This window comes from Serratia sp. AS12 (genome assembly GCF_000214195.1).
Lineage (GTDB): Bacteria > Pseudomonadota > Gammaproteobacteria > Enterobacterales > Enterobacteriaceae > Serratia > Serratia plymuthica.
This window is the reverse complement of the sequence record NC_015566.1, coordinates 4,053,903-4,283,987: the sequence shown is the minus strand read 5'-3', so window position 1 is coordinate 4,283,987 and position 230,085 is coordinate 4,053,903. Positions and strand designations below refer to the sequence as shown.

Sequence of the window (230,085 nt, the reverse complement as noted above, 5' to 3'; positions counted from 1 at the left end):
TTGCAAACCTGGCAGGGCGATCAGCGCATTCCTGGAGAAGGCGAAGACGCCTATGTTCAACGGGTATTCCGTCAGTTGGACAATGCCTGTTTAGAGCAAATTCTGGCCGAAACAGAACGTTACCTGTTGCCGGTGGCGAAGCATAATTTAGGTTGATCCCTTGGCATGACCTTGGGTCATATCCCCGGTGGTACTGCTCGCCGGGAGGTGGTAAAAATAAGCAGGATTATATTCAACTATCGGGGTTAGCTCCGGTCTTACATAACGTACAGGTATATAGCCTTTTGTTGTGTTGTTTTGATGCACACCGCTAACGTCAGGGATTTGGCGTAGCGGTGTCAGAATAGGGGTTCATTTTGGATATGCGCAGACAGTTGGCCCGCATTACCGGGTTAGTATTATTGGCCATGTGTTGGGCACCGTTAAGCTGGGCCGCACAGGGATGGCAACCGCTGGCGGAGAAGATCAACAAAAGCGATCACGATCCACGCCAATATCAGGCGATTAAGCTGGCAAACGGCATGACCGTCTTGTTGGTATCCGATGCTCAGGCGCCAAAATCATTGGCGGCACTGGCGCTGCCGGTGGGATCGCTGGAAGATCCGAACAGCCAACTTGGGCTGGCGCACTACCTGGAGCACATGGTGCTGATGGGGTCCAAGCGCTATCCGCAGCCGGAAAACCTGGCGGAGTTTCTGAAAAAGCACGGTGGTAGCCACAACGCCAGCACCGCGTCTTATCGCACCGCATTCTACCTGGAAGTGGAAAACGACGCGTTAGCGCCGGCGGTAGACCGCATGGCGGATGCCATTGCGGAGCCTCTGCTGGATCCCGGCAATGCCGATCGTGAACGTAATGCGGTCAATGCCGAACTGACGATGGCGCGTTCACGCGACGGCATGCGCATGGCGCAGGTCGGGGCGGAAACGCTGAACCCAGCTCACCCGAGCGCGCGTTTCTCGGGCGGCAACCTCGATACCTTGAAGGACAAGCCGGGCAGCAAGCTGCATGATGAACTGACGTCATTCTACCAGCGTTATTATTCTGCCAACCTGATGATGGGCGTGTTGTACAGCAGCAAACCATTGCCTGAGCTGGCCGAACTGGCGGCCAATACGTTTGGCAAAGTGCCCAATCGCGAAGTCAGCGTGCCGCCGATTACCGTCCCTGCGGTCACCCCTGAACAGCAGGGCATCATTATCCACTATGTGCCGGCCCAGCCGCGCAAGCAGTTGAAAGTGGAGTTCCGCATTGATAACAACAGCGCTGAATTCCGCAGTAAGACCGACACTTATATTAGTTACCTGATTGGCAACCGTAGCCAAAATACCCTGTCTGACTGGCTGCAAAAGCAGGGGTTGGCGGATGCGATCAACGCCGGGGCCGATCCGATGGTGGATCGCAACGGCGGGGTATTCTCAATCAGCGTTTCCCTGACCGATAAAGGTCTGGCCAAGCGTGACGAGGTGATAGCAGCCATCTTTAACTACCTGAAAATGCTGCGCAGCGAAGGCATCAAGCAAAGCTACTTCGATGAGATCTCCCACGTTCTCAACCTGGATTTCCGCTATCCGTCGATCACCCGTGATATGGACTACATAGAATGGTTGGTGGACACCATGCTGCGTGTGCCGGTAGAACACACGCTGGATGCGCCTTACCTGGCCGATCGCTATGATGCCAAAGCGATTGCCGAGCGTCTGGACGCCATGACGCCGCAAAATGCGCGCATCTGGTTTGTCAGCCCGAATGAGCCGCATAACAAGATGGCCTATTTCGTCAACGCACCTTATCAGGTTGATAAAATCGCGCCGCAGCGTTTCGAACAGTGGAAGCAGTTGGGCAAGGGGATCAGCCTCTCGCTGCCTGCGCTGAACCCGTATATTCCTGATGACTTTACCCTGAACAAACCGTCCCACGAGTTCAAGAAACCGGAAATGGTGGTCGATCAGCCGGGTCTGCGGGTGTTGTATATGCCAAGCCGTTACTTTGCCGACGAGCCGAAAGCCGATGTCACAGTGGCGTTCCGCAATGCAAAAACCATGGACTCTGCGCGCAATCAGGTGCTGTTCTCGCTGACCGACTATCTGGCGGGTATTTCGCTGGATCAACTGAGTTATCAGGCCTCGATTGGCGGGCTGAGCTTCTCGACTTCGCCGAACAATGGCCTGATGTTCAATGCCAACGGCTTTACCCAGCGTTTGCCGCAGTTGCTGACCTCGCTGATTGAGGGCTATTCCAACTTCACGCCGACGGAAGATCAACTGGCGCAGGCCAAATCCTGGTATCTGGAACAGCTGGATTCGGCTGAGAAAGGGAAAGCGTTTGAGCTGGCGATCCAACCGGTGCAGATGGTTTCCCGCGTGCCGTACTCCGAGCGCAGTGAGCGCCGCGAGGTGCTGAAAACCCTGACGCTGAAAGACGTGCTGGCGTACCGCGACAGCCTGTTGGCCGATGCCACACCGGAGTTGCTGGTGGTGGGCAATATGAGCAAGCAGCAGGTAGACACTCTTGCTTCAACGCTGAAACACCGCCTGGGCTGCACCGGCATTGAATGGTGGCACGGCGAAGACGTTGAAGTGGCTAAAAAACAGTTGGCTAACCTGCAGCGTGCGGGCAGCAGCACCGACTCGGCGCTGGCGGCAGTCTATGTGCCGACCGGGTATGATGAAGTGACCGGCATGGCTTACAGCTCGCTGCTGGGGCAGATTATCCAGCCCTGGTTCTACAGCCAACTGCGTACTCAGGAACAATTGGGTTATGCGGTATTTGCTTTCCCAATGTCCGTGGGCCGCCAGTGGGGGATTGGCTTCCTGCTGCAAAGTAACAGCAAGCAGCCGGCATATCTGTACCAACGCTACCAGGATTTCTACCCAAAAACTGAAAAGCGCCTGCGTGAGATGAAAGACGCGGACTTTGAACAGTACAAGCAGGCGATGATCAACGAACTGAAGCAGCGCCCGCAAACCCTGAGCGAAGAAGCCAGCCGCTTTGCCAATGATTTCGATCGCGGCAATTTTACCTTCGATACTCGCCATAAGCTGATTGAGCAGGTTAAGCAACTGACGCCGACCAAGCTGGCGGATTATTTCCACCAGGCGGTCATTCAGCCGCAGGGGCTGGCGGTGCTGTCGCAGGTTAGCGGCAGCGGGCAAGAGAAAGCGGATTATGCCGTGCAGCAGGACTGGGTCACCTATCCAAACGCCTCTGCCCTGCAGCAAACTCTGCCGCGTAAGGTGGCGACACCATGACAGAGGTTGCCCCGCAGAGGCTTGATCCGCTGACGCTGCCGCTGTTTGGCGAACGGCTGATAGAAGCGTCTGCGGGGACCGGCAAAACCTTTACCATAGGCGCGCTGTATCTGCGTCTGCTGCTTGGCCTGGGCCAAGCGTCGGCCATTCCCCGGCGGCTGACGGTGGAAGAGATTCTGGTGGTGACCTTTACCGAGGCTGCCACCGAAGAGCTGCGTGGGCGTATTCGCAGCAATATCCATGCGTTACGCATTGCTTGCGTCCGCGGTCTCAGCAAGGACCCCTTGTTGTCTGCGCTGATGGAGGAGATTGACGATCTGCCCGATGCCGCCGCGCAACTGCTGGCGGCCGAACGGCAGATGGACGAAGCGGCGATCTACACCATCCACGGCTTTTGCCAGCGCATGCTGACCCACAACGCCTTCGAGTCCGGCATTCTGTTTGAGCAAACGCTGGTGCAGGATGAATTGCCGCTACGGCGTCAAGCTTGTGCAGATTTCTGGCGTCGCCATTGTTATCCGTTGCCGCTGGGTGTCGCCCGGGCGGTGAGCCAGGAGTGGAGCGGCCCGGAGGCACTGCTGGCCGATATTTCCGGCTATCTGAGCGGCGAAGCGCCAACGCTGCGTCGGCCACCGAAAGATGAAGAAACGGTATTGATGCGCCATGAGCAGATCGTGGCGCGCATTGATGCTATCAAAGCACAGTGGCAGGCGGCGGCGGGGGATCTGGAGGCGTTAATCAGCCAGTCCGGCGTGGATAAGCGCAGCTACAGCAGTAAACACTTGCCTAATTGGTTGAATAAGGTGGGTGAATGGGTGGTGATGGAAACCCAGGATTACCAATTGCCGAAAGAGCTGGAAAAATTCCGTCAGTCAGTGCTGCTGGATAAAACCAAAAAGGGCGATCCGCCCCGCCATGCCTTGTTTGTGGCAATAGATGAATTGTTTGATGAGCCGCTGACGCTGCGCGATTTGATTATGGCGCGGGCGCTGAGTGAGATACGTCTCTCCATTCAACAGGAAAAACGGCAGCGCGCCGAACTGGGTTTTGACGATCTGCTAAGCCGGCTGGACAGTGCGCTGCAAAGTGAAGGCGGCGAACGGTTGGCGCAGGCGATTCGCCAGCGTTATCCGGTGGCGATGATCGATGAGTTCCAGGATACCGATCCACAGCAATACCGTATCTTCCAAAAGCTCTACGTCGGCCGGCCGGAATGCGGCCTGTTGCTGATAGGCGACCCGAAACAGGCTATTTATGCCTTCCGCGGTGCCGATATCTTTACCTATATGCGCGCCCGTTCTGAGGTAAGCGCCCACTACACGCTTGAGACTAACTGGCGCTCGTCACCGGCAATGGTGGGCAGCGTTAACCATCTGTTTACTCAGGTGGAAAAACCCTTCCTGTTCGGTCAAATTCCTTTTATTGAGGTGGCCGCTGCCGAGAAAAATCGCGGGTTGGCGTTTGAGCTGAATGATCAGCCACAGCCGGCGATGCAGTTTTGGCTGCAGCAGGGTGAAGGCGTTGGCGTTAGTGAGTACCAACAATTGATGGCGCGCCTGTGCGCCACGCAAATCCGTGACTGGCTCAGTGCCGGGCAACGTCAGCAGGCCTGGCTGGTGGACGGCGAAAAGCGGCGGGCGGTGCAGGCTTCCGATATTACCGTGCTGGTGCGCAGCCGCAATGAGGCGGCGTTGGTGCGTGATGCGCTCAGCGCTCTGGCCATCCCGTCGGTCTATTTGTCCAACCGCGACAGCGTGTTTGATACGCCGGAAGCCAAGGATTTGCTGTGGCTGTTGCAGGCGGTGCTGGCGCCGGAGCAGGAGCGCACGCTGCGCAGCGCCATGGCGACCGGGCTGATGGGGTTGGATGCGCAGGCGCTGGACGGCTTGAATCGCAACGAACGCGCCTGGGATATGCTGGTCAATGAGTTCGATGAATACCGCACGCTCTGGCTGCGCCGTGGCGTCTTGCCCATGCTGCGTGAGGTGATGAATGAGCGCCACCTGGCGGAAAATCTGCTGGCCAGCCCCGGCGGCGAGCGTCGATTGACCGACGTGATGCACTTGGGGGAGCTGTTGCAAGAGGCCTCTGCGCAACTCGACAGCGAACATGCGCTGGTGCGCTGGCTGGCACAGCAGATTGCCCAGCCAAATCGCCAATCCGACAACCAGCAACTGCGGCTGGAGAGCGATCGCCATCTGGTGAAGGTGATCACCATCCATAAATCGAAAGGGTTGGAGTTCGATCTGGTCTGGTTGCCGTTCGTCGGCAATTTCCGCCAGCAGCAGCAGGTGCTGTACCACGATCGGCAGAGTTTCCAGGCCCTGCTTGACCTTAACGCCGATGAAGAAAGTATCGAATGGGCGGAAGAAGAGCGGTTGGCGGAGGATTTGCGCCTGCTGTACGTAGCCTTGACCCGTTCTGTATACCACTGCAGTATCGGCATAGCGCCATTGATCCAGGGCACACGCAAGAAACAGGGTGATACCGATTTGCACCGCAGCGCGCTGGGTTACCTGGTGCAGGCCGGCCAGGCCGGAGATGCGGCCTGGCTGCAACAACGTCTGCAGCAACTGGCTGGAGGGGGAATTGCGCTGTCGTTGGTTGAACAACTGGATGAACAGGCCTGGCTGCCCCAAGCGCCAGCGTTAACCGAGCTGGCGGCAAAAAGTTTCACGCGCCCGGTGCAGTATTTCTGGCGCGTGACCAGTTACACCGGCCTGCAGCAACACGGCTCTGGCCTGATGCAGGATCTGCTGCCACGGCTGGATGTCGACGCCGCAGGCGAACAGGCGCTGGACAGTGAGCCAGCGCTCACACCGCATACCTTCCCGCGCGGCGCAGCGCCGGGAACCTTCCTGCACAGCCTGTTTGAAACGCTGGATTTCACTCAACCTCTTGATGAGCAATGGCTGTTTGAACAGTTGCAACAGCAAGGGTTTGCTGAGCACTGGCAACCGATACTGCTGGCATGGATGCAGGTGTTGCTGAATGTCCCGCTTAATGATGCCGGTGTTTCGTTGTCGGCGCTGGCACCGCAGTATAAACAGGCCGAGCTGCAGTTTTACTTACCCATAGAAAAACTGTTGCGGGCGGGTGAGCTGGATAAGTTGGTGAAAAATTACGATCCGCTTTCAGCACGCTGCCCGGCGCTCGATTTCCAGCAGGTGCAGGGAATGTTGAAGGGGTTTATCGACCTGGTATTTTGCTGGCAGGGAAAATACTACCTGCTGGATTACAAATCCAACTGGTTGGGAGAGGACAGCAGCGCTTATACCCGTGCGGCGATGGAGCAGGCGATGGCGGAACACCGCTACGATCTGCAATATCAGCTGTACACGTTGGCACTGCATCGTTATCTGCGCCATCGGTTACCGGATTATGACTATCAGCGCGACTTTGGCGGGGTGATTTATTTGTTCCTGCGCGGGGTAGACGCACAGCACCCGGGCAACGGCATTTTCGCCTGTCGCCCAGAGCTGCAGTTGGTGGAAGGTATGGACCGCCTGTTCAGCGGCGAAGCCATTGCGGCGGAGGGTGAACCATGATCGCGCTACTGGAACAGGCACAGGCACTTGGCGTGCTGCGCCCGTTGGACCTGCAGTTTGCCCGTATAGTGGCCGGTGAGGAAGAGCCTGACATTCTGCTGGCTGCCGCCTGCCTCAGTGCGGAGGCAGGCGCCGGTCATGTTTGCCTGATGCTGGAACAGTTACTGCCGGAAAATCTGTTTGAAGGGCGTCAGCCGGAACTGGCGCAAGCCGTGTGGCTGGCGGCCGGGCAACCGGATCTTGCCCGCTGGCAGCAGCGCCTGATGGCCAGTGCGGCGGTGGGTGACGGCAGCAGTGCCATGCCGATGGTGTTGCAACAGCAGCGTTTGTACCTGCAGCGCATGTGGCAGAACGAAGGCGAGGTGGCGGAGTTTATCAGCAGCGACAGTATCCATCAGGCGGTTGATGAACCCGAACTGCATGCCATCCTCGATCGGCTGTTCGGCGAGGCGACGAATGAGCCGGACTGGCAGAAAATTGCTGCCGCAGTGGCCGCGACGCGGCGTATTGCTGTGATTTCAGGTGGGCCGGGCACCGGCAAAACCACCACCGTCGCCAAATTGCTGGCGGCGCTGGTACAGCTTGCCGATGGCAGGCGCTTGCGTATTCAACTGGCGGCACCCACCGGCAAGGCGGCGGCGCGTCTGACCGAATCGCTCGGCAGCGCCGGCAGGCAGTTGGCGTTAACCCCGGAGCAACGCGCGCTGTTCCCCACCGATGCGTCGACGCTGCACCGCCTGTTAGGCGCTCAGCCCAATAGCCAGCGCATGCGTTATCACCGTGGCAACCCGCTGCATCTGGATGTGCTGGTGGTGGACGAGGCTTCAATGGTCGATCTGCCGATGATGGCGCGTCTGATTGCCGCATTGCCCACTCAGGCGCGGGTGATTTTCCTTGGCGACAGGGATCAACTGGCGTCGGTAGAGGCCGGTGCTGTACTGGGGGATATCTGCCGTTTTGCCGAGCAGGGATACAGTGCTGCTCGTGCGGAACAACTCACCCGGCTGACAGGCTGCCTGTTGCAGGGGCAAAGTGCGCAGGCGGAAGCGGCGGTGCGAGACAGCCTGTGCCTGCTGCGCAAAAGCTATCGTTTTGATGCCGATTCGGGCATTGGTCAATTGGCTTTTGCGGTGAATGCCGGTGACGGTAAGCGTGCGGCTTGGGCACTCAGCGGCAGTTTCAGTGACGTTGCGGGTTACCCATTGGCAGAAACGGAGGACTATCAGGCCCTGCTGAACGCCTGTGTAGCAGGCTACGGTGATTATTTGCAGCGGGTCGCTGCCAGGGCGGATGCGGGAGAGGTGCTGGCGGAGTTTGGCCGTTTCCAGGTGCTGTGCGCGCTGCGCGAAGGGCCATTCGGTATCGCCGGGCTGAACGAGCGTATCGAGGCGGGATTGCAACGGGCCGGGCTGATCCAGCGTACGCCAGGGGCCTTGGGGCGTTGGTATCCCGGTCGTCCGGTGATGATTGGCCGCAACGACAGTGCGTTGGGGCTGTTTAACGGCGATATCGGTATCGCTCTGCGTGATGAGAGCGGCGAGCTGCGCGTGCACTTCCAACTGCCGGACGGCAACATCAAGTCGGTGCAACCGAGCCGTTTACCGGCGCATGAAACCGCCTATGCAATGACGGTGCACAAGTCTCAGGGATCGGAGTTTGATCATACGGTGCTGGTGTTGCCCAATCACTTCTTGCCGGTACTGACCCGCGAACTGGTGTATACCGCCATCACCCGCGCGCGTAGCCAGCTTTCGCTGTATGCCACCGAGACCGTGCTGATGCGGGCGATCCGCACGCCAACCCAACGCCGCAGCGGGTTGGCGGAGCGCTTGCAGATAACGCCATAAAAGCGAAACGGGTACAGCCTATCCTGAGGCTTTCAAACTGTAGCCAACAAGGCTGCGGCTTGAAAGAAGAGGGGCGTAGGCTGCGCCTGCAGAGGATTACAAGTCCGCCAGCAGAATCTTCGAACGGCGTTGGTAGTTGTACAGGGCCTGTTTTTGCATCGGCAGCACGTCCACTTCCGCCGGAGTGAAACCGCGCTCCTGGAACCAGTGGATGCTGCGTGTGGTCAGCACGAACAGCTTTTGCAAACCCATCTGACGCGCCTGGCTTTCCACCCGTTGCAGCAGCATTTCCCCGCGGGATGAGCTGCGGTAGTCCGGGTGTACCGCCACGCAGGCCATCTCGCCGATTTTCTCTTCCAGGAACGGATACAGCGCCGCACAGGCGATGGTCAGGTTATCGCGCTCAATAATAGTGAACTTGTCGATCTCCATCTCCAGTTGCTCACGGGAGCGGCGCACCAGAATACCCTGTTGCTCGAGCGGGCGGATCAGTTCCAGAATGCCGCCGATATCGTTAATGGTCGCCCGGCGCACCTGTTCGGCGCTCTCCATGACGATCTGGGTGCCGATACCGTCGCGTGAGAACAACTCTTGCACCAGCGCACCGTCTTCCTGATAGCTGATCAGGTGGCTGCGGCGCACGCCGCTGCGGCAGGCTTTCACCGCACCGCGCAGAAAACGTACGGTGCCTGAATGGTAATCGCCGCTGGCTTCGCGTTCTTCGATACGTTTCTGCGCATCATTGGGGAACAGCTCGGAAATGATATTGCCTTCCTGATCGGTGACGCCCTGCGATGAGCAGAACCCGATCATTTTTTCCGCCTTCAGCTTGATGGCCAACTGGGTCGCCACTTCTTCTGACGTCAGGTTAAAGCTTTCGCCGGTAACGGAAACGGCGACCGGACCGATCAGCACGATAGCGTTACTGTCGAGTTGACGGTGGATCGCTTCTTCATCAATACGGCGAATACGGCCGCTGTGGCAGTAATCCACGCCATCATCAATCCCTAACGGCTGGGCAATGATAAAATTGCCGCTGACCACGTTGATATGCGCGCCCTGCAGTGGCGTATTGTTGAGGCTCATCGACAGCCGTGCAGTGATGTCCAGTTGCAGCAGGCCCGCCGCCTGCTTAACCAGCTCAAGCGTGTGGGCGTCGGTGACCCGGGTATGCTTGTGATAAATAGGTTCGTAGTTATGCTGCGCCAGATTGCTGTCGATCTGCGGCCGTGCGCCATAGACCACCACCAAACGAATCCCCAGGCTATGCAGCAGCCCGATATCGTTGACGATGTTGGAAAAATTCTCATGCTCTATGGCTTCTCCCCCAAGCATGACGACAAACGTCTTGCCGCGGTGGGCGTTGATATAGGGAACTGAGTGACGGAATCCTTGAACAAGCTCGGTACTACGTTCCTTCACGGCAAAACCTCTTTTGCATATTTATACGATATTTTTGTATTTTTATTCTTTTATTGCCCCAATGGCAAGCGGGAAATTGTCTGTATTTATTTGCGGAAGGGGCTAATTGGTTAATAAATTGAAAAACCTTGGAAAGATTTTCTGATGACAGCGCCGGGAGGATTCGTTAAAGTTTTTGCCATTCCCGTTTTATCGGCGTTTTTTTCATCTGTTTTAACCTGTTATCACTACCGGAGTCGCATGCCAAACTCAAATCACAATCTGGGCCGCCGTCGTATATTGCAGGGGGTTGCCGCAAGTTGGTTGCTGAGTGTGAGTCGCATAGGCTTCGCCGCATCATCGCACGTGATTGCCGTGCGTGTCTGGCCTTCTTCTACTTATACCCGCGTGACGCTCGAATCAAACACCGAACTGAAATATAAACAGTTTGCGCTGACCAATCCCGATCGCGTGGTGGTGGATATCGAAGGGGTGCATCTCAATAGCGTATTGAAGGGCATTGTCGGCCAGGTTCGCGCTGACGATCCCTATTTGAAACAGGCGCGCGTCGGTCAGTTTGATCAAAACACCGTTCGGCTGGTGCTGGAACTTAAGCAGAGCGTCAGCCCTCATATGTTTACTCTGCCGCCGGTACCGGAATATCGCAATCGTCTGGTGATGGATCTGTATCCCAGCAAGGGCGGCACTGGCGAAGACTATGATCCGCTATTGGCATTACTGGAAGATTACAACAAGGGCGATCTCGAACGCACTTTGCCGGCCGAGGCGCCGCAGGCCGGCAAGGCGGGACGCGATCGTCCGATTGTCATCATGCTGGATCCTGGCCATGGCGGCGAGGATCCGGGGGCGATCGGCAAATTCAAAACGCGCGAGAAGGACATCGTGTTGCAGATCGCCCGCAAACTGAGCGCGTTAATCAAGCGCGAGCCGAATATGAAAGTGTTTATGACGCGCAATGAAGATGTGTTCATTCCGCTGAAGGTGAGGGTGGCGAAGGCGCGCAAGCAGCGTGCCGATCTGTTCGTTTCCATCCATGCCGATGCTTTTACCAGCCAGGCTGCGCGCGGATCTTCGGTATTTGCGCTATCGACCAAGGGCGCCACCAGTTCGGCAGCGAAATTCCTGGCGCAAACTCAGAACGAATCGGACCAAATCGGTGGCGTAAGCAAAAGCGGCGATCGCTATCTGGATCACACCATGTTTGATCTGATCCAAACTGCGACCATCAACGACAGCCTGAAATTCGGCAAGGAAGTGCTGAACCGAATGGGCAAAATTAACCGTTTGCATAAGAATCGCGTCGATCAGGCGGGTTTTGCGGTGTTAAAAGCCCCTGACATCCCTTCTATCCTGGTTGAGACGGCGTTTATCAGCAATATTGAAGAAGAGCGTAAGCTGCGGACCAGCCATTTCCAACAGCAGGTGGCGGAATCTATTTTGGCGGGTATCAAGGCGTATTTCGCCAATGGGGGCGCGGCAGCGCGCGGATAAGGTTTAAGCTGATGCGGCTGGGTGGGTGCCCGGCCGGTTTTTGGCAGATTTCAGATACAAAAAAACACCCGTTAAGGTGCTTATTTGTAGTCATTAAGATTGGTTGCGGAGGCCGGATTTGAACCGACGACCTTCGGGTTATGAGCCCGACGAGCTACCAGGCTGCTCCACCCCGCGTCCGTCTTAATGCTTGTATTATCGAAACCCAACATTCATGTGATACCGCTGGTACAGTATCGGTTGGTTGCGGGGGCCGGATTTGAACCGACGACCTTCGGGTTATGAGCCCGACGAGCTACCAGGCTGCTCCACCCCGCGTCCGTATAATACTTTTTTCATCGAATCCCAACCTTTACGTGATACCGCTGATGCAGTATCGGTTGGTTGCGGAGGCCGGATTTGAACCGACGACCTTCGGGTTATGAGCCCGACGAGCTACCAGGCTGCTCCACCCCGCGTCCGATGGAAGCGCACTATACTCTCCGTGCATTTTGTTGCAACCCTTTTTGCAATTAATTGAGTTAAAGCCATCTTTATGCTGAATTAGTCCGCAATTTGCGTTCTTTTTCATCGTTATCCGCCGTGCGGGTTTTTTTATTTGCGGCGATTCCCTTATCTATGGGTGTTTGTTATCGTTCGCCGGTAGATCATATCTGTTTGAGAGTGTGCGCAATGAAAGGACGTTGGGGCAAATACCTGCTGGGCGGGTTGATGGTAGCGGTATTGGCAGGCTGTTCGTCAAAGCCGACCGACCGGGGGCAGCAGTATAAGGATGGCCATCTGGATCAGTCGCTGGAGTTGGTGAATCAACCCAACGCCAAAGGCGTACCGGTTAACGCCAGGGATTACTCGAATCAGCTGATGGAGATTAGAAACGCTTCTCCCGCACTGTTTAATCGCAACAACAGCACCTTTCAGGCAGTGCAAAGCTGGATGGCTGCCGGTGCCGATACCCGTCAACTGAACCAATACGGCCTCAACGCCTATCAGATGGAAGGCGTGGACAACTACGGTAACGTGCAGTTCACCGGCTACTATACGCCGGTCGTGCAGGCGCGCTATACCCAGCAGGGTGAGTTCCGTTACCCGCTGTACCGCATGCCGCCAAAAGGCAAAGGCCGCCTGCCGGATCGCGCAGGCATTTACTCTGGCGCGCTGGATGACCGTTATATCGTTGCCTACACCAATTCGCTGATGGACAACTTTATGATGGAAGTCCAGGGCAGCGGCTATGTGGATTACGGCAATGGCCAGCCGCTGGTGTTCTTCGGCTACGGCGGCAAGAACGGCCACGCCTATCGCAGCATAGGTAAAGTGCTGATCGATCGCGGCGAAGTGGCCAAGGTGGATATGTCGATGCAGGCGATTCGCCAGTGGGCCGATACCCACAGCGCTGCAGAAGTGCGCGAGTTGCTGGAACAGAACCCTTCCTTTGTGTTCTTCCGTCCGGAGGCTTTTGCGCCGGTACGTGGCGCCAGTGCGGTACCTTTGATTGCCAAAGCTTCGGTAGCTTCCGACCGTTCACTGATCCCGGCAGGCACCACGCTGCTGGCAGAAGTACCTCTGCTGGACAACAAGGGTAAATTCACGGGAAAATATGAGATGCGCCTGATGGTGGCTCTGGACGTGGGCGGCGCGATCAAAGGCCAGCACTTCGATATGTACCAGGGCATTGGGCCGGACGCCGGTCACTCGGCGGGGTATTACAACCATTACGGCCGAGTCTGGGTGCTGAAAGGCGGTAACACCGGCACGCCACTGTTTACCAGCCAGACTTCTTCCGCTAACGGCGGTTCGTTGTTGGTCACCCGCTGACGACAATAAGTTATACCCTATGAATTTCAAGCTGGTCGCCTGGCTGTGTCTTGAAAGGTGAAGGGTATACCGATATTGACCCGCAAGGGCCGGATTTTCCGGCCCTTATCATTTGCATTGTTAAGGTAAGTAAAGCGTTATGAGCACAGCCTATTCTGAAGCCTATCTGCAGCGTTTTGGCGGCACGGCACGTTTGTACGGTCAGCAGGCGCTGGCGCTGTTTGCCCAGGCGCACGTTTGCGTGATTGGCATCGGCGGCGTGGGTTCCTGGGCGGCCGAAGCTCTGGCGCGTACCGGTATCGGCGCCATTACGCTGATTGATATGGATGATGTTTGCGTCACCAATACCAACCGACAGATCCATGCGTTGCGCCAGCATGTTGGCCAGTCAAAGACGGAAGTGATGGCGGAGCGCATTCTGGCGATCAACCCTGAATGCCGGGTAACTTGCATTGACGACTTTATAACTGCGGACAACGTGGCAGAGCTGCTGAACAACAATTTCAGCTACGTGATCGACGCGATCGATAGCGTACGGCCGAAGGCTGCGCTGCTGGCCTATTGCCGTCGTTACAAGATCCCGGTGGTCACTACCGGCGGCGCCGGCGGGCAAATAGATCCGACGCAGATAGCGGTAGCCGATCTGGCGAAGACCATTCAGGATCCGCTGGCGGCCAAGTTGCGCGAGCGGTTGAAGAATGATTTCAACGTGGTGAAGAACAGTAAGGGCAAGTTAGGCATTGATTGCGTGTTTTCCAGCGAACCGCTGGTGTACCCGCAACCGGACGGCACGGTTTGCGCATCACGCAGCACCGCAGAAGGGCCAAAAAGAATGGACTGCAGCGCGGGATTCGGTGCGGCGACCATGGTTACCGCTACCTTCGGCTTTGTCGCCGTGTCTCACGCCTTGAAGAAAATGGTGGCGAAAGCCGCGCGTCAGGCGTAACGAGAGGCGATCGCTTTCACCCCGGCGGCCAGCGCTTCCAGCCCGCTGGCGCGGGTGGCGCTGAGCTGGGCGCGCAGCGCCAGTTGCTCAAACAGCGCCAGCGGATCCATTGCCGCAATTTGCTGCGGCGTTTTACCTTCCACAGCCGTCAGTACTACCGCCAGCAGGCCGCGTACGATGCGGCCTTCGCTGTCGCCATAAAAATGCAGCGTGCCGTCAGCCAATAATTGATGCCCCAGCCAGACGCGGTTCTCACAGCCGCTGAGCTCCATCTCTGCCGTGCGTAACGGCTCCGGCAGCGGCGGTAGTTGTTTCGCCAGCATAATCAGTTGGCGATAGCGATCTTCCCACTGCTTAAGCGCGGTAAATTTTACGATCAGTGCCTCGGCGGTAATTTCGCTGCCAAAGGGATGTGGGGCAAGCATAGCGTCTCCGAAGTTAATTTAGTCGGCCAGCAGATCTATGGCGTTGATCAGCGCTGTCACCAGGTTTTCAACGTCTTCCGTGGTGTTGTAAGGCGCGAATGACGCACGCAGTGTACCGCTGACGCCCAACGCCGCCATCAGCGGTTGGGCACAGTGCTGGCCAGCGCGCAGGGCGATGCCTTGTTCTGCCAGCAGGGTGACGATATCACTGTGATGAATGCCGGCAATATCAAATGCCAGCAGGCTGGAACCTGAACAGCGGAAGCTACGAAAACCCGATAACTGTGCCAGCCGTTGCTCGGCCAGATCGGCCAGGCCACGGCTGTAGCGCTCGGCGCCCGCCCTATCCTGAGTGCCAAGCCATTCCAGCGCGGCAGCCAGCCCCAGTACGCCGGCGATATTGGGTGTGCCGGCCTCAAAGCAGTGCGGTGGTTTCTGCGGCGTGAAGCCCTCGAATGACGCCTGGGTCAGCATTTTACCGCCACCTTGCCACGGCGCCATCAGTGCCAGTAATTCGCTTTTTCCGTACAGCGCACCGATGCCGGTCGGACCATACAGTTTGTGGCCGGAGAAAGCGTAAAAATCAATATCAAGCTGCTGAACGTCGGCCGGGCAGTGCACTATGCCCTGTGCTCCGTCGATCATCACGCGCGCGCCGACGCCGTGGGCCAGAGCGATGGCTTTTGCCAGATCCGGGCAACCGCCGGTGACGTTGGACATTTGCCCCAGCGCCAACAGCCGGGTTTTATCGTTGAGCAGCCTGGGGAGCCGTGTCAGGTCTGGCAGACGATCGGCACCAAGCGGCAATTTTACCACCCGCGCGCCAGTTTGTTCCGCCACCATCAACCAGGGGATCAGGTTGGCGTGGTGTTCGGCTTCGCTCACCAGAATTTCGTCACCCGGTTGCAACCGGGGGCGGGCATAGCTTTGCGCCACCAGATTGATTGCCTCGGTGGTGCCGCGTACCCAAATAATGTCATCGGCCGTGGGGGCGTTGATCAGCGTAGCGACCTGCTGGCGCGCCTGTTCGAAGCGGGCGGTCAAATCCTGCGCCGCGCGGTGTTGGCTGCGATGCACCGTGGCGGCGTCGTCACGGTAAAACTGCTGCGTCGCCGCGATAACCGCCAGCGGCTTCAACGCGGTGGCGGCGCTGTCGAGATAACTTCCCGCCTGCTGCAGGGCCGGAAACTGATTACGAAAATCGGTGGGATTAAAAGGTGTCATACCCTGATTGTCACTGGCTGAGTCAATGGGTGATCCTGTCCTATTTTTTCGTCGGAGACAAGTTCTCCCGTCCATTAGGACTTATCGCCTGGAAATCTCTGATGAGTTTGTTATGCTATTAAGTGCCTATCAAGTAATGGCGTTAAATAACATAAAAGGTTTTTTACAGCATTTTTATCTACAAGGAGTCCGCAATGAAGAAAACAGCCGCAGTTATTTCTGCTCTGATGCTAACGTTTACCCTGGCCGCATGTTCCAGCAATTACGTAATGCATACCAATGATGGACGCACCATTGTCGCTGACGGAAAACCCAAGGTGGATAACGACACAGGCATGATCAGCTATAAAGACGCCAACGGCGTTGAACAGCAGATCAACCGTTCAGACGTGAAAGAGATGGTTGAAAGCAACCAGTAACGTCGTCAAAAAACGGGCAAAAAAAAGCACCGCAAATATTGCGGTGCTGCATAAAATCACTATGGACAGACAGGGTAAATGTACAGGAAGTGAAAAAACAGTAGCTTAGCTACCATGTCTGGATTGCCAGACAATTTGCAAACACAACATCACAACCACAAGCCAAAAGTTCATCGGCGTCCTCGACACCCACTCCCTTTTCGTTCCGGCCCGGGAAGTGCCGCCACTATAGGTATTTGCTGGCGCATGCTCAACGGACAATTTATAATGGCTCGGATTAAAAAAACTAATGATAGCGGTTTGCTGTCGTGGACCTGTAACTTGGTACACAGCGTCGCCTGATTTTTTATGCCGAATCATTCGGAATATTGTTACACAAAAGTAGCTAATAAATGTCTAAACGCTTACCACCTCTCAATGCGCTGCGGGTCTTCGACGCGGCGGCTCGCCACCTGAGTTTCACCAAAGCGGCAGAAGAGCTGTTCGTTACCCAGGCCGCCGTGAGCCATCAGATCAAGTCGCTGGAGGACTTCCTCGGCCTGAAGCTGTTTCGGCGGCGCAATCGCTCGTTGCTGCTGACGGAAGAAGGGCAAAGTTATTACCTGGATATCAAGGAAATCTTCTCTTCAATCAACGAAGCTACCCGCAAGTTGCAGGCGCGCAGTGCCAAGGGGGCATTAACCGTCAGTTTGCCGCCGAGTTTCGCCATTCAGTGGTTGGTGCCGAGGCTCTCTGGCTTTAACTCAGCTTATCCGGGGATCGACGTGCGTATCCAGGCGGTGGACCGTGAGGAAGAGAAGCTGGCGGACGATGTCGATGTAGCGATTTTTTATGGTCGCGGCAATTGGCCTGGGGTGCGCGCCGAACGTTTATACGCGGAATATCTGTTGCCTGTGTGTTCACCCAGCCTGCTGACCGGGGAACATGCGTTAAAAGTGACGGACGATCTGGCTTATCACACGCTACTGCATGATACTTCACGCCGCGATTGGCTGGCTTATACCCGACAGTTGGGATTGCAGCACATTAATGTGCAACAGGGGCCGATTTTCAGCCACAGCGCAATGGTGGTTCAGGCCGCGGTTCATGGTCAGGGAGTGGCGCTGGTGAATAACGTGATGGCGCAGACTGAAATCGAAGCCGGGCGGCTGGTTTGCCCGTTTAACGATGTGCTGGTCAGTAAAAACGCTTTTTATCTGGTATGCCATGACAGCCAGGCAGAACTGGGTAAAATAGCCGCCTTTCGTCAGTGGATCCTGGCACGGGCAGCCAGCGAGCAGGAGAAGTTCCGCTTTCGCTATGAACAATAAGGCCGGCCGCCGCTCTACTGCAGCCGGTTTTCTTCAATAAGGTAAATAACGATGAGCAGTCGTTCAATGCTGATTTTTGCTGCTATCAGCGGCTTTGTATTTGTTGCCCTGGGCGCGTTTGGCGCGCACGTATTAAACGGCACGCTGGGTGCAAACGAGATGGCCTGGATCCGTACCGGGTTGGATTACCAAGGGTTCCATACCCTGGCGGTCCTGGTGCTGGCGGTGGCGATGCAGCGCCGCGTCAGCCTGTGGTTTTATTGGAGCGGGGCGCTGTTGGCGCTCGGCACCGTACTGTTCAGCGGCAGTCTGTACTGTCTGGCGCTGTCACACCTGAAGGTCTGGGTCTATATCACGCCGGTTGGCGGCGTGTGCTTCCTGATCGGTTGGGCATTGATGTTGATTGGCGCTTTGCGTCTGAGGAAAAAGGCCGAGCGCCATGAATAAGCTTGCGTTGTATTGCCGTCCTGGTTTTGAAAAAGAGTGTGCGGCGGAAATTACCGCCAAGGCTGCCGAGCTGGAAGTTTTTGGTTTTGCTCGGGTAAAAGATAACAGCGGCTACGTGCTGTTCGAGTGCTATCAGCCGGATGACGCCGACCGCCTGGCGCGGGAAATCCCGTTCCGTGAACTGATTTTTGCCCGTCAGATGCTGGTGGTTGGCGAGCTGTTGCGCGACCTTCCGCCGGAAGATCGCGTGTCACCGATTGTTGGCATGTTGATTGGCGTGGTCGATCGCGGCGGTGAGCTGCGAGTGGAAGTGCCGGATACCAACGAAAGCAAAGAGCTGATGAAGTTCTGCCGTAAACTGACCGTGCCGCTGCGTGCCGCAATGCGTGAGCAAAAGGTGCTGATGGCGCGTGAGAACGCGACCCGTCCGGTGGTTCACGTGTTCTTTATCGCACCGGGTTGCTGTTATGTCGGCTACTCCTTCAGTAACAACAATTCGCCGTTCTATATGGGGATTCCACGCCTCAAGTTCCCTTCCGACGCGCCGAGCCGTTCTACGCTGAAACTGGAAGAGGCGTTCCACGTGTTCATTCCCGCCGATGAGTGGGACGAACGTTTGAGCAGTGGCATGCACGCGGTCGATCTGGGCGCTTGCCCGGGCGGCTGGACCTATCAACTGGTGCAACGCAGCATGATGGTGCATGCGGTGGATAACGGCCTGATGGCGCAGAGCCTGATGGATACCGGGCAGGTTACGCATCACCGCGCCGACGGTTTCAAATACGAGCCAAGCAGCAGCAAGATTTACTGGCTGGTGTGCGACATGGTGGAGAAACCGGCCAAGGTGACCAGCTTGATGATCCAGTGGTTGGTCAAAGGTTGGTGCCGTGAGGCGATTTTCAACCTGAAGCTGCCGATGAAAAAACGTTACGAAGAGGTTTCGCAGAATCTGCAGACCATCAAGGAAGCGTTGGACGCGGTTGGCATCAGTTCAGAAATTCACGCCAAACAGTTGTATCACGATCGTGAAGAAGTCACGGTGCATGTGCGCCGTATGTGGTCGGCGGTGCCGGGACGTCGCGACGAGCGTGAATAATTGATCGGGCGTAGGATGCGCCCTGATTTTGATGACAAAGTTGTCTTTGAACCCGAGATACCCGGGCCTAGCGCACCGAGGGGCCATTATGGGACACATCCGTGTGTCCCACCCTGCGGGCCGACATGAAGTCGTTCCAATTTGCTCCCGGCAAATTGGTCGGCGGTCAAGCCGCTACGACCCCTTCGGCACGCTCTCCCTAATAACGGGCTTTGTCAGTTGTCTGGGGCGCTGCTTGCAGCGCCTTTAGCTAACCGGTAACCGCAATTGCTGCAGGTTGCCGGTTAGCGTCAAATCGGTGCGCAGCGTGGCGACTTTTTTGCTGACGTAAGCCATGTCGCGGTGTTGTTGCAACTTGCCGCGCCATTTTTCCGCCACCTGTTCCAGGTCCTGATACAGCCCATCCAACGTACCCGCCTGTTGTAATAACAATACCGCCGTTTTCGGCCCGATGCCGGCCATGCCAGGAATTTTGCTGCTGCTAATTCCCGCCAGCCCCCAGTAATCCGCCAATTGCTGTGGCGCAACCCCGAATTCCTGTTGCACAAAGGGCATGTCCAGCCAGCGTTTCTGGAAGTAATCGCGGATCTGCACGTTGGGCGCCAACAGTTGGCAATAACCTTTGTCGGTGGACACTATCGTCACCTGATGGCCGCCGCCGGCGACCTTTGCCGTCAGCGTTGCCGCCAAATCGTCCGCCTCATTGCCCGGCGAATGCCAGCAGGCGACGCCGAGCGCTTCGAATGCCTGCCGTAGCTGTGGCATTTCCTGCTGTAAATTTTCCGGCATCGGCGAACGTCCGGCTTTGTAGTCGGGCAGAATTTGGTGACGCCAGCTTTCACTGCGGTCATCTTCATCGAATACCGCCACCGCGTGGGTTGGCCGGCTGTGCTGGATCAACTGTTGCAACGCATGCTGGCAGGCATTCACGCAGGGAGAACCCTGCACGGCGTGGATGCGGCGAATTAAGTTCAGGGCGTCAACAATCAGTAGGTGTATAGGCATTTATTCGTCGTCTTTCAAGCCGCAGCGTTGCTGACTTCACGTACCCACCCAGTTTCTGTAGCGGGCGAATATATTGCCCCGAGGAGTGCGGGCACAGCATAAGGTGCCGCCACAATACCTGAGTACGTTTGCCGCCTGGCTGCAACTTGAAATCCATAGAGTAAAGGCGGAGTAAAGTCAGATAAAAGAAGGGCGGCTTTACGCCGCCCTGAGGTATCAGGCTACGATTTCATAGCAGGGCACATAAGCGCTGCCTGGTAGCTTCATGCGGTGCTGGGCGACAAAGCCCTGCAACAGACTGTCCATTTGTTTCATCATCTGCGGCTCGCCGTGCAGTTTGTACGGGCCAAATTGCTCAATGGCATGAATGCCATTTTCCTTCACGTTGCCGGCCACGATGCCGGAAAACGCGCGGCGCAGCGCAGCGGCCAACTGTTCGGCCGGTTGGTCCGGATACAGATTGAGATTCGCCATGTTTTCGTGGCTTGGCTCAAACGGCAGTTGCAGATCGGGTGCTATGCGGATCGACCAGTTAAAACTGTAGGCATCGCCAGTGTTGCGACGGTTCTCTTTCACCAGCGGCATGGCTTTTTTCATCTGCCGCGCCACTTCGGCCGGATCGTCGATGATGATGGTGTAATGACGGCGCGCTTCGTCACCCAGGGTGTTCATGATGAACTCGTCCAGTACGCGGAAGTAATCGGCGCTCTCTTTCGGCCCGGTGAGGATCAGCGGCAATACCTGTTCGCTGTTTTCCGGATTCATCAAAATGCCCAGCAGATACAGCAGTTCTTCCGCCGTGCCGACGCCGCCCGGGAAGATGATGATGCCGTGTGCGATGCGCACGAAGGCTTCCAGACGTTTTTCGATGTCCGGCATGATCACCAGCTCATTGACCAGCGGGTTAGGCGGCTCGGCAGCGATGATAGAAGGTTCGGTCATGCCGATAAAACGGCTGTTGCGGTAGCGCTGTTGCGCATGGCCCACGGCGGCGCCTTTCATCGGCGCTTCCATCGCTCCCGGCCCACAGCCGGTGCAGATATTCAGCTCGCGCAGGCCAAGCTGGCTGCCGACCTTGCGGGCGTACAGGTATTCATTTTCATTGATGGAGTGGCCGCCCCAACACACCACCAGATTAGGATCTTCATCGAGGTGCAACGCTCGGGCGTTACGCAGGATGGAGAATACCAGGTTGGTGATGTGGGCCGAATTTTCCAGGTTCAGATGCTGGAAACGGCCGGCGCTGTCGATTTGGCCGTGAACGAACAGGATATCGCGCAGCACGGCGAACAGGTTAGCCTGCAGAGAGCGGATAATTCTGCCGTCGACAAAGGCATCTTCCGGTGGGTTCACCAGCTCGAGTTTGACCCCGCGCTCACGGCGCAGTACGTTGATATCAAAGGTTTCATAGCGTGAAAGCAGCTGTTTGCTGTTGTCGGTTTGACTGCCGGAATTCAACACGGCCAGCGAACAGTTGCGGAACAAACGGTACAAATCGCTGCTGGCGGTGCGCTTCAGCATGTCTACTTCCAGCTGCGACAGCAAATCCATAGAGCCAAGCGGGCTGATGTGTGTAATCAAGGTAACTCCTTTGCACCCGAGGCGGGGCAGTAGTAATCCATACGCAGCAGAACAGCACTCGTTATTGTTAGCGCACTGCGGTCAATGACTGGCCGCAGCCTTTCTTAACCTTACCGCCGTCCCTTGATTTTTACCAATACAAACCGCTCGTTAGCTTAGTTGTTGAGCGATGCTTCGCACTATTGGCGTGCCAGACGGCCATGCGATGGAACAAAGTCAAGGTTACTGCGCCAGGGGTTGATGTCCAGACCGCCGCGACGGGTGTAGCGTGCGTACACCGACAGGCTCTCTGGCCGGCAATAGCGCATCAGATCGTTGAAGATGCGCTCAACGCACTGTTCATGGAATTCGTTGTGGTGACGGAAGGACACCAGATAGCGCAACAGCGCTTCACGATCGATTTGCGCACCACGATACTGGATTTGCACCGACCCCCAGTCGGGTTGGTTGGTGATCAGGCAGTTGGACTTCAGCAGGTGGCTGACCAACTGCTCTTCAACCTGACGGGTGCCGGTGGCGTTCAGCAGGTAATCGGCGTTGAACTCGTAGTTATCAATACGGATGTCCTGATGATCGATGCATTCTCCGTCCAACCGGGCGATCGGGCTGCCTTCCACCTGATCGAGGCTGAACAAGGCGACGCTGACATCACCCTGCGCGCAGGCGGACAGATCGCGTTGCAGCGTGCTGCGCACCGTCTCCCAGTCGGTAAATGGGGTCTGGTTAAAGCTGTTGAGGTAAAGCTTGAAGCTTTTGGATTCGATCAGATTGAGGCTGCTGGCGTTGAGGCTAATCTCGCCCACCGCAACCTGCGGCAAGCCGTTGCCGTTCAGCCAGGAGAGCTCATACAGCGTCCAGATATCGGCACCGTGGAACGGCAGACTGTCCGGATACAAACCCAGCGGTTCACGGTTCATGCTGCGCGGCACCGCCTGCAGCAGCTGAGCGTCGTAGCGATCGCGGTACGCGGTAGGTTTGCCCAGAGTCAGTGCCGACAGGGCGTGATGGTCTTGATAGGAGGACATCTGCTGTCACCTCGGTGATAGATAGGTACAATAGCCTCCAGTTTACCGTATGCGAGAAAAAATATGGACCATGATGTACCGAATGCCCTGCGTGAGTTCACCCAGCGCTATGTCGATCTTTGGCAGCAGGAGCGCGGTCATGCGCCGGCGAGCCAGGATTTGTATGGCGTGCCATCGCCTTGCATTGTAGAAACGCGCGACGATGAAGTGCTGTGGTTGCCGCAACCCTTCCCCCCGGCGATGACGTTGGAAAAGGTGGAGGTCGCGCTGGAGATACGGCTGCAACCGGACATTAACCTGTTTTATACCCAGCAGTATGCGGGGGATATGAGTGCGCAGTTCGGTGAGCACCTTGTGACCTTGCTGCAGGTGTGGAGCGAAGACGATTTTATTCGCCTGCAGGAGAATTTGATCGGCCATCTGGTGACGCAAAAGCGGCTGAAGCTGTCGCCGACGTTATTCCTGGCAACCACTGAATCTGAGATGACGATGGTCTCGCTGTGTAACGTCAGCGGCAATGTCGTGCTGGAACAATTCGGCAGCGATAAACGCACCTTGCTGGCGGCTTCGCTGGGGAATTTCCTCGATGCATTGCGCCCGCAGTTGAGTGTTTAACGCCGTATCTAGCCTCACCCGTGTGAGAGATCTCGCACACGGACTGTGAGAGATCGCTTTTAATTTTTTGTGGGCTGCGATCTGGATTGTCTTTATTGTTATCCAGATCAATTGGTTAGATTTTCTTTAGGATAACTCTTAGTGCTAATTTAGCCTGATCCTTATGCTAATCCCTTGTGAAGCCGAGATAATTAAGCGATCTTATGGTTACCGGAACGGATACGGTGGAGCAGGAAAGCATCAGGATGATGCAGCTTCAGGAAGAGGAAATGGACGCGCTCAGTGAAGAGCGAAGGACGGCGTCAGGAGATGCCAAGGATGTTTCAGGATTGAAACCAGGGACACCTCCAGGATGGAGATTGAGAGCCGGCAAAGGAGGGTTGGCGGGTCATGAAGACTAAGGAACCGCGTCAGGACGATGCTACAGGATAGAGCAAGGATAGTTGGGTCAGGATGGCCGCAGGAAAAGTTTTCAAGGATTGAGCAGGGAGCACACTGTGTAGCGGGACAGCTATAAAACGAACCGGGGGCACTGTTAACGCAGTGCCCCCAACTTTTTATGGTGGTTTTATATCTTAAGTATCAAAGAACGCTACCCCTTCTCAAACTCTTCGTCTTGTTAACCAATAGCGCCCAGCGTATCGCCATTGCTCTGTGTTTTCGGCAACAGGAACAGCGTGGCGTAAATATCCAACAGATATATCGCCGCCAGCAGGCTGATTGCCGCCGTGAAGGACACCTGCGTCACCAATGCCCCAATCACCAATGGCCCCAACCCGCCTACGCCGCGCCCGAGATTAAACAGAATATTTTGTGCGGTAGCGCGCACCTGGACCGGATAGGTATCGGAGATCAACGCGCCGTAGCCGCCAATCATGCCATTGACGAATAACCCCATTAGCGCGCCGGCGAACAGCATCAGCATGGGATCGCCAAGTTGCGCATAGACCACGACCATCACCACGGCGCCAATCTGATAGACAATAAATATCTTCCAGCGGGCGAAACGATCGGCCAATACGCCAAACAGCCAGATGCCCAGCGTCATTCCGAGCACCGTTACCGCGGTCCACAGGCCAGATTTGGTCAGCGAAAAACCGAAATTTTTTGCCAGGTAGGTCGGCATCCAAATCATCAGCCCGTAATACCCGAAGTTCTGCACTGAGCACAGAATAAAAATGCCGATACTGGCTTTGCTGGTGGTGCGGTCTTTAAACAGCAGCTTTACGCGCTGGGCAAAGGAGAGCTGCTGGCCACTATTTTGCTGGCGTACGAATTCCTCCGGCTCACCCAGAGTGCGGCGGATGAGAAATGACGCGATTGCCGGCAGTAACCCAACCAGGAACATGCCGCGCCAGCCGATATGCGTCAACAACAGCGGGGTGAGGAAAGCCGCTGCCAGAACGCCAAGCTGCCAGCCCATGCCAACATAGGCGGAGGCGCGGTTGCGCTTTTCCGCCGGCCAGGCTTCGGCAATCAGCGCCATGCCGATGCCGAATTCTCCCCCCAACCCGATCCCCGCCAGCGTGCGATAGGCGAGCAAATCCCAGTAACCCTGTGCCAGAGCGCACAGGCCGGTAAACAGAGAGAACATCAGGATGGTGATGGTCAGCACTCGGATGCGGCCAAAGCGATCGCTCAGGTGACCGAAAATCACGCCGCCCAATACGGCGCCGATCAGCGTCCAGGTCACCAGTGAACCGGCGGCGGAAGAGGTTAGCCCCAGCTCGATGCTGATGGCCGGCAGCATAAAGCCGAGGATCAGCAGATCAAAGCCGTCCATCGCGTAGCCGGTGACTGAAGCCAGCATGGCTTTGCCGGGCGTTGCATGATTTTTTATTGGTGTGATTGCAGGCATGTGTCTAATCTTTGCGGTTTATTCGGTGAACTTATTGTGCCGTGCGGCGGCGTGCGCCACCAGATCAAATGCGGTCGATGTCATCAACTCAGCCGAATTTGGGCTATAAAGGGTAAAATGCTATGCTTTGCCGCCTTTCAGCCACGCCGCTGAATATCATGGTTTAAACGGATCGGGAATGCAGATGAGTATACAAAATCAGGTTCGCCTTAGTTTGCAGGCGATTGAACAGTCAATGCGAGAGCTGGCGCTGTGGCAAGCCACGCCGCCCGAGCCTGAAGCCTTCGCCAGCACCGAACCCTTCTGTGTAGACAGCATGCTGGCCGAAGAGTGGCTGCAATGGATATTTCTGCCGCGGATGTACGCGCTACTGGATGCGCATGCGCCACTGCCGACGCGTTTCGCCATTACGCCTTATTTTGAAGAGGCGTTGAAAGATAAGGACCCGAACTGCATGCCGCTGCTGGTGCTGCTGGAACGTTTGGATCTTATGTTGAATAAAGAACCGCAATAATGATTGAGATTCTTTATCAGGATGAGTATTTGGTGGCGGTGAACAAGCCTTCGGGCTGGCTGGTGCATCGCAGCTGGCTGGATCGCCATGAAACCCGGTTTATGATGCAGACGGTGCGTGACCAGATCGGTCAGCACGTGTTTACCGTGCATCGCCTCGACCGCCCGACCTCCGGCGTGCTGCTGATGGCGCTGTCCAGCGAAGTGGCGCGCCTGCTGTCGCAGCAGCTCGAGCAACACCAAGTGCAGAAAACCTATCATGCGGTGGTACGTGGCTACGTGCAGGAAGGGGCAACTCTCGACTACCCGCTGACGGAAGAACTGGACAAAATCGCCGACAAGCATGCCGCTGCCGATAAAGGCCCGCAGCCGGCGGTCACCCACTATCGGCCACTGGCGCAGGTGGAGATGCCGGTCGCCATTGGCCGTTATGACAGCGCGCGCTATAGCCTGCTGGAGCTGAAGCCGGAAAATGGTCGTAAGCATCAGCTGCGTCGCCATATGGTGCATCTTCGTCATCCGATCATTGGTGACAGTAAGCACGGCGACCTGCGTCAGAACCGCGGTATGGCCCAGCACTTCGGCTGCCCGCGCTTGATGCTGCACGCCAGTCATCTGCAGTTGAACCACCCAGTGACCGGTGAGCCGTTACTTATTTCCGCACGCTGGGATGAACCCTGGCAGGGAGTCATGTCGCAGTTTGGCTGGGCAGGGGTTTTCCCTGAACTCGCCGGGGTTGAGTTTAGTGCGGCTAACGGTCAGGATAACGGGTAATTTTTAAAGGTAATTGAGGGAGTAGGAGCAATGGCTCAGGTTGGAATCTTCGTGGGAACGGTCTACGGCAACTCACTGCTGGTGGCGGAAGAGGCGGAAAATATCCTTAGCGAGCAGGGGCATGAGGTCAAACTGTTTGAAGAGGGCACGCTTGAGGCTTGGCAATTCTACCGCCAGCACTATGCGTTGGTGATCACCTCTACCACCGGTCAGGGCGATTTACCGGACAGCATTGCGCCGCTGTTCCACGCCATCCGCGATCAGGTCGGCTACCAGCCGGAACTGCGCTATGGGTTGATTTCGCTCGGTGACAGCAGTTATGACAATTTCTGCGGCGCCGGGCGTGCGTTTGATGCGCTATTGCAAGAGCAGGGAGCAACCCGCGTGGGGGACGTGTTGGAAATCGATGCGATGGAACAGCCCGAGCCGGAAGTGGTTTCCTGCCCGTGGGTTGAGCAGTGGGGCTCATTGCTGAAATAAGATACCGACCCGCCGTCTTTCAGGCGGCTTCCGACAGATTTGTTGTAAGGGGCGAAGCTATTTGCCCCGACTAATACGGGCGCAGCATGCCGCGCCCTACTGCGAGCGGTTTTTTATTTTCCGCGGGTCAGTTTTTCCAGATCGGATTCGATCTCGGCAATCTTGTGGGATACCACGCCTTCCAGATGACGCAGGTCATCAAGAATTTTGCGTTTCAGATCCACTTCGACCTGATCGCGCTGACACAGCTGATCCAGTTCATCAATGACGTAACGCAGGTTCGGGTTAATCTCGTGAATTTCTTTGTAACCCTGACCGGCATTATCCGCCACCACGGTTTTGCGTTGGCGCGGGTATTTGAACTTCACGCTCTTGGCAAAGAATTCGCCTTTATCCTTGCGGAAGTAAATCTTAAGAATGTCGTTATTGGCCTCCTGACGCAGGCTATAGCGATCGACATCTTCCGGTTGACTGATTCCCAAGCTTTTCAGGTTGTCATACATAATAGCGCCACCTTATAAATAGACTTTATTCCACGGTCTGGGATTATGGCGAAAAACCGTGCCAGAGACTGTGACTGCTCGCGTACTGAAGACAAAAAAATAGCGGGTGAGTCACCCGCCAGGTCTATTTTAGTCGATGGTGCGCAATAACTCATTAATGCCGACTTTACTGCGCGTTTTGGCGTCGACTTTCTTGACGATGACCGCACAGTACAGGCTGTAAGAACCGTCTTTGGACGGCAGGTTACCTGAAACCACTACCGAGCCGGCCGGGACGCGGCCGTAATGCACTTCGCCGGTTTCACGGTCATAAATGCGGGTGCTCTGGCCGAGGTAAACGCCCATGGAGATCACTGAACCTTCTTCGACGATCACGCCTTCAACCACTTCTGAACGCGCGCCGATGAAGCAGTTGTCTTCAATGATGGTCGGGTTGGCCTGCAGCGGTTCCAGTACGCCACCGATGCCGACGCCGCCGGACAGGTGAACGTTTTTGCCAATCTGCGCGCAAGAACCCACGGTAGCCCAGGTATCGACCATGGAGCCTTCGTCAACGTAAGCGCCGATATTCACGTAGGACGGCATCAATACGGTATTGCGTGCAATGAATGCGCCCTGGCGAACGGTCGCCGGCGGCACCACGCGGAAGCCTTCTTTCTGGAATCGCGCTTCGTCGTAATCGGCAAACTTCATCGGCACTTTGTCGTAGTAACGGGTTTCGGCACCGTCCATCACTTTGTTGTCGTTGATGCGGAAAGAAAGCAGCACGGCCTTTTTCAGCCACTGATGCGTAACCCACTGACCGTCAATCTTCTCGGCAACGCGCAGGGCGCCGCTGTCCAGCAGGCCGATCACCTGGTTTACCGCTTCGCGCGTTACGGTGTCTGCGTTCGCCGGAGTGATATCCGCGCGGCGTTCGAAGGCGCTTTCAATAACGTTTTGTAATTGCTGCATGCTGTTCTCTGTCCTGATGTTGTTGTCTACGAAAAGGTAACTTGTATCACATTTTATCGTTTGGATTGAGGGCCTCTGTCAACCGTTGTTCCAACTTTCTGCGCGTTTCCGAATTCAGTGCGCGCCGATCGCTGTCTGCCAGAATAAATAAGTCCTCAACTCGCTCGCCAATGGTGGAGATTCGCGCGCCGTGCAGCGACAGGCCGAGATCGGCGAACACTTCGCCCACTCGCGCCAGCAACCCGGGTTGATCAAGGGCGGTCAGCTCCAGATAGCTGCGGCGATCGGTATGGGTCGGCAGGAAGTTGACTTCGGTCGGCACGCTGAAATGGCGCAGCTTGGAGGATGGCCTGCGTACGCGCGGCGGCTGATATTCCCGCAGGGTGATGGTTTGCACCAGCGCATGGCGGATCGCCGTATGGCGGTCCTGAGCCAGCGGGCTGCCGTCCGGCTCCAACACAATGAAGGTATCCATCGCCATGCCGTCGCGATTGGTGAAAATCTGTGCGTCGTGCACGCTCAGGTTACGGCGATCCATCTCGCCGGCCACGGCGGCAAACAGGTAAGGGCGGTCCGGGCTCCAGATGAAGATTTCGGTGCCGCCGCGTGTCGCCTGGCGGCTGACCAGCACCAGGGGTTTGGTGGAGTCATGGGCCAGCAGATGGCGGGCGTGCCAGGCCAGTTGATTGGGCGAATGGCGCAGGAAGTAGTCGGCCCGGCAGCGGCTCCAGATGCGGTGCAACGCCTCTTCGTCGATATTGTCCATGCGCAGCAGCGCCAGCGCCTGCAGGCGGTGGTGGCGTACGCGCTCGCGCAAGTCCGGGCTGTTTTGCATGCCGCGGCGCAACTGCTTTTCCGTCGCAAAGTACAGCTCACGCAACAGGCTCTGCTTCCAGCTGTTCCACAGCGTTTCGTTGGTGGCGCAGATATCCGCCACCGTCAGACAAACCAGATAGCGCAGGCGCGTTTCGCTCTGCACTTCAGCACTGAATTGCTGGATAACCGTGGGGTCCTGGATATCGCGGCGCTGGGCGGTCACCGACATCAGCAGATGGCAGCGTACCAGCCAGGCTACCAGTTGGGCCTCGCGAGAATTCAGACCGTGCAGTTCGGCGAACTCCAGCGCATCCTGTGCGCCGAGGATTGAGTGGTCACCGCCGCGACCTTTGGCGATATCGTGGAACAGCGCCGCCAGCAGCAGAAGTTCTGGGTTCGGCAAGCGCGGATAGAGCTCCACGCACAGCGGATGGCGTGGCCGCGTTTCTGCATCGGCGAAACTTTCCAGCTTTTGCAGAACCCGAACGGTGTGTTCGTCGACAGTATAGGCGTGGAACAGATCGAACTGCATCTGCCCGACGATCTTGCCCCACTGCGGCATATAGGCCCACAGCACGCTGTGGCGATGCATCGGCACCAGCGCGCGCGACACTGCGCCAGGGTGGCGCAAAATAGCCATAAACAGATCGCGTGCTTCCGGAATGTTGCACAGCGGTTGTTTCAGATGGCGGCGTGCGTGGCGCAATTGGCGCACGGTGGTGGAGTAAATGCCTTTGATTTCGCGGTTGCGTACCATCAGGTAAAACATCCGCATGATGGCTTCCGGCTGGCGGATGAACAGCGTTTCGTCACGCAGGTCTATCAGATCGCCACGCAGTTGGAAATCCTCGTTCAGCGGGCGCGGTTTTTCCGTGGCGTCCAGCGCCAGTATCGCTTCGTCGAACAGTTGGAGCAGCATATGATTCAGTTCGCCGACGCGGCGCGTCATGCGGTAGAAATCCTTCATCATGTGTTCAACCGGTTCGTTGCCTTCCCCCTCATAACGCAGCAATTGCGCTACATTGAGTTGGCGATCGAACAGGAGCCGGTTGTCGTAACGCGGTAGCACCAGATGCAGTGCGAAGCGGATACGCCACAGGAAGCTCTGGCATTCATTGAGCTCGTTGCGTTCGGCTTGGGTGAGAAAGCCGAAACCGACCATTTCGTCCAGCGAGGTGGCGCCGAAGTGACGGCGCGCTACCCACAGCAAGGTGTGAATATCTCTCAGGCCGCCGGGGCTGCTCTTGATGTCCGGTTCCAGGTTGTAGCTGGTGCCGTGGTAACGCTGGTGGCGTTCCTGCTGCTCAGCCACCTTGGCGTGGAAAAATTGGGGGGAGGGCCAGAAGCCGTCGCTGAAGATGTGTTTTTGCATCTGCAGGAACAGCGCGACGTCGCCGCAGATCATGCGCGATTCAATCAGGTTGGTGGCCACGGTCAGGTCCGCCAGCCCTTCAAGCAGGCACTCTTCCAGCGTGCGCACGCTGTGGCCCACTTCCAGTTTCAGATCCCACAGCAGGGTGATAAATTCCCCCACGCGCTGCGACTGCTGTTCGCTCAGGCGGCGCTGGCTGAGCACCAGCACGTCAATATCCGACAGCGGGTGAAGTTCGCCGCGGCCATAGCCGCCTACCGCCACCAAGGCGGTTTCCGGGATATCCTCGAAACCGTAAAAGATCCACAGACGACGCAGCAGGCGATCGATAAAGTCGCTGCGGGCCGCGACCAGGCTTTCGGCGCTGGAGCCGGCGTTGAACGCTGCCGCCAGCCACAGCTGAAACTGTTCAAGACGCAGTTTCAGCGCAATGCAATTAATCTCTTCATCGCCATAGGCATTGGGATACTCAGGCTGCTTCGGCACGGCCTGTTGCTCAATGACCGAGTTGCTTTGTTCGCGAAAATTTTCAGACATAATACGCAGCCCATAAAAAAAGCCGGCATAAGCCGGCCTGTGACAAGAAACAACGGTGTGTGACCGCGTTTCTTACTGTTCGTGCGTAATGATGTTGGGGATGGTGTCATCCTTGCGCAACGTCATTATCTCGCAGCCGTTATCTATGACCACAATAGTATGCTCATACTGCGCCGACAAGCTGCGATCTTTAGTTTTTACCGTCCAGCCGTCTTTCATGGTGCGGATGCGGTAGTCACCGGCATTGACCATCGGCTCTATGGTGAACGCCATGCCGGCCTGCAGTACCACGCCGCCGTCGTCGGCGTCATAGTGCAGCACCTGCGGTTCTTCGTGGAACACTTCCCCGATGCCATGACCGCAGTATTCGCGCACTACGGAAAACTTCTCGGCTTCCACGAACTTCTGGATCTCTTTGCCCAGGGTGCGCAGGCGGATGCCCGGTTTCACCATTTTCAGCGCCAGATACAGGCTTTCCTGGGTAACGCGACACAGCCGCTCGCCCAGAATGGTCGGCTTGCCGACAATGAACATCTTGGAGGTATCGCCGTGGAATCCGTCTTTAATGACGGTCACGTCGATATTGACGATGTCGCCGTCCTTCAACACTTTGTCATCGCTCGGGATGCCGTGGCACACCACTTCGTTTACCGAGATGCACACGGATTTCGGGAAACCGTGGTAGCCGAGGCAGGCGGAGATGGCCTGTTGTTCGTTGGTAATGTACTCGTGACAGATACGGTCCAGTTCACCGGTGGTCACGCCAGGTTTGACGTGCGGCTCGATGATTTCCAGCACTTCAGCGGCCAAGCGGCCCGCCACGCGCATTTTTTGGATGTCATCAGATGTTTTAATTGAGATTGCCATGAAATTCGTCCGCAGGTGTCGTGCTCGCCGACAACAGAAAGAAATAAGAAGCAGTCTCTTATGGTATCAGCCCGGCCAGAAGCTGCCAAATTTCATTTGTCGGCGCCCCGGTAAACGCAACAAAAGTTGGTGTCGATGGCGGGTTTATGGTATAAAGCGCGCCGGCGATCCGTAAGTTGATCTTGTGTCGATAACGGAAATAGCCGAAGTACTTTAAACTGCACTCACATTGTGTAAATAACACACACGTATCGACACATACACCGGGGTGCTCTGAGGTGATTTATCACCGTCGGGGTCGGCGTTATGGGATACGTGGAGGCATAACCCCAACTAATCTATATAGAGGTTTAATCATGGCAACTGTTTCCATGCGCGACATGCTCCAGGCCGGTGTACACTTTGGTCACCAGACCCGTTACTGGAACCCGAAAATGAAGCCTTTCATCTTCGGCGCACGTAACAAGGTTCACATCATCAACCTGGAAAAAACCGTACCAATGGCCAACGCAGCACTGGCTGAACTGACCAAGATCTCTTCCCGTAAAGGCAAGATCCTGTTCGTTGGTACCAAGCGCGCAGCAAGCGAAGCGGTAAAAGAATATGCTAACAACTGCGATCAGTTCTTCGTGAACCATCGCTGGTTGGGCGGCATGCTGACTAACTGGAAAACCGTTCGTCAGTCAATCAAGCGTTTGAAAGATCTGGAAATCCAGTCTCAAGATGGCACCTTTGACAAGCTGACCAAGAAAGAGGCGCTGATGCGTACTCGCGAACTGGCCAAGCTGGAAAACTCTCTGGGTGGTATCAAAGACATGGGTGGTCTGCCTGACGCTCTGTTCGTAATCGATGCAGATCACGAACACATCGCGATCAAAGAAGCCAACAACCTGGGTATCCCGGTATTCTCTATCGTTGATACCAACTCCGATCCAGACGGCGTTGACTTCATCATCCCTGGTAACGACGATGCAATCCGTGCAATCAAATTGTACCTGACTGCCGTTGCTGCCGCCGTCCGTGAAGGTCGTTCTCAAGATCTGGCCGTTCAGGCGGAAGAAAGCTTCGTAGAAGCTGAATAATAAGGCAAGCTCGTCACTGAGCCCTTATTAACCAGGTATTGAATATGTTGGTTAGAGGGGCCTAAATAGGCCCCTTTTGCTTATCTGAATGAGAACTATCTCCGTGCGAGATAACCGAGGAAAAAGAAATGGCTGATATTACCGCTGCCCTGGTAAAAGAACTGCGTGAGCGTACTGGCGCCGGCATGATGGATTGTAAAAAAGCTCTGGTCGAGTCTAACGGCGACATCGAACTGGCAATCGAAAACATGCGTAAATCTGGTGCGATCAAAGCGGCGAAAAAAGCAGGCAACGTAGCTGCTGACGGCGTGATCAAAACCAAGATCGAAGGCAACTACGGCGTGATCGTAGAAGTTAACTGCCAGACTGACTTTGTTGCTAAAGATGCCGGTTTCCAGGCGTTCGCTGACAAAGTGCTGGATGCTGCTGTTGCAGGCAAAATCACTGATGTTGACGTATTGAAAGCACAGTTCGAAGAAGAACGTGTAGCGCTGGTTGCAAAAATCGGTGAGAACATCAACATCCGTCGCGTTGCTTCCCTGGAAGGCGAAGTGTTGGGTAGCTACCTGCACGGCGCGCGTATCGGTGTTCTGATTGCCGCTAAAGGCGCTGACGAAGAACTGGTTAAGCAAATTGCCATGCACGTTGCGGCCAGCAAGCCTGAATTCGTGAAGCCTGAAGATGTGTCTGCTGAAGTGGTAGAAAAAGAGTACCAGGTTCAGTTGGACATCGCCATGCAGTCTGGCAAGCCGAAAGAAATCGCAGAGAAAATGGTTGAAGGCCGCATGAAGAAATTCACCGGCGAAGTTTCTCTGACCGGTCAGCCTTTCGTTATCGAGCCAAGCAAGACTGTTGGCCAAGTGCTGAAAGAGCACAACGCTGACGTTGTTAACTTCATCCGCTTCGAAGTGGGCGAAGGCATCGAGAAAGTTGAAAATGACTTTGCTGCTGAAGTTGCAGCAATGAGCAAACAGTCTTAATGATTGTTAATGGAGCCGCCGTCTGGCGGTTCCATTTTATCCAGCCAGAATTAACACCGGTGGCAAGCCCTGTGGCACTATACTCAGCACAGGCGCGCTTCATCGGCTGAAATCCCCAATACTAATACTGCTTCTTAGGACAGAACACCATGGCAACCAATGCAAAACCCGTATATCAGCGTATTCTGCTCAAACTGAGTGGCGAAGCCCTGCAAGGTGCAGAAGGTTTTGGTATCGACGCCAGCGTTTTGGATCGCATGGCTCAGGAAGTTAAAGAGCTGGTCGAACTGGGAATTCAGGTCGGTGTAGTGATTGGCGGCGGTAACCTGTTCCGCGGCGCGGGTCTGGCTCAGGCCGGAATGAACCGCGTAGTGGGCGACCACATGGGAATGCTGGCTACTGTGATGAATGGCCTGGCTATGCGTGATGCACTGCACCGTGCCTATGTGAACGCCCGCCTGATGTCTGCTATTCCGTTGAACGGCGTGTGTGACAACTACAGCTGGGCCGAGGCCATCAGCCTGCTGCGTAATAACCGCGTGGTGATCTTCTCTGCCGGTACCGGCAACCCGTTCTTCACCACCGATTCGGCAGCTTGCCTGCGCGGGATCGAAATTGAAGCCGACGTGGTACTGAAAGCGACCAAAGTGGATGGCGTATACTCCGCCGATCCGGTTAAAAACCCGGATGCAACGCTGTACGAACATATAACCTATCAAGACGTGCTTGAGCGCGAGCTGAAAGTGATGGACCTGGCTGCGTTTACGCTGGCCCGCGATCACGGTCTGCCGATCCGCGTATTCAACATGAACAAACCGGGCGCGTTGCGCCGCGTAGTGATGGGTGAAAACGAAGGTACGCTGATCAGCAAATAAAGCTGTTCTGCCAAATTTAACGGGAGCGGTAACGCTGTGCGTTGAGCGCTTTCCTCAAGTAAAATTCACGGGCTATACTGATGTATAGCCTGCCAAGTAACCCGTTTCTAAAGGTTCGCAACGTGATTAATGAAATCAGAAAAGATGCTGATTCACGCATGGAAAAAAGCGTAGAAGCATTCAAAACCCAAATCAGCAAAATCCGTACCGGCCGTGCTTCTCCAAGCATCCTGGACGGCATCATGGTGGAATACTATGGTTCTGCTACGCCGCTGCGTCAGCTGGCTAACGTGACCGTAGAAGACTCCCGTACCCTGGCCATCAACTTGTTTGATCGTTCCCTGGGTTCAGCGGTAGAAAAAGCCATCATGTCTTCAGACCTCGGCCTGAACCCAAGTTCAGCAGGCAGCGTGATCCGCGTTCCGCTTCCTCCTCTGACTGAAGAGCGCCGTAAAGATCTGATCAAAGTAGTGCGCAATGAAGCCGAGCAGGGCCGTGTGGCCGTGCGTAACGTTCGCCGCGACGCCAACGACAAAGTGAAAGCGCTGCTGAAAGACAAAGAAATCAGCGAAGACGAAGATCGTCGTTCACAGGATGACGTTCAAAAACTGACCGATGCTTACATCAAACTTCTGGATGCCGCTCTGGCGGATAAAGAAAAAGAGCTGATGGATTTCTAATCAGCATCGCGCAGAAAAAAAGCGTCGCCTGGGCGGCGCTTTGTTTTTTGTGGCGCAGATCCCGTTTCATCGTACTGATTGATCATGGACAAGCGGTGGCCAAGGTTACACACTGGAACACCTCCGATCTCATCAGACAGTTATTCAGAGCGAACTCATGAAGCAACTGACTATTCTTGGTTCCACCGGCTCAGTGGGAACCAGCACCCTGGCCGTGGTCAGGGAAAATCCCGACCGTTTTGCGATTAAAGCGCTGGTTGCCGGCCGCAATGTAGCGGTGATGGCGCAACAGTGTATGGAGTTTCGCCCGGCTTATGCTGCGATGGCGGACGAAGGCGCGGCGCGCGAATTGCGCGACGTACTGGCGGAAAACGGCATTGACACTGAGGTAATGGCGGGCGAACAGGCTGCCTGTGAGTTGGCGGCGCTGGATGATGTCGATCAGGTCACTGCGGCTATTGTCGGCGCTGCCGGGCTGTTGCCGACGCTGGCGGCGATCCGCGCCGGCAAACAGGTCTTGTTGGCGAACAAAGAGTCGCTGGTGACCTGTGGCCGTCTATTTATGGATGCCGTGCAAAAGAGCCAGGCGCAGTTATTGCCACTGGACAGCGAACACAACGCGATTTTTCAGAGTTTGCCTGAAAGCATTCAGCGTCAGTTGGGATACTCTTCATTAGTCGATCATGGTGTTTCGCGTATTGTGCTTACCGGTTCTGGCGGCCCGTTCCGTTCGACGCCGCTGGAGCAGTTCGCCACAATGACGCCGGACCAGGCCTGCGCTCATCCTAATTGGTCTATGGGGCGCAAGATCTCGGTGGATTCCGCCACCATGATGAACAAAGGACTGGAATATATTGAGGCCCGTTGGCTGTTCAACGCTTCGGCCGAACAAATGGAAGTGATTCTGCACCCGCAGTCGGTGATCCACTCAATGGTGCGCTATGCTGATGGCAGTGTGCTGGCCCAGTTGGGCACGCCGGATATGCGTACGCCAATCGCCCATGCGATGGCTTACCCGCAGCGGGTCAGCTCTGGTGTGGAAGCGCTGGATTTCTGCCGTATCGGTTCGTTGACCTTTGCCGAACCTGAACGGGAGCGTTACCCTTGCCTGTATCTGGCGATTGACGCCTTTGATGCCGGCCAGGCGGCAACCACCGCGCTGAATGCGGCTAACGAAGTGGCCGTTGCGGCCTTCCTGCAAGAGCAGATTCGCTTTACCGACATCGCGACAGTGAACCAAAAAGTGGTCGAACGGCTGTCTTTGCAGGAACCGTCCTGCATTGATGCGGTCTTAGAAATAGATCGCCAGGCCCGTGAAGTTGCCGTTGGGTTAGTGAAGTCACTGCGTGGTTGATAGCGGCTATTATCCTATTTTGTTCGTAAATTACGCGTGCCGCAGTGGGGCCGTTTGTTCATGCCCGGCTGAGGTGGTATAGTCTGCGCCACCTGTCAGCGGTTATACCGTTGAATTATGGCCTGATTGGCATCTTGGATGTCGATAGCGCCCCGGATATGACCGGGTGTGCGGGGGCAGACTGAAAAGCCGTGTCGGGCACACGGCTTTTTTTGCGCGTAAGGGCCTGATGTTCCGGAAGGGCAGTTGTATTTCTATTGAGGAAATAAGTACGAGTTATGTCGTCCGCAAATCAACAAGAGGCTAATCCGTCCGTCTTTGGGCCACGACATGTCGCCATTATTATGGACGGCAACGGGCGCTGGGCTAAACGTCAGGGCAAGTTACGTGTCTTCGGTCATAAAGCAGGGGTGAAATCGGTACGTCGTGCGGTCAGTTTTGCCGCCAACAACCATTTAGATGCACTCACGCTTTATGCCTTCAGCAGCGAGAACTGGAATCGCCCGGTACAGGAAGTCTCCGCACTAATGGAGCTCTTTGTCCGTGCCTTGGACAGCGAAGTAAAAAGCCTGCATAAACATAACGTCAGACTGCGGGTGATCGGCGACATCAGCCGTTTCAGCACGCGTTTGCAGGAGCGGATCCGTCGCTCCGAGCAACTGACAGAAAATAACGATGGCCTGACGCTCAACATTGCCGCCAACTACGGTGGCCGTTGGGATATCATTCAGGGAGTAAGGGAGCTGGCTGAGCAGGTGCAGGGTGGTTTGCTGCGTCCGGATCAAATCAGCGAAGAGTTATTGGGCGAGCGGGTCTGCATGAACGATTTGGCGCCGGTGGATCTGGTTATCCGCACCGGCGGTGAACACCGCATCAGTAACTTCTTGCTGTGGCAAATTGCTTATGCCGAACTTTACTTTACTGATGTACTCTGGCCTGATTTTGATGAACTTGTCTTTGAAGGTGCGCTGAATGCATTTGCACAACGTGAGCGCCGCTTCGGGGGAACAACACCTAACGGCGCCGATGCGTCCTAGGGGGAACTTTTGCTGAAGTATCGCCTCATAACTGCTCTGATCTTGATTCCGATTGTTATCGCGGCGCTGTTTTTGCTGCCGCCGGTGGGCTTTGCCCTGGTAACGCTCGTTGTGTGCATGTTAGCTGCCTGGGAGTGGGGCCAACTGGCCGGTTTTACTTCCCGCTCGCAGCGCATCTGGTTGGCGATACTGTGTGGTTTCCTGCTGGCGCTGATGATGCTCAGTGTTCCTGCCTATCACCAGTCGGTCCATTTGCCTCAGGTGGGCGGGCCGCTGTGGCTGTCACTGGCCTGGTGGCTGGCGGCACTGTTGCTTGTGCTGTTTTATCCCGGTTCAGCCGCGCTGTGGCGTAACTCACGCCCAATTCGCCTGCTCTTTGGCCTGCTGACCATTGTGCCGTTCTTCTGGGGTATGCTGGCGTTGCGTCAATTCGGCTACGAACAAAACCACTTCACCGGCGCCTGGTGGCTGTTGTACGTGATGCTGCTGGTTTGGGGGGCGGACTCCGGCGCTTACATGTTCGGCAAGTTGTTTGGCAAGCACAAGCTGGCACCGAAGGTGTCTCCAGGAAAAACCTGGGAAGGATTAATCGGCGGTCTGGTGACCTCGGCGCTGATATCCTGGCTGTTCGGCCGTTACGCACCGTTGAACGTGGTGCCGGCAACCTTACTGATTTGTTCGGTGATCGCCGCGCTGGCCTCTGTGCTGGGCGACCTTACCGAGAGCATGTTCAAACGCGAAGCGGGTATCAAAGACAGTGGTCATCTGATACCGGGTCATGGCGGCATACTGGATCGTATCGACAGCCTGACCGCAGCAGTGCCTGTATTTGCCTGCCTGATGCTGTTAGTGTTTTAATCCGTCAACGGCGGGGAGTGAAGGGATTATGGTTAGCGTGCTCTGGAACTTAGTCGCATTTCTTGTTGCGCTCGGTGTTTTAATCACCGTGCATGAGTTCGGGCACTTTTGGGTCGCCCGTCGCTGCGGCGTCCGTGTAGAACGCTTTTCCATCGGTTTTGGCCGCGCATTATGGCGCCGCACAGACCGCCAGGGCACCGAGTACGTGATCGCCCTGATCCCGCTGGGCGGTTATGTGAAGATGCTGGATGAACGGGTTGATTCGGTTGCGCCGGAACTCCGTCATCAGGCGTTTAACAATAAAACCGTATGGCAGCGCGCAGCGATTATCAGCGCCGGCCCCATCGCCAACTTCCTGTTTGCTATCCTTGCTTATTGGCTGGTGTTCATTATCGGTGTGCCCAGTTTCCGTCCGGTGATTGGTGAAATATCCCCACAATCGATTGCCGCACAGGCCGAAATTTCGCCCGGAATGGAACTAAAGTCCGTTGATGGTATCGAAACGCCTGATTGGGAGTCAGTTCGTCTGGCTCTGGTGGCGAAGATTGGCGACGCGGAAACCGAAGTGGGTATCGCTCCGTTTGGTTCTTCGCAGGTAGTGACTAAAACTCTGGATTTACGCCAGTGGAATTTTGAGCCGGACAAGCAAGATCCCGTGGTAGCGCTGGGTATTATTCCGCGCGGTCCGCAGATAGAATCGGTTCTTGCCGAAGTGCAGCCGGATTCGGCGGCGCAAAAGGCGGGTTTGCAAGCGGGGGACAGGATCGTTAAAGTCGATGGTCAGCTGTTGGGCCGTTGGCAAACGTTGGTCAAGCGGATCCACGATGGTCCTGGGCAACCGCTGGTTTTAGAGATTGAAAGAAACGGCGCCCCCTTGTCTTTGACGCTGATACCGGATACAAAGCCGGTGGGAAAAGACAAAAGCGTGGGGTTTGCGGGCATCATTCCGAAAGTGCTGCCGCTGCCGGACGAGTATAAGACGATTCGTCAGTATGGACCTTTCCCGGCGCTGTATCAGGCCGGGGACAAGACCTGGCAGCTTATGCGGCTTACGGTCAACATGCTGGGTAAATTAATAACCGGTGATGTAAAGCTGAATAACCTGAGTGGCCCGATTTCGATTGCACAGGGAGCAGGGGCATCAGCTGGGGTTGGGTTTGTGTATTATCTGATGTTTCTCGCGTTGATTAGTGTCAACCTGGGTATCATCAACCTGTTCCCATTACCGGTGTTAGATGGTGGGCATCTCCTCTTCCTGGCGATAGAAAAGCTGAAGGGTGGGCCGGTTTCCGAGCGAGTACAGGACTACAGTTACCGCATTGGTTCGATCGTGTTGGTGCTTTTAATGGGTCTTGCACTTTTCAATGATTTTTCTCGTCTCTAGGGGCGAGAATAGGTTAGGAAGAACGCATAACAACGATGGCGATGAAAAAGTTGCTCATAGCGTCGCTGCTGTTTGGCAGCGCCACCGTATACGGTGCAGACGGGTTCGTAGTGAAAGATATTCATTTCGAAGGCCTGCAGCGAGTCGCCGTCGGTGCGGCGTTACTCAACATGCCGGTTCGCGTAGGCGATACCGTCACTGACGATGATATCAGTAATACCATCCGTGCCTTGTTTGCCACTGGCAACTTCGAGGACGTTCGCGTGCTGCGCGATGGTAATACGCTGATCGTTCAGGTTAAGGAACGTCCTACCATTGCCAGCATCACTTTCTCCGGCAACAAGTCGGTGAAGGATGACATGCTCAAGCAAAACCTGGAGGCCTCTGGCGTTCGGGTTGGCGAGGCGCTCGACCGCACCACGATTTCCAGCATTGAAAAAGGGTTGGAAGACTTCTACTACAGTGTCGGTAAATACAGTGCCTCGGTGAAAGCCGTAGTCACGCCATTGCCGCGTAACCGTGTCGACCTGAAACTGGTGTTCACGGAAGGGGTTTCCGCCAAGATTCAACAAATCAACATTGTTGGCAACCATGCCTTCACTAACGATGAGCTGATTTCACGTTTCCAACTGCGTGATGAAGTGCCGTGGTGGAACATGGTTGGCGACCGCAAATACCAGAAGCAAAAGCTGGCGGGCGATCTTGAAACCCTGCGCAGTTTCTATCTGGACCGCGGCTACGCACGCTTCAATATCGATTCGACTCAGGTCAGCCTGACGCCGGATAAAAAAGGCATCTACATCACCGTCAACATCACCGAAGGTGAGCAGTACAAGCTCAGCGGCGTGATGGTGAACGGCAATCTGGCCGGGCACTCGGCGGAAGTCGCGCAGTTGACCAAAGTCGAACCGGGTGAACTGTATAACGGCAGTAAAGTGACCAAGATGGAAGACAACGTCAAAACGATGTTGGGCCGTTATGGTTATGCTTATCCGCGAGTATCCACTCAGCCTGAAATCAACGACGCGGATAAAACCGTCAAGTTGCACGTGAATATCGATGCGGGCAACCGCTTCTACGTACGCCGCATCAAGTTTGAAGGCAACGACACCAGCAAAGACTCCGTACTGCGCCGCGAAATGCGTCAGATGGAGGGTGCTTGGCTGGGCAACGCTCAGGTTGAGCAGGGTAAAGAACGTCTGAACCGTTTGGGCTATTTTGAAACGGTCGATGTGGAAACCCAGCGCGTGCCGGGTACCGCCGATCAGGTTGACGTCACCTACAAGGTGAAAGAGCGCAACACGGGTACCTTCAACTTCGGCGTCGGTTACGGCACCGAGAGCGGCGTCAGTTTCCAGGCGGGCGTCCAGCAGGACAACTGGCTGGGTACCGGCTACTCCGTCGGCATCAGCGGCACCAAGAACGACTACCAGACTTATACCGAGCTATCGGTAACCAACCCGTACTTCACTGTTGACGGTGTTAGTTTGGGTGGCCGTATCTTCTACAACGACTTTAAAGCCGATGACGCGGACCTGTCCGACTATACCAACAAGAGTTACGGTATTGACGGTACCCTGGGCTTCCCGATCAACGAAAACAACTCGTTGCGTACCGGCCTGGGTTATGTCCACAACGGCCTGTCGAACATGCAGCCGCAAATTGCTATGTGGCGTTATCTCGACTCGATGGGTCTGAACCCGAACACCAACGATCGTGCCAGTTACTCTGCCGATGACTTCACGCTGAATCTGGGTTGGACCTATAACAACCTTGACCGTGGTTATTTCCCAACCTCGGGTAACCGCACCACGCTGAATGGTAAAGTCACCATTCCGGGCTCGGATAACGAATACTACAAGATGACGCTGGACAGCGTGCAATACGTGCCGATCAACGACGACCGTACCTGGGTGCTGTTGGGTCGTGGCCGTCTGGGTTATGCCGATGGTCTGGGCGGTAAAGAGATGCCGTTCTACGAGAACTTCTATGCCGGCGGCTCAAGCACAGTTCGTGGTTTCGGGTCTAATACCATTGGTCCGAAAGCGGTGTACTACAACTCCAGTTCGTACAACTGCTCCAACAGTACCAAGATTTGTAATTCGGATGATGCAGTGGGTGGTAACGCCATGGCAGTTGCCAGTATGGAGCTGATCACGCCAACGCCATTTATCAGCGAAAAATACGCCAACTCAGTGCGTACCTCGTTGTTCATGGATGCAGGTACCGTGTGGGATACCAACTGGGATAACAGCAAGACGCAAGGCTTCGACATTCCAGACTACAGTAAAGCGAGCAATATCCGCGTTTCTGCCGGTATTGCCTTGCAATGGATGTCACCGCTGGGCCCGTTGGTGTTCTCTTATGCCAATCCGCTCAAGAAATACGAAGGCGACAAGTCCGAACAGTTCCAGTTTAACATTGGCAAGACCTGGTAACAGGTTCAGCTTCTGGGTATAGCAGTTATTAAGAATCGCAAATGCCAGATGCCCGTAAGAACACAGAGAGATGATTCTCATTGTTTCACGGGGTAAGTCTGGCAGATTGTGTACTTCAAGTGTCATATGACACAAATGGGTGATGGTAAGGAGTTTATAGTGAAAAAGTGGTTGTGTGCCGCAGGCCTCGGTTTAGCAATGGCTGCTTCAGCTGGCGTTCAGGCAGCAGATAATATCGCTGTAGTTAACGTCTCCAGCATTTTCCAACAGTTGCCAGCGCGTGAAACCGTGGCTAAACAGCTGGAAAACGAGTTCAAAGGCCGTGCGGGCGAACTTCAGAACATGGAGCGTAGCCTTCAGACCAAAATGCAACGTTTGCAGCGTGATGGCGCTACCATGAAAGCCAGCGATCGCAGCAAATTGGAAAAAGACGTGATGGCTCAGCGCGAGCAGTTCTCTCAGAAAGCGCAGGCTTTTGAGCAGGATAACCGTCGCCGTCAGATGGAAGAGCGTAACAAAATCCTGAGCCGTATTCAGGACGCTGTGAAATCTGTTGCCAGCAAAGAAGGCTACGACGTAGTTATCGATGCTAACGCCGTTGCTTACGCAGGTTCTTCTAAAGACATTACTGCTGACGTGCTGAAACAGGTTAAATAAGACATGCTTTCAATTCGACTGGCTGATTTAGCGCAGCAGTTGGATGCACAATTGCACGGTGATGGCGATCTCGTCATCACCGGCATTGCTTCTATGCATTCGGCACAGGCTGGCCAAATCACGTTTTTGTCAAACAGCCGCTATCAAGAGCAGCTGGCCTCCTGCCTGGCAAGCGCAGTGGTGCTTACCGAGGCGGATTTACCACACTGCCGTTCTGCGGCGTTGGTGGTTAAAAACCCTTATCTGACTTACGCGCGCATGGCGCAACTGATGGACACCACGCCGGCTCCTGCTCAGGATATCGCCCCAAGCGCGGTTATCTCGCCTGAAGCCACTCTGGGGCAGCATGTTGCCATCGGGGCAAATGCGGTGATCGAGTCAGGCGCAGTACTCGGCGATAACGTGGTTATCGGTCCGGGTTGCTTTATCGGCAAACGCGCACGCATTGGCGCAGGTACGCGCCTGTGGGCGAACGTAACGATTTATCATGAAGTCGAGATCGGCCAACATTGCCTGATCCAATCAGGAACTGTGATTGGCGCTGATGGTTTCGGCTATGCCAACGAACGCGGCAACTGGATTAAAATTCCCCAGTTGGGCACGGTGATTATCGGCGATCGCGTCGAGATCGGCGCTTGCACCACCATTGACCGCGGCGCGTTGGATAACACCCAAATCGGGAATGGTGTTATCATCGACAACCAATGCCAGATTGCACATAACGTTGTGATTGGCGACAATACTGCCGTTGCCGGTGGTGTGATTATGGCGGGCAGCCTGAAAATCGGCCGCTATTGCCAGATCGGCGGAGCCAGTGTGATCAACGGTCACATGGAGATCGCCGACAAGGTTGTTGTCACTGGAATGGGAATGGTTATGCGACCAATCACCGAACCTGGGGTATACTCTTCGGGCATTCCGTTACAACCCAACAAAGTTTGGCGTAAAACCGCTGCGTTGGTGATGAATATCGATGAGATTAGCAAGCGCTTAAAAGCTGTCGAACGAAAAGTCGGAAAAGACTAATCACTGCCGCCCGCCTCGCTGGGTACAAAACGAAACGCGTTGGTCATAAGACCAAAAGCGCAAAGAGTTGTTAATTTGCGGCCTGCATGATGATCTCCTTTTGGGGTCAGCGCAGGCCGTGTTGTTGATGCCATCAGTTTTTAGAGACAGGAAGAGTATTTTGACTACTGACACTCATACTCTGGATATTGCAGAAATTTTGGAGTTGCTTCCTCACCGTTACCCGTTCTTGCTGGTCGATCGCGTCCTTGAGTTTGAGGAGCACAAATTCCTGCGTGCGGTGAAGAACGTATCTGTAAATGAGCCGTTTTTCCAGGGGCACTTCCCTGGTAAGCCGATTTTTCCAGGCGTATTGATTCTGGAAGCAATGGCGCAGGCTACCGGTATTCTGGCGTTTAAAAGCGTCGGCAAACTGGAGCCGGGCGAATTGTATTACTTTGCCGGTATCGACGAAGCCCGTTTCAAACGACCGGTAGTGCCAGGCGATCAGATGATCATGGAAGTCACCTTTGAGAAAACTCGTCGTGGTCTGACGCGCTTCAAAGGCGTAGCGACCGTTGACGGCAAAATTGTTTGCGAAGCAACCATGATGTGCGCGCGCAGCCGGGAGTCTTAATCCGTGATTGACAAAACCGCCTTTATCCATCCAAGCGCGATTATCGAAGAAGGCGCCGTTATCGGCGCTGGCGCGCACATCGGTCCCTTCTGTTACGTCGGCTCCCAGGTGGAAATCGGCGCTGGCACGGTACTGAAATCCCACGTTGTGGTGAATGGTGTGACCAAAATCGGCCGTGACAATCAGATCTATCAATTTGCCTCTATCGGCGAAGCGAATCAGGATCTGAAATACGCGGGTGAACCGACACGTGTCGAGATTGGCGATCGCAACCGCATCCGCGAAAGCGTCACCGTTCATCGCGGCACGGTGCAGGGTACCAGCCTGACCAAGATCGGCGACGACAACCTGTTTATGGTGAATGCGCACATTGCCCATGACTGTATCGTCGGCAATCGCTGTATCTTCGCCAACAACGCGACGCTGGGCGGCCACGTTGAGGTTGATGATTATGCGATCATTGGCGGCATGACGGCGGTGCATCAGTTCTGTGTGATTGGTGCTCACGTTATGGTTGGCGGCTGCTCTGGCGTTGCTCAGGACGTGCCACCTTTTGTCATCGCGCAGGGTAACCACGCCACGCCATTCGGTATCAATATCGAAGGGTTGAAGCGTCGTGGTTTTGATAAAGAGGCGCTGCATGCCATCCGCAACGCCTACAAACTGCTTTATCGCAGCGGTAAAACGCTGGACGAAGCCAAGCCTGAAATCGAAGCCCTGGCCAAAGAGCAGCCGGTAGTGCAGCAGTTCCTCGATTTCTTTGGCCGTTCAACCCGCGGTATTATTCGCTGACCTATGCAAAATCGTCCATTGACTATCGGATTGGTCGCCGGAGAAACTTCCGGTGATATTCTTGGCGCCGGTTTAATCCGAGCGCTCAAGGCGCAGATCCCCGACGCGCGTTTTGTTGGCGTCGCCGGCCCGCTGATGCAGGCTGAAGGCTGCGAAACCTGGTACGAAATGGAAGAGCTGGCGGTAATGGGCGTGGTGGAAGTGCTTGAGCGCTTGCCACGCCTGTTGAAGATCCGCAAGGATCTTACCCGCCGGTTCAGTGAATTGAAGCCGGACGTGTTTGTCGGCATCGATGCGCCCGACTTCAATATCACGCTGGAAGGCCGTCTCAAGCAGCGCGGCATCCGCACTATCCACTATGTCAGCCCGTCGGTCTGGGCCTGGCGTCAGAAGCGCGTTTTCAAAATTGGCAAAGCCACCGATCTGGTGTTGGCGTTTCTCCCTTTCGAAAAAGCGTTTTACGATCGTTTCAACGTTCCCTGTCGGTTTATTGGCCACACCATGGCCGACGCCATGCCGCTGCAGCCGGACAAACTGGCCGCGCGCGCTACGCTGGGTATAGCCCCGGATGCACGCTGCCTTGCCTTGTTGCCTGGCAGCCGTGGTGCGGAGGTCGAGATGCTGAGCGCTGACTTCCTGAAGACCGCCCAACTGCTTCGCACCCGTTATCCTGAGCTTGAAGTAGTCGTGCCGCTGGTTAACGCCAAACGGCGTGAACAGTTCGAGCGTATCAAGGCTGAGGTGGCACCGGAACTGACCGTTCACCTATTGAACGGCCAGGGACGTGAGGCAATGATCGCCAGCGATGCGGCATTGCTGGCCTCGGGCACCGCAGCGCTGGAGTGTATGCTGGCCAAATGCCCGATGGTGGTGGGTTACCGCATGAAGCCGTTTACCTTCTGGTTGGCGCAGCGGTTGGTGAAGACGCCGTATGTCTCACTGCCTAACCTGCTGGCCGGGCGTGAAATCGTCACCGAACTGTTGCAGCATGACTGTGTGCCGGACAAACTGGCGGCGGCCCTGATGCCGTTGCTGGAAGACAGCCCGCAGACCGAAGATCTGAAACAGACTTTCCTTACCTTGCACCAAAGCATCCGTTGCGGTGCTGATGAACAGGCCGCTCAGGCTGTGTTGGAGCTGGCAAAAGCATGATTGAACCCTTTATCTATCCCGCCGCCACGTTGATTGCCGGTGTGGACGAGGTAGGCCGTGGCCCCTTGGTGGGCGCAGTAGTGACCGCCGCAGTGATCCTCGATCCCACTCGGCCGATTATTGGCCTGGCAGACTCGAAAAAACTCAGTGAAAAACGCCGTCTGGCGCTGTATGACGAAATCGTGGAGAAGGCCTTGTCCTGGAGCCTGGGGCGTGCCGAGCCGGACGAGATCGATCGGTTGAACATCTTGCACGCCACCATGTTGGCCATGCAGCGTGCGGTTGCCGGATTGCATATCGCGCCGGACATGGTATTAATCGACGGTAACCGTTGCCCGAAATTGCCAATGCGCTCGCAGGCGGTGGTGAAGGGTGATAGCCGCGTGGCTGAAATCAGCGCCGCCTCCATTCTGGCGAAGGTGACGCGCGATCGCGAAATGACCGAATTGGATCGCGAGTTCCCGGATTACGGTTTCGCACAACATAAAGGCTATCCGACCGCCTTCCACCTGGAGCGCTTGGCCGTGCTGGGTGCGACAGAACATCATCGCCGCAGCTTTGCCCCGGTAAGAAGGGCGCTGGAGCTGTAATCTGCCGGCCTGGGTATCCGGGCTGGGCGCGCGATAGCGTTAACCCGGGTTCAGCGTGCTGAGCCCCCTAGTTTCAGGTATCTGGATATGGCCGAACCTCGTTTTATTCACCTGCGCGTTCATAGTGACTACTCCATGATTGATGGATTAGCCAAGATCGGGCCGTTGGTGAAAAGAGCCGCCGCGTTAGCCATGCCTGCTTTGGCAATTACCGATTTCACCAACCTGTGCGGGTTGGTCAAGTTCTATGGCAGCGCGCACGGCGCCGGGATCAAACCGATTATCGGCGCGGATTTTCATGTGCAAAGCGAAGTGCTGGGCGATGAGCTGGCGCAGCTCACCGTACTGGCCGCCAATAATGACGGTTATCAAAACCTGACGCTGCTGATTTCCCGCGCTTACCAGCGTGGTTACGGCGCTGCCGGCCCGATTATTGACCGCGACTGGCTGATCGAACACCGTGAGGGATTAATTCTGCTTTCTGGTGCCCGTCAGGGTGACGTCGGCAAGTTTTTGCTGCGCGGTAACCAGCAACAGGTAGATCAGTGCCTGGACTTCTATCAGCAATATTTCCCGGACAGCTATTATCTTGAACTGATCCGTACAGGCCGGCCGGACGAAGAAAACTACCTGCATGCAGCCGTAGCGCTGGCGACCGAACGTGGGTTGCCGGTGGTGGCCACCAACGACGTGCGTTTTCTGGTAGAGGATGATTTTGACGCCCATGAGATCCGCGTCGCCATCCATGACGGTTTCACGCTTGACGATCCCAAACGCCCGCGCAACTACAGCACGCAGCAATATATGCGCAGCGCAGACGAGATGTGCGAGCTGTTTGCCGACATCCCCGAAGCGTTGCTCAACAGCGTTGAAATCGCCAAGCGCTGCAATGTCACCATCCGTCTCGGCGAATACTTCCTGCCGCAGTTCCCGACCGGTGATATGACCACCGAGGATTTCCTGGTACTCAAATCGAAGGAAGGGCTGGAAGAGCGCCTGGAGTTCCTGTTCCCGGATCCGGAAGTGCGCGCACAGCGCCGCCCTGAATACGACGAACGTCTGGATATTGAGCTGAGAGTGATCAACCAGATGGGCTTCCCGGGCTACTTCCTGATCGTAATGGAATTCATCCAGTGGTCGAAAGATAACGACGTGCCGGTAGGGCCGGGACGCGGTTCCGGTGCCGGTTCACTGGTGGCCTATGCGCTGAAAATCACCGATCTTGATCCGCTGGAATTTGATTTGCTGTTCGAACGTTTCCTTAACCCGGAACGTGTTTCGATGCCCGACTTCGACGTCGACTTTTGCATGGAAAAACGCGATCTGGTGATTGAGCACGTGGCGGAGATGTATGGCCGCGAGGCGGTATCTCAGATCATTACCTTCGGCACCATGGCGGCCAAAGCGGTTATTCGCGACGTGGGCCGCGTGCTGGGTCACCCCTATGGTTTCGTCGATCGCATCTCCAAGCTGGTGCCGCCCGATCCGGGCATGACGCTGGAAAAGGCGTTTGCCGCCGAACCGCAACTGCCGGAAATTTACGAGGCTGACGAAGAAGTCAAAGCGCTGATCGACATGGCGCGCAAGCTGGAAGGGGTGACGCGTAACGCCGGTAAGCACGCCGGTGGCGTGGTTATTGCGCCTACCAAGATCACCGACTTCGCGCCGCTGTACTGCGATGCCGAAGGGAATCACCCGGTCACCCAGTTTGACAAGAATGATGTGGAATACGCCGGGCTGGTGAAGTTCGACTTCCTTGGCTTGCGCACCCTGACCATCATCGACTGGGCGCTGGGGATGATCAATGCCCGGCGAGCGAAAAGCGGGCTGGAACCCATTGATATCGCAGCTATTCCGCTCGAAGACAAAAAAAGCTTCGATATGCTGCAGCGCTCGGAAACCACTGCGGTATTCCAGCTCGAATCACGCGGCATGAAGGATCTGATCAAGCGCCTGAAACCCGACTGTTTCGAAGATATGATCGCACTGGTAGCGCTGTTCCGTCCGGGCCCGCTGCAGTCAGGCATGGTGGATAACTTCATCGACCGCAAACACGGCCGCGAAGAGATTTCTTACCCGGATATCCAGTGGCAGCATGAGTCGCTTAAGCCGGTGCTGGAACCGACCTATGGCATCATCCTGTACCAGGAACAGGTCATGCAGATTGCCCAGGTGCTGGCCGGCTATACGCTGGGCGGCGCGGACATGCTGCGTCGTGCGATGGGTAAAAAGAACCCGGTTGAAATGGCCAAGCAGCGCGGCGGTTTCGAAGATGGGGCAAAATCGCGCGGCATCGACGGTGAACTGTCGGTAAAAATCTTCGATCTGGTAGAGAAATTCGCCGGTTACGGCTTTAACAAATCGCACTCTGCCGCCTATGCACTGGTGTCCTACCAGACGCTGTGGTTAAAGGCCCACTATCCGGCCGAGTTTATGGCGGCGGTAATGACCGCCGATATGGACAACACCGACAAGGTCGTGGGGTTGGTGGATGAATGCTGGCGCATGGGCCTGAAAATCCTGCCGCCGGACATTAACAGCGGCCAGTACCATTTCCACGTCAACGATGAAGGCGAGATCGTTTACGGTATCGGCGCGATCAAAGGCGTCGGAGAAGGGCCGATTGAAGCCATTCTCGAAGCGCGAAACAGCGGGGAGCAGGGCTACTTTAAAGACCTGTTCGATCTCTGTGCGCGCTCCGATGTCAAAAAACTCAACCGCCGAATTCTGGAAAAACTGATCATGTCCGGGGCATTCGACCGCCTTGGACCGCATCGCGCCGCGCTGATGAGCTCACTGGGCGACGCGTTGAAAGCAGCCGATCAGCATGCGAAAGCCGAAGCTATCGGCCAGGTGGACATGTTTGGCGTCCTGGCGGAAGCGCCGGAACAAGTGGAGCAATCCTACGCCAATGTGCCCCGCTGGCAGGAGCAGGTGGTGCTGGATGGTGAACGGGAGACGTTGGGGCTATACCTGACCGGCCACCCGATCACCCAGTACCTGAAGGAGATCGAACGTTACGCCGGTGGCCAGCGTTTGAAAGATATGCACCCGACGGATCGGGGCAAAATGACGACCGCCGTTGGGCTGGTGATCGCCTCGCGGGTTATGGTCACCAAGCGCGGTAACCGCATCGGGATTTGTACGCTGGATGACCGTTCAGGCCGTCTGGAAGTGATGTTATTCACCGATGCGTTAGAAAAATACCAGCATTTGTTGGAAAAAGACCGTATCCTGATCGCCAGTGGACAGGTCAGCTTTGATGACTTTAGCGGCGGGCTTAAAATGACGGCCCGCGAACTAATGGACATCAGTGAAGCCCGTGAAAAATACGCTCGTGGGCTTGCTATCTCGCTGACGGACAGGCAAATTGATGACCAGCTTTTGAACCGTCTCCGTCAGTCGTTGGAACCCCATCGCTCGGGGACGATTCCAGTGCATCTTTACTATCAACGGGAAGATGCGCGGGCCAAGCTGCGTTTTGGCGCAACCTGGCGCGTGACGCCCACCGACCGCTTGTTGATAGATTTGCGGACTTTGGTAGGTAATGAGCAGGTGGAACTGGAATTTGACTAATATAGGAATGCTATGAGTCTGAATTTTCTTGATTTTGAACAGCCGATTGCAGAGCTGGAAGCGAAAATTGACTCGCTGACTGCAGTCAGTCGTCAAGACGAAAAATTAGATATTAATCTGGACGAAGAGGTTCAGCGCCTTCGTGAAAAGAGCGTTGAGCTGACGCGCAAGATTTTTTCCGATCTTGGGGCCTGGCAAGTTGCCCAATTGGCACGCCACCCGCGCCGTCCTTATACCCTGGATTATATCAAACACATCTTTACCGACTTCGAAGAGTTGGCTGGCGACCGCGCTTATGCCGATGATAAAGCGATCGTTGGTGGTATTGCGCGCCTGGATGGCCGCCCGGTGATGATCATTGGTCATCAGAAAGGCCGCGAAACCAAAGAGAAAATTCGCCGTAACTTCGGTATGCCGGCACCAGAAGGCTACCGCAAGGCACTGCGTCTGATGGAAATGGCTTCTCGCTTCAAGCTGCCGCTGATCACTTTCATCGACACGCCAGGGGCTTACCCGGGCGTGGGCGCGGAAGAACGCGGCCAGTCTGAGGCCATTGCCCGCAACCTGCGTGAAATGTCTCGCCTGAATATCCCGGTGATCTGCACCGTGATCGGCGAAGGCGGTTCTGGCGGCGCGTTGGCGATCGGCGTTGGCGATAAAGTGAATATGTTGCAGTACAGCACCTATTCGGTGATCTCGCCGGAAGGTTGCGCCTCAATTCTGTGGAAGAGCGCCGACAAAGCGCCGTTAGCCGCAGAGGCGATGGGCATTACTGCACCGCGCCTGAAAGAGCTGAAGCTGGTCGACTCGGTGATCCCGGAACCCTTGGGCTCCGCTCACCGTGACGTCCCGGCGATGGCCGCCTCGTTGAAAGCGCAACTGCTGGCTGACCTGAAAGATCTCGACGGCCTGAACAACGAAGAGTTGCTCAATCGCCGCTACCAGCGCCTGATGAACTACGGCTATTGCTGAGTGTCGTCCCGCGTTGTAAAAAACCGCCTTCGGGCGGTTTTTTTATATCTGATGAAAAAGGCGTTGTTATGCGCAAATTTTTTGCGGAGCGATGCGCAGCATCCCGATGACGGGGTACACACCATCGGATTTTCATGTTGTTATAGAAGTTTGGCGGAACTGACAGGAGCAGCCAATGAATATCATCGCAATCATGAGCCCAACGGGCGTCTATTACAAAGATGAGCCTATTCGTGAGCTGCACACTGCATTGGCTACGATGGGTTTCCAGTTGGTTTACCCGAAGAATGGCGGCGATCTGCTGAAGCTGATCGAGGCCAATGCGCGTATTTGCGGAGTGATTTTCGACTGGGACGACTACAGCCTGGAGCTGTGCAGCGAAATTAACGAGCTGAATGAATATCTACCGCTATATGCGTTTATCAACCAGTATTCCACCTTCGACGTCAGTCTTCATGAAATGCGCATGGTGCTGTATTTCTTTGAGTATGGCTTGAATGCGGCAGATGATATTGCGCAGCGTATCCAGCAATACACCGCAGAATATATCGACACCATTACGCCGCCCTTAACCAAGGCACTATTCAACTACGTGCGCGAGGGCAAATACACCTTTTGCACCCCAGGGCATATGGCCGGCACTGCCTTCCAGAAAAGCCCGGTTGGCTGCCTGTTTTACGATTTTTTCGGTGCGAACACCTTAAAAGCCGACGTCTCCATATCGGTGACCGAACTGGGTTCGCTGCTGGACCATACCGGCCCGCATCTGGAGGCCGAAGAGTATATTGCGCGTACCTTTAACGCCGAGCAGAGCTATCTGGTGACCAACGGCACCTCCACCGCCAACAAGATTGTCGGCATGTATTCGGCCCCGGCAGGCAGCACGGTGTTGATTGACCGCAACTGCCATAAATCGCTGTGTCATCTGCTGATGATGAGCGATATCGTCCCGATCTACCTGCGTCCGCTGCGTAACGCCTACGGCATTCTTGGTGGCATCCCGCAGCATGAATTTACCCATGAGAGCATTGCCGGTCGAGTCGCCGCCACCGCGAATGCCAGTTGGCCGGTACATGCGGTGATTACCAACTCAACCTATGACGGCCTGCTGTATAACACCGATTACATCAAGCAGACGTTGGACGTGCCATCAATCCATTTTGACTCCGCCTGGGTACCCTATACCAACTTCCATCCGATCTACGAAGGCAAGAGCGGCATGAGCGGCGAGCGCACGCCCGGCAAGGTGATCTACGAAACGCAGTCCACGCACAAGCTGCTGGCGGCATTCTCGCAGGCCTCGATGATTCACATTAAAGGCGATTACGACGAAAGCACCTTTAACGAAGCCTATATGATGCATACCACCACTTCGCCGAACTACGGCATTGTGGCGTCGATGGAGACTGCCGCCGCGATGCTGCGCGGCAATCCTGGCCGGCGGTTGATTAACCGCTCGGTAGAGCGTGCATTGCATTTCCGTCGTGAGGTGCAGCGGTTGCGGGAGGAGAGCGATAGCTGGTTCTTCGATATCTGGCAGCCTGAAGAGATCGACGAGGCGCAATGCTGGCCGTTGAACCCGGACGATAATTGGCATGGGTTTGGCAATACCGACAGCGATCACATGTATCTCGATCCGATCAAAGTGACGATCCTGACGCCGGGAATGAACGAACTGGGTACGCTGGAGGGGAGCGGGATCCCGGCGGCGCTGGTGGCGAAATACCTGGACGAGCGCGGCATCGTGGTGGAAAAAACCGGGCCTTATAATCTGCTGTTCCTGTTCAGTATCGGCATTGATAAAACCAAGGCGATGAGCCTGCTGCGTGGCCTGACCGATTTTAAACGCGCTTACGATCTTAATCTGCGGGTGAAGAACATGCTGCCGGATCTGTATGCGGAGGATCCTGATTTCTATCGCAATATGCGCATTCAGGATCTGGCAGCCGGGATCCACCGGTTGATCTGCCTGCACGATCTGCCGCGGCTGATGCTGCGGGCGTTCGACGTGCTGCCGGAAATGAAGCTGACGCCACACCAAATGTTCCAGCAGCAGGTACGTGGCAATGTGGAAACCTGCGAACTGGATCAACTGGTGGGCAAGGTGGCGGCCAATATGATCCTGCCTTATCCACCAGGCGTGCCGTTAGTGATGCCGGGTGAGATGATCACCGAGGAGAGCCGTGCGGTGCTCGATTTCTTGCTGATGCTGTGTTCTATCGGCGAGCGTTATCCCGGCTTTGAAACCGATATCCACGGTGCGAAATTGACCGAGGATGGGCGTTATCTGGTGAAGGTACTGAAAACGCCGCCGCCCGATCTCAACGTTTGAGCTGCTAACCTTAATGACAGCCCCGTTTGTTCTGCGGGGCTTCTTTTTACCGTTGACGTTGCAACCCTCGCCGGATACCGTGCCTCATCAAGCAGACAATGAGGCATTACCATGTTGGCATTACGTCAGGTGCATCACATCGCAGTCATTGGTTCAGACTATGCGGCCAGTAAGCATTTCTACTGCGACATCCTCGGTTTTACCCTATTGGGCGAGTTTTACCGTGAAGAACGAGATTCATGGAAGGCGGATCTGGCGCTCAATGGACAATACAGTATCGAACTGTTCTCCTTTCCGTCACCACCGGCCCGCGTCAGCCGTCCGGAAGCATGTGGCCTGCGCCACCTGGCGTTCAGTGTAGACGACATCGAGCAGGCTATCGCGCATCTGCAAGCCGCTGGGATCGTGTGCGAACCGGTACGCGTCGATCCTTATACCCAGTCCCGTTTTACTTTTTTCAGCGATCCTGATGGATTGCCGCTGGAACTGTATGAACAATGAAGGCTTGCCTGAAGACATCGGGCTGGTTAACGTGCAGTCTTATGGGCGTTATGGTGGCTTCCTGCTGCCTGTCAGGCGATAAACGATAAACCAATGGATACCGATCAACTTTCCGTACAGGTCAGCCGACAATTGGGTACGAAGCGGCATTTGCTGGTGGCATTCAGCGGTGGGCTAGATTCCAGCGTATTGTTGCACCTGCTGGTGGGGCTGCGGCGGCAATGGCCGGACCTGCAGTTGCGCGCAGTGCATGTGCACCACGGCCTGAGCGCTTTTGCCGACGAATGGGCGGCCCACTGCCAACGTCAATGCGCCGCCTGGCAGTTGCCGCTGGTGGTCCAGCATGTGCAGGTGGATGGCAGGCAGGGCGGGATTGAGGCTGCGGCCCGTGCGGCGCGTTACTCGGCCTTTGCCGCTACGCTGGCGGCCGAAGAGGTCTTGCTCACAGCGCAACACCTTGATGACCAATGTGAGACCTTCCTGCTGGCGCTGAAGCGCGGCAGTGGCCCGGCGGGCCTGTCGGCGATGGCAGCTCAGGCATCATTGGGGAATAACCCTTTGCTGCGTCCTTTGCTGGGTATGTCGCGTCTGCAGTTGGAGGACTATGCACAGCAGCATCAGCTCACCTGGATAGAGGACGACAGCAATCAGGATCCGCGTTTCGATCGTAATTTCCTGCGCCTGCAGGTGCTACCGCTGCTGAACCAACGCTGGCCGTATTTTGCTGCCGCGACGGCGCGCAGCGCCAGCCTGTGTGCGGAACAGGAGCAACTGCTGGATGAGCTGCTGGCAGAACAGCTGCACGCGTTGCTTGATGAAGATAATGCCCTGGCGATCGACGGCCTGTTGGGCTGTTCGTCTGCGCGCCGTTTTGCCTTGTTGCGACGTTGGATCGCGCTGTTTGGCGTTACCATGCCTTCACGCGAACAACTCCAGCGGCTGTGGGACGAGGTGGCGCTCTGCCGGGATGACGCCGAGCCGAAGTTGCAGCCGGGGCCCTATCAGATTCGCCGTTTCCGTCGGCGATTATATCTACTGCCGATAATGGCGGATCTGCGCGAAGTCAGCCTGAACTGGTCATTGGCAGAGCCGCTCGAGCTGCCGGATGGATTGGGTAAGCTGAGTAATGGGGAAGGGGACACTTGTCTGCGGGCACCGCAGCCGCAACAGAAGGTAACCGTTCGTTTTGCCGCTCAGGGAAAAATCCGCATCTTTGGCCGAACGCATTCCCGGCCAGTTAAAAAACTGTGGCAGGAGTTGGGCGTGCCGCCGTGGCAGCGCGAACGCACCCCGCTGATCTATTATGATGACCAGCTTATCGCTGCGTTGGGTGTATTTGTCAGCGAAGCCGGTCAGCCGACAGAAGGAGAGCCATCCTGGCGACTGAGTTGGCATAAAAAATAATAATAGTATGAGGAGCAATGATGAAATTTGTGAGCGCAATGGCCGTGGTGTTCGGTTTTTTCAGTCTGTCGGCCATCGCGGCGGGTGACGTGGCCGCAGGGAAGGGCAAATCGGCCAACTGCGTTGCGTGCCACGGCGCGGAGGGGAAGGTGTCGGTGCCGATGTATCCGAATCTGGCCGGCCAAAACGCCATGTATCTGGAGCATGCGCTGCAAGCGTATAAAAAAGGGGAGCGCAACGGCGGTCAGGCTGAAGTGATGAAGGCTTACGTCTCGGCATTGTCTGATGATGATATTGCCGATCTGGCAGCGTACTATGCCAGCCTTAAACCCTAGCCAGCCTGAAGCCATAAATGACGAGGGCAGCCATTGGGCTGCCCTGTTGGGATGGCGTTACCGTTAAATCAATCAGACAGGCTGACGACCACGGTACCGATTTCCGGATGACTGAAACTGAGGATGTGATCCAGACGCAAGCTGAGAGCGTTGCCGGCCTGATCGATAATCAGGTATTCAACACCCTTGGTAAATTTCAGCTCGGTGGCTTTGCCTTCGAGTTTTTCTCCGTCGCGTAACTCCAGCTTCAGAATGTAGTTATGCTGACAGGCGAGTTCCAGGCTTTCATAGTCATCGCAATTGATGGATTGGTACTCATCATTCATCAACATAGTCGCTCACCAATAAGTTAGCGGCGGCAAAGGCCGCCTGTTCCCTAACGGAGGACGGTAGCGCGTTATCCGCAGCAACTTCGTCCAATGCCTTTAACACACATGCTAGCGCATCAGGCACGTAGCCGAGATCCCCACTGCCGATCTCGGCGTAAAAACGGCGTACTAACTCACAGTATTGTTGCACAGTTTCCTCCCTTAAGAACCTCTGCGTCATCGAAGTCCCGTATAGCGATGAGGCCCAGGCTCTCGGAGCTTTACTTAATCCTAGTCGACTATAGCACAGCTGTTGGGGAGTTATTAGCACCTCAGCGCGGCTTTCGCACTGCGCTTTGCCCAGCCGCGCTGGCTGCGGATGGGCCAAATCTAGTACACTGTCGCCTGATAATAATGAGGTCACCCATGGCGCTGAAAGCAACTATTTATAAAGCCACGGTCAATATCGCTGATATGGATCGCCACTTCTACCACGACGCCACGCTCACCCTGGCCCAACATCCTTCCGAAACCGAACAGCGCATGATGCTGCGCTTGCTGGCCTGGATCTGCCACGCCGATGAGCGTCTGGTGTTTACCAAGGGCTTGAGTGCTGAAGATGAGCCGGAAATCTGGCGGCGTAATGACCACAACGGATTGGAAATGTGGATCGAAATGGGCCTGCCCGATGAGAAGCGCATCAGGAAAGCCTGCAACCAGTCACCACGAGTGGTGCTTTACGCCTACGGTGAACGCGCCGGACATGTATGGTGGCAGGGTATCCAGAGCAAAGTGGCAAACCACAAAAACCTAAGCATCCGTTTTCTGGATGATGAACAATTAGGCAAGTTGGCGGCGATGGCCAGCCGCAACATGACGCTGCAAGCCACGCTGCAAGAAGGAACTATCTGGCTTTCTGACGCTCAGAATAGTCTGGAAATCCAGTTTGCCGAGTGGCAACAGGCGCAGGTGTGACCGGTGCTGGAACTGTCAAGAAACGTAGCCATACCGGATAACGAGCTGGAACTGACGGCGATCCGCGCGCAGGGCGCGGGTGGCCAGCACGTGAATAAAACCTCAACGGCTATCCATTTGCGCTTTGACATCCGGGCATCCAGCCTGCCAGAGTATTATAAGGAAAGGCTGCTGGCCCTGAATAATCATTTAATTACCGCCGACGGCGTGGTGATTATTAAAGCGCAGGAATATCGCAGCCAGGAATTAAACCGCGAGGCGGCGCTGGCCAGGCTGGTGGCGTTGATTCAGCAGGCGATGGTGGTGGAAAAAGCGCGCAGAGCGACCAAGCCCACGAAAGGGGCAAAATTACGTCGGCTGGAAGGCAAGGTACGTAAGGGCGCGACAAAAGCGCTGCGTGGCAAAATCCGCACTTAAGGATACATGAACACAGTAGGAGAATAGCTGTGAAGAAAATAACAATAGCCCTGTTTTTAGCGGCAGGGGCACTCTCATTATTGGGATGTAATAATCAGTATCAGCCGAAAGAACAACCTCTTCAGGCGATGCAGCAGAGCTATCAGGGCGTACTGCCTTGCGCTGATTGCAGTGGCCTGGATACAGCGCTATTCCTGGATGAAGACGGCACTTTCATTTTGCAGGAAACCTATCGCGAAACCAAAGACGGGGACCAGAGCTTTGCCGATTATGGCAAATGGGCGCGAACTGCCGATAAGCTGGTACTGACCGACAGCCATGGCGAAAAACGCTATTTCCGCCCGGTAGGCAAGAGCCTGGAAATGTTGGACCAAAGCGGCGCAGTGATCGAGTCCACGCTGAACTACCGCCTGGATCCGGTGGAGAAAGCGTTGCCTAAAACGCCGATGGCGCTCAAAGGCAGCTATACCTACATGGCGGATGCGGCGGTATTCAAAGATTGCGCCACCGGCAAGACTTTCCCGGTAGACAATACTATCGCGTTGGAACAAGGGTATGCCAAGGCGTACAAAACCCCAGGTGAGCCAGTGTTCCTGACCTTGAATGGCCATTTCAGCGTTCAGCCTTCCATGGAGGAAGGGCAGACCGAAAAGGCATTGGTTTCGGACGGCAAGATAGTCTTCGACAAGAACAAGAACTGCGACAGCAAATAGTCGCTATAAAAAAACCCGCCGAGGCGGGTTTTTTACTTTCTGACGCAGCCGTTTAGCGCTTGATCTGTCCCAGCAGGAAATCAACGATTTCGCCGGTTTTAATCATTTGCTTCTCGCCGACACGGCGGTTTTTGTATTCAATCTCTTCGCTATCGAGGTTACGGTCGCCGATGACGATTGAGTGTGGCACGCCAATCAGTTCCATATCCGCGAACATTACGCCTGGGCGCTCTTTACGGTCATCGAGAATAACGTCGATGCCGTGCGAACGCAGGGTGTTGTACAGTTCTTCAGCCAGCGCCTGCACGCGGAAGGATTTGTGCATGTTCATTGGCAGAATAGCCACCTGGAATGGGGCGATGGCGTCCGGCCAGATGATTCCGCGATCGTCATGGTTCTGTTCGATGGCGGCAGCCACTACGCGGGTGACCCCGATGCCGTAGCAACCCATGGTCAGAACCTGGTTACGGCCATCTTCACCCTGAACGGTGGCTTTCATCGCTTCAGAGTATTTGGTGCCGAGCTGGAAGATATGGCCCACTTCGATACCGCGTTTGATCAACAGCGTGCCTTTACCGTCCGGGCTGGCGTCGCCTTCTACCACGTTACGAATATCGGCAACCTGCGGCAGCGGCAGATCGCGCTCCCAGTTAATGCCGAAGTAGTGTTTGCCGTCGATATTAGCGCCGGCGCCAAAATCGCTCATCGCCGCTACGCTGCGATCGGCCACGACAGGAACCTGCAGATTGACCGGGCCGAGGGATCCAGGGCCGGCACCGACGATGGCGCGGATTTCTTCTTCGGTGGCAAAGGTCAACGGAGCGGCTACCTGTGGCAGCTTCTCGGCCTTGATTTCGTTCAGCTCGTGATCGCCGCGTACCAGCAGGGCAACCAGCTTGTGGCCGCTTTCTTTTTCGGCGTGCACCAGCAGCGTCTTGACGGTTTTCTCAATCGGCAGTTGGAATTGCTCTACCAGTTCGGCGATGGTTTTGGCGTTTGGCGTATCCACAATGCGCAGTTCTTCGCTGGCTGCTGCGCGCGGCTGAGCCGGCGCCACTGCTTCCGCCAGTTCGATATTGGCGGCAAAGTCAGAACCGGTAGAGAACACGATATCGTCTTCACCGCTGTCGGCCAGCACCTGGAACTCATGTGATGCGCTACCGCCAATCGAGCCGGTGTCGGCATGAACTGGGCGGAAATCCAGGCCCATACGGCTGAAGATTTTGCTGTAGGCTTCGTACATTGCATCGTAGGTCGCCTGCAGGGATTCCTGCGAAGTATGGAATGAGTAGGCATCTTTCATCAGGAATTCGCGAGAACGCATCACGCCGAAACGGGGGCGCACTTCATCACGGAACTTGGTCTGAATCTGGAAGAAGTTCAATGGCAGCTGTTTGTACGAGCTGATCTCGTTACGGATCAGATCCGTAATCACTTCTTCGTGCGTTGGACCCAGCACAAACGGACGTTCGCCGCGATCGACAAAGCGCAGCAGCTCAGGACCATACTGTTCCCAACGACCGCTTTCCTGCCATAAATCAGCGGGTTGAACCACCGGCATGCAAACTTCAATCGCGTTGGCATTGTTCATTTCTTCGCGGACGATGTTCTCAACCTTTTTCAGAACGCGCAGGCCGGTTGGCAGCCAGGTGTAAAGACCTGAGGCCAGCTTGCGAATCATCCCGGCGCGCAGCATCAGCTGGTGGCTGATCACTTCGGCGTCGGCAGGTGTCTCCTTCAGGGTGGAGAGCAAATATTGGCTAGTACGCATGGTGTTTTGGTTCCGTTAGAACTGCAAATTGCATCGGGCAGCCACAGTGGCGGCCAAAAGTGACAAAAGTGCTTTAGTTTACCAGTGCGAGCGGGTTGTCAAAAGAGAGACGGTGGAATTTTAACGCAGGTCGAGTGACAACACCTCGGTTTGCAGATCCACCACCCGCCAGCGCACGTTGAAATCCAGCAGCCAAACCGCATAATCCCGTTCCGCTTCTTCTCCCTTTCGGTAGGCCGGACGTGGATCCTGGGCCAGTACCTGGGTGATAAAACGCCGCAGTTGCGGATAGCGTTGTTGGTGCTGCTGTAGCTGTTGTTCAGCCTCGGAGGTAAAACGCACTGGCATATCGCCGGCGGGCGCCGTCTGAGCAAATCCGGCGCGGGCCTGAGGTTGGCTTTCGGCAAACGGCAGGTAGGGTTTGATATCCACCACCGGCGTGCCATCAACCAGATCCAGGCTGCCCAGCTCCAGCACCACTTCGCCCCCTTGAACACGCACGCCTTTTAATTCGATTAACGACATGCCGAGCGGATTAGGGCGGAAGGTGGAACGGGTGGCAAAGACGCCCATCCGGGCATTGCCGCCCAAGCGCGGTGGCCGCACGGTGGGGCGCCAGCCGCCTTCCAGGGTTTGATGGAAAATAAACATCACCCACAGATGGCTGAAATCGCTGAGGCCGCGTACTGCTTCCGCCTGATTGTAGGGCGGCAGCAGCAACAACTCACCGCCACCGTCTTCGACTAACCCCGGTTGGCGAGGTACGGCGAACTTTTCTTTATACGGTGAACGGATGGTTCCGATCTGATTGAAGACAAACTCGGTCATTTGGACGAAACGTTAAGCGCTGAACCCTGGCAAATAGCCTGTTGGTAGCAACCTGCAACGCCGCCGACAATCTGACAGTCGTGCAGCAGCACGGCGTTTGCTTTCATGTAAGACGCGCGGATCTGCATGCGTTTACGGGCCGTCGCCAGATTTGGCGGTGAGTCCTGTACGGTGGCCTGGCATGACTCGCCAGAGACTTCACCCAGATCGCGGAAAGGTTTACCCACTAACTCTTCTGCACTTTTATACAGTTTTACCGGCGCTGGACGTGCCGCGGGCGTTGTCTTTGTCGGTGTGGTTACAGTCGGTTTGCTGGTGTTGTTTGTTGAGGAGGGCGCGATACGCTGCGACGAACACCCTGCCAGCGCGAGCGCTAACAAACAGAGAGATAAAACACGCATTGAGATTCCTCTGTCTTTTATAGAAGTGGCGCTATTGAAGCAATCTACGGCGGAAATAACAAGACGGGCCGGAGCCCGTCTTGCAATTATAGGAATAAAATCGGTAATTAATGATTACCAGCCTTTTACTGCGCCACCGTTAAAGATTTTGTTGGCCGCTTCGTTAACTTCGTCAGACTGATATGCCTGCACGAATTTCTTCACGTTTTCCGCGTCTTTGTTGTCTTCGCGGGCAACCAGCAGGTTAACGTACGGCGAGTCTTTATCTTCAACAAACAGACCGTCTTTTGCCGGAGTCAGGCCGATCTGGCTGGCATAGGTCGTGTTGATCACCGCCAGTGCGATTTGCTGATCGTCCAGGGAGCGTGGCAACTGTGGCGCTTCCAGCTCTACCAGTTTCAGGTTTTTCGGGTTCTCGGTCACGTCCAGCACGGTTGGCAGCAGGCCAACGCCGTCTTTCAGTTTGATCAGGTTAACCTTCTGCAGCAGCAGCAAAGAACGGCCCAGGTTGGTCGGGTCATTCGGCAGGGCAATCTGGGAACCGTCTTTCAACTCATCCAGGGATTTGATTTTCTTGGAGTAACCGGCAATCGGGTAAACGAAGGAGTTGCCTACCGATACCAGTTTATAGCCGCGATCCTTGATTTGCTGATCCAGATACGGTTTGTGCTGGAAGGCGTTCAGATCGATATCGCCTTTGCTCAGCGCTTCGTTTGGCAGCACGTAGTCATTGAACGTCACCAGTTCAACGTCCAGACCGTATTTCTCTTTCGCCACTTTCTGCGCTATTTCAGCAACCTGCTGTTCAGCACCGACGATAACGCCCACTTTAATATGGTTTGGATCTTTTTCTTCCTGACCGCAGCCTGCCAGAGCCAGAGTACCGATCAGTGCGCCGATTGCCGCGATGGATTTAAATTTTAACGACATATCCCTTCCTCATTAGACTCGCATTAAAAATACGCTGTGTGAGCGCAGTTGCTGTAAAAACTATTTGTGGGTGACGGCTTTCACGATGCGATCGCCACCGAACTGAATCAGATAGACTAGCACCACCAGTAATACTAATACGGTATTCATTACTGTGGCGTTATAACCGATATAGCCATACTGATAACCGATCTGGCCCAGGCCGCCGGCGCCAACTGCGCCGCCCATGGCAGAATAACCCACCAAGGTAATCAGGGTAATGGTCGCTGCGTTCACCAGGCCCGGCAGGGCTTCCGGTAACAGGACCTTTTTAATGATTTGCATCGGGGTAGCCCCCATCGCACGGGCTGCTTCTACCAGGCCGGATGGGATCTCCAGCAGGGCGTTTTCCACCATCCGGGCGATAAACGGCGCGGCGCCCACGGTCAACGGGACGATGGCCGCCTGCAGGCCGATCGAGGTGCCGACGATCAGGCGGGTAAACGGAATCATCCACACCAGCAGGATGATGAACGGGATGGAACGGAACACGTTCACCAGCCCGGACAGGGTTTTATACAGCGTATTGTTGGCGACGATTTGCCCTGGGCGGGTCACATACAGCAGCACGCCAACCGGCAGGCCGAGCACGAAACCGAAGAAGCCGGAGACAAAGGTCATCGCGACGGTTTCCCACACGCCACGTGCCATTAACCACATCATTGCCTCAGACATAACCCAGAACCTCTACTTTTACCTGATTTTCCTGCAGGAATTTAATCGTTGCCTGCGCGTCTTCGTCGCTGCCGTGCAGCTCTGCCAGCATCACGCCGAATTTCACACCGCCGGCATAATCCATCTGGGCGCTGATGATGTTGTTATTGACGTTGAAGCGGCGAGCGGCTTCTGACAGTAAAGGTGCATCAACGGACTGGCCGGTGAACTCCAGGCGCAGCAGAGGTTGACGGCCGCCACTGCGTTCCGGTGTCAGGCGCTTGGCATAGTCATCTGGGATGTCCAGGTGCAGGGTAGCTTGAATAAACTGTTGGGCCAGCGGCGTTTTCGGGTGCGAGAACACTTCGCTGACGCTGTCTTTTTCAATCAGCTGTCCCTGGCTGATGACTGCTACCTGATCGCAGATGCGTTTCACCACGTCCATTTCATGGGTGATCAACAAGATGGTCAGGCCGAGGCGGCGGTTAATGTCTTTCAGCAGTTCCAGAATCGAACGGGTAGTCGCCGGATCCAGCGCGCTGGTGGCTTCGTCACACAGCAGCACTTTGGGTTGGCTTGCCAACGCGCGGGCAATCGCCACGCGCTGCTTTTGGCCACCGGACAAATTGGCAGGATAGGCATCGTGTTTGTCTGACAGCCCAACCAGCTCCAATAATTCGGTCACCCGTTTTTTTATTTCAGCGCGCGGGGTGTTGTCCAGCTCCAGCGGAAGCGAAACGTTGCCAAATACCGTGCGGGAGGACAGCAGATTAAAGTGTTGGAAAATCATGCCAATCTGACGGCGAGCGCGTGTCAATTCGCTTTCAGACAGCGAGGTCAGATCCTGTCCGTCAACCAACACTTGGCCGGAGGTTGGGCGCTCAAGCATGTTGGCGCAGCGGATCAGCGTACTTTTACCGGCACCGGAAGCACCGATAACGCCATAGATTTGCCCGGCAGGGACGTGAAGAGTCACGTCAGAGAGCGCATGAATAGAGCGCGAACCCTGCTGGAACACTTTGGTGATGTTAGAAAGTTTAATCATATTCTTCTTATTTTAGCGTGGTTGCCCGTGGCTAGATAAAAGTAAACCTTGGCGTGGACCAAGGTATGGGTCAGATGTTAAGGCGTCTAGACGTCCAAGTCAACGGCCAACACCGTTCTCTGCCGTTCTCAGTACCGGGTAAAACATGCGATACTGTACGCGTTTTCAGGCCCTCAGGAGTAAACCGGTGATACAAAGCGTTCCAGCAATTTTCCTAGATCGTGATGGCACGATTAATGTCGATCATGGCTACGTCCATGAAATCGATGACTTCCATTTTATTGATGGCGTGATTGACGCCTGTCGCGAACTTAAAAAGATGGGCTTTGCTCTGGTATTGGTCACCAACCAATCCGGCATCGCGCGCGGCAAGTTCGACGAAAAACAGTTTATGTACCTGACCGAGTGGATGGACTGGTCGCTGGCCGATCGCGATGTTGACCTGGATGGCATCTATTTCTGCCCGCATCACCCAGAGGCAGTAATAGAAGAGTACCGCCAGACGTGCGACTGCCGTAAACCGCAGCCGGGTATGTTGCTGCAGGCACAGCAAGAACTGAACATCGACATGGCCTCTTCTTATATGGTGGGTGACAAACCGGAAGATATGCAGGCTGCTATCGCGGCAGGTGTTGGTACCAAAGTGCTGGTGCGTACCGGCAAGCCGGTCACCGAACAGGGCGAGAAACTGGCTGATTGGGTGTTAAACAGCCTGGCGGAGTTGCCGGAAGCCATCAAAAAGCGGGTTTAGTAGGCGTTATGCATGAATAGTGAGCGGTCAGAAAAAAAAGTGAATATTAATCCTTGTCATTCTGAGCCGGCTCCCTATAATGCGCCTCCATCGACACGGAACATGTGAACAACTTCACAGAGTCTCCGGGGTTAGAAGAGAAAAAATCCTGAAAATTGGGGTTGACTCTGAAAGAGGAAAGCGTAATATACGCCACCTCGAGATAGCAAGCTACGGCGGCTAACTCACTGCTCTTTAACAATTTATCAGACAATCTGTGTGGGCACTCCACAAGACGATATCCAGTACCTTCGGGTACGAAAAAATATCAAGTCTTGAAGAGTGACTACTGAAGTAAAATTCATTTAGTAACCTTTGAGCATCGCTTCACGAGTTGAAGCAAATCGAACTTTTAAATTGAAGAGTTTGATCATGGCTCAGATTGAACGCTGGCGGCAGGCCTAACACATGCAAGTCGAGCGGTAGCACAGGAGAGCTTGCTCTCCGGGTGACGAGCGGCGGACGGGTGAGTAATGTCTGGGAAACTGCCTGATGGAGGGGGATAACTACTGGAAACGGTAGCTAATACCGCATAACGTCTACGGACCAAAGTGGGGGACCTTCGGGCCTCACGCCATCAGATGTGCCCAGATGGGATTAGCTAGTAGGTGGGGTAATGGCTCACCTAGGCGACGATCCCTAGCTGGTCTGAGAGGATGACCAGCCACACTGGAACTGAGACACGGTCCAGACTCCTACGGGAGGCAGCAGTGGGGAATATTGCACAATGGGCGCAAGCCTGATGCAGCCATGCCGCGTGTGTGAAGAAGGCCTTAGGGTTGTAAAGCACTTTCAGCGAGGAGGAAGGGTAGTGTGTTAATAGCACATTGCATTGACGTTACTCGCAGAAGAAGCACCGGCTAACTCCGTGCCAGCAGCCGCGGTAATACGGAGGGTGCAAGCGTTAATCGGAATTACTGGGCGTAAAGCGCACGCAGGCGGTTTGTTAAGTCAGATGTGAAATCCCCGCGCTTAACGTGGGAACTGCATTTGAAACTGGCAAGCTAGAGTCTTGTAGAGGGGGGTAGAATTCCAGGTGTAGCGGTGAAATGCGTAGAGATCTGGAGGAATACCGGTGGCGAAGGCGGCCCCCTGGACAAAGACTGACGCTCAGGTGCGAAAGCGTGGGGAGCAAACAGGATTAGATACCCTGGTAGTCCACGCTGTAAACGATGTCGATTTGGAGGTTGTGCCCTTGAGGCGTGGCTTCCGGAGCTAACGCGTTAAATCGACCGCCTGGGGAGTACGGCCGCAAGGTTAAAACTCAAATGAATTGACGGGGGCCCGCACAAGCGGTGGAGCATGTGGTTTAATTCGATGCAACGCGAAGAACCTTACCTACTCTTGACATCCAGAGAATTCGCTAGAGATAGCTTAGTGCCTTCGGGAACTCTGAGACAGGTGCTGCATGGCTGTCGTCAGCTCGTGTTGTGAAATGTTGGGTTAAGTCCCGCAACGAGCGCAACCCTTATCCTTTGTTGCCAGCGATTCGGTCGGGAACTCAAAGGAGACTGCCGGTGATAAACCGGAGGAAGGTGGGGATGACGTCAAGTCATCATGGCCCTTACGAGTAGGGCTACACACGTGCTACAATGGCGTATACAAAGAGAAGCGAACTCGCGAGAGCAAGCGGACCTCATAAAGTACGTCGTAGTCCGGATTGGAGTCTGCAACTCGACTCCATGAAGTCGGAATCGCTAGTAATCGTAGATCAGAATGCTACGGTGAATACGTTCCCGGGCCTTGTACACACCGCCCGTCACACCATGGGAGTGGGTTGCAAAAGAAGTAGGTAGCTTAACCTTCGGGAGGGCGCTTACCACTTTGTGATTCATGACTGGGGTGAAGTCGTAACAAGGTAACCGTAGGGGAACCTGCGGTTGGATCACCTCCTTACCTAATGATATTGATTCGAGTGGCGTGCTCACACAGATTGTCTGATGAAATGAAAGAGAGCATAAGGCTTAATCTTATCGGTTAAGTCTTAAAGCACCTTGTCGGGTCTGTAGCTCAGGTGGTTAGAGCGCACCCCTGATAAGGGTGAGGTCGGTGGTTCAAGTCCACTCAGACCCACCAATTCCCTCCTATCCTGCGTTGTCGACTCACATGTTTACGTCAGTAAACGTTGTAAGCCTTCGCTTTGACGAGAAGCGAATTGGCGAAGGTAGTAGACAGGGTGTAAAAATGCTTTTCTGATATGGGGCTATAGCTCAGCTGGGAGAGCGCCTGCCTTGCACGCAGGAGGTCAGCGGTTCGATCCCGCTTAGCTCCACCATATCAAAAAATCTTAAAACTGATTCGCAAGAGTCATGTTTAAGATATTGCTCTTTAACAATCTGGAACAAGCTGAAAATTGAAACATGACAGCTGAAACTTATCCCTCCGTAGATGTATTGGGGTAAGGATTAACCTGTCATAGAGTCTCTCAAATAAACAGCACGACAGTGTTTTCTGTTTACAGAAACATCTTCGGGTTGTGAGGTTAAGTGACTAAGCGTACACGGTGGATGCCTAGGCAGTCAGAGGCGATGAAGGGCGTGCTAATCTGCGAAAAGTGTCGGTAAGGTGATATGAACCGTTATAACCGGCAATACCCGAATGGGGAAACCCAGTGCAATTCGTTGCACTATCATACGATGAATACATAGTCGTATGAGGCGAACCGGGGGAACTGAAACATCTAAGTACCCCGAGGAAAAGAAATCAACCGAGATTCCCCCAGTAGCGGCGAGCGAACGGGGAACAGCCCAGAACCTGAATCAGTTTGTGTGTTAGTGGAAGCGTCTGGAAAGTCGCACAGTAAAGGGTGATAGTCCCGTACACTAAAATGCATATTCTGTGAGTTCGATGAGTAGGGCGGGACACGTGACATCCTGTCTGAATATGGGGGGACCATCCTCCAAGGCTAAATACTCCTGACTGACCGATAGTGAACCAGTACCGTGAGGGAAAGGCGAAAAGAACCCCGGCGAGGGGAGTGAAATAGAACCTGAAACCGTGTACGTACAAGCAGTGGGAGCCTACTTTGTTGGGTGACTGCGTACCTTTTGTATAATGGGTCAGCGACTTATATTTTGTAGCAAGGTTAACCGTATAGGGGAGCCGTAGGGAAACCGAGTCTTAACTGGGCGAATAGTTGCAAGGTATAGACCCGAAACCCGGTGATCTAGCCATGGGCAGGTTGAAGGTTGGGTAACACTAACTGGAGGACCGAACCGACTAATGTTGAAAAATTAGCGGATGACTTGTGGCTGGGGGTGAAAGGCCAATCAAACCGGGAGATAGCTGGTTCTCCCCGAAAGCTATTTAGGTAGCGCCTCGTGAACTCATCTTCGGGGGTAGAGCACTGTTTCGGCTAGGGGGCCATCCCGGCTTACCAAACCGATGCAAACTCCGAATACCGAAGAATGTTATCACGGGAGACACACGGCGGGTGCTAACGTCCGTCGTGAAGAGGGAAACAACCCAGACCGCCAGCTAAGGTCCCAAAGTCATGGTTAAGTGGGAAACGATGTGGGAAGGCATAGACAGCCAGGATGTTGGCTTAGAAGCAGCCATCATTTAAAGAAAGCGTAATAGCTCACTGGTCGAGTCGGCCTGCGCGGAAGATGTAACGGGGCTAAACCATGCACCGAAGCTGCGGCAGCGACGCTTAGGCGTTGTTGGGTAGGGGAGCGTTCTGTAAGCCGTTGAAGGTGGCCTGTGAGGGTTGCTGGAGGTATCAGAAGTGCGAATGCTGACATAAGTAACGATAAAGCGGGTGAAAAACCCGCTCGCCGGAAGACCAAGGGTTCCTGTCCAACGTTAATCGGGGCAGGGTGAGTCGACCCCTAAGGCGAGGCCGAAAGGCGTAGTCGATGGGAAACAGGTTAATATTCCTGTACTCGGTGTTACTGCGAAGGGGGGACGGAGAAGGCTAGGCTAGCCGGGCGACGGTTGTCCCGGTTTAAGCGTGTAGGGGGAGAGAATTGGTAAATCCGTTCTCTTATTCAACCCTGAGGCGTGATGACGATGCACTACGGTGCAGAAGTAGTTGATGCCAAGCTTCCAGGAAAAGCCTCTAAGCATCAGGTAACACAGAATCGTACCCCAAACCGACACAGGTGGTCAGGTAGAGAATACCAAGGCGCTTGAGAGAACTCGGGTGAAGGAACTAGGCAAAATGGTGCCGTAACTTCGGGAGAAGGCACGCTGGCGCGTAGGTGAAGAGACTTGCTCTCGGAGCCGAAGCCAGTCGCAGATACCAGCTGGCTGCAACTGTTTAATAAAAACACAGCACTGTGCAAACACGAAAGTGGACGTATACGGTGTGACGCCTGCCCGGTGCTGGAAGGTTAATTGATGGGGTCAGCCGCAAGGCGAAGCTCTTGATCGAAGCCCCAGTAAACGGCGGCCGTAACTATAACGGTCCTAAGGTAGCGAAATTCCTTGTCGGGTAAGTTCCGACCTGCACGAATGGCGTAATGATGGCCAGGCTGTCTCCACCCGAGACTCAGTGAAATTGAACTCGCTGTGAAGATGCAGTGTACCCGCGGCAAGACGGAAAGACCCCGTGAACCTTTACTATAGCTTGACACTGAACATTGAGCCTTGATGTGTAGGATAGGTGGGAGGCTTTGAAGCGTGGACGCCAGTCTGCGTGGAGCCAACCTTGAAATACCACCCTTTAATGTTTGATGTTCTAACTCGGCCCCGTAATCCGGGGTGAGGACAGTGTCTGGTGGGTAGTTTGACTGGGGCGGTCTCCTCCCAAAGAGTAACGGAGGAGCACGAAGGTTAGCTAATCACGGTCGGACATCGTGAGGTTAGTGCAAAGGCATAAGCTAGCTTGACTGCGAGAGTGACGGCTCGAGCAGGTACGAAAGTAGGTCTTAGTGATCCGGTGGTTCTGAATGGAAGGGCCATCGCTCAACGGATAAAAGGTACTCCGGGGATAACAGGCTGATACCGCCCAAGAGTTCATATCGACGGCGGTGTTTGGCACCTCGATGTCGGCTCATCACATCCTGGGGCTGAAGTAGGTCCCAAGGGTATGGCTGTTCGCCATTTAAAGTGGTACGCGAGCTGGGTTTAGAACGTCGTGAGACAGTTCGGTCCCTATCTGCCGTGGGCGTTGGAAGATTGAGAGGGGTTGCTCCTAGTACGAGAGGACCGGAGTGAACGCACCACTGGTGTTCGGGTTGTCATGCCAATGGCATTGCCCGGTAGCTAAGTGCGGAAAAGATAAGCGCTGAAAGCATCTAAGCGCGAAACTTGCCTCGAGATGAGTCTTCCCTGGGCCTTTAAGGTCCCTGAAGGAACGTTTAAGACTAAGACGTTGATAGGCTGGGTGTGTAAGTGCAGCGATGCATTGAGCTAACCAGTACTAATGATCCGTGAGGCTTAACCTTACAACACCGAAGGTGTTTTAGAGAGATTGGTGTAGATTTTCAGCGAAGTTCCGAGATTGGTTTCAATGGCGACACGAGAGTGAAGCGGTTGGAATGAAACAGAATTTGCCTGGCGGCAATAGCGCGGTGGTCCCACCTGACCCCATGCCGAACTCAGAAGTGAAACGCCGTAGCGCCGATGGTAGTGTGGGGTCTCCCCATGCGAGAGTAGGACACTGCCAGGCATCAAACAAAGTCGAAAGCCTCATGCGAAAGCATGGGGCTTTTTGCTTTGCAAAAAACCGACTGTAATCTCCTCTTGTTTTCATTTCACTATTTAATATTCATCACAAAAACCGCGTTTTACCCCTCGTTTCATCACATATCCTTCGCCCGCGATCAGGTTTAATTGTTAACTTAAACATAACAACAAAGTAATAATTAAACGGCGGGACGCCGACTTCACTGCTTATCTGGCTCGGAGAAGACAACATGACAGAAACAACCTCGGCCATTGGGGATGGGGATGCCGCCGAACTGGCGGTTCAGGATAAAAAACAGCGTATTTTCGCTATCGTTGGGGCTTCATCGGGAAACCTGGTGGAGTGGTTCGATTTTTACGTTTACTCTTTCTGTTCGATCTATTTCGCCGCCTCGTTCTTCCCCGCCGGTAACAGTACAACCCAGTTGCTGCAGACCGCTGGCGTCTTTGCTGCGGGCTTTTTTATGCGCCCGATTGGCGGTTGGCTGTTCGGTTATATCGCGGATAAACATGGCCGTAAAAATTCGATGTTGATTTCGGTCTGCATGATGTGCGCCGGATCGCTGGTGATCGCCTGTTTGCCGACCTACGATTCGATTGGCAGTTGGGCACCGGTGTTGCTGTTGGTGGCTCGGTTGTTCCAGGGCCTTTCCGTGGGGGGAGAATATGGCACCAGCGCTACCTACATGAGTGAGGTGGCGATCAAGGGAAAGCGCGGGTTCTATGCTTCATTCCAATATGTGACGCTGATTGGCGGCCAGTTATTGGCGCTCTTGGTGCTGGTAGCGTTGCAGCAAATTCTTTCTACAGAAGAGCTGAAAGCTTGGGGTTGGCGTATTCCATTTGCGCTCGGCGCAGTGTTGGCTGTGGTTGCGCTGTACCTGCGACGTTCACTGAATGAAACGTCCGATGCGAAAACCAGAAATCATAAAGATGCCGGTTCGTTGAAAGGTCTGTGGAAAAACCGTAAGGCGTTTCTGATGGTGCTGGGCTTCACCGCCGGCGGTTCATTAAGTTTCTATACCTTCACCACCTATATGCAAAAATACCTGGTGAATACCTCAGGTATGGACGCCAAGTTGGCCAGCGGCATCATGACCGTAGCGTTGTTTATCTACATGCTATTGCAACCGCTGGTAGGTGCGTTCTCGGACAAGATTGGCCGCCGTAGTTCAATGCTGGTCTTCGCTTCGTTTGCCACATTGATGACGGTACCTATTCTGATGACGCTGAAAAACGTGTCCAACCCTTATGCGGCATTCGGATTGATAGTTCTGGCGTTGTTTATCATCAGTTTTTACACGTCGATCAGCGGGCTGTTGAAAGCGGAAATGTTCCCGCCGGAAGTGCGTGCGCTGGGTGTAGGGCTGTCTTATGCGGTAGCAAATGCGATGTTTGGCGGCTCTGCGGAGTATGTTGCCTTGTCGCTGAAATCGTTCGGTGTGGAGAACGCCTTCTTCTGGTATGTCTCCGGCATGTGCCTGCTGGCACTGATCGTTTCGCTCAAGTTGCATCGCAAGGGGAAAGAGGTCCAGCTGTAAATCAGCGAGTGGCGTGATACAGACTATAGCCGGTCGCCGCACCTGCCACATCCCAGGCAAAATCTTTCCAGCTCCAGCCGGTACCGCCTTCGCGGCTGTCATACAGCTCTTTGGCGGCACCGAGCCCAATTGAGAACATCAGGCCGAAGCTGCGGCTTCTGGCCTCACTCCAGTTTTGGTGATCGCCATAAGCGGCGCCGGCGGCAGCAAAGGCCGCAGAGGCGACAAAATGCTGCGCCTTATCTTTACCCATCCAACTGTCGTTTGCCAGATGAGTGCAACCACTGGTGAACAGCAAAAAGGGCAGGATAAGCAAAGGGCGGAATGGGCGCATAATGAAAACATCCTGTTATCATGACATACAAAAAACCCCAGCATTGGCCGGGGTCTGTGATAGCTGAATTATAGCGGGATTACAGTATACGGCTAATCAACCGGTCAATACGGATACGGCGCAGACGACGGATCAGTTTGCGCACTTTGACCGGATACTGCTGAATTGTTTGTAATTCAAGGTAGTTGCCCACCACGGTGGTATGGGTGCGGATACACTCCAGCTCTTTGTGGCGTTGCTCGCGCATCTCCTGTTTCGGATCGTGGATCAGAATGGCGTTCTCCAGATCCAGCCGCCAGGCACGCGGATTAAGGTTGTTACCCGTGATCAACTGCCACTCGTCATCTACCCACATGCCTTTCAGGTGATAGCTATTATCGCCGTCTTTCCACAGGCGCACGATCAACTGGCCGGTATCGATATAACGCTGCAGGCGACTGAGAAAGCGTCGTAGGTTAATTTCGTAGAGGTAGGGCAGCGCACCGATAATTTTGAACGGCTGATCTTCCGGAATGTAAAAGTCGTTGGCCGTTTTGTCGCCGACGATGATTTCAACTTGTTTGCCCTCGCGCAGCAGATAGATGATATTGCGCACCAGCAGCGCCGGCAGGTTGAAATAAGGGGTACACAGCGTCAGCTTTTGATCGGCGCAGGACATCAGATGATGAATGGTTTTATTCAGCACGCTCTGTTTACCCAGTCCAACCAGCGGCGTTACCGCCAGCTCATCGTTGCCCGCCGCGTTGCGGAACTGATAGCCCGCCCGGCGAAGGCTGAAGCGGAATAAACGCGTTTCGTTTTTGATCTCCGGGCTTTTCGGCCGATCGTCGCGATCCAGGCGCTGTACCGCGCCAGCGGCCAGCAGGTGCTGTTTGATGTAATCGATCAGGGCATTGGCCAACGCGCCATTAGTGATCAACTGATAACGATCGTAACGATATTTCTCATGCTGATGCAGGTAAACGTCATTGATACTGGCACCGCTGTAAATAACGGTATCGTCGATAACAAAGCCCTTCAGGTGCAGCACACCCAAGGCTTCGCGGGTATTTACCGGCACGCCGTATATCGGCACTTGCAGCCCCGGATGCTGGTCTGCCATTGAGCAGTACCAGTCGGCATTGGTATTGGCAGCTGCAGCGCCAATACGCCCACGCTGGGCTCGATGCCAGTCAACCAAGATGCAAATCTCCAGCTCCGGACGCCGTTGCTTTGCCTGATAAAGCGCATTGAGAATGTCACGCCCGGCGTCGTCATGCTCCAGATACAGAGCGACCAGATAGATGCGTTGGGTCGCGTTAGCGATCAATTCCAGCAGCGTAGTGCGGTAATCAGACGGCGCGTACAGGGTACGTACGTCAGCTACCGTCTGGGGGAGTTTTGGCAGTTGTGCAAGGTGTTGTTGATGTTTGCTACGTTTAAATTTTGACAACATCACAGTGCGCTTCTTCTCTCATGATTAGATGGCCGGAACGCCAAATACGTAAAAACAATGAATCGAATAATCGGGCGATAATACCACTAGTTGCCTCGATTGTGCGTATGTTTTGGTGTTAAGTGGTGGATTCGTAGCGCATTGCGACATTGGTCACTGCGCTTCGTCAGCCTGCAACGGCAGGGTCAAATTGACGATCCCGTCTTCCAGCTGCACATCAATACCAAAGCCCAGCCGTTGTGCCAGCGCAATCATGCCGCGGTTGTTCGGCATGGTAATGCCGGTCAGGCGGGTCAGTCCGTGGGCGCGGGCATAAGCGATCATTTTTTCCAGCAATTGGCGGCCGAGACCTAACCCTTTCAAATCTGAACGCACCAGCACGGCGAACTCCGCGTCGGTATTGTCCGGATCGGAAAGCGCACGCGTTACGCCGATAATTTGTTCGTCGCGCACGGCGACAAAAGCCATCTCCCGATCGTAGTCGATCTGCGTCATGTTAGCCAAATCGTCGTGAGTAAACTCATTGATCTCACTGAAGTAGCGGTAGTAGAGATCTTCCTTGGTCACGCGATCGATAAAGTGCTTCAGCGTCGGCTCGTCTTCCGGCAAGATCGGTCGGAACAGGCATTGTGAACCGTCTTTCAAGCGGATAATTTCTTCCAGCTCATGGGGATAAGGGCGGATCGCCAGCCGTGCCTGCGGGTCACCCTCGAAGGGCGCAATTTGCATGGAGACGTCCAGCAGCGTGAATTCGCTGCCCGAGGCCAGTACCGGGTGGATGTCCAGCCGGGTGATTTCAGGGCAGTCGAGGATCAGGTTAGATACCTGTACCAGCAGGCGGCTCAGCCCGGGAATATCCAGCGGCCGCAGTGCGCTGCGCCCACGGATTTTTCCTCCTTTAACCGCCTGTAGCACCAAATAGCGTGCCAGCGCCATATTCAGCGGCGGCAAAGCTACGGCGACCTGGTTTTCCTGCCGCCATTCGATACCCCCTTCGCCCAGCATGATCAGCGGGCCAAAAATAGCGTCTTGCTCCACGGCAATACGCAACTCCTGCGCTCCGGCACGGTTGGCCATGCTTTGCACCAGCAGGCCGTGAATGCGGGCCTGCGGATAGGTACGTTTTACGCGATCGAGAATAGCGTCCGCCGCACGCTGGACCTCGGTGGCGGTACGCAGGTAGAGCATAACGCCCTGAACCTCTGATTTATGAGGAATATCCGGCGAGCGCAGCTTCAGCGCCACCGGATAACCGATTTGCTCGGCGATGTGCACCGCTTCGGTACTGTCTTCGGCAATCCAGGTGGGCAGAGTGGTCAGATCATAGGCCTGCAGAATGGATTGCACTTCGTGGGTATCGAGCTGTGTAGCGCCTTCAGTCAACGCCTGATGGATCAGCCTATGCGCATCGGCGGTGTTGGCCGTCAGGCCGACCGGGAGCGCCGGGGTCTCTTTCAGCTGTTTCTGGTTACGGCGATATTCCACCATATGCATAAAGGCGGTCACGGCCCCTTCCGGAGTGCGATAGGTCGGGATTCCGGCCTCGGTAAACAACCTCCGGGCTTCTTGCGACGAGTATTCGCCGCACCAGTTTGTGAGCAGCGTGATGCGTTTACCGCGCGGGTGCTGGCGAACTGCATCGATAATGCGTTCGGCGGTGGCGGTGCCCGGTGCCGCTGCGCTCGGGGCGTGGATCAGCAGCAGGGCATCGTAGTCATGGCTGTCGAGCAGCGCCTTGACTGCCGCCAGATAACGTTGCGGCGTGGCATCATCACGCAGATCGATCGGGTTACCGGCGCGAATAAACTCCGGCAACGCCACGCCGAGCTGCGTCAGGCTCTCTTCCCCCAACTGCGCCAGCTTGCCGTTGCGGCCTAGCAGTTCGTCTAACGCCATCGCTGCCGGTGCCGCGCCGTTGCTGACGATCATCAGCCGTTCACCGCGCAGCGGATGCATGTGGCTCAGGGTTTCCACCGCGGAGAACAGTTCGTGGGTGTCCTGAACGCGCAGCAAACCCGCACGTTGGATGGCGGCATCATAAGCTGCGTCCAGACCTTGCTGGCTGTTGAGCAGCAGTTGGGCCTGTTGGCTGCGACCGCTTTTGATCACCAATATCGGCTTGTTGCGCGAAGCGCTGCGCGAGGCAGACAAAAAGCGGCGTGCATCGCTGATGTTTTCCAGGTACAGCAAGATGGCACTGGTTTTACTGTCGCGCGCCAGAAAATCCAGCAGGTCGTCGACGTCAATATCCAGGCTGTCGCCCAGCGCGATAAAATAGGAAAATCCGACCTCGCGCTGCTGCGCCCAGTCGAGAATGGTATTGGCGACGGCGGCGGACTGAGAAATGAACGCCAGTTTGCCCTTGAGGATCGGCACCGGAGAGAAACTGGCGTTGAGACCTTGCCATGGCGCCAGCAGGCCCAGGCTATTTGGCCCAAGCAGACGCATCGAGTAACGTTGTGCGCAGGCTTTCAGCTCGGCGAACTGTTCCGGTGGGGAGGAGAGCACAATAGCGGTTTTACAGCCGCGTTTACCCAGGGCTTCAATCAATGCCAGGTTGCGCTGCGCGTGGGTGCAGAGTATCGCCAAATCGGGTGTAAGCGGCAGACTGGCGACGTCAGGGTAGGCCATCACGCCGCACACGGCCTTATAGCGAGGTGTGACCGGCATTACCGGCCCGCTGAAGCCACCGGCCAACAGGTTGCTCATCATCAGGTTACCGGCGCGGCCGGGCTGTTGTGAAGCGCCGAGAACGGCAATCGATTTAGGACGTAAAAGCGCTTCTAACCCTCGCTGGCTCATGCACGGCTCCTTTTGGCAACGTTACTCCTGATTCTAGGCGTTTTGCGGCAGCTTTGCTGTGACCGGTGCCTCCGGGCGCGTAGGTTTCCCGGCCAGATACTGTTGACGGAAATAACGAAAATGCTGGTTCAAACCCTCAGAGGCGGCGGCATCGCCGGCCTGCTGCAACAGCGCCGCCGCCACTTCTGCCGTGCAGTGTTGCTCGGTGCGGCTGGCTTCACGCAGCTGGTAATTCGAAGCGGCGGTGACATTGAGTGAGAATACCGGGAATGCGTTCAGATACGGGCTCTTGCGGAACATCTTGCTCGCCTCGGTCCAGGTGCCGTCGAGCATGATAAACAGCGGCGGTTTGCCACCGACAGGCAGTTCGCTGAACACCGGCCGCTCAGGAGCGGCGTAGGAGGCGGGGAAGACTACGTAAGGCTGGCGTTGCGGATCGTTAATCGCCTTCAGCAACTCGGGGTCGATCTCGGTGCGCGACCAGAGGAACGCTTGGGTATCCGGCAGGATATCGGCTATCAGGCGGCCGGTATTGCTGGGTTTCAACGGCTCCGCGCCAAACATGATCAAACAGAAGCGGCTGGTGGCCGGCTGTGGCTGGATAGTGTCGCACAGGCAGTTTTTATGGGGCAGCAGGCAGCCCTGACAACGCGGTACGCGATTACCGCGCGCCAGAAAAGGGCGGGTAGAGCGTTCCAGACGAAATTGGCGCAGGCGGAGTACGGCGTTGTCAGTCATAAATATCCTGGGGAAAACGGCTATTGTAGCGCAGAAAAAAGCCCGGCGGGAGCGCGCGGGCTAGTTCGAATGGCGGCGGTGTCGTCCACAATGGGCAACACTGCCTATACCCTATGGATTTCAAGTTGCAGCCAGGCGCCCAGCTCACTCACCCCAGGAGCTTACTTAGGTAAGTGACTGGGGTGAGTGAGTGCAGGTAACAACGCTGCAGCTTGAAAGGCGACGGGTATAGACTTTCTGCGTTAAACTAGTTCATTGAGCCAGTTATCGAACGGCGTTTTCGGCATCGCACCGTTGAGCATGTCGACCATTTTGCCTTCACGGAACAGCATGATGGTCGGAATACTGCGGATACGGAAGCGGGCGCTCAGTTCCGGTTCGGCTTCGGTGTTCACCTTCACGAAGCGTACTTTGCCGGCGCGTTCTTCGGCAACGTCCTCGAAGACGGGCGCAAAGTTGACGCAGGGGCCGCACCATGGCGCCCAGAAATCGACCACTACCGGCAGGTCATCCTGCAGCAATTGGTCCAGCGTGGCTGCGGTGGCGTTGATCACTTCGCCGTCAAATAGCGGGTGGCCGCAGCGGCCACATTTCGCGCCGTCCGCCACACGTTCTTCAGGTACGCGATTGGTGGCATTGCAAGCTGCACAGACTGTATTCATGTTTACCTCGGAGACTGAGAAAGCATTCCACGCCGCAGTCAGGTTGCGGAGTTGTTTCTTTAATGCTGGTTATTATCGGTAAAAACGGGGCATTGAACAAAGAGGTTTGTTCAATGGATACGATAGTTGCTAGCTTTTAGCGCAAGTAGGTGGCTTAGCACCCCAACATCAGGTAATCTTCGCGCCCTGCGCGTTGGTGGAGAAGACAATGAACGATTCATTTAGTGGCAAAAACGGTAAAGTTAAAGTGATGTACGTCCGCAGTGACGACGACAGCAGCAGCGACGACCGTAACAAGAATAAACGTCCGGCCGGCAAAGGCCGTCCGGCTGACGGTGCGCGCTCTGGCCGTACCGGTCAGGACAAGCCGCGTGGCAATAATGATCGCCGTGGCTCCGATTCTCGCCGCAGTGAAAGCGATCGTCCTAGCCGTCCGGCGCGTACTGAAGACCGTGGCGGTTATGATTCGCCGTGGAAAACCGTGTCACGTGCCCCGGAAGAAGAGCCGGCGTTCGATCACGGCGGCATCAGTGGCAAAAGCTTTATCGATCCAGAGCAGTTGCGCCGTCAGCGCGCGGAAGAAACCCGCGTCTACGGTGAGAATGCCTGTCAGGCACTGTTCGCCAGCCGTCCTGACGCCATTGTCCGCGCCTGGTTCGTGCAGTCCGTTACGCCGCGTTTCCGCGAAGCGCTGCGCTGGATGGCGGCTAACCGCAAAGCCTACCACGTGGTGGATGAAGAAGAGCTGGCGAAAGCGTCCGGCACCGAACACCACGGCGGCGTGTGTTTCCTGATCAAAAAGCGTCAGGGTCTGGATGCGCAAACCTATCTGAAAGAAGCCCCGGCGAAAGATTGCGTGCTGGCGCTGGAAGAAGTGGGCAACCCGCACAACCTGGGCGCTATCGTCCGTTCTTGCGCCCACTTTGGCGTGAACGGTGTGCTGTTGCAGGATCCGGCGGTGCTGGAATCCGGTGCGGCGGTGCGTACTGCTGAAGGCGGCGCGGAGCACATCAAGGCGATTAACGCCGATGATTTCCTGTCGGTGTTGGATACCTTCCGCAAAGCGGGTTACACCATCGTCACCACCTCAAGCCACAAAGGCACGCCGTTGGCGCAGGCCAAGCTGCCGTCCAAAATGGTGCTGGTGCTGGGCCAGGAACGTGACGGTCTGAGCGACAGCGCGTGGCAGCAGGGTGATATGAGCGTGTCTATCGGCGGTACCGGCAAGGTGGAAAGCCTGAACGTATCGGTCGCGACCGGCATTTTGCTGGCCGATTGGTGGCGCCAGAATCAGGCGTAACGGTTAGAAACCCGGAAACTTTGAAGCCGCTGTGTTATGGGCGGCAACTGGCCATTCGCTGGGTATCATCGGAAATATAAAGAACGGGCGCCTCAGAAGGGCGCCCGTTTTGTTGGGTGAGATTCAGTGAGCGCCGCCGCCCCCGCCACCGGAGCTGAATGGTGGTTTCGCCACCCAGACCAACGCCAGCAGGATCAGGAACACCCCCGCCGCCAGCCAGAAGATCTCGTTGGCAGAGATAATCAGTCCCTGTGCGGTGATCTCGTTGGCAATATAAGCCGAGGCCTGCTGTTTGCTCATGCCAACCTGTTCCAGCTGTCGGTACATCTCCTGCGACTGAGGGTTATAAGGATTTACAAACTCCGCCAGCTGCGAGTGGTGCTGCGATTCCCGCTGGGTCCACAGCGTGGTGGTAATCGAGGTGCCGATTGAACCCGCCAGCGTACGGGTAAAGTTCGACAGGCTCGATGCCGCCGCCATGCGCTCCGGCGGCAGGCCGGACAGCGTAATGGTGATCAGGGGCATAAAGAAGCAGGCAATGGCGAAGCCCTGGATAAACTGCGGCCAGGCCGAAGCGCCAAAATCCATTCCCGGTTCAAACGTATAGGCGCGCCAATAGAAGCACACGGCATACATAACGAAGCTGAAGGTCACCAGTCGACGCATATCCAGCCGGTTACCGAATTTACCGATAATCGGCGACAGCAACACAGGTAACAGCCCGATAGGTGCCGAAGCCAGGCCGGCCCAGGTGGCGGTATAGCCATATACCTCCTGCAACAGCTGCGGCAACAGCACGATGGAGCCGAAGTACAGCATGTAGGCCAGGCTGATGCACAGGCAGCCGATGGTAAAGTTGCGCGATTTGAAGAGCGACAAATCCACCACCGGGTGGTCATCCGTCAGCTCCCACACCACCAGGAACACCAGCGCCACCACGGCGACGACCGTCAGAACGATAATCTCCGTCGAGTTGAACCAGTCCAGCTCTTTACCCTGATCGAGCATCACCTGCAGCGAACCGATGCCGACAATCAGCAACACCAGACCGACGGTGTCGATCGGTTTGATCTCGGTTTTGGTTTCTCTGCCTTTCAGCGTCGCCATCGCCACCAGGATCACGAACAGACCAATCGGAATGTTGATGAAGAAGATCCAGCCCCAATGATAGTTATCACTGATATACCCGCCGAGGATCGGCCCGAAGATCGGCGCGACGATCACCGTCATCGACCAGAGCGCCAGGGCCATCGATCGCTTGGCGGGGGGATAGTTATTCAGCAACAGGCTTTGTGACAGCGGGATCAACGGCCCTGCCACCAACCCCTGGATCACGCGGAAGAAGATCAGCATGCCCAGGCTGTTGGAAATGCCGCACAGCCAGGAGGCGAGGGCGAACAGCGCGGTGGACCAGAGGAACAGGCGCACTTCACCGATGCGCTTGGCCAACCAGCCGGTGATCGGAATGGAGATGGCATTCGCCACCCCAAACGAGGTGATCACCCAGGTTCCCTGTGAGTTGGAGGATCCGAGATTACCGGCGATGGTCGGTATCGCCACGTTGGCGATAGTCGAGTCCAGCACCTGCATGAAGGTCGCCATGGCGAGCGCGACCGTCATCCAGGCTAACTGTGCGCCTTCAAGCGGTTTCTGTGCCAAGGTAGCCTCCCGCACGCTTAGCCGGCATTCGCATGGATCACGTCGGCGATCATTTGATCAACCGGCGCCAGATTCAACGCCAGTGCGTTGGTCTGGTACAGCGGCTTGTCACGCACCACGTCAGACAGCACGCGGCCGTCCAGATTGGTGGTGTCCACTTTCACCTGTGTCGACAGACCAATGCGCAGCGGATGGTCGGCAATCTGTTTGGCATCCAGCTCAATACGCACCGGCAGACGCTGAACCACTTTGATCCAGTTACCGGTGGCGTTTTGTGCAGGCAACAGCGAGAACGCGCTGCCGGTGCCCATATCGATGCCGACGACTTTGCCGGTGTACACCACGTCATCACCGTAAATGTCACTGACTACGGTTGCCGACTGGCCGATGCGCATATTGGCGATCTGGGTTTCTTTGAAGTTGGCGTCAACCCAGACGTGCTCGGCAGGGACCACCGCCATCAGCGGGGAACCGGCGGCGATTTGCGCGCCCACCTGTACGCTGCGGCGGGAAACATAACCGGTGATCGGGCTGATGATTTTAGTCCGTTGCAACGCCAACCAGGCGTCGCGCATCTGCGCGGCGGACTGCTGAATTGCCGGCTGTTTCTCCAGCGGAGTATCCAGCACCATCGCCTGATTGGCGTTGTATTGCTGTACCGCCACTTCCAACGCCGCTTTGGCGCTGTCGACAGCATCACGCGCATGTTGCAGTTCTTCGCGCCCGATGGCGTCAATGTTGCCCAACACCACGCGGCGTTTGAGGTCGTTCTCCGCCTTGCTCAGGTCAGACTTGCGCAGGGCAATATTGGCCTGATACTGCTTGCTGTTGATGATCAACTGGTGGGTCTGGCGCACGCTGTTGGCCAGGCTGGTCTTGGCGCGCTCCAACGCCTGCTCGGCATCGGTCGGATCGAGCGTCAACAGGACATCACCTTGTCTGACATAGTCGGTGTTATCGAAATTGACGCTGTTTACGCTGCCGTTCACCTGCGCCATGATCTGCACCTGGTTGCCGGATACATAGGCATCATCGGTTTCCTGATGATGACGCAGCACCAGGAACCAATACACTAAATAAGCCACCCCAATAACAATGAAAATAACCGTCAGCAACAGCAGCCAAAACTTGCGCTGCTTCTTTTTGCCGCTCGGCTGCTGCGGGTTTTGAGTCTCCGCGCTTGCGCTCATGGTGTTCTCCAAGCTCTCTATTTTATTATGCTTTTGAATCCGCTATGGCCGGGGCTTGATAGCCACCGCCCAACGCGCGGATCAGTCCTATCTTCGCCTGCAACAAATTGCTGCTGGCTGTCAGTTCCGCCTGTTGCTGCTGCAAGAGCTGCGTCTGGCTGGTCAACAGTTCGTCGCGCCCGATAATCCCTGCCTGGTATCGTGCGTTTGCGACTCGGTACACCTGCTGCATCGATTGGGACGCGGATGCCGCCTGCAACTGCTGTTGCGCAGTACTTTGCTGGACGGTGATGGCATCGGCGGTTTCCTGCACGGCATTCAGGATGGTTTGGTTATAGGATTCCACCGCTTCGTCATACAGCGCGGACTCCTCACCCAACTTGCTGCGCAGCGCACCGGCGTGGAAGATCGGCAGCGAAATCGCCGGCATCACGTTCCAGGCCTGGCTGGCCGCTTCAAACAGATTCGGGCTGGTGCCGGAGGTATTGGTGGTGGTCAGACCGGCAAAGGCCGAAATGGTCAGGCTGGGATAAAATTCTTTACGTGCGGCGCTGACGCGTTGGTTGTAGGACTCAACCAATTGACGTTGAGCGGCGATGTCCGGGCGTTTCCCCAGCAGATCTGCGGTCAGTTCGCCTTTTGGCGCCATCAGCGTATTGGCGGGCAAAGCCACCGGACGCAAATTTTGCATGGCGCTCGGGCCTTGGCCGGCGAGGGCCGCCAACTGATGTTTAAGTTGTTCAATCTGCGATTGCAACTGGAGGATCTGTTGCTTGGCGCTGTCGGCCTGCGCCTGGGTTTGTTGCGGAATATCAATGCCGGTGATGCCGGCTTTATACTGCCGCTGGCGTAGTTCCGTCAGGCTTTGGTTGTTGTCCACTTCCTGTTGCAGCAGTTTTTCCTGCGCGAAATTGCTCTGCAACTGGTAATAGGAGGAAGCCACCGAACTGGTCAACGTCAACGCAGCCTGTTCCTGCTCGGCACGGGCCGCATCGACCTGAGCCTTGGCGGCGTTGACCTGGTTGCGGTACTTGCCCCACCAGTCAAATTCATAGGCCAGATTCAGCCCCAGCGAGTTGGAGCTTTCATAGATTGGCTTATGCGGATACCCCAACCCCATATTGACGTTTTGCGGGACTTTCTGGCGGTTGGTGCTGGCGTTCAGATCCAGGTTCGGGCCGTTGGCGGCATTGGCTTGGCCCATGACGCTCTGCGCTTCGCGCACGCGGGCCGCGGCCTGGCGCAGCGTCGGCGAGCTTTGCAGCGTTCGGGTCATCAGGGCATCGAGCTGTGGATCGTTAAGCGCACGCCACCACTGCGGGCTGACGTTCAGCGAGCTGACCTTCGGTTGCGACAGCTGCAGGCTCTGCGAGTCCATCAGGGTGGATTGCGGGGCAATATTATCGGTAGATGCACACCCGGCCAGCAGTAATACCGCGAACAGCGGGGTGAACCTCCAGTTAAATGGGGATCGCATAAGTAAGTACCTGAACAGAAATTGTGAATTAGGATAACTGTTCTGTGATTTCCATTTGATCCAGACGTGCCAATAGTTTGCGCGTCAGCTTTTCAAGCTGTTGCTGTTCATCATTGTCCAGCGTGGACCACAGGAAATGCAGACATTTGTGCTGCGGTGGCAGCAGTTGACTGAGAAACTCTTCGCCCTGCGGCGTCATATGCAGATGCAGGCAGCGGCGGTCATGGTCGCTTTCACGACGCTCAATCCAGCCGCGTTTTTCCAGCTCATCGGCAATGCGCGTAGCATTGGTGCGCGAAGAACCCAGAGCAGAGCTTAGCTCAGAAGGCTGAATGCTGTGATTTTCCTGAGCATCCAGGGTAATCAGCGCCATAAACAATGTTTCGTTAATCCCTTGTGCCTTGAGCATTTTATTGCGATTTTCCAGCAGCTTACCTTGCATGTGCATACACAGCCGGGTCAGAAGAATTTCCTGATAAGGAAAATCCTTCTGACGTTTTGCACGAAAATTAAGCATTTGTTCAATGGGAGTAAACGAGCTTTCCATAATTTAGGGCCTCATTAATTTCGTTCGAGATAGTAACGATAGTGACTAATAATGTAAATGTTCAGCAGAGTGAATAATTTAGCTATTCGTGTCATTTGTCAGCTTTTTGTAAATGACCTATGCCTGAAAAAAGCTTTCGTGTGATGTGGCGCACGAAATTACAGGTTATTTCGGCTGAAAATCATAAATAATATTAATGTTACAACAAAGGTTGCCGTACCGATTTGTAGGGGAAAAATGATGCTTTTGCTGCGATAAAGCATAGATCCAGCGCGATAAAACCGGCCAGCGCTCGCCACCACCAGGCCGATTGATGCAAGACTACGGGGGCGGTAATCACAGACTGGTTGGCGGCCACAGAGATTAGGCAAGAAAAGAAAAGGCTCTCGAGCGGTGAGGATCCCAGCTTGACGGCACTCAGACCAAAAGCAAAGGCCACTGGCATGGAGCCGATGACGATCGGTAAACTGTCGACGATGCCGTGGACGAAGGGCGTTCTGCCGCTGGGGGCATTGTCGTTTTCTGCAGTTTGGCTTTGCATTTTGTGTTCTGATCGCAGGGTATATAGGACATCAATAGTTCATGCTCAGAACATTACCAGAGAGTGAGTAACGTTTATACCCTGCGGAGCTAATAAATTTCCAATATTATTATTCGCGTGCTAATTAGATCGTTGCCGGTCCCTGCGGGTCATGATGCTTGCCGCGCCACCAGATCAGCAGATTCAGCACGCACAAAACGCCTCCCGTGGCGGCGACGCCAGACCACCCAGCGTGCTGATAGGCCGAGGCGGATAGCAGAGAACCGAGCGCGCCGCCGATAAAATAGCTGGTCATATAGCCGGCGGTCAGGCGGTTACGCGCTTCCGGCATAATGCGGTACATCACGCTCTGATTGGTGACGTGCACGGCCTGCACTGCCAGATCGAGGATCAGAATGCCGGCGATCAGCGCCCACAGCGATTGTGCAGCGAAAGCGATGGGTATCCAGGACAGCAGCAGCAGGATCAGGCCCAACGTCGTGGTTAAACCGGCTTTACCCTTGTCCGCCAGATGCCCGGCGCGGGAGGCGGCGAGTGCACCGGCGGCGCCCACCAGGCCGAACAGGCCTATCACCCCTTCGGAATAACCAAACGGCGGCGCTGCCAGCAGGAAGGCCATCGAAGTCCACAGCACGCTGAAATTGGCGAATGACAGCGCGCCAATCGCAGCACGGGTGCGCAGCAGCGGCGTGCCGTAAAACAGGGTGAAGATCGATTTCAGCAACTGAGGGTAATTCAGGCCGGAATGCAGTTTGTAACGCGGCAGCGCGCGCCACAGGATCAGCGCCATCAGGATCATCAGCCCGCTGGCTACCCAGTAAATGGTGCGCCAGCCGCCGATCGACGCCAGCGCCCCGGCCACGGTGCGCGCCAGCAAAATGCCGAGCAGCAGGCCGCTCATGATGATGCCGACGGTTTTGCCGCGTTTTTCCGGATGCGCCAGGGTGGCGGCCAGCGGCACCAGGATCTGCGCCACCACCGAGAACAGCCCGGTAAGCGCGGTACCGAGGATCATCACCGGCAAGGTGGTTGAACTGGCGGTGATCAACATGCCGCCGGCCGCCAGCAGTGTCATGAAGACGATTAGCCCACGCCGTTCGAACATGTCGCCGAGCGGGACCAGCAGCAGCAAGCCGGCGGCGTAACCCAACTGAGCGGCGGTGACGATAAAACCGGCCTGATTGACCGACAGCGCAAAGTTCTTGGCAATGGTTTCCAGCAGCGGCTGCGCATAATAATTACTGGCGACGGCCAGGCCGGTGGCGATGGCGATCAGGGCAATCAGCGCTGGGCTGAGGCCCGGGTGGGGATTTTGTTGGCTCATAAAGGTTTAATCACAAGAAGAAGTGATGCGCAGTATCGGGCAGGACAGTACGCGAAACCAATGTATAATTTTCATTTGATTAATCTCTTTTTGCGATAGATGCCATGAACCTGAAACAGATCCGCTTTGCACTGGCGGTAGCCGAAGAACAGAGCTTTACTCGTGCGGCGCAACGCTGTCACACGGTGCAATCGGCACTCAGCCATCAGATCGCCAAACTGGAGGAGGAGCTGGGCTGCGCATTGTTTGAACGCACCTCGCGCCGGGTCAGGCTGACCAGCGCCGGACAGGCGTTTATTCTGCCTGCGCAGCGGCTGCTGGCGGCCAAACAATCGCTGGTGGAAGAGGTGGTGGCGGCCAATGGGACGATTTCCGGCACCTTGACCATCGGGACCATCTCAACCATAAACGCGATTGATCTGACCGAAAAACTGAGCAAGTTTCATCGCCACTATCCGGCGGTTAACATCAGGTTGTATGTGGGCATGAGTGAGGAACTGCTTGAGGATGTCCGCCAGCAGAAGACCGACGTGGCGTTTGTCGGGATCTGGCCGGGAGATATCGATATGCTGCCGGTATCCCATCGTCAGTTGACCGACGAGCCCCTGGTGGCGCTGGTGGCGGCGCAGCACCCCTTGGCCAACCGCCAGCGGGTCAATTTGCAAACCCTGTCGGAAGTGCCGCTGGTGGATTTTTACAGCGGTACCGGCGCCCGGCGCCAGACCGACCGCGCGTTTCAGGCTGCGGGCATCAAGCGGCATATCAGTTTTGAAATCGATCATATCGAATGGCTGGAAAATCTGGTGCAGCGGGGGTTGGCGGCGGGCATTGTGCCTATCTCGACGGCGCAGCGTCTGAGCGCGCTGGTGTCTATCCCGATTGAAGATGGCCCACGGCGGCAGGTGTATTGCGTATGGCCGCAGCAGCTATCGAGGACAGCCGAACGCTTTTTGCAGTTCAGCGGGATTGAATTGACGTAATAAGGGGCGCAGTGGCCTGCGCCCCGCAGGGGTTATTGCTTCGCAGCTTCTGCAGCGGTTTTCACCCAACCGTCGAAGGTCGCCTGGTGCGCCTTGATCCAGCCGTTAACATGGCTCTGGATATCGGCGTCGGACGCCTGGCCTTCATGCATACGCAAATTCTGCGCATTCACGTCGGCAATCGGCAGCTTCATAATGGCGAACAACTTGGCGGCCGCCGGGTTGGCTTCTGCCCACTTTTTGTTGGCGGCGATACGCATGGTGTTCACCGGGAAACCATAGTTGGCACCGTTCGGCAGCTTGGTATCCACATTTTTCTGCTCGCCCGGCAGGGAAGAGAACGGCACTTGCAGCCAAACCACGTCACGTCCCGGCACCAACACGTCGCTTACCCAGTACGGAGTCCAGGTGTAGTAGAGTATCGGTTTGCCTTCTTTGTAGCGGGTAATGGTATCGGCGATCATCGCCGCGTAGTTGCCCTGGTTGTGTTCGACGGTTTTGCTCAGGCCATAAGCCTCGATATGGTGGTTAATCACCGCCTCGCAACCCCAGCCCGGCGTACAGCCGGTCAGATCAGCCTTACCGTCGCCGTTGGTGTCAAACAGCTTGGCGATCTTCGGATCTTTCAACTGATCTACGTTGGTGATGTGGTATTTATCGGCGGTTTTCTTGTCGATCAGGTAACCCTGCGCCGCGCCGTTGACGTACACCCCTTCGCGGTAGAATTTGGCGTCGCCGCCTGCGGCCTTGTACTGATCGGCGTGCAGCGGATCCCAGTTCACCGCGAGGAAGGTGGCGTCGCCGGAGGCGATAGAGGTGTAGGCGACGTTATAATCCACTTCGCGGGTGTCTTTGACGTCATAACCGAGCTTTTCCAGTGCCTTGCTGACCAGTTGCGTCTGGAAGGTTTCTTCAGAAATGGTGCTCTGTAGCGGCTGTACCGTTACGCCTTTTCCCGGTAAGTCAGCGGCGAAAACCGCCTGCGAGCCAATCAGTGTCGTAAGGGCAACCGCCCAGATTCCTGTAGTGCGCATAGTGAAATACCTTTTTATGTTGTGAAGTCGGGATTATTTCGCTGCCGCGGCAGCGGTGTTTACCCAGCCGTCAAAAGTGGCCTGATGGGCCTTAATCCAGCCGTCTACGTGGCGCTGTATATCGTCCGCTCCGTTCTCGCCGTTGTGCATGCGCAGGTTTTGCGCGTTCACGTCCGCCAGCGGCAATTTCATGATGGCAAACAGTTTGGCGGCAGCCGGGTTGGCCTGCGCCCACTGCTTGTTGGCGACGATATGCTCGTTATTGACGGCGAAACCGTAATTCTTGCCGTTTGGCAACGCGGTATTGCTGTCTTTCAGTGAGCCCGGGCTGGCGGAGAACGGAACGGTCAGCCAGACAACGTCACGGCCGGGCACCAGTTCGTCGCTGACCCAGTAAGGTGTCCAGGTAAAGTACAGCACCGGTTTACCCTGCTTATAGCGGGTCAGGGTATCGGCGATGATGGCGGAGTAGTTGCCCTGATTTTGGGTTACGGTACCGCTGAGCCCGTAGGCCTTGATATGGGTGTCAATTACGCTGTCGCACACCCAGCCCGGTTCACAGCCGGCCAGATCGGCCTTGCCGTCGCCATCGGCGTCAAACAGCTTTGCCAGCTTGGGATCTTTCAACTGGGAAATATCGCTGATGTAGTATTTGTCGGCAGTTTTTTTATCGATCAAATACCCCTGCGCCGCATTGGCGATATAAGCGCCCTGGCGATAAAATTTCTTGTCGCCGCCGGCGCTGTTGTACATATCGGTTTGCAGCGGATCCCAGTTCACCGCCATGTAGGTGGCGTCGCCGGAGGCGATGGAGGTATAGGCGACGTTGTAATCCACCTCGCCGGTGGGTTGGACGTCGTAGCCCAGTTTTACCAACGCGCGGTTGACCAGTTCGGTCTGAAAACTTTCTTCCGCGAGTGTGCTTTGCAGCGGTTTAACCGTGACGCCTTTGCCGGGAAGTTCGGCGGCGAACGCCTGTGTGCTTAGCAATGAAGTCAGGGCAACAGCCCAAATTCTTGTCGAGCGCATAGTGTTTCCTTCGGTTTTATGGAGCGGCCAGCGCCCCCGACGGTTCGCCGGGGGCAGGGCATTAAGGCTTTTTGATGAAGGGGCGGGTAAGCAGCCCGATCGGGCCGTGAGCGTACCAGCGGCCCATGCCTTTGCTGCGGCGATCGCGCCCCAGCGACTGGGTGAGACGATCGAGAATAATCGCCAGGATCACGATGCCGACACCGCCCACGGCGGCCAGCCCCATATCCAGCCGGCCGATGCCGCGCAGCACCATTTGGCCCAGACCGCCGACGGCGATCATCGAGGCGATAACCACCATCGACAGTGCCAGCATCAGGGTTTGGTTAACGCCGGCCATAATGGTCGGCATCGCCAGCGGCAATTGTACTTTGAACAGTAACTGACGCGGGCTGGAACCGAAGGATTCGGCAGCCTCGATCAGATCTTCCGGCACCTGTTTGATGCCGAGAATGGTCAGACGCACGATCGGCGGCAGCGCGAAGATAATGGTTACCACCACCCCCGGCACGTTGCCGATACCGAACAGCATGACGATCGGCACCAGATAGACGAACGCCGGCGTGGTCTGCATGGCGTCGAGCAAGGGGCGTATGATCTTGGCGGCATGTTTGCTGCGCGCCAGCCAGATGCCTAGCGGCAATCCGATGACAATGCAAAAGAACAGAGCGGTCAGCACCAGCGCCAGCGTTACCATGGCCTGCGACCAGGCGCCAATCGCCCCTATTGCAATCAGGGACACCAGGGTAGCGGCACCCATGCTGAGGCTGGAGATCTGCCAGGCGATCAGTGAGAACACCAGAATGGCGATCGGTGCCGGCATGCCGAGCAGTAACTGCTGAAAGCCGCCGAGGATAAAGTCGACCGGTACGCGTATCCCCTGAAACAGCGGGCGGAAGTGCAGGACCAGCCAGTCTATGCCTTGAGTCACCCAGGAATCGAACGGCACCCAGGCCTTGTGGAACGGATCGAGCAGGTTGAAATGCTCCGGCTGGGCCGGTGCGCTGTTAAGCCAATCAGAACCCTGAGCGGCCTGATTGGCCGCGTCGTGTGTTGCCGGTGGCGGTGCGCTGGACCAGGCATCGCCGCCACTCTCGGCAGGAGCCGCAGAAGCGGCGGCATCAGTCGCCGGTGCGGCGCTGGGGTCGGCAGGCGCGGTGGCCCATGGATCCTGTGTTGTATCACTCATTCGCTGGGCCCTCTTTATCCAAGGCCTGCAGCAGCATGGCCTTGGAAATAATTCCGATATAGTTGTTTTCTTCGCAGACTACCGGCACCGCGCACGGGGCTTGGGCAACCAGGGAAATCAGTTCGCTCAGCGGCATATCCGCCGCTACCGGTGCCGGGGCGTCCAGCAGGGCGTCATCCAGCGTCTGGTTGGCGGCCAGCGCCTGTTTGAGCGAATCTACCGACACCACGCCGATAAATTTCTTTCCGCGTTCAACAACATAACCATAATCGCGGTCTTCATCGCGCAGCAGCTGCAACGCCGAGCGCGGACCAAAACCGGGGGTTTTACGAATCAGGGCAACCGGGCGGCGTTTGGCGATATCCTTCGCGCTGAACACGTGGCTGATATCCACGCCACGGAAGAAGGTGCGGACATAATCGTTGGCCGGATTATTTAATATTTCCTCCGGCGTACCGACTTGAATCACCTCGCCGCCTTGCATAATCGCAATGCGATCGCCAATACGCATCGCTTCATCCAAATCGTGGGAAATAAACACGATAGTGCGCTGATGCCGGGCCTGTAATTTGACCAGCTCATCTTGCATTTCGGTGCGGATTAAGGGGTCGAGCGCCGAGAAGGCTTCATCCATCAATAATATGTCCGGATTATTCGCCATGGCGCGGGCTAATCCCACACGCTGGCGCATCCCACCGGAAAGCTCATCGGGATAAGAATGCGCATAATTCTCCAGACCGACCTGTCGCAGGGCATCCAGGGCTTTTTCCTGACGCTCCTGCGGCGGTATTCCGGCTAATTCCATGCCGAAGGCGGTATTATTCAATACGGTCATATGCGGCATTAAGGCGAATGACTGGAACACCATGCTGATCTTATTTCGGCGTACGGTGCGCAGCGCACTGTCGGATATTTTCGATATATCCTCGCCGTCAATCAGCACCTGCCCGCGAGTGGGTTCTATCAGACGATTGAGAAGGCGTACCAGGGTAGATTTTCCCGAACCGGAAAGCCCCATGATGACAAATATCTCGCCTTCTTCAATGGCCAGAGAGGCGTCTTTCACGCCAAGCGATAATCCGGTTTTTTCAAGCAGTTGGTCTTTTGTCAGACCTTTATCAATCAGTTTGAATGCTCGTTCCGGATGCTCACCAAATATCTTATACAGGTTCTTTACTTCAAGTTTAATTGCCATGCAATTTGCTGTTTCCTCTGATGAATTATCAAACGATAAAAACGTCCTAATAGAAAATAATAGTCGCCTATACCCTAACACAGTGAAGTTCTGAGACAACCCTCAATGTCCCGGAGTGAGAATGTTGGCGGTTTACATCGGCCTGTCGATTAGTTATGGTAGCTTGGCCCACGTTAAATTATTGTTAGGATGTTTCTGAATTATATTTCTCGCTGAAAGGTGATATTTCACAGGAATAATGGCAAAAAAATCTCGCTTTATTTCCCCTGCAGGCTGCCGTTCAGACAATAAAAAACCCGACCAGAGGTCGGGTAAAAGTCATCAGTATTTCATCAGTATTCAACGACAGGTGCCGATATCGAGGGGGATATCGTCGCAAGCACTGTACGCCCCCTATATGACAGCCATATTGCAGCTTAAGCTTTGCGATACAGGCGGCGTGGATGGCCGATATTGCCGTACATCATCTCCACGCGCACGAATTGGTTGGCGACGCAGTATTCCAGGTAACGTCGGGCGGTGGTTTTGCTGATGCCGACCTGCTCGACGACGTCTTCCACCGCGTGCGCGATCTCCGGCTGGTTGATAAACAGCGCCTGCACCAGCTCCAGCGTATTGGCTTCTATGCCTTTGGCGCTCGGTTCGCTGGAAAACTGTTTGGATTGCAGGTTATACAGCGCATCGACGCTGCTCTGGTCTATCACTTTGAAGCTGCGCTGGGTCTGCACAAACTGCATAAAACGCTCCAGCGAGTTACGCAGCCGCTTGTAGGACACCGGTTTGATGATGTAATCGAAGGCGCCGTTGCGGATTGCCTGGCTGCAGGTATTCATATCGCTGGCGGCGGTAATGAAGATCACCGAACACCCGGGTTTTTTCACCGCCGGCTCTTCCATCAGTTCAATGCCCTGACCGTCCGGCAGAAAGTTATCCAGCAGGATCAGCCGTGGCTGATGCGAGTTGACTTTGGCCCTGGCTTCGGCCAGCGTGGCGGCATAGGCCACCACCCGCAGAGCAAAGTTCTGCTCGATGAACTCTGCGTGCAGCGTTGCCAACTGTGGCTCATCTTCCACGATCAAAACGTCCAGTGCTTCGTGTTGCATAATCGGGTGCTCAAGACTGTTATAAGGTTTTTAGGTCTCTATCCGTCGTCTTTCAAACCTCGGCATTGTTGCTTGCGGCCTGAAATTCATAGGGGATAAACAAGGAAAATATGGCGCCGTGCGGATCGTTGTCCGACACTTCAATGCTGCCGTGTGCCTGCGCCACGTGGCTGGCGACCAGGTGCAGGCCGATACCGTGGTCGCCTTTGTCATCTTTGGTGGTGACGCCCTGTTCAAACAGCGTATCGCGCACCTCGGCAGCAATGCCGGTGCCGCGGTCGGCCACTTCAATCACCAGCTCATTGCTGCTGTCGCTGATATAGAGTTCTACCGCTTCGTGCGGCGCGTCGCAATGCAGCGTAGCCTCTACTGCATTATCCAGCAAATTACCGATGATCGACATCAGTTCGGTTTCATTCAGTGCCGCCGGGATTTGACGCAACTGGCAGGCGGGATCAAAGCGCAGCTCGACGCCTTTTTCCTTTGCGCTGGAGTATTTGCCCAGCAGCAAGCCGCACAGCGCGGCCGAGCTGAAGCGCTGCGAGATAAAGTCGAGGATCTCTTGCGCGCCTTCCGACTGAGCCTCCACATAACGGATTGCCTCGTCGTATCGCTGCATATGCAGCAGCCCGGCGAGGGTGGCGGTCCAGTTCAGTTGTTCATGGCGCATGATGCGCAGGTTATCGGCGTAGCGCTTTACCTGGCTTAGCTGGCTGCTCAGGGTATTGATGTCATTTTTGTCGCGGAAACTGATCACCCAGCCTTGCAACACCTCTTCTTGCATGATGCGTACCCGGCTGGCGATCACGCGCACGTGGTTGAAACGGCAAACCTCATCGTGCGTGTCGTGCCCCAGTTGCGACGCGCCGAAGAAGTCCGGCTGCGACTGGATCACTTCGCCGATTTCACGGCCCATCAGGGTGCTGGCGGGTTGCCGCAGGTCCAGCAGTTCACGCGCCGCGTGGTTGATGGTAATGATCCGCAACTGGGGATCGACGGCAATAACGCCTTCGTAGATCGCTTCCAGCAGAGCCTTTTGCTGGCGCACCAGCAACGCAATTTCTTTGGGCTCAAGCCAGAACATTTGGCGTTTTAAATTTTTCGATAACAGCCAGGAAAAAATAAACAGGGCGATTAACAACAGCACAATGGAACCGACGATCTGCGTCAGGGTTCTGGCATTCAAATTATCGATATGTGACTTCAGATAGCCAACTGAAACAATGCCGATGACGTGATTGTTTTCATCCAGTATCGGCGCTTTGCTGCGTAATGAAATACCGATGCCGCCTTTGCGGAACGAAATAATACTTTTCCCTGCCAATACTTCTTTATTATCGCCACCGACCATCGGGGTGCCTAAGCGATCTGCGTATTCTGAATGGTAAAGATGCCGGGCGCGATTATCGCCGATGACAATATAACTGGCATCGCTGCTGGCGCGTATTTTCTTCATCAGCGCGGCGACTTGCTCAGGGTCGTTTTTTTCCACGGCGCTGACCAGGGAGGGGATCAGAGCTATTTCCCGTGCCTGCACCTGTGCTCGCGCGCCAAGGTCACGGTGCAACTGGGCATCCAACTGATGGTAGGTGTAAGCGCCAATCAACGTCAGCAGCAGACAGGAGAAGGCGACCAGGCACAGGAACAGCTTGATTTGAAATGAGAGTTTTACGCGCATGGCCGGGGTTCACCGTGAGAGTTCCTGAGCGCTTACCCTATCATGAGTCGCGGTTAATGTAATATTGCGTCCGATCAAGTTGTGATCGCAGACACGGGATTATGCTTACCGGGTATCGCTATTCAATGGCTACTATAAAACGGATAAGTTTTAAATAAAAAACAGCATTAACGCCATTAAAACCACACCATATTTTACATAATCATTATTAACTCCATAGAAACCATAACCACCATTAAAAACCCTTTTTTATTTTGAACACAATCACAGCAGTTAAGCCGTGCGTTTCTCTATGATGGCTGAACAAACTAATAAGAGGCCAGATTATGAGCACAACAGATGATTCTTACCTCGTCGCCAAAGACAAAACGGCTGAAATACCGCTGAGAGAAAAATGGTGGCACATACTGGACAATTACAAAGTAGGGATTATTCCGTTACCGTTCTTTATTCTGGCCGGCGTGCTTATTTTACTGGATTGCCTGGAAGGAAAATTACCGAGCGATATCGTAGTGATGGTCGCCACGCTGGCTTTCTTTGGTTTTGCCTGCGGCGAGTTTGGTAAACGTCTGCCGCTGATCGGCAAAATGGGGGCGGCGGCGATCTGCGCCACCTTTATCCCTTCCGCATTGGTGCATTACGGTCTGCTGCCGGACGTAGTGGTGGAATCGACCACCAAATTCTATAAGTCGACCAATATTCTTTATCTCTATATCTGCTGCATTATCGTCGGCAGCATTATGAGCATGAACCGTCAGGTGCTGATTCAGGGTTTCCTGCGGATCTTCGCGCCCATGCTGTGCGGTGAGATTGTCGGCATGCTGGTGGGGATGGCGGTCGGCATGGCGCTTGGGCTGGAACCGTTCCAGATCTTCTTCTTCCTGATCCTGCCGATCATGGCCGGTGGCGTCGGCGAAGGCGCGATACCGCTGTCGATGGGGTACGCGGCGATCCTGCATATGGAGCAGGGCGTGGCGTTGGGCCGTATTCTTCCGATCGTCATGCTAGGTAGCCTGACCGCCATTATCCTTGCCGGCTTGCTCAACCAACTTGGCAAACGCTATCCGCATCTGACTGGCGAAGGCAGCCTGATGCCAAGCAAAGAAGGTGACAGCGACATGTCCGCCGTGGATAAAATCAGCGGCAAGGTAGACGTCAGCACCCTTGCCTGCGGCGCGTTGTTGGCTATTTTGCTGTACATGGTGGGGATGTTGCTGCACCGCATGATTGGCCTGCCCGCGCCGGTCGGCATGCTGTTTGCCGCCGTGGCGGTGAAGCTGGCGCACGGCGTGTCGCCACGCATTCAGGAAGGTTCGCAGGTGGTATATAAGTTCTTCCGCACCGCAGTGACCTACCCGATCCTGTTTGCCGTTGGCGTGGCAATCACCCCGTGGCAGGAGTTGATGAACGCCTTCACCCTTCAGAATCTGGTGGTGATTGTCAGTACCGTCTGCGCGCTGGTGGCGACCGGCTTCTTCGTCGGCAAGAAAATTGGCATGCATCCCATTGATGTGGCGATTGTCTCCTGCTGTCAGAGCGGGCAGGGCGGCACCGGTGATGTCGCTATTCTTACCGCCGGCAACCGCATGTCGCTGATGCCGTTCGCCCAGATTGCCACCCGTATCGGCGGTGCGATTAACGTCTCGCTCTCCCTGCTGGTACTGGCGAAATTTTTCTCATAACAACGATAAGACCTTAGCATTTCTTTGCCTTTCCCCGCCCCCGCGGGGATTTTTTTGCCCGCTCGGCAACCAAGGCCGAGCGGGCGGGGAATTACCGGTTACGCCGCCTGTTTGACGGCCGCGTCATACCAGGTGAAATAGCGTTCCACACCCTGGCGGCCGGATTCAATCAGCGCGCGTTTTTTGGCTTCGCTGATGGCGAAATCCAGCGTGCCGACGTCAAGGGTGTCTACATAAACGGTCCGCTTCCAGTCGTCGCTGTCCAGATGCACTTTGGTCTGAATATCCAGCAGGGTGTTAACCACCGCCAGGGTGAAATCGCACAGGTTATTGATGGCGGTTTTATTGACCGATTGGCCCGCCGCCTGTGCGATTTCGTTGGCGGAGTCCAGACGAATACCCAGGGTTCGGGTATTGATCTGTTGCGTGGTGACATCGATATAGGGCGGCGACGCGGTGAAGTCGTAATCGAACATCCGTACCGGATAGTTATCGATGGTGCCGCCATCGATACACAGATCGCCCAGCTGATTGTTTTTAGCGACAAAGGCAAAGGGGAATGACATGGAGATCCGCAATCCATCTGCCACCTTCATGCGCGGCGTTGTTTGATGGGAATACACCTCGCGCAGCCCGCTGTTTAAATTGGCGCCAATAAAGTAGAGAGATTTAAATCCTTTTGTTTCTTTCAATGCTTCAAATCTCTCAAAAGTAATATCCGCATTGCCGGTATATCGTTTGATAATATTGCGCGACCAGGAGTAAAAATAATCGCCAGGGGCAATGCCATATTGATTAAACAGCCGATGCGCATCGTAGAGAGAGCCAAAAATACCGCCGTTATAGTCGAGGAATTTCTTGAAATCCATGTCGGACAGAATTTTTGTGACGTCAGCGGCGCTGCAGCCCAGGCCCACCAGCAGTGCAGCGATTGCACCGGCCGAAGCCCCGGAGGTTTTTTTGATCTGCGGCATAATGCCTTTGGCTTCCAACAGTTCCAAAACGCCGCCATAGGCGATACCTTTTACGCCGCCGCCTTCAAACACCAGATTTTCAAATTGATATTTCATAATAATTCCTTACTCGTTGTTTGGGTGAGTAAAGAAAATAACGGATTCGCGTTTTATTAAATATTGATTGGGGTTGTGTGGCGCTTTAGACAAAAGTATTCAAATTAAATATAATTTTTAAAGTGATATAATTTAAATTTATTTATTGTGCAGGCGCGTCGGCAGTTTTGGGTTAATACTTACCGCTGTCTAATCACAACAAGGAGTCATCATGTTCTGGAAACGCTACCTGTTAGGTGCGGCATTGGCGGTTATGGCGTTGCAGGCTACGGCCGCCGCACCGCAGGTAAAAACGCCTTCACCGGGTTTTTACCGCATCATGCTGGGCAGTTATGAGGTCACTGTTTTGTCTGACGGCGTGGTCCGTCTGCCGGTGGATAAACTGCTGCTCAACAGCACGCCGCAACAAATTGCCGAGGGCCTGGCTGAACATCATCAGAGCTTGCCGGTGGTCACCTCGGTCAATGCCTATCTGATCAACACCGGCAGCAAGCTTGTCATGATCGACGCCGGAGCCGGTAAGCTGCTGGGTGACGGTCTGGATCAACTGGTGATTCATCTTCGGGCGGCAGGCTATCAGCCGGAACAGATAGATGAAATTTATCTGACCCATATGCATCCGGATCATTTGGGCGGGCTGACGGAAAATGGCCGTGCGCGCTTCCCGAATGCCTTGGTGCGCGCTTCACAGCAGGATGCCAATTTTTGGCTGAGCGAAAGCCACCTGAAGCAGGCGAAGGCGCAAGATAAGGCCAACTTTGAAAACGCGATAGCGGCGATCAAGCCCTATCAGGCCGCCGGGCATTTCAAACCCTTCAGCAACGACGGCGAGCTGTCGCCGGGTATTGCCGCATTTGCCGCCCACGGCCATACGCCGGGCCACAGCGTTTATCAGGTGACCAGCCAGGGTAAAAAGCTGTTGTTGATGGGCGATTTGATCCACGTGGCCGCAGTACAGTTTGCCCATCCGCAGGTGGCGATCAGTTTCGACAGCGACCCCAAAGCGGCGGTCGTGCAACGGCTGCGGGTGTTTGGCGACAGCGCCCGACAGAGTGAACTGGTCGGAGCCGCGCACCTGTCGTTCCCTGGGCTGGGTTACCTGAACAAGCAGGGGGAAGGTTACAACTGGGTGCCGCTGGATTACGGCGCCCTGTAAACCTCAGGCCGCCGAACAGGCGGCTTGTTATTGATTGTGTGTGGCAAAAACCTTGCTGAACCAGTCGATAAAGACTCTTACCCGTGGCGACAGTTGACGGTTGCGCGGGTACAGCAGCGAAACCGGCATGGGTGTGGAGGGGCATTGCGGCAGCAGCGGCAGCAGGCTGCCGTTGGCCAAATCGTCAAGCAGGTGGTAACGCGGCACCTGAATAATGCCCAGCCCCATGCGCGCCGCCGCGACCAGGCTTTCCGCTGCGCTGACCGACACCGCACTGGGCAATGTCATCTGTTGCGGCAGGCCGTTGACGTTAAACTCCAGCGGCATCACCGCGCCGGTAGCCGAGGAGCGGAACCCGACCATGCGGTGCCCCTGAAGTTGATCAAGGCTTAACGGCGTACCGAAGCGCCGCAGGTATTCCGGCGAGGCACAGGTGACTTCTTCGAGCTCCCCCAAGCGGCGCGCCGCCATATCGCTGTCTTTCAGCTTGCCGACGCGCACCACGCAGTCGATGCCTTCCCGCACCGGATCCACCAGTCTGTCGCCTTCGCTCATGTAAAATTCGATATCCGGGTACTGCGCCAAAAAATCGGGCAGGCCCGGCAGCAGAAAGTGCCGAGCCAGCGTGCCATGCACGTCGATGCGCAACAGCCCGCGCGGCTTGGCACCGGCGAACGCCATCTCGGCATCTTCGATATCCGCCAGAATGATCAGGCAACGCTGATAGTAGGCTTCGCCATCCAGCGTCGGGCTGACATGGCGCGTGGTGCGCTGCAACAGTCGCACCTGTAACCGCGCCTCCAGCTGTTTGATGGCATCGGTCACCGTCGAACGCGGCAGGTTCATATCCTGTGCGGCTTGAGTAAAACTGCGCTGTTCCACCACGCGGGTGAACAGGCGCATGGCATCAATTCTGTCCATCGTTATTGTTCGTTAATTTCGGATAGTGATAACGAATTTTAGGTAATTATTCGCTTGTGCGAAAGGTGCATTATCACTCTACGCTGGCAAGCCTGCCGACGCTTACCCGAAGAGGACTGAAACTATGAACAACAGCAACCCGCAAATCGCCATTGTGACCGGGGCCTCTCGCGGCATTGGCGCCGCCATTGCTGAACGCCTTGCCGCCGACGGCTTTACCGTAATCGTCAACTATTCGGGCAACCAGGCATTGGCCGATGAGCTGGTGCGTAAAATTGAACAAAACGGCGGCCGTGCGCTGAGCGCCAAAGCGGACGTCAGCGATGCAGCCGCTGTCGCCCAACTGTTTGACCGCGCCGAACAAGCCTTTGGCGGCGTCGATATCCTGGTGAATAACGCTGGAGTGATTGCTCTGGCGCCTGTGGCGGAAATGAGCGACGTCGACGCCGATCGCCTTATCGACATCAACCTGAAAGGCACCTTCAACACGCTGCGCGAAGCGGCAAAGCGTTTGCGTGACAATGGGCGCATCATTAACTTTTCATCCAGCGTGGTGGGGTTGTTGCAGCCGGGTTACGGCATGTACGCCGCCAGCAAAGCCGCCGTCGAAGCGCTGACCAGCGTATTGGCGAAAGAGCTGCGCGGCCGCAACATTACCGTCAATGCGATTGCGCCCGGACCGACCGCCACCAGCCTGTTCCTGGATGGCAAAACTCCGGATCTGATCGAGCGTCTGGCGCAGATGGCGCCGCTGGAACGCCTGGGCCAACCGCAGGATATCGCCGCAGCGGTATCTTTCCTGGCCGGTGCAGACGGCAGTTGGGTCAACGGTCAAACCCTGCGCGCCAACGGCGGCATCATCTGATCCTGCGCAAAGTTCGCGGTTTCCCATTGCCGGATCGGGTATCCTGTGGCGGGCAAATTTAGGGGGCGTTTTATGGCGGGTAACAATAACTCAGGGGACGACGGCGTTCGCTCGCCCTGCATCGCCCTTTGTCGGATTGATGCCGATAAGCAGTGGTGTCGGGGCTGTTGGCGTACGCTGGATGAAATCGCCGCCTGGCCAACTGCCAACGACGAGGAGAAACGCGCCATCTGGCAACGCCTCCGGCTGCGCGCAGAGATGAATAAATAGACAAGGCTATTGAGTACCCCCTATTGATGTAGCACAATTGAGCTACATTCGCTCTGCCAGCGCTGAGGTTTATGACTATGCCAACCACCACCATTCGTCTACCTGAAGAACTTAAAGCTCGAGTCGCGGCCGTGGCTGAGCAAGCCGGTGTGACTTCGCATAACTTTATTCTGCAGGCAATCGCAGAGAAAACTCAGCGCGAAGAGTTGCGTCGAGATTTTGAAGATGAAGCGGAAAAACGTTACGCCAAGATTATCGCTACCGGTGAGACCCTCTCTTGGAAGGAGATGCGTGGTTATCTGGAAAACTATGTGGCGGGGGATATTGCGGCCACCAAACCTACTGTTAAAAAGTTGGGACGCGGATGACAAAAGTCGAGCTGGCGCCAGAGGTCATGGATGATATTGAGCGTATTCTCGCCCATTTGACACATTACGAGGTTGCAGATGCCGGACCGCGAATTCAGGAAATTATTCAGGCGATTGCGGTATTGGAACATAATCCGTTAATTGGAAGAGGGCTTGGGGCGGGAAAGCGTGAGTTGATTATCGGTCAGCAAGCTCGCGGATATTTGGCCCTCTACAAATACATTCCTGATATTGATACTGCATTTGTTCTGGCGATCCGTAGCCAGAAATAACTGGGCTATGAATAGCGAGATAGCGGCCCTCGCAGGCCGATATCGCGATAACCCCCTCAGAAATCCCAGTCGTCATCCTCGGTATTGACCGCTTTGCCAATCACGTAAGACGAGCCGGAGCCGGAGAAGAAATCGTGATTCTCATCGGCGTTCGGCGACAGCGCCGAGAGAATGGCCGGATTGACCTCCGCCATCGCCGGTGGAAACAGCGCTTCATAGCCCAGGTTCATCAGCGCCTTGTTGGCGTTGTAGTGCAGGAAGGTTTTCACCTCTTCCGTCCAGCCCACGCCGTCATACAGCTCCTCGGTATAGCGCACCTCGTTGTCGTACAGATCTTGCAGCAAATCGAAGGCGAAATTTTTCACCTGCTGGCGGCGCGTGGCGTCAACTTTCTCCAGCCCTTTCTGGAATTTATAGCCGATGAAATAACCGTGTACCGCTTCGTCGCGAATGATCAGGCGGATCAAATCGGCGGTGTTGGTCAGCTTGGCGCGGCTCGACCAGTACATCGGCAGATAAAAGCCCGAATAGAACAGGAAGGATTCCAGAAACACGCTGGCGACCTTCTTCAGCAGCGGATCGTCGCTGCGGTAGTGGGCCAGAATGATGTTGGCTTTTTTTTGCAGCGCGCGGTTCTCCTCGCTCCAGCGGTAAGCATCGTCCACGTCCGGCGTTTGGCACAGGGTGGAGAAAATCGAACTGTAAGAGCGGGCGTGTACCGCCTCCATAAAGCCGATGTTCGAATAGACCGCCTCTTCGTGCGGCGTCAAAGCATCGGCGATCAGTGCCGGCGCACCGACGGTATTCTGAATAGTGTCCAGCAGCGTCAGCCCGGTGAACACGCGGATGGTCAGCTGTTGTTCTTTCGGCGTCAGCGTGGCCCAGGAAGGGATGTCGTTCGACAGCGGTATCTTTTCCGGCAGCCAGAAGTTGGAGGTCAGACGATTCCAGACTTCCAGATCCTTGTCGTCTTCGATGCTATTCCAGTTGATGGCGCGCACCAACGGCGCCGGTTTAACGATAGTCATAAGTTTGCCTCACAGCGCGCAGGACACGCAGCCCTGCACCTCGGTGCCTTCCAACGCCATCTGGCGCAGGCGGATGTAGTAAATGGTTTTGATACCCTGACGCCAGGCGTAAATCTGCGCCCGGTTGATATCGCGGGTGGTGGCGGTATCGCGGAAGAACAGCGTCAGCGACAGCCCCTGATCGACGTGCTGGCTGGCGGCGGCGTAGGTGTCGATAATCTTTTCCGGGCCAATGTCATAGGCATCCTGGTAATACTCCAGGTTGTCGTTGGTCATATAGGGCGCCGGATAGTACACGCGGCCAATTTTTCCCTCTTTGCGGATCTCGATGCGCGACACGATCGGGTGAATGCTGGAGGTCGAATTGTTGATATAGGAAATGGAGCCGGTCGGCGGCACCGCCTGCAGATTTTGGTTATACAACCCGTGCATCATTACCGACTGGCGCAGGGCCAGCCACTCTTCACGGCCTGGGATGGCGATATTGGCATCGGCGAACAGCGCGCGCACCCGTTCGGTCCGCGGCAGCCATTCCCGTTCGGTATATTTGGTGAAGTAGTCGCCGGAAGCGTAGGTGGAATGCTCAAAGCCTTCGAACGCGTTGCCGCGCTCGATTGCCAACCGGTTTGAGGCGCGGATGGCGTGGTAAGCCACGCTATAGAAATAGATATTGGTGAAGTCGATGCCTTCTTCCGAACCGTAGAATATGCGTTCACGCGCCAGATAGCCGTGCAGGTTCATCTGGCCCAGGCCAATGGCGTGCGAGCTGCGGTTGCCTTCGGCGATCGATGGTACCGAGCGAATATCGCTCATGTCGGCCACGGCGGTCAGCGCGCGAATTGCGGTGTCGACCGCTTTGCCGAAGTCCGGCGCATCCATGGTTTTGGCGATGTTCAGCGAACCGAGGTTGCAGGAAATGTCCTTGCCCACCCGATCATAGCTCAGGTCATCGTGATAAGTGCTGGCGCGGTTGACCTGTAAAATCTCCGAACACAGGTTGCTCATATTGATGCGCCCGGCGATCGGGTTCTCACGGTTGACCGTATCTTCGAACATCATGTACGGGTAGCCGGATTCAAACTGGATCTCCGCCAGCACCTGGAAAAACTCGCGTGCATTGATGCGCGATTTGCGGATGCGCTTGTCATCCACCATCTCGCGGTATTTTTCGCTAATGCTGATTTCCGAAAACGGCACGCCATACACCTGCTCAACGTCGTAAGGCGAGAACAGGTACATCTCTTCGTTGTTTTTGGCCAGCTCGAAGGTGATATCCGGGATCACCACCCCCAGCGACAGCGTCTTGATGCGGATTTTCTCGTCGGCGTTTTCGCGCTTGGTATCGAGGAAACGCAGGATGTCGGGATGGTGCGCATTGAGATACACCGCGCCGGCCCCCTGACGTGCACCCAACTGGTTGGCGTAGGAAAAGGCGTCCTCAAGCATTTTCATGATCGGGATGACGCCGGAAGACTGGTTTTCAATGCGCTTGATGGGGGCGCCCACCTCACGAATATTGGTCAGCAGAAACGCCACGCCGCCGCCGCGTTTCGACAATTGCAGCGCGGAATTCACCGCCCGGCCGATCGACTCCATATTGTCTTCGATACGCAACAGGAAGCAGGAAACCAGCTCGCCACGCTGCTGTTTGCCGCAGTTGAGGAAGGTTGGCGTCGCCGGCTGGAAACGGCCGGAAATCATCTCTTCCACCAGTTCCTGCGCAAGCCGGGTATCCCCCGCAGCCAGCGTCAACGCCACCATGCATACGCGGTCTTCGTAACGTTCCAGATAACGTTTGCCGTCGAAGGTTTTCAGCGTATAGCTGGTGTAGTACTTGAAGGCGCCGAGGAAGGTCTCGAAGCGGAATTTTTTGGCGTAGGCCTGCTGGAACAGCTGTTTGATAAAGCTGAAGTCGTACTGCGCCAGCACCGCCTGTTCGTAATAGCCTTCCTCCACCAGATAACGCAGCTTCTCTTCCAGATTGTGAAAGAACACGGTGTTCTGATTCACGTGCTGCAGGAAATAGTGCCGCGCCGCCAGCCGATCCTTATCGAACTGGATACGGCCTTCGGCATCATAAAGATTGAGCATCGCGTTGAGCGAATGGTAATCCAGCGCGCCGCTGGCGGGCCTGGTCAGTTCTGTCGTTGCCAAAATGCGGTTACTCCCTGTCGAACGTTTGCAACGTCTTGCGTGGTGCCGAGCAGCTCAAAGCGATAAAGAAAAGGCACCTGACATTTTTTGGCGATGATGTCGCCGGCAATGCCGTACGCTGCGCCGAAGTTGGTATTCCCGGCGGCGATAACGCCGCGCAGGTATGAGCGATTCTGCGGATCGTTGAGAAAACGGATCACCTGGATCGGCACGGCCCCCACGGCGCTGCCGCCGCCATAGCTGGGCACAATCAGGATATAGGGTTCTTCCATCAGCAATTTGCTGCGGGCGCCGGCGATGGGAATGCGCATCGCCGGCAAGCCCAGTTTTTCAACGAACCTGTGGGTGTTCTCCGAACTGCTGGAGAAATAAACCAACGGGTGCATGGTGGGCCTCAGGACGCGAGGGCGTGAGCCAGGGCGCCAATCTTGTCGGGCCGGAAACCTGACCAGTGATCGTCACCGGCGATAATCACCGGAACTTGCTGATAACCCAGAGATTTAGCATGGCTAAGCGCCTGTTGATCCTGAGTGAGGTCGATCACCTGATAGTCAATGCCTTGTCGATCAAAGGCGCGATAGGTGGCGTTGCACTGGACACAGTCCGGTTTACTGTAAATAATAATGCTCATGATTCGCATTTACCTTTTAAGCTGAAGGAAAGGCGGAAAGGTCAGATAACGGAGCATTGAACGGCGTTTCTGACGGCGTTACCCAGCGACAAATCATACCGACACCGGATAAGCTGAATACTATATGTTGATTTTTTATTTATCAACCACGCTATATATGGTGTTTTGATGATTTTTTCGTTAAGGCCGCAGTGGGGCTGGATCTGGGGGCGTGAAATTTATTTCGAGGGTATTCCGGTGGGGGAGAACCCTCTCGCAAGGAGAGGGGAAGTGCAGTCTGGTTACTGACGCATGCTGACGGCCAAACGGTTAAAGGCGTTCATGATGCTGATAGCGAAGGTCAGATCGGCAATTTCTGCGTCGCTGAAGTGCGCCTGCAACGCCTCAAATGCGCTATCCGGCGCGCCGGTAGTGGCGATCAGGGTCACGGACTCCGCCCACTCCAACGCAGCGCGTTCGCGCTCGCTAAATGCATTGCTGACGTGCCAGCCCGCCAGTTGGTCCAGTTTGTCGTTACTGATGCCGCTCTCGCGCAGCGCCTTGCCGTGCATCTCCAGGCAGAAGGCGCAGCCGTTGATTTGGGAGACGCGCATAAACATCAGCTCAATAGTCGCCTTGTCCAGTGCGCCTTTCTCCAGCGCCATCAGCGCGCTTACCAGGCCTTTGTAGGGAGCGGCAGAGAGTTCGGCGTATTTCAATCGTTGCTTAATCATGGTCAACCTCGGTTAGCGGATAGCAAAATCATGGGGGCTACTTTAGCGGCGACATGGACTATGCTATAGGGCCATAAAATGATTATTTAACCGGGCCATGATGCGTCAATTTCTTTCCTCCTTGCGGCTGGATAACCAGCTTGCCGAGCCGCTGTACCGGCAGATTTATCTGCGTATTAAAGACGCTATTGCGCAAGGGGCGCTGACTGCGGGCAGCCGGCTGCCTTCGGTGCGTGGATTGGCGAGCGATCTGGGCGTAGCGCGTGCTACCGTGGAAAGCGCCTATGCTCAGCTGATTGCCGAAGGTTTTTTGCAGAGCCGGGGGCAGGCGGGTACCTATGTTTCACCGCAGCTACCTAACCTGCCGGTACGCGCCGCGCCGGTGGCGGAACCCTTGCCGGCGGTGGTACCGAACTCGCTGCATCCGAACGGAATGATGCCGCCGTTTCAACTGGGGCTACCGGCGCTGGACGTCTTTCCGCGCGCGCTGTGGCAGCGAATTGTCGCTCGCCAGCTGCGTACCGGTACCACGGCATCGCTGGCGCATCCGCCTACCAATGGCCTGCCGGAACTGCGTGCGGCCATCGTCAATTATTTGCATCTCTCTCGGGGCATCAATTGCCGGCCGGAGCAGGTCTTCGTTTGCGCCGGTTATCAGGCGTTGTTGGATCGGGTTATCGGCACCTTGTTAACACCGGGTGATGACGTGTGGCTGGAGGATCCGGGGTATCCGGTGACGCTGCCGCTGTTTCGCGCCGCCGGCATGCGGCCAGTGGCGGTGCCGGTTGACGATCAGGGGATGGATATCACCGCCGGTATTAGCGCCGCGCCAGGCGCACGCATGGCGGTGTTGACGCCGACGCATCAAAGCCCGCTGGGCGTGTCGCTCAGCCTGGCCAGGCGTGTGGCGCTGTTGGAATGGGCGCAGCAGCGCGCGGCGTGGATCCTTGAAGATGACTATGACAGTGAGGTCCGTTATCACGGCCGGCCGCTGCCGCCGCTGAAAAGCCTCGATCGTCAGGGACGGGTGCTGTACGCCGGCACCTTCAGCAAAACCCTGTTTCCTGCGTTGCGGATGGCTTATTTGGTGGTGCCTGCCGAACTGGTGGAGGCCTTTAGCCACAGCAGCCGGCTGCGGGGCTGCGGTTGCCCGCCGTTGATGCAAGCCGGCGTGGCAGATTTTATCAATCAGGGGCATTTTTACCGCCATTTGAAGCGAATGCGGCCTATCTATCGTCAGCGGCGTGAATGGTTGGCGCAGGCGATCGAGCAACAGTTGAGCCGGCATCTTGCGGTGGCATCGCAGGCGGGCGGCATTCAGTTGTTGGCTCGCCTGACAACGTCGTCGGGGCAGGATAAGCGTCTGGCGCAGCGCGGCTGGGAGGAAGGGCTGTCGCTACAGGCGTTGTCGGATTGGCAGATAACTCACCCTTCAGGAGAGGGGCTGTTAATGGGCTTTGCCAACTTCACGCAGCGGACGGATGCTGAACGGGCGGTGGCCAGACTGGCCAGGTTATTCAACGGCGGAAATTAAACGGCCCACGGTTTCCCGTGGGCCAGACGCACATCTGTTTTATCTTTATGACTGCAAGGGGTGTTAACGCCGGGCCAACAGAACGCCGAGGACGATGCCAACAGCGGCCCCGATCCCTACGCCCTGCCAAGGTTTGTCACGTACATAGCTGTCGGCTTGATCGACGGCGTCGCGTGCGTGTTGTGTCAGACTGTTGGAACCATTGAAGCGGGCACGGGCATCGCGTAATACGCCTTTTGCCTTGCTGTGCAGCTCTCTCAGTTCCTCTTTGGTCTTGTCACCGGATTCGCGTAGCACCTCATCCAGCGTGTCTGCCAGAAGGGTGACGTCCTGATCGATGTCGCGTTCTACTTTTTCAGATTTCCTAAACATTCGACTCTCCGTTTCGACACATGTCTATTAAGTGTAGACCCTTTTTCAAACTGTGTTGGCGATCACGGAAAAAACCGCGCGCGGATGGGGGCTCATTGCTCGCGTTACCGCTTGTACATTTGGTTACGCGGCGAAACCAATCACTCACGGAAGCGGCTCATCGATTCCTCTAGTATCTGTTTCAACGGCCCAACAGGGCTTACCGAAAAAACACTCTGAGGATTTAAAGATGAAAAAAGTATTAGCCCTGATCGTTGCTGCTACCATGGGTCTGTCTTCTGTTGCTTTCGCTGCTGATACTGCAGCTGCTGCTCCAGCAACGACCACTCCGGCTGCAACCACCACCACTACTACCGCTGCGTCGGCCGCTGCTGCTGCTGAGAAAGCACCAGCTAAAGCGACGCATCACAAGAAAGCGAAACACCACAAAAAAGCCCCAGCTCAGAAAGCTCAGGCCGCTAAAAAACACCACAAAAAAGCCGCTGTTCAGAAAGCTCAGGCTGCTAAAAAGCACCACAAAGCCACCAAACAAGCGCCAGCTCAGAAAGCCCAGGCTGCTAAAAAACACCACAAAGCACCAGTGCAGAAAGCCCAGGCTGCTAAAAAACACCACAAAGCGCCAGTGCAGAAAGCTCAGGCCGCTAAAAAACACCACAAAGCTGCCAAAAAAGCCGCTACTCCAGCCGCTTAATTGAGTGAAAATGCGGGGCCTGATGGCGCCGCATGATCCAGCCAGTATTCAGACACCCGGTCCGCCGGGTGTTTTCTTTGAGGGCTATCTCATGATGATTAATCGCTATCTGTTTGAAGTGATTTTCAGCGCCGTCACCCTGTGCGGGCTGATCGTCGCCTGGGAACTGTTCCTGGCCGACGGCTTCCTGTGATTATTGCGCGAGGGTGGTCTCATGCAGATGCCGCCAGCCCAGACCGGTTTGGGTCTGTTCAAATACGACCGTTGAGTTACGCAGTGTGGTTGCCTGTCCGGGCAGCGTTTGCCTTTCGCGATAACTAACCACCGCCCCCGTCGGCCATTCGGCCACTAGCGCCATCTCTTCTATTGTGATTTCCAGGCCCGGTTTGGCAGCGCGATGCGCGCGGAAAAATGCGCACAATGCGGTGAAATCCAACCTGCCACCATTCAGCGCAATCATGCTAAAGGCCGGATCAAAGCGCGCCAGCAGCGCCTGCTCATCTCCCGCTCCTTTTTCCAGCCAGTTTTCAATAGCGACGTGAGCGTCGATCACTTCGGTAAAATATCGGTTCATGAGATTTCCTGTTGAGCGTTGAGACGGCGCACGATGGCGCGGTTAGCGATGCGCAGACACAGCAGCAGCGGGATCAGCGTGCTGGCGGCGGCAAGGTAAAAACAGCTTCGATAAGCGACAATCGGCGGTAAATGCTCAAGCAGCAGATTGAGCAACAGGCTGAGCAACGCGACACCCAGGCAAAAACTGAGTTGGCGATTGATATTCCACAGCGCGCTGGCATCGGCCAGCTGCTCATCGGCGATATGCAGGAACGCGCTGCTTTGTGCGGTGCTGCTGCACAGGCTGCCGCCAAAGCCCATCAAGGCAAAGGCGCTGATTTGCCATCCATGATCCCCGGCGTGAGCAATTTGCGACAGCGCCAGAATACCCAGCCCCTGCAACAGGCAACCGGCAATAAATAGCGGCCGTGGGCCAAAGCGGTTGAATTTCCTGCCGGTCAACGTGATGGCAAGGAATGAGGCCAGCGACCAGGGCAGCATCAGGCCGCCGACCTGCGCGGCGCGCATGCCCAGCTGATTTTGCAAATACAGCATGGCGATCAGGCTAACGCCGATAAACAGGCCGGGAATGCACTGATAAATCATCATCGAGGTGCGCAGCAGCGGCTCCTGTACCAGCCGCAGATTTAACAGCGGCTTGGCGATGCGCAGGCTGCGCCGCAGGTAATGGGCCAGCACCAGCGCGCCGCCTGCCAGTAACAGTAAGCCCTGCAACAGGTTGTCGGCCTCCCCCAATCGAGTCAGGCCAAGCAGGATCAGCGTCAGGGCGGCGCAGGCGCTGAGCAGCCCCTGGACGTCGAGCGGTTTGCGCTGCGGATCTGGGGCCTGAGCGCGCAGCCAAAGTGCGGCCAGCAGCAGCGCCAGGGCCGCCAGCGGCAGGTTGGCGAAAAATACCCAGCGCCAGTCGAGCCTGTCGACAATCAACCCGCCCAGCGCCGGTGACAGTGCGGGAGCCAGCAGGCCGACCAGCATAATGGCGGCGGAAAGCCCGGCGCGTTCATGGCTGCGATACAGCTGATAAGTCAGCGTCTGGCCGATGGGGATCAGCAGCCCGCCGCCCATGCCCTGTATAACCCGCCAGCCAATCAACTCGCCGATTGAGCCGGCATAGCCCGCCGCTGCGGTCGCCAGCATGAACAGCGTCAGCGACAGTAAAAATACCCGCCGCCCGCCAATGCGCTGCGCCAGCCAGGCGCTGAGTGGGATCACCAGCGTCAGACCGAGAATATAGCCGTTGCTGACCCAGGCCAGTTCGCTGACCGAGGCGTGCAGCGCATGGCCGATGGACGGATAGGCGACGTTGGCGATAAACATGTTGATCAGATCGACGAAAAATCCGAGCAGATAGACGATTGCGACTTTGATGCGATAGGGCATGGAGCCTCCGGTTGAAGGCTGGCAGTGTAGCGGTGACGAAAGTGCGGATAAATCGGCTGAGGACGATTACACTGTCAAAAATATTTTGACAATAAAGGCGGCAGCATGCTTAACCTGCAACGGTTGGCTATTTTCGTGGCGGTGGTGGACGCCGGGAGTTTCACCGCTGCGGCGGTGACGCTCGGGCAAACCAAGGCGGTGGTGAGTTTCAATGTCAAACAGTTGGAGAGCGAACTGGGCGTGTCGCTGCTGGTGCGCAGTACCCGGCGGCTGGCGCTGACCGATGCCGGCGAGCGATTTTATCAGCGTTGTTTGCGGCTGTTGCAGGATGCGGAAAACGTGCTGGACGATGTACGCCGCGATCACCACGGATTGAGCGGCGTATTGCGCATCACCACCACACCGGAATACGGCGCTCAGGTGGTGGTACCGGCGCTGGCGGCATTTTCACGGTTGCATCCGCGTTTGCGCATCCAGCACGTTTCTTCCTCTTATCATGCCGACTTGATTTCGGAACGGTTCGACGTGGCTATTCGGCTGGGGCAACTGGCGGACTCCAGCCACCGTGCCGCGCTCATCGACAGCTTTGCCATTCTGCCGGTTGCGGCGCCGGATTATCTGGCCCGCCACCCGGTCGGCTCGTTGACGCAACTGGCGCAGGCGCAGTGGATCGCCCACAGCCGCCTCAGTTCGCCGCTGAGCTGGCAGGTGATCACCCCGCAACGGCAGGCGATGCTGTTCAAGGTTGAAGACGCCGCCACGCTGATGGGCGACAGCGCCGCCGCGCTGCTGGCATTTGCCCTGCATGGTGCCGGGGTGGCGCTGTTGCCCGAATGGCTGGTACGACCGGCCATCGCCGAAGGCAAGCTGTGCGCGCTGTTGGCGGACCACCAGTTTCCCGCGCAGAGCATTTATGCGTTGTACCCAAATACTCGCCACGTACCGGAAAAGGTGCGGGCGTTTATTGATTTCCTGCGTGAGCGGGTAGCCACGGGCGGATAAACGCCAGGATAGCCGCCAACGTTTGCCGGTGTACCGCTTCGCGCTGTTCGCCGGAAGCGGCGCACAGCATTTCACCGTCGCCTTCTTCCTCCAGTATTTGTCGCCCGTTGGGTCGGCAAAGCGGCAGAAAATCAAAATGATTGCCGCCGGTCAGCTTGAGCGCGTGGATCGGCTGCCGCCCGGCATATGCGGCCAATGCCGCGCCGCCAAGGCTTTGTTGCCGGTTGCCTGGCAAATAGCGTTGCGGCTCGACGATCAGCAACGGCGCGCCGAGCTGATGCAGGCTGCTTGGCAGCAGATAGGGGGCCATACCGGGATCGAGGGCGACGGCAAAGCGGATGCGCGGGTCTCTGTAGTCGGCGTCAAACTGCCCGGCGGGGAGTTGGGCCAGTTCAACCTTTGCCTGAGTATAGAACTGGCAATCAGGTGACTGAGCGCGTTGCCGACAACCGGCGATAAAGTCGGCCAACCTGATCCTGCCGCCGAGGGCGGCAATGGCGCTGTAGCCGCCCTTGGAGTGGCCGATAACGCCGATCGCCTGACGATTGATTGACTGGCGCCAGCGGGGATCGTGGGTCATGGCGTCAATTAATGCGGAAATATCGCCGGTCTGTAGCCACAGTTGGGCGGAAAGCGCAGGAATTGAGTTGCCGGTGGTGCTGCCTGGATGATTGGCCGCTACTACCACGGCACCCTGCTGAACCAGCGCTGCCGCCAGCCACGCCTGGCTCGCATTATTGCCGCCGCTGCCGTGGCTGATCACGATCAACGGGAAGCGCCCCTTTGCCACCGGTGCATCCGGCTGGCTTTCGATACCGGTAAATACCGGATTTTCCCCGACCCACTGTGGTGTGCCGGTGGCTGAGGTCGGGTAATAAATACGGCTCGCTAACTGGCGTGTACCGGTCTGAAATACCTCATCGTGTGTGGCGATCCGGTAAGCGGCGGCGTTCGCCATTCCACACAGCAGTAACCACAGGAACAACGCTCTTTTCATTTTTACTCCTCAAGATGTATGTCAATACGCTGAAGGCTGGCATTTGCCGCTTAATCCGGCGACCTCGATCGCGATCCGGGTCGTTAAATAATTGTTTTAACAGGTTTAAGGTCCTACACTGCAGATCCCGAATGAAGACAACAAGATGTCGCCGATGCCGCTTATTCCTGTCACTTTTCTGTTTGGCCTGCTGTGTCTGGGGTTGCTGTACCGCCTTGGCCGGCCGCAGGCGCGGCGCTGGGTGTTTCAGCTGTTGTTGTTGTTATGCGCCTGGCAGAGCCTGCTGGTAGGCCTGCGTTACGGCTATGGACTGACGCAGTTCAACGGGTTGCAACCCTTCGGTGCGGTGGCGATACCGCCGCTGACCTATCTGGCATTTCTTGTCAGCACTCAGGGCAGGCTGAGGTGGCGTGAGCTGTGGCACCTGACGCCGTTATGCCTGACGCTGCTGGCAAGCGTCTTGGCTCCGTTCTGGCTGGATATACTGATTGTCGCCACCGATCTCGGCTACGGCGCTGCCCTGTTGTACGCGCTGCGATGCGGCGAAAATGCGTTGCAACAGGTGCCGCTGGCGGAAAGCTGGCTCAGCTACCGGCTGTGGCGCGGGTTGGGGATATTGCTGGTGGCGATAGCGGCGGCCGAAGGGGTGATTGTGCTCGATTTCGCTTATTTCGAGGGACGACATGCCGCCATGCTGGCGACCTTCGACAACCTGCTGGTGGCGTTGAGCATTTGTCTGGTGCTGTCCCGCAGTCGGTCTTCGGAAACCCCGACAGAAAGAGTGCCGGAGCCGCCTGACAGCGTCGCGGAAGACGAAGAGCGGCTGGCGGAGTGGTTCGGTCTGGTGCAACACCGGCTGCGGCAGGATGATCTTTATCTGGAGCCTGAGCTGAATCTGGCTCGACTGGCGCGCAAGGCAGGTTTGCCGGCGCGGCGCGTTTCCCAGGCCATCAACCGGCATACGGGGATGAATGTGTCGCAGTATGTGAACCAACTGCGTATTCGCCAGGCAGCGCAGTGGCTGCTGGCCGGTGACGATCCGGTGACGGATATCATGCAAAGGGCCGGGTTTACCACCAAATCGAATTTTAACCGTGAGTTTCTGCGTATCCAGGGTGTCAGCCCGAGCGAATGGCGCAGGCAGCAAAAGGTTAGTTAAATAATAATTCGTTATAACTCTCATATTTATGATCGGATCGCGCCGGGGTATGCTGAACGCTGTTGCTTACCCCGTATTGATGCGAGCCGCCCTCGATGACCGCAGTCAGCGCCAAAGAAAACACCTTCCAGCTTAACCGGCGGATCTTGTCCGTGGTGATGTTTACCTTCGTCTGCTACCTGACCATCGGTTTGCCGCTGGCGGTATTGCCGGGATTTGTGCATAACCATCTCGGGTATAACTCGGTGCTGGCCGGGTTAATCATCAGCGCGCAGTACTTCGCAACGCTTTTCAGCCGGCCGCATGCCGGGCGCTATGCCGATCAACTCGGGCCGAAAAAGGTGGTGTTGTTCGGGCTGGCCTGTTGCGGCGTGAGCGGGGTGTTTTATGCCATCGCTTTTTGGTGCGACGGCCTGCCGCTGCTGAGTCTGATCCTGCTGTGCGTCGGCCGGGTGTTTCTCGGCGTCGGTGAAAGCTTTGCCAGCACCGGTTCCACGCTGTGGGGCATAGGTCGGGTGGGGCCGATGCACACCGCCCGGGTGATTTCGTGGAATGGTGTGGCCACCTACGGCGCGATGGCAGCCGGCGCGCCGCTCGGCGTTTATCTCAATCAGCTTTGGGGGCTAACCGGGGTAGCGGCGCTGATCGTGTTGGCGGTGGCGGTTTCGCTGTGGCTGGCGTGCGGTAAACCGAACGTGTCGATCTCCGCCGGCAAGCGTCTTGCCTTCAGTGCGGTGCTTGGCCGCATCTGGACCTATGGCCTGGGGTTGGCGCTGGGCACCGTGGGCTTTGGCGTGATCGCCACTTTTATTACCCTCTACTATGCTGATAAGGGCTGGAGCGGGGCGGCGTTCTCGCTGACGCTGTTCAGCTGCGCCTTTGTCGGCATCCGCCTGATTTTCAGCCACACCATTAACCGTCACGGTGGCTTGAAGGTCACTCTGGCGTCATTTCTGATTGAGATTGCGGGGCTGTTGCTCATTTGGCTGGCCAATGATCCGCTGATGGTGCAGGCCGGGGCGTTGCTGGCCGGTGCCGGTTTCTCTCTGGTGTTTCCGGCGCTGGGGGTGGAGGCGGTGAAGCAGGTGCCGCAGCAGAATCAGGGCACCGCGCTGGGTACCTACTCGGCGTTTCTCGATTTGGCGCTGGGGATCACCGGGCCGCTGGCCGGTTTGCTGATGAGCCGGATGGGCGTGCCATCGATCTACCTGGCAGCAGCCTTGATGGTATTTCTGGGAGCCTTGCTGACGCTGCGGTTGTTGTTGCAGAACCGAGCAAATACCTAGCTAAGGATTATTCCTAAACCCACATCCATACCGAGAAATTTATTGTTTCATCTCATGATTGCGGTAAGGTCGCTCAGCGGTCCAGAACGAGAGGAGAAATCGATGTATTTACGGCCGGATGAAGTGGCTAGAGTGTTGGAGAATACCGGCTTTGAACGTGATTATATCACCGATCAAGCCTATGGTTACCGCAAGGGTGAGCACTACGTGTATGTGAATCGCGAAGCGCGTATGGGCAGAACTGCGCTGGTGATCCACCCTGCGCTGAAAGAGAAAAGCGTGCATTTCGCCACGCCGACCTCGCCGATTCGCACCAGCGAGCAGTACCTTGAATTCCCCCTGGATTTAAGCAGCGATGCCCCGAGTACGCGTTATGGCATTCCACACGGCTTTAGCTCGCGTGATGCGCTTTCGCGCTATCTCTACAGCATGTTCCTGTAATCTATTATCCCCCGCCTGCGGGGGAGTATCTCACCCGTTGGCGATCGCCTCGCGGTTAAAGCGCTCATTGTAGGCGCGGCGAAACTGCGCCAGTTCGAACGCGTCAATATCCAGATCGGCAAAGTAAAACAGCGCGGCCTCGGTGTGCTCGGCATGCAGCTCCGGCGACAGCCCGGCGCGCAGCAGCGTTTCACGCCACAGGGCGATTTGCTCGTCGCTCGCCTGCTTGATAAAGGTCAGATAGATAAACAGCAGATAAGCCGCCTGGTGCATCTCCTCGGTGTAACCGTTGTTCAGCATACGGATAAAAGTCTGGCTGTTGCGGCTACCCATTTCCTGAATCATCGATTCAATCAGCATCGGTTTAACTTTCAGCAGGTGGGCCAGCGAGTCGATAGCTTTGCGGGTGTCTGAAGTCAGAATGCGGTAACCAATAATAAATACAACGATCAGGGCTGCGATGATGATCCAGGTCATTTATGATTTATTACACTCTCAGAGCGCCAGTATTTGGCAGGAGGCGCTGTGCTGCAGCGCCCGGGGTCAACGCTGTTCGCCGCTGAAGTTATCGGCTGCCCGCTGTTGATTGCGCAGGTGATGGTTGAAGGTGGCGGCGTCTTTGGCCAACGCATCCAGATGTGCGCCCAGCATTTTTATTTGCTTCACCAGCGCGTGCTGTTCCGGCACCGAGTTGGCGGTGCTCAGTTTGCGCACCAACTGAGCATTTTGCATATGTAGCGCTGCTTCGCGTTGTTTGGACTCTTCCAATAACTGTTGCAGAGCCTGATAGCTTTGCTGCCATTCACGGTGCTGCTTTTCGAAGCTGGCCTGCAACTCACTCATTGCATTTTGAAACTGGATTTCCAGCTCGCGCATTCTCATGGTCTCTTCCTTTGCGGCACTCAATAATGGTTTGCAGTATAACGAAAACTGCACAGAACCTCACTCGTTGACGACGATTGCAGATAATTCTCGCATGTTTACCGGGGGGCATCTCTTGCGCAGCATGGCATGTTGAAGAGGGGAGCGTCAGGAAAACGGCCGGTAGCGTCACCACCGGCCATTGTCAGAGGAGAATTATTTATTAAAGAATTTATAGTCCAGTGAATAACGCCCGGCGCCGGTAACTGCCAGCAGCAGCAGCCCGCCGATAATACTGATGTTTTTGAAGAAGTTTATTTCATTGCCCATCATTTCCATCCCGGTCATTTTCCAGAATGGATGGCCGATAAAAGCGGTGCCGAGCACATAAACGGCGAAAATAACCGCGATAGGGCGGGTAAATATGCCGAGAATAAGTGCGATGCCGAAAACAAACTCAACCACCACGGCGATAATCGCCGCCAAATACGGCATTGGGGTACCGTAACCCTCCATTGCGCTCACCGTTGCGCCAAAGCTGGTCAGCTTCATCCAGCCAAAAATGATAAACAGGACCATCAACAATATTCGGGATAGCAAAATAACACCGTCTTTTGAGCCGTCACCCATTTTGAACTCCTTAGCCACTACAGAATTATGTTGTGTTACTGATTAAAGACTAGACTAACCCTAGGTTATTTCTAGTGACAGCAGGCCATTACGCATTTAAATATCAGGAGAAAGGCTGTGGAACTTAACATTCTGGAAGATGAGAAACGTTTCTATATAAACGATCAGCAGGGCAAAACGATCGCCGAGATATCTTTTGTGCCGAGCGGGGATAAATTAACCATTATCGATCACACCTGGGTAGATGAGGTGTTGAAAGGTCAGGGGGTAGGTAAAAAGCTGGTGGCGCGGGTGGTGGCGAAAATGCGTGCGGAAAACCGTAAAATCATTCCGCTGTGCCCGTTCGCCAAACACGAATTCGACACCACGCCGGACTATCAGGACATTCGCGCCTGAAAGCTTAGCGGGGCGCTGCTACGCCCCGACCGTTCAACATACGCCGAAATCGCCGTCTTCATGATAGAGCGCCACATCGCTGGCCTGGACTTCCGCACGCTGCTCGGTGCCCAGTTCGTTCCAACTGCAGACCAGCGTGTCACCATCAATGGCCACCACGATCATCTTTGGGCCGCCGGTAGTGCGCTGTACAAAATCGCCGACAGTAAATGCCATTGTTTTCTCTCCGGTTCAAAGGGGTTAAAGCTTAAGTATAGTCGGCTGTTGGCGGGCTCTACGCAAGAAGGTGCAGCCGCCAGGGGCGGAATAAAACGTTGGGGGGAGGCGGCCTCCCCAAGAATGGCTGTGTTAAGGGTTTACTGCGAGAGAGAATAATCAGGTGGGTTTATGGGCGGCCAGGATAAAGATCATCGGGCGTTCTTTTTCTTCATCCAATGCCGGATTTTCCGCGATTTGCTGCGCCGAAGGGCCCCATTCATTCAAATAGGTGATGACGAATCCCTGTTGCACCAGCAGGTTGATATAGCTGCCGAGCATGCGGTGCTGCTTGATGACGCCTTCCGCCAGCCAGTTGGAGGTCCGTCGCCCTTCCTGCTGATAGCCGTTGACCGGCCAGGATTTTTGCCCGTGTTGATTGACCAGCCAGCCCTGATGCTGCGGCGCGGTATAAATCGGGTGCTCGGCGGTGAAGATAAACTGCCCACCCGCCGCCAGCGCCTGATAAACGGTGGCGAACAGCCGGGCCAGATCTTCGATGTAGTGCAGCGTCAATGAACTGTAGGCCAGATCGCAGGATGCCGGCGGCAGTTGAAGCTGCTCCAGATCTTGCCGGCGGTATTCAACGCCGGCGTCCTGCGTCATTTCCCGCGCTTTGTTCAGCATTTTCTCGGAGAGGTCCATGCCAAGTACGCTCGCGGCGCCCTGTTCGCGTGCGCTGCGGCAGAACCAACCGTAGCCGCAGCCGAGATCGACCACCTTCTTGCCGTGCAAGTCCGGCAATATGCTGCGGATAGTCGGCCATTCCGGCGCGCCGTCCAGCCCGTTTACCGAGCGACTGAGTTGGGCATAACCGTCGAAGAAGGCCTGATTGTCATAAATATTTTGCGTCATAACGACTCCTGTTTGGGAAAAACACTGCCGAATCGTTGGGCAGTGCCGCCATGTTATCCGCACATCCGGCTGATTTCTATAATAAAGACCGTGCTAGCCGGCCTCTGTTACTGCATAATTTTAGACCGGTTCAAGCAGGAAAAATAATCACAGGAACGGATATGAACATGATTTCGGTGCGTCAATCACCTGAGTTTGCACAACAAGCGATTCGCTATTTCCAGCAGCAATGGGCTTCGCCAGACACCCTGATGATGTATGAAGATGCCATTACCCGCTGCATTGGCGCAGCCAATCCGCTGCCGCAGTGGTATTTGCTGATGGATAACCACGATATCCTGGGTTGTGCAGGGTTGATCACCAATGACTTTATCAGCCGCGGCGAGTTGTACCCCTGGCTGTGTGCGCTGTATGTGGAAGAAGCGCACCGTGGGCGCGGTTACGGTTCGTTGCTGATTAATCATGTGGCGGAGGAGGCACGCAAGATGGGGTTCCCGCAACTGCATTTGTGCACCGATCTTGAGGGTTTCTACGAAAAACAGGATTTTGCCTTTAACGGATTGGGTTATCACCCCTGGGGCGAGGCTTCACGGGTGTATACGCGGGCGTTGTAAAGACCGCCGCTGCCAGGCCCGCCGTATCAATAAGGCGAACTATCACGAGTTGGGTGTGAGGCAGGTATCCGGTTGGCATAATGAAAAATACATTGCGTAAGATGTTCAGGGGAGTGCCAACAGCGCCACTGCGCTACCCTGGAAAGGACCTGCCTCAACGTTTCCTACCGTCCTTAATACAGAACTGACTTGTACTCTGGTGCCGGCTGGTCCAACCTGCAGGGCAATACCTTTGTTTGCCGGCTGGCCATTGAGTTTAAGGTTCGAAAATAAACTACCGTCGCTACGAAGCCTGACTCCTCCTGTATTTTCGCTGATATAGAGCTGTATGTTTGTCGTTTGGTTGCAGGAAAGCAACAACGATTCGGTGACAGTATTGTTATTCAACTGCTCTGGGGCCAAGACACCGTGATTCAGCGTTAATTGAGGGGTTTTTATTTCACAGGCGTTTGTTTCTTCCGGTGGAATCGCACATATAGAACCGGGCAGCCTTAGTACATCAATATCCATGAATTTTCCTGTCTTATAGAAAAAACCTACGCAACCGTTGCCGCCAATTATATTGGCGTAATTGAAACTGCCAGTGCGAGGTATGCCTACGAATTTTTTGAAGTTTTGACCTAAAATACCCATTGTCATTGAACTGGATATCCAGGGATACGTTCTTCCCTGCCAGAAACCATCGCTTTGATCGGCATTGCCCATAGTGTTGTGAGAGCTGGTGATCATTATTGTGCATTTTGGGTTGTCATAGCATGGGTTGGGGGTACTATCATCTGTAGTCCAATCAAGAAGCTCATAATAAAATGTTCCGAACATAAAGCTTCCGGTTCTTTTTGTAACCTGCATAAATATGCTTGCACTGAACAGTGCTGGTATAAATAAATAAGGCTGAAATGATGAGAAGGGTATGTTTTTTAACGTAACTCATAAGGTTGCTCCTAGGGTGAGGTTTACTTTGATTTATAAGAGAGTATCATTTACAATCCCTTCTTTGGAGTTATAAACCAAAATGATAAGACAAATTAGATTTAAATTCTTTAATTTTGTTTCTTTATGGTTTTTTGTTTTAATTTAGACAGGATTATGACTGACTGATTTTGAGTAATTATTTGTTATATATAAATAATATATTATTTGATTATTTTTTTCTTGTTTTGTTTGTATTTTGTATGTTAATTTTTTGTTTAATGTATGTTAATTTGTTCTGGGCGGTGTGTTCGTGATTCATAGGGAGTGGGTTTTCGGTTAGGTTTATTTCTATATTAAGAGGGGTGAGGCCTTGGCGTGGTGCAGAGAAAAAACACCACCATCTGAATTGCGGTTTTTTTTTCAGTATTATCTTCGGTTCTGATAGTTGCATCGGTTACCTATTTTGCTGTGAATAATCAACCCTTTTTCAACAAAACATCTATCAGCGAGGTAAATACAGCGCCTGTAGAAAAAGCCTGTTCTGTTTTGCGCTCCTCATCTTTGATGTCTTTAAATCTGATAACGGCGGCCTCTGGGGACAGGGCTTCCAATTCTTCAAACTGCTTTGCGTACCCTTTGCCCAAAAAATGTTTCTGCCTGGCCTCGAAATCAGGTGATGAGGTATTGAGAGCAAAAATTTGATCCCCTTTCACGAAAAAGCTGTAAACCACCATGGCATTGTCCTTACTTCGGTGTGCTGCTATGACGACACGCTGCGGGCATCTCTGATGCTTATAAATCAGCGCTTCACTGTAACCAATAAACTAACGGGAAGCCTTACATCTGGCAAGGGTAATATGGGGTTATTGCGTGAGTTGGCAAACGAGATAGGGTGGTGTTTTCTATTTTATTTTTAAAACAGATAATTAAGCGTGATTGTGAGGCGATGCCGAGTGAAGTATCGGCATCGGTAACCGATCGACATTATGGCGTACATCTACCTAAAATCAGCAAATGTCGCCCTGACCGTTGCACGGTCGCATCTCGAGAGCGCGCCACTCCTTAACGAGCAGCCGGCGACTCCGAAGGTAGCGTTCGGTAAGAACTTCCGCGCTAGTGATATCGTCCATGCCGATCACCCGGAACTGTTCATCCAGCTCGCACCAGGCTGCGATAAACCGCTTGGCTTCGATAAAGCCGAGCATGATCGGCCATATTACCTGTTCATCTTCCGGTGCGTGTTCGAGAGACAGCTTGATGCGCAGCTTACGCTGCTCGCGCAGCGCTCGACGGACTTCGCTCAGATCAAGATGTGTCGAGCCTTTCAGCGAATGACCTACATAGATAGTGTCATCGTCGAAGGCTGAACGCATGTCGGGTGGAAGGACTGCATTGATTTTGGCCAGCGCGTTTGTCACCGCAAGGGCTAACGTCGCGTCGGTCTGACGACTGACCCACTTGGCGCCGGTCGCGAGCGCCAGGATTTCTTCTTCGGTAAAAGACATTGGCGGCAGCAGAAACCCTGGCCGCAGGATGTAGCCGACGCCAGGTTCTCCGTCGATGTCGGCTCCCATGTCTTGCAGTGTGGCAATGTCGCGGCGGATGGTTCGCAGAGACACGCCCAACTCACGCGCAAGTGCCTGGCCCGACACCGTTCTTCGGTGTCGGCGGAGCACTTGCATCAGGTCGAATAATCGATGACTTTTGGCCATGCTTACTCCATCGCCACAATGCCTTTACCGCCGAGCTTGCGGCCCTTTTCAAGCTCGGTGATCAGTTGAATTGCGCCCCCCAGATCAACGGTTTCGCCAATCGCGATTTGGAACTTGCCCTCTTTAGCGGCACTGGCAAGCTTTTCCAGGATGTCGGCTCGCGGCGAGCCAATGACAGGTTTCAGCCGTCGATCGAAGACAGCCCGAATGAACTTGCCCAGGTCGGGGTTGAGATCAAGGAACACGCCCCCGCGGCGTAGCATAGCCACGCCGGCGGGTACGGTCATTGTCGCAGCAGTGTCGTATACCACATCGAAGCGGGTGGTTATTGACGACAAATCCGTTGCGCGATAGTCGTAGACAGTCTGTACGCCAAGTGATTTAGCTCGCTCCCTGTCTCGGGAGCTGCAACTTCCGGAAACGACCGCACCGAAAAGCCGTGCGATCTGCACAGATGCCTCGCCAACCGCTCCGGCACAGCCATTAATGAAGACGTGCTGACCCGCTTGCAGCTTGGCCTTGTCGATCAGCCCGTTCCATGCCGTAACGCCCGGAGTACCCAGACAGGCGGCATCCTCGAAGGGGATACTCTCGGGCTTCCTGGTCAGGAAGTTTTCTTTCGTGATCACTGACTGGCCAAGCGCACCGCTTTCCTTGAAGCGAGCGAGGCCGAAGACGGCGTCGCCGACCCTAAAGCGCGAGACCCCTGGGCCAATGGACGTGACGATACCGGAAAAATCCATTCCCATTGCGCGGGGAAAACGTCTGCCGGTGACGATCTTCATCAGTCCGTTGCGCAGCTTCCAGTCGATTGGGTTGATTGCCGCGAACCTGACTTGCACGGCCACTTCATCGCTAGCGGGCGTGGGCAATTCAAACTCATCGACCCGCATCAACTCCGGGCCACCATAACTGTCGTACTGAATACGTTTCATTTGCTTCACCAAGGTTTGAGCGGTTCTGGTTGAGGTACGTTGCAACTCCTTCTAAAAACAGGAGGAGATGAGCGCGATTTGGATGTCTCTCTGCTTGCGGAGACATCCTATAACGCTGTGATGCCAGTTTCTGGCACCATTCGTTAGGCTCTTTTGGCACCGCTAATCCAGGGCGCTCTATCCTTTATCGGGTGCGTAGCACTTCACCGACCACAGGGGCTGCTGAAAAGGCATTTGGCCAGCCGGCATAGAAAGCGCAATGGGTCACGACTTCACCCGCTTCTTCGGCGGTCAATCCATTATCCATGGCCCGGTTAAGGTGGTAACCAATTTGCGCGCTCTGCCCCGATGCTATCAGCGCGCTTACCGTCACAAGACTCCTGTCCCGGGGCTTAAGCGCCGGCCTCTGCCAAAGATCGAGAAAGAGAGGGGCGGTGGTGAATTTGACCAGCCCAGGGGAAATTGGCGCGACATTTTTTTCCACCGTTTCTGAACGCTGCCGTTCGACATCCTGATTAAGCGGCAGAAGTGCAGGAGAGGCCTCGGCTAACTGTTGTGCAGTGACGCCACGCTCCTGAAAAACACCTTTAGTGACTGCAATAGCCGACATCGCACTTGGCCATCCGGAATAGAACGCAAGGTGCGTGATAATCTCCGATACTTCGGCCGGCGTGACGCCACTGTCGAGTGCAACCCCGACATAGTGCTTTAGTTCGGTGGGCTGGTTCCTGGCAATCAGAATGGCCAGGGTAACGATGCTGCGGTCACGTTGCGAAAGCTCATCACGTTTCCAGAGATCGTCCGTAATGGCTTCGCTACCGAAGCGGGCCAGTGCCGGAGAAACGGATTGGATATCGGCAACTGAAAGGCCCGACGGATTAATTTTCAACATAGCTTCACCTCTTTTTTCTTCTGCATCCACGAAATCTGCAAGTACAAGCGACATCACTGCAGCGGCAATAATCTCTTTCATTGCAAAACCTCATTGATCATCCAATCGACAGAAGCTCAGGCACTAATCATCAAACTGCATGGCGCCTTTATTTCTGAGAAACACGGGCACGACAGGGATTGATTCCTTCGCGGTTGTCATTTCTGAGGTTTGCGCTATATACCCCCGGAAGTGGGGCGTCTGCCTGTGCCGTTGATAATCAGCTTCGCTGGCGTAAATTTCATAGAAGTACCAGCGATTTTCATTTTTCGCATCGGTTGCGGCATACATAGCCAGCACGCCATCTTCAATCTTCAGGGAGTCAGACATTTCCGCGAGGACGATATTTTTGAAGGCCTGCTGATGCTCGGGTTTTACATCGACAATAACCAGGTTATTTATCGTTCTCTCGTTTTGTACTATTTGCTTATCGCCAAGGAATTGCGGTGTGACATCTGTTTTGCTTTTTTGATCTATGATTTCAGGCGCACGCTCAATAAACGCCTTGTACTGCTCTGAATCTACGTGTTTTTTATAGGCCTCCTTTCCGGCGTAGATTTCAATCATGTACGCCTGATTGAGATCATCCTTGCGTTTGAGTGAGTACATGGCCAAGGTGCCACTTTCAGCCTCAAGGGAAGAGGAAATAGTGCTTCTGGCGACTTCATCATACTGCCGGCTTTTCCCCGCTTTGATGCCAAGCTCGAAAATGTTCATAACGGTTTTATCCTGCAGAGTTGAGCCGGCTGCAAATGCGGGGCTGCCAACCAGCAGGCAGAGCGTCATGGTTATAATATTTTTCACAGGGTGCCTTTATTTTATACGGCCAGTTTCAATTCTGGGGATAAGGATTTCAACAGCGCGATCAGTCGTGAGGCATGCTCTTTGGCCATTATTTTCTGTTGCGCTATTTTATTTTCATCCCTGTCGGCATAACTGATGCCACAGGTATACACCGGCATTTGCAAATCGAGATTGCAAAGCCTGGCGGTGGTTTCAAACTGGGTAAGGTAATTTTCAAGGCTATGGCCAAAAAATCCTTCCGATGAATAGAGCGCTTGCTGTGCGCCGGTGGTAAACGAAAGAATAAGTTTTTTACCGCCAAGTTTTGCCGTTGAACCCTGTGCGAACCCGTGGACAAAAACCTCATCCAGCCATAATTTCATTACGCCCGGAAGCGAATACCAGGAGAAGGGAAATTGCCAGACGATCACATCGGCTTTCAGCAGGCTCTCCTGCTCTGCTTTTACATTGATTTTGTTGTCCGGATAGAGCCAATCCAGACGGCGAATTTCAGCCTCCGGCAATGCCAAGGTTATCTCATCCAGGATAGTCGCGTTACCGATTGACTCGTTAAGATTCGGATGTCCGGAAATAATCAGGATATTTTTCATTTTCAATAGCTTAAAAGTTAATTGTTTACCAGGTCACCAGTATAGAATGACCGTATTCTGTTTTTTAGAGTATTAATGGAACAATCACTTTTAGCTAAAAGCTAATAATTACCCTGGTTGACTCAAGGCTTCCGCAAAACCTTTTTTATCAAGACGTTAATCCGAGCAACCGCTCAGCATTGCGGAAGGCTATCGCTTCTTTCGCCTCTTCAGGAACAGGTAAACTTTGGATAAATGCCTTCACGCCATCCAGCGTCTGGTAGGGATAATCAACAGAAAAAATAATCCGCTCGGCCCCCAACAGTGCATAGATAAACTGAAAATGCGGTAGCGTCAGCATTCCGGAGGGTGTCACATACACCTGTTCCTTAAAGGTCTGCGCAATGGTGCGTCGTAACCCCGTAGCGGCCTGGGGGAGGCTATCGTCCAGACGCTGTAACCAGAATGGCAGCATCTCTCCCCAGTGGCCGCTTATGACCTGAAGGTTCGGATATTTATCAAAGGCCCCGGACAGGATTAACCGCAGCAGATGAATGCCCGCTTCGTGATGCCAGCCCCAACCAAACATCGATAGCCTGGCGGTGACTTCATCGCTGAAGCCACCGTAATAAGCCTGTTGTACGCTGCGAACGGGAAGCCCCGGATGGAGATAGAGCGGGACGCCAAGAGCGTTGAAGCGGGCCAGCAGCCCGTCGTAATCCGGATGGTCGAGAAAATGGGTTGATGGCCTGCCGTTTAGCAGAGCGCCTTTAAAACCCAACTCTTTAACCGCTCGCTCAAGTTCTTTTTCTGCCGAATCGGGCTGAGCCCATGGAAGCGTGGCGAATGCGGCAAAGCGGTCTGGATGAGCGTTAACCGCGTCAGCGAGGCGGTCGTTAGCCGCGCGGTTCAAATCCACCCCCTCAGCAGCCGATATCAGGTGTGGAAATCCTCCAACCGAAAGCACCTGCATGGTGATACCGGCCACGTCCATATCGTCCAGACGCCCGCGACCTATGTCTGCGCCCTTAATGTTAATCAGGTCGTTTTTTTCAATTTGGGGGCGGCTTCGATCGGGAAGATTGCCGTCAGTAACCGTCTTTCCCCAATCGCTCAGAAACGGAGCCTGCTCAAGTGCAGCCGGCATGGATGCCATAACCAGCGCTTTATCCAGAGTATGTTCTTCAAGGCAAATGATTTTCATCTTTGATTTCCGCTCAGTGTTTTGACATAGGGGAACCGCTGTACAACGGGGGGAGAATGCCTGAAATGGCGATGCCTGCCAGAACGCGGGATCCCGTCTTGAAAAAGGGGGAACCCGGCGACATGCTTCGAGCCCCTCGCTAGACCATGGACTTCTCCCATGCCCCCCGCGTATCAACTCCCGCTTCTTTGGCAAGGCGTTCCAGCGTTGCCATTTCCTCAGCGCCAAGCTGAATGTCTGCAGCCCCGGCAGCGTCCTGAACATGGTGAATCTTGGTCGCACCAATGATCGGCAGGGTGCCTTTCGCAATGGCCCACGCGATGGCAACCTGCGCAACGCTGGCGTTTCTGGCATCTCCCATCACCTTCATCGCCGCGGTTAAGTTTTCTAACTGCGGTAGAACCCGGTTATAGGTTTCAGCGCGCCCACTGCCCGCGGGCATGGGATTTTGCGAGTTGTAATGGCCGCTCAAGGCTCCCTGTTCCAGCACCATATAGGCAAAAAAGGTGATGCCGTTTTTATGGCAATAGTCGAGGATCCCCGCGTCTTCCGATGAACGGTAGAGCAAGCTGTAGTGATTCTGAACTGCGCTTACAGAGAAACCGGCCTGTTTCAGGATTTCATTGGCACGCTTTATTTGTGCCAGGCTGTGATTGGATACGCCAACCTGTTTAACCCTGCCGCTCTGTAAAAGCGGAATAAGGCCCGGCGTCCATTTCTCCACGTCGGAAGGATTATGGATCCAGTAGATATCAATCTCCTCCACGCCCAGGCGCTCGAGGCTCGCCTCAAGCATGGCGCTAACGGGCTGAACCGGCGTCTTGTCGGCAATTTGCGGGGTAAACTTGGTCGATAGAATTATGTCTTCACGCGGGTACTGACGGACTAACTTACCCAGCGCTGTTTCGGAGCTTCCCATCCCGTAGACGGCGGCGGTATCCCACAGATTAAGCCCTTTATCCATGGCGTTGCTGAATACCTCTGCCATCTGCCGGTCGGAAAGGTGATTTCCGAATACGGTATCTCCACCCGCAAATCCCGCTCCCCAGGACCAGGTTCCCAACGCTATTTTTGGCAATTTTTTCATTATGTCCTCCTGGAAAGGGCCGGAGAAATGACTTCCCGCCCGGCCAAAATGAAGGCTTAACACGTTGAACAGAATAACGGTGCCAGCGTGCTATGCCCGCCGTTAGATTGTCTGGTGCAGCGCGTCCACCAACGCCACGCCAACGCCGTGCGCTGAGGCAGGGTTCTGACCGGTGATCAGACGACCATCCGTCACCACATTCTCAGACCAGTTGGGTGCTTCATGATGAAGTGCGCCGTGCTCCCGCAGGGCGGTTTCCAACAAATAGGGGACCACAGCCGTTGCCTGAACTTCGTCTTCTTCTTTATTGGTGAAGGCTGCCAGGTTCTTTCCTTTCACCAGGTATTCACCATTGCTGAGTTTTGCGTCAACCAGCGCGGCCGGGCCATGGCAGACTGCCGACACTGTCCCACCGCTTTCGTATACCTCTCTGATAATGCGCTGCGCATCCGGGTTATCGCGGTAGTCCCACATTGTGCCGTGCCCGCCAGCAAAAAAGACCGCGGAATAATCGGCCCCGTTCAGCTCAGATAAAGGCGGCGTGGTGGCGAGGCGATGCTGGAAATCGGTCTCGTTCCAGAACCAGGCGTTAACGGGATCGCTGAGATCGAAACCGTCAACCGGCGGCTGGCCCCCACGAATGCTGGCAATCACTGTTGGGATCCCCGCATCTTCCAGCACTTTCAGGGGATGGGTGAGCTCTGCCATGAAAAAACCGGTAGGCACGCCGGAAACGCCTTTTATCGGATGGCTGGTGACGACGCACAGCACGGGTTTGCGGTCTGATTTCATTTCATCGCTTCCTCTGGCTGATCTTTGAACTCCCCGGCAAACAGGTGTTCCCAATTGGTAAATGACCCCAAAGGGATACATTCGAAGGTAAGCAGACCGGCTTTTGCCAGCGGAAAATCGGCCATCAGCATCCGGGCTTTTTCCACCGAGTCACATTCAAGAAAAATCGCTACGCCGGGCCGATCCTGTCGAAAATAAATATCCCGGATACTGCCGGATTTATACAAACTCCAGGTATGCAACACTTCTGAAGTCAGATGTGGAGCGTATTTTTCCAGCGAGGCGCCGGAAGCGGGAATATCCAAACACAAAATGCGCATTTCAGTCTCCTGAACTTAACTACGAAGGGGGCACTGAAAAAAGTATAAGCTCGCGATTTTGATAAGATTAGGCCCTTATTGACTTAAGGATATTTAGCCTGTAGTTAATAATCGGTGGGCCATTTGCTTCAGGATGACGTGATGAATAACGTGATTTACAACCAGATACGCATCTTTCAGAGCATTGCCCGGGAAGGCAATATTTCGGCTGCGGCCAGGAAGCTCGAGATTACGCCTCCCTCTGTCAGTAAGGCGCTTAAGCTGCTTGAACAACACATCGGTCACCCTCTTTTTGTCCGTACGACACGGCGCATTGAACTGACGGAAGCTGGGCAACAGCTGTTGGAGCAAACTGTAGCGGCAGTGGACTCGCTTGAAAAATCGCTGGAAAACATCCGCGACCAGAACCAGGAACCCTCTGGCCTGGTCAGGATTACGCTCTCCCGCTTCGCTTATCTGCTCATACTTAAACCGGCTATGGCGGCCTTTTGTCGGCAATATCCCGGCATTAAACTTGAAGTTTCGGTTTACGACGGCACCGTTAATATTATTGATGACCGCTTTGATCTGGGGATACGCTTTGGCGATATTCTTGAAGGCGGAGTGGTGGCTCGCCAGTTGATGAAGCCGTTTAGGGAAGGGCTGTATGCGTCATCGGCCTATCTGGAGGCGTTCGGGACACCCACTACGCCGGCCGAGCTCCATCAGCACAAACTTATCGGCTATAGATTCATCACCAATAACCGCATCCTTCCGCTGATTCTTGATCACAAAGGCGAGCAACTAACCGTTGAGATGCCGGGCCAGTTAATCAGCAACGATATTGACGTTATGGCCGATGGAATACGGAGCGGACTGGGCATCGGAAGGTTGTTTGAGCCCATTCACAGGTTACAGCCCGACAAAGAGAAATTTATTCCCGTGATGGAGAATTACTGGAAAACCTACCCAGCCGTTTATCTTTATTACCCGAAAAATGCGGGTAAGACCAAAAGAGTGAAGACGTTAATTGATTTTTTAACGGAAAGAAAAGCCGTTTAAAATGAATGTCGCGCATGTAAACCTCGTACATGAGCAACCGACACAAAAAAGCCCGCAACGGAGTTGCGGGCTTTCTCGCTATTATCGCCGGATCTATCTGGTATCACCGGTGACCTATTTGGTGGAGCTGGGGGGATTTGAACCCCCGTCCGGAATTACTACACCGTCGGCACTACATGCTTAGTCCAATCATTACATTCGCCGGTCAGCTGCGGATGGACACGCCACTAACAAACTAGCCTGATTGGGTTTAACGCTTCAGCCCCAGGCAGGACATCCACGCGATCTCTTTTGGGTTTGACCTCTCTTGATCCCCGTCCTAAGAGCGGAGGCTAGGGAGAGAGGGAATCTTCAGTTTCTTAGGCTGATTAAGCTGCTAAAGCAGCAGATTCGAATTGCGAGTCGTTTGCAATTATTTTTTTTGCGGCTTTTTACGAGGCCAACCGCCCCTCGGCATGCTCCTAAGGCCTCACAATCCCGTCGAATCCAGAATCAGCCCCAAGTAACTTTGTTCAGTATACCAGAAGTTTAACCCGTTAAGCCAGAGGCTTATCGGTTGGCATGCTTCATGATACGGGATTTCGCCGTCTGCCATTCACGATCTTTGATGTCATCGCGTTTATCGTGTTCTTTCTTGCCTTTGGCTACGCCGATTTTGATCTTGGCCCAGGCATTTTTCCAATACATGGACAAGGCAACTACGGTGTAACCGTCGCGGTTTACGCGGCCGAGCAGTGAGTCCAGCTCACGTTTTTTCAGCAGCAATTTACGGGTACGTGTCGGATCGCATACCACATGCGACGAGGCTACGTTGAGCGGTGAGACGGTGGCCCCAAACAGATAGGCTTCACCATCGCGGAAGGTCACGTAGCTGTCGCTAATGTTGGCTTTGCCGGCACGCAGCGATTTTACTTCCCACCCTTGCAGCGACAGGCCCGCCTCGAACTCTTCTTCAATGAAGTATTCGAAACGCGCTCGCTTGTTCTGCGCAATGGTGGCGGAACCGGGTTTGTGTGCTTTTTTCTTTGTCATAGTTTGTTCATTATACTGGATGATTCGACGAAAGAAATCCTTTACCGCTCAGCACCTGCGCAATTTTTCGCATTTTTGGCCCTCGCGTTGCATAGCAGATTTTTTGTTTGGCGATAGATAAATGGTATTATCTGTATGTTTTGTGTCTCACAGGAAATGATATGCCCCAGATCAGTCGGTCTGCGTTAGTGCCGTTCAGCGCCGAGCAGATGTATCAGTTGGTTAACGATGTTCACTCTTACCCCGATTTTCTGCCAGGTTGTACCGGCAGCCGGGTGATTGACGCGTCCAACAATCAAATGACCGCCGCGGTTGACGTTGCCAAAGCCGGTATCAGCAAAACCTTCACTACGCGCAACACGCTGCAGGATAACCAGAGCATCAATATGCAACTGGTTGATGGCCCGTTCCGCAAGCTGATGGGGGGCTGGCAGTTTACGCCGCTGAGCCCGGAAGCCTGTAAGGTTGAGCTGCACCTGGATTTTGAATTTACCAACAAACTGATCGAGCTGGCGTTCGGCAAGGTGTTCAAAGAGCTGGCAGGCAACATGGTGCAGGCCTTCACACAGCGGGCGAAAGAGGTTTACAGTGTCTGATATTCGGGTTGAGGTGGTTTACGCCTTGCCGGAGCGTCAGTATCTGCGCAAGGTTACGCTGGCGGAAGGCAGCAGCGTTGAACAGGCTATTATGGCCTCCGGGCTGCTGGAACTACGTGGTGACATTGATTTGCAAAGCAATAAGCTGGGCATCTACAGCCGCCCGGCCAAGCTGGGTGATGTGCTGAACGATGGCGACCGGGTAGAAATTTACCGTCCCCTGATTGCCGACCCTAAAGAGCTGCGTCGGCAACGGGCAGAGAAAGCAAAAAAATAAGGCGCTGAATGCGCCTTATTTTTTATCAGAATTTTATCTTCCGAGTTGCAGCCTGTTACTGTCATGAAGAACCTGAATCGCCCCTCACGGGCCGGACGATAGCTCCTGCGCTGATTACTTGGTCAGCGCCGGCTTGTTCTGAATATCGGTCAACACGCCCGCGCTATCAAAGGTCAGCGTCAGGGTTTGCTGGGTGATATCTTCATGGCCAGGTTGCTGGCGGAATACATAGAACCACGTCTGAGTACCGAACGGATCCTGTAACATTGGGGTACCCAATGTATAAGCGACCTGTTGCTGGGTCATACCTTTTTGGATTTTAGCCACGTCGGTCGACGTCAGGTAGTTCCCTTGGTTGATGTCAGGCCGATAAACCACTTTCTCAAAAGTAGAACAGCCTGCAGTCAGCATCACAAGAACCACAGCGGCAGCAGCCAGCGTTTTACAGCGCATAGTAATCACATTCCTTTAGGGCATAGGATGCCGATGATAATAGACCTTGCAGCAGTTGGAAACCTTTATACCCTTCATCTTTCAAGTTGTAGCGGCGATGACTTCCCTCTCACGCTCCAGTCACTCAGTTGACTACGTGCCTGGAGGATGGGGCGGTTGTCGCCTTGCCGCACCTTGAAATCTGCCAGGTAAACAGCGCCAAAGTCAGACCTCAGAAAAGTGAAAAAGTTGAGCTTTTTTATGCGGCCAGCAGTTCTTTTGCGTTTGCCAGTGTGTTGCGGGTGACTTCACTGCCGCCAAGAAGGCGCGCCAACTCCTGCAAACGGGCACGTTTATCCAGCGGCGACATCTGCGTTTCGGTTTCCGTGCCGTCGGTCTGCTTGCTGACAAACAGATGCTGATGCCCGCACCCCGCGACCTGCGGCAGGTGGGTGACGCACATGACCTGCGTTGACTCCCCTAGCTGGCGAAGCAGGCGGCCCACGATGGCGGCGGTCGGGCCACTGATACCCACGTCCACTTCGTCGAAAATCAGCGCTGGGGTTTCCATCTTGCGGGCAGTGATGACCTGAATCGCCAGCGCGATGCGTGACAATTCGCCGCCGGACGCCACTTTAGCCAGCGCCTGCAATGGTTGACCCGGGTTGGTGGATACGCAGAACTCGGTGCGACTTGCCCCTTCGGCGCTCAAATATTGGGGCTCGAAGCGCACATCGATGTTGAATTTGCCGTGTGGCATAGAGAGCGCCTGCATGCTGTCGGTAATCAACGTGGTCAGTTCGGCGGCGTAATGCTGGCGTTTTTGGTGCAGTTGCTCCGCCAGAACCAGCGCCTGCTGATGGTGCAGGGTGACCGCTTCGTTAAGGTGCTCGTGGTCGCTTTCCTGTTGCGACAGCAATTGTTGCTCATCCAGCAACTGCTGGTGTAGCTGCGGCAGCTCCTCTGGCGCCACGTGATGTTTACGCGCCAGGTTGATTTGCCGCGACAGGCGCTGTTCCAGTTCATGCAGGCGGTTGGGATCGAGATCCATGCGATCGGCATAGTGGCGCAGTTCATCGCTGGCCTCGCTGATTTGGATTGAGGCCTCTTCCAGCATGTTCAGCAGTTCGCCCAGTTTTTCATCCATGCTGACCAGTTCGACCAGCAGGTGTTTGGCGGTGTAAAGCTGGCTGAGCATGTTGTGTTCTTCATCATCGGCCAGCAATTGCAGCGTTTGCTGGCTAATGGTCAGCAACTGGCCGCTGTTGGCCAGGCGCTTGTATTCCGCGTCTGTTTGTTCAAATTCACCGGCCTGCGGGGCGAATTCGTTCAGCTCTTTCAACTGGTATTGCAGCAGCTGTTTGCGCGCGTCACGCTCGAGGGACTGTTGTTGGTGGTGCGCCAGTTCGCGGCAACTTTGGTGCCAGCGCTGGTAAGCTTGTTGCATTTGCGCCAGCAGGGCAGGTTCGTCTGCATAGGCGTCCAGCAGCTGTTTTTGATGCTCGGGTTTGAGCAACAGCTGATGAGCATGCTGGCCGTGGATTTGAATCAGGCGTTGGCCAAGTTCGCGCAGCTGCGAAAGCGGCACGGCGGTGCCATTGATAAAGCCGCGCGAGCGGCCGTCTGCGTTGATCACCCGGCGCAGCAAGCACTCATTGCTGTCGTCCAGTTGGTTCTGCTCAAGCCATTGGCGGGCTGAGGGAGTATCCGCCAGCGAGAAGCGCGCGCAGATATCGGCACGGGCGGCCCCCAGGCGCACCACATTGCCGTCGGCGCGGTTGCCGAGGCACAGGCCCAGCGCGTCGATGGCGATGGATTTGCCGGCGCCGGTTTCACCGGTAATCGCCGTCATACCCGGTTGAAAATCAATCTCCAACTCACGAACGATAGCAAAATTGCTGATGGTCAATTGCGCCAGCATGGGAACCTTCCTGTGTATAAACACATAACTGTAGTTTCATACAGTATAAACTGGTTTTATATACAGTAAAGTAGCTGGCGACGTTTTTAGAACAATTTTTTTGACCAGCCGAGTTTTGTGCTTAACGTATTGAAATAGCTGTAGTCCTTTGGATGAATAAGATTCAAATGGAAATCACTGCGGCGTATCAATACCTCTTCGCCTTCCTGGATAGGCAGCGCGATCTGGCTGTCGCAGCTGATTTCCAGATCGCTGCCGATCTGTGAAAACTTCAGCCGAATGGTGCTGTTGCCGTTGATCACCAGCGGGCGGGCGGAAAGGGTGTGCGGGAACATCGGCACCAGCGCAATGGCCTCCAGCGAAGGCGTCAGGATCGGCCCGCCGGCGGAGAGCGAGTAGGCGGTTGACCCGGTCGGCGTGGCGATAATCAGCCCGTCGGAACGTTGCGAGAAGGCGAAACGATCGTCGATATACACTTCGAATTCGATCATGTGCGCCACTTTGCCGGGGTGCAGCACCACTTCGTTGATGGCGGTGCTGATGCGGCACTGCTGGTTCTCTTTGTGCACGATGGTTTCCAGCAGGAAGCGCTGTTCATCGATGTATTCGCCTTCCAGCACGTCGGCCAATTGCTGCAGCGCGTTGTCGGGGTCGAGATCGGTCAAAAATCCGAGATTACCGCGGTTTACGCCGATCACTTTAATATCGTAACGCGCCAACACGCGCGCCGCGCCGAGCATATTGCCGTCACCGCCGACCACCACGGCCAGGTCGGCTTTCTGGCCAATGTCTGCCAGGCTGCCGGTCACGACGTCTTTCAAGCCCAAATCCTGGGCTATCTGCCGTTCGAGCATCACCGAGTAGCCTCGGGCGACCAACCAGTGAAACAACATCTCATGCGTTGCCAGCGCTGAAGGGTGGCGCGGGTGACCCACAATGCCAATACAGGCGAATTTCTTATTCATTGCTGTGATTTTCCTCACCGGGACGAGTTTATGCCCCACATTGTGACCGGTTGACTTGAAACCCCGGTTTTGATCCCCATAATAAGCCAAGTTGCGAGATTAATGCTAAAACGCGGAGATATTCATGAGTAGTAAAGAACAGAAGACGCCAAACGAGCAAGTCTCGGAAGAAATGGACCAGCAGGAAGTCTTGCCGGAAGTGGCAGAGGGCGTCGATCTGCGGGATGCGCGCATTGCCGAGCTGGAAGCTCAGTTGGCTGAATCCCAGCAGCATGAACGCGACAGCCTGCTACGCGCCAAAGCGGAAATGGAAAACGTTCGCCGACGTACCGAGCTGGATATCGAGAAAGCGCACAAATTTGCGCTGGAGAAATTTGCTGGCGACTTGCTGCCGGTGATTGATAACCTGGAACGCGCGCTGGATCTGGCGGATAAAAACAATCCAGAACTGACGGCAATGATCGAAGGCATCGAACTGACGCTGAAATCCTTGCAAGACGCAGTGAGCAAGTACGGTATCGAAATCGTTGGCGACATCAACGTGCCGTTCAACCCGGACGTGCACCAGGCGATGAGTCTGATGGAGTCTGCCGATCACCAGCCGAACCACGTAATGATGGTGATGCAGAAAGGCTATACGCTGAATGGCCGCCTGCTGCGCCCGGCGATGGTTGCGGTTTCCAAAGCCAAGGCTTAAGCGGAATTAAGTAAAGAAAAGGCACCTGCGGGTGCCTTTTTTCAGACTGCTGACAAAGCCTGTTATTAGGGAGAGCGTGCCGAAGGGGTCGTAACGGCCTTGGCCGTCGGAGCGCCCCTCGGTGCGCTAGGCCCGAGTATCTCGGGCTCAAAGACCACTTTGTCATCAACCTCTTTTGCGTCTGGGCTCTGTCTGAGTTATGCCTGCGGCAGTTGCGGCAGCCAGTCGATAGGTTTCAGCCCCTGTTGTTCCAGCAGTTGATTGGCCTGCGAGAAATGGCGACAACCGAGGAAGCCGCGGTGGGCCGAGAGCGGCGAAGGATGCGGCGCTTTCAGCACGTGGTGGCGCTTGCTGTCGATAATGTTGCCTTTCTTTTGGGCATGCGAGCCCCACAGCAGAAACACCACGCCTTCGCGGTTGTCATTCAGTGCGGCGATCACTCTATCCGTAAAGGTTTCCCAACCCAGTTTTGCGTGGGAATGCGCCTGGCCGCGTTCAACGGTCAATACCGTGTTCAGCAGCAGCACGCCCTGTTCCGCCCAGCTTTGCAGGCAGCCGTGGCTTGGCCGCTCAAATCCCGGGATATCCGTCGCCAATTCTTTATACATGTTGACCAGCGAAGGGGGCGCCGGCACGCCGGGAAGCACCGAGAAAGAAAGGCCGTGGGCCTGATTCGGGCCGTGATAAGGATCCTGGCCGAGGATCACCACTTTCACGTCCGCCAGTTCGGTATAGCGGAAGGCGTTGAACACGTCTTTTTGTGGTGGATAAATGGTCTTACCGGCCTGGCGTTCAGCGGCAACAAAGGCAAGCGTTTCATGAAAATAGGGTTGCTCTTTTTCCTTGCCGATGACGTCATGCCAGGTGAGGGAGGTAGACATAAACGCTCTCCTTTGTTTTCGTTAACAATTCACTGACCATAGCTTACCGTTTACCTTCACGCAGTGAAACCCGCTTTTGCCTTTACGAGGGCTGCCCCTGTACGCGTATTTTTTAAAATTTACAAAAATAACGGTTCTCGGCGGAATGGGGAAAATTGACGTAAAACAGAAACTTGCCCCTTCACTATGTATGGATAACCCATAAAAATTGATTTTAATCAAAGAATTGCTCCGACTTGACTGGTATACAGAACAATAAGACAACAATGGTTTTACCAAATGGCCGAAACCAACATTGAATTTTCTCGCGAAGTAGAATTTTTTCGTCCTTGTACGGAGGCAACAAAATGATTACTGGTATTCAAATCACTAAAGCGAACGACCAGGCGCTGGTGAACTCTTTCTGGCTGCTGGATGATGAAACGTCAGAAGCCCGCTGCGTTTGCGCTAAAGCCAACTATGTCGAAGATCAGGTTGTGCCGGTCAACGATCTGGGCCAGATCGAGTACCGTGAAGTGCCGCTGGAAATGCAGCCAACCGTGCGTGTAGAGGGTGGCCAACACCTGAACGTGAACGTATTGCGCCGCGAGACGCTGGAAGATGCGGTCAAGCACCCGGAAAAATACCCGCAGCTGACCATTCGCGTGTCCGGTTATGCGGTACGCTTCAACTCGCTGACGTCAGAACAGCAACGTGACGTGATCGCACGTACTTTTACCGCCAGCCTGTAATGACCTGCGCAGTCACTGAGGGAGCTTCGGCTCCCTTTTTTATTGCTCGCCGGCCGGTAAAGTGAATCCGGATCACATTCCTCGCAAAGATAATCGTCTGCATTACAGAACTGCTCCGACCTGCCGATAGCTACTCTGGCACCCGTATCGGGTGCGGCATTGATAAGCCTATCGACAAGGAGTCGGCATGAGTATGTCTTTGAGTTTTACCTCTGCGGTTAACCCTGCGACCATTCAATCCCCTGTAGCGCGTGCGGCACTGCAACCGGTGAGTTCATCGGAGCCCGTTGAATCACCGGCAGCCGGGGCCGCTGCGGCCACGCTTTCACCGAATAACCTGAATACCCGGAACCTGCTGAACGCTCTGGTGAGCGATATGTCGGCTGCCGCGCCGGCCGCGACACCCCTGGGGGTAACGCGCGGCCAGCAGCCACAACAGGGAGATTATACGCTCGCGTTGCTGGCCAAAGACGTTTACAGCCTGAACGGCCAGGGTGTGGAAGGATTCAACCGCCTGAGCGACAGCGCGTTGCTCGGCGCGGGTATTGATCCCGCCAGTTTGCATGATGCGGCGTCGGGTTTTCAGGCCGGTATCTATAGCGACAACCAACAGTATGTCCTGGCCTTTGCCGGCACCAATGATATGCGCGATTGGCTGAGCAATGTGCGGCAGGCGACCGGTTACGATGATGTGCAGTACAATCAGGCTGTCGCGGTAGCTAAAGGCGCCAGGGCGGCGTTTGGTGATGCGCTGGTGATTGCCGGTCATTCTCTCGGCGGTGGGCTGGCGGCAACGGCGGCGCTGGCGACCGGTACTGTAGCGGTCACTTTCAACGCGGCGGGCGTTTCTGACTATACGTTGAACCGTATGGGCATCGATCCGGCGGCGGCTAAGCAGGATGCGCAAGCCGGCGGTATTCGCCGCTACAGCGAACAATACGACATGCTGACCGGAACACAGGAATCCACTTCGCTGATCCCGGATGCCATCGGGCATAAAATTACCCTGGCCAATAACGATACCTTGAGCGGCATTGACGACTGGCGACCGAGTAAACATGTGGATCGCAGCTTGACCGCACATGGCATTGATAAGGTCATCAGTTCGATGGTGGAGCAAAAGCCGTGGGAGATGAAGGCCAATGCCTGAAAGGCGTGGGGTTCGGCAGACGTTGATTATCGCCGTGCTGGCGCTGATAGTGGTCACCGGCTTGCTGATTATGGCTAAGGAACAACAGATGAATCAGTCTATTTCCCCGTTCACCGGGCGCGGCAATCAGGCGTTGGCGCAGGCGGTGATGCGCGGTGATACGCAGGGCATCGTCGAACAGGCAACACGGCCGCGTTTGAGTGAGCAGGGCGATCGCCAGGTCACGCTGCCTCAATGGGCGATTCTCTCGCAGCAACCGCAAAGCCTAAGTTCGCTGCTGGAGATGGGAGCTGATGTCGCCGTGCCGGGGCTGGAGGGGAACAGCGTGCTGCATACCGCCGCAACGGTGCAGGATCCGCAGTATTTGCGGCTGCTGCTGGCGCATGGCGTGCCGGTTAACCTGCGCAATACGATGACCGGCGCGACGCCGCTGTCCGCTGCGGTGCTGGCGGGGCGCGAGGAGCAATTGCGGTTGCTGCTGGCAGCCGGGGCGGATACCACGTTGAGTGACAGGCTGGGGGATGCGCCTTTGCATGTGGCAGCGAAAATCAATGCGCCGCAGTTGGCGTTGATGTTGCTGCAGGCGGGGGCGGACGGTAAAGCCCGTAACCGGCAAGGCCAGACCTTCCAGTTCTATTTCTCACTGACGCCTGCACACCTGCAGAGTGAAGAGATGCGCGATCGTTATCGGCAACTGGATGTCTGGTTAAAATCCCATCACCAGGCGACGCATTACGCACCGCCGTAATGGGGCATAAAAAAACGCCTTCAGGTGAGTGACGGCGTTTTTTATTCACAGCGGCAGCATTACTTCGCGCCGTTGCTCTCAGGCTTGGCCTTTGGCTGGCGACGTTTGCCCACGTTTTTCGCATCGCGATGACGTACTTTCACCTTGGCTTTTTCTTTGTTCTTTTCTTTGTCTTCCGCACGCTTGGCCAGCACCTTCTTCGAAGGTTTGCCGTTGCTCTTTTCGCTCGGCACTTTGGTTGACGGACGCAGTTCATCGATCACACGCGCTTTCAGCGGTTCGTTCAGGTAACGGCCCACTTTGCCCAACAGCAGGTGATCGTGCGCTTCAACCAGCGAAATCGCGGTACCTTTGCGCCCAGCGCGGCCGGTGCGGCCAATGCGGTGCAGATAGGTGTCCGCAGTACGCGGCATGTCGAAGTTGAACACGTGGGTGATATCCAGGATATCCAGACCACGGGCGGCAACGTCGGTGGCGACCAGCACGTTGACGCGGCCGTCCATCATGCGTTTTACCGCTTCGTTGCGCTTGGCCTGCACCATTTCGCCTTCGAGATAGCAGGTGTTGATGCCTGCCTCGCGCAGCCAGGCCGCCAGCTCGTGCACGCGCTCGCGTTTGCGGACGAAGATCACGGATTTCAGCACGTCCGGCTGTTGCAGCAAATGCACCAGAATGGCGGTTTTATGCTGCACGTCGTCGGCACGGTAGTACCACTGCAGGATCTTTTTGCGTTCGCGGCGTGAAGGGTCGGCTTCAATTTCCACTGGCTCCTTCAGAATACGCTCGGCGAATTCGCGGATGGCATCGCCTTCCAGCGTTGCGGAGAACAGCAGGGTCTGGTTGCGCCAGCGGGTTTCGGCGGAAATGGTTTCGATATCCTGCGCGAAGCCCATGTCCAGCATGCGGTCGGCTTCATCGAGGATCAGCGTTTCTACCGCGCGACAGTCGAAGTTTTCTTCTTTGATGTATTGCAGCAGGCGACCGGTGGTGGCGACCACCACATCCTGGTTTTCGCTGAAGACTTCCGCGTGGTTCATATAGGCGACGCCGCCGGTAATGGTGGCGATATCCAGCGAAGTATGGGCAGCCAGCTCACGTGCCTGGTCGGCTACCTGCATCGCCAGTTCGCGCGTCGGGGTGAGGATCAGTACGCGCGGTGGGCCGGACTTCTTGCGTGGAAAGTCCAGCAGATGCTGCAATACCGGCAGCAAAAATGCGGCGGTCTTGCCGGTGCCGGTTGGCGCCGAACCCAATACGTCGCGCCCATCCATCGCAGGTGGGATAGCCTCGGCTTGAATGGCGGTCGGGCGTTCGTAGCCTTTATCGCTCAGGGCTTTTATCAGGCGTTCATCGAGATCGAGTTCGGAAAAATTGGTTGCTGTCATGGTCTACCTCTACTTGGGGCGCCGATTATAGACGGGTTGGCCGCGTTCTTCACCTATTTAAGCGGAAAGCAGCTCTTTTCCCACAAATCAGATTGCCTTATGCTACGCCAGTTTTGTATCCAGGTGGTTATTGTGAGCAATCAATCGAAAGCAAATTTTACCCCGCGTCGCGGCGGTTTTACCTTCAAACAATTTTTTGTTGCTCACGATCGTTGCGCAATGAAAGTGGGTACCGACGGCGTGCTGCTCGGCGCCTGGGCACCGCTGGCGCAGGCGCGGCGGGTGCTGGATATCGGCAGCGGCAGTGGGCTTATTGCGCTGATGCTGGCGCAAAGATCGGCCGATAACGTACTGATCGATGCGGTGGAGTTGGACGAGGCCGCCGCCGAACAAGCGCGTGACAACGTGCTGGAATCCCCGTGGCCGCAGCGCATTCGGGTACATGCGCAGGATATTCACCATTTTGCCCGGCATCATGCGGGTGAGTATGACCTGATCGTCAGCAACCCGCCGTATTTCGAGCCGGCGGTCGCCTGCCGCGATCAGGCGCGCCACAATGCACGCTATACCGAAACCCTGACTCACGATGCCTTGCTGGTCAGCGCTGAGCAACTGATCGCTGAGCGGGGCGCTTTTTGCGTGGTGCTGCCGCATGATATTGGTGAGGCATTTGAAAGTAATGCGCACCGGCGTGGCTGGCATACTGCGCAGCGATTGAACGTCAGCGACCGTGCCGATACGCCGCTGCACCGGGTGTTGTTGGTGCTGACGCGTCAGCCGGCCGAAGAAAAAACAGAGCAAAGCCTGGCGATTAAACAGGCCGACGGCAGTTACACCGATGATTTCCGTCGCCTGATTACCGATTTTTATCTTTTTTACTGACACCGCCAGGGCGCCCCGGCGGTGTCAATCATGGTTGCAGTATGGTCGGCAGCGCTTCTGGCAACATATCCGGATAGTCCAGCGTATAGTGCAGCCCGCGGCTTTCTTTGCGTTCCATGGCGCTGCGGACGATCAGTTCCGCTACCTGCACCAGGTTACGCAACTCCAGCAGATTGTTGGAAATACGGAAGTTGGCGTAGTACTCATCGATTTCGGCCTGCAGCGTATTGATGCGGCGCAGCGCACGCTCCAGCCTTTTGGTGGTGCGCACGATCCCGACATAGTCCCACATAAATAGTCGCAGCTCATGCCAGTTGTGCTGAATCACCACCCGCTCATCCGCATCGTCTACACGGCTTTCATCCCACTGCGGCAACTGTTTAGCCAGCTTGATAAACGGCAGGCGCAGTTTGATGTCCTCTGCCGCCGACCAGCCGTAGACCAGGCATTCCAGCAGCGAGTTGGACGCCATGCGATTGGCGCCGTGCAGGCCGGTGTAACTGACTTCGCCAATGGCGTAAAGCCCGTCCAGATCGGTACGGCCGTGCTGATCGACCATGACGCCGCCGCAGGTGTAATGCGCGGCGGGCACGATAGGGATCGGTTGTTTTGTCAGATCGAAACCCAGCGTCAGCAATTTTTCATGGATCATCGGGAAGTGCTGGGTAATGAATTCAGCCGGTTTATGGCTGATATCCAGATACATGCAATCCGCACCCAGGCGTTTCATTTCGTGGTCGATGGCGCGCGCTACAATATCGCGCGGTGCCAGTTCGCCCCGCGGGTCAAAATCGGGCATAAAGCGGCTGCCGTCCGGCCGTTTCAGATAGGCGCCTTCGCCACGCAGCGCTTCGGTCAGCAGGAAATTGCGCGCCTGCGGGTGGAACAGGCAGGTCGGGTGGAACTGGTTAAATTCAAGGTTGGCGACCCGACAGCCGGCGCGCCAGGCCATGGCGATACCATCCCCGGACGAGATGTCCGGGTTGGTGGTGTACTGATACACCTTGGCTGCCCCGCCGGTGGCCAGCACTACCGTTTTGGCGCGGTAGGTTTCCACCTGCTCCAGCTCGCGGTTCCAGACATAGGCACCGACCACGCGGCGGGTGCCCGGCAGGCCGATTTTGTTCGAAGTAATCAGATCGACCGCGTTACGGCGCTCCATCACGCAAATATTAGGGTGGGTGCTTGCTTTCCCTACCAGGGTGGTCTCTACTTCTTTACCTGTAGCATCGGCGGCATGCAGAATACGGCGGTGGCTGTGCCCCCCCTCACGCGTCAGGTGGTAATGTTCCTCGCCCTGAGCATTGACTTCGGTGTCGAACAATACGCCCTGATCGATAAGCCATTGCACGCAGTGGCGCGCATTGCCGGCGATAAACTCAACGGCGTCCTTGTCACACAGGCCGGCTCCGGCAATCAAAGTGTCATCAACGTGTGAGGCAATACTGTCCGTCTCATCGAAAACCGCGGCGATCCCGCCTTGGGCATAAAATGTGGCGCCTTCGTTGAGCGGCCCCTTGCTGAGTACAGTAACCTTGCAATGCTGCGCCAGGCGCAGAGCCAGTGACAAGCCCGCAGCACCGCTGCCGACGATCAAGACATCGCTAACATGTTCAGATGATGGTTGCATAACGTATGATGTGTGCAGAAGAAGAGTGAAATTCATGTTAGCCTAATTGTCCGGGCAAAAGCCACGGATTGGATGACATCAACAGAAAAAACAATGGCGATACGGAACTTCGTGTTCTGTATGAACTCCAAGCGAGTGCTTGCTCAGGAAAATAATGTATGGCTGGCAGTACAATTTTACGCGTGGAGACGGATTTGGGGAGAATTTACCTCGGATGAGCGAGCAGTTAACGGATCAAGTTCTGGTTGAGCGGGTCCAAAAAGGCGATCAGAAATCGTTTAACTTACTGGTAGTGCGTTACCAGCATAAGGTTGCGAGCCTGGTTTCCCGATATGTACCGCAGGGCGATGTGCCCGATGTGGTGCAGGAGTCGTTTATTAAAGCCTATCGCGCACTGGAATCATTCCGTGGGGATAGCGCTTTCTATACCTGGTTGTATCGAATTGCCGTGAACACGGCAAAGAATTATCTGGTTGCTCAGGGGCGTCGTCCGCCATCCAGCGATGTGGATGCCAACGATGCTGAAAATTACGAAAGTGCGGGAGCACTGAAAGAAATTTCGAACCCTGAGAACTTAATGTTGTCAGAAGAGCTGAGACAGATAGTTTTCCGTACCATTGAGTCTCTCCCCGAGGATCTTCGCATGGCGATTACCCTGCGGGAGCTGGATGGTCTAAGCTACGAAGAGATAGCAGCCATCATGGATTGCCCGGTAGGAACCGTACGTTCGCGTATTTTCCGCGCCAGGGAGGCTATCGATAATAAAGTTCAACCGCTGATTCAACGTTAGCAATGGCGGACACAGGAAGGGTACTTAGGCATGCAGAAAGAAAAGCTTTCCGCTCTGATGGATGGAGAATCGCTCGACACTGAGCTGCTGAGCTCATTGTCAAATGACAGATCGCTTCAACAAACCTGGCAGAGCTATCACCTGATACGTGACACACTACGGGGTGATATCGGACAAGTAATGCATCTCGATATCGCAGATCGTGTTGCTGCTGCACTTGAGAAAGAACCCGCACGTCTGGTTCCTTCAGCAGTACCGGAGTCTCAGCCGCAACCGCACACCTGGCAGAAAATGCCGTTCTGGGACAAAGTGCGTCCCTGGGCCAGCCAGATCACTCAGATTGGCATGGCCGCCTGCGTTTCGCTGGCGGTGATTGTAGGCGTACAGCACTACAATCAACCGGCAGCGCAGTCTGGCGCAGCTGAATCACCGGCGTTCAACACCCTGCCGATCATGGGACAGGCGTCACCGGTTAGCCTCGGCGTACCGGCAGACAGTTTCTCCACCGGCAGCGGGCAACAGCAGCAGGTGCAGGAACAGCGCAAGCGTATTAACGCCATGCTGCAGGATTATGAATTGCAACGCCGTTTGCATTCCGATCAGCTGCAGCTTGAGCAAAGCAACCCACAACAGGCTGCCGTTCAGGTTCCCGGAACCCAGTCTTTAGGAATGCAACAGCAGTAATGAAGCAACTTTGGTTCTCCGTCTGTCTATTGACGGGCAGCCTGCTCTATTCAAGCATCGCCCCGGCGCAGCCCACTGCGTCCGGGGCGTTGTTACAACAGATGAGCAGTGCCAGCCGTTCACTCAATTACGAACTCGCCTATATCAGCATCAGCAAGCAGGGGATTGAGTCGCTGCGTTACCGCCATGCGGTAATCGACAAGCAGCCACTGGGTCAACTTTTGCATATGGATGGGCCGCGCCGTGAAGTATTGCAACGCGGTGAGGGCATCAGCTATTTTGAGCCAGGTCTGGAGCCCTTCACGCTGTCTGGCGATCATATCGTCGATGCGTTGCCGGCTATCGTCTACGCCGATTTTGACCGCCTGGCGAAATATTACGATTTCATCTCTGTCGGCAGCACCCGAATCTCCGATCGTCCCTGCGAGGTGATCCGTGTGGTTGCGCGTGATGGTTCGCGCTACAGCTATATTGTCTGGATGGATGTGGATACCAAGCTGCCGCTGCGGGTGGATTTACTCGATCGCGATGGCGAAACGCTGGAGCAATATCGGGTGATTTCGTTTGTGGTGGGGCCGGAAGTGCAAGGCGTGATGCAGGGGCTGATCAAGGCTAATCTGCCGCCTTTGCTGTCGCTTCCTGCGGTAGATAACGTCAAACTGGGCTGGAGCACTGGCTGGTTGCCGGCCGGCGTGGATGAAGTGGCGCGTAATCGCCGTAAACTGCCGAACGTGACCGAACCTGTCGAGACGCGGCTATACAGCGATGGTCTGTTCAGCTTCTCGGTCAACGTCAGCCCAGCGGGCAGCGGTGCCGGTCAGCAGTATTATCGCCAAGGGCGGCGTACTATTCAGACTGAAGTGCGTAACGGCAACGAGATCACCATCGTTGGCGAACTGCCGCCGGCGACGGCCAAGCGTATCGCTGACAGTATTTCCTTCAAGGTGTCACCACAATGATGAAAGAGTGGGCCACGGTGGTTTCGTGGCAACAGGGCGTGGCGCTGCTGCGCTGCGAACCCAAAGCCGGCTGCGGCAGTTGCAATGCCCGTTCGGGCTGTGGCGCGCGCGCGTTGAACGAACTGGTGCCGGAAACCGAACATCAGTTGCAGGTGCGTATCGAGCAGCCGCTTGAGCCGGGCCAGCGGGTTGAAGTGGGTATCGCCGAGGGCAGCCTGCTGCGTTCGGCTATGCTGGTCTATCTGACGCCTTTGCTGGGTATGATGCTAGGAGGGAGTCTGCTGCAATACTGGCTGGGCACCGATGCCTCTGCGGCGCTCGGCGCGCTGCTTGGCGGTGGCGCGGCCTTTATGTTGGCGCGTAGCCTGGCGCACCGCCTCGGCGAACAGGCGAATTACCAACCTGTCGTTCTGCAAATCGGTTTGCCGCCTGGGGCCATGCGCCTGCAGACGGACAGTGAACCCCTGCGCTAAAACTGCTGCCGCGTCATCGCCGGATTATGATAGGCGGGGATGCGGTTGTAGATCATATGCTCCAGCAGCGCCATAAATAGATCGGCACTGAGCAGCGAAAAATACCCGACCGTAAACAGCGCCTTGCCCTGATTATCCAGCAGGCGGATGATGCCGCGCTGCGTGTTATTCTCCAGCGTGCGGATCTGCTCAATCGGAATACTCTCCTGCGGCGTGATCAGCGCCGTAGCGCTCAGCCGCAGCGTTTGGGGCGTTTGCTTCCTGCGCTTGCCAGGCAGTAAATGGTTCAGCCAGAGGGCACTGCAATTCAGATAGCTAAACGATAGCACTTCACCCTGATAAAGCGCATTCAGCGCCTGTGGTCCACGCAGTTGGATTTGTTGGCTGATAATGACATCGGCCAACCGCCAGGAATGGGACAGATTGCTGAACACTGTGCACCAGGGTTGTTCGGCAGTAGTACGAAATGCCATCACGTTGCACAACCCGCCAAACAAGCGCCCACCGCGAAAACGATAAATATCGCCAATTTTTTCAAAAGGGATAAACCGTTCTTTGTGGCTATGGTCATTAATCACCCGAACGCCGTGCTCATACAGGCGATAAGTCAGCGTTGGCCGCAGGTAGTGGCGCAACGCCAGCAGACTACCGCCGAGTAAAATAGTGGCTGCGCCGGTTTGCAGCAAGGTCAGTACCGCATTTTCATCCATGTTGCTCAGCAGCGGCAGCAACAGCAGCGCCGCACCGACAGTTAACAGCAGCGCTGCCGCTGCCAGAATGCCCCAATTGACCTTGGAAAAATCGTGCCGGCTCAGCATTTGCCCTTTATCGATCATTATGCACCTTCCAATCAACGTACAGAGATATGCTGGTGAACTCCGGTGGGCATGCCGATGTAGTGCCCTGAATAATATTTTGTCGCGGAGTTCTGTCCCATTTCTATAGGAGGCGCCGAAGAGCGTATATGGGTATTTTCCGAAAGCCGGCAGGGAGAAAGGCAATTCTAAGATGTTGATCCCACTATTATTTATTTCTGATTTAGGAAGGGGTTTATTGCGTTATCGGCGGTTATGTATTAGCGCCGAAGATGAAGGTATGCGCAGCACATGATTTCCGTTGATTCGGTGGCGCAAGCAGTGGTTTTTCATTCATCGGCTTTTGTTAACATCTTCTTTCACAACCTGGAGCGCCGTGTAACACTAAAGTGCGCATAATAGAATGCCTTCACTGCACCGATCGCTAGGTTTTCAGTGTTGTGGCATGTAGAATGCTGCGATTCAGGCGGAAGACGGCCGAACCCATTCACTGTCGCTTTAGGTCCATACGGGTTTCTATAGGCGAGTAATTCAGAAATACCAAGGCAGAAAAACTTTTATAATGAAGCATATACGAAATTTCTCCATTATTGCCCATATTGACCACGGTAAGTCGACGCTGTCCGACCGTATTATCCAAATCTGCGGTGGCTTGAGCGAACGCGAAATGGCTGCGCAGGTGCTTGATTCTATGGATCTTGAGCGTGAGCGTGGCATTACCATCAAAGCGCAAAGCGTAACGCTGGACTACAAGGCGACAGACGGTCAAACCTATCAGCTCAACTTTATCGACACCCCAGGGCACGTTGACTTCTCCTACGAAGTTTCTCGTTCACTGGCTGCCTGCGAAGGCGCCCTGCTGGTGGTGGATGCCGGGCAGGGCGTAGAAGCTCAGACGCTGGCCAACTGTTACACCGCGCTGGATATGGATCTGGAAGTGGTGCCGGTACTGAACAAAATTGACCTGCCGGCCGCCGATCCCGATCGCGCCGCACAGGAAATTGAAGACATCGTTGGCATCGACGCTACCGATGCGGTCCGCTGCTCGGCCAAAACCGGCGTTGGCGTGCCAGAGGTTCTCGAACGCCTGGTACGCGACATCCCACCGCCGGAAGGCGATCCTGAAGCGCCGCTGCAGGCATTGATCATCGACTCCTGGTTCGACAACTATCTGGGCGTAGTTTCTCTTGTGCGTGTCAAGAACGGCACGATGCGCAAGGGCGACAAGATCAAGGTGATGAGCACCGGCCAGACTTATAACGCCGATCGCCTCGGGATCTTTACCCCGAAACGCGTCGATCGCGACGTGTTGAACTGCGGCGAAGTAGGTTGGCTGGTTTGCGCCATTAAAGACATCTTGGGCGCGCCGGTGGGCGATACCCTGACGCTGGCTCGTCAACCGGCAGACAAGGCGCTGCCAGGCTTCAAAAAAGTGAAGCCGCAGGTTTACGCAGGCCTGTTCCCGATCAGCTCGGACGATTATGAAGCCTTCCGCGACGCGTTGGGCAAACTGAGCCTGAACGACGCATCCTTGTTCTATGAGCCAGAGAGCTCCACCGCGCTGGGCTTCGGCTTCCGTTGCGGCTTCCTCGGCCTGTTGCACATGGAGATCATCCAGGAGCGTCTGGAGCGTGAATACGATCTGGAACTGATCACCACCGCCCCAACGGTAGTGTATGAAGTTGAAACCACCGGCAAAGAAACCATTTACGTCGACAGCCCATCCAAGCTGCCGCCGCTGAACAATATCATGGAGCTGCGCGAGCCGATCGCCGAGTGTCACATGCTGATGCCGCAGGAATTCCTGGGCAACGTAATCACGCTGTGTATCGAAAAACGCGGTGTACAGACCAACATGGTCTACCACGGCAACCAGGTCGCGCTGACCTACGAAATCCCGATGGCAGAAGTGGTGCTCGACTTCTTCGACCGTTTGAAATCCACCTCTCGCGGTTACGCGTCGCTGGATTACAACTTCAAACGTTTCCAGACGTCTGACATGGTGCGTGTCGACGTGCTGATCAACAACGAGCGCGTGGATGCGCTGGCGTTGATCACCCACCGCGACAACTCGCAGTACCGTGGTCGTGAGCTGGTGGAGAAGATGAAAGAGCTTATTCCGCGTCAGCAATTCGACATCGCGATCCAAGCCGCTATCGGCACTCATATCATCGCGCGTGCCACGGTGAAGCAGTTGCGTAAAAACGTTCTGGCTAAATGCTATGGCGGTGACGTGAGCCGTAAGAAGAAGCTGTTGCAGAAACAGAAGGACGGTAAGAAACGCATGAAGCAGGTCGGTAACGTTGAGTTGCCGCAAGAAGCGTTCCTGGCCATTCTGCACGTGGGCAAAGACAGCAAGTAATCGCGATAAGGTCGCGTAATTAGGGAGTTTGCATGGCGAATATGTTTGCCTTGATCCTGGCCATAGCCACATTGGTTACCGGGATCATATGGGCTTTTGAGCGCTTTAAATGGGCGCCGGCCCGCCGGGAGAAGATTGCGGCGGTGAATGCACAGGCTACGGGCGCCGTAGACGATAAAACGTTGGCGAAAGTGGCGAAGCAGCCAGGTTGGATCGAAACCGGCGCATCGGTTTTCCCGGTATTGCTGCTGGTGTTTGTGGTGCGTTCGTTTATTTACGAACCTTTCCAGATCCCATCAGGTTCAATGATGCCGACGTTGTTGATTGGCGATTTTATTCTGGTGGAGAAATATGCCTATGGCATTAAAGATCCGATTACCCAGACCACGCTAATTGAAACCGGTCATCCGAAGCGCGGCGATATTGCGGTATTTAAATATCCGCTGGATCCGAAGTTGGATTATATCAAACGTGTCGTGGGGCTACCGGGTGACCGGGTGTCTTACGATCCAGTTAATAAACGCGTGACCGTTCAGCCATCCTGTAATAACGGCCAGTCTTGCGATACCGCACTGGCGGTGACATACACCGATGCGCAACCAAGCGATTTTGTACAGATGTTCAGCCGTAGCGGCATGGGCGAAGCCAGCAACGGTTTCTACCAGATCCCCTTGAGCGATAACGTGCCGCAGGGCGGTATCCGCCTGCGCGAGCGCCAGGAAACGCTGGGCACTGTCTCTCACCATATTCTGACCGTGCCGGGCACGCAGGATCAGGTGGGCGCTTACTACCAGCAGCCGGGTAAGCAACTGGCGGAATGGGTTGTGCCGGCGGGGCATTACTTCATGATGGGTGATAACCGCGACAACAGCGCCGACAGCCGTTATTGGGGCTTCGTACCGGAGAAAAATCTGGTGGGTAAAGCCACGGCTATCTGGATGAGTTTTGAAAAGCAGGAAGGTGAATGGCCAACCGGCGTAAGGTTTAGCCGTATCGGTGGAATTCATTAATCGCGAGCTTATAAACGCAGCATTATATTTCCACTCGTTGTAGAATACCTCCTCGAGCGATAAAAAGTTGGCTCCCTGTTGGGAGCCACTGCAAACGAAACAGCTTTGGATTGGCTTTCGGCGAAGCAGGCCTGTTCCGTATGCTGCAAGTTTTTGACGCATTCTTGATCTATTGGTAACTCATGAACCCCATCGTAATAAACAGGCTGCAGCGGAAGCTGGGCTACACTTTTCAACAGCAGGAGCTCTTACTGCAAGCGTTGACTCACCGTAGCGCCAGCAGTAAACACAATGAACGTCTTGAGTTTCTGGGTGACTCTATTCTTAGTTTTGTCATCGCCAATGCGCTCTACCATCGTTTTCCTCGCGTAGACGAGGGCGATATGAGCCGCATGCGTGCCACGCTGGTGCGCGGTAATACGCTGGCAGAGATGGCGCGCGAGTTCGACCTGGGCGAATGTCTGCGTCTCGGGCCGGGTGAGTTGAAAAGTGGTGGATTCCGCCGCGAATCAATCCTGGCGGATACGGTGGAGGCATTAATTGGCGGCGTGTTCCTGGATAGCGATATCCAAAACGTCGAACGACTGATTTTGGACTGGTATCGCAGCCGGTTGGACGAAATCAGCCCCGGTGATAAGCAGAAAGACCCGAAAACCCGCTTGCAGGAGTTTTTACAAGGTCGTCATCTGCCGTTGCCTTCTTATCTGGTGGTGCAGGTTCGCGGTGAGGCGCACGATCAGGAGTTTACTATCCACTGCCAGGTGAGTGGTTTGAGCGAACCTGTAGTGGGTACCGGCTCAAGCCGCCGTAAAGCCGAACAGGCAGCAGCGGAACAAGCGTTGAAAAAGCTGGAGCTTGAATGAGCGAAGAAAAACAATACTGTGGTTTTATTGCGATAGTCGGTCGTCCCAACGTGGGCAAATCCACGTTGCTCAACCAACTGCTGGGGCAAAAAGTCTCCATCACCTCGCGTAAACCGCAGACGACCCGTCACCGTATTATGGGTATCGACACCGATGGCGCCTATCAGGCTATCTACGTCGACACCCCGGGTCTGCATATCGAAGAAAAACGCGCCATCAACCGTTTGATGAATCGCGCGGCCAGCAGCTCAATCGGCGACGTAGAGCTGGTGATCTTCGTAGTCGAAGGCACTAACTGGACTGCCGACGATGAAATGGTGGTCAACAAGCTGCGCAGTCTGAAATGCCCGGTCCTGCTGGCGATCAACAAGGTCGACAACGTTACCGACAAATCCAAGCTGTTGCCGCACATTGCGTTCCTCAGCCAGCAGATGAATTTCCTCGACGTGGTGCCAATTTCTGCCGAAAAAGGCATGAATGTGGACACTATCGCCGCTATCGCGCGCAAGGTGCTGCCGGAAGCGGAACACCACTTCCCGGACGATTACATCACCGACCGCTCTCAGCGCTTTATGGCGTCGGAAATCATCCGCGAAAAGCTGATGCGTTTCCTGGGTGAAGAACTGCCTTACTCGGTTACGGTTGAGATCGAACAGTTTGTGCCGAATGAGCGGGGCGGTTACAACGTGCACGGGCTGATTCTGGTTGAGCGCGAAGGCCAGAAGAAAATGGTCATCGGCAACAAAGGCTCGAAGATCAAAACGATCGGTATCGAAGCTCGCCACGACATGGAACAGATGTTTGAAACCAAAGTGCATCTGGAACTGTGGGTGAAAGTGAAATCGGGCTGGGCGGACGACGAACGTGCGCTGCGTAGCCTGGGCTATACCGACGACCTGAAATAACCTCTCCAATGGACGGCTGGGAGCGCGCTTTCGTCCTGCATGGGCGACCGTACAGTGAAACCAGCCTGATGCTGGACATGTTCACGGAAGGCCATGGGCGGGTGCGCTTGCTGGCAAAAGGCGCGCGCAGCCGCCGCTCCAATCTAAAGGGGTGTCTGCAACCCTTTACTCCCCTGTTAGTGCGCTGGGGCGGCCGTGGCGAAGTGAAAACGCTGCGTAACGCCGAAGCGGTTTCCCTCGGTTTACCCCTTAGCGGCATGATGCTGTACAGCGGCCTGTACGTGAACGAACTGCTGTCGCGGGTGCTGGAGCAGGAAGCCAACTACTCGGTATTATTCTTCGATTACCTGCAATGTTTGCAGGCGCTGGCGGCGGAAGACATTTCCCCGGAGCAGGCGCTGCGCCAGTTCGAATTGGCATTGCTGAATCACCTGGGCTATGGCCTCGATTTCCTGCACTGCGCCGGCAGCGGCCAGCCGGTGGATGACGGTATGACCTACCGTTACCGCGAGGAAAAGGGCTTTATCGCCAGCCTGGTGGTGGACCATTACAGCTTTACCGGCCGCGAGCTGCGTGCGCTGGCAGAGCGTCAGTTCCCCGATGTGCAAACCTTGCGTGCCGCCAAGCGCTTCACCCGCATGGCGCTAAAACCCTATCTGGGCGGCAAACCGCTGAAGAGCCGCGAACTGTTTCGTCAGTTCGTTCGCAAGCAGCCGGATACGCCGGTCGACGACGCCTGACCTTTTCCCCTTTTGCGGCCCTGCGCCCGCGTGTAAACTGCTGGCACTGAAAATCGTTTTTAGAGGGTTGTCATGGCTGATTTGCTGCTGGGCGTTAATATCGATCACATCGCCACGTTACGTAACGCGCGCGGAACCCAATATCCGGATCCGGTTCAGGCGGCATTTATCGCCGAACAGGCGGGGGCTGACGGGATTACCGTGCACCTGCGTGAAGACCGCCGCCACATCACCGATCGCGACGTGCGTATTCTGCGTCAAACCATCCAGACGCGCATGAATCTTGAAATGGCCGTGACCGACGAAATGTTGGATATCGCCATTGAACTGAAACCGCAGTTTTGTTGTCTGGTGCCGGAAAAGCGCGAAGAAGTTACCACCGAGGGTGGGCTGGACGTTGCCGGGCAACAGGACAAAATGGCCGTGGCGGTGGAGCGCCTGGCGCAGGCCGGCATTCTGGTGTCGTTGTTTATCGACCCGGATCATCGCCAGATTGATGCGGCGGTGGCGGTTGGCGCTCCCTATATTGAAATCCATACCGGTGCCTATGCCGAAGCTACAGGCGAGATGGCGGTGAAGGCCGAGCTGCATCGTATTGCGGTCGCGGCTACCTATGCCGCCGGCAAGGGCCTGAAGGTCAATGCCGGTCATGGCCTGACTTACCATAATGTTCAACCGATAGCTGCGTTGCCAGAGATGTATGAACTGAATATCGGGCACGCCATTATCGGCCAGGCAGTAATGAGTGGGTTGCCGGCAGCGGTTGCCGACATGAAATTGCTGATGCGGGAAGCACGTCGCTAATGGCAGTGCTGGGGCTGGGTACCGATATCGTTGAGATGGCGCGCATCGAAGCGGTGGTGGAGCGCAGCGGCGATCGTCTGGCACGCCGTGTGCTGAGCGCGGCCGAGTGGGAGGTGTATCAGCAGCATCAGCAGCCGGTACGTTTTCTCGCCAAGCGCTTCGCGGTGAAAGAAGCGGCCGCCAAGGCTTTCGGTACCGGCATCCGCAACGGGCTGGCATTTAATCAGTTTGAAGTCTTCAATGACGGTCTTGGCAAGCCGAACATTCGCCTGCATGCTCGCGCCGCCGAGCTGGCACAGGAGATGGGCGTTACCGCCATCCACGTTTCGCTGGCGGATGAACGCCGTTATGCCTGCGCCACGGTAATTATCGAAGGGTAACGCGGTATCGGCCGTAAAACAAAAGGGCGCCTGTTGGCGCCCTGAGGTTGATGACAAAGTTGTCTTTGAGTCCGAGATACCCGGGCCTAGCGCACCGAGGGGCGCTCCGACGGCCAAGGCCGTTACGACCCCTTCGGCACGCTCTCCCTAATAACGGGCTTTGTCAGCTGGCTGAGGGCGCCTGTTGGCGCCCTTGTCGATCGGAAGGTGGCGGTTACAGCCGCTCGGCGTGATGCAGCACTACAAACTTGTCCCACAGCTGTTCGTTGCTTTCACGGTACTGCGGGTTGACGACAATGGTGTTATCGATCGGGCATACCTGCTGGCAGGTTGGGATATCGTAATGGCCAACGCACTCGGTGCAGCGATCGGTGTCGATCTGGTAGATATCCTCCCCCATCGAAATGGCCTGATTCGGGCATTCCGGCTCGCACATATCGCAGTTGATGCATTTGCGTGTGATTAGCAGGGCCATGGTTTATCTCTCATCATTAATAGGGGTATTTTGCGCAGCGCGGATTATAACGTCTAAACCAGTTTTTTCACTAACTGTTCGCTGTGTTTGATACGGTCGCGGGCATGATCGAGATCGTGCTGAATCAAGGCCATAAACAGCAGGTCGGTGAGGGCGAACTGGGCGGTGCTGGAAGAAATAGCGGCGCTGCGGGTGTTGGGTTCTTCTGCGATGGTATACAGACAGTGATCGGCGCGTTGCTGCAGCCCGTTCGGCGAGAAACTGGTCAATGCCAGCACCTTGGCGCCGGCCAGGCGGGCTTCTTCCGCCGCCAGGTTGATTTCCCGCCGTTCTCCGCTGAATGAGATCGCCAGCAGCAAATCCCGCTTATCCAGCGCCTGTACTGCCGCCAGTTGGACGTGCATATCCGGCTCAGCTATCGCCATCACGCCAATTTTCAGCAGCTTGTAGGAGAAATCCTTGGCGACCAACCCGGAAGCGCCGATCCCCACCAAAATGATCCTTCGCGCCTGACGCAGCATATCCAGCGCCTGATGCAGACGCTCTTCGCTATTGATATCCAGCGTGGCGCGCAATGCAGACTGCTTTTCCACCAACAGCTTTTCACCGACCGTTTTCAGCGCATCGCTGCTGAGGATACGGTTATGCACGGTGACCGCCGGCTCAGCCTGTGGCTGGGCCAGGGTTTCGCTCAGCGCCAGCTTCAATGCAGGGAAGCCTTTGTAGCCCATCTTCTGAGCAAATTTCACCACGCTTGACTGACTGACCCCAGCCAACTGGGCCAGCTTTTGCGAGCTGAGATGGCGCGCCTGCTGGGCATTATGCAGCAGGAAATCCGCCAGTTTGCGGTCGTTTTGAGCCAGTGTCGGATACATCTGACGAATGCGAAGAAGGGTACTCATAAGGTTGTGTCCCATAATTGATCGTGGCACCGTCGCAGACCCAGAAGTCCGTAATCAAGGCGGAGCGGACCTATGTTTAAGCCCGACGACGCAGAATACGGGCTTTTGGGGCGAGACCCGAAGGGCTGGGGCCATTTGAACGCGCACCTGTGTTACGAGCGGGTATTCTGCCATGCCGATGGCGAAAACGTGCAGTGAAAATTTTTTGTGACCCGGTGTTTAAAATAGCAAATAGTGCTCGCTTTAATGAATAAAATATTCAAATAATGTTTTAATGTTTGGAATTAAAAATTCAAAGGTAAATAAATGAACTTAGGCGCATTGGTATCTGAAACCCGTAACCCAGCCACCATGGAGCTGGATGAAATGTCTACGTTGGAGATGGTGAGTTGCTTTAACCGGGAAGACCGCAAGGTACCGGAAGCGATTGAAAAAGTGCTCCCGGCCATAGCGGAAGCGGTGGATCTGGCGGCGGCGGCGTTGAAGGCCGGCGGCCGGTTGATTTATCTGGGGGCGGGTACCAGCGGCCGTCTTGGCGTGCTTGACGCCTCCGAATGTCCACCTACCTTCGGCGTGCCGCATGGCAGGGTTGTTGGGCTGATAGCCGGTGGCCCGGGCGCGCTGCTGAAGGCGGTAGAAGGCGCAGAAGATGATGCAGCCTTGGGAGAGGCCGATTTGAAAGCGCTGTCGCTGGCGGCCACCGACATGGTGGTGGGGCTGGCGGCATCCGGGCGTACGCCTTATGTGATCGGCGCCTTGCGCTACGCGCGTCAGTTGGGGTGCCCGACGGCGGCGATTTCCTGTAATCCGGATTCACCCATTGCCCACGAAGCGCAGGTGGCGATTTCACCGGTGGTGGGGCCGGAGGCGTTGACCGGCTCGACGCGCATGAAATCCGGCACCGCGCAAAAACTGGTGCTGAACATGCTGTCGACCGGCGCGATGGTCAAACTGGGCAAGGTATATCAGAACCTGATGGTGGACGTGAAAGCCACTAACGTAAAACTGGTGGATCGCGCCTGCCGCATCGTCGTGGAAGCCACCGGCGCCGAACGTGGCCAGGCGGAGGCGGCGCTGACGCAGACCGGTTTTGAAGTCAAACCGGCGATTCTGATGATTCTGGCCGGTATTGGCGCTGAAGAAGCGCAGCGTCGCTTGCAGCAGCACGATGGCTATTTGCGCGCGGCATTGACGCGTTAAACCACACTTGGGGCGGGCGATGGACAAGACAACGGCACTGGCAACACAGATACTGGCGGGGATTGGCGGCGAGGGGAATATCCTCAGGCTGGAGAACTGCATGACGCGGGTTCGCGTCGAAGTCCGCGACGAACTGCGCCTGGATTTACCGGCACTCAAGCAGTTGCCGGGCGTTAAGGGCTATATCAAGCAGGGCGATCAGCATCAGTTTATTGTCGGTCCGGGCGCCGCCGCCAAGGTAGTGGACGCCATGCGTTCGCTGCTCAATGGTGCTCCCGCCGTGTTGGCGGGCGGTGATGATATCGCTCGTACCAAAGCGCAGGCCAAGCAGAAATACGCAGCCCCGATGAGCGGCGCACTGAAAAAACTGGCCGATGTTTTTATCCCGCTGATACCGGCGTTCATTGCCTCGGGCCTGATTACCGGCATCATCAACCTGCTGAAGCGGCCCGACATCGCCGGCGAGCTGGCGGTTAACTACCCCAACGTACTTGGGTTGCTGGCGATTTTCGGCAGCGCGGTGTTCGCCATCATGAACATTTTGGTGGGAGTCAACGCCGCCCGAGTGTTTGGCGGTTCGCAGGCGATGGGCGGCGTGATGGCCGGCATTCTCTCCAGCCCGGCGCTGGCGCAGATTACGCTGTTCGGCGAGGCGTTGCAGCCGGGGCGCGGCGGGGTGATTGCGGTGCTGCTGGTGGTGGCGCTGATGTGTTGGGTGGAAAAACGTCTGCGCAACCTGCTGCCGGAGTCGATCGAGCTTATCCTCAATCCGCTGTTGACCACGTTGGTGACCGCGTCGCTGGCGATTATGATTTTGCAACCGCTCGGCGGCTACATTTCGGACGCCATCGCCCACGGTGCCAATCTGGCGATCGACAAGGGCGGGTTGCTGGTGGGCGCGGTACTGTCCGGGTTGTTCCTGCCGCTGGTGCTGTCCGGTCTGCATCAGGGATTGGTGCCGATACATGTCGAGCTGGTACAGGCGCACGGCTCCAACCCGCTGCTGCCGATCCTGGCGATGGCGGGAGTGGGGCAAGTGGGGGCTGCATTGGCGGTATTAATGAAAACCCGCAACGCGCGCCTGAAAAAAGTGATCAAAGGGGCGCTGCCGGTCGGTATTCTCGGCATTGGCGAACCGCTGATTTTCGGCGTGACCCTGCCGCTGGGTAAGCCTTTTATTGCCGCCTGCCTCGGCGGCGCTGTGGGGGGCGCACTGATCAGCTACTGGAAAGTGGCGACGGTGATTACCTTCGGTATCTCGGGTTTGCCTTTGGCGCTGACCATTGTCTCGGGTAAGGTGATGTTGTATCTGGCCGGTATGGTGATTACGATTGTGGCTGGATTTATTTTCACCTGGATAATGGGATTCAACGATCCTGAGGAGTAACGCTTGAGCGAGAAACAGAGCCAGGAGGCCGTGGAAGGCCGCCGCGTGGTGTTCTTTGATCTGGACGGTACGCTGCATCAGGAAGACATGTTTGGCAGTTTCTTGCGTTTCTTGCTGCGTCACCTGCCGCTGAACCTGCTGTTGGTGGTACCGCTGCTGCCGGTGGTCGGGTTGGCGATGCTGGTGATGGGGCGCGCTGGCCGATGAGCGTCTTGCTGTGGTCGATCACCTTTGGCCGGTCGGAGGCCAGGTTAACGGCGCTGGAACGGCAGTTCGTCAGCTATTTCCGCGACAAGGTGACCGCGTTTCCGGTGGTGCAAATGCGCCTGCGTCAGTACCTCGATGTGCACGATGCACAGGTGTGGTTGATTACAGGTTCTCCGGAACGGCTGGTGGAGCAGGTTTATCGGGACTCCGCTTTCCTGTCGCGGGTGCGCCTGGTCGGCAGCCGCATTGTGCGCAGTTACGGCGGCTGGGTGTTGACTATGCGCTGTCTTGGCGTCCAGAAAGTGATGCAACTGGAGCAGCGTCTCGGCGCGCCGCTCAGGTTGTACAGCGGTTACAGTGACAGCAAGCAGGACAACCCGCTGCTGTATTTCTGCGAGCACCGCTGGCGGGTCAGTAAGCTGGGGGAATTGCAGCAGTTGGAGTAAGCAAAGGGGCGGATTTCCGCCCTTTGCCGTTTATATCCCCTCGGGTTTTTGAATTGCAGCGTGAAAGACGGCGGCCATAACGCCTTAATCATCGGTCAGATCGTGCGGCTTGCGTCCCAGTTGCCATATCTTCTCTGCATAGTGCCCCAGCGCCCACAGGCTCAGACCGAGCACCACAAAGAACATCGCCTTGGGCATGCTGTCCCAGAAAAACTCGAAGAAGCGGGTATAAAGGTTGATGCACAGGAAGGTCAGACCGAATCCGCGCAGCATGGCGTCATCACGTTTCAGCCCCAGCCAGATGACCACTGCGGCGGCGATGCCGAACAGCAGGCTCCAGTGGAACAGTTCGATCTGGCGCACGCTATACCAGCTGTCAAGATCGCCATAATTGCCGAAGATCGACAGCAGCCACAGGGCGATAAACAAATACAGCAGCCCCATCGCCAGCGAAACCCGCTCCAGCCCACGCCGTGCAAGCAGCGGTTGCAGCAGCAATGCTGCGGCGATCAGGACTGCGCCGAAGGCGATAAAGCGAATCGGGAAGCTCATGCCCAGCCAGTAAGCGCCCCAGCCGGAAAGGTAACCGGTTTCAGCGCCGAAGGCGTTGCCGAGCGACAACAGGGCAAACCACCACACCAGTCCGGAGCGGCTGAACCAGCCAATCACGCCGTAAAGCAGAGCGGCGAATATCAGCAGCAATGAAACCCGGCCACTGCCGTTGTCCAGCCAGACGCCCATTTGCCACAGAGCGCAGGCAGTGAAGATCACGGCAATGAACAGCGCGGCCTCATTACCGTAGCGTTTTTCCGGATGACGGCGACGACGGCGCAAGGCCCAGGTATAGGCCAGCGCGGCCAGTATGCCGACCATCGCCATGCGAACCGGCGCATCGAAGCGGAACAAGCCGCTCAGCCAGTCCAACAGATCGCTGTCGGCGAACAGGCTGGTGATGGCAATGATCAGCGAGGCCAGCGCGGCGAGAAAGGCATAACGCGCCAGCCGCCGCCAGTCGAAAGGCTGTACTTCCACATGCTGCAACAACTGTTCTTGTTGTTGCGCCGTCAGCGCGCCTTCGCCGACCCAGCCGTTCAGGGCTTTGCGTACCACGGCGGCGTTCTTCTTGCTGAATTTCATGTTTCTTATCCCTGATAACATCGCTATTCGTTCAGTATATACCCGTTGCATTTCAAGCCGCAGCGTTCGACTCCGCTCACGGCAGGCAGGGGCGAATATATTCACCCCGGTTAACGCGGGCGCAGCATGCAGCGCACCTACTGTGTATAATGCCCGCCGCAAAAGCGCACGAGGAATTATGCGATGACTGAATATAACGATGAATACTGGATGCGCCAGGCGTTGCTGTTTGCCCAGCGTGCTCAGGAAGAAGGCGAGGTGCCGGTGGGTGCGCTGCTGGTGCTGGACAATCAGGTGATTGGCGAAGGCTGGAACCGGCCGATTGGCCGTCACGATCCTACCGCGCATGCGGAGATCATGGCGCTGCGGCAGGGCGGAACGGTGTTACAGAACTATCGCCTGTTGAATGCCACGTTGTATGTCACCCTGGAGCCGTGCGTGATGTGCGCCGGCGCAATGGTTCACAGCCGCATTCGTCGGCTGGTGTACGGCGCGGCCGATGTGAAAACCGGTGCGGCAGGGTCGCTGGTGGATATTTTGCGCCATCCCGGCATGAACCATCAGGTGGAGATCGCTTCAGGCGTGCTGGCGGACGAATGCGCCGCGACGCTGAGCAACTTTTTCCGCCTGCGCCGTGAGCAGAAAAAAGCGCTTAAGCTGGCGCAACGTGCGGCGGATAAGCCGGAGTAATTAGTGGTTAAGCGCCAGTTCCGGTATCACGACCGGATAGCCTTTCCCTAGCGCCTCCTGTTCGGCCGCTTCCTGCGCCGCCTTCCTCTCTTTTTCTTGCAGATAGCCGACCAGGCTGACCTGATAGCGGCGAATGTTTTCCACGTAGTTATAAGCTTCGCGTCCGCGCGCATAGCCGTAGGTCAGCTGTGGGTAATAACGTTTTTGGCTGAGCATCGGCAGGCGCTGTTTGACGTCCACCCAGCTGTCCGGGTTGCCTTTTTGCATTTTGGTCAGCTTGCGGGCGTCGAGCATATGGCCCCACCCCATGTTGTACGCCGCCAGCGAGAACCAGATGCGTTCGTCTTCCGGCACGCTGTCGGGCACCTTGGCCATTAACCTTTGCAGGTAAAGTGCGCCGCCCTGAATGCTTTCCTCGGGATCCAGACGATCGTTGACCCCCAGGCCGTCGGCGGTGGCCCGCGTCAGCATCATCAGGCCGCGTACGCCGGTGGGGGAGGTTGCCTGCGGGTTCCAGTGCGACTCCTGATAGGCGATGGCCGCCAGCAATTTCCAGTCGATCTCATTGGCGTATTTTTCAAACAACGAGCGGAAGGTCGGCAGCACCGAGTCGATGGCCGACAGGAAGGTTCTGGTATCGACATAATCGAAACTGCCGACGTGGCCGAGATACTTCTCTTCCAGCCGCGCCAGCGTGCCGTCGTCCACCATCTGGCTATAGAAATCCAGCATCGCCGCATACAGGCTGTCGTCGTTGCCGCGCTTCAGATACCAGGTGACCGGTTCTTCATCGGTGACGTCGAACGCAACCGCCAATTGCGGGTGGATGCGCTGCAGCAGGGCGATAGTCACAGAATCGCCCAGGGTATAGTCCAGTTTGCCGTCGGCCACCTGTTCCAGCAGCTCTTTTGAGGTCAGATCGCTGGAGGCTTCCCAACTGAGGTCCGGAAATTTACTTTGCTTAAGCTGTTTCAGCGTGCTGACGTGCGCGGAACCGGAGGCGACCGCCAGCTTGCCTTTAATATCGGCAAAGGTTTTTGGCCGTGGGGTGCCCAGGCGATAGACCAACTGCTGGGATACGGAATAATAGGCCGGGCCGGTGCGTGCGCGGCTGAGGCGATCCTGGTTGTAGATCAGGCCTGCGGCCAGCAGGTCGGTGTCGTCATCGTCCAGATCGTCAAACAGGTCATTGATATTGTTGTGCGGGATCACCACCAGCTTCACGCCCAAGTAATTGGCGAAGCGTTTCGCCAGCTCGTAATCGAGCCCACCCGGCCCCTGTTTGGTGGTGAAATAGGTTAGCGGCGTGTTCAGCGTACTGATACGCAGCTCGCCACGGGATTTGATCTCTTCGAGCTGCCCTCCCTGGCCACCGCGCCAGGCAATATTGGGCCACAGGGCGAGCGCCAGAAGCAAGGTAACAACACCGATGAGAATGTAGTTTATTTTTAGGCGTTTCAAATAGTTATCCAGTGGTGGTACGGGTGCGCCGGTGACCGAAGGTCAGTCTTTTCTTATGGTTAAATCACCAGTGCGGGAGCATTTTGCGCAACAAAACGCCAGCGTGCAACTTTATTGACACGTTATGACAATTCGAGGGGGCGAACAGCTTTTATCAATAATAGCTGCGCAAACGGTTTCGTCGGCGGCGTAGATTCTCTATAATGGCGCGCGTTTTCCCCTGTTGCGCCCAAAGAAGTGCTGAAGTCAGTTGCTTCGAAGACGAGAGAACTTTGATTATGGAAATACTGCGTGGTTCGCCCGCTTTGTCGGCTTTTCGTATTACCAAACTGCTGTCCCGCTGTCAGGACGCTCAACTTCCGGTCAGTGATATCTACGCCGAATACGTCCACTTTGCCGATGTTAACGCACCGCTAAGTGCCGAAGAACATGGCAAGCTCACGCGCCTGCTCAAGTACGGCCCCTCTCTCGCCGAACATGCCCCTGAAGGCCGCCTGCTGTTGGTGACGCCGCGTCCGGGTACCATTTCCCCCTGGTCTTCCAAAGCCAGCGATATCGCCCACAACTGCGGTTTGAAGCAAGTGGTGCGGCTGGAGCGCGGCCTGGCGTTTTACGTCAAGGCGCCGACGCTGACCGAAGCGCAGTGGCAACAGCTTGCCGCGTTGCTGCACGATCGCATGATGGAAACGGTATTCGGCGAACTGCAGCAGGCAGAACAGCTTTTTGCTCAGCATCAACCGGCGCCGTACCAGGCGGTGGACGTGCTGGGCGAAGGTCGCAGCGCGCTGGAACAGGCCAACCTCAAGCTGGGGCTGGCGCTGGCGCAGGATGAAATCGACTATCTGCTGAATGCCTTTACCGGTCTGGGGCGCAACCCGACGGATATCGAACTCTATATGTTCGCGCAGGCCAACTCCGAGCACTGCCGCCACAAGATTTTCAACGCCGACTGGATCATCGACGGCGAACAGCAACCTAAGTCGCTGTTCAAAATGATCAAAAACACCTTCGAGCAGACGCCGGATTACGTACTGTCTGCTTATAAAGACAACGCGGCGGTCATGGAAGGTTCTCAGGTTGGCCGTTTCTTTGCTGCGCCGGAAAACGGCCAGTATGACTACCATCAGGAAGACGCGCATATCCTGATGAAGGTGGAAACCCATAACCACCCGACGGCGATCTCCCCATGGCCGGGTGCCGCTACCGGTTCCGGCGGCGAGATCCGCGACGAAGGCGCCACCGGCCGCGGGGCCAAGCCCAAGGCGGGTCTGGTGGGCTTCTCGGTTTCCAACCTGCGTATTCCCGGCTTTGAACAGCCGTGGGAGCAGGACTTCGGCAAACCGGATCGCATCGTGACCGCACTGGATATCATGACCGACGGCCCATTAGGCGGCGCGGCGTTCAACAACGAATTCGGTCGTCCTGCGCTGGTAGGCTACTTCCGTACTTATGAAGAGCAGGTCAACAGCCATAACGGCGTCGAACTGCGCGGCTACCACAAGCCCATCATGTTGGCGGGCGGTATCGGCAACATCCGCGCCGATCATGTGCAGAAGGGTGAAATCACCGTGGGCGCCAAGCTGGTTGTGCTCGGCGGCCCGGCGATGAATATCGGTCTGGGCGGCGGTGCGGCTTCTTCCATGGCGTCCGGTCAGTCCGATGCCGATCTGGACTTCGCCTCGGTACAACGCGACAACCCGGAAATGGAACGTCGCTGTCAGGAAGTGATCGACCGCTGCTGGCAGTTGGGCGAACAAAACCCGATTCTGTTTATCCACGACGTAGGTGCCGGCGGCCTGTCTAACGCCATGCCGGAACTGGTCAGCGACGGTGGCCGCGGCGGCCGTTTCGAACTGCGCGATATCCTTAACGACGAGCCGGGCATGAGCCCGCTGGAAGTGTGGTGCAACGAATCGCAGGAACGCTATGTGATGGCAATTGCGCCGGCGCAGATGGCGCAGTTTGACGAAATTTGCCGCCGTGAGCGCGCACCTTATGCGGTGATCGGCGAAGCCACCGAAGAGCTACATTTGACGCTGAACGACAGCCATTTCGACAATCAACCGATCGACATGCCGCTGGACGTGCTGCTGGGCAAAACGCCGAAAATGACGCGTGACGTGACCAGTCTGCAGGTCAAAGGCGAGCCGATCCAACGTGCGAACATCACCCTGGAGGATGCGGTAAAACGCGTTCTGCATTTGCCTGCTGTGGCAGAGAAAACCTTCCTGATCACTATCGGCGACCGCACCGTAACCGGCATGGTGGCGCGTGACCAGATGGTTGGCCCGTGGCAGATCCCGGTAGCCGACTGCGCGGTGACCACCGCCAGCCTGGACAGTTACTATGGTGAAGCGATGTCGATCGGCGAGCGTGCGCCGGTAGCCTTGCTGGACTTCGCCGCCTCCGGCCGCCTGGCGGTAGGGGAAGCCTTGACCAACCTGGCCGCGACCGAAATCGGTTCGCTCAAGCGCGTGAAGCTTTCCGCTAACTGGATGGCGGCAGCCGGTCACCCGGGTGAAGACGCCGGCCTGTATGCAGCGGTGAAAGCGGTGGGCGAAGAGCTTTGCCCGGCGCTGGGCATCACCATTCCGGTGGGCAAAGACTCGATGTCGATGAAAACCCGCTGGCAGGAAGGCGAAGAGCAGCGCGAAATGACGTCGCCGCTGTCGCTGGTGATCACCGGTTTTGCCCGCGTGGAAGACGTTCGCCACACCGTGACGCCGCAATTGCGTACCGATAAGGGCGAGAGTGCGCTGTTGCTGATCGACCTGGGCAACGGCCGTAACGCACTGGGCGCTACCGCACTGGCGCAGGTTTACCGCCAACTGGGCGACAAGCCGGCCGACGTGCGCAATGTAGAACAGCTGGCAGGCTTCTTCAACGCCATGCAGCAACTGGTGGCCGATCGCGCGCTGCTGGCTTACCACGACCGTTCCGACGGCGGCCTGCTGGTTACGCTGGCGGAAATGGCGTTTGCCGGCCACTGCGGCGTGAACGTGGATATCAAAGGGCTGGGCGACGACGCGCTGGCAGCGCTGTTCAACGAAGAGCTGGGCGCGGTGATTCAGGTCACGGCCGACCGGCTTGAAGCGGTGCAACAGGTCTTTGCTCAACACGGCCTGACGGACAATGTGCATCACATCGGCAGCGTGCAGGCCGGCGATCGCTTTGTGATTACTCAGGGCGACAAAGCGCTGTACAGCCAAAGCCGCGCGACCTTGCGCACCTGGTGGGCGGAAACCACCTGGCAGATGCAACGCCTGCGCGATAACCCGGAATGCGCCGATCAGGAGCACCAGGCCAAACAGGACGACCGCGACCCGGGCCTGAACGTCAAGCTGACCTTTGCGCCGGAAGAAGACATTGCCGCGCCTTACATTGCCAAGGGCGCACGCCCTAAAGTGGCGGTGTTGCGCGAGCAGGGCGTCAACTCCCACGTTGAGATGGCTGCCGCCTTCCACCGCGCCGGCTTCGATGCGGTAGACGTTCATATGAGCGATCTGCTGGAAGGGCGTCGCGATCTGCAGGACTTCCATACGTTGGTTGCCTGCGGCGGTTTCTCTTACGGCGATGTACTGGGCGCCGGTGAAGGCTGGGCGAAGTCGATTCTGTTCAACGACCGCGTTCGTGACGAATTCGAATCCTTCTTCCACCGTCCGCAGACCCTGGCATTGGGCGTGTGCAACGGTTGCCAGATGATGTCGAACCTGCGCGATCTGATCCCGGGTGCCGAACACTGGCCGCGTTTCGTACGTAACCTGTCGGATCGTTTTGAAGCGCGTTTCAGCCTGGTGGAAGTGGCGGCCAGCCCGTCGTTGTTCATGCAGGGCATGACCGGCTCACGCATGCCGATCGCCGTATCCCACGGCGAAGGGCACGTTGAAGTGCGTGATGCCGCACACCTGGCGGCGCTGGAAAGCAGTGGCCTGGTGGCATTGCGCTTTGTGGACAATGCCGGTCAGGTAACGGAAACCTATCCAGCCAACCCTAACGGTTCGCCAAACGGCATCACCGCAGTGACCAGCAGCAACGGCCGTGCGACGGTGATGATGCCGCACCCGGAACGTGTATTCCGTACCGTGAGCAACTCATGGCACCCGGAAGAGTGGGGCGAAGACAGCCCGTGGATGCGCATGTTCCGCAACGCCCGCAAGCAACTGGGCTAAGCGGTTACCACGCGGTAACGAAAGGGGCGCAAGAGATTGCGTCCCTTTTTACTTATTGCGCCCGTGCCGGTTTGCCGCTGTCTGCATTTTGCGACAGAGAACCTTTTCCATGTCTCTAAAAAGAGACATTTAACTCATTGATTTATAATGATGAAAAATTAATTGGCTTAAGTTGTCGGTTTTTGGCGACAAGGTGGCTATTTTTTAATCGACCCATAATGGGTTAATTTGAACTTATAGACTGTATTTTAATTTATTTTTCAATGTATTCATTGTGTTAATAAATGTGTTGAAAAGTTGGCACGCAAAGTGCATTATTATCCTCAGTTGCTCATTCAACTTTTTATGATGGCCCCGTATTTAGACGGAAGTTTGCCTCATAAGCCTCCGAATGATGCCTAAGAAATGGTGCCTATCGTCCAACCAAACCGATAACAGACGCGCAAGCGGCTTTATCAAGCATCGGGCGACACGTGGAGTGAGGCACCGCCTGTATCCAACTGTGATGAGTGTTCATCAATCCCGGATACTTATGGATGCTATTCGTCCTGTTCGATGCCAGCCTTGTGCTACATCACCCTGGGGACGAGATTCAAGGGCATCCACACTTTCTTGCGATGGGGCAGTCCTGCCCCAGCGTCAAATACCCTTCATACTTGAAGTTGCATCTGTGTTGACTGCGCTTGTGCGCCCCAGTCACTTACTTGAGTAAGCTCCTGGGGACTTACAAGCTTGTCGCCTTGACGCAACTCCAATTATTTTGGGTATAGACGATAGGTCCAAACACAAACTCCTCATCCTCACAGCTCGATTCCCCCTATTTTCCTGACGCTCCGCTGAACGCCGGGCTTTCCTCTCACCGGTGACTCGGTTAGCATCGAAGCAGATGAGAGACAATGAGATGATTTCGTTGAAAAGATGGCGTTTATTCCCCCGCTCGCTGCGTCAGTTGGTCCTGATGGCGTTTCTGCTGGTGCTGCTGCCGCTGCTGGTGCTGGCTTATCAGGCTTATCAAAGCCTGGATCATCTCAGCGCGCAGGCGGCGGATATCAACCGCACCACGCTGGTGGATGCGCGGCGCAGCGAGGCGATGACCAGCGTGGCGCTGGAGATGGAGCGCAGCTATCGTCAGTATTGCGTGCTGGTAGATCCCACCCTGGAGCGGCTGTACCAAAATCAACGTAAGCAGTATTCGCAGATGCTGGACGCCCATGCGCCGATCCTGCCGGATGAACGCTATTATCAAACGTTGCGCAGCCTGCTGACCCAGCTCGCTGCGATTAAATGCCAGAGCAGCGGGCCGGACAAACAGGCATCGACGCTGCTGGAGTCTTTCTCGCGTTCCAACGCCGAGATGGTGCAAGCTACGCGCGCCGTAGTGTTCTCGCGCGGGCAGCAGTTGCAGCAGGCGATTGCCGAACGTGGCCAGTTCTTCGGCTGGCAGGCGCTGATGTTGTTTCTGGTCAGCGTGCTGCTGGTGGTGCTTTTCACCCGCATGATTATCGGCCCGGTGAAAGCGGTGGAGCGCATGATCAACCGTCTGGGGGAAGGGCGGGCGCTGGGCAGCACCGAGTCGTTTAAAGGCCCGCGTGAGCTGCGTTCGTTGGCGCAACGCATCATCTGGCTGAGTGAGCGCCTGGCGTGGCTGGAGTCGCAGCGGCATGAGTTCCTGCGCCATATCTCGCATGAATTGAAGACGCCGTTGGCCAGCATGCGCGAGGGGACTGAACTGTTGGCAGACGAAGTGGCCGGCCCGCTGACCTCCGATCAGAAAGAAGTCGTGACTATTCTCGATAACAGCAGCCGCCACCTGCAACTGCTGATAGAGCAACTGCTGGATTACAACCGTAAACTGGCCGATGGCCCGGCGGAACATGAGAATGTTGAACTGCGCGATATGGTCGAGTTGGTGGTCGCTGCGCACAGTTTGCCGGCCAGGGCGAAAATGATCCGCACCGAGATCACATTGGATGCGGAAATCTGCTGGGCAGAGCCTACGCTTTTAATGCGCGTGCTGGATAATCTCTACTCCAATGCGGTGCACTACGGCAAGGAATCCGGTAACATTTGGATTCGCAGCCGTCAGGTTGGGCAACGGGTGCAGATTGATGTCGCCAACAGCGGCACGCCAATCCCCGAGGCCGAGCAAACCATGATTTTTGAGCCTTTTTTCCAGGGTAGCCACCAGCGAAAAGGGGCGGTAAAAGGAAGCGGTCTGGGGTTGAGCATCGCTCAGGATTGTATCCGCCGGATGCGCGGTGAATTGCAGCTGGTCGAAGTCGCCGGCGCAGACGTCTGCTTCCGCATTGAATTGCCATTAACCGCCGAGAATGAATAAATAATGTACACATGGTCTAAACGCCTTCGTCTATTGCAGACCGAACGTTCACCGCGTGCCACGCAGAGCGCGCCACTCGGCAAGCGTCGTCTTTCCTTTTTAGGCAGCGTTCTTTGCATGCCGTTTTTGCTGGCAGGCTGCGTCGATCGTGCGGTCAGCAGCGGCCTGAGTCAGCAGCAGCAAGAAGCGATCCCGGACACCAAAGTGGTGGATTACCGCATCGCAGCCTGCGATACCCTGTGGCAGCTCGACGACAAAGACGCGTTGAATAATTCACTTTACTGGCTGCGCGCGATGGATTGCGCCGATCGCGTAGGGTCGACCCAGGCGCGCTCGCTGGCGAAAACCCTGCCTGGCGACAGCTGGGACGGTATTTTCAAGCAAAGTATTCTGCTGGGTAGCGCCGAGCCGACGTCGGGCGAACGCCGCCAGATGATCGATCGTCTGAACAGTTACCGCCTGGCGTTCCCAAGCTCCTTGCGCCCGTTGCTGCAACTGTGGCGTCAGCAGCAGGTTCTGCAGATCACCTTGTTCGATGAAAAGGCGCGTTATCAGCACCTGCAGGAAAGTTCGGACGGCCAGATAGATGCGCTGCGCCAGAGCCAGATCCGCTTGCAGGCCCAGTTACAGGATACTTCGCGCAAGCTGGAGAATTTGACCGATATCGAACGTCAGCTCTCCTCGCGCAAGCAGTTACAGGGCGAAATCCCGGATAACGGCGCGACACAGCAAAAAACCGACGCCGCAGATAAAAATGCCGCGTCGGCCAAGGCCGCAGAGCCGGAAGCCGAACCGGAAAAGGGCACCGCCCTGCCGGTGGATCCGGAAGATACCTACGCGCCGCCCCCCGCTAACAAGGAGTCTCACGCGCGATGACAGCACGCAAACCGGCCAATCTGTTATTGGTTGACGACGATCCCAGCTTGCTCAAGCTGTTGGGTATGCGCCTGACCAGCGAAGGTTTTCATGTCACCACCGCCGAAAGCGGCCAGGAAGCGCTGCGCCTGTTGGGGCGTGAACAGATTGATCTGGTAATCAGCGATCTGCGGATGGACGAAATGGACGGCATGGCGCTGTTTGCCGAAATTCAAAAGCACCAGCCTGGCATGCCGGTCATCATCCTCACCGCCCATGGTTCGATCCCGGATGCGGTAGCCGCCACTCAGCAGGGCGTGTTCAGCTTCCTCACCAAACCGGTGGATCGCGATGCGCTGTACAAGGCCATAGATGAAGCGCTGTCGCTTTCGCTGCCGGCCGGTGACGACAGCTGGCGCGAAGATATCGTCACCCGCAGCCCGATTATGCTGCGCCTGCTGGAGCAGGCGAAAATGGTGGCGCAGTCCGACGTCAGCGTGCTGATCAATGGCCACAGCGGCACCGGTAAAGAAGTGTTGGCCCAGGCGATCCACGGTGCCAGCCCGCGCGGCAAAAAGGCGTTTATCGCCATTAACTGCGGCGCCTTGCCGGAACAACTGCTGGAGTCTGAGCTGTTCGGTCACGCCAAAGGGGCGTTTACCGGTGCGGTCAGCAGCCGTGAAGGGCTGTTCCAGGCGGCGGCGGGCGGCACGCTGTTCCTCGATGAGATCGGCGATATGCCGCTGTCGTTGCAGGTTAAACTGCTGCGCGTGCTGCAGGAGCGCAAGGTGCGCCCGCTGGGCAGCAACCGCGATCTGGACATCGACGTGCGCATTATTTCCGCCACCCACCGTGACCTGCAAAAGGCGATGGCGAAAAACGAGTTCCGCGAAGATCTCTACTACCGCCTGAACGTGGTGAACCTGAAGATCCCTGCGCTGAATGAACGGGCTGAAGATATTCCGCTGCTGGCCAACCATCTGCTGCGTGAATCCGCCAAGCGCCACAAGCCGTTTGTCCGCAGCTTCTCTTCCGACGCCATGAAGCGCCTGGTGACCGCCACCTGGCCGGGCAACGTGCGCCAACTGGTGAACGTGATCGAGCAGTGCGTGGCGCTGACGTCTGCGCCGGTGATCAGCGAAGCGCTGGTGGAGCAGGCGCTGGAAGGGGAAAATACCGCGTTGCCGACCTTCGTCGAGGCGCGCAATCAGTTTGAATTGCACTATCTGCGCAAGCTGTTGCAGATCACCAAGGGTAACGTAACCCAGGCCGCACGCATGGCGGGGCGCAACCGTACCGAGTTTTATAAATTGCTGTCGCGCCACGAGCTGGACGCCAACGATTTTAAAGAATGATATTTTCCGCCATGGCCTGCGCGCGCAGGTTCTCAACAAACGTGGCGGAATGATTTACACTCCGTTCTCTTTGTCGTGGCATGACCGGGCGTAGAGAACCATGGAACGTATTAAGCAGGATCCTAAACAATGAGCAGATCACTTTCCATCGCATTGGCCCAGCTGAATTTGCTGGTCGGTGACATTGAAGGCAACACCGAACGCATGTTGCAAACCGTGCAAGAGCAGCAGAAGGCGGGAGCCGATCTGGTCATGTTCACCGAGCTGGCGCTGTCCGGTTACCCGCCGGAAGACCTGCTGTATCGCGACGATTTCTACCAACGTTGCGACGCGCAGCTTCATCGCCTGCAGCAGGCGTCCACCGATGTGGCGATCCTGGTTGGCCACCCGTGGCGCGAAGGCGACAAGCTGTATAACGCGTTGTCGCTGTTCTCTGAAGGGCAACTGTTGGCGCGCTATTTCAAGCAACAGTTGCCGAACTACGGCGTCTTCGATGAGAAACGCTACTTCCACGCCGGCAACGAAACCTGCGTGGTGAACCTGAAAGGCTATCGTCTGGGCCTGCTGATTTGCGAAGACCTGTGGTTCCCCGAACCGGTCGATGCTGCCAAGGCCGCCGGCGCCGAAATGATTTTGTCGATCAACGCCTCGCCGTACAATCGCGAGAAGCCGTATATCCGCAAGACGCTGATGGCCGGCCATTGTCAGCGCACCCACCTGCCGCTGGTGTATCTGAACCAGATCGGCGGGCAGGATGAATTGATTTTTGACGGTTGCTCGAAGGTGTTCGACGCGGCCGGTAACATGACCCACCGCCTGGCGGCGTTTGCCGAGCAGGTGACGCTGTTGAGGTTCAACGAACTGGACGTGGTGCCGATGACCGCACCGGCCGCCGAGTTGCCGCAACTGGCGCAGGTCTATGAAGCGCTGGTGCTGGCGGTGCGCGATTACGTGACCAAAAACGGTTTCAAGGGCGCGGTGTTGGGGCTGTCTGGCGGTATCGACTCGGCGCTGACGCTGGCGATTGCCGTCGATGCTCTGGGTAAAGACAAGGTCCAGGCGCTGATGATGCCGTTCCGCTACACCGCGGATATCAGCATCGCCGACGCCAAGGAAGAGGCTGAAATTCTCGGTGTCGAGTTCGATATCGTCTCCATCGAACCGATGTTCGACGCCTTTATGGGCCAGCTGACGCCGATGTTTGCCGGTACCGAACGCGACACCACTGAAGAAAACCTGCAGGCGCGCTGCCGCGGTGTGGTGCTGATGGCATTGTCCAACAAGCGCCGCAGCATCGTGCTGACCACCGGTAACAAAAGCGAGATGGCCGTGGGCTACGCCACGCTGTATGGTGATATGGCCGGTGGCTTTGACGTACTGAAGGATGTGCCGAAAACGCTGGTGTTCAAACTGTCCGAATACCGCAATACCGTCTCCTACGTGATCCCGCAGCGCGTTATCGATCGTCCGCCGTCCGCCGAGCTGGCGCCGGATCAGGTCGATCAGGACAGCCTGCCGCCGTACGACATTCTGGATGCGATTCTGGAAGGTTACGTCGAACGTGATAAGTCGGTTGCCGATCTGGTGGCAGAAGGCTTCGACGAGGCGATCGTGCGCAAGGTTATCCGCCTGGTGGATATCAACGAATACAAGCGGCGTCAGGCCGCAGTCGGGCCGCGTATTACCGCCCGCAATTTCGGCAAAGACCGCCGCTACCCAATCACATCCGGCTTTGGCCGAAAAAATTGGTAATTTTGGTAATTAAGGAAAGAAGATGAAAAAAATTGACGCGATTATCAAGCCGTTCAAACTGGATGACGTCCGCGAGGCTCTGGCCGAAGTCGGCATTACCGGTATGACCGTGACCGAAGTGAAAGGCTTTGGCCGCCAGAAAGGCCACACCGAGCTGTACCGTGGCGCGGAGTACATGGTCGATTTTCTGCCGAAGGTGAAAATTGAGATTGTCGTGGCCGACGATATCGTCGATACCTGCGTGGAAACCATCATGCAAACCGCGCAAACCGGTAAAATCGGCGACGGTAAAATCTTCGTCTTCGACGTGGCGCGCGTGGTGCGTATTCGTACCGGCGAACAGGACGAAGAAGCTATCTGATCCAACATAACGGCGGGGCGCGGTGCTGTTCACAGACCGCGCCCCGTTTGATTACAGTACCTTATGCGGGCCGAAGCATTCGTAATGGATGCGATCGGCGTTCACGCCCATTTCCAGCAGCTGTTTGCCAACATGCTGCATAAACGGCACTGGGCCGCAGAAGTAATAATGCATCTGTGGATCGTCGAGCGTTTCGCGCAGTGCGCTGAGGTCCATCAACCCGCGGCTCTGATAATCGCGGCCTTCCACGTCGTCGGTGCCCGGCTCGCGGTACCAGACGTGACGGCTCAGGTTTGGCATGCGGCTGGCGATATCCGCCACTTCATCTGCAAAGGCGTGAACGTTGCCGTTTTCCGCTGCATGCAACCAGTGCACTTTCGCCTGATGTTGACTGTCGTGCAGGGTATTGAGCATGCCGAGCATGGGCGTTTGGCCTACGCCGGCGGAGATCAGGGCTAGCGGGGTGGTTGGCTGCACGTCAAGGAAGAAATCCCCGTGCGGCGGCGCCAGATAAAGCACATCGCCCTCTTTGGCCTGCTGGTGCAGGAAATTCGAGACCTTACCTTGATCTTCACGCTTCACCGCGATGCGGTAGTATTCGCCGTTCGGCGCGGTGGTCAGTGAGTATTGGCGGATTTCCTGATTTTCCATGCTGTCGTGATTGATATAGACCGCCAGATATTGCCCCGGCTTGAAGTCAATCACGCGGCCGCCGTCTACCGGCGCCAGCACGAAGCTGCAAATCACATCGCTTTGCGGCTGCTTTTTGACAATGCGGAAAGCGCGCCGTTCGCGCCAGCCGCCATTCGCGTTTTCACTTTCCTGATAAATCTGGCCTTCACGCTGGATAAACACGTTCGCCAATACGCCGTAGGCCTTGCCCCAGGCATCCAGTACTTCCTGGCCTGGGCTGAACATTTCGTCCAGCGTCGCCAGCAGGTGGCCGCCGACAATTTGATACTGCTCCGGCTGGATATTCAGGCTGGTGTGTTTCTGGGCAATACGCTCTACCGCCGGCAGCAACGCCGCCAGATTTTCGATATTGGCGGCGTAGGCGCAGATCGCATCGAACAACGCCTGGCGTTGATCGCCGTTGCGCTGGTTATTCATGTTGAAAACATCTTTCAACTCAGGATTGTGTTCGAACATGCGATCGTAGAAATGAGCGGTCAGTTTAGGCCCGGTTGCAGCCAGCAGGGGAATCGTGGATTTTACGGTGGCGATGGTTTGGCTATCCAGCATGGTAGCGCTCCTTTGACTTCAATTATTGGAATACTCATAAAGATGCATGTTAAATGCATCTTTAGATTTGCGCAAATACTAGCGATTTCCGCCGGGGCTGTAAATACCCTTATTCTTGTTGCGGCGTTGTTAAGCGACGATCCCGCTCACAGAACATGAAAAAAACGCATTCTCAGCATGAGTAAAAATCCGTTGCCGGATGGCGTGATTTATCGGATCAAAGCCTTGCAGCGCGTCATGCCAATCGTTTGCGTAAAAACCTCTGTCAAGACCTATCCTCGGTAGGGGAAAACAGTTTACACTGTTGCCCAGAACCCAACCGGGTAGTTATTTGGTGATTTTTTAGTTAGCCGATTTAAGTCAGGAGATGCCGGATGTTAAAGCGTGAAATGAACATTGCCGATTATGATGCCGAACTGTGGCGTGCAATGGAGCAAGAAGTCGTGCGTCAGGAAGAGCACATTGAACTGATTGCGTCTGAGAACTACACCAGCCCACGCGTAATGCAGGCTCAGGGTTCCCAGTTGACCAACAAATACGCTGAAGGCTATCCGGGCAAGCGTTATTACGGCGGCTGCGAATACGTGGATATCGTTGAGCAATTGGCCATCGACCGTGCTAAAGAGCTGTTTGGCGCAGATTACGCCAACGTTCAGCCGCACTCCGGCTCCCAGGCTAACTTCGCCGTCTACACCGCGCTGCTGCAGCCGGGCGACACCATTCTGGGCATGAACCTGGCGCACGGCGGCCACCTGACCCACGGTTCACCGGTCAACCTGTCCGGCAAGCTGTACAACGTGGTGCCTTACGGCATCAACGAAAAAGGCGAAATCGACTACGACGATCTGGCCAAGCAAGCGCAGACCCACAAACCAAAAATGATCATCGGCGGCTTCTCAGCCTTCTCCGGTCTGGTTGACTGGGCAAAAATGCGTGAAATCGCAGACAGCATCGGTGCTTACCTGTTCGTTGACATGGCGCACGTTGCGGGCCTGATCGCCGCCGGCGTTTATCCGAACCCGGTTCCGCACGCGCACATCGTCACCACCACCACCCACAAAACCCTGGCGGGTCCGCGTGGCGGCTTGATCCTGGCGAAGGGCGGTGATGAAGATCTGTACAAGAAGCTGAACTCCGCCGTATTCCCTGGCGGCCAGGGCGGCCCGCTGATGCATGTGATTGCCGGTAAAGCGGTAGCGCTGAAAGAAGCGATGGAGCCTGAGTTCAAGGTTTACCAGCAGCAAGTCGCCGATAACGCCAAAGCGATGGTGAAGGTGTTCCTGGAGCGCGGCTACAAAGTGGTCTCCGGCGGTACTCATAACCACCTGTTCCTGCTGGACCTGGTTGACAAAAACCTGACCGGTAAAGAAGCTGACGCAGCCCTGGGCCGCGCCAATATCACCGTGAACAAAAACAGCGTGCCGAACGATCCGAAGAGCCCGTTCGTTACCTCTGGCATACGTATCGGTACGCCGGCTGTGACCCGCCGTGGCTTCAAAACTGCTGAAGTGACTGAGTTGGCCGGTTGGATCTGCGACGTGCTGGACAACATCAACGATGAAGCCACCATCGAACGCACCAAGAAGAAAGTGCTGGAGATCTGCGCCCGCCTGCCGGTCTACGCATAATTCTGCTTTCTCTTTAAAAACCCGCTTCGGCGGGTTTTTTTATGCCTGTACCGGCAAACTGTGAACTGCTTAGCACTCTATCCCCTTGATCGTGAATGAGCGTTGCTCGCGAGTGTGAGCTCTGTCAAAGTATCGCCTACACACCGGAGGGATCATGGTTCTGCAATCAACGCGTTGGCTCGCTCTCAGTTATTTCACCTACTTCTTTTCTTATGGCATCTTCTTACCGTTTTGGGGCGTTTGGCTGAAAGGCGAAGGCATCGCGCCTGAAACCATTGGTCTGCTGCTCGGTGCCGGTTTGGTTGCGCGTTTCCTCGGCAGTTTGCTGATCGCTCCCCGGGTTAAAGATCCTTCCCATCTGGTGACGGCGCTTCGCCTGTTGGCGTTGCTGACGTTGGCCTTCGCCGTGGGGTTCTGCTTCGGCAACGGCTGGGGTTGGCTGATGCTGGTGATTGCCGGCTTCAACCTGTTCTTCTCGCCGTTGGTACCCTTGACCGACGCGTTGGCCGCCACCTGGCAAAAACAAATCACCATGGACTACGGCCATGTCAGGCTGTGGGGTTCGCTGGCGTTTGTGATCGGTTCGGCGCTGACCGGGCAAATGGTGTCGGTTTGGGGCCATAACGCCATTCTTTACAGCTTGATCCTCAGCGTGCTGGCGATGCTGTTGGGCATGATGCTGAAACCGAGCGTGATGCCGCAGGGGGAGACGCGTACCCAAAGCGGGCCAGACCGCTCATTGCGTGAAATGCTCAAGGAAGGGCCGGTCTGGCGTTTCCTGTTGTGCGTTACGTTGCTGCAGGGCGCGCATGCCGGCTATTACAGCTTTGGCTCTATCTACTGGCAGGAGGCCGGCTACTCGGCTTCGACGATTGGTTATCTGTGGTCGCTGGGCGTGGTGGCGGAAGTCATTATTTTCGCCAGCAGCAATTTCCTGTTCCGCCGCTGGAATGCGCGCAATCTGCTGTTGCTTTCCGCCTGCTGCGGGGTGCTGCGCTGGAGCCTGATGGCTTACAGCACCGAACTGGGCTGGCTGCTGGTGATCCAGATCCTGCATTGCGGCACCTTTACCGTTTGCCATCTGGCGGCGATGCGTTTTATCGCTGCACGCAAAGGGCCGGAGGTGATCCGGTTGCAGGCGATTTACTCGGCGCTGGCGATGGGGGGCGGTATTGCGATTATGACGGTGATTGCCGGCTTCCTGTTTGAACATCTGCAGGGCGGGGTATTCTGGGTGATGGCGGCGGTGGCGGTGCCGGCGTTGTTTATTCGCCCGCCGGCCGTTGCGGTCAGCGGCAACCGTTAAGTCGTTTCCAGCAGCGCGCGGATGGCTTTGCGCTGCTGGCGTTCTAACGGCAATTCGGTATAAATCAGCGGCGGTTGCGGTTCACTGTGTACCGCCGCATAAGGGCTGATCACCAGCGTGATACCCTGCGGCGCGCCGGAGCGCAGGTAATCGCGCAGCGGCAGATACTTGATATTTAATGGCAACAGCGTTAATTCGCGGATCTGATATTCCACTTCCTCTTCCAACTGCGGGTTGTCCAGCGTCAGTAACAACACCTGCTTTTCCTGCAGCGCATTACCCTGCATCAGCCAGGCGCCGAAACTGATGGCCACCAACCCCGCTTCCTCACTGGAAAAACGAATTTCATATTCCTGTTCGAGCGGCGCCAGCGCGTCCTGAGTGGTGCGCATCAGACGCGGGTACTTGCGTACCACTTCTTCCAGCAGCAGGTTGTCGATGCCGATGTCAAAACGACAGCGCTCGACCGCAGGCGCCAGATGGGCGAACAGCTGGCTGATCAAATCCTCTTTACTGCTGAAGGTCATGCCGGAAATCTGCTGGAAGCGCTCGACCATCTTTTCAATCGCTCTCATTAACCGCAGATCTTCCTCAGAGTCGTTGCTGTGGTAGCTGTGGTTTTTCAGCATGGTGAACATCAGTACCAGAAAGTCGCTTTCGCTGGCCTTGGGCTGCAGGGCGAAAAGCTGGTTCAGCGATTGATGCAGCAAGCTGGCTGCCTGATGTTCCGGTTTCTGATGCAGCCACTCTCGTTGCGCGGGGGTGAATACCGGGTGCCGTTGGCGCTGGGCTTCCCAGGCGCAGTAACACAGGTAGTGCTGCAGAAATTGGCGATCGCGTTGATCGAGGGTACGGTTGAGCAACGGTTCACAACTGTTGATGTAACTTTCCAACTGCGGCGAGGGAGCGGAGTTTACCGCCAGCGCCTGGTGCAGCCAGGGGGCAAAATGTTGGTCAATAAACACCGGACTACAGCGCAGGGCTCTGCGCAACCAGTGGAGCAGGCAGAGGCGTTGGTTGAGCGCGCTTCCCTTGAGCCGGTAACCTTCGTCGGAATTGCCGACGAGCTCCAGATGGTGGAAACGCTGGATTTCACTGGCAACCTCGGCTATATCTTGCCGGGCAGTAGGGTGGTCGACGCCGTTGATTTGGCTGATAGTCTCCAGTTGTACAGCGGGCACCGGCGCATACAGCATCAATAACAGATGACAGCGCCGTTGTTGACCGGAGAGCTCAGGCACAGGAGCAGTGTCCAGGCTCATATCACCTTCTGGCAGGTAACGTTTAAATTATGAATAAGCATAGCAAAAGGCTGTGCTGCGGCGCGGCTTCGGCACCCGGTTTTATTTCGGCTTACCACTTTCGTCACAATTATTGTGCCGATTAACGGTGGTTGAAGGTTGGTTAATGTTACTTTATAACAATAATGAGTATCGTTTGATGATGAAGTTACGTTTTATTGTGGCCGGTTTTTTAGCGTTGTTCAGCGCCGGCGTTGTTGCACACCCGCACAGCTTCATTGATATGAACACCACCTTCGTGGCGAAAGATCAAAAGTTGGTCGGCTTGAAAATGGTTTGGGTAATGGATGAAATCACCTCGGCGGATCTGCTGTACGATGCGCAGAACGCGAAAAGCGACTCGGAAGTGTGGAAAAAGCTGGCGGCGGAAGTGATGGCCAACGTGCTCGGTCAGCACTATTTCACCGACGTGTATCGCGACGGCAAGCCGGTGAAATACCTGAATCTGCCGACCGAATACCACTTGTCACGTCAGGGGCATCAGGCGGTGCTGGAGTTTGTGTTGCCGCTGGCCGAACCGCAGCCGCTGGCAGGCAAGCCGTTTGAAATCTCCACCTACGATCCCACCTATTTTGTCGATATGACTTACAAAGACCAAACGGCGCTGCATCTGCCGCCGGAAATGGCGCCACAGTGCAAGTTCAGCCTGATGACGCCGAAGCCGGATTCCTCCTTGCAGGCTTACGCATTGTCCCTCGATAAGAACGATGCACCCAGCGAAGATATGGCGCTGGGGCAACAGTTCGCGCAGCGGGTCACTTTGCAATGTCAATAAATCTCAGCCAGAACACTGCGCGTAAGCGGCACTGGGCCTTCAGCCTGTGGCCGCTGCTGCTGTTTGCGCTGTTGCTGGCGTTGGCCGCTCAAGTGGCGTGGCACTACTGGCCGCAGCTGCTGATGCAAAGCGTGGTGTGGCAGAAGGGGCTGCATCAACAATTGGCCGGTCTGTTGCAGCAGGTAAAAGCCGCCCCCCAGCAGGCCGGGCTGGCGTTGACGCTGTTTAGCCTGAGCTATGGCGTGCTGCATGCACTTGGCCCCGGTCACGGCAAGGTGGTGATCGCCACCTATCTGGCCACCCACCCGGCGCGGCTGAAAAGCAGCCTGAAACTGACCTTTGCCGCGTCGCTGGTTCAAGGGCTGGTGGCTATCGCGTTGGTGACTCTGATGCTGGTGGTACTGCAATTATCCTCCCGCCAACTGCATCAGAGCAGTTTCTGGCTGGAGAAGGGCAGTTTTATTTTGGTCATGCTGCTGGGCGTGCTGCTGAGCTGGCGGGCGCTGAAACGCCTGTATTACGCGGTGAAAGCGCTACGTCCGTCACCGGCGCTGCGCATCAATAGCCTGCAACCGCTGCCGACTCATCATGTTCACAGCGAACACTGCGGCTGCGGGCACCGCCATTTGCCGAGCGACAGCGAATTACAGGCGGGCAGTGACTGGCGTACGCAAACCGCCATCGTGCTGGCGATGGGCATGCGCCCCTGTTCGGGGGCGATACTGGTGCTGCTGTTTTCCAAGGTGATTGGCGTATTCACCTGGGGCGTTATTTCCGCGTTGGCGATGGCGCTTGGCACGTCGCTGACCATTTCATTGTTGGCCTTGCTGGTGCATTACAGCCGCCGGTTGGCGGTGCGCCTCAGCCGTTCGCGCGCGCCGGCCGCCTGGAGCGCCGTTGCCTGGGGATCGCTGGCATTGGCCGGTGGCTTGATTCTGCTGTTCGCCGGATTGCTGCTGTATGCCAGCGCTCAGCCGGAGTTCGGTGGCGGTATCCGGCCTTTCTCCCGCTGAAAGGCATAAAAAAAGCGCTGCAATAAATTGCAGCGCTTTTTCTTTATTCACTCACTTCGCGATATTAACGCTTCAGCGCTTCGCTCAGTTCTTCACGCATGGTAGAAAGCATGGCTTTCACTACGCGCGGGTTACCTGCAACCACGTTGCCGGAGCTGAAGTGGTTATGGCCGCCAACAAAGTCGGTCACCAGACCGCCAGATTCGCGTACCAGCAGTTCGCCGGCAGCAAAGTCCCACGGCTTCAGACCAATCTCGAAGAAACCGTCAACGCGGCCGGCGGCCACATAGGCCAGGTCCAGCGCGGCGGAGCCGGTGCGACGGAAGTCTGCACACTGAGTGAACAGTTTGCCAACCACGTTGATGTAAGGGGTTGCGTGCTGTTTAACCTTGAATGGGAAGCCGGTTGCCAGGATGGTGCCATCCAGATCTTTGGCATTGGTGCCGCGCAGGCGGTAGCCGTTGAGCTGTGCGCCTTGGCCGCGGGCAGCGGTAAAGAGTTCGTTGCGCATTGGATCGTAAACCACGGCCACTTCAGTACGGCCTTTGATGCGTACGGCGATGGAAACGGAGAAGTGTGGGAAACGTTTAATGAAGTTTGAGGTGCCATCCAGTGGATCGATCACCCATTGTACATCCTGATCTTCGCCGACCAGCTCACCGCGTTCTTCGGTAATAATAGTGTGTTGCGGATAAGACTTGCGGATCACGTCGATGATCAGATGCTCTGCATCGCGATCGACGTTAGTGACAAAGTCATTGGTCCCTTTCTGGGTCGCTTCTACAGCGTCCGGGGTTTCGTAGTTTTTGGCAATCAGGTTACCGGCCTTGCGCGCAGCGCGCACGGCGATAGTCAGCATCGGATGCATGGGTATCTTCCAACTAGGATGTTAAAGAACAGGAAACGGCGCGAAGTATAGCAGCTGTTCGGCAAAATGCCTATGGCTGTGTTAAGATGCTGTGATTTTCCGCTACGCTCAGAGTTTGTATGCTGCACAACATCCGCATTGTTCTGGTAGAAACCTCCCATACCGGTAACATGGGCTCGACCGCTCGAGCCATGAAAACCATGGGGTTAACCAACCTTTATCTGGTTAACCCGCTGATAAAACCTGATTCGCAGGCGATTGCCCTGGCCGCAGGCGCCAGCGACGTGATCGGCAACGCCACTATCGTTGACACCCTTGATGACGCTATCGCCGGCTGTAGCCTGGTGGTCGGCACCAGCGCGCGTTCACGCACTTTGCCGTGGCCGATGCTGGAACCGCGCGAATGCGGCGTACGCGCCGTGCACGAAGGCGAGCACGCGCCGGTTGCGCTGGTGTTCGGTCGCGAACGCGTTGGCCTGACCAACGATGAGCTGCAAAAGTGCCATTATCACGTCGCCATTCCCGCCAACCCGGATTACAGCTCGCTGAACCTGGCGATGGCGGTGCAGATCCTGGCTTATGAAGTGCGCGTGGCTTATCTCGATCGCCAGCAAGTGGGGGCGCCGCAGTTGGAAGAAACGCCTTATCCTCTGGTGGACGATCTCGAACGTTTCTATCAGCACCTGGAACAAACTCTACAGCACAGCGGCTTTATCCGCCCGGCACATCCGGGGCAGGTAATGAGCAGATTGCGCCGTTTATTCACCCGAGCGCGGCCGGAAGCTCAGGAGCTGAATATCTTGCGTGGCATGCTGACGTCGATAGAGAAACAGGATAAACATCAAGGTAATTAATTTGATGTGGCGTAACGACCGGTAATAATAGTATTAGTTATCCAATGGTTATAACATGTATTTTATATACTTTTGGTATGACTCAGGACGAAATGTGCTAATACTTGAGTAAATTACTAGGTTAAATAGTTGACTGATTTACTCGGGAATGTCAGAATTTCGGCCATGTTTCACCAACAGGTAACCATTTAGCTATGAGACTGACATCCAAAGGCCGTTATGCCGTAACCGCTATGCTTGACGTGGCATTGCACTCCCAGGAAGGGCCCGTTCCTCTGGCGGATATTTCTGAGCGCCAAGGGATTTCGCTCTCTTATCTGGAACAATTATTCTCCCGTCTGCGTAAAAATGGCCTGGTGGCCAGCGTGCGTGGGCCGGGCGGTGGTTATCTGCTGGGGAAAGACGCAAGTGAGATCGCCGTTGGCGCTGTCATCACTGCCGTCGATGAATCGGTAGATGCAACTCGTTGTCAGGGTAAAGAAGGCTGTCAGGGTGGCGATCGCTGTCTGACTCATACCCTGTGGCGCGATCTGAGTGAGCGCATCAGCGGGTTCCTGAACAACATTACGCTGGCAGAACTGGTGAACAACCAGGAAGTGCTGGTGGTGGCGGACCGTCAGAACAACGATACCCGTCGCACGGCCAACGGTCGTCCGCAAGAAACTATCAACGTTAATCTGCGCGCATAAGCAGCTGGCGATATTTTTTTAGTTTTTGGAAGTGATGTACGGAGCACAAGAGCAATGAAATTACCGATTTATCTCGATTACTCAGCAACGACGCCGGTTGACCCGCGCGTTGCCGAGAAAATGATGCAGTTTTTGACCCTGGACGGGACTTTCGGTAACCCGGCTTCCCGTTCCCACCGCTTTGGGTGGCAGGCGGAAGAAGCGGTAGATATCGCCCGTAACCAAATTGCTGAACTGGTTGGCGCTGACCCGCGTGAAATCGTGTTCACTTCCGGAGCGACCGAATCCGACAACCTGGCGATTAAAGGTGCGGCCAATTTCTATCAAAAGAAAGGCAAGCACATCATCACCAGCAAAACCGAACACAAAGCCGTGCTGGACACCTGTCGTCAGCTCGAGCGTGAAGGGTTTGAAGTGACCTACCTGGCGCCGCAGAGCAACGGGATTATCAGTCTGCCGGCTCTCGAAGCCGCCATGCGTGAAGACACCATCCTGGTATCGATCATGCACGTGAACAATGAAATCGGCGTGGTGCAGGATATCGAAGCTATCGGCGAGATGTGCCGTGCGCGCGGTATCATTTACCACGTTGACGCTACCCAGAGCGTGGGCAAACTGCCTATCGATCTGAGCAAGCTGAAAGTCGATCTGATGTCGTTCTCCGGCCACAAAATCTATGGCCCGAAAGGCATTGGCGCGCTGTACGTGCGTCGTAAACCGCGTATTCGCATCGAAGCCCAGGTTCACGGCGGCGGTCACGAGCGCGGTATGCGTTCCGGCACCCTGCCTGTGCACCAGATCGCCGGTATGGGCGAAGCCTACCGTATCGCCAAAGAAGAGATGCCGACGGAAATGGCGCGCTTGCGTACGCTGCGCGATCGTCTGTGGAACGGCGTGAAAGATATGGAAGAAGTGTATCTGAACGGCGACCTGGAGCATGGCGTTCCAAACATCCTCAACGTCAGCTTTAACTACGTTGAAGGTGAGTCGCTGATCATGGCGCTGAAAGACCTAGCCGTCTCTTCAGGTTCCGCCTGTACCTCCGCTAGCCTTGAACCCTCCTACGTGCTGCGCGCGCTGGGGATGACCGACGAGTTGGCGCATAGCTCGATCCGTTTCTCTCTGGGGCGTTTTACCACGGAAGAAGAGATCGATTACACCATTCAACTGGTGCGTAAATCCATCGGCCGTCTGCGCGACCTGTCTCCACTGTGGGACATGTTCAAGCAGGGCGTGGATATCAACAGCATCGAATGGGCACATCATTAATTCTCAGGATTCAGGAGCAAGGTCATGGCTTACAGCGAAAAAGTAATCGATCATTATGAAAACCCACGTAACGTGGGCTCGTTTGACAACGAAGATCCTACCGTCGGTAGCGGCATGGTGGGTGCACCGGCCTGTGGCGACGTGATGAAGCTGCAGATCAAAGTCAACAATGAAGGCATCATCGAAGACGCCCGCTTCAAGACTTACGGCTGCGGTTCCGCCATCGCCTCCAGTTCGCTGGTGACCGAATGGATGAAAGGCAAGTCTCTTGATCAGGCCGAAGCGATCAAAAACACTCAGATCGCCGAAGAACTGGAATTGCCGCCGGTTAAAATTCACTGCTCTATTCTGGCTGAAGATGCCATCAAAGCAGCGATCGCCGACTACAAGAGCAAGCACAGCGCCAAGTAATTATTTCTGAGTCATTTAGCCCAACCTTGGTTGGGCTTTGAAGTGTGAGGTTGTGATGTCAATTACCATGAGCGACAGCGCTGCGCAGCGTGTTCAGGCATTTATGAATAACCGCGGCAAAGGTCTCGGTCTGCGTCTGGGGGTAAGAACCTCCGGCTGCTCCGGGATGGCGTACGTGCTGGAATTTGTTGACGAAATGAACGATGACGACATCGTTTTTGAAAACAAAGGCGTCAAGGTGATCATCGACGGCAAGAGCCTGGTCTACCTTGACGGCACAGAGCTTGATTTCGTTAAGGAAGGCCTGAACGAAGGCTTCAAGTTCAACAACCCCAATGTCTCAAGCGAGTGCGGCTGCGGCGAGAGTTTCAACGTCTGACAGTCCCATCAAGCTCCCCCGCCGGCGCGGGGGAACTTCATCCGATAAAGCTCAGAGCACGCTATGGATCACTTTACTTTATTCGGGCTGCCAGTTCGCTATTCCGTGGACGGCGGCCTGCTTGCCTCTCGCTATCAGGATCTGCAGCGCCAATTCCATCCCGATCGCAATGCCCTCCAGCCAGAACGCGAACGCCTGATGGCGTTGCAGCAGGCGGCGACCATCAATGAAGCCTACCAAACGCTGAAGCACCCATTAAAGCGCGCGGAGTATATGCTATCTTTGCACGGTTTTGATTTGGGTAATGAGCAGCACACGGTGCGCGATACCGCGTTCCTGATGGAACAGCTGGAACTGCGTGAAGAGCTCGATACCATTGAACGCAAAGCGGATGCAGAAAGCCTGCTGGCCGCTTTTAGCTCGCGGGTGAACGAGACGGTCAAACAGCGCAGTGCGATGATGGTGCAACAGTTGGATAGCCAGCAGTGGTCTGACGCCGCCGACACCGTGCGTAAGCTGCGCTTTTTGGACAAACTCCAGCAACAGGTTGAACAACTCGAAGAAAAACTGCTGGGTTTTGAGTAATACATTCTGATTGTGGAAGCTTCAATATGGCCTTATTACAAATTAGCGAGCCTGGCCTCAGCGCCGCACCGCACCAGCGCCGCCTGGCTGCCGGTATTGATTTAGGCACCACCAATTCTCTGGTCGCCACGGTACGCAGTGGGCAGGCGGAAACGCTGGCCGACGCGCAGGGGCGCGATTTATTGCCCTCGGTGGTGCACTATCAGACTGACGGGTTGCGCGTAGGTTGGGAAGCGCGCCAGCAAGCGGCGCAGGATCCGGCCAATACCATCAGCTCGATCAAACGCATGATGGGCCGCTCGCTGGCCGACGTTCAGCAGCGTTACCCGAACCTGCCGTACCAATTCCAGTCCAGCGATAACGGCCTGCCGATGATCGTCACCGCCGCCGGTCTGGTGAATCCGGTAGGCGTTTCCGCCGACATTCTCAGGGCACTTTCCACTCGCGCACAAGCGGCGCTGGAAGGGGAGCTCGACGGTGTCGTGATCACCGTTCCCGCTTATTTTGATGATGCACAGCGCCAGGGCACCAAAGACGCAGCGCGTCTGGCCGGCCTGCATGTGCTGCGCCTGCTGAACGAACCGACCGCTGCGGCGATTGCCTATGGCCTGGATTCTGGTCAGGAAGGCACCATTGCGGTTTATGATCTGGGCGGCGGGACCTTTGATATTTCCATTCTGCGCCTGAGTCGCGGGGTGTTTGAAGTGCTGGCCACCGGCGGGGATTCTGCGCTGGGCGGTGATGACTTTGACCACCTGCTGGCCGACTGGTTGCGCGAGCAGGCCGGCGTGGCCGATCGCAGCGATCACGGTGTCCAACGTCAGTTATTGGATGCGGCTATCGCCGCCAAAATTGCGTTGAGCGATGCCGACAGCGTCAGCATCGACGTGGCCAACTGGCAAGGCGAAGTGACCCGCGCACAGTTCGATGCGCTGATAGCGCCACTGGTTAAACGCACCCTTATGGCCTGCCGCCGAGCTCTAAAAGACGCCGGTGTCAGCGCGGAAGAGGTGCTTGAAGTGGTGATGGTGGGCGGCTCCACTCGCGTGCCGCTGGTGCGTGAGCAGGTGGGTGCGTTCTTTGGCCGCACGCCGCTGACGTCTATCGATCCGGACAAAGTGGTCGCCATCGGCGCGGCGATCCAGGCCGATATCCTGGTGGGTAACAAGCCGGACAGCGACATGCTGTTGCTGGATGTGATCCCGCTGTCGCTCGGTCTGGAAACCATGGGCGGTCTGGTCGAGAAAGTGATCCCGCGCAACACCACCATTCCGGTGGCGCGCGCGCAGGAATTCACCACCTTTAAAGACGGCCAGAGCGCGATGATGATCCACGTGTTGCAGGGTGAACGTGAGCTGGTGCAGGATTGCCGCTCGCTGGCGCGCTTCTCGCTGCGAGGTTTACCGCCAATGCCTGCCGGGGGCGCACATATCCGCGTTACCTTCCAGGTGGATGCGGACGGCCTGCTGAGCGTCACGGCGATGGAGAAATCCACCGGCGTTGAGGCTTCGATCCAGGTGAAGCCGTCTTATGGCCTGTCCGACGGCGAGATCGCCGACATGATCAAAGACTCGATGGCCAATGCGCACAGCGACGTTGGCGCGCGCATGCTGGCGGAACAGCGGGTAGAGGCATCGCGGGTGCTGGAAAGCCTGCAGGGTGCCCTGGCCAGCGATGCCGCCTTGCTGAGCGAAGCTGAAAGCGCGGCTATCGACGCTGCGGTGGAAGGCCTGCAACAGGCGACGCAGGGCACCGATCCTGCCGCCATTGAAGCCGCAATTAAAACATTAGATGCACAAACGCAAGATTTTGCCGCGCGCCGTATGGATGCTTCCATTCGCCGCGCGCTGGCTGGCCATTCTGTGGATGAGGTTTAATCATGCCTAAAATTGTTTTCCTGCCCCATCAAGATCTCTGCCCGGAGGGGGCTGTACTGGAAGCCGAGCAAGGAGAGTCGATCCTTAACGTTGCCTTGCGCAACGGGATTGAAATCGAACACGCCTGCGAGAAATCCTGCGCCTGTACCACTTGCCACTGCATCGTGCGCGAAGGCTTTGATTCGCTTGATGAGAGCAGCGAGCTGGAAGACGACATGCTGGACAAGGCCTGGGGTCTGGAGCCGGAAAGCCGCCTGAGCTGTCAGGCGCTGGTCGCCGATGAAGACCTGGTGGTAGAAATGCCGCGTTATACCGTTAACCATGCGCGTGAGCATTAATTGCTAGTCGCGGCGCAGAGCTGGAGATCATAATGGGACTGAAGTGGACCGACAGCCGTGAAATCGGCGAAGCCCTGTACGACCAATACCCGGATACCGATCCGAAAACCGTACGTTTTACCGACATGCATCAGTGGATTTGCGATCTCGAAGAGTTCGACGATGATCCTCAGGCTTCCAACGAAAAAATACTGGAAGCGATTCTGCTGGTCTGGTTAGATGAAGCGGAGTAAATAGCGTAACGGGCTGCCTTGGGCGGCCCGTTTATTTTGTATCCGACATACCCGTCGTCTTTCAAACTGCAGCGTTGTTACCTGCACGATCACACCCCAGTCACTTACCTGAGTAAGCTCCTGGGGATGAGATCGCTGGCCGCCTAGCTGCAATTTGAAATCCATAGGGTATGCAATAAAGCCCTAATGAAATAATAAAGGGAACATCCGGAGTGAGAAGGCTATGACAACTGAAATTATGCTGGTAACGCTGTCGCACCAACCTGCCGACGCTCGCTGGGGCGAGAAAGCGTTGCTGAGCACCAATGCGGAAGGGATGACCATTCACCTGACCGGCAACGATAAACTGGGCAGCGTTCAGCGCGCCGCGCGTAAAATCGACGGTCAGGGCATCAAAAAAGTGAAGCTGGCCGGTGAAGGCTGGGATCTGGAAAACAGCTGGGCATTCTGGCAGGGGTTCCGTGGGCCGAAAGGCAAACGCAGCGTTGAGTGGGCAGAACTGCCGGAAGCCGACCGTAAAGAACTGGAACAGCGCCTGAAGATTGTTGACTGGGTGCGCGACACCATCAATATGCCGGCAGAAGATCTGGGACCGGAGCAACTGGCCACCCGCGCCGTCGATCTGCTGTGTGATGTCGGCTGCGATGCCGTCAGTTACCGCATCACCAAGGGTGAAGATCTGCGCGAGCAGAACTACGCGGGCCTCCACTCCGTGGGCCGCGGTTCCGATCGTTCCCCCGTGCTGCTGGCGTTGGATTTCAACCCGACCGGCAACCCGGATGCGCCGGTCTTCGCCTGCCTGGTGGGGAAAGGCATTACTTTTGACACCGGCGGTTACAGCCTGAAGCAAAGCGCTTTTATGGACTCGATGAAGTCCGACATGGGTGGTGCAGCCACCATTACCGGCGCACTGGCGCTGGCTGCCGCTCGCGGCCTGAAGCAGCGCGTGAAGCTGTTCCTGTGCTGTGCCGACAACATGGTCAGCGGCAATGCCTTCAAACTGGGCGACATCATTCGCTATCGCAACGGCAAAACCGTTGAGGTGATGAATACCGATGCGGAAGGGCGTTTGGTGCTGGCCGATGGCCTGATTGACGCTTGCGAGCAAAATCCCGAGCTGATTATCGACTGCGCCACCCTGACCGGCGCGGCGAAAACGGCGGTAGGTAACGATTACCATGCGCTGTTCAGCTTTGACGATGCGTTGGCGCAGGAACTGTTGACCAGCGCGGCGGCGGAGCAAGAACCTTTCTGGCGCCTGCCGCTGGCCGAGTTCCACCGCAGCCAATTGCCGTCCAATTTTGCCGAGCTGAACAACGTGGCAGGCCCGGCTTACACCGCCGGCGCCAGCACCGCGGCTGCCTTCCTTTCGCATTTTGTGAAAAACTATCAGCAAGGCTGGTTGCACATCGACTGTTCCGCGACCTACCGCAAAGGCGCGGTGGATCAGTGGTCCGCCGGCGCGACCGGTCTGGGCGTGCGGACTCTGGCTAATCTGCTGCTGAGCAAAGCCAAATAATTGAAAGCCCGCAGCAGCGGGCGGTAGAATATGGTTTATCCTCGGGGCCCAGCATGCTGGGCCCCGTTATTTAATTGCTGGAGTTTGCCATGAGTTCCCATCATCACGATGCCGCCCCAGGCGAGAACGAACTTGAACGTCTGCTGAAGCTGGCGGTGACGGAGCCGGCCCATCGCCCGGCGTTTTTCCGCGAGTTGCTCGATGCCACGGTATTGATTCTCGGCGACAGCGATCAGGTGCAGCAGGACGGCGATATTACGCTGAATGCCGATACTCCGGTGAATATCCAGCACTGGGAAAAACAGGACGGCGGCAGCATCATTCCGTTCTTCTCCTCGCTGGAAGCGTTGCAGAAAGCCGTCGAAGATGAACAGCCGTTTATCGCCATGCCAGCGCGGGTGTTGTTCGAGATTACCGAAGGCGCGGATCTGTTCCTTAACCCGAAAGCCGAGTACGGCAAAGAGTTCTACCCCGAGGAAGTCGCGATGTTGCTGGCTACCGGCGGCGTAGCCAAGCCTGCGGAACGCTATATCGACAAGGATACCCAGATCCTGTTGGGCCAGCCGGAAGAATATCCGTCCGCGATGGTGGATGCGTTGACCACGCTGTTCAGCCAGCGCAAACCGGTACGCCGCGCGTTTCTGGCGCTGATGCATGATCAGGCGGTGGATGAAAAGCCTAACCTGCTGGTGGGGTTGGAAGTGGATGGCGATCAAGGGGATATCGAAGCCTTGATCAACGAAGCCGGCAGCGTGGCCAGCGAAACGGCGCCCAACGACGAACCGGTAGATTTTTGTCTGGTGTCGGAAAAAGAGCGTGGGGTCAGCCATTATCTGATCACCCATACTCAACCTTTCTATCAGCGCCGTTGGGGCAGTTGGTTGCGTAACATCATTCCTTCCACAGACAAAACGCAGTAACCCTTCTCTTGCTACCGTGCGGCGCGCAGCCCGCCGGTAGCGCTCAACAGCAATAAATCCATCAGCATCACCAGGTTCGATTCGAACGAGGTTATCTCACCGGCATCGACCGCCGCGTCACTGGCGTCGTCGTACAACGGAAAGTGAATATCCGCCAACGGCGCTAACGGGTTGATGGAGGCTCGGGTAAAAGCCACCACTTTCATACCTATGTTGCGCGCGATGCGCGTCTTGTCCAGTACCTGCTCGGTCTTCCCGCTGCGTGAAATCACGATCAGCACCCGGTATTTAGGCGCGTTGTTGAGGAAAATACCGCGGCTGTCGCCGCCGCCGGAGACAAAGGCGCTTTTACCGAGGATCTGCAGCTTCTTTTCCAGATATTCGGCAAACAGATGCGAAAAGCCGGTGCCGTACAGGTAAAAACTTTCTTCCTGCTGCAACAGGTCGCTGAATGCGGCGATTTTCTCTGCGCTGACGTAGGCAAAGGTTCGCTGGTAGTTGGCGATAAACTGTTGAAACGCCGCCGGCAGATTGCCGGGCGAAGGGGAGGTGAGCACCAGCGTTGGATTATCGCTCAGTAGCTGTTTGATGGTGAACAGCAGCTCGCTGTAGCCGCTGAACCCCAGTTTATGACATAAACGCATCACGGTAGCGGTGGAGACAAAGGTTTCGCGCGCCAGCTCGCGTACGGTGAGTTTGCCTACCTGCAGGGCATGGTCGGCGATAAAGGCCAGCACCCGGTATTCGGCGCGGGTGAGATCCTCGCCGCGTTGCAGCAAAGAAGCCAGACGGTTATCCAAGAAATATGCCTCCGGTGGCAAGCGTTGCCTTATCCTAGGGGGCGCAGGGCGGCGATTCAATGCAAAAGAGAGCGGCCAGCCCCGAAAGGCCGGCCGGGTACTGCAGAAGATGACGGCTACCGGGCACAAATTATTGCGTGATGCCTTCTTTATAGGCTTGCGTCAACTGCGGCCAATAATCCTGATTGGCGGCTATCATATCGTCCAAAATCGCTTTGGCATGCTGCATGGTTGGCACGGTACGGTTGAGAGTGAACGCTTGCAGCGCCTTCTCATAGCTGCCTTCCAGCGTCGCTTCCACCAGCAGCTGTTCGCAGGCCAGTTGTTGTTCAATCAGCCCCTTGTAGAACAGCGGAATTTTACCGACCGTTACCGCTTCCGGGCCGTTAGCCGTGATGTAGGCCGGCACTTCCACCATGGCATCGTAAGGCAGGTTGGCGATGGCACCGCGATTTTCAACGATCACCAAATGGCGCTGACGCAGATCAAAGGCCAGTGAGCGTGCCACGTCGACAATAAACGAGCCGTGCACGCCAACGTGGAAAGCATCGGGCAGAATGCCGGTTTTTTTGTACTCGGCCGCTGCGGCAAACAGCTTTTTCTCGCGGCCGTCCATCACTTCGTTGGCGCGGGTATAGCCCGGATTTTGATGTTCCACGATCTGATTTGGCATCAGGTAATACTGCATATAAGGGTTTGGCAGGTATTCCGGGAAGTGGTCCATCAGCGGCTTGATGTTGCGCCAGGTTTTGACCCAGGAAGGATCGGAATGCTGCGGATCGGTGGCTGCCGCGTCTTCGGTCAGCAGGCCAAACCTGGCGATGTGCTCGCGCAGCTGCGGCAGGCGATCGACACCGTCGACCAGCACCTGAGTGAACCAACCAAAGTGGTTCAAACCAAAGTAATTTACGGTTACCGCTTCGCGATCGACCCCCAGCACCGCCGCTATATTGCGCATCGCCGCCACCGGCATGTCGCAGATGTTCAGCACTCGCGCCTGTGGACGCAGACGGCGCACCCCTTCGGCCACGATCGCCGCCGGATTGGAGTAGTTGACGATCCAGGCGTTGTCCGCATAGCGCTCGACCAGGTCGATCAGTTCAACCATCGGCAAAATGGTGCGAAGCCCGTACGCCAGCCCGCCGGGCCCGCAGGTTTCCTGGCCTACCACGCCGTGGCGCAGCGGAATTTTCTCATCCTGTTCGCGCATGTTGTACTGGCCGACGCGCATTTGCGCGAACACGAAGTGGGCGTGGCTGAATGCCACCTCCGGGTCGGTGGTGATCGTCAGTTTGATGCTCTGGCTGTGATCGCGGATCACCTTCTCCACCACCGGGGCGATGATGTCCTGCCGCTCGCCGTCAATGTCGTACAGGCGGATCTCCGCCAGCGGAAAATCAGCGAGACGTACCATCAGGCTTTTAACGATGCCCGGCGTGTAAGTGCTGCCGCCACCGGCAATGGCGAGAATGAACGGGGGTTTGGTCATGGTAATTCTCCTGTTAAAGCGCGGTTTCGACCGCTTCACGCATTTTCTTGACGTGCAACCCATACACCACCTGCACATTGTTGCCGGAGCGAATGACGCCCTTGGCACCGGTGGTTTTTAGCTGCTGCTCATTGATGGTTGAGATATCGCGAACCCTGACCCGCAGGCGGGTATAGCAGTTGTCCACCCCTTCGATATTTTGTTTGCCCCCCAGCCCGGCGATGATGACATGGCCGATACTGTCACCTGTGGCTGGCGGTGCGGCGGTGGGGGTTTTGCCTTGGTAATCGGCTTTGGAATACAGCCGGGTTTCCGTTTCATCGCTTTCGCGGCCGGGGGTTTTGAGATCGAACCTCAGGATCAGAAAACGGAACAGCAGGAAATACAGCGCCGCCATAATCAACCCGACCAGGATGTACATCGGCCAGTTGGATTTTTCGATGCCGAGCGGCAGGTTATACAACACGAAGTCAATCACCCCGTTGGCGCCGATGGCATGCACGCCGAACAGGTAAAACAGCATCATGCCGACCCCGGCCAGCACCGCATGCACGCCGAACAGCAGCGGGGCGACGAACAGGAACGAAAACTCCAGCGGTTCGGTAACGCCGAGCAGGAAGGACGTGAAAGCCGCCGGGATCAGGATCGCCTTGGCGGCATTTTTGCGTTCCGGTTTGGCAGTGACATACATCGCCAGCGCCGCGGCGGTCAGGCCAAACATTTTGCTGATGCCGCGTGCGTCCCACACCACCGTCGGGCTGAGCTGCTTCACGCTGTGGCAAGCCATTTCAGCGAAGTAGATATTGCGCGCCCCTTGATAGGCGGTGCCGCAAACCTCCTGCGTGCCGCCCAGTTCGGTGTACAGGAAAGGCGTATAGACCAGGTGATGCAGGCCGGTGGGGATCAAAATGCGTTCCAGAAAGCCGTAAACCAGTACGCCAAACGCCCCGGCGCCGTGAATCGCGTAGGCCAGATGGGTAATGCCCTGTTGGGCGTATGGCCACAGGTAGCTGAGAGCAAAACCCAACGCAATAGCCAGTGGGATCGCCAGAATGGTGACGAAGCAGTGGCCGGAATAGATCGCCATCACTCCGTTAAACTGCACGCCGGAGTAGCGGTTATAGAGATAGCCCGCCACGCCGCCGATCAGAATGCCGGCGAACACGCCCATCTCCAGCACCTGCACGCCCAGCACCATGCCCTGGCCGGCTGCGCGCATCTGCTCCGCCGGCACCAGTTTGCCGTGCAGCTGCAGGGTGATATTCATGGCATTGATAAAAATGATAAAGGTCACCAGACCGATCAGCGCCGCGTAGCCTTTATCGCGCTGTGCCAGCCCAATGGGAATGCCGACGGCAAACACCAGCGCCAGGTTGGCCAGAATGGCGACGGCGGAACGGGAAACCAACTGGCCAAAGTCTTGCACCAACGGGTGATTCAGCAGGGGGATATAGCCCGCCAGATTGCCGTTGCCAAACAGGTTGCCGAGGGCGATAAACAGCCCGACGATCGGCAGAATCAATACCGGTCCGTACAGCGACTTGCCAAAATCCTGCAGCACGTTAACTGCTCTGTTCATTGCATGCCCTCATTATTGCTATTCGTATCGGGGGTCAATCGGGTTGAATCTGATGCTAGCAGCGCCGTGATTGCTTATCTATCTATCCTATTGTTTTAAAAACAAATAACTCTAATGGTAACAAGTAACGTTACGCAGTGTGATCGGCGTAACAGTTCTTTGCATAGCGCTTCGCCATTACGCTCGACACAGATTGAAATGTTTCACGGCTTGGGGAGCAGCGCTGCTATTATTCATCCATATCCGGATATTGCGCCGACAAGTCGCGCAAACGCTGCCAGGGAGTTAAACGATGAAACCATGCCGTTCAGGGGCATTCGCGTCAGGCAAGAAACTTTGTCAGGGGATCGCATTGGCGGGGGGCTTGCTGCTGCTGGCCGCCTGCGATGATGGCGGTCAAAAAACAACCGTGGCGCAAGGCGATGGGCCGACGAACAGCGCCACGCAGGCGAAACGGCCGGATGCCGCCGCACTGGCGGTGCTGGCGAAACGCGACGCAGGCAAGCCGCTGACGTTGCTGGATGCTTCCGAACTGCAACTCGATGGCGCCAGCGCCATGGTGCTGACGTTTTCTTTGCCGCTGGATCCGAACCAGGATTTCGCCGCACGGGTTCACCTGGTCGACAGCGTCAGCGGTAAAATCGACGGTGCCTGGGAGCTGTCGGATAACCTGATGGAGCTGCGGTTGCGTCATCTGCAACCCAACCGCAAGCTGGTACTGACCGTTGAAGGCGGCCTGAAAGCGGTCAACGGCGCCGAACTGGGCCAACAACAGCAACAAACCCTCGCCACCCGCGATATCAAACCCAGCGTCGGCTTTGCCGGCAAAGGCTCGCTGCTGCCGACCAAGCTGGCGCAGGGGTTACCGGTGATGGCGCTGAACGTCGACAACGTGGACGTTAACTTCTTCCGGGTGAAGGCCGATGCCTTACCGGCGTTTCTGGCCAACTGGGAATATCGCAACGCGCTTTCCAGCTGGGAGTCGGAAGAGCTGTTGAAAATGGCCGACCTGGTCTACAGCGGCCGCTTCGATCTCAACCCGCAACGCAATACCCGCGAACGCCTGCTGCTGCCGCTGAACGGTATCGAGGCGTTGCAGCAGCCCGGCGTTTATTTGGCGGTGATGCAGCAGGCCGGTCATTACGGTTACACCAATCCGGCGACCTTGTTCACTCTCAGCGATATCGGCGTTTCACTGCACAGCTACCACGATCGTCTGGACATCTTTACCCAGGGGTTGGAAGGCGGTGCGGCGCTAAACGCGGTTGAGCTGCGCCTGCTGGATGAGAAAGGCCAAACCCTGGCCCAGGGCACGACCGATAAGCAAGGGCACGCTCAACTGGCGAAAAACAGCAAGGCGCGCTTGTTGCTGGCTACCCAACAGGGCCAGACCAGCATGATAGATCTCTCGACGCCGGCGCTGGATCTGGCCGAGTTTGATATCGCCGGACCGGAAGGTTACAGCAAGCAGTTCTTCGCTTTTGGCCCGCGCGATCTGTATCGGCCGGGCGAAACGCTGATCGTCAACGGTTTACTGCGCGATGCCGACGGCAAGCCGCTGCCGGCCCAACCGGTGAAGGTGGATATCGTCAAGCCGGACGATCAGGTGGCACGTAGCTTTGTCTGGCAGCCGCAGGACGGTTTGTATCAATACCAGTATCAAATCCCCGAGGGCGGGCCGACCGGCAACTGGTCGCTGCGCTTTAATCTGGGGGACAACCAGCCGCGGCTTTACGGCTTCAAGGTCGAGGATTTCCTGCCGGAGCGCATGGCGCTCGACATCACCGCACAGAAAACCCCGCTGCAACCCGACGCGCAACTGGTGTTTGACGTCACTGGCCGCTATCTGTACGGTGCGCCGGCTTCCGGCAATCGCCTGCAAGGACAGGTGTTCTTGCGGCCCCAGCGTGAGGCGGTCAGCAGCCTGCCGGGCTATGAATTTGGCTCGGTGACGGAAGAAAGCCTGTCACGCAATATGGACGAGTTCGATCAGGCGCTGGACAGTGCGGGCAAGGCGCAGTTGGCGGTAGACAGCAGTTGGGCCGAGGTGAAATCCCCGCTGAAAGCGATCCTGCAGGCCAGCCTGCTGGAGTCCGGCGGCCGCCCGGTAACGCGTCGCGCCGAACAGGCGATCTGGCCTGCCGATGCGCTGCCCGGCATTCGGCCGCTGTTCAATAAACAACAGATTTATGACTACCGCAGCGACAGCTATCAGGCTCAACCGGTCGTGGATGAAAACACCCAGGCCGCTTTTGATATCGTTTACGCCAATGCCGCCGGGGAGAAGCTGGCGGCCAGCGGGCTGAAGGCCAGGCTGGTGCGTGAGCGCCGCGACTATTACTGGCAATGGTCGGAAGGGGAAGGTTGGCAGTCGCTGTATGACAAGAAAGATCTGCCGCTGGCGGAACAGACCCTGGATATTGCCGCCAACGGCAGCGCCAAGGTGAGTTTCCCGGTGGAATGGGGCGCGTATCGCATTGAAGTGGTGGATCCGCAGAGCAACCTGATCACCAGCCTGCGATTCTGGGCAGGTTACAGTTGGCAAGACAACACCAACGGCAGCGGCGCGGTGCGGCCGGACCAGGTGAAACTGAAGCTGGACAAGCCGGCCTATAAGCCGGGCGAAAAAGTAAAACTGCACATTGAAGCGCCGGCCGCCGGCAAGGGGTATTTGCTGGTGGAATCGAGCGATGGCCCGCTGTGGTGGCAGGAGCTGGAGGTGCCGGCCGGCGGTGCCGATGTCGAGGTGCCGATTAACCAGGACTGGAGGCGCCACGATCTGTATCTCAGCGCGTTGGTGATCCGCCCTGGTGACAAACAGCAGCAGTCGACGCCGAAGCGAGCGGTGGGCCTGTTGCATCTGCCGCTGGTGGACGAAGGGCGCAAACTGGCGCTAACGCTGGATGCGCCGCAGCGTATGCGGCCGAATCAGACGCTGACGGTGAAGGTCAAGGCGACCCATAGCGAAGGCAAACCGCCGCAGCAAATCAACGTACTGCTCTCCGCCGTGGACAGCGGCATTCTCAATATAACCGACTACGCGACGCCGGACCCGTATCAGGCATTCTTTGGCCGCAAGCGCTACAGCGCCGATCAGTACGATGTCTACGGGCAGTTGATTGAGGGGAAAGGGCGCCTGGCCAACCTGCGTTACGGCGGTGACGGCGACGACGAAGATGCGCTGTCGCGCGGCGGTAAAAAACCTATTACCACAGTGACCATCGTGGCCCAACAGGCGCAGCCGGTTAAGCTGGACGCCAAGGGCGAGGGCGAGATCCAGATCGCCATTCCGGATTTTAACGGCGAACTGCGGCTGATGGCGCAAGCGTGGAGCGACGAAGACTTCGGCAAGGCGGAGGCCAAAACCGTGGTTGCCGCGCCAGTGGTGGCAGAGCTGGCGACGCCGCGTTTCCTGGCCGGGGGCGACAGCACCCAGTTGGCATTGGACGTCAGTAATCTGTCCGGCCAGCCGCAGACGCTGACGGTGAAATTGGCCGCCAGCGGATTGGTGGCGCTGCAAGGTGCGGGTGAACAACAGGTCAGCCTGGCAAACGGCGAACGCACTACGCTGCAGATACCGGTGCAGGCGCTGATGGGCTTTGGCCAGGGGGAGGTCGCGCTTAGGGTCAGTGGCCTGACGCTGCCGGGTGAAACGTTGAAAGATTATCAGCATACCTGGAAGATTGGCGTGCGCCCGGCTTACCCGGCGCAAACCCGCCAGTTCGCCAGCGTGATCCGCGCCGGTGAAAGCTGGAGCCTGCCGGCAGATGCCGCCGCCGGCCTGGTGCCGGCAACCCTGGAGGGGCAATGGCTGTTGACCAGCAGGCCGCCGATTAATCTGGCGCGTTATATCAGCGAGCTTTACGCCTATCCGTACGGTTGCCTGGAACAAACGACCAGCGGGCTTTATCCGTCGCTGTATACCAACCGGGCGCAACTGAGCGCATTGGGCATCAAAACCGGCAGTGATGAAAACCGCCGCAGCAGCATCGATGCCGGCATTGAGCACTTGCTCAGCATGCAGCGCTTTAACGGCGGTTTTGGCCTGTGGAACCGCGACAGTCAGGAAGAGTTCTGGCTGACCGCCTATGCCACAGACTTCCTGTTCCGCGCCAGCGAGCAGAATTACAGCGTACCGGCAGATGCATTGACCGCAGCCAATAACCGCTTGCAGCGCTATTTACAGGACCGCAGTCAGATCGACGTCGCCTATACCCCGTTCCCTGATCACACCCGCTTTGCGGTGCAGGCCTATGCCGGGTTGGTGCTGGCGCGTCAACAGCAGGCACCGCTTGGCGCACTGCGGCAGCTGTATGAACGCCGTGCCGACGCTCGCTCAGGCTTGCCGCTGGTGCAGCTTGGCGTCGCGCTGAAGCTGATGGGGGATATGCCGCGCGCCAATCAGGCGATCGAACAAGGGCTGGCGACACAGCGCAACGCCAAGGATTACTGGCTGGAAGATTACGGCAGCCCGTTGCGTGACGATGCGATGATCCTGGCGCTGCTGACCGAAAATAATCTGTTGCCGGCGGTACGCGACCAGCGCTTGCTGTCGCTGTCTGAGCGGCTTAACGGCGAGCGTTATCTGTCCACGCAGGAGAGCAACGCGCTGTTCCTGGCGGCGCGTAACCTGATCGGCAGTGCTGAAACGCCGTGGCAGGCGCAAACGGTGCAGGGCAAGACGCTGTCCGGCAACCAGGCACTGACGCAAAGCCTGTCCGCCGAGCAGGTGGTCGCGGGGCTGCAACTCACCAATACCGGCAGCGGTACGCTGTACAGCCGCGCCGATCTGGTCGGTTACCCAGAGCAGGCGCCGCAGCCGCAGAGCAATGTGCTGAACATTCGCCGTGAATTCCTGGGATTGGACGGCAAACCTGTGGATCTGACCCAGTTGAAAAGCGGACAGCTGATTCTGGTGCATCTGGATGTCTGGGCCGATAACGCGGTGCCGGACGCGCTGGTCGTCGATCTGCTGCCGGCCGGTCTGGAGCTGGAAAACCAGAATCTGGGGGACAGCAGCGCTAGCCTGGGCGAAAGCGCCAGCAGCGTGACCGAACTGTTGCAGGACATGCAGCAGGCCGATATCAAGCACCAGGAGTTCCGCGACGATCGCTACGTGGCGGCGGTGAATATCGACGGCTACCGTCATACTACGCTGCTGTATCTGGCGCGTGCGGTGACGCCGGGTGCCTATCTGGTGCCGGCTCCGCAGGTTGAGTCGATGTATGTGCCCGCCTGGCGTGCGTTAGGCGCTACGCCGCCGCGACTTGAGATTGCCCGATGACTTACCTTGTCCCGCCCCGGAGGTTTAACCGGTGGCGGGGCAAGGGAGCGATGTTTTTCTTATGACTCTCTTCCTCGCCCATTTGCGCCGCCGCGGGTTAATTTGGCTGCTGGTGATTTTATTGCCGCCCGCTTTGCTGTGGCTGGCGGACCGGCTGTGGCCGTTGCCGCTGAAAGATGCCGAGATGGCCCGAGTGGTGGTGGCGGAAGACGGCACGCCGCTGTGGCGCTATGCCGACAGCGACGGCGTGTGGCGTTATCCGGTGACTTTGCAGCAGGTGTCGCCCTATTACCTGCAAGCGTTGCTGACCTATGAGGACCGTTGGTTTTATCAGCATCCCGGTATCAACCCGTTGGCGCTGGCTCGCGCCGCCTGGCAGGACCTGCGCAATGGGCAGATTGTTTCCGGCGGCAGCACGTTGTCGATGCAGGTGGCACGCCTTATCGATCCCCATCCGCGCACGCTGGGTGGCAAATTACGACAGGTGTGGCGTACCGCGCAGCTGGAATGGCATTTATCGAAGGATCAAATCCTCGAAATCTACCTTAACCGGGCGCCCTATGGCGGCACGTTGCAGGGGATTGGCGCGGCAAGCTGGACCTATCTGGGCAAACCGCCTTCGGCACTCACGCGTGGAGAAGCGGCATTGCTGGCGGTATTGCCGCAAGCGCCCAGCCGTTTGCGGCCGGATCGTTACCCGGAGCGGGCGCAGGCCGCACGGGACAAGGTGCTGGAGCGGCTGGCGTATTACCGCGTTTGGCCGGCGCAACAGGTGAATGAAATTCGCCAGGAAGCGCTGTGGCTGGCACCGCGTCAGGTACCTCAGTTAGCGCCGTTGCTGGCGCGGCGCATGACGCAGGGTAACCGCAGCCAGGTCGTAACGACCACGCTGGACGCCACGTTACAGCGGCGGCTGGAAGAACTGGCGCGCGGCTGGAAGAGCCAATTGCCGGAAAAAACCTCGGTTGGCGTGCTGGTGGTCGATCACACCAACATGAAGGTGCGCGCCTACCTGGGCTCGTTGGATTTCAATGACAACGGCCGTTTTGGTCATGTTGATATGGTGGCGGCATGGCGTTCGCCAGGATCGACGCTCAAACCCTTTTTATATGGGCTGGCGCTGGACGATGGGCTAATCCACGCTGAATCGCTGTTGCAGGATGTGCCGCGTCGCTTCGGCGATTACCGGCCCGGCAATTTTGATACCGGTTTTCACGGTCCGGTCAGCGCCAGCGAGGCGCTGGCACGCTCGCTCAATCTGCCGGCAGTACAGCTGCTGGAGGCTTACGGTCCAAAACGCTTTGCCGCCAATTTACGCAACGTGGGCGTGGAACTGCGGCTGCCGGCCCACGCCGAACCGAGCCTGGCGTTGATTCTGGGCGGAGCCGGCGCGCGGTTGGATCAGTTGGTCGCCGGGTTCAGCGCATTGGCCCGTCAAGGCAAAGTGGCGCCGCTGCGATTTACGCCTCGGCAAGGGCTTTACGATCGCCAGTTGCTGTCGCCGGGCGCAGCCTGGATTGTGCGGCGCATATTGGCGGGAGAAGCGCGCCCGTTACCGGATGACGTGCTGCCTGCCAGCGTGCCGCTGGCGTGGAAAACCGGCACCAGTTATGGCTACCGCGACGCCTGGGCGATTGGCGTTAACGCCCGTTACACGCTGGGCATATGGGTTGGGCGGCCGGACGGCACGCCGGTGGCCGGGCAGTTCGGTTTCGCTACGGCGGTACCGCTGCTAAACCAGGTCAATAATTTGCTGCTGGCCTCTTTGCGCCAGCGCGGGCAAGGGATCCCGACCGATCCGCGCCCGGCGAGCGTCAGCCGCGCGGAGATCTGCTGGCCTGGCGGGCAGCCGCTTGCCGCCGGGGACAGTAACTGTCGCCAGCGACGCCTGAGCTGGATCCTTGACGGAACCTTGCCGCCAACGCTGCCCGCACCGGGCCAGGAAAGCGCGTTGGGCAGCCAACCCCTGGTGTGGCTGAATGCTCGCGGGCTGCGCGTGGCGGCGGATTGCCCGGGGGCGGTGGCGCATCGTTTGGCGCTGTGGCCAACGCCGCTGGAGCCGTGGTTGCCGCCGGCGGAACGCCGCGCCCAACGTTTGCCGGCCGTCGATCCGCGGTGCCCACCCTTGCAACAACAGGAGGCGCCGCCGCTGCTAATGCTGGGCGTACGCGACGGCGCGATACTGCGTCGCCTGCCGGGTAAAAATGCGCTTGATTTGCGGGTTAGCGCTCAGGGAGGAAGCGGGCAGCGCTGGTGGTTCCTGAACGGCCAGTTGGTGGGGGAAGGGGAGTCGCTGTTGCAGACGTTGACGCAGCCGGGCCGCTACCAGCTCAGCCTGCTGGATGAGAGTGGCCAGGTGGCGCTACGCGGTTTTAACCTCGATTAAGCCGATTTTTCACCTCCGGCCTACAGGGCGCAAAGTGAAGAATGAAGATAATAATTTTTAATGAAATGTTGATTTTCCCGTAGGCAAGCGTTAACGGCGCACATATAATCTGCGCCACTTAAGAAGGCCGGCACGCGTTTAATTGCAGACCGGCCAGTTTTGGAAGCCATATAGAGGCCATCATGACCGTAGAACGTACCTTCTCCATCATCAAACCAAATGCTGTAGCTAATAACGACATCGGCGCAATCTACGCTCGTTTCGAGCGTGCCGGTTTCAAAATCATCGCATCCAAAATGCTGCGTCTGACTCGCGAACAAGCCGAAGGCTTCTACGCTGAGCACAAAGGCCGCCCATTCTTCGACGGTCTGGTTGAGTTCATGACCTCCGGTCCAATCGTGGTTCAGGTTTTGGAAGCTGAAAACGCAGTGCAGCGCAACCGTGACATCATGGGCGCAACCAACCCGGACAACGCACTGGCAGGCACCCTGCGTGCTGACTACGCGGACAGCTTCACGGCCAACGCCGTGCACGGTTCTGACGCAGTAGAATCTGCCCAGCGCGAAATCGCTTACTTCTTCAACGAAAGCGAAATCTGTCCGCGCTAATACCCGCGGTCTTTCAAGCCGCCGCGTCGTTGGCTGCAACTTGAAATCCATAGGGTATTCTGTGCTGTGGGTTGCAGGGGCTCGATGAGCATTCACCGGCTGAAACAATAAAAATGCCCTGAATGCCTTTCAGTCGTGGTAACCCGCTACTAAAATTTGTACAATGCCGCGCCCCTGATGAGTCGTCTTGTCAGGGGCGCGTTTTTCAGTGCGATTAAAACGCACACTTACTTTCCATTCTTTAGCGCCATAACGTGTAACAACGAGGCCAGAGATCATCATGTTAGAACCCATCACGTCCGAGCACACCGTGTCTGAAAATAATTCGCTGACTACTCAATCCGTTAACGCGGAAACCCCGGCTACGGCCAAAATCAACCTGCTGGATTTGAACCGTCAGCAAATGCGTGAATTCTTCGCCAAAATGGGCGAAAAACCTTTCCGCGCCGATCAGGTCATGAAGTGGATGTACCACTATTGCTGCGATGATTTTGAGCAGATGACCGATATTAACAAGGTGCTGCGCAACAAACTGCAGAGCGTCGCCGAAATTCGCGCGCCGGAAGTGGCAGAAGAACAGCGTTCAGCCGATGGCACCATTAAATGGGCGATCAAAGTAGGCGATCAGCAGGTCGAAACCGTGTTCATTCCGGACGGCGATCGCGCGACCCTGTGCGTGTCATCCCAGGTGGGTTGTGCGCTGGAGTGCAAATTCTGTTCGACCGCTCAGCAGGGCTTTAACCGTAACCTGCGCGTGTCGGAAATCATTGGCCAGGTGTGGCGTGCGGCGAAAATCATCGGCGCACTGAAAGTCACCGGCGAACGCCCGATCACCAACGTGGTGATGATGGGCATGGGTGAGCCGCTGCTCAACCTGAACAACGTCGTGCCGGCGATGGAAATCATGCTGGACGACTTCGGCTTCGGCTTGTCCAAACGCCGCGTTACCCTGTCTACTTCCGGCGTCGTGCCGGCGCTGGACAAGCTGGGCGATATGATTGACGTTGCGCTGGCTATCTCGTTGCACGCGCCGAACGACAAGATCCGCGATGAAATCGTGCCTATCAACCGCAAATACAATATCGAGACCTTCCTGGCTGCGGTCCGCCGCTACCTGGAGAAATCCAACGCCAATCAGGGCCGGGTTACGGTCGAGTACGTGATGCTGGATCATATCAACGACAGCACCGACGATGCGCACCAGTTGGCGGAGGTGCTGAAAGACACGCCATGCAAGATCAACCTGATCCCATGGAACCCGTTCCCGGGGGCGCCGTATGGCCGCAGCTCCAACAGCCGCGTGGATCGTTTTTCCAAAGTGTTGATGGAATACGGCTTTACGACTATTGTTCGTAAAACCCGTGGTGATGATATCGATGCCGCCTGCGGGCAATTGGCAGGTGAAGTGATCGACCGTACCAAGCGTACCCTGAAAAAGAAAATGGCCGGGGAACCTATCAACGTGCGTGCGGTCTGAATCCTATAGCATGATTTTTTTGTTATCTAACAGTCTGTTATGTGAATAGACACCAAGATGACATCAGATAAGGAAATGAATGCGGGCATGAAGCTGAATCTGTGGGGCATGGTGCTGGCGGCCGGTTTACTGGCCGGCTGTTCCGGTTCGTCACCGGAAAAAGACGCGCAACCTGAAGCGGGCCAGACGCGTTTGCAACTGGGGCTGGAATATCTTAAGCAGGGCGATTTGAACGCCGCGCGGCAGAATCTGGAAAAAGCGGCGGACGCTGCTCCACAGGATTACCGTACCCAATTGGGCATGGCGCTTTACGAGCAGCGGATTGGCGAGAATGGCGCGGCTGAACAACGTTATCAGCAGGCGCTCAAACTTGCGCCAAACAATGGCACCGTGCTGAATAATTACGGTGCGTTTCTCTGCAGTTTAGGGCAGTATGTACCGGCACAACAGCAGTTTAGCTCCGCGGCACTGGCACCGGATTATGGTCAGGTTGCCGACAGCCTGGAAAACGCAGGTTACTGTTTTCTCAAGGCCGGACAGAACGATGAAGCACGTACCTTGTTAACGCGTGCCCTGAAGGTCGATCCGGACAAAGGCACTCCACTGTTGGTGGAGGCAGAAAAGCAATTTGGAGAAGGGAAGCGCGCTCAGTCGCAACTTTTATTGGATAGTTATCAACATGTTCTGCCGGCCAGTGCCGACAGCTTATGGTTACAGATTCGTTTCGCCGCGTTAGCAGGTCGTCAGGATAGCGTTCAACGTTATGGCAAGCAGCTAGCGCGAAGTTTTCCACAATCCAAACAGTACCAGCAGTTCTTAGCTAATGAATACTGAAGCCTCCCAAGATAAAACCGTATCCATGACGACAGGCCAACGTCTGCGTCAAGCCCGTGAAGCACTCGGGTTGAGTCAACAGGCCGTTGCAGAACGCCTGTGCCTCAAAATGTCTACCGTGCGCGACATAGAAGAAGACAATCTCTCCGCAGACCTTGCTTCGACTTTCGTGCGTGGTTATATCCGTTCCTACGCCAAGCTGGTGCGTTTGCCAGAGGATGAGCTGCTGCCGATGTTGGCCAAGCAGGCTCCGCTGAAGGTGGCGAAAGTCGCGCCCATGCAGAGCTTCTCGTTAGGCAAGCGTCGCAAAAAACGCGACGGCTGGCTGATGAGCTTCACCTGGCTGATTGTTTTCGTGGTAGTCGGTCTGACCGGTGCCTGGTGGTGGCAAAACCACAAGGCGCAACAGGAAGAGATCGCCACCATGGCCGATCAATCTTCCGCCCAGCTTTCGCAAAACAATGAAGGCCAATCAGTGCCGTTGACCGACAGCAATGCCGACAACAGCGCGCCTTTGGCTGACAATGGTTCAACGCCGGTAGATACCGGCGCTGTGCCTGCGCAACAGGCAGCACCGGTTCCGGCCGCAACAGGCAGTGAAACCGCGCAGCAACCTGCAGTGGTTTCACCAAGCCAAGCGCCGCTGCCAGAGACCACGCCTGCGGCTCCGACGGCGCAAGCGCCACTGCCGACCGGCGAAGCGGGCCTGGCTGCATCGGCCGAAGATCCTAACGCGCTGGTGATGAACTTCTCCTCTGACTGTTGGTTGCAGGTAAGCGACGCCAGCGGCAAGACGTTGTTCAGCGGCACCCAAAAGAGCGGCGGCAAGCTGAACCTGGCAGGCACCGCGCCGTATAAACTGACTATTGGCGCACCGGCCGCAGTACAGATTCAATATCAAGGTAAGCCGGTGGATTTAAGCCGGTTTGTTAAATCAAACCGTGTTGCTCGTCTGACCGTTGCCGCGCAGTAATTGCGCGGCTATTGTCGTGATGCCAGAGCAACAATGGAGAGTAAGTAATGCATAACCAAGCGCCCATCAACCGTCGAAAATCAACGCGAATTTACGTCGGCAAGGTGCCTATTGGTGATGGCGCGCCGATTGCCGTGCAGTCGATGACCAACACCCGTACCACCGATGTTGAAGCAACGGTTAATCAGATCAAAGCGCTGGAGCGCGTGGGCGTAGATATTGTCCGCGTTTCAGTTCCCACCATGGACGCCGCCGAGGCGTTCAAGCTGATCAAGCAGCAGGTTAACGTGCCGCTGGTCGCCGATATCCACTTCGATTACCGTATTGCGTTGCAGGTTGCCGAATACGGCGTGGATTGCCTGCGTATCAATCCAGGCAATATCGGCAACGAATCGCGTATCCGCTCAGTCGTGGACTGCGCGCGCGATAAAAACATCCCGATTCGTATTGGGGTGAACGGCGGCTCGCTGGAAAAAGACATTCAGGAAAAATACGGCGAACCTACGCCGGAAGCGCTGCTTGAATCGGCGATGCGTCATGTTGATATCCTCGACCGCCTCAACTTCGATCAGTTCAAGGTCAGCGTCAAAGCCTCCGACGTATTCCTGGCGGTGCAATCTTATCGCCTGTTGGCTGCCCGTATCGATCAACCGCTGCATTTGGGTATCACCGAAGCCGGCGGCATGCGCAGCGGTTCGGTGAAATCGGCGATTGGTCTGGGGCTGCTGCTGTCGGAAGGCATCGGCGATACCCTGCGTATTTCGCTGGCGGCCGATCCGGTGGAAGAAGTGAAAGTCGGTTTCGATATTCTGAAATCGCTGCGCATTCGCGCGCGCGGCATTAACTTCATCGCCTGTCCGACCTGCTCGCGTCAGGAATTTGACGTGATCGGTACGGTGAACGCGCTTGAACAACGCCTGGAAGACATCATCACGCCGATGGACATCTCGATTATCGGTTGTGTGGTCAACGGGCCGGGCGAAGCGCTGGTTTCCACGCTGGGCGTGACCGGTGGCCATAACAAGAGCGGTTTTTACGAAGACGGCGTGCGCCAGAAAGAGCGTTTTGACAACGAGCAGATGATTGACCAACTGGAAGCGAAGATTCGCGCCAAGGCATCGATGATGGATGAAAGCAATCGCATCTCGGTCAACCTGCTGGAAAAATAAGCGTTATCGCTACATGGCGGGCTGATTAGCCCGCTTGTTTATGAACCCGGGAGGCAGAAAGCGGCACCCGCGTTGAATACGGGGCGGCAAAGTCCCTATAATCGGGTTCATTTTTATAGACAACGGACAGAGAAATCACGTGGCAAAGAACATTCAAGCCATTCGCGGCATGAACGACTACCTGCCGGAAGATACGGCATTATGGCAGCGTATTGAAGGCACACTGAAGCAAGTGCTGGGCGGCTACGGTTACAGCGAAATCCGGTTGCCGATTGTAGAGCAGACCCCGTTATTCAAACGCGCGATCGGCGAAGTGACCGACGTCGTGGAAAAAGAGATGTACACCTTCGAGGATCGCAACGGCGAAAGCCTGACGCTGCGTCCGGAAGGGACGGCTGGCTGCGTTCGCGCCGGCATCGAACATGGTCTGCTGTACAATCAGGAACAGCGTCTGTGGTACATCGGCCCGATGTTCCGCTATGAGCGTCCGCAAAAAGGCCGCTATCGTCAGTTCAATCAGCTGGGTGTGGAAGTGTTCGGCCTGCAAGGCCCGGACATCGACGCCGAACTGATCCTGCTGACCGCCCGCTGGTGGAAAGCGCTGGGCATTTCCGAGCACGTGAATCTGGAGCTGAATTCAATCGGTTCTTTGGAAGCGCGCGCCAACTACCGCGATGCCCTGGTGGCGTTCCTGGAACAGCATAAAGAAAAGCTGGACGAAGATTGCAAACGCCGCATGTACAGCAACCCGCTGCGCGTACTGGACTCCAAAAATCCGGAAGTTCAGGCCTTGCTGAACGACGCACCGCGCCTGTCCGAGTATCTGGATGAAGAATCCAAAGCCCACTTCGACGGCCTGTGTGAACTTTTGTCTCAGGCAGGTATCCCATATACCATCAATGAACGCCTGGTGCGCGGTCTGGACTACTACAACCGTACGGTATTCGAATGGGTGACCACCAGTCTGGGCGCTCAGGGTACGGTGTGTGCAGGCGGCCGTTACGATGGCTTGGTCGAGCAACTGGGCGGGCGTGCGACGCCGGCGGTCGGTTTCGCGATGGGCCTGGAGCGTCTGGTATTGCTGGTTCAGGAAGTTAATCCGGATTTCAAAGCCCCGGCGACCATTGACGTGTACGTTATCTCCTCAGGTGCAGGCGCCCAAAGCGCGGCGATGCGGTTGGCAGAAAACGTGCGCGATGCAGCACCACAGCTGAAATTAATGACCAACTACGGCGGCGGCAACTTTAAGAAACAGATCACCCGTGCGGACAAATGGGGCGCACGCGTCGCTTTGATCCTCGGTGAGAACGAAGTCGCGGCACAGCAGGTGGTGGTTAAGGACCTGCGCAGTGGTGAACAAGAAACGCTGGCGCAAAGCGAAGTCGCAGTGCGTCTGGCAACGATGTTAGGTTAAGGAGAAGGACACCGTGGAAGTCTATACCACTGAAAACGAACAAGTCGACGCCGTGCGTCGGTTCTTTGCTGAAAACGGCAAAGCGCTGGCGGTGGGGGTGGTGCTCGGAATTGGTGCCCTGGTCGGCTGGCGTTTCTGGCAGAGCCACCAAAACTCCAACATGATGGCTGCGTCCCAATCCTATCAGGAAGCCAGCGATCGTCTGGCAGCCGGTAAGCCGGACGACGTGTCCGCTGCGGAGACGTTTGCCAAGGCCAACAGCAATAGCTATGGCGTACTGGCCTCGCTGGAGTTGGCGAAACACTTTGTCGAGCAGAATGATTTTGCCAAGGCAGAGCAACAGCTGGTGCTGGCTCAGGGCCAGACCAAAGACGATAACCTGTTGGCGATGGTTAGCCTGCGTCTGGCGCGTGTCCAGTTGCAGGAGAAAAAGCTGGATGAAGCGCTGAAAACGCTGGATGGCGTGAAAGGCGAAGGTTGGGCGGCGATGGCGCAAGATGCACGCGGTGACGCGTTGCTGGCCAAAGGCGACACCAAAGGTGCGCGTGAGGCTTACAGCAAAGGCATTGAGTCCAACGCTTCTCAGGCGCTGCAGGTTTTGCTGCGCATGAAATTGAATAACTTGTCCAGCTAAGGGGAATTCCCATGCAATTGCGTAAAACACTCTTGGTCGGACTGGTTTCCGTCGCCTTACTGAGTGGTTGCTCGCTGTTTAACAGTGAAGAAGACGTGGTTACCATGTCGCCGCTGCCAAAAGTTGAAAATCAGTTCACGCCGAACAAGGCGTGGAGCACCTCGGTAGGTGACGGTATCGGTGAGTTTTATTCTCACCTGCGTCCCGCTTTCCAGGACAGCACACTGTATGCTGCCGACCGTCACGGTATCGTGAAAGCGTTGGATGCAGACAGCGGTGACGAAAAGTGGAAGGTCGATCTTTCCGAGAAGACCGGCTTCTTCTCCAGCAACCTGCCGGCATTGCTGTCAGGCGGCCTGGCGGTTGCGGGCGATAAAGTTTACGTCGGCAGTGAAAAGGCGGTGGTTTACGCGCTGAATACTGCAGACGGTAAAGTGGCGTGGCAGACCAAGGTGGCCGGCGAAGCGATTTCTCGCCCGGTAATCAGCGACGGCATGGTGCTGATTCATACCTCCAACGGCTTGCTGCAGGCGCTGAACGAATCTGATGGCGCGGTGAAGTGGACGGTTAACCTGGACATGCCATCGCTGTCACTGCGCGGTGAGTCTGCTCCGGCCGTTGCCTTTGGCGCGGCGATTGTCGGCGGTGATAACGGCCGTGTCAGCGCAGTGCTGATGCAGCAGGGCCAGTTGATCTGGCAACAGCGTATTTCCCAGCCGAGCGGCGCGACCGAGATCGATCGCCTGAACGATGTGGACACGACGCCGGTGATTGTTGAGGGCGTTGTCTACGCATTAGGTTACAATGGCAACCTGACGGCGTTGGATCTGCGTTCCGGCCAGATCATGTGGAAGCGTGAACTGGGTTCCGTGAACGACTTCATCGTGGACGCGGGCCGCATCTACCTGGTCGATCAGAACGATCGCGTGGTAGCGCTGAGCACCGAAGGTGGCGTAACAGTGTGGACGCAGAGCGATCTGCTGCACCGCAACCTGACTCCGCCGGTGATGTATAATGGTTATCTGGTGACCGGGGATTCCGAAGGTTACCTGCACTGGATTAACACCACGGACGGCCGTTTTGTTGCCCAGCAGGAAGTGGATAGCTCCGGCTTCCTGTCTGCGCCGATGGTGGCTGGCGATAAGCTGGTTATCCAGGCTCGAGGCGGAAAAGTTTACGCTTTCACCCGCTAACGCTGCCGGTCATCGCACGGTTTGCAAACGGCTCCTGAGTGTTCAGGGGCCGTTTCGTATTTTTATAATCTGCACTTCTGGTGTCTATCCATGGTGCAGTAACGCATTGATTATTAAGTAATGAGGCTTCACAATGATACCTGTCGTCGCGCTGGTTGGGCGCCCGAATGTGGGTAAATCCACCTTGTTTAACCGTTTAACACATACGCGCGATGCGCTGGTGGCGGATTTCCCCGGGCTAACGCGAGACCGCAAGTATGGTCGTGCCGAAGTTGAGGGTAATGAATTTATTATCGTCGATACCGGGGGCATTGACGGTACCGAAGACGGCGTGGAAACGCGCATGGCCGGCCAATCGCTGTTGGCGATTGAAGAAGCGGACATCGTGCTGTTTATGGTCGATGCGCGTGCCGGCCTGATGCCGGCCGATCAGGGCATCGCCCAGCATCTGCGCAACCGTCAGAAGGCCACCTTCCTGGTCGCCAACAAAACCGACGGCATGGATCCGGACATGGCCACCGCCGATTTCTACTCGCTGGGCCTGGGTGACGTGCATGCGATTGCCGCTTCGCACGGTCGTGGCGTGGCGCAACTGATCGAGCACGTGCTGGTGCCGTTTGTCGGTGAAAAACCCGAAGAAGTCGAACTGACCGAAGAAGAGGCGAACGCCGCTTACTGGGCTGAGCAGGAAGACGAAATCCCGGAGGATGAAGAGCCGGAAGACGACTTCAACCCGCAAGATTTGCCGATCAAGCTGGCGATCGTTGGCCGCCCTAACGTAGGTAAGTCCACACTGACTAACCGCATCCTCGGCGAGGAGCGTGTGGTGGTGTACGACATGCCGGGCACTACCCGCGACAGTATCTATATCCCGATGGTACGCGACGAGCGCGAATACGTGCTGATCGATACCGCCGGGGTGCGCAAACGCGGCAAGGTGACGGAAACCGTAGAAAAATTCTCGGTAATCAAAACCCTGCAGGCGATTGAAGACGCCAACGTAGTGCTGTTGGTGGTTGACGCGCGCGAAGGCATTTCCGATCAGGATCTCTCGCTGCTCGGCTTTATCCTCAATAGTGGGCGCTCACTGGTGATTGTGGTCAACAAGTGGGACGGCATGAGCGAAGAAGATCGCGAGCACGTGAAAGAGATGCTCGATCTGCGCCTGGGTTTTGTCGATTTCGCCCGCATTCACTTTATTTCAGCCCTGCATGGCAGCGGCGTTGGCAACCTGTTCGTATCGGTGCTGGAAGCCTACGAGTGTGCGACCCGTCGTGTGAACACCTCCATGCTGACCAAAATCATGCAGATGGCTGCCGAAGACCACCAGCCGCCGTTGGTGCGCGGCCGCCGCGTGAAGCTGAAATATGCTCACGCCGGGGGTTACAACCCACCGATCGTGGTGATCCACGGCAACCAGGTGAGCGATCTGGCCGACTCTTACAAACGCTATCTGATGAACTACTTCCGTCGTTCACTGAAGGTCATGGGTACGCCAATCCGCATCCAGTTCAAAGAGGGTGACAACCCGTTCGCCGGCAAGCGCAACTTGCTGACGCCGAACCAGATGCGTAAACGTAAACGCCTGATGAGCCACCTGAAGAAAAGCAAGTAATCTTCAAAAAGAGCGCGGTAGCTATACCGCGCTCTTTTTTATTGCCCCGAAGTCGTTCTATTATCTGCATATTGTCGCCGCCAGTTGAAGGAACACCATGTCTTGGGAAACCTGGAGTTTTGCGTTCAGCGTCACCGTACCTAATCTGTTAATGATGTTGCTGGGCATACTGTTGCGCCACTGGCGGCTGATGGACGATCGTTTTATTGATGGCGCCACGCGGTTGGTGTTCAATCTGGCGCTGCCTTGCCTGTTGTTCTTCAGTATTGCCACCAATCATCCGCAACTGTTGGGCAACCTGCCGTTGGTTCTTTACGGCGCGATCGGCACCATCGCCACTTTCCTGCTGCTGGAGGTGGCGGCGGTCTGGCTGGTTAAGGAGCCGCGTGAACGGGGCGTGTTCGTGCAGGGCGGGTTCCGCGCCAATACCGCCATTGTCGGGCTGGCGTACGCCATGACGGCCTATGGCGACGAAGGGGTGGCGCTGGGTTCGCTGTACCTGACGGTCACGGTGATCCTGTTTAACGTGCTGTCGGTGATTACCCTGACGCGCAGCCTGCAGGGCGGGCATGGCAAGAAGATCGGCCGTTTGTCGCTGCTGCGCAGTATTGTCACCAATCCGCTGATTATCGGCCTGGTGTGCGGGCTGCTGTTCGCGCAAACCGGCCTGGCAATCCCGCAGGTGATCCGGCAGACCGGCAGTTATATCTCCGGGCTGTCGCTGCCGCTGGCGCTGCTGTGCACCGGCGCAAGCCTGGATCTGCGCGCCATGTTCCGTTCGTCCAACGTTGCTGCGCTGTCTTCTTCGGCCAAGCTGTTTCTGGTACCTGTACTGATGACGCTAGGCGGCTGGCTGTGGGGCTTTCACGGTGCGGCGCTGGGGATTATCTTCCTGTTTTCCGCCACGCCGACCGCCTCGGGCAGCTATGTCATGACGCGTGCCATGGGCGGCAACGCCACGCTGGCGGCGAATATTATTGCCATCACCACCGTCGGTTCGTTTTTTACCACCGCGCTGGGGATCTACTTTTTGCGCTCGTGGGGCGTGATCTAATTCAGGAGTCAGTATGGAAGCGCACTGTCCGCAATGCGATCAAACGATGGAGTGGGTGAATGGTCACTACCATTGCGCCGCCTGCAAACGCGATTATCGGCAGTTGGCCCATTGCCCGGACTGCGGGCAGCCATTGCAGGAGCTGAAGGCCTGCGGCGCGGTGGATTATCTGTGTCAGAACGGCCACGGGCTGGTATCCAAAAAGCGCGTGCTATTTAATTATCAGCCGTTGTAAGCCTTCACTCATCCACCTGACCGGTTTTCCACAAGTCCACCAGCGCCTGCGGTGCGCTGGTTTCCGGGATCAGTAAGACGATTTCACTGCACAGATTCTGGCTGTAATAGCTGATTTGAACGCGGAAGTAGCGTTGGTCGCCACAGCCGGGGGAACCCGGTTTTCCCTCTTCTTGCGCGTAGGGCAGCGTTTGATTCAACAACTGGTTCAGGCGTTGTCGTTGCTCCGGCGTAATATCGGCCAGCGCAATGCGCCGCTGGCCCGCCAGTTTGGGAATAAAGGCGAAGCCGCCTTCACGCGCCAGCTCAATGACCGTGTCCTGATTGAGCGACGGCAAGGGTTTCATTATTCCACCCCCACCTGATGCCAGGCTTGCTGCACTTTGTCCGCCACGGTGCGATCAAAACGTTGCTGCGCATGTTTCACCGTGGTGCGGGCAAAGGTGGCGAAGTCGGCATCCTGCGGCAGCGCTTTGTCGCACAATGTGTCATACCAGACGTAACCGGCTTTCTCCCAGGCGAAGCCGCCGAGTGCGGTGGCCGCCAGATAGAAGGCACGGTTGGGGATACCGGAGTTGAGGTGCACGCCGCCGTTGTCCTCTTTGGTCTGAATGTAATCCTTCATGTCGGCCGGTTGCGGATCTTTACCCAGCAACGGATCGTCGTAGGCGGTGCCGGGCGCAGACATCGAGCGCAGGCCCTTGCCGTTAATGCCCTTGGCCAGCAGGCCCGCCCCAATCAACCAGTCGGCCTTATCGGCGGTTTGCCTAAAGTGGAACTGCTTGACCAATGAACCGAACACGTCAGACATAGACTCATTCAGCGCACCGGCCTGTTGGAAGTAAATCAGCCCGGCTTCGCTTTCGGTTACGCCGTGCGCCAGTTCATGGCCGACGACATCGATAGCGAGGGTAAAACGGTTGAAGATCTCGCCGTCACCGTCGCCGAATACCATCTGCTGGCCATTCCAGAAGGCATTCTGATACTCATGGCCATAGTGGACGCTGCCGGTCAGCGGCAGCCCTTTGTTGTCCAGCGAGTTGCGCTCAAACGCCTGCCAGAAGAAATCGTAGGTTACGCCGAGATAGTCATAGGCTTCGTCCACCGCCACGTCATGGTTGCTGGCCTGGCCCTCGTTGCGCACTTGTTTGCCGGGAAGCTGAGTGCCGTTTTGAGCGTCGTAGATATCGCGGATGACTTTGCCGCCGCTGGCGGTTTTCGTGCCGGGTGCGTGCAGTGGCTTGTTGCCGAGCAGGCTTTGGACGTGGTTCAGGGTGTGCAATGCGCAGTCGCGCTGCGGTACGCTGCCGTGTTCAATAATCCTGCGAAGCATATAAGGGGGGATGACTGAACGTGCGGTCAGGGTCGGCATGGTGGCTCTCCTTAGGCAAAAAATTACCCTCAATAAATATTCCATCACTAAGTGTAGTTCAGACATCGTAAAGACGATGATCGTGGGTGCTGACCGCCGGGCTGGTCTTGTGCGGGCTGATGCGCTTGACCGAGGCGCGTACCGCCAGTTTCCCGTGCAGCAGCAGGTTGCACGGCGGCGCATCGGCGCGCAGCATCCGGCGCTGCAACAGTTGGATCGCCTCATGGCCTAGCTCGTCTCGTGGCACATGTACCGAGGTGAGCGGCACATCATGAATTTCCGCCAGGTTAAAACCGTCGGTGCTCATGACCGAGATATCCGCCGGCACGTTCAGCCCCAGTTTGTTCAATGCCTTGACCGCGCCGACCGCCATATAGTCGCCCCCGGCGAGAATAGCCGTCGGCAGTTGCGAACGCTGGCCGACCTGATTGATAAAGGTGGTCAGCGCCTGCTCGGCTTCTTCGCTGCCAAAGCCGGAGGTGGTGACCAGATGGCGGCCTTCGTCAAAGGCGATGTTGTGCTGCGCATAGGCCTGCTTGATGCCCGCCAGCCGCAGCTCCATGGTGTGTCGGCGCAGGCATTGCAGATTCAGAATATGGCTGTGGCCCTGTTGGATCAGATAATTGGCGGAGAACTCGCCGATCAGCTGATGGTCGGGGGAGACGCTGTCCAGCCGCATCTGACGATCGGTGCAGTTGATCAGTACGCAGGGCTTGTGCAGATCGGCGGCCAACTGGTGAATGTGTTCGTCGTCGATGCCGATAATCAGCACCGCCTCGGTCTGCGGATCGCTCATTTTTTCCAGGAACAGCGCGCCGTCGCTGTGCTGTTCTTCAAGCCCGCAATAGCGGATGCGTACCTCATGCTCCGCCAGCGCGGCGGTGATCCCCTGGATCACCTTGTGATAAAAGATGTCGGTGCGCACGTCGAAGGCGCGCTGCGGGGCAAACACCATGACGTTGTTCAGCATCAGCCGGCCGTTGGACAGGCCTTGCAAGATGCCGTTCTGCTGGGCGCAGGCCAATACTTTGTGGCGCGCCTCGGCGCTGGTGTTGGACTTGCCCGCGAGTACGCGTGAAACGGTGCTGATCGACAGCCCTGTTTGGCGGGCGATTTCCTGTATTTTCAGCTTTCCGTTCATTCTGTGATCTCCTTCAAATTTGCCGGTGAAAATATTTTCACCGCGTTTTTTCAGCGTACTGTCTGGCTTGGGTCGCCATTATGGCGAGCTTTTAGGCTACCTATGAAAATTTTTGCAAAAAACCACGTTTCGCTCACGCTCCCGGCTGGCTAGTCTGCATTGGTACACCAATTTTATAGACTTATCAGTCCAATTTACCGACTGAATTATAAATAAAATGAAAATAAATCATGTGGTTGTGAGTGGTGTGTGCGATTTTTCGTGATCGCCATCGCAAGTTTTCGCAACCCATACCTTCGATACCAAAACGTGCCCTACCAAAAAGCGAGCTGTTTCACCGGGCAGCCGCCGTGGAGAGAAGACAGATGAGTGTTGAAATTAATCAGACGGTCGCGCACAGCGGCCGCCGCAAGTTTAAATCGCTGCGTTGGTGGATGCTGGCGCTGTTTCTGCTCGGCGTTACGGTCAACTACATTACCCGTAACTCGCTGGGTATCCTGGCGCCGGAGCTGAAAACCAGCCTGAACATGACCACCGAGCAATATTCCTGGGTGGTGGCGTCATTCCAGCTGGCCTATACGGTATTTCAGCCGATCTGCGGCTGGCTGATCGATGTTATCGGCCTGAAGATGGGCTTTTTGATCTGCGCCAGCATCTGGGCGGTGGTGTGCATGTTGCATGCCGGAGCAGGCACCTGGGTGCAGTTGGCTATTCTGCGCTTCTTTATGGGCGGGGCGGAAGCGGCGGCCACGCCGGGCAACGCCAAGGCGATCTCCGACTGGTTCCCGAAAAAGGAACGGCCGATTGCCGCCGGCTGGGCGGGCGTAGGTTTTTCTATCGGCGCCATGCTGGCCCCGCCAATCATCGTCATCGCCCATATCTCTTTTGGCTGGCAGGGTGCCTTCTTGTTCTCCGGCGCGCTGGGGTTGATCTGGGTGGTGCTGTGGTGGCTGTTCTATCACGAGCCGTTAAAGCACCCGAACCTGAGCCAAAAAGAGCTGGATCTGATCCGCGAAGATAACGAGCCGCTCTTGCCGAGGCTGCCGTTTTTAAAATCATTGGCCATCTTGTGTAAAAACAAAAAGTTCTACGGCATCGCCATCCCGGCTTTTCTCGCCGAACCGGCCTGGGCGGTGTTCAGCTTCTGGGTGCCGCTGTACCTGGCCACCGAACGCGGCATGGATTTAAAGCACATCGCCATGTTTGCCTGGCTGCCGTTTTTGGCGGCGGATATCGGCAGCGTCGCCAGCGGTTATCTCACCACCCTGTACCGTAAATGGTTCGGCTGCAGCCGCGTCAACTCGGTGGTCGCCAGCTCGGTCACCGGCGCCTTCATGATGGTTTCGCTGGCGTTTGTCGCGGTGACCAAAGATCCCTATGTGGCGATCGCGTTGATCTCGATCGGCGGTTTCGGCCATCAGGTGATCTCCTGCATGCTCAGCGCGCTGGTGGTGGAGTCGTTCGATAAAAACCAGATGGCGACGGTCAACGGCATGCGCGGCTCCAGTGCCTGGATCGCCAGCTTCCTGTTTACGCTGCTGATCGGCGCAGTTTCCGACACCGTCGGCTTCAACCCGCTGTTTATCGCCATGGGCTTCTTCGATCTGATCGGCGCCGTGTTCCTGATTGCCTTGATCGCCGAACGCGGCGGTAAAAAAACACTGAATAGTTAAGTTGGATACCTATGAAAACGTTAAAAAAATGGACGCTGGCAGGCGAATATGCCGATCGCATTGAGCTGTTGGTCGACGAGCGTCACCTGTTCTGCCTGTACGTGCTGGAAGACAACCTGTTCCGCGTGCTGATCAAACGCAACGGCGAGCTGGCGCTGGACCGCACCTGGAGTATTGCGCCGCAGGCTGACGTGCCCTGGGAAGGGCGCGATCGCCTGAGCGTCGCCGGTTTTAGCCTGTCGGGTTATCAACTGCAACAGCATGAGGATCGGCTGGTGGTGACCAGCGCCGCGCTGCGCGTTACCCTGCATCAGCCGCTGTGGCTGGAGTGGGAGCACCGCAATGCCGCCGGTGAATGGCGGCCGCTGGCGGCCGACCGGCCAACCAGCGCCTACCTGCTCAATCCGCAGGGTGACGGCGTGGCGCACTACCAGCGCCGCTTTGCCGGCGAGCGCTATTATGGCCTGGGCGAGAAGGCCGGCGATCTGGAGCGCAGCGGCCGCCGCTTCGAAATGCGCAATCTGGATGCGATGGGCTACAACGCCGCCAGCACCGATCCGCTGTACAAGCATGTGCCCTTTACCATAACCCGCGGTGCAGAGGCCAGTTTCGGGCTGTTTTACGACAACCTGAGCAGCTGTTGGCTGGATTTGGGCAACGAGATCGACAACTACCATCTGGCCTACCGCCGTTATCAGGCCGAGGCGGGGGATCTCGATTATTACCTGTTCCTGGGGCCGCAGGTGCTGGATGTGACCAAAGCCTTTGTGCGCCTTACCGGCAAGACCCACTTCGGGCCGAAATGGAGCCTCGGGTACAGCGGTTCTACCATGCATTACACCGACGCGCCGGACGCCCAGCAGCAGTTGCAGCAGTTCATCGCATTGTGCAAGCAGCACGATATTCCCTGCGATTCGTTCCAGTTGTCTTCGGGTTACACCTCGATCGGCAACAAGCGCTACGTGTTCAACTGGAATTACGACAAGGTGCCGCAGCCGAAGCTACTGAGCCAGGCGTTCCACGCCGCCGGGCTGAAGCTGGCGGCCAACATCAAACCCTGCCTGTTGCAGGATCATCCGCAGTACCGGCAGGCGGCGGAGCAGGGGCTGTTCATCCGCGATTCAGAAAGCGACCAGCCGGAGCGTTCCAGCTTTTGGGACGACGAAGGTTCGCACCTCGATTTCACCAATCCGGCGACGGTGCGTTGGTGGCAGCAGGGCGTCACTCAGCAACTGCTCGAGATGGGCATAGATTCAACCTGGAACGACAACAACGAATACGAAGTGTGGGACTCGGAAGCGCGCTGCCAGGGTTTTGGCCGGCCGATCGCCATCAAACATATCCGCCCGGTGATGCCGTTGCTGATGATGCGCGCTTCGATGGAAGCCCAGCAGCGCTTTGCGCCCGATCTGCGGCCGTACCTGATCTCCCGTTCCGGCTGTGCCGGCATGCAGCGCTACGTGCAGACCTGGAGCGGCGACAACCGCACCAACTGGCAAACCCTGCGCTACAACATCCGCATGGGATTGGGCATGAGCCTGTCCGGATTGTATAACCTGGGGCACGACGTCGGCGGTTTTTCCGGCGACAAACCGGACGCCGAACTGCTGGTGCGCTGGGTGCAAAACGGCGTGATGCACCCGCGTTTCACCATTCACTCCTGGAACGACGACGCGACGGTTAACGAGCCGTGGATGTATCCGGCCGCCACGCCGGCCGTCCGCGAGGCGATCAACCTGCGCTATCGCCTGATGCCCTATTTCTACACCTTGCTGTGGCAGGCCAGCGCCGACGACGAGCCGATGCTGCGCCCGACCTTCCTCGATCACGAGCATGATGAACGTACGCTGAACGAGACCGACGATTTTATGATTGGCCGCGATTTGCTGGTGGCCAGCGTGGTGGAGCAGGGGCAGCGTGCGCGTTCGGTCTATCTGCCGGATAACGGCGAAGGCTGGTACTGCTTCCACAGCGGCCAGTGGTTCAGCGGTGGCCAGACGGTGGTGCTGGATGCGCCGCTGGAGCGTTTGCCGCTGTTGGTGCGCGCCGGGGCGGCGTTGCCGCTGTCATCTCGCTTGGCGCACGTCGACGTTGCCGCCGACGATCGGCGCGAGTTGCAACTGTACCCGTTTAAAGGCTGTGGCAGCGCTTCTGGGCTGTTGTTCGAAGACGACGGGGAAAGTTATGGCTGGCAGCAGGGCAACGCGCTGTGGCTGCGCTGGGAGATGCACAGCGATAATCGGCGCGTCATGCTGAACGTCACCACCGAAGGGCAGTTCAAACCGGCATGGCGAACGCTGATGGTCAGCCTGCCTGCCGGAGAAACGCGGGAACTGTGGATCAACGGTGAGCCGGGCGAGAGTTTTACGCTGAAGTAACGTTATATACCCTAAATAATTGGAGTTGCATCAAGGCGGCCAGAACGTTCATCCCGATGAGCTTACTCAGGTAAGTGATTCGGGTGAGCGGGTGCAGCCAACACAGATGCAACTTCAAGTATGACGGGTAGATTCAGTCGCGCGTTTTTTTCGCGGCTTCTTGGCGACGGTGATAGTTTTCACTTCGCTTTCCACCCAGCCATCCTGCAGGCGGGTTTTCAGCAGTTCGCCAACCTGCGCCTGTTTGGTGGTTTTCAGCACTTCGCCGCGCGGGGTTTGCGTCACGCTGTAGCCGCGCGCCAGCGTCGCCAACGGGCTGACCGCTTCGAGCTGGCTGCAGGCCACGCCGAAACGCTGGCGGTAAGCATTGAGTTGGCGCTCCAGCGCCTGCTGCAAACGGTATTCCTGTTGCTGCACGCGTTGCTGATAACGGTGAATGCGCGCCTGCGGCTGTACCTGCGCCAAACGTTGTTGCACCCGATCGCTGCGGCGTGAAGACAGGCGCAGCTGGTTTTGCATGCCGTCTTCCAACCGGCGTTGCAGCTTGAACAACAGCGTCTGCTGGCGCGCCAGGCGCAGGTGCGGATGCTGTTGCTGCAAACGGTGGTTGATGCGGGTGAACTGCTGTTGACGCTGGGCCAGATAGTAATCCATCGCCATTTCCATCCGCTGCTGCTGGGATTGCAACTGACGCAACAGCTCCAACTGATTGCGGCTGACCAGTTCGGCGGCGGCGGAAGGGGTTGGCGCACGCAGATCGGCGACAAAGTCGGCAATGGTGACGTCGGTTTCATGGCCGACGGCGCTGACGATCGGAATGCGGCTGGCGAATATCGCCCGCGCTACGCGTTCGTCGTTAAAACTCCACAGGTCTTCCAGCGAGCCGCCGCCACGGCCGACGATCAGCACGTCGCATTCGTCGCGGCGGTTGGCCGTTTCGATGGCGCGCACGATCTGCAATGGCGCTTCTGCGCCCTGCACCGAGGTCGGGTAGATAACGATGGGCAGAGAAGGATCGCGCCGTTGCAGCACTTGCAGCACATCGTGCAGCGCTGCGCCGCTGGCGGAGGTGATCACCCCGACGCGTTTGGCCGGGCTGGGCAGCGGTTGTTTGAACTGTTGGTCGAACAGGCCTTCGGCGCTCAGGCGCTGTTTCAGTTGATCGAATTGCTGTTGCAGCAGGCCGTCGCCGGCGGGTTGCATGCTTTCGGCAATCAGCTGATAGTCGCCGCGCGGCTCGTACAGCGTGATGCTGGCGCGAACCAACACTTGCTGGCCGTTTTGCGGGCGGAAGGTGGTGCGGCGGTTGCTGTTGCGGAACATCGCACAACGCACCTGCGCGCGGTCGTCTTTCAGCGTGAAATACCAGTGGCCGGAAGCCGGTTGAGAGAAGTTGGAGATCTCGGCGGAGAGCCAAATCTGGCCCATTTCCATTTCCAGCAGCTGTCGAACCGTCTGATTCAGGCGGCTTACGGTAAAAATAGACGGCGAGACAGGTAGCGACATGTGACCCAGATCAAATTCCAAAACAACCACTTAATTGGTCGATACTACAGGGCTGAAAAAGGTAATCAAGAGTTTTTGTGAGAAAGTGCTGGAGGCAACCGATTACGCTCTGTATAATGCCGCGGCAATATTTTATCTTTTTCACAGCCCACTCTGGTGAGATATTGCCCATGCTACGTATCGCGAAAGAAGCACTAACATTTGACGACGTTCTCCTGGTTCCAGCTCACTCTACGGTTCTGCCTAATACCGCTGAGCTCGGCACCCAATTGACCAAAACCATCCGCCTGAATATCCCTATGCTGTCCGCAGCCATGGATACCGTAACCGAAGCTGGCCTGGCCATTGCGCTGGCGCAAGAAGGCGGCCTGGGCTTCATTCACAAAAACATGTCTATCGAGCGTCAGGCTGAAGAAGTCCGCCGCGTGAAAAAACATGAAAGCGGCGTAGTTACCGACCCGCAAGCCGTGACCCCCTCCACCACGCTGAAAGAAGTGAAAGAACTGACCGCGCGTAACGGCTTTGCCGGCTACCCGGTAGTGACCGAAGAGAACGAACTGGTCGGTATCATCACCGGCCGTGACGTGCGCTTCGTGACCGATCTGAACCAGCCTGTTACCGCCGTGATGACGCCGAAAGAGCGCCTGGTCACGGTGAAAGAGGGTGAAGCGCGTGAAGTCGTGCTGCAAAGAATGCACGAAAAACGCGTTGAGAAAGCGCTGGTGGTGGACGACAACTTCCATCTGCTGGGCATGATCACCGTAAAAGACTTCCAGAAGGCGGAGCGCAAGCCAAACGCCTGTAAGGACGAACATGGCCGCCTGCGCGTTGGCGCAGCGGTTGGCGCCGGTGCCGGCAACGAAGAGCGCGTTGACGCGCTGGTCGCTGCAGGCGTTGACGTACTCCTGATCGACTCCTCTCACGGCCATTCCGAAGGCGTATTGCAGCGCATCCGCGAAACCCGCGCTAAATACCCGGATCTGCAGATCGTTGGCGGCAACGTCGCTACGGCCTCCGGCGCCAAAGCGCTGGCTGACGCCGGCGTGAGCGCGGTGAAAGTGGGTATCGGCCCTGGCTCCATCTGTACCACTCGCATCGTGACCGGCGTGGGCGTACCGCAGATCACCGCTATCGCCGACGCGGTTGAAGCGCTGGAAGGCACCGGCATCCCGGTTATCGCCGACGGCGGCATCCGCTTCTCCGGTGACATCGCCAAAGCCATCGCGGCCGGCGCATCCTGCGTGATGGTCGGCTCCATGCTGGCGGGCACCGAAGAATCACCGGGCGAAATCGAGCTGTACCAGGGCCGTTCGTTCAAATCCTACCGCGGTATGGGCTCGCTGGGCGCCATGTCCAAAGGCTCTTCCGACCGTTACTTCCAAACCGATAACGCCGCCGACAAACTGGTGCCGGAAGGTATCGAAGGCCGCGTGGCTTACAAAGGCATGCTGAAAGCGATCGTGCACCAGCAAATGGGCGGTCTGCGCTCTTGCATGGGCCTGACCGGCTGCGCCACCATCGACGATCTGCGCACCAAGGCTGAATTTGTGCGCATCAGCGGCGCCGGCATTCAGGAAAGCCACGTGCATGACGTGACCATCACCAAAGAGTCACCGAACTACCGCATGGGTTAATGCTTGACCCTCTCCTGCGGGAGAGGCCGGGGCGGGGGGCTTGGCTCCTCGCCCCGAAACCTTATTTTTCGCTCTTTTTCTCTGTTGCTGGAATTCGCCTCACATGACAAATAATATCCATAAGCATCGCATCCTTATTCTGGATTTTGGTTCGCAATACACTCAACTGGTAGCACGCCGCGTGCGCGAAATCGGCGTTTACTGCGAGCTGTGGGCCTGGGACGTTAGCGAAGAGCAAATCCGCGAATTCAATCCAAGCGGCATCATCCTTTCCGGCGGCCCGGAGAGCACCACCGAACATAACAGCCCGCGTGCGCCAGAATACGTGTTCACCGCCGGTGTGCCGGTACTGGGCGTATGCTACGGCATGCAGACCATGGCGATGCAGCTGGGCGGCCATGTGCAGGGTTCCAACGAGCGTGAGTTCGGCTATGCGCAGGTGGAAGTGACCACCGACAGCGCGCTGGTTCGCGGCATCGAAGACGCGCTCAGCGCTGCCGGCAAACCGCTGCTGGACGTGTGGATGAGCCACGGCGACAAAGTGACCGCCATCCCTTCCGACTTCGTGACCGTCGCCAGCACCGATACCTGCCCGTTCGCCATTATGGCCAACGAAGAAAAACGCTTCTACGGCGTGCAGTTCCACCCGGAAGTGACCCACACCCGTCAGGGCCAGCGCATGCTGGAGCGTTTCGTGCTGGATATCTGCCAGTGTGAAGCCCTGTGGACGCCTGCGACCATCATCGAAGATGCGGTTGAGCGTATCCGCGAGCAAGTGGGTGAAGATCACGTGATCCTCGGCCTGTCCGGCGGCGTGGATTCTTCCGTTACCGCCATGCTGCTGCACCGCGCCATCGGCAAACGCCTGACCTGCGTGTTTGTCGACAACGGCCTGCTGCGCCTGAACGAAGCCGACCAGGTGCTGGATATGTTCGGCGACCATTTTGGCCTGAACATCGTGCACGTTGCGGCGGAAGAGCGCTTCCTGAGCGCACTGGCCGGCGTTGACGAGCCGGAAGCCAAGCGCAAGATCATCGGCCGCGTATTCGTTGAAGTGTTCGACGAAGAAGCCTGCAAGCAAGACGAAGTGAAATGGCTGGCGCAAGGCACCATCTATCCGGACGTGATTGAATCCGCCGCTTCCGCCACCGGCAAAGCGCACGTGATCAAGTCGCACCACAACGTGGGCGGCCTGCCGAAAGAGATGAAGCTGGGCCTGGTCGAGCCGCTGAAAGAGCTGTTCAAAGACGAAGTGCGCAAAATCGGCCTGGAGTTGGGCCTGCCGTACGACATGCTGTACCGCCACCCGTTCCCGGGGCCAGGTCTGGGCGTGCGCGTGCTGGGCGAAGTGAAGAAAGAGTACTGCGACCTGCTGCGCCGTGCCGACGCCATCTTCATCGAAGAACTGCATAAAGCCGATCTGTACAACAAGGTCAGCCAGGCGTTCACCGTATTCCTGCCGGTGCGTTCGGTCGGCGTGATGGGTGACGGCCGTAAATACGACTGGGTTGTTTCACTGCGCGCAGTGGAAACCATCGACTTTATGACCGCGCATTGGGCGCACCTGCCGTACGATTTCCTCGGCCGCGTCTCCAACCGCATCATCAACGAAGTGGACGGCATTTCCCGCGTAGTTTATGACATCAGCGGCAAGCCACCGGCTACCATTGAGTGGGAATGATTGGGTTGCCGGCTTAAGCTGGCGCTGACAGGCAATAAACATAACTAAACCCGCGTAATTGCGGGTTTTTTTGTTTTTGTGATTGGTAATGATTGGCAAGTTTTGGCACCGCTTGTCGCGATAGAGGAAAATTTTAGCTGCTAAAATCTCTGTGAGTATTTGCCTTTGATTGTGTTGCCTTATATTTGAACTGACATTCTCGTTGGCCTGTGAAAAGTTGGGTTTTGATGTCAGCTATGTGCCAAAAGCGGGCATTGTTAACATTATCTAATACACAATAAAAAATGTCAGTCTATATGATATCATCTATTGTTTTTTAAATTCCCCGCCTGTCTCAGTTATTAGTATTAGATAAGGAATCAAAAAAATTATGAGAGCATACAAATTTAGGTCGGCTTCTCAAATAGCATTTACCCTAGATATAATTTTTAATCGTAGGCTTTTTTGCTCTGACTGGAAAATGTTGAATGATCCAATGGAAGGGATGTTTGTTTTCTCTCATCAAACATCTGATGGTTACGACTATAAAAAGGAAATTCAGCAGATAATAGAAGAAAAGAAACGACTTAAGGTTTGCTCTCTTTCAGCTACATATGAGTCTCATTTACTTTGGGCTCACTATGCTGGGGGGTTTGATGGTTGCGCTATCGAAATTGAAATCCCAGACAATCATCACAGCATTAAACAAATCGAATATAGAGGTGTATTTGCGAATTTATCAATGCCCAATGTTTATAGTCCTGATGAACTTGCTAACCAAGTTTTATCCTCTAAATATCGAGAATGGGATTACGAACAGGAAGTTAGGGTTTTGCAAACGAATGAATGGTTTTACTTAGATAAACCAGTTCGACGAGTAATAGCAGGGCATAGAATGCCTTCAGCATTATTTGAAGCCATGAATATAATATGCAACTCGATGGGGATTGAATTTTGCCGTACTGGAATTGGTGATGAGGGGATTGATGCCGATTATGTTGAGCCCTCAAAAATTCTAACGCCAAATAACCATCTTGACTGGAATGTACTAAAAAAGGACCGATGAATTAGGAATTTATCTGGTTAGCAGAGTGTAAGGCTCAAGATTCCCACGCTCAATAACCAATTGATTATGAAAAATTTTTATCCACAATTGCTCGAGATTAAACTATGAGCAATTGTGATGTAAATGTATGGAGCAGGTTTTTATAACTTATTCCTAAGTATTAACTGTGTGGAGCGAGCCATAATTCTAAATATAAATGGCATACCCTCTGTTAGCTCATCGAGTGTTGGTGTTCTCCTGCTTGCTTCCAAAAGAATTGAACGCAGAAACTAAACTTCAGGATCACATGCGATTTCTTCATCCAATGCCTTAAGTTTGCCTTTTATTTCTTTTATCTCTGACAAACTATGGTTGAGGGTTTCACTTCCCTTTATTTCTGAAAGTATACGTCTTTCATGGTAGTTAAGTTGCTCACGGAAAAACAATGCCATACTGGCTTTCTTTACTAAAAGTTCCATTTCCTTTCTTTTTTTCTCAAGATCTAATATTTCTTCTTGAGTTGAGTTTTTATTCGTTTTTAGAGATTTTAACTCACTGATGGTCTTAGTTATGGACTCTAATGAAGTGGCCTCAAGTTGTTCTAAATCTGACTGTGTAATAGCAGGCTTCGACAATGAATAGATGCAAACAATAGTCATTACAAAACCAACAATAGCCATCCCATTTAAATAAATTGGCAGTTCTAATTTATTTAAATACGCAAACAAACCACCTATAATGAAATAAACCATGCTTAACAAAACTAATACAGTACAAAACCGCCTCATTCTAATCTCGTTAAATTTTTTTAATTTATATGGTTAACCTACTAAAACTTTGTTCCCAGCATTTCGAGCAAGAACTTTTCGTTCCTCACTTGAGCAAACTACTGCAGCGACACAATATCTTAACTTAATAAACTTAACTAGCAAGCTACTCATAACGTCCGCTTTTCGCTCAAAGCGGACCTGTAATTACCACGTATAGCTTTTTATGCAGAGCTTAAAAATAACAAGGCTGCGTACGCAACATGTAACACCAGCTTTGCCAATGGCCTGATCCTGACATGTTTCCCGCTGCTCACGCAAATTCATCCCGAGCTGCTGCTCAGTGTGCTTGTTTATGTCGATGACGACGTTCTGGTGATGTGATTTTTTTTGACCGACTCCGGACAGCATCGCGGCCTTCATCAATTATCCCTGCCGCTTTTTCAGGCCAACCCTTCGGGATCGCGAATTATCTTCGGACATGTTTTTTCTACCATGCGGCGCCAGCCTGAAAATTTTCCTGATGTCGTCTCATTTTTTCAGGGAATAATTGCTCCCGCATGCGTTCGGAAAAGTTGGGTAAAGAAAGATAAGCGGAGCAGCTTTTACAGATTTCGGCGAGAAATTCAGTTCTCAGGCATATACGGCGCTCACCCCGGCTGATGTGAAAGTCTCCGAGCCTGCTGTTAAACAGATGATTTTTACAGCTCCCGCCACAAAATATCGCTTAAGGAAACTCTGATATTTTTTTTGGGGTGTGTTTGTAAGTTAATGAATTAGATGACTAATTTAATTTATCAAAGTTGCAGGAGACGCAGATCTCTTTACATATGTTAAATATAATTTCAATCTGTGTCCTTAAATTTCAATATGTTTTCATCTTTTGATGAAATCGCTGTCATTAAAGAGGTCCGTATGACGGGGAAAAAAAGACTTTTCGACATCATGGTCGCCAGCATTTGCCTGTTGCTTCTTATGCCGGTGATGCTGATAACCGGACTCATTTTGTTCCTGACCGGAATGAACCCCTTGTTTCGCCATCCCAGAATGGGACAGAACGGAAAGACATTTCACTGCATCAAATTTACGTCCATGCTGCCGATGGAGAAGGTTTCTGAATCCGAACAGCAACGTATCCGCCATGAGCTGCAGCTGTATAGCGTGGTAAAAAATGACCCGCGCATAACCCGTTTTGGCGCATTTATCCGTAAAACCAGCATTGATGAGCTGCCCCAGTTTATTAATGTTCTCACGGGTGACATGTCCGTTATCGGCCCCCGGCCTATCGCTGCCTATGAAAAAGACAAGTATGGCCGCAGCTATCGCCACTACTGCTCCGTAAAGCCGGGCATAACAGGCTTGTGGCAGGTATCAGGGCGTGACGATCTACCTTATCAGCGCCGTATCGCCATTGATCGTTATTACAGCCTTCGCCGTCAGGCATGCATGGATATGTACATCTTTCTGAAGACCTTTGGCGTTGTTGCGGGCATGAAGGGAGTTAACTGAGCATGGACAAGCTTTTTTCATGTCGGCGCTGGCTCATCATCAGCCCCCATGCCGATGATGCAGAGTTGGGACTCGGCGGCAGCATTGCCCGGGCAACCGAGTCCGGCATCGAAGTTCATATTGCCGTAGTGGTGCTGAAAGGCGAAACCCACCTGCGCGGTCAACAATACGTTTCTGCCTCGCAGCGGCATCAGGAGCTTGTCGCCGCTATGGAAACCGCCGGGACACAGTACTCCGTACTGAATTTTGTCAGGGAAGGGGAGAGCTTTGACCTTGCCTCATCCAGCCAGTCTGTGTGTATAAGCCAGCTGGATAAGCTGATAGATGACATACAGCCCGAGTTGATAATGATACCGGTTCCATCTTTTCATCAGGAGCACCAGTGGGTTTATAACTGCTGCGTGGCCGCCACCCGTCCGACAAAGCCTGGGAACCCGCTGCGCCTGATAGCCGCCTATGAATATCCACCGGCAGGCTGGGGAAGTTCCTCGTCATGGGACAACTCGCGCGGTGCGATTTACATTAACATCAGCCATCATCTGCCAGCAAAAATTGCCATGTTAGAACAGCACCGATCGCAGATGTCTGCGGCGGACAATGCCCTGATATCGGTTGACGGGGTGAAAAGGCTGGCCTCGTTTCGCGGCCTTGAGGCCGGTTACGATTATGCAGAGATGATTTATCTAATGCGTGGCCGTATCGATTAATGATCTATCTAACAGTAAAGCTGTGGTGTGATTACTGCTTAAGTGCTGGCTGACAATACTGAACCCCTCCGCCGTTGCATGGCCTGAGCGCTGGTGCCAGAGCAGTAAGGGCATGCGGGGCATCAGTGCTCTTACTTATCCTCAGGCGAAAGCAAAGGTTATCTCGAGCAGGTCTGGCTTATGTTTCAGCTAGGCCATTATTTTCCCGTAGGGTTGCACTGCCCCATGCATACGCTGCAGGCTCTCCTGCGCCACTTTAGCGGTGCCGTAAACCACGTCTGATCATCAAATACGATACGGGGTACTTGTGCAGGCCGATTTCCCAGGCGTGGATTTCCTGGCGATAGGCACCTGCAACTTACAGCCAGTCGGGTGTCTGAATGGTCCGCTGCAGACAATCGGGTCCGTCAAGCCAGACAACTTCAGTATTGGCAGTGAGGTTCCGGGGAGGGCACTAAGGATCGGTGAAAGGGACGGTGCCTGCCATTATCTCAACCGGAATCAGCCGCGAAAAAACAGGAGTGGCCTGATGCGCACTGCAAATCTCCGTCAAGGGTATTAGTGTGCCAGCGCGCGCTCAGGGGTACAGCAGTAAACGCTATTTCGGATTTTGAACATTTATGGGCAGTCCGCTCTGTGCCAGTAGCGGACGTTGCTTATATCCTGCCATGTCGATCACATGTGAGCCGGTCACCTCGGGAGTACAGGCACCTGTTTACGCACTGCATTAGACAGAACTAACGATGTGGTCACTGAACCATGAACCGCCAAGGCATCGACGATGGCTTCCAGATCATTCGGTTTAGAAAAAACACAACGCACGATGAAGCAGTCCTCTCCTGTGATCCTGTCAGCTTCTATCACCTCAGGGATATCGTTAAACAACGCCAGATAGTGTTTGATGTATTGGTGGGTTGTGCGTACTCGCAAGATCGCCTGTAATCCCAATCCTATCTCTCGCAAATTGACGCGTGCGCCGTATCCTTCAATGATGCCTGCACTTTCGAGTTTTTTGACTCGTTCGCTCATGGCTGGCTGCGAAAGGCCAATGCATTTGCCCAGAGAGGCCAGACTCTGACGTGCATTCGTTTGAAGTGCTTCCAAAATTTGCCGGTCTTTGTTGTCAAGCTCCATGCTAATCCTTTGCTCAAAATGTAGATGAATCATCGGTTAATCGGGCTGTATTTCGATGACTTGCCATTCAGGAACGATGTGTCATTCGTCTACATTATGTGAACACCTCTTTGGGAATCAAGACATGACATCTCCAATATTGCTTCTTCCGGGAATCGGCAACTCAGGCTCAGGACACTGGCAAACGTTATGGACACAAACTGACGCGTCAATGACCCTCATTTCGGGACAAGACTGGGATCACCCGGTCTGCGAAGAGTGGGTCGAAAATTTAGAAACTGCCGTCAGAAAGACCGGGCCAGACGTCATTTTGGTCGCCCATAGTCTTGGCTGCCTGCAGGTGGCGAACTGGGCACAATATAGCCGCACGGTTGTGAGAGGCCTTTGCTGGTTGCGGTACCCGATCCCACACGCAATGTGTTTCCAGAAGAGCCTAAGGGGTTTAGTGTTCCCCTTAGTGAAAAGTGTTTCGCATTTCCGAGCATGATGATTGCCAGTTCCAATGACCCTTATGCCGATATCCATTACAGCCAGCGCTGTGCAGATGCCTGGGGCAGTAGTCTGGTCAATATCGGTGAGCGAGGGCATATCAATGCAGCCAGCGGACTCGGTGACTGGCCTCAGGGACGAACATGGTTAAAAGAGCTTATTGCCATGTCCATGAGCGTATCCTGATATAAATAAATCCACTGTGATCTGATTAGTAGGAGCGTATGGTTTAATTGCTTCCAGAAGATAAGAATTGCGAAAATGACAAAAACACTCGCGGAGATAGGCTTACTTATGATGATAAATCCGGAAATAGAAAATGATGGCCTGCATTTACCGCCTGATGGACTCCCTCGATATCGCATTCTGACAGGCAAGGATGACGCTAAATTTTGTCATCGTGTTTCAGAAGCGCTGTCGCTGGGTTATCAACTCTATGGTTCCCCAGCCGCGACGTTTAATGGTCAGGATGTTATTGTCGCACAAGCCATCATATGGGCAGAGGCACAGTAGAGTCCGATTTCAATACCTTGAGCTTCATAGCAGTAGTGTCGGCTGGCAGGGTGCCTCAGTATCGCTTCTGACCTTAACCCCCGTTTATTAATATGTCGTAATGTCAGTAATGGCTTAACAAGTTGTGAGAACAATTGCGAACTTCCGCTTTCGCTCATAGCTGCCCTTGAGCTTTCAGTGGATGGATTAGGTTCAGCAACATATCTTAAAATGATTCAAGGAATCCTTGTGTCCG

212 protein-coding genes, 5 tRNA genes, 3 rRNA genes, 1 other RNA gene and 2 pseudogenes (1 of these 223 cut by a window edge) are annotated in these 230,085 nt (G+C 55.9%); 130 read left to right on the top strand and 93 right to left on the bottom strand.

The genetic code is table 11. From position 1 onward, the window contains the following. The 4 genes from recC to recD form a co-directional block, all read left to right on the top strand. On the top strand, positions 1–156 hold the 3' end of the coding sequence (recC, locus tag SERAS12_RS20020; RefSeq protein ID WP_013814289.1) for an exodeoxyribonuclease V subunit gamma. It extends 3,216 nt beyond the left edge of the window; only the last 156 of its 3,372 coding nucleotides appear in the window; its start codon lies beyond the left edge, outside the window; it ends in the stop codon at positions 154–156. A gap of 206 nt (positions 157–362) precedes the next feature. After that, positions 363–3,251 carry a pitrilysin gene (ptrA, locus tag SERAS12_RS20015; RefSeq protein WP_013814288.1) on the top strand — a complete coding sequence of 963 codons (2,889 nt, stop codon included), beginning with the start codon at positions 363–365 and terminating at the stop codon, positions 3,249–3,251. Beyond that, the gene (recB, locus tag SERAS12_RS20010; RefSeq protein WP_013814287.1) at positions 3,248–6,799 is read left to right on the top strand and encodes an exodeoxyribonuclease V subunit beta; all 3,552 of its coding nucleotides are present in this window, start codon (positions 3,248–3,250) and stop codon (positions 6,797–6,799) included. The genes ptrA and recB overlap by 4 nt, the downstream gene beginning before the upstream one ends. Further along, positions 6,796–8,646 (top strand): exodeoxyribonuclease V subunit alpha, encoded by a 1,851-nt coding sequence (gene recD / locus SERAS12_RS20005; protein ID WP_013814286.1) that lies wholly within the window; start codon positions 6,796–6,798, stop codon positions 8,644–8,646. The genes recB and recD overlap by 4 nt, the downstream gene beginning before the upstream one ends. Before the next feature lie 96 nt (positions 8,647–8,742). Here recD and argA read toward each other — a convergent pair whose 3' ends face one another. Beyond that, positions 8,743–10,068 (bottom strand): amino-acid N-acetyltransferase, encoded by a 1,326-nt coding sequence (gene argA / locus SERAS12_RS20000; protein ID WP_006327565.1) that lies wholly within the window; start codon positions 10,066–10,068, stop codon positions 8,743–8,745. A 240-nt stretch (positions 10,069–10,308) separates the two neighbouring features. Between argA and amiC the strand changes: the two genes are divergently transcribed. Beyond that, entirely contained in the window at positions 10,309–11,559 is a 1,251-nt protein-coding gene (amiC, locus tag SERAS12_RS19995; protein ID WP_013814285.1) for an N-acetylmuramoyl-L-alanine amidase AmiC, read from the top strand. A gap of 100 nt (positions 11,560–11,659) precedes the next feature. On the opposite strand, the gene SERAS12_RS19990 is transcribed toward amiC, so the two are convergent. The 3 genes from SERAS12_RS19990 to SERAS12_RS19980 form a co-directional block, all read right to left on the bottom strand. Beyond that, a tRNA-Met gene (locus SERAS12_RS19990) sits at positions 11,660–11,736 on the bottom strand. A 64-nt stretch (positions 11,737–11,800) separates the two neighbouring features. Continuing rightward, positions 11,801–11,877, bottom strand: a tRNA-Met gene (locus tag SERAS12_RS19985). A gap of 63 nt (positions 11,878–11,940) precedes the next feature. Further along, a tRNA-Met gene (locus tag SERAS12_RS19980) sits at positions 11,941–12,017 on the bottom strand. A 214-nt stretch (positions 12,018–12,231) separates the two neighbouring features. On the opposite strand from SERAS12_RS19980, the gene mltA reads away from it, so the two are divergent. Both mltA and tcdA read left to right on the top strand, forming a co-directional pair. Further along, positions 12,232–13,374: a murein transglycosylase A gene (mltA, locus tag SERAS12_RS19975; protein ID WP_013814284.1), complete on the top strand. Its 1,143-nt coding sequence runs from the start codon at positions 12,232–12,234 to the stop codon at positions 13,372–13,374. Between the two features lie 139 nt (positions 13,375–13,513). Further along, complete coding sequence (tcdA, locus tag SERAS12_RS19970; RefSeq protein WP_013814283.1) at positions 13,514–14,320, top strand: tRNA cyclic N6-threonylcarbamoyladenosine(37) synthase TcdA; 807 nt, start codon at positions 13,514–13,516, stop codon at positions 14,318–14,320. On the opposite strand, the gene csdE is transcribed toward tcdA, so the two are convergent. Together csdE and csdA are read right to left on the bottom strand one after the other, a co-directional pair. Next, positions 14,311–14,745 (bottom strand): cysteine desulfurase sulfur acceptor subunit CsdE, encoded by a 435-nt coding sequence (csdE, locus tag SERAS12_RS19965; RefSeq protein ID WP_013814282.1) that lies wholly within the window; start codon positions 14,743–14,745, stop codon positions 14,311–14,313. The genes tcdA and csdE overlap by 10 nt on opposite strands. 18 nt (positions 14,746–14,763) lie before the next feature. Then, a complete protein-coding gene (gene csdA / locus SERAS12_RS19960; protein ID WP_041416330.1) occupies positions 14,764–15,969 on the bottom strand; it encodes a cysteine desulfurase CsdA in 1,206 nt (401 codons plus the stop codon). 194 nt (positions 15,970–16,163) lie between these two features. Between csdA and SERAS12_RS19955 the strand changes: the two genes are divergently transcribed. From SERAS12_RS19955 to rlmM, 4 genes are all read left to right on the top strand, one after another. Next, entirely contained in the window at positions 16,164–16,388 is a 225-nt protein-coding gene (locus SERAS12_RS19955; RefSeq protein WP_004952250.1) for a YgdI/YgdR family lipoprotein, read from the top strand. A gap of 392 nt (positions 16,389–16,780) precedes the next feature. Continuing rightward, positions 16,781–17,698, top strand: coding sequence for a transcriptional regulator GcvA (locus tag SERAS12_RS19950; protein WP_004952248.1), 918 nt, complete (start codon positions 16,781–16,783; stop codon positions 17,696–17,698). A gap of 51 nt (positions 17,699–17,749) precedes the next feature. Next, positions 17,750–18,145 (top strand): DUF423 domain-containing protein, encoded by a 396-nt coding sequence (locus SERAS12_RS19945; RefSeq protein ID WP_126484852.1) that lies wholly within the window; start codon positions 17,750–17,752, stop codon positions 18,143–18,145. Next, on the top strand, positions 18,138–19,241 hold the full coding sequence (rlmM, locus tag SERAS12_RS19940) for a 23S rRNA (cytidine(2498)-2'-O)-methyltransferase RlmM (protein WP_013814279.1): 1,104 nt from the start codon (positions 18,138–18,140) through the stop codon (positions 19,239–19,241). Before SERAS12_RS19945 ends, rlmM begins: the two co-directional genes overlap by 8 nt. Positions 19,242–19,487: 246 nt before the next feature. Here rlmM and xni read toward each other — a convergent pair whose 3' ends face one another. From xni to queF, 3 genes are all read right to left on the bottom strand, one after another. Continuing rightward, complete coding sequence (gene xni / locus SERAS12_RS19935; protein WP_013814278.1) at positions 19,488–20,246, bottom strand: flap endonuclease Xni; 759 nt, start codon at positions 20,244–20,246, stop codon at positions 19,488–19,490. 216 nt (positions 20,247–20,462) lie between these two features. Then, positions 20,463–21,827, bottom strand: coding sequence for a nucleotide 5'-monophosphate nucleosidase PpnN (gene ppnN, locus SERAS12_RS19930; RefSeq protein WP_004952240.1), 1,365 nt, complete (start codon positions 21,825–21,827; stop codon positions 20,463–20,465). Positions 21,828–22,006: 179 nt separating this feature from the next. After that, entirely contained in the window at positions 22,007–22,852 is an 846-nt protein-coding gene (queF, locus tag SERAS12_RS19925; RefSeq protein ID WP_013814277.1) for an NADPH-dependent 7-cyano-7-deazaguanine reductase QueF, read from the bottom strand. 63 nt (positions 22,853–22,915) lie between these two features. Here queF and syd point away from each other — a divergent pair, with 63 nt between their 5' ends. Beyond that, the gene (gene syd, locus SERAS12_RS19920; protein WP_013814276.1) at positions 22,916–23,467 is read left to right on the top strand and encodes a SecY-interacting protein; all 552 of its coding nucleotides are present in this window, start codon (positions 22,916–22,918) and stop codon (positions 23,465–23,467) included. A gap of 619 nt (positions 23,468–24,086) precedes the next feature. Here syd and SERAS12_RS19915 read toward each other — a convergent pair. After that, a complete protein-coding gene (locus SERAS12_RS19915; protein ID WP_013814275.1) occupies positions 24,087–25,325 on the bottom strand; it encodes an MFS transporter in 1,239 nt (412 codons plus the stop codon). Between the two features lie 184 nt (positions 25,326–25,509). On the opposite strand from SERAS12_RS19915, the gene SERAS12_RS19910 reads away from it, so the two are divergent. Genes SERAS12_RS19910 through SERAS12_RS19900 form a run of 3 tightly spaced genes read left to right on the top strand, consistent with a single transcriptional unit; the run spans position 25,510 to position 27,092 of the window. Next, positions 25,510–25,839 (top strand): YqcC family protein, encoded by a 330-nt coding sequence (locus tag SERAS12_RS19910; RefSeq protein WP_004952236.1) that lies wholly within the window; start codon positions 25,510–25,512, stop codon positions 25,837–25,839. Continuing rightward, a complete protein-coding gene (gene truC / locus SERAS12_RS19905; RefSeq protein WP_013814273.1) occupies positions 25,839–26,612 on the top strand; it encodes a tRNA pseudouridine(65) synthase TruC in 774 nt (257 codons plus the stop codon). Before SERAS12_RS19910 ends, truC begins: the two co-directional genes overlap by 1 nt. Before the next feature lie 30 nt (positions 26,613–26,642). Next, positions 26,643–27,092, top strand: coding sequence for a flavodoxin (locus SERAS12_RS19900; RefSeq protein WP_013814272.1), 450 nt, complete (start codon positions 26,643–26,645; stop codon positions 27,090–27,092). Between the two features lie 113 nt (positions 27,093–27,205). On the opposite strand, the gene SERAS12_RS19895 is transcribed toward SERAS12_RS19900, so the two are convergent. The 4 genes from SERAS12_RS19895 to map all read right to left on the bottom strand — a co-directional run bounded on the left by SERAS12_RS19895 (position 27,206) and on the right by map (position 32,141). Further along, positions 27,206–27,595 carry a DUF3461 family protein gene (locus tag SERAS12_RS19895; protein ID WP_004952233.1) on the bottom strand — a complete coding sequence of 130 codons (390 nt, stop codon included), beginning with the start codon at positions 27,593–27,595 and terminating at the stop codon, positions 27,206–27,208. 129 nt (positions 27,596–27,724) lie between these two features. Continuing rightward, a complete protein-coding gene (dapD, locus tag SERAS12_RS19890; RefSeq protein ID WP_006327543.1) occupies positions 27,725–28,549 on the bottom strand; it encodes a 2,3,4,5-tetrahydropyridine-2,6-dicarboxylate N-succinyltransferase in 825 nt (274 codons plus the stop codon). A gap of 46 nt (positions 28,550–28,595) precedes the next feature. Continuing rightward, on the bottom strand, positions 28,596–31,274 hold the full coding sequence (glnD, locus tag SERAS12_RS19885) for a bifunctional uridylyltransferase/uridylyl-removing protein GlnD (protein WP_013814271.1): 2,679 nt from the start codon (positions 31,272–31,274) through the stop codon (positions 28,596–28,598). Positions 31,275–31,346: 72 nt separating this feature from the next. Then, positions 31,347–32,141: a type I methionyl aminopeptidase gene (gene map, locus SERAS12_RS19880; RefSeq protein WP_013814270.1), complete on the bottom strand. Its 795-nt coding sequence runs from the start codon at positions 32,139–32,141 to the stop codon at positions 31,347–31,349. A 356-nt stretch (positions 32,142–32,497) separates the two neighbouring features. Here map and rpsB point away from each other — a divergent pair, with 356 nt between their 5' ends. The 21 genes from rpsB to SERAS12_RS19775 all read left to right on the top strand — a co-directional run bounded on the left by rpsB (position 32,498) and on the right by SERAS12_RS19775 (position 56,782). After that, positions 32,498–33,223, top strand: coding sequence for a 30S ribosomal protein S2 (gene rpsB / locus SERAS12_RS19875; protein ID WP_004952226.1), 726 nt, complete (start codon positions 32,498–32,500; stop codon positions 33,221–33,223). A gap of 128 nt (positions 33,224–33,351) precedes the next feature. Next, entirely contained in the window at positions 33,352–34,203 is an 852-nt protein-coding gene (gene tsf / locus SERAS12_RS19870) for a translation elongation factor Ts (RefSeq protein ID WP_004952224.1), read from the top strand. A 149-nt stretch (positions 34,204–34,352) separates the two neighbouring features. Then, positions 34,353–35,078, top strand: a complete 726-nt coding sequence (gene pyrH, locus SERAS12_RS19865) for a UMP kinase (RefSeq protein WP_004952223.1) — start codon at positions 34,353–34,355, stop codon at positions 35,076–35,078. A 122-nt stretch (positions 35,079–35,200) separates the two neighbouring features. Then, positions 35,201–35,758 (top strand): ribosome recycling factor, encoded by a 558-nt coding sequence (gene frr / locus SERAS12_RS19860; RefSeq protein WP_041416326.1) that lies wholly within the window; start codon positions 35,201–35,203, stop codon positions 35,756–35,758. A gap of 157 nt (positions 35,759–35,915) precedes the next feature. Continuing rightward, a complete protein-coding gene (ispC, locus tag SERAS12_RS19855; protein ID WP_013814268.1) occupies positions 35,916–37,112 on the top strand; it encodes a 1-deoxy-D-xylulose-5-phosphate reductoisomerase in 1,197 nt (398 codons plus the stop codon). A gap of 278 nt (positions 37,113–37,390) precedes the next feature. Beyond that, entirely contained in the window at positions 37,391–38,149 is a 759-nt protein-coding gene (ispU, locus tag SERAS12_RS19850) for a (2E,6E)-farnesyl-diphosphate-specific ditrans,polycis-undecaprenyl-diphosphate synthase (protein ID WP_013814267.1), read from the top strand. Between the two features lie 9 nt (positions 38,150–38,158). Next, the gene (cdsA, locus tag SERAS12_RS19845; protein WP_004952216.1) at positions 38,159–39,007 is read left to right on the top strand and encodes a phosphatidate cytidylyltransferase; all 849 of its coding nucleotides are present in this window, start codon (positions 38,159–38,161) and stop codon (positions 39,005–39,007) included. A gap of 28 nt (positions 39,008–39,035) precedes the next feature. Next, positions 39,036–40,391 (top strand): sigma E protease regulator RseP, encoded by a 1,356-nt coding sequence (gene rseP / locus SERAS12_RS19840; RefSeq protein WP_004952215.1) that lies wholly within the window; start codon positions 39,036–39,038, stop codon positions 40,389–40,391. Positions 40,392–40,426: 35 nt separating this feature from the next. After that, a complete protein-coding gene (gene bamA, locus SERAS12_RS19835) occupies positions 40,427–42,829 on the top strand; it encodes an outer membrane protein assembly factor BamA (RefSeq protein WP_013814266.1) in 2,403 nt (800 codons plus the stop codon). A 159-nt stretch (positions 42,830–42,988) separates the two neighbouring features. After that, positions 42,989–43,486, top strand: coding sequence for a molecular chaperone Skp (skp, locus tag SERAS12_RS19830; protein ID WP_004952213.1), 498 nt, complete (start codon positions 42,989–42,991; stop codon positions 43,484–43,486). A 3-nt stretch (positions 43,487–43,489) separates the two neighbouring features. Continuing rightward, complete coding sequence (gene lpxD, locus SERAS12_RS19825; RefSeq protein ID WP_013814265.1) at positions 43,490–44,512, top strand: UDP-3-O-(3-hydroxymyristoyl)glucosamine N-acyltransferase; 1,023 nt, start codon at positions 43,490–43,492, stop codon at positions 44,510–44,512. Between the two features lie 160 nt (positions 44,513–44,672). Continuing rightward, complete coding sequence (gene fabZ / locus SERAS12_RS19820) at positions 44,673–45,128, top strand: 3-hydroxyacyl-ACP dehydratase FabZ (protein ID WP_006327526.1); 456 nt, start codon at positions 44,673–44,675, stop codon at positions 45,126–45,128. Between the two features lie 3 nt (positions 45,129–45,131). After that, positions 45,132–45,920, top strand: a complete 789-nt coding sequence (lpxA, locus tag SERAS12_RS19815; RefSeq protein WP_004952210.1) for an acyl-ACP--UDP-N-acetylglucosamine O-acyltransferase — start codon at positions 45,132–45,134, stop codon at positions 45,918–45,920. A gap of 3 nt (positions 45,921–45,923) precedes the next feature. Then, on the top strand, positions 45,924–47,072 hold the full coding sequence (gene lpxB / locus SERAS12_RS19810) for a lipid-A-disaccharide synthase (protein WP_013814264.1): 1,149 nt from the start codon (positions 45,924–45,926) through the stop codon (positions 47,070–47,072). Then, on the top strand, positions 47,069–47,662 hold the full coding sequence (gene rnhB, locus SERAS12_RS19805; RefSeq protein ID WP_013814263.1) for a ribonuclease HII: 594 nt from the start codon (positions 47,069–47,071) through the stop codon (positions 47,660–47,662). The genes lpxB and rnhB overlap by 4 nt, the downstream gene beginning before the upstream one ends. 87 nt (positions 47,663–47,749) lie before the next feature. Then, positions 47,750–51,238: a DNA polymerase III subunit alpha gene (dnaE, locus tag SERAS12_RS19800; RefSeq protein ID WP_013814262.1), complete on the top strand. Its 3,489-nt coding sequence runs from the start codon at positions 47,750–47,752 to the stop codon at positions 51,236–51,238. 12 nt (positions 51,239–51,250) lie between these two features. Then, positions 51,251–52,210, top strand: a complete 960-nt coding sequence (gene accA / locus SERAS12_RS19795; protein WP_013814261.1) for an acetyl-CoA carboxylase carboxyl transferase subunit alpha — start codon at positions 51,251–51,253, stop codon at positions 52,208–52,210. 175 nt (positions 52,211–52,385) lie between these two features. Further along, a complete protein-coding gene (locus tag SERAS12_RS19790) occupies positions 52,386–54,542 on the top strand; it encodes a lysine decarboxylase LdcC (RefSeq protein ID WP_013814260.1) in 2,157 nt (718 codons plus the stop codon). Positions 54,543–54,653: 111 nt separating this feature from the next. Further along, positions 54,654–55,043, top strand: a complete 390-nt coding sequence (locus SERAS12_RS19785) for a VOC family protein (RefSeq protein ID WP_013814259.1) — start codon at positions 54,654–54,656, stop codon at positions 55,041–55,043. A 93-nt stretch (positions 55,044–55,136) separates the two neighbouring features. After that, positions 55,137–56,447 carry a tRNA lysidine(34) synthetase TilS gene (gene tilS, locus SERAS12_RS19780; protein WP_013814257.1) on the top strand — a complete coding sequence of 437 codons (1,311 nt, stop codon included), beginning with the start codon at positions 55,137–55,139 and terminating at the stop codon, positions 56,445–56,447. Positions 56,448–56,464: 17 nt separating this feature from the next. Beyond that, positions 56,465–56,782 (top strand): cytochrome c, encoded by a 318-nt coding sequence (locus SERAS12_RS19775; RefSeq protein ID WP_168157929.1) that lies wholly within the window; start codon positions 56,465–56,467, stop codon positions 56,780–56,782. Positions 56,783–56,850: 68 nt separating this feature from the next. On the opposite strand, the gene rof is transcribed toward SERAS12_RS19775, so the two are convergent. Together rof and SERAS12_RS19765 are read right to left on the bottom strand one after the other, a co-directional pair. Further along, positions 56,851–57,108: a Rho-binding antiterminator gene (gene rof, locus SERAS12_RS19770; protein WP_004952197.1), complete on the bottom strand. Its 258-nt coding sequence runs from the start codon at positions 57,106–57,108 to the stop codon at positions 56,851–56,853. After that, entirely contained in the window at positions 57,101–57,301 is a 201-nt protein-coding gene (locus SERAS12_RS19765) for a YaeP family protein (RefSeq protein WP_006318652.1), read from the bottom strand. The genes rof and SERAS12_RS19765 overlap by 8 nt, the downstream gene beginning before the upstream one ends. 215 nt (positions 57,302–57,516) lie before the next feature. Here SERAS12_RS19765 and SERAS12_RS19760 point away from each other — a divergent pair, with 215 nt between their 5' ends. From SERAS12_RS19760 to nlpE, 3 genes are read left to right on the top strand one after another with little or no spacing between them, the layout of a single operon-like run. Continuing rightward, a complete protein-coding gene (locus SERAS12_RS19760) occupies positions 57,517–58,065 on the top strand; it encodes a YaeQ family protein (RefSeq protein ID WP_004952190.1) in 549 nt (182 codons plus the stop codon). Positions 58,066–58,068: 3 nt separating this feature from the next. Then, positions 58,069–58,482 carry an alternative ribosome rescue aminoacyl-tRNA hydrolase ArfB gene (gene arfB / locus SERAS12_RS19755; protein ID WP_004952187.1) on the top strand — a complete coding sequence of 138 codons (414 nt, stop codon included), beginning with the start codon at positions 58,069–58,071 and terminating at the stop codon, positions 58,480–58,482. Positions 58,483–58,511: 29 nt separating this feature from the next. After that, positions 58,512–59,195, top strand: coding sequence for an envelope stress response activation lipoprotein NlpE (gene nlpE, locus SERAS12_RS19750; protein ID WP_013814255.1), 684 nt, complete (start codon positions 58,512–58,514; stop codon positions 59,193–59,195). A gap of 52 nt (positions 59,196–59,247) precedes the next feature. Here nlpE and proS read toward each other — a convergent pair whose 3' ends face one another. From proS to metN, 6 genes are all read right to left on the bottom strand, one after another. Then, positions 59,248–60,966 carry a proline--tRNA ligase gene (gene proS, locus SERAS12_RS19745; protein WP_013814254.1) on the bottom strand — a complete coding sequence of 573 codons (1,719 nt, stop codon included), beginning with the start codon at positions 60,964–60,966 and terminating at the stop codon, positions 59,248–59,250. 120 nt (positions 60,967–61,086) lie between these two features. Continuing rightward, complete coding sequence (gene tsaA / locus SERAS12_RS19740; RefSeq protein ID WP_013814253.1) at positions 61,087–61,794, bottom strand: tRNA (N6-threonylcarbamoyladenosine(37)-N6)-methyltransferase TrmO; 708 nt, start codon at positions 61,792–61,794, stop codon at positions 61,087–61,089. Further along, complete coding sequence (gene rcsF / locus SERAS12_RS19735) at positions 61,791–62,195, bottom strand: Rcs stress response system protein RcsF (RefSeq protein ID WP_013814252.1); 405 nt, start codon at positions 62,193–62,195, stop codon at positions 61,791–61,793. Before rcsF ends, tsaA begins: the two co-directional genes overlap by 4 nt. A gap of 114 nt (positions 62,196–62,309) precedes the next feature. Then, positions 62,310–63,125 (bottom strand): MetQ/NlpA family lipoprotein, encoded by an 816-nt coding sequence (locus tag SERAS12_RS19730; protein ID WP_013814251.1) that lies wholly within the window; start codon positions 63,123–63,125, stop codon positions 62,310–62,312. 60 nt (positions 63,126–63,185) lie between these two features. Further along, positions 63,186–63,839, bottom strand: coding sequence for a methionine ABC transporter permease MetI (locus SERAS12_RS19725; RefSeq protein WP_006327515.1), 654 nt, complete (start codon positions 63,837–63,839; stop codon positions 63,186–63,188). Then, positions 63,832–64,863: a methionine ABC transporter ATP-binding protein MetN gene (gene metN, locus SERAS12_RS19720; protein WP_013814250.1), complete on the bottom strand. Its 1,032-nt coding sequence runs from the start codon at positions 64,861–64,863 to the stop codon at positions 63,832–63,834. The genes SERAS12_RS19725 and metN overlap by 8 nt, the downstream gene beginning before the upstream one ends. 187 nt (positions 64,864–65,050) lie before the next feature. Here metN and gmhB point away from each other — a divergent pair, with 187 nt between their 5' ends. The 7 genes from gmhB (at position 65,051) to SERAS12_RS19685 (ending at position 72,825) form a co-directional block, all read left to right on the top strand. Then, positions 65,051–65,614 carry a D-glycero-beta-D-manno-heptose 1,7-bisphosphate 7-phosphatase gene (gene gmhB / locus SERAS12_RS19715; protein WP_013814249.1) on the top strand — a complete coding sequence of 188 codons (564 nt, stop codon included), beginning with the start codon at positions 65,051–65,053 and terminating at the stop codon, positions 65,612–65,614. 393 nt (positions 65,615–66,007) lie between these two features. Next, positions 66,008–67,549, top strand: a 16S ribosomal RNA gene (locus SERAS12_RS19710). Between the two features lie 103 nt (positions 67,550–67,652). Then, positions 67,653–67,729: transfer RNA gene (locus SERAS12_RS19705), tRNA-Ile, on the top strand. 123 nt (positions 67,730–67,852) lie between these two features. After that, positions 67,853–67,928 (top strand) — tRNA-Ala (locus SERAS12_RS19700). Positions 67,929–68,133: 205 nt separating this feature from the next. Continuing rightward, positions 68,134–71,043 (top strand): 23S ribosomal RNA (locus SERAS12_RS19695). Between the two features lie 108 nt (positions 71,044–71,151). After that, positions 71,152–71,267 (top strand): 5S ribosomal RNA (gene rrf / locus SERAS12_RS19690). Together the 16S, 23S and 5S rRNA genes with 2 tRNA genes alongside form the textbook arrangement of a ribosomal RNA operon. Positions 71,268–71,514: 247 nt before the next feature. Continuing rightward, positions 71,515–72,825, top strand: coding sequence for an MFS family transporter (locus tag SERAS12_RS19685; RefSeq protein ID WP_013814248.1), 1,311 nt, complete (start codon positions 71,515–71,517; stop codon positions 72,823–72,825). Between the two features lies 1 nt (position 72,826). On the opposite strand, the gene SERAS12_RS19680 is transcribed toward SERAS12_RS19685, so the two are convergent. The 5 genes from SERAS12_RS19680 to trxC form a co-directional block, all read right to left on the bottom strand. Beyond that, on the bottom strand, positions 72,827–73,159 hold the full coding sequence (locus tag SERAS12_RS19680; RefSeq protein WP_013814247.1) for a YfiM family lipoprotein: 333 nt from the start codon (positions 73,157–73,159) through the stop codon (positions 72,827–72,829). Between the two features lie 79 nt (positions 73,160–73,238). Further along, positions 73,239–74,594: a CDP-diacylglycerol--serine O-phosphatidyltransferase gene (pssA, locus tag SERAS12_RS19675; protein WP_013814246.1), complete on the bottom strand. Its 1,356-nt coding sequence runs from the start codon at positions 74,592–74,594 to the stop codon at positions 73,239–73,241. A 153-nt stretch (positions 74,595–74,747) separates the two neighbouring features. Beyond that, positions 74,748–77,396 carry a bifunctional acetate--CoA ligase family protein/GNAT family N-acetyltransferase gene (locus SERAS12_RS19670; protein ID WP_013814245.1) on the bottom strand — a complete coding sequence of 883 codons (2,649 nt, stop codon included), beginning with the start codon at positions 77,394–77,396 and terminating at the stop codon, positions 74,748–74,750. A 33-nt stretch (positions 77,397–77,429) separates the two neighbouring features. Next, positions 77,430–78,134, bottom strand: coding sequence for a tRNA-uridine aminocarboxypropyltransferase (locus SERAS12_RS19665; RefSeq protein WP_013814244.1), 705 nt, complete (start codon positions 78,132–78,134; stop codon positions 77,430–77,432). Positions 78,135–78,376: 242 nt separating this feature from the next. Beyond that, entirely contained in the window at positions 78,377–78,796 is a 420-nt protein-coding gene (gene trxC, locus SERAS12_RS19660; RefSeq protein WP_013814243.1) for a thioredoxin TrxC, read from the bottom strand. 208 nt (positions 78,797–79,004) lie between these two features. Here trxC and SERAS12_RS19655 point away from each other — a divergent pair, with 208 nt between their 5' ends. Continuing rightward, positions 79,005–80,096: a tRNA/rRNA methyltransferase gene (locus SERAS12_RS19655; protein ID WP_006327493.1), complete on the top strand. Its 1,092-nt coding sequence runs from the start codon at positions 79,005–79,007 to the stop codon at positions 80,094–80,096. Between the two features lie 123 nt (positions 80,097–80,219). Here the strand turns inward: SERAS12_RS19655 and emrB are convergent, their stop codons facing one another. The 6 genes and pseudogenes from emrB to SERAS12_RS19625 form a co-directional block, all read right to left on the bottom strand. Further along, positions 80,220–81,755 carry a multidrug efflux MFS transporter permease subunit EmrB gene (gene emrB, locus SERAS12_RS19650; protein WP_013814242.1) on the bottom strand — a complete coding sequence of 512 codons (1,536 nt, stop codon included), beginning with the start codon at positions 81,753–81,755 and terminating at the stop codon, positions 80,220–80,222. A gap of 17 nt (positions 81,756–81,772) precedes the next feature. Further along, positions 81,773–82,945, bottom strand: coding sequence for a multidrug efflux MFS transporter periplasmic adaptor subunit EmrA (gene emrA / locus SERAS12_RS19645; protein WP_013814241.1), 1,173 nt, complete (start codon positions 82,943–82,945; stop codon positions 81,773–81,775). Between the two features lie 25 nt (positions 82,946–82,970). Beyond that, a complete protein-coding gene (locus SERAS12_RS19640; RefSeq protein ID WP_013814240.1) occupies positions 82,971–84,422 on the bottom strand; it encodes an efflux transporter outer membrane subunit in 1,452 nt (483 codons plus the stop codon). Between the two features lie 28 nt (positions 84,423–84,450). Next, positions 84,451–84,969 carry a transcriptional repressor MprA gene (mprA, locus tag SERAS12_RS19635; RefSeq protein WP_004953780.1) on the bottom strand — a complete coding sequence of 173 codons (519 nt, stop codon included), beginning with the start codon at positions 84,967–84,969 and terminating at the stop codon, positions 84,451–84,453. 301 nt (positions 84,970–85,270) lie between these two features. Beyond that, positions 85,271–85,510: pseudogene (locus SERAS12_RS25820) on the bottom strand (branched-chain amino acid ABC transporter permease); the annotation flags it as partial. A 124-nt stretch (positions 85,511–85,634) separates the two neighbouring features. Next, the gene (locus SERAS12_RS19625) at positions 85,635–86,834 is read right to left on the bottom strand and encodes an MFS transporter (RefSeq protein ID WP_013814239.1); all 1,200 of its coding nucleotides are present in this window, start codon (positions 86,832–86,834) and stop codon (positions 85,635–85,637) included. Positions 86,835–86,938: 104 nt separating this feature from the next. Here SERAS12_RS19625 and SERAS12_RS19620 point away from each other — a divergent pair, with 104 nt between their 5' ends. Then, entirely contained in the window at positions 86,939–87,814 is an 876-nt protein-coding gene (locus SERAS12_RS19620; protein WP_013814238.1) for a LysR family transcriptional regulator, read from the top strand. A gap of 32 nt (positions 87,815–87,846) precedes the next feature. Here SERAS12_RS19620 and proX (SERAS12_RS19615) read toward each other — a convergent pair whose 3' ends face one another. The 6 genes from proX (SERAS12_RS19615) to SERAS12_RS19590 all read right to left on the bottom strand — a co-directional run bounded on the left by proX (SERAS12_RS19615) (position 87,847) and on the right by SERAS12_RS19590 (position 95,042). Continuing rightward, entirely contained in the window at positions 87,847–88,848 is a 1,002-nt protein-coding gene (gene proX, locus SERAS12_RS19615) for a glycine betaine/L-proline ABC transporter substrate-binding protein ProX (RefSeq protein WP_013814237.1), read from the bottom strand. Positions 88,849–88,881: 33 nt separating this feature from the next. After that, positions 88,882–89,877, bottom strand: a complete 996-nt coding sequence (gene proX, locus SERAS12_RS19610; RefSeq protein ID WP_013814236.1) for a glycine betaine/L-proline ABC transporter substrate-binding protein ProX — start codon at positions 89,875–89,877, stop codon at positions 88,882–88,884. 61 nt (positions 89,878–89,938) lie between these two features. Further along, the gene (gene proW / locus SERAS12_RS19605) at positions 89,939–91,066 is read right to left on the bottom strand and encodes a glycine betaine/L-proline ABC transporter permease ProW (protein WP_013814235.1); all 1,128 of its coding nucleotides are present in this window, start codon (positions 91,064–91,066) and stop codon (positions 89,939–89,941) included. Further along, positions 91,059–92,261: a glycine betaine/L-proline ABC transporter ATP-binding protein ProV gene (proV, locus tag SERAS12_RS19600; protein WP_013814234.1), complete on the bottom strand. Its 1,203-nt coding sequence runs from the start codon at positions 92,259–92,261 to the stop codon at positions 91,059–91,061. The genes proW and proV overlap by 8 nt, the downstream gene beginning before the upstream one ends. Positions 92,262–92,677: 416 nt before the next feature. Further along, complete coding sequence (locus SERAS12_RS19595; protein ID WP_013814233.1) at positions 92,678–93,364, bottom strand: response regulator; 687 nt, start codon at positions 93,362–93,364, stop codon at positions 92,678–92,680. A 52-nt stretch (positions 93,365–93,416) separates the two neighbouring features. Further along, positions 93,417–95,042: a sensor histidine kinase gene (locus SERAS12_RS19590; RefSeq protein ID WP_013814232.1), complete on the bottom strand. Its 1,626-nt coding sequence runs from the start codon at positions 95,040–95,042 to the stop codon at positions 93,417–93,419. A gap of 326 nt (positions 95,043–95,368) precedes the next feature. On the opposite strand from SERAS12_RS19590, the gene SERAS12_RS19585 reads away from it, so the two are divergent. Beyond that, complete coding sequence (locus SERAS12_RS19585; protein ID WP_013814231.1) at positions 95,369–96,724, top strand: 2-hydroxycarboxylate transporter family protein; 1,356 nt, start codon at positions 95,369–95,371, stop codon at positions 96,722–96,724. 98 nt (positions 96,725–96,822) lie between these two features. Here SERAS12_RS19585 and SERAS12_RS19580 read toward each other — a convergent pair whose 3' ends face one another. Beyond that, positions 96,823–97,794, bottom strand: coding sequence for a patatin-like phospholipase family protein (locus tag SERAS12_RS19580; protein WP_013814230.1), 972 nt, complete (start codon positions 97,792–97,794; stop codon positions 96,823–96,825). Between the two features lie 211 nt (positions 97,795–98,005). On the opposite strand from SERAS12_RS19580, the gene SERAS12_RS19575 reads away from it, so the two are divergent. Continuing rightward, positions 98,006–98,950: an MBL fold metallo-hydrolase gene (locus SERAS12_RS19575; RefSeq protein ID WP_013814229.1), complete on the top strand. Its 945-nt coding sequence runs from the start codon at positions 98,006–98,008 to the stop codon at positions 98,948–98,950. Between the two features lie 27 nt (positions 98,951–98,977). Here the strand turns inward: SERAS12_RS19575 and SERAS12_RS19570 are convergent, their stop codons facing one another. Next, complete coding sequence (locus SERAS12_RS19570) at positions 98,978–99,871, bottom strand: LysR family transcriptional regulator (protein ID WP_013814228.1); 894 nt, start codon at positions 99,869–99,871, stop codon at positions 98,978–98,980. Between the two features lie 124 nt (positions 99,872–99,995). Here SERAS12_RS19570 and SERAS12_RS19565 point away from each other — a divergent pair, with 124 nt between their 5' ends. The 4 genes from SERAS12_RS19565 (at position 99,996) to SERAS12_RS19550 (ending at position 101,646) form a co-directional block, all read left to right on the top strand. Then, positions 99,996–100,736 carry an SDR family oxidoreductase gene (locus SERAS12_RS19565; RefSeq protein WP_013814227.1) on the top strand — a complete coding sequence of 247 codons (741 nt, stop codon included), beginning with the start codon at positions 99,996–99,998 and terminating at the stop codon, positions 100,734–100,736. Positions 100,737–100,808: 72 nt separating this feature from the next. After that, positions 100,809–101,006, top strand: coding sequence for a DUF1289 domain-containing protein (locus SERAS12_RS19560; RefSeq protein ID WP_013814226.1), 198 nt, complete (start codon positions 100,809–100,811; stop codon positions 101,004–101,006). A gap of 77 nt (positions 101,007–101,083) precedes the next feature. Then, positions 101,084–101,374: a CopG family transcriptional regulator gene (locus SERAS12_RS19555; protein ID WP_013814225.1), complete on the top strand. Its 291-nt coding sequence runs from the start codon at positions 101,084–101,086 to the stop codon at positions 101,372–101,374. Further along, the gene (locus tag SERAS12_RS19550; RefSeq protein WP_013814224.1) at positions 101,371–101,646 is read left to right on the top strand and encodes a type II toxin-antitoxin system RelE/ParE family toxin; all 276 of its coding nucleotides are present in this window, start codon (positions 101,371–101,373) and stop codon (positions 101,644–101,646) included. The genes SERAS12_RS19555 and SERAS12_RS19550 overlap by 4 nt, the downstream gene beginning before the upstream one ends. 56 nt (positions 101,647–101,702) lie before the next feature. Here SERAS12_RS19550 and nrdF read toward each other — a convergent pair whose 3' ends face one another. The 5 genes from nrdF to SERAS12_RS19525 form a co-directional block, all read right to left on the bottom strand. Continuing rightward, on the bottom strand, positions 101,703–102,674 hold the full coding sequence (gene nrdF / locus SERAS12_RS19545; protein ID WP_013814223.1) for a class 1b ribonucleoside-diphosphate reductase subunit beta: 972 nt from the start codon (positions 102,672–102,674) through the stop codon (positions 101,703–101,705). A 9-nt stretch (positions 102,675–102,683) separates the two neighbouring features. After that, the gene (gene nrdE, locus SERAS12_RS19540; protein WP_013814222.1) at positions 102,684–104,828 is read right to left on the bottom strand and encodes a class 1b ribonucleoside-diphosphate reductase subunit alpha; all 2,145 of its coding nucleotides are present in this window, start codon (positions 104,826–104,828) and stop codon (positions 102,684–102,686) included. Beyond that, a complete protein-coding gene (nrdI, locus tag SERAS12_RS19535; RefSeq protein WP_004953744.1) occupies positions 104,810–105,214 on the bottom strand; it encodes a class Ib ribonucleoside-diphosphate reductase assembly flavoprotein NrdI in 405 nt (134 codons plus the stop codon). The genes nrdE and nrdI overlap by 19 nt, the downstream gene beginning before the upstream one ends. A gap of 8 nt (positions 105,215–105,222) precedes the next feature. Continuing rightward, a complete protein-coding gene (gene nrdH, locus SERAS12_RS19530; protein ID WP_013814221.1) occupies positions 105,223–105,459 on the bottom strand; it encodes a glutaredoxin-like protein NrdH in 237 nt (78 codons plus the stop codon). A 281-nt stretch (positions 105,460–105,740) separates the two neighbouring features. Then, positions 105,741–106,172 carry a carboxymuconolactone decarboxylase family protein gene (locus SERAS12_RS19525; protein ID WP_013814220.1) on the bottom strand — a complete coding sequence of 144 codons (432 nt, stop codon included), beginning with the start codon at positions 106,170–106,172 and terminating at the stop codon, positions 105,741–105,743. Between the two features lie 97 nt (positions 106,173–106,269). Between SERAS12_RS19525 and SERAS12_RS19520 the strand changes: the two genes are divergently transcribed. Beyond that, positions 106,270–107,706: a PLP-dependent aminotransferase family protein gene (locus SERAS12_RS19520; protein ID WP_013814219.1), complete on the top strand. Its 1,437-nt coding sequence runs from the start codon at positions 106,270–106,272 to the stop codon at positions 107,704–107,706. Positions 107,707–107,769: 63 nt separating this feature from the next. Here the strand turns inward: SERAS12_RS19520 and SERAS12_RS19515 are convergent, their stop codons facing one another. Continuing rightward, positions 107,770–108,078 carry a YqjD family protein gene (locus SERAS12_RS19515; RefSeq protein WP_013814218.1) on the bottom strand — a complete coding sequence of 103 codons (309 nt, stop codon included), beginning with the start codon at positions 108,076–108,078 and terminating at the stop codon, positions 107,770–107,772. A gap of 229 nt (positions 108,079–108,307) precedes the next feature. On the opposite strand from SERAS12_RS19515, the gene asr reads away from it, so the two are divergent. After that, positions 108,308–108,769, top strand: a complete 462-nt coding sequence (gene asr, locus SERAS12_RS25815; RefSeq protein WP_071880463.1) for an acid resistance repetitive basic protein Asr — start codon at positions 108,308–108,310, stop codon at positions 108,767–108,769. 193 nt (positions 108,770–108,962) lie between these two features. Here asr and SERAS12_RS19500 read toward each other — a convergent pair whose 3' ends face one another. Both SERAS12_RS19500 and SERAS12_RS19495 read right to left on the bottom strand, forming a co-directional pair. After that, positions 108,963–109,343, bottom strand: a complete 381-nt coding sequence (locus SERAS12_RS19500) for a DUF4440 domain-containing protein (RefSeq protein WP_013814216.1) — start codon at positions 109,341–109,343, stop codon at positions 108,963–108,965. Next, complete coding sequence (locus tag SERAS12_RS19495; protein WP_013814215.1) at positions 109,340–110,722, bottom strand: MFS transporter; 1,383 nt, start codon at positions 110,720–110,722, stop codon at positions 109,340–109,342. Before SERAS12_RS19495 ends, SERAS12_RS19500 begins: the two co-directional genes overlap by 4 nt. A 105-nt stretch (positions 110,723–110,827) precedes the next feature. Between SERAS12_RS19495 and SERAS12_RS19490 the strand changes: the two genes are divergently transcribed. After that, the gene (locus SERAS12_RS19490; protein WP_013814214.1) at positions 110,828–111,724 is read left to right on the top strand and encodes a LysR family transcriptional regulator; all 897 of its coding nucleotides are present in this window, start codon (positions 110,828–110,830) and stop codon (positions 111,722–111,724) included. Here the strand turns inward: SERAS12_RS19490 and SERAS12_RS19485 are convergent. Beyond that, positions 111,684–112,721, bottom strand: coding sequence for a dienelactone hydrolase (locus SERAS12_RS19485; RefSeq protein WP_013814213.1), 1,038 nt, complete (start codon positions 112,719–112,721; stop codon positions 111,684–111,686). The two genes, SERAS12_RS19490 and SERAS12_RS19485, sit on opposite strands and share 41 nt — an antisense overlap. Positions 112,722–112,866: 145 nt before the next feature. On the opposite strand from SERAS12_RS19485, the gene SERAS12_RS19480 reads away from it, so the two are divergent. The 3 genes from SERAS12_RS19480 (at position 112,867) to SERAS12_RS19470 (ending at position 115,607) form a co-directional block, all read left to right on the top strand. After that, complete coding sequence (locus SERAS12_RS19480) at positions 112,867–113,880, top strand: AraC family transcriptional regulator (RefSeq protein ID WP_013814212.1); 1,014 nt, start codon at positions 112,867–112,869, stop codon at positions 113,878–113,880. Positions 113,881–113,975: 95 nt separating this feature from the next. After that, positions 113,976–115,166: an MFS transporter gene (locus SERAS12_RS19475; protein ID WP_013814211.1), complete on the top strand. Its 1,191-nt coding sequence runs from the start codon at positions 113,976–113,978 to the stop codon at positions 115,164–115,166. Positions 115,167–115,268: 102 nt separating this feature from the next. Next, the gene (locus SERAS12_RS19470) at positions 115,269–115,607 is read left to right on the top strand and encodes a DUF2002 family protein (protein WP_013814210.1); all 339 of its coding nucleotides are present in this window, start codon (positions 115,269–115,271) and stop codon (positions 115,605–115,607) included. A 30-nt stretch (positions 115,608–115,637) separates the two neighbouring features. On the opposite strand, the gene SERAS12_RS19465 is transcribed toward SERAS12_RS19470, so the two are convergent. The 3 genes from SERAS12_RS19465 to SERAS12_RS19455 form a co-directional block, all read right to left on the bottom strand. Continuing rightward, a complete protein-coding gene (locus tag SERAS12_RS19465; RefSeq protein WP_004953697.1) occupies positions 115,638–116,084 on the bottom strand; it encodes a DUF1198 family protein in 447 nt (148 codons plus the stop codon). A gap of 66 nt (positions 116,085–116,150) precedes the next feature. Further along, entirely contained in the window at positions 116,151–116,489 is a 339-nt protein-coding gene (locus SERAS12_RS19460; RefSeq protein ID WP_013814209.1) for an MbeD/MobD family mobilization/exclusion protein, read from the bottom strand. Positions 116,490–116,684: 195 nt separating this feature from the next. Further along, complete coding sequence (locus tag SERAS12_RS19455) at positions 116,685–117,098, bottom strand: DoxX family protein (protein ID WP_004953687.1); 414 nt, start codon at positions 117,096–117,098, stop codon at positions 116,685–116,687. Positions 117,099–117,215: 117 nt separating this feature from the next. On the opposite strand from SERAS12_RS19455, the gene SERAS12_RS19450 reads away from it, so the two are divergent. Beyond that, the gene (locus SERAS12_RS19450; RefSeq protein ID WP_013814208.1) at positions 117,216–117,494 is read left to right on the top strand and encodes a GNAT family N-acetyltransferase; all 279 of its coding nucleotides are present in this window, start codon (positions 117,216–117,218) and stop codon (positions 117,492–117,494) included. Positions 117,495–117,527: 33 nt separating this feature from the next. Here SERAS12_RS19450 and SERAS12_RS19445 read toward each other — a convergent pair whose 3' ends face one another. Both SERAS12_RS19445 and SERAS12_RS19440 read right to left on the bottom strand, forming a co-directional pair. Beyond that, positions 117,528–117,710, bottom strand: coding sequence for a hypothetical protein (locus SERAS12_RS19445; protein ID WP_006327415.1), 183 nt, complete (start codon positions 117,708–117,710; stop codon positions 117,528–117,530). Positions 117,711–117,869: 159 nt separating this feature from the next. Continuing rightward, positions 117,870–118,604 (bottom strand): bifunctional 2-polyprenyl-6-hydroxyphenol methylase/3-demethylubiquinol 3-O-methyltransferase UbiG, encoded by a 735-nt coding sequence (locus SERAS12_RS19440; protein ID WP_013814207.1) that lies wholly within the window; start codon positions 118,602–118,604, stop codon positions 117,870–117,872. 161 nt (positions 118,605–118,765) lie between these two features. Here SERAS12_RS19440 and SERAS12_RS19435 point away from each other — a divergent pair, with 161 nt between their 5' ends. After that, entirely contained in the window at positions 118,766–119,218 is a 453-nt protein-coding gene (locus tag SERAS12_RS19435; RefSeq protein WP_013814206.1) for a GNAT family N-acetyltransferase, read from the top strand. Positions 119,219–119,323: 105 nt separating this feature from the next. On the opposite strand, the gene SERAS12_RS19430 is transcribed toward SERAS12_RS19435, so the two are convergent. From SERAS12_RS19430 to SERAS12_RS19380, 11 genes are all read right to left on the bottom strand, one after another. After that, complete coding sequence (locus SERAS12_RS19430; protein WP_013814205.1) at positions 119,324–120,037, bottom strand: hypothetical protein; 714 nt, start codon at positions 120,035–120,037, stop codon at positions 119,324–119,326. Positions 120,038–120,606: 569 nt separating this feature from the next. Next, a complete protein-coding gene (locus tag SERAS12_RS19425) occupies positions 120,607–120,864 on the bottom strand; it encodes a hypothetical protein (protein ID WP_013814203.1) in 258 nt (85 codons plus the stop codon). Positions 120,865–121,137: 273 nt separating this feature from the next. Next, positions 121,138–121,842: a YafY family protein gene (locus SERAS12_RS19420; RefSeq protein WP_013814202.1), complete on the bottom strand. Its 705-nt coding sequence runs from the start codon at positions 121,840–121,842 to the stop codon at positions 121,138–121,140. Between the two features lie 2 nt (positions 121,843–121,844). Next, the gene (locus tag SERAS12_RS19415; RefSeq protein ID WP_013814201.1) at positions 121,845–122,777 is read right to left on the bottom strand and encodes an NAD(P)-dependent alcohol dehydrogenase; all 933 of its coding nucleotides are present in this window, start codon (positions 122,775–122,777) and stop codon (positions 121,845–121,847) included. 184 nt (positions 122,778–122,961) lie between these two features. After that, the gene (locus SERAS12_RS19410; RefSeq protein WP_013814200.1) at positions 122,962–123,750 is read right to left on the bottom strand and encodes a carboxymuconolactone decarboxylase family protein; all 789 of its coding nucleotides are present in this window, start codon (positions 123,748–123,750) and stop codon (positions 122,962–122,964) included. Positions 123,751–123,792: 42 nt separating this feature from the next. Beyond that, positions 123,793–124,512, bottom strand: coding sequence for a putative quinol monooxygenase (locus SERAS12_RS19405; RefSeq protein ID WP_041416314.1), 720 nt, complete (start codon positions 124,510–124,512; stop codon positions 123,793–123,795). Positions 124,513–124,526: 14 nt separating this feature from the next. Then, entirely contained in the window at positions 124,527–125,102 is a 576-nt protein-coding gene (locus tag SERAS12_RS19400; RefSeq protein ID WP_013814198.1) for an NAD(P)H-dependent oxidoreductase, read from the bottom strand. A 148-nt stretch (positions 125,103–125,250) separates the two neighbouring features. After that, the gene (locus tag SERAS12_RS19395; RefSeq protein WP_013814197.1) at positions 125,251–126,285 is read right to left on the bottom strand and encodes an amidohydrolase family protein; all 1,035 of its coding nucleotides are present in this window, start codon (positions 126,283–126,285) and stop codon (positions 125,251–125,253) included. A 139-nt stretch (positions 126,286–126,424) separates the two neighbouring features. Continuing rightward, positions 126,425–127,372 (bottom strand): aldo/keto reductase, encoded by a 948-nt coding sequence (locus SERAS12_RS19390; RefSeq protein WP_013814196.1) that lies wholly within the window; start codon positions 127,370–127,372, stop codon positions 126,425–126,427. A gap of 102 nt (positions 127,373–127,474) precedes the next feature. Continuing rightward, positions 127,475–128,164, bottom strand: coding sequence for a type 1 glutamine amidotransferase domain-containing protein (locus tag SERAS12_RS19385; RefSeq protein WP_013814195.1), 690 nt, complete (start codon positions 128,162–128,164; stop codon positions 127,475–127,477). Further along, positions 128,161–128,484, bottom strand: coding sequence for a hypothetical protein (locus tag SERAS12_RS19380; RefSeq protein ID WP_013814194.1), 324 nt, complete (start codon positions 128,482–128,484; stop codon positions 128,161–128,163). The genes SERAS12_RS19385 and SERAS12_RS19380 overlap by 4 nt, the downstream gene beginning before the upstream one ends. Positions 128,485–128,625: 141 nt before the next feature. Between SERAS12_RS19380 and SERAS12_RS19375 the strand changes: the two genes are divergently transcribed. Continuing rightward, entirely contained in the window at positions 128,626–129,525 is a 900-nt protein-coding gene (locus tag SERAS12_RS19375) for a LysR family transcriptional regulator (RefSeq protein ID WP_013814193.1), read from the top strand. 119 nt (positions 129,526–129,644) lie between these two features. Here SERAS12_RS19375 and ssrA read toward each other — a convergent pair. Together ssrA and smpB are read right to left on the bottom strand one after the other, a co-directional pair. Next, positions 129,645–130,025, bottom strand: a transfer-messenger RNA (tmRNA) gene (gene ssrA, locus SERAS12_RS25810). Positions 130,026–130,074: 49 nt separating this feature from the next. After that, a complete protein-coding gene (gene smpB / locus SERAS12_RS19370; protein ID WP_004953643.1) occupies positions 130,075–130,557 on the bottom strand; it encodes an SsrA-binding protein SmpB in 483 nt (160 codons plus the stop codon). A gap of 161 nt (positions 130,558–130,718) precedes the next feature. Between smpB and SERAS12_RS19365 the strand changes: the two genes are divergently transcribed. Continuing rightward, a complete protein-coding gene (locus SERAS12_RS19365; protein ID WP_004953639.1) occupies positions 130,719–131,153 on the top strand; it encodes a type II toxin-antitoxin system RatA family toxin in 435 nt (144 codons plus the stop codon). Beyond that, on the top strand, positions 131,146–131,430 hold the full coding sequence (locus SERAS12_RS19360) for an RnfH family protein (RefSeq protein ID WP_013814192.1): 285 nt from the start codon (positions 131,146–131,148) through the stop codon (positions 131,428–131,430). Before SERAS12_RS19365 ends, SERAS12_RS19360 begins: the two co-directional genes overlap by 8 nt. A 114-nt stretch (positions 131,431–131,544) precedes the next feature. Here the strand turns inward: SERAS12_RS19360 and bamE are convergent, their stop codons facing one another. The 3 genes from bamE to nadK form a co-directional block, all read right to left on the bottom strand. After that, complete coding sequence (gene bamE / locus SERAS12_RS19355; RefSeq protein WP_004953634.1) at positions 131,545–131,883, bottom strand: outer membrane protein assembly factor BamE; 339 nt, start codon at positions 131,881–131,883, stop codon at positions 131,545–131,547. Between the two features lie 238 nt (positions 131,884–132,121). Beyond that, positions 132,122–133,783, bottom strand: a complete 1,662-nt coding sequence (gene recN / locus SERAS12_RS19350; protein ID WP_013814191.1) for a DNA repair protein RecN — start codon at positions 133,781–133,783, stop codon at positions 132,122–132,124. An 86-nt stretch (positions 133,784–133,869) separates the two neighbouring features. Continuing rightward, the gene (gene nadK / locus SERAS12_RS19345) at positions 133,870–134,748 is read right to left on the bottom strand and encodes an NAD(+) kinase (RefSeq protein WP_004953629.1); all 879 of its coding nucleotides are present in this window, start codon (positions 134,746–134,748) and stop codon (positions 133,870–133,872) included. A gap of 124 nt (positions 134,749–134,872) precedes the next feature. Here nadK and grpE point away from each other — a divergent pair, with 124 nt between their 5' ends. After that, the gene (grpE, locus tag SERAS12_RS19340; RefSeq protein WP_006318487.1) at positions 134,873–135,445 is read left to right on the top strand and encodes a nucleotide exchange factor GrpE; all 573 of its coding nucleotides are present in this window, start codon (positions 134,873–134,875) and stop codon (positions 135,443–135,445) included. A 197-nt stretch (positions 135,446–135,642) separates the two neighbouring features. Here the strand turns inward: grpE and ung are convergent, their stop codons facing one another. Then, positions 135,643–136,326, bottom strand: a complete 684-nt coding sequence (ung, locus tag SERAS12_RS19335) for a uracil-DNA glycosylase (protein ID WP_013814190.1) — start codon at positions 136,324–136,326, stop codon at positions 135,643–135,645. 347 nt (positions 136,327–136,673) lie between these two features. On the opposite strand from ung, the gene grcA reads away from it, so the two are divergent. The 3 genes from grcA to SERAS12_RS19320 all read left to right on the top strand — a co-directional run bounded on the left by grcA (position 136,674) and on the right by SERAS12_RS19320 (position 138,955). Next, positions 136,674–137,057, top strand: a complete 384-nt coding sequence (gene grcA, locus SERAS12_RS19330) for an autonomous glycyl radical cofactor GrcA (protein ID WP_013814189.1) — start codon at positions 136,674–136,676, stop codon at positions 137,055–137,057. A 187-nt stretch (positions 137,058–137,244) separates the two neighbouring features. Beyond that, complete coding sequence (locus tag SERAS12_RS19325; protein ID WP_013814188.1) at positions 137,245–138,207, top strand: DUF2974 domain-containing protein; 963 nt, start codon at positions 137,245–137,247, stop codon at positions 138,205–138,207. Then, a complete protein-coding gene (locus SERAS12_RS19320) occupies positions 138,200–138,955 on the top strand; it encodes an ankyrin repeat domain-containing protein (RefSeq protein ID WP_013814187.1) in 756 nt (251 codons plus the stop codon). Before SERAS12_RS19325 ends, SERAS12_RS19320 begins: the two co-directional genes overlap by 8 nt. Positions 138,956–139,014: 59 nt before the next feature. Here SERAS12_RS19320 and srmB read toward each other — a convergent pair whose 3' ends face one another. Next, positions 139,015–140,340, bottom strand: a complete 1,326-nt coding sequence (gene srmB / locus SERAS12_RS19315; protein WP_006327386.1) for an ATP-dependent RNA helicase SrmB — start codon at positions 140,338–140,340, stop codon at positions 139,015–139,017. A 99-nt stretch (positions 140,341–140,439) separates the two neighbouring features. Between srmB and SERAS12_RS19310 the strand changes: the two genes are divergently transcribed. After that, complete coding sequence (locus SERAS12_RS19310; RefSeq protein ID WP_013814186.1) at positions 140,440–141,222, top strand: tRNA1(Val) (adenine(37)-N6)-methyltransferase; 783 nt, start codon at positions 140,440–140,442, stop codon at positions 141,220–141,222. A 28-nt stretch (positions 141,223–141,250) separates the two neighbouring features. Here the strand turns inward: SERAS12_RS19310 and nadB are convergent, their stop codons facing one another. Next, on the bottom strand, positions 141,251–142,852 hold the full coding sequence (gene nadB / locus SERAS12_RS19305) for an L-aspartate oxidase (RefSeq protein WP_174270193.1): 1,602 nt from the start codon (positions 142,850–142,852) through the stop codon (positions 141,251–141,253). A 214-nt stretch (positions 142,853–143,066) separates the two neighbouring features. On the opposite strand from nadB, the gene rpoE reads away from it, so the two are divergent. Genes rpoE through rseC form a run of 4 tightly spaced genes read left to right on the top strand, consistent with a single transcriptional unit; the run spans position 143,067 to position 145,758 of the window. Next, positions 143,067–143,642: an RNA polymerase sigma factor RpoE gene (rpoE, locus tag SERAS12_RS19300; RefSeq protein WP_004929136.1), complete on the top strand. Its 576-nt coding sequence runs from the start codon at positions 143,067–143,069 to the stop codon at positions 143,640–143,642. A 30-nt stretch (positions 143,643–143,672) separates the two neighbouring features. After that, positions 143,673–144,326, top strand: a complete 654-nt coding sequence (gene rseA / locus SERAS12_RS19295) for an anti-sigma-E factor RseA (RefSeq protein ID WP_013814183.1) — start codon at positions 143,673–143,675, stop codon at positions 144,324–144,326. Then, entirely contained in the window at positions 144,326–145,285 is a 960-nt protein-coding gene (rseB, locus tag SERAS12_RS19290; protein ID WP_013814182.1) for a sigma-E factor regulatory protein RseB, read from the top strand. The genes rseA and rseB overlap by 1 nt, the downstream gene beginning before the upstream one ends. Continuing rightward, positions 145,282–145,758, top strand: coding sequence for a SoxR-reducing system protein RseC (rseC, locus tag SERAS12_RS19285; protein ID WP_013814181.1), 477 nt, complete (start codon positions 145,282–145,284; stop codon positions 145,756–145,758). Before rseB ends, rseC begins: the two co-directional genes overlap by 4 nt. Here rseC and SERAS12_RS19280 read toward each other — a convergent pair. Continuing rightward, positions 145,755–146,594 (bottom strand): hypothetical protein, encoded by an 840-nt coding sequence (locus SERAS12_RS19280; RefSeq protein ID WP_013814180.1) that lies wholly within the window; start codon positions 146,592–146,594, stop codon positions 145,755–145,757. The two genes, rseC and SERAS12_RS19280, sit on opposite strands and share 4 nt — an antisense overlap. Before the next feature lie 541 nt (positions 146,595–147,135). Here SERAS12_RS19280 and lepA point away from each other — a divergent pair. The 7 genes from lepA (at position 147,136) to acpS (ending at position 153,637) form a co-directional block, all read left to right on the top strand. Continuing rightward, positions 147,136–148,935 carry a translation elongation factor 4 gene (gene lepA, locus SERAS12_RS19275; RefSeq protein ID WP_006318464.1) on the top strand — a complete coding sequence of 600 codons (1,800 nt, stop codon included), beginning with the start codon at positions 147,136–147,138 and terminating at the stop codon, positions 148,933–148,935. Between the two features lie 32 nt (positions 148,936–148,967). Continuing rightward, on the top strand, positions 148,968–149,945 hold the full coding sequence (lepB, locus tag SERAS12_RS19270; protein ID WP_013814179.1) for a signal peptidase I: 978 nt from the start codon (positions 148,968–148,970) through the stop codon (positions 149,943–149,945). Between the two features lie 182 nt (positions 149,946–150,127). After that, the gene (rnc, locus tag SERAS12_RS19265) at positions 150,128–150,808 is read left to right on the top strand and encodes a ribonuclease III (protein ID WP_004953587.1); all 681 of its coding nucleotides are present in this window, start codon (positions 150,128–150,130) and stop codon (positions 150,806–150,808) included. Then, a complete protein-coding gene (gene era, locus SERAS12_RS19260) occupies positions 150,805–151,713 on the top strand; it encodes a GTPase Era (RefSeq protein WP_013814178.1) in 909 nt (302 codons plus the stop codon). The genes rnc and era overlap by 4 nt, the downstream gene beginning before the upstream one ends. An 8-nt stretch (positions 151,714–151,721) precedes the next feature. Next, positions 151,722–152,453 carry a DNA repair protein RecO gene (gene recO, locus SERAS12_RS19255; RefSeq protein WP_013814177.1) on the top strand — a complete coding sequence of 244 codons (732 nt, stop codon included), beginning with the start codon at positions 151,722–151,724 and terminating at the stop codon, positions 152,451–152,453. Positions 152,454–152,525: 72 nt separating this feature from the next. Beyond that, on the top strand, positions 152,526–153,257 hold the full coding sequence (pdxJ, locus tag SERAS12_RS19250) for a pyridoxine 5'-phosphate synthase (RefSeq protein WP_013814176.1): 732 nt from the start codon (positions 152,526–152,528) through the stop codon (positions 153,255–153,257). After that, positions 153,257–153,637 carry a holo-ACP synthase gene (gene acpS / locus SERAS12_RS19245; RefSeq protein WP_006318461.1) on the top strand — a complete coding sequence of 127 codons (381 nt, stop codon included), beginning with the start codon at positions 153,257–153,259 and terminating at the stop codon, positions 153,635–153,637. Before pdxJ ends, acpS begins: the two co-directional genes overlap by 1 nt. A gap of 214 nt (positions 153,638–153,851) precedes the next feature. On the opposite strand, the gene SERAS12_RS19240 is transcribed toward acpS, so the two are convergent. Further along, a complete protein-coding gene (locus tag SERAS12_RS19240) occupies positions 153,852–154,112 on the bottom strand; it encodes a YfhL family 4Fe-4S dicluster ferredoxin (protein WP_013814175.1) in 261 nt (86 codons plus the stop codon). A gap of 53 nt (positions 154,113–154,165) precedes the next feature. Next, positions 154,166–155,014, bottom strand: coding sequence for a MurR/RpiR family transcriptional regulator (locus SERAS12_RS19235; protein WP_004952146.1), 849 nt, complete (start codon positions 155,012–155,014; stop codon positions 154,166–154,168). A gap of 72 nt (positions 155,015–155,086) precedes the next feature. Here SERAS12_RS19235 and SERAS12_RS26705 point away from each other — a divergent pair, with 72 nt between their 5' ends. The 4 genes and pseudogenes from SERAS12_RS26705 to yfhb all read left to right on the top strand — a co-directional run bounded on the left by SERAS12_RS26705 (position 155,087) and on the right by yfhb (position 158,254). Next, positions 155,087–155,212: a hypothetical protein gene (locus tag SERAS12_RS26705; protein ID WP_013814174.1), complete on the top strand. Its 126-nt coding sequence runs from the start codon at positions 155,087–155,089 to the stop codon at positions 155,210–155,212. 108 nt (positions 155,213–155,320) lie between these two features. Continuing rightward, positions 155,321–156,214, top strand: coding sequence for an N-acetylmuramic acid 6-phosphate etherase (gene murQ / locus SERAS12_RS19230; protein ID WP_013814173.1), 894 nt, complete (start codon positions 155,321–155,323; stop codon positions 156,212–156,214). Positions 156,215–156,233: 19 nt separating this feature from the next. Then, positions 156,234–157,601 (top strand): PTS transporter subunit EIIC, encoded by a 1,368-nt coding sequence (locus tag SERAS12_RS19225; protein WP_013814172.1) that lies wholly within the window; start codon positions 156,234–156,236, stop codon positions 157,599–157,601. Positions 157,602–157,604: 3 nt separating this feature from the next. Then, positions 157,605–158,254 (top strand): annotated as a pseudogene (yfhb, locus tag SERAS12_RS19220) (phosphatidylglycerophosphatase C). An 84-nt stretch (positions 158,255–158,338) separates the two neighbouring features. Here the strand turns inward: yfhb and SERAS12_RS19215 are convergent. Beyond that, positions 158,339–159,391, bottom strand: coding sequence for a DUF2157 domain-containing protein (locus SERAS12_RS19215; protein ID WP_013814171.1), 1,053 nt, complete (start codon positions 159,389–159,391; stop codon positions 158,339–158,341). A gap of 183 nt (positions 159,392–159,574) precedes the next feature. Here SERAS12_RS19215 and tadA point away from each other — a divergent pair, with 183 nt between their 5' ends. Further along, positions 159,575–160,081 carry a tRNA adenosine(34) deaminase TadA gene (tadA, locus tag SERAS12_RS19210; protein ID WP_013814170.1) on the top strand — a complete coding sequence of 169 codons (507 nt, stop codon included), beginning with the start codon at positions 159,575–159,577 and terminating at the stop codon, positions 160,079–160,081. Here the strand turns inward: tadA and mltF are convergent, their stop codons facing one another. Beyond that, complete coding sequence (mltF, locus tag SERAS12_RS19205) at positions 160,082–161,542, bottom strand: membrane-bound lytic murein transglycosylase MltF (protein WP_013814169.1); 1,461 nt, start codon at positions 161,540–161,542, stop codon at positions 160,082–160,084. It lies immediately after the preceding gene. Between the two features lie 278 nt (positions 161,543–161,820). On the opposite strand from mltF, the gene purL reads away from it, so the two are divergent. The 6 genes from purL to glnB all read left to right on the top strand — a co-directional run bounded on the left by purL (position 161,821) and on the right by glnB (position 172,372). Next, positions 161,821–165,711, top strand: a complete 3,891-nt coding sequence (purL, locus tag SERAS12_RS19200) for a phosphoribosylformylglycinamidine synthase (RefSeq protein ID WP_013814168.1) — start codon at positions 161,821–161,823, stop codon at positions 165,709–165,711. 901 nt (positions 165,712–166,612) lie between these two features. Then, positions 166,613–168,049, top strand: coding sequence for a HAMP domain-containing sensor histidine kinase (locus SERAS12_RS19195; protein ID WP_013814167.1), 1,437 nt, complete (start codon positions 166,613–166,615; stop codon positions 168,047–168,049). Between the two features lie 3 nt (positions 168,050–168,052). Continuing rightward, positions 168,053–168,925: a two-component system QseEF-associated lipoprotein QseG gene (qseG, locus tag SERAS12_RS19190; RefSeq protein ID WP_013814166.1), complete on the top strand. Its 873-nt coding sequence runs from the start codon at positions 168,053–168,055 to the stop codon at positions 168,923–168,925. After that, the gene (gene glrR / locus SERAS12_RS19185; RefSeq protein ID WP_013814165.1) at positions 168,922–170,259 is read left to right on the top strand and encodes a two-component system response regulator GlrR; all 1,338 of its coding nucleotides are present in this window, start codon (positions 168,922–168,924) and stop codon (positions 170,257–170,259) included. Before qseG ends, glrR begins: the two co-directional genes overlap by 4 nt. 129 nt (positions 170,260–170,388) lie before the next feature. Beyond that, positions 170,389–172,011, top strand: a complete 1,623-nt coding sequence (locus SERAS12_RS19180) for an NAD+ synthase (RefSeq protein WP_004952129.1) — start codon at positions 170,389–170,391, stop codon at positions 172,009–172,011. Between the two features lie 22 nt (positions 172,012–172,033). After that, the gene (gene glnB / locus SERAS12_RS19175; protein ID WP_004847623.1) at positions 172,034–172,372 is read left to right on the top strand and encodes a nitrogen regulatory protein P-II; all 339 of its coding nucleotides are present in this window, start codon (positions 172,034–172,036) and stop codon (positions 172,370–172,372) included. Between the two features lie 51 nt (positions 172,373–172,423). Here glnB and hmpA read toward each other — a convergent pair whose 3' ends face one another. After that, positions 172,424–173,614, bottom strand: coding sequence for an NO-inducible flavohemoprotein (hmpA, locus tag SERAS12_RS19170; protein ID WP_013814164.1), 1,191 nt, complete (start codon positions 173,612–173,614; stop codon positions 172,424–172,426). 374 nt (positions 173,615–173,988) lie between these two features. On the opposite strand from hmpA, the gene glyA reads away from it, so the two are divergent. Beyond that, positions 173,989–175,242, top strand: coding sequence for a serine hydroxymethyltransferase (glyA, locus tag SERAS12_RS19165; RefSeq protein WP_013814163.1), 1,254 nt, complete (start codon positions 173,989–173,991; stop codon positions 175,240–175,242). 154 nt (positions 175,243–175,396) lie between these two features. After that, the gene (locus SERAS12_RS19160; protein ID WP_013814162.1) at positions 175,397–176,548 is read left to right on the top strand and encodes a 3-phenylpropionate MFS transporter; all 1,152 of its coding nucleotides are present in this window, start codon (positions 175,397–175,399) and stop codon (positions 176,546–176,548) included. On the opposite strand, the gene csiE is transcribed toward SERAS12_RS19160, so the two are convergent. After that, positions 176,545–177,810 carry a stationary phase inducible protein CsiE gene (gene csiE / locus SERAS12_RS19155; protein WP_013814161.1) on the bottom strand — a complete coding sequence of 422 codons (1,266 nt, stop codon included), beginning with the start codon at positions 177,808–177,810 and terminating at the stop codon, positions 176,545–176,547. The two genes, SERAS12_RS19160 and csiE, sit on opposite strands and share 4 nt — an antisense overlap. A 178-nt stretch (positions 177,811–177,988) precedes the next feature. Here csiE and SERAS12_RS19150 point away from each other — a divergent pair, with 178 nt between their 5' ends. After that, positions 177,989–178,624: a DUF1007 family protein gene (locus SERAS12_RS19150; RefSeq protein ID WP_370576167.1), complete on the top strand. Its 636-nt coding sequence runs from the start codon at positions 177,989–177,991 to the stop codon at positions 178,622–178,624. Further along, positions 178,615–179,637: a nickel/cobalt transporter gene (locus SERAS12_RS19145; protein ID WP_013814159.1), complete on the top strand. Its 1,023-nt coding sequence runs from the start codon at positions 178,615–178,617 to the stop codon at positions 179,635–179,637. The genes SERAS12_RS19150 and SERAS12_RS19145 overlap by 10 nt, the downstream gene beginning before the upstream one ends. Positions 179,638–179,701: 64 nt before the next feature. Here SERAS12_RS19145 and suhB read toward each other — a convergent pair whose 3' ends face one another. Beyond that, entirely contained in the window at positions 179,702–180,505 is an 804-nt protein-coding gene (gene suhB / locus SERAS12_RS19140) for an inositol-1-monophosphatase (protein ID WP_013814158.1), read from the bottom strand. Positions 180,506–180,624: 119 nt separating this feature from the next. Between suhB and trmJ the strand changes: the two genes are divergently transcribed. The 11 genes from trmJ (at position 180,625) to sseB (ending at position 189,579) form a co-directional block, all read left to right on the top strand. Beyond that, the gene (trmJ, locus tag SERAS12_RS19135) at positions 180,625–181,359 is read left to right on the top strand and encodes a tRNA (cytosine(32)/uridine(32)-2'-O)-methyltransferase TrmJ (protein WP_006327339.1); all 735 of its coding nucleotides are present in this window, start codon (positions 180,625–180,627) and stop codon (positions 181,357–181,359) included. A 194-nt stretch (positions 181,360–181,553) separates the two neighbouring features. Further along, entirely contained in the window at positions 181,554–182,048 is a 495-nt protein-coding gene (gene iscR / locus SERAS12_RS19130) for a Fe-S cluster assembly transcriptional regulator IscR (RefSeq protein WP_006318200.1), read from the top strand. A 54-nt stretch (positions 182,049–182,102) separates the two neighbouring features. Next, complete coding sequence (locus SERAS12_RS19125; protein ID WP_013814157.1) at positions 182,103–183,317, top strand: IscS subfamily cysteine desulfurase; 1,215 nt, start codon at positions 182,103–182,105, stop codon at positions 183,315–183,317. A gap of 24 nt (positions 183,318–183,341) precedes the next feature. Next, entirely contained in the window at positions 183,342–183,728 is a 387-nt protein-coding gene (gene iscU / locus SERAS12_RS19120; protein ID WP_004952090.1) for a Fe-S cluster assembly scaffold IscU, read from the top strand. A gap of 55 nt (positions 183,729–183,783) precedes the next feature. Continuing rightward, positions 183,784–184,107: an iron-sulfur cluster assembly protein IscA gene (gene iscA / locus SERAS12_RS19115; protein WP_004952089.1), complete on the top strand. Its 324-nt coding sequence runs from the start codon at positions 183,784–183,786 to the stop codon at positions 184,105–184,107. 63 nt (positions 184,108–184,170) lie between these two features. Next, complete coding sequence (gene hscB, locus SERAS12_RS19110) at positions 184,171–184,692, top strand: co-chaperone HscB (RefSeq protein ID WP_013814156.1); 522 nt, start codon at positions 184,171–184,173, stop codon at positions 184,690–184,692. Positions 184,693–184,718: 26 nt separating this feature from the next. After that, positions 184,719–186,569, top strand: a complete 1,851-nt coding sequence (gene hscA, locus SERAS12_RS19105; protein ID WP_013814155.1) for a Fe-S protein assembly chaperone HscA — start codon at positions 184,719–184,721, stop codon at positions 186,567–186,569. Positions 186,570–186,571: 2 nt separating this feature from the next. Beyond that, positions 186,572–186,907, top strand: a complete 336-nt coding sequence (fdx, locus tag SERAS12_RS19100) for an ISC system 2Fe-2S type ferredoxin (protein WP_013814154.1) — start codon at positions 186,572–186,574, stop codon at positions 186,905–186,907. 32 nt (positions 186,908–186,939) lie between these two features. After that, on the top strand, positions 186,940–187,140 hold the full coding sequence (gene iscX / locus SERAS12_RS19095) for a Fe-S cluster assembly protein IscX (RefSeq protein ID WP_006327336.1): 201 nt from the start codon (positions 186,940–186,942) through the stop codon (positions 187,138–187,140). A gap of 223 nt (positions 187,141–187,363) precedes the next feature. Continuing rightward, complete coding sequence (gene pepB / locus SERAS12_RS19090; RefSeq protein WP_013814153.1) at positions 187,364–188,659, top strand: aminopeptidase PepB; 1,296 nt, start codon at positions 187,364–187,366, stop codon at positions 188,657–188,659. Positions 188,660–188,748: 89 nt separating this feature from the next. Then, positions 188,749–189,579 carry an enhanced serine sensitivity protein SseB gene (sseB, locus tag SERAS12_RS19085; protein WP_013814152.1) on the top strand — a complete coding sequence of 277 codons (831 nt, stop codon included), beginning with the start codon at positions 188,749–188,751 and terminating at the stop codon, positions 189,577–189,579. Between the two features lie 11 nt (positions 189,580–189,590). Here the strand turns inward: sseB and SERAS12_RS19080 are convergent, their stop codons facing one another. The 3 genes from SERAS12_RS19080 to SERAS12_RS19070 all read right to left on the bottom strand — a co-directional run bounded on the left by SERAS12_RS19080 (position 189,591) and on the right by SERAS12_RS19070 (position 193,447). Then, complete coding sequence (locus tag SERAS12_RS19080) at positions 189,591–190,379, bottom strand: MurR/RpiR family transcriptional regulator (protein ID WP_013814151.1); 789 nt, start codon at positions 190,377–190,379, stop codon at positions 189,591–189,593. A 130-nt stretch (positions 190,380–190,509) separates the two neighbouring features. Continuing rightward, the gene (locus SERAS12_RS19075) at positions 190,510–191,868 is read right to left on the bottom strand and encodes a 6-phospho-alpha-glucosidase (protein WP_013814150.1); all 1,359 of its coding nucleotides are present in this window, start codon (positions 191,866–191,868) and stop codon (positions 190,510–190,512) included. 13 nt (positions 191,869–191,881) lie between these two features. Beyond that, positions 191,882–193,447, bottom strand: coding sequence for a PTS transporter subunit EIIC (locus tag SERAS12_RS19070; protein ID WP_013814149.1), 1,566 nt, complete (start codon positions 193,445–193,447; stop codon positions 191,882–191,884). A 292-nt stretch (positions 193,448–193,739) separates the two neighbouring features. Between SERAS12_RS19070 and SERAS12_RS19065 the strand changes: the two genes are divergently transcribed. The 3 genes from SERAS12_RS19065 to ndk all read left to right on the top strand — a co-directional run bounded on the left by SERAS12_RS19065 (position 193,740) and on the right by ndk (position 201,725). Beyond that, positions 193,740–198,731: an alpha-2-macroglobulin gene (locus SERAS12_RS19065; RefSeq protein WP_013814148.1), complete on the top strand. Its 4,992-nt coding sequence runs from the start codon at positions 193,740–193,742 to the stop codon at positions 198,729–198,731. 61 nt (positions 198,732–198,792) lie between these two features. Continuing rightward, positions 198,793–201,117, top strand: coding sequence for a peptidoglycan glycosyltransferase PbpC (gene pbpC, locus SERAS12_RS19060; RefSeq protein WP_041416309.1), 2,325 nt, complete (start codon positions 198,793–198,795; stop codon positions 201,115–201,117). Between the two features lie 182 nt (positions 201,118–201,299). After that, positions 201,300–201,725 carry a nucleoside-diphosphate kinase gene (gene ndk / locus SERAS12_RS19055; RefSeq protein WP_004952077.1) on the top strand — a complete coding sequence of 142 codons (426 nt, stop codon included), beginning with the start codon at positions 201,300–201,302 and terminating at the stop codon, positions 201,723–201,725. A 129-nt stretch (positions 201,726–201,854) separates the two neighbouring features. Here ndk and SERAS12_RS26495 read toward each other — a convergent pair whose 3' ends face one another. Next, complete coding sequence (locus tag SERAS12_RS26495; RefSeq protein ID WP_158307046.1) at positions 201,855–202,007, bottom strand: hypothetical protein; 153 nt, start codon at positions 202,005–202,007, stop codon at positions 201,855–201,857. Here SERAS12_RS26495 and SERAS12_RS19050 point away from each other — a divergent pair. From SERAS12_RS19050 to SERAS12_RS19005, 10 genes are all read left to right on the top strand, one after another. Continuing rightward, the gene (locus SERAS12_RS19050; RefSeq protein ID WP_013814146.1) at positions 202,006–203,202 is read left to right on the top strand and encodes a bifunctional tRNA (adenosine(37)-C2)-methyltransferase TrmG/ribosomal RNA large subunit methyltransferase RlmN; all 1,197 of its coding nucleotides are present in this window, start codon (positions 202,006–202,008) and stop codon (positions 203,200–203,202) included. The two genes, SERAS12_RS26495 and SERAS12_RS19050, sit on opposite strands and share 2 nt — an antisense overlap. 87 nt (positions 203,203–203,289) lie before the next feature. Further along, complete coding sequence (gene pilW / locus SERAS12_RS19045; RefSeq protein ID WP_041416635.1) at positions 203,290–204,036, top strand: type IV pilus biogenesis/stability protein PilW; 747 nt, start codon at positions 203,290–203,292, stop codon at positions 204,034–204,036. Further along, complete coding sequence (gene rodZ / locus SERAS12_RS19040) at positions 204,026–205,009, top strand: cytoskeleton protein RodZ (RefSeq protein ID WP_013814144.1); 984 nt, start codon at positions 204,026–204,028, stop codon at positions 205,007–205,009. Before pilW ends, rodZ begins: the two co-directional genes overlap by 11 nt. A gap of 47 nt (positions 205,010–205,056) precedes the next feature. After that, positions 205,057–206,178, top strand: coding sequence for a flavodoxin-dependent (E)-4-hydroxy-3-methylbut-2-enyl-diphosphate synthase (ispG, locus tag SERAS12_RS19035; protein ID WP_004952070.1), 1,122 nt, complete (start codon positions 205,057–205,059; stop codon positions 206,176–206,178). Positions 206,179–206,317: 139 nt separating this feature from the next. Next, positions 206,318–207,592: a histidine--tRNA ligase gene (hisS, locus tag SERAS12_RS19030; RefSeq protein ID WP_013814143.1), complete on the top strand. Its 1,275-nt coding sequence runs from the start codon at positions 206,318–206,320 to the stop codon at positions 207,590–207,592. 13 nt (positions 207,593–207,605) lie between these two features. Beyond that, entirely contained in the window at positions 207,606–208,226 is a 621-nt protein-coding gene (locus tag SERAS12_RS19025) for a YfgM family protein (protein ID WP_013814142.1), read from the top strand. A gap of 11 nt (positions 208,227–208,237) precedes the next feature. Beyond that, complete coding sequence (gene bamB, locus SERAS12_RS19020) at positions 208,238–209,419, top strand: outer membrane protein assembly factor BamB (protein ID WP_013814141.1); 1,182 nt, start codon at positions 208,238–208,240, stop codon at positions 209,417–209,419. A 133-nt stretch (positions 209,420–209,552) separates the two neighbouring features. Further along, a complete protein-coding gene (gene der / locus SERAS12_RS19015) occupies positions 209,553–211,034 on the top strand; it encodes a ribosome biogenesis GTPase Der (RefSeq protein ID WP_004952062.1) in 1,482 nt (493 codons plus the stop codon). Positions 211,035–211,131: 97 nt separating this feature from the next. Further along, positions 211,132–212,088 carry an AEC family transporter gene (locus SERAS12_RS19010; protein ID WP_006318145.1) on the top strand — a complete coding sequence of 319 codons (957 nt, stop codon included), beginning with the start codon at positions 211,132–211,134 and terminating at the stop codon, positions 212,086–212,088. A gap of 13 nt (positions 212,089–212,101) precedes the next feature. Continuing rightward, positions 212,102–212,323 carry a zinc ribbon domain-containing protein gene (locus SERAS12_RS19005; protein ID WP_013814140.1) on the top strand — a complete coding sequence of 74 codons (222 nt, stop codon included), beginning with the start codon at positions 212,102–212,104 and terminating at the stop codon, positions 212,321–212,323. Positions 212,324–212,327: 4 nt separating this feature from the next. Here SERAS12_RS19005 and SERAS12_RS19000 read toward each other — a convergent pair whose 3' ends face one another. Genes SERAS12_RS19000 through SERAS12_RS18990 form a run of 3 tightly spaced genes read right to left on the bottom strand, consistent with a single transcriptional unit; the run spans position 212,328 to position 214,835 of the window. Beyond that, positions 212,328–212,669: a protealysin inhibitor emfourin gene (locus SERAS12_RS19000; protein WP_013814139.1), complete on the bottom strand. Its 342-nt coding sequence runs from the start codon at positions 212,667–212,669 to the stop codon at positions 212,328–212,330. Beyond that, positions 212,669–213,694, bottom strand: a complete 1,026-nt coding sequence (locus SERAS12_RS18995) for a M4 family metallopeptidase (RefSeq protein ID WP_013814138.1) — start codon at positions 213,692–213,694, stop codon at positions 212,669–212,671. Before SERAS12_RS18995 ends, SERAS12_RS19000 begins: the two co-directional genes overlap by 1 nt. 58 nt (positions 213,695–213,752) lie before the next feature. Next, positions 213,753–214,835: a LacI family DNA-binding transcriptional regulator gene (locus SERAS12_RS18990; protein WP_013814137.1), complete on the bottom strand. Its 1,083-nt coding sequence runs from the start codon at positions 214,833–214,835 to the stop codon at positions 213,753–213,755. Positions 214,836–215,200: 365 nt separating this feature from the next. Between SERAS12_RS18990 and SERAS12_RS18985 the strand changes: the two genes are divergently transcribed. Both SERAS12_RS18985 and SERAS12_RS18980 read left to right on the top strand, forming a co-directional pair. Beyond that, positions 215,201–216,508 (top strand): MFS transporter, encoded by a 1,308-nt coding sequence (locus SERAS12_RS18985; RefSeq protein ID WP_013814136.1) that lies wholly within the window; start codon positions 215,201–215,203, stop codon positions 216,506–216,508. 11 nt (positions 216,509–216,519) lie between these two features. Next, positions 216,520–218,886: a glycoside hydrolase family 31 protein gene (locus tag SERAS12_RS18980; protein ID WP_013814135.1), complete on the top strand. Its 2,367-nt coding sequence runs from the start codon at positions 216,520–216,522 to the stop codon at positions 218,884–218,886. Positions 218,887–219,000: 114 nt separating this feature from the next. On the opposite strand, the gene xseA is transcribed toward SERAS12_RS18980, so the two are convergent. After that, positions 219,001–220,392 carry an exodeoxyribonuclease VII large subunit gene (xseA, locus tag SERAS12_RS18975; RefSeq protein WP_013814134.1) on the bottom strand — a complete coding sequence of 464 codons (1,392 nt, stop codon included), beginning with the start codon at positions 220,390–220,392 and terminating at the stop codon, positions 219,001–219,003. A gap of 170 nt (positions 220,393–220,562) precedes the next feature. On the opposite strand from xseA, the gene guaB reads away from it, so the two are divergent. From guaB to SERAS12_RS18960, 3 genes are all read left to right on the top strand, one after another. After that, positions 220,563–222,026: an IMP dehydrogenase gene (gene guaB, locus SERAS12_RS18970; protein WP_004952045.1), complete on the top strand. Its 1,464-nt coding sequence runs from the start codon at positions 220,563–220,565 to the stop codon at positions 222,024–222,026. 103 nt (positions 222,027–222,129) lie between these two features. Beyond that, complete coding sequence (guaA, locus tag SERAS12_RS18965) at positions 222,130–223,707, top strand: glutamine-hydrolyzing GMP synthase (protein WP_006318108.1); 1,578 nt, start codon at positions 222,130–222,132, stop codon at positions 223,705–223,707. Positions 223,708–224,077: 370 nt separating this feature from the next. Continuing rightward, positions 224,078–224,752 carry a hypothetical protein gene (locus SERAS12_RS18960; protein ID WP_013814133.1) on the top strand — a complete coding sequence of 225 codons (675 nt, stop codon included), beginning with the start codon at positions 224,078–224,080 and terminating at the stop codon, positions 224,750–224,752. A 269-nt stretch (positions 224,753–225,021) separates the two neighbouring features. On the opposite strand, the gene SERAS12_RS18955 is transcribed toward SERAS12_RS18960, so the two are convergent. Then, positions 225,022–225,483, bottom strand: a complete 462-nt coding sequence (locus SERAS12_RS18955; RefSeq protein ID WP_239440955.1) for a hypothetical protein — start codon at positions 225,481–225,483, stop codon at positions 225,022–225,024. Between the two features lie 222 nt (positions 225,484–225,705). Further along, the gene (locus SERAS12_RS18950; RefSeq protein ID WP_013814131.1) at positions 225,706–225,921 is read right to left on the bottom strand and encodes a hypothetical protein; all 216 of its coding nucleotides are present in this window, start codon (positions 225,919–225,921) and stop codon (positions 225,706–225,708) included. 492 nt (positions 225,922–226,413) lie between these two features. Here SERAS12_RS18950 and SERAS12_RS18945 point away from each other — a divergent pair, with 492 nt between their 5' ends. After that, a complete protein-coding gene (locus SERAS12_RS18945) occupies positions 226,414–227,007 on the top strand; it encodes a sugar transferase (protein ID WP_013814130.1) in 594 nt (197 codons plus the stop codon). A gap of 2 nt (positions 227,008–227,009) precedes the next feature. After that, positions 227,010–227,714: a PIG-L deacetylase family protein gene (locus SERAS12_RS18940; RefSeq protein ID WP_013814129.1), complete on the top strand. Its 705-nt coding sequence runs from the start codon at positions 227,010–227,012 to the stop codon at positions 227,712–227,714. Between the two features lie 690 nt (positions 227,715–228,404). On the opposite strand, the gene SERAS12_RS18935 is transcribed toward SERAS12_RS18940, so the two are convergent. Then, entirely contained in the window at positions 228,405–228,848 is a 444-nt protein-coding gene (locus SERAS12_RS18935) for an Lrp/AsnC family transcriptional regulator (RefSeq protein WP_013814128.1), read from the bottom strand. A 55-nt stretch (positions 228,849–228,903) separates the two neighbouring features. Here SERAS12_RS18935 and SERAS12_RS25795 point away from each other — a divergent pair, with 55 nt between their 5' ends. The 3 genes from SERAS12_RS25795 (at position 228,904) to SERAS12_RS18930 (ending at position 229,850) form a co-directional block, all read left to right on the top strand. Next, positions 228,904–229,335 (top strand): alpha/beta hydrolase, encoded by a 432-nt coding sequence (locus tag SERAS12_RS25795; RefSeq protein ID WP_311196256.1) that lies wholly within the window; start codon positions 228,904–228,906, stop codon positions 229,333–229,335. Beyond that, positions 229,266–229,523: an alpha/beta hydrolase gene (locus SERAS12_RS26660; protein ID WP_239440953.1), complete on the top strand. Its 258-nt coding sequence runs from the start codon at positions 229,266–229,268 to the stop codon at positions 229,521–229,523. Before SERAS12_RS25795 ends, SERAS12_RS26660 begins: the two co-directional genes overlap by 70 nt. A 75-nt stretch (positions 229,524–229,598) precedes the next feature. Next, the gene (locus tag SERAS12_RS18930; RefSeq protein ID WP_239440952.1) at positions 229,599–229,850 is read left to right on the top strand and encodes a DUF1737 domain-containing protein; all 252 of its coding nucleotides are present in this window, start codon (positions 229,599–229,601) and stop codon (positions 229,848–229,850) included. Positions 229,851–230,085: the final 235 nt, after the last annotated feature.

Coding starts and splice junctions, on each gene's coding strand:
- ptrA (WP_013814288.1), top strand. CDS start 363: ATGCGCAGACAGTTGGCCCGCATTACCGGGTTAGTATTATTGGCCATG.
- recB (WP_013814287.1), top strand. CDS start 3,248: ATGACAGAGGTTGCCCCGCAGAGGCTTGATCCGCTGACGCTGCCGCTG.
- recD (WP_013814286.1), top strand. CDS start 6,796: ATGATCGCGCTACTGGAACAGGCACAGGCACTTGGCGTGCTGCGCCCG.
- amiC (WP_013814285.1), top strand. CDS start 10,309: ATGCCAAACTCAAATCACAATCTGGGCCGCCGTCGTATATTGCAGGGG.
- mltA (WP_013814284.1), top strand. CDS start 12,232: ATGAAAGGACGTTGGGGCAAATACCTGCTGGGCGGGTTGATGGTAGCG.
- tcdA (WP_013814283.1), top strand. CDS start 13,514: ATGAGCACAGCCTATTCTGAAGCCTATCTGCAGCGTTTTGGCGGCACG.
- csdE (WP_013814282.1), bottom strand. CDS start 14,745: ATGCTTGCCCCACATCCCTTTGGCAGCGAAATTACCGCCGAGGCACTG.
- csdA (WP_041416330.1), bottom strand. CDS start 15,969: ATGACACCTTTTAATCCCACCGATTTTCGTAATCAGTTTCCGGCCCTG.
- SERAS12_RS19955 (WP_004952250.1), top strand. CDS start 16,164: ATGAAGAAAACAGCCGCAGTTATTTCTGCTCTGATGCTAACGTTTACC.
- SERAS12_RS19950 (WP_004952248.1), top strand. CDS start 16,781: ATGTCTAAACGCTTACCACCTCTCAATGCGCTGCGGGTCTTCGACGCG.
- SERAS12_RS19945 (WP_126484852.1), top strand. CDS start 17,750: ATGAGCAGTCGTTCAATGCTGATTTTTGCTGCTATCAGCGGCTTTGTA.
- rlmM (WP_013814279.1), top strand. CDS start 18,138: ATGAATAAGCTTGCGTTGTATTGCCGTCCTGGTTTTGAAAAAGAGTGT.
- xni (WP_013814278.1), bottom strand. CDS start 20,246: ATGCCTATACACCTACTGATTGTTGACGCCCTGAACTTAATTCGCCGC.
- queF (WP_013814277.1), bottom strand. CDS start 22,852: ATGTCCTCCTATCAAGACCATCACGCCCTGTCGGCACTGACTCTGGGC.
- syd (WP_013814276.1), top strand. CDS start 22,916: ATGGACCATGATGTACCGAATGCCCTGCGTGAGTTCACCCAGCGCTAT.
- SERAS12_RS19915 (WP_013814275.1), bottom strand. CDS start 25,325: ATGCCTGCAATCACACCAATAAAAAATCATGCAACGCCCGGCAAAGCC.
- SERAS12_RS19910 (WP_004952236.1), top strand. CDS start 25,510: ATGAGTATACAAAATCAGGTTCGCCTTAGTTTGCAGGCGATTGAACAG.
- truC (WP_013814273.1), top strand. CDS start 25,839: ATGATTGAGATTCTTTATCAGGATGAGTATTTGGTGGCGGTGAACAAG.
- SERAS12_RS19900 (WP_013814272.1), top strand. CDS start 26,643: ATGGCTCAGGTTGGAATCTTCGTGGGAACGGTCTACGGCAACTCACTG.
- SERAS12_RS19895 (WP_004952233.1), bottom strand. CDS start 27,595: ATGTATGACAACCTGAAAAGCTTGGGAATCAGTCAACCGGAAGATGTC.
- dapD (WP_006327543.1), bottom strand. CDS start 28,549: ATGCAGCAATTACAAAACGTTATTGAAAGCGCCTTCGAACGCCGCGCG.
- glnD (WP_013814271.1), bottom strand. CDS start 31,274: ATGTCTGAAAATTTTCGCGAACAAAGCAACTCGGTCATTGAGCAACAG.
- map (WP_013814270.1), bottom strand. CDS start 32,141: ATGGCAATCTCAATTAAAACATCTGATGACATCCAAAAAATGCGCGTG.
- rpsB (WP_004952226.1), top strand. CDS start 32,498: ATGGCAACTGTTTCCATGCGCGACATGCTCCAGGCCGGTGTACACTTT.
- tsf (WP_004952224.1), top strand. CDS start 33,352: ATGGCTGATATTACCGCTGCCCTGGTAAAAGAACTGCGTGAGCGTACT.
- pyrH (WP_004952223.1), top strand. CDS start 34,353: ATGGCAACCAATGCAAAACCCGTATATCAGCGTATTCTGCTCAAACTG.
- ispC (WP_013814268.1), top strand. CDS start 35,916: ATGAAGCAACTGACTATTCTTGGTTCCACCGGCTCAGTGGGAACCAGC.
- ispU (WP_013814267.1), top strand. CDS start 37,391: ATGTCGTCCGCAAATCAACAAGAGGCTAATCCGTCCGTCTTTGGGCCA.
- rseP (WP_004952215.1), top strand. CDS start 39,036: ATGGTTAGCGTGCTCTGGAACTTAGTCGCATTTCTTGTTGCGCTCGGT.
- bamA (WP_013814266.1), top strand. CDS start 40,427: ATGGCGATGAAAAAGTTGCTCATAGCGTCGCTGCTGTTTGGCAGCGCC.
- lpxD (WP_013814265.1), top strand. CDS start 43,490: ATGCTTTCAATTCGACTGGCTGATTTAGCGCAGCAGTTGGATGCACAA.
- lpxB (WP_013814264.1), top strand. CDS start 45,924: ATGCAAAATCGTCCATTGACTATCGGATTGGTCGCCGGAGAAACTTCC.
- rnhB (WP_013814263.1), top strand. CDS start 47,069: ATGATTGAACCCTTTATCTATCCCGCCGCCACGTTGATTGCCGGTGTG.
- dnaE (WP_013814262.1), top strand. CDS start 47,750: ATGGCCGAACCTCGTTTTATTCACCTGCGCGTTCATAGTGACTACTCC.
- accA (WP_013814261.1), top strand. CDS start 51,251: ATGAGTCTGAATTTTCTTGATTTTGAACAGCCGATTGCAGAGCTGGAA.
- SERAS12_RS19790 (WP_013814260.1), top strand. CDS start 52,386: ATGAATATCATCGCAATCATGAGCCCAACGGGCGTCTATTACAAAGAT.
- SERAS12_RS19785 (WP_013814259.1), top strand. CDS start 54,654: ATGTTGGCATTACGTCAGGTGCATCACATCGCAGTCATTGGTTCAGAC.
- tilS (WP_013814257.1), top strand. CDS start 55,137: ATGGATACCGATCAACTTTCCGTACAGGTCAGCCGACAATTGGGTACG.
- SERAS12_RS19775 (WP_168157929.1), top strand. CDS start 56,465: ATGATGAAATTTGTGAGCGCAATGGCCGTGGTGTTCGGTTTTTTCAGT.
- rof (WP_004952197.1), bottom strand. CDS start 57,108: ATGAATGATGAGTACCAATCCATCAATTGCGATGACTATGAAAGCCTG.
- SERAS12_RS19760 (WP_004952190.1), top strand. CDS start 57,517: ATGGCGCTGAAAGCAACTATTTATAAAGCCACGGTCAATATCGCTGAT.
- proS (WP_013814254.1), bottom strand. CDS start 60,966: ATGCGTACTAGCCAATATTTGCTCTCCACCCTGAAGGAGACACCTGCC.
- tsaA (WP_013814253.1), bottom strand. CDS start 61,794: ATGACCGAGTTTGTCTTCAATCAGATCGGAACCATCCGTTCACCGTAT.
- rcsF (WP_013814252.1), bottom strand. CDS start 62,195: ATGCGTGTTTTATCTCTCTGTTTGTTAGCGCTCGCGCTGGCAGGGTGT.
- SERAS12_RS19730 (WP_013814251.1), bottom strand. CDS start 63,125: ATGTCGTTAAAATTTAAATCCATCGCGGCAATCGGCGCACTGATCGGT.
- SERAS12_RS19725 (WP_006327515.1), bottom strand. CDS start 63,839: ATGTCTGAGGCAATGATGTGGTTAATGGCACGTGGCGTGTGGGAAACC.
- metN (WP_013814250.1), bottom strand. CDS start 64,863: ATGATTAAACTTTCTAACATCACCAAAGTGTTCCAGCAGGGTTCGCGC.
- SERAS12_RS19685 (WP_013814248.1), top strand. CDS start 71,515: ATGACAGAAACAACCTCGGCCATTGGGGATGGGGATGCCGCCGAACTG.
- SERAS12_RS19680 (WP_013814247.1), bottom strand. CDS start 73,159: ATGCGCCCATTCCGCCCTTTGCTTATCCTGCCCTTTTTGCTGTTCACC.
- pssA (WP_013814246.1), bottom strand. CDS start 74,594: ATGTTGTCAAAATTTAAACGTAGCAAACATCAACAACACCTTGCACAA.
- SERAS12_RS19670 (WP_013814245.1), bottom strand. CDS start 77,396: ATGAGCCAGCGAGGGTTAGAAGCGCTTTTACGTCCTAAATCGATTGCC.
- SERAS12_RS19665 (WP_013814244.1), bottom strand. CDS start 78,134: ATGACTGACAACGCCGTACTCCGCCTGCGCCAATTTCGTCTGGAACGC.
- trxC (WP_013814243.1), bottom strand. CDS start 78,796: ATGAATACAGTCTGTGCAGCTTGCAATGCCACCAATCGCGTACCTGAA.
- SERAS12_RS19655 (WP_006327493.1), top strand. CDS start 79,005: ATGAACGATTCATTTAGTGGCAAAAACGGTAAAGTTAAAGTGATGTAC.
- emrA (WP_013814241.1), bottom strand. CDS start 82,945: ATGAGCGCAAGCGCGGAGACTCAAAACCCGCAGCAGCCGAGCGGCAAA.
- SERAS12_RS19640 (WP_013814240.1), bottom strand. CDS start 84,422: ATGCGATCCCCATTTAACTGGAGGTTCACCCCGCTGTTCGCGGTATTA.
- mprA (WP_004953780.1), bottom strand. CDS start 84,969: ATGGAAAGCTCGTTTACTCCCATTGAACAAATGCTTAATTTTCGTGCA.
- SERAS12_RS19625 (WP_013814239.1), bottom strand. CDS start 86,834: ATGAGCCAACAAAATCCCCACCCGGGCCTCAGCCCAGCGCTGATTGCC.
- SERAS12_RS19620 (WP_013814238.1), top strand. CDS start 86,939: ATGAACCTGAAACAGATCCGCTTTGCACTGGCGGTAGCCGAAGAACAG.
- proX (WP_013814237.1), bottom strand. CDS start 88,848: ATGCGCACTACAGGAATCTGGGCGGTTGCCCTTACGACACTGATTGGC.
- proX (WP_013814236.1), bottom strand. CDS start 89,877: ATGCGCTCGACAAGAATTTGGGCTGTTGCCCTGACTTCATTGCTAAGC.
- proW (WP_013814235.1), bottom strand. CDS start 91,066: ATGAGTGATACAACACAGGATCCATGGGCCACCGCGCCTGCCGACCCC.
- proV (WP_013814234.1), bottom strand. CDS start 92,261: ATGGCAATTAAACTTGAAGTAAAGAACCTGTATAAGATATTTGGTGAG.
- SERAS12_RS19595 (WP_013814233.1), bottom strand. CDS start 93,364: ATGCAACACGAAGCACTGGACGTTTTGATCGTGGAAGATGAGCCACAG.
- SERAS12_RS19590 (WP_013814232.1), bottom strand. CDS start 95,042: ATGCGCGTAAAACTCTCATTTCAAATCAAGCTGTTCCTGTGCCTGGTC.
- SERAS12_RS19585 (WP_013814231.1), top strand. CDS start 95,369: ATGAGCACAACAGATGATTCTTACCTCGTCGCCAAAGACAAAACGGCT.
- SERAS12_RS19580 (WP_013814230.1), bottom strand. CDS start 97,794: ATGAAATATCAATTTGAAAATCTGGTGTTTGAAGGCGGCGGCGTAAAA.
- SERAS12_RS19575 (WP_013814229.1), top strand. CDS start 98,006: ATGTTCTGGAAACGCTACCTGTTAGGTGCGGCATTGGCGGTTATGGCG.
- SERAS12_RS19570 (WP_013814228.1), bottom strand. CDS start 99,871: ATGGACAGAATTGATGCCATGCGCCTGTTCACCCGCGTGGTGGAACAG.
- SERAS12_RS19565 (WP_013814227.1), top strand. CDS start 99,996: ATGAACAACAGCAACCCGCAAATCGCCATTGTGACCGGGGCCTCTCGC.
- SERAS12_RS19560 (WP_013814226.1), top strand. CDS start 100,809: ATGGCGGGTAACAATAACTCAGGGGACGACGGCGTTCGCTCGCCCTGC.
- SERAS12_RS19555 (WP_013814225.1), top strand. CDS start 101,084: ATGCCAACCACCACCATTCGTCTACCTGAAGAACTTAAAGCTCGAGTC.
- SERAS12_RS19550 (WP_013814224.1), top strand. CDS start 101,371: ATGACAAAAGTCGAGCTGGCGCCAGAGGTCATGGATGATATTGAGCGT.
- nrdF (WP_013814223.1), bottom strand. CDS start 102,674: ATGACTATCGTTAAACCGGCGCCGTTGGTGCGCGCCATCAACTGGAAT.
- nrdI (WP_004953744.1), bottom strand. CDS start 105,214: ATGCACCCGTTGGTTTATTTCTCCAGCAGTTCGGAGAACACCCACAGG.
- nrdH (WP_013814221.1), bottom strand. CDS start 105,459: ATGAGCATTATTATTTACAGTAAACCGGACTGTGTCCAGTGCAACGCC.
- SERAS12_RS19525 (WP_013814220.1), bottom strand. CDS start 106,172: ATGATTAAGCAACGATTGAAATACGCCGAACTCTCTGCCGCTCCCTAC.
- SERAS12_RS19520 (WP_013814219.1), top strand. CDS start 106,270: ATGATGCGTCAATTTCTTTCCTCCTTGCGGCTGGATAACCAGCTTGCC.
- SERAS12_RS19515 (WP_013814218.1), bottom strand. CDS start 108,078: ATGTTTAGGAAATCTGAAAAAGTAGAACGCGACATCGATCAGGACGTC.
- asr (WP_071880463.1), top strand. CDS start 108,308: ATGAAAAAAGTATTAGCCCTGATCGTTGCTGCTACCATGGGTCTGTCT.
- SERAS12_RS19500 (WP_013814216.1), bottom strand. CDS start 109,343: ATGAACCGATATTTTACCGAAGTGATCGACGCTCACGTCGCTATTGAA.
- SERAS12_RS19495 (WP_013814215.1), bottom strand. CDS start 110,722: ATGCCCTATCGCATCAAAGTCGCAATCGTCTATCTGCTCGGATTTTTC.
- SERAS12_RS19490 (WP_013814214.1), top strand. CDS start 110,828: ATGCTTAACCTGCAACGGTTGGCTATTTTCGTGGCGGTGGTGGACGCC.
- SERAS12_RS19485 (WP_013814213.1), bottom strand. CDS start 112,721: ATGAAAAGAGCGTTGTTCCTGTGGTTACTGCTGTGTGGAATGGCGAAC.
- SERAS12_RS19480 (WP_013814212.1), top strand. CDS start 112,867: ATGTCGCCGATGCCGCTTATTCCTGTCACTTTTCTGTTTGGCCTGCTG.
- SERAS12_RS19475 (WP_013814211.1), top strand. CDS start 113,976: ATGACCGCAGTCAGCGCCAAAGAAAACACCTTCCAGCTTAACCGGCGG.
- SERAS12_RS19470 (WP_013814210.1), top strand. CDS start 115,269: ATGTATTTACGGCCGGATGAAGTGGCTAGAGTGTTGGAGAATACCGGC.
- SERAS12_RS19465 (WP_004953697.1), bottom strand. CDS start 116,084: ATGACCTGGATCATCATCGCAGCCCTGATCGTTGTATTTATTATTGGT.
- SERAS12_RS19460 (WP_013814209.1), bottom strand. CDS start 116,489: ATGAGAATGCGCGAGCTGGAAATCCAGTTTCAAAATGCAATGAGTGAG.
- SERAS12_RS19455 (WP_004953687.1), bottom strand. CDS start 117,098: ATGGGTGACGGCTCAAAAGACGGTGTTATTTTGCTATCCCGAATATTG.
- SERAS12_RS19445 (WP_006327415.1), bottom strand. CDS start 117,710: ATGGCATTTACTGTCGGCGATTTTGTACAGCGCACTACCGGCGGCCCA.
- SERAS12_RS19440 (WP_013814207.1), bottom strand. CDS start 118,604: ATGACGCAAAATATTTATGACAATCAGGCCTTCTTCGACGGTTATGCC.
- SERAS12_RS19435 (WP_013814206.1), top strand. CDS start 118,766: ATGAACATGATTTCGGTGCGTCAATCACCTGAGTTTGCACAACAAGCG.
- SERAS12_RS19430 (WP_013814205.1), bottom strand. CDS start 120,037: ATGTTCGGAACATTTTATTATGAGCTTCTTGATTGGACTACAGATGAT.
- SERAS12_RS19425 (WP_013814203.1), bottom strand. CDS start 120,864: ATGGTGGTTTACAGCTTTTTCGTGAAAGGGGATCAAATTTTTGCTCTC.
- SERAS12_RS19420 (WP_013814202.1), bottom strand. CDS start 121,842: ATGGCCAAAAGTCATCGATTATTCGACCTGATGCAAGTGCTCCGCCGA.
- SERAS12_RS19415 (WP_013814201.1), bottom strand. CDS start 122,777: ATGAAACGTATTCAGTACGACAGTTATGGTGGCCCGGAGTTGATGCGG.
- SERAS12_RS19410 (WP_013814200.1), bottom strand. CDS start 123,750: ATGAAAGAGATTATTGCCGCTGCAGTGATGTCGCTTGTACTTGCAGAT.
- SERAS12_RS19400 (WP_013814198.1), bottom strand. CDS start 125,102: ATGAAAAATATCCTGATTATTTCCGGACATCCGAATCTTAACGAGTCA.
- SERAS12_RS19395 (WP_013814197.1), bottom strand. CDS start 126,285: ATGAAAATCATTTGCCTTGAAGAACATACTCTGGATAAAGCGCTGGTT.
- SERAS12_RS19390 (WP_013814196.1), bottom strand. CDS start 127,372: ATGAAAAAATTGCCAAAAATAGCGTTGGGAACCTGGTCCTGGGGAGCG.
- SERAS12_RS19385 (WP_013814195.1), bottom strand. CDS start 128,164: ATGAAATCAGACCGCAAACCCGTGCTGTGCGTCGTCACCAGCCATCCG.
- SERAS12_RS19380 (WP_013814194.1), bottom strand. CDS start 128,484: ATGCGCATTTTGTGTTTGGATATTCCCGCTTCCGGCGCCTCGCTGGAA.
- SERAS12_RS19375 (WP_013814193.1), top strand. CDS start 128,626: ATGAATAACGTGATTTACAACCAGATACGCATCTTTCAGAGCATTGCC.
- smpB (WP_004953643.1), bottom strand. CDS start 130,557: ATGACAAAGAAAAAAGCACACAAACCCGGTTCCGCCACCATTGCGCAG.
- SERAS12_RS19365 (WP_004953639.1), top strand. CDS start 130,719: ATGCCCCAGATCAGTCGGTCTGCGTTAGTGCCGTTCAGCGCCGAGCAG.
- bamE (WP_004953634.1), bottom strand. CDS start 131,883: ATGCGCTGTAAAACGCTGGCTGCTGCCGCTGTGGTTCTTGTGATGCTG.
- recN (WP_013814191.1), bottom strand. CDS start 133,783: ATGCTGGCGCAATTGACCATCAGCAATTTTGCTATCGTTCGTGAGTTG.
- nadK (WP_004953629.1), bottom strand. CDS start 134,748: ATGAATAAGAAATTCGCCTGTATTGGCATTGTGGGTCACCCGCGCCAC.
- grpE (WP_006318487.1), top strand. CDS start 134,873: ATGAGTAGTAAAGAACAGAAGACGCCAAACGAGCAAGTCTCGGAAGAA.
- ung (WP_013814190.1), bottom strand. CDS start 136,326: ATGTCTACCTCCCTCACCTGGCATGACGTCATCGGCAAGGAAAAAGAG.
- grcA (WP_013814189.1), top strand. CDS start 136,674: ATGATTACTGGTATTCAAATCACTAAAGCGAACGACCAGGCGCTGGTG.
- SERAS12_RS19325 (WP_013814188.1), top strand. CDS start 137,245: ATGAGTATGTCTTTGAGTTTTACCTCTGCGGTTAACCCTGCGACCATT.
- SERAS12_RS19320 (WP_013814187.1), top strand. CDS start 138,200: ATGCCTGAAAGGCGTGGGGTTCGGCAGACGTTGATTATCGCCGTGCTG.
- srmB (WP_006327386.1), bottom strand. CDS start 140,340: ATGACAGCAACCAATTTTTCCGAACTCGATCTCGATGAACGCCTGATA.
- SERAS12_RS19310 (WP_013814186.1), top strand. CDS start 140,440: ATGCTACGCCAGTTTTGTATCCAGGTGGTTATTGTGAGCAATCAATCG.
- nadB (WP_174270193.1), bottom strand. CDS start 142,852: ATGCAACCATCATCTGAACATGTTAGCGATGTCTTGATCGTCGGCAGC.
- rpoE (WP_004929136.1), top strand. CDS start 143,067: ATGAGCGAGCAGTTAACGGATCAAGTTCTGGTTGAGCGGGTCCAAAAA.
- rseA (WP_013814183.1), top strand. CDS start 143,673: ATGCAGAAAGAAAAGCTTTCCGCTCTGATGGATGGAGAATCGCTCGAC.
- rseB (WP_013814182.1), top strand. CDS start 144,326: ATGAAGCAACTTTGGTTCTCCGTCTGTCTATTGACGGGCAGCCTGCTC.
- rseC (WP_013814181.1), top strand. CDS start 145,282: ATGATGAAAGAGTGGGCCACGGTGGTTTCGTGGCAACAGGGCGTGGCG.
- SERAS12_RS19280 (WP_013814180.1), bottom strand. CDS start 146,594: ATGATCGATAAAGGGCAAATGCTGAGCCGGCACGATTTTTCCAAGGTC.
- lepA (WP_006318464.1), top strand. CDS start 147,136: ATGAAGCATATACGAAATTTCTCCATTATTGCCCATATTGACCACGGT.
- lepB (WP_013814179.1), top strand. CDS start 148,968: ATGGCGAATATGTTTGCCTTGATCCTGGCCATAGCCACATTGGTTACC.
- rnc (WP_004953587.1), top strand. CDS start 150,128: ATGAACCCCATCGTAATAAACAGGCTGCAGCGGAAGCTGGGCTACACT.
- era (WP_013814178.1), top strand. CDS start 150,805: ATGAGCGAAGAAAAACAATACTGTGGTTTTATTGCGATAGTCGGTCGT.
- recO (WP_013814177.1), top strand. CDS start 151,722: ATGGACGGCTGGGAGCGCGCTTTCGTCCTGCATGGGCGACCGTACAGT.
- pdxJ (WP_013814176.1), top strand. CDS start 152,526: ATGGCTGATTTGCTGCTGGGCGTTAATATCGATCACATCGCCACGTTA.
- acpS (WP_006318461.1), top strand. CDS start 153,257: ATGGCAGTGCTGGGGCTGGGTACCGATATCGTTGAGATGGCGCGCATC.
- SERAS12_RS19240 (WP_013814175.1), bottom strand. CDS start 154,112: ATGGCCCTGCTAATCACACGCAAATGCATCAACTGCGATATGTGCGAG.
- SERAS12_RS19235 (WP_004952146.1), bottom strand. CDS start 155,014: ATGAGTACCCTTCTTCGCATTCGTCAGATGTATCCGACACTGGCTCAA.
- SERAS12_RS26705 (WP_013814174.1), top strand. CDS start 155,087: ATGTTTAAGCCCGACGACGCAGAATACGGGCTTTTGGGGCGAGACCCG.
- murQ (WP_013814173.1), top strand. CDS start 155,321: ATGAACTTAGGCGCATTGGTATCTGAAACCCGTAACCCAGCCACCATG.
- SERAS12_RS19225 (WP_013814172.1), top strand. CDS start 156,234: ATGGACAAGACAACGGCACTGGCAACACAGATACTGGCGGGGATTGGC.
- SERAS12_RS19215 (WP_013814171.1), bottom strand. CDS start 159,391: ATGAAATTCAGCAAGAAGAACGCCGCCGTGGTACGCAAAGCCCTGAAC.
- tadA (WP_013814170.1), top strand. CDS start 159,575: ATGACTGAATATAACGATGAATACTGGATGCGCCAGGCGTTGCTGTTT.
- purL (WP_013814168.1), top strand. CDS start 161,821: ATGGAAATACTGCGTGGTTCGCCCGCTTTGTCGGCTTTTCGTATTACC.
- SERAS12_RS19195 (WP_013814167.1), top strand. CDS start 166,613: ATGATTTCGTTGAAAAGATGGCGTTTATTCCCCCGCTCGCTGCGTCAG.
- qseG (WP_013814166.1), top strand. CDS start 168,053: ATGTACACATGGTCTAAACGCCTTCGTCTATTGCAGACCGAACGTTCA.
- glrR (WP_013814165.1), top strand. CDS start 168,922: ATGACAGCACGCAAACCGGCCAATCTGTTATTGGTTGACGACGATCCC.
- SERAS12_RS19180 (WP_004952129.1), top strand. CDS start 170,389: ATGAGCAGATCACTTTCCATCGCATTGGCCCAGCTGAATTTGCTGGTC.
- glnB (WP_004847623.1), top strand. CDS start 172,034: ATGAAAAAAATTGACGCGATTATCAAGCCGTTCAAACTGGATGACGTC.
- hmpA (WP_013814164.1), bottom strand. CDS start 173,614: ATGCTGGATAGCCAAACCATCGCCACCGTAAAATCCACGATTCCCCTG.
- glyA (WP_013814163.1), top strand. CDS start 173,989: ATGTTAAAGCGTGAAATGAACATTGCCGATTATGATGCCGAACTGTGG.
- SERAS12_RS19160 (WP_013814162.1), top strand. CDS start 175,397: ATGGTTCTGCAATCAACGCGTTGGCTCGCTCTCAGTTATTTCACCTAC.
- csiE (WP_013814161.1), bottom strand. CDS start 177,810: ATGAGCCTGGACACTGCTCCTGTGCCTGAGCTCTCCGGTCAACAACGG.
- SERAS12_RS19150 (WP_370576167.1), top strand. CDS start 177,989: ATGATGAAGTTACGTTTTATTGTGGCCGGTTTTTTAGCGTTGTTCAGC.
- SERAS12_RS19145 (WP_013814159.1), top strand. CDS start 178,615: ATGTCAATAAATCTCAGCCAGAACACTGCGCGTAAGCGGCACTGGGCC.
- suhB (WP_013814158.1), bottom strand. CDS start 180,505: ATGCATCCGATGCTGACTATCGCCGTGCGCGCTGCGCGCAAGGCCGGT.
- trmJ (WP_006327339.1), top strand. CDS start 180,625: ATGCTGCACAACATCCGCATTGTTCTGGTAGAAACCTCCCATACCGGT.
- iscR (WP_006318200.1), top strand. CDS start 181,554: ATGAGACTGACATCCAAAGGCCGTTATGCCGTAACCGCTATGCTTGAC.
- SERAS12_RS19125 (WP_013814157.1), top strand. CDS start 182,103: ATGAAATTACCGATTTATCTCGATTACTCAGCAACGACGCCGGTTGAC.
- iscU (WP_004952090.1), top strand. CDS start 183,342: ATGGCTTACAGCGAAAAAGTAATCGATCATTATGAAAACCCACGTAAC.
- iscA (WP_004952089.1), top strand. CDS start 183,784: ATGTCAATTACCATGAGCGACAGCGCTGCGCAGCGTGTTCAGGCATTT.
- hscB (WP_013814156.1), top strand. CDS start 184,171: ATGGATCACTTTACTTTATTCGGGCTGCCAGTTCGCTATTCCGTGGAC.
- hscA (WP_013814155.1), top strand. CDS start 184,719: ATGGCCTTATTACAAATTAGCGAGCCTGGCCTCAGCGCCGCACCGCAC.
- fdx (WP_013814154.1), top strand. CDS start 186,572: ATGCCTAAAATTGTTTTCCTGCCCCATCAAGATCTCTGCCCGGAGGGG.
- iscX (WP_006327336.1), top strand. CDS start 186,940: ATGGGACTGAAGTGGACCGACAGCCGTGAAATCGGCGAAGCCCTGTAC.
- pepB (WP_013814153.1), top strand. CDS start 187,364: ATGACAACTGAAATTATGCTGGTAACGCTGTCGCACCAACCTGCCGAC.
- sseB (WP_013814152.1), top strand. CDS start 188,749: ATGAGTTCCCATCATCACGATGCCGCCCCAGGCGAGAACGAACTTGAA.
- SERAS12_RS19075 (WP_013814150.1), bottom strand. CDS start 191,868: ATGACCAAACCCCCGTTCATTCTCGCCATTGCCGGTGGCGGCAGCACT.
- SERAS12_RS19070 (WP_013814149.1), bottom strand. CDS start 193,447: ATGAACAGAGCAGTTAACGTGCTGCAGGATTTTGGCAAGTCGCTGTAC.
- SERAS12_RS19065 (WP_013814148.1), top strand. CDS start 193,740: ATGAAACCATGCCGTTCAGGGGCATTCGCGTCAGGCAAGAAACTTTGT.
- pbpC (WP_041416309.1), top strand. CDS start 198,793: ATGACTCTCTTCCTCGCCCATTTGCGCCGCCGCGGGTTAATTTGGCTG.
- ndk (WP_004952077.1), top strand. CDS start 201,300: ATGACCGTAGAACGTACCTTCTCCATCATCAAACCAAATGCTGTAGCT.
- SERAS12_RS19050 (WP_013814146.1), top strand. CDS start 202,006: ATGTTAGAACCCATCACGTCCGAGCACACCGTGTCTGAAAATAATTCG.
- SERAS12_RS26495 (WP_158307046.1), bottom strand. CDS start 202,007: ATGATGATCTCTGGCCTCGTTGTTACACGTTATGGCGCTAAAGAATGG.
- pilW (WP_041416635.1), top strand. CDS start 203,290: ATGAAGCTGAATCTGTGGGGCATGGTGCTGGCGGCCGGTTTACTGGCC.
- rodZ (WP_013814144.1), top strand. CDS start 204,026: ATGAATACTGAAGCCTCCCAAGATAAAACCGTATCCATGACGACAGGC.
- ispG (WP_004952070.1), top strand. CDS start 205,057: ATGCATAACCAAGCGCCCATCAACCGTCGAAAATCAACGCGAATTTAC.
- bamB (WP_013814141.1), top strand. CDS start 208,238: ATGCAATTGCGTAAAACACTCTTGGTCGGACTGGTTTCCGTCGCCTTA.
- der (WP_004952062.1), top strand. CDS start 209,553: ATGATACCTGTCGTCGCGCTGGTTGGGCGCCCGAATGTGGGTAAATCC.
- SERAS12_RS19010 (WP_006318145.1), top strand. CDS start 211,132: ATGTCTTGGGAAACCTGGAGTTTTGCGTTCAGCGTCACCGTACCTAAT.
- SERAS12_RS19005 (WP_013814140.1), top strand. CDS start 212,102: ATGGAAGCGCACTGTCCGCAATGCGATCAAACGATGGAGTGGGTGAAT.
- SERAS12_RS19000 (WP_013814139.1), bottom strand. CDS start 212,669: ATGAAACCCTTGCCGTCGCTCAATCAGGACACGGTCATTGAGCTGGCG.
- SERAS12_RS18995 (WP_013814138.1), bottom strand. CDS start 213,694: ATGCCGACCCTGACCGCACGTTCAGTCATCCCCCCTTATATGCTTCGC.
- SERAS12_RS18990 (WP_013814137.1), bottom strand. CDS start 214,835: ATGAACGGAAAGCTGAAAATACAGGAAATCGCCCGCCAAACAGGGCTG.
- SERAS12_RS18985 (WP_013814136.1), top strand. CDS start 215,201: ATGAGTGTTGAAATTAATCAGACGGTCGCGCACAGCGGCCGCCGCAAG.
- SERAS12_RS18980 (WP_013814135.1), top strand. CDS start 216,520: ATGAAAACGTTAAAAAAATGGACGCTGGCAGGCGAATATGCCGATCGC.
- xseA (WP_013814134.1), bottom strand. CDS start 220,392: ATGTCGCTACCTGTCTCGCCGTCTATTTTTACCGTAAGCCGCCTGAAT.
- guaB (WP_004952045.1), top strand. CDS start 220,563: ATGCTACGTATCGCGAAAGAAGCACTAACATTTGACGACGTTCTCCTG.
- guaA (WP_006318108.1), top strand. CDS start 222,130: ATGACAAATAATATCCATAAGCATCGCATCCTTATTCTGGATTTTGGT.
- SERAS12_RS18960 (WP_013814133.1), top strand. CDS start 224,078: ATGAGAGCATACAAATTTAGGTCGGCTTCTCAAATAGCATTTACCCTA.
- SERAS12_RS18955 (WP_239440955.1), bottom strand. CDS start 225,483: ATGGTTTATTTCATTATAGGTGGTTTGTTTGCGTATTTAAATAAATTA.
- SERAS12_RS18950 (WP_013814131.1), bottom strand. CDS start 225,921: ATGAAGGCCGCGATGCTGTCCGGAGTCGGTCAAAAAAAATCACATCAC.
- SERAS12_RS18945 (WP_013814130.1), top strand. CDS start 226,414: ATGACGGGGAAAAAAAGACTTTTCGACATCATGGTCGCCAGCATTTGC.
- SERAS12_RS18940 (WP_013814129.1), top strand. CDS start 227,010: ATGGACAAGCTTTTTTCATGTCGGCGCTGGCTCATCATCAGCCCCCAT.
- SERAS12_RS18935 (WP_013814128.1), bottom strand. CDS start 228,848: ATGGAGCTTGACAACAAAGACCGGCAAATTTTGGAAGCACTTCAAACG.
- SERAS12_RS25795 (WP_311196256.1), top strand. CDS start 228,904: ATGACTTGCCATTCAGGAACGATGTGTCATTCGTCTACATTATGTGAA.
- SERAS12_RS18930 (WP_239440952.1), top strand. CDS start 229,599: ATGACAAAAACACTCGCGGAGATAGGCTTACTTATGATGATAAATCCG.